At 57.7% G+C, this 226743-nt stretch carries 222 protein-coding genes, 4 tRNA genes and 1 pseudogene (2 of these 227 only partly in view); 129 read left to right on the top strand and 98 right to left on the bottom strand.

Going from position 1 to position 226743, the window contains the following annotated elements; translation table 11 throughout:
- From gatB to pepN, 4 genes are all read right to left on the bottom strand, one after another.
- Nucleotides 1-663: the beginning of an Asp-tRNA(Asn)/Glu-tRNA(Gln) amidotransferase subunit GatB gene (gatB, locus tag ACR0DS_RS01665; protein WP_480557534.1), read on the bottom strand. The gene continues 849 nt to the left of window position 1, outside the view; the window shows 663 of its 1512 coding nt (coding positions 1-663); its start codon is at nucleotides 661-663; its stop codon lies beyond the left edge, outside the window.
- Between the two features lie 81 nt (nucleotides 664-744).
- Nucleotides 745-2004, bottom strand: a complete 1260-nt coding sequence (locus tag ACR0DS_RS01660; protein ID WP_480557532.1) for a hypothetical protein — start codon at nucleotides 2002-2004, stop codon at nucleotides 745-747.
- Nucleotides 2005-2133: 129 nt separating this feature from the next.
- Nucleotides 2134-2562 carry a hypothetical protein gene (locus ACR0DS_RS01655; protein ID WP_480476001.1) on the bottom strand — a complete coding sequence of 143 codons (429 nt, stop codon included), beginning with the start codon at nucleotides 2560-2562 and terminating at the stop codon, nucleotides 2134-2136.
- The gene (pepN, locus tag ACR0DS_RS01650) at nucleotides 2559-5111 is read right to left on the bottom strand and encodes an aminopeptidase N (protein ID WP_480557530.1); all 2553 of its coding nucleotides are present in this window, start codon (nucleotides 5109-5111) and stop codon (nucleotides 2559-2561) included. The genes ACR0DS_RS01655 and pepN overlap by 4 nt, the downstream gene beginning before the upstream one ends.
- Before the next feature lie 207 nt (nucleotides 5112-5318).
- Here pepN and ACR0DS_RS01645 point away from each other — a divergent pair, with 207 nt between their 5' ends.
- The 3 genes from ACR0DS_RS01645 (at nucleotide 5319) to ACR0DS_RS01635 (ending at nucleotide 8940) form a co-directional block, all read left to right on the top strand.
- The gene (locus ACR0DS_RS01645; RefSeq protein ID WP_480557528.1) at nucleotides 5319-7454 is read left to right on the top strand and encodes a malate synthase G; all 2136 of its coding nucleotides are present in this window, start codon (nucleotides 5319-5321) and stop codon (nucleotides 7452-7454) included.
- A 57-nt stretch (nucleotides 7455-7511) separates the two neighbouring features.
- Nucleotides 7512-7937, top strand: coding sequence for a GlcG/HbpS family heme-binding protein (locus tag ACR0DS_RS01640; protein ID WP_480481817.1), 426 nt, complete (start codon nucleotides 7512-7514; stop codon nucleotides 7935-7937).
- A gap of 223 nt (nucleotides 7938-8160) precedes the next feature.
- Complete coding sequence (locus ACR0DS_RS01635) at nucleotides 8161-8940, top strand: gamma-glutamyl-gamma-aminobutyrate hydrolase family protein (RefSeq protein WP_267364284.1); 780 nt, start codon at nucleotides 8161-8163, stop codon at nucleotides 8938-8940.
- 59 nt (nucleotides 8941-8999) lie between these two features.
- On the opposite strand, the gene ACR0DS_RS01630 is transcribed toward ACR0DS_RS01635, so the two are convergent.
- Nucleotides 9000-11240, bottom strand: coding sequence for a xanthine dehydrogenase family protein molybdopterin-binding subunit (locus ACR0DS_RS01630; RefSeq protein WP_480557526.1), 2241 nt, complete (start codon nucleotides 11238-11240; stop codon nucleotides 9000-9002).
- Nucleotides 11241-11243: 3 nt separating this feature from the next.
- A complete protein-coding gene (locus ACR0DS_RS01625) occupies nucleotides 11244-11708 on the bottom strand; it encodes a (2Fe-2S)-binding protein (RefSeq protein WP_480506281.1) in 465 nt (154 codons plus the stop codon).
- Between the two features lie 98 nt (nucleotides 11709-11806).
- On the opposite strand from ACR0DS_RS01625, the gene ACR0DS_RS01620 reads away from it, so the two are divergent.
- Nucleotides 11807-12385, top strand: a complete 579-nt coding sequence (locus ACR0DS_RS01620; RefSeq protein WP_480557524.1) for a TetR/AcrR family transcriptional regulator — start codon at nucleotides 11807-11809, stop codon at nucleotides 12383-12385.
- On the opposite strand, the gene kynU is transcribed toward ACR0DS_RS01620, so the two are convergent.
- A complete protein-coding gene (kynU, locus tag ACR0DS_RS01615; protein ID WP_480557522.1) occupies nucleotides 12378-13571 on the bottom strand; it encodes a kynureninase in 1194 nt (397 codons plus the stop codon). The genes ACR0DS_RS01620 and kynU overlap by 8 nt on opposite strands.
- Before the next feature lie 172 nt (nucleotides 13572-13743).
- On the opposite strand from kynU, the gene ACR0DS_RS01610 reads away from it, so the two are divergent.
- From ACR0DS_RS01610 to ACR0DS_RS01585, 6 genes are all read left to right on the top strand, one after another.
- Nucleotides 13744-14193, top strand: coding sequence for a methyltransferase family protein (locus ACR0DS_RS01610; protein WP_267364290.1), 450 nt, complete (start codon nucleotides 13744-13746; stop codon nucleotides 14191-14193).
- A gap of 129 nt (nucleotides 14194-14322) precedes the next feature.
- Nucleotides 14323-15894 (top strand): Re/Si-specific NAD(P)(+) transhydrogenase subunit alpha, encoded by a 1572-nt coding sequence (locus ACR0DS_RS01605; protein WP_480557520.1) that lies wholly within the window; start codon nucleotides 14323-14325, stop codon nucleotides 15892-15894.
- Between the two features lie 13 nt (nucleotides 15895-15907).
- A complete protein-coding gene (locus ACR0DS_RS01600; RefSeq protein WP_480557518.1) occupies nucleotides 15908-17362 on the top strand; it encodes an NAD(P)(+) transhydrogenase (Re/Si-specific) subunit beta in 1455 nt (484 codons plus the stop codon).
- A gap of 155 nt (nucleotides 17363-17517) precedes the next feature.
- On the top strand, nucleotides 17518-17874 hold the full coding sequence (locus tag ACR0DS_RS01595) for a VOC family protein (RefSeq protein WP_480557517.1): 357 nt from the start codon (nucleotides 17518-17520) through the stop codon (nucleotides 17872-17874).
- A gap of 109 nt (nucleotides 17875-17983) precedes the next feature.
- Nucleotides 17984-19261, top strand: coding sequence for a DUF3422 family protein (locus tag ACR0DS_RS01590; protein ID WP_480557515.1), 1278 nt, complete (start codon nucleotides 17984-17986; stop codon nucleotides 19259-19261).
- A 68-nt stretch (nucleotides 19262-19329) separates the two neighbouring features.
- Nucleotides 19330-20466, top strand: coding sequence for an MFS transporter (locus ACR0DS_RS01585; RefSeq protein ID WP_480557513.1), 1137 nt, complete (start codon nucleotides 19330-19332; stop codon nucleotides 20464-20466).
- 7 nt (nucleotides 20467-20473) lie between these two features.
- Here the strand turns inward: ACR0DS_RS01585 and ACR0DS_RS01580 are convergent, their stop codons facing one another.
- From ACR0DS_RS01580 to ACR0DS_RS01570, 3 genes are all read right to left on the bottom strand, one after another.
- Complete coding sequence (locus ACR0DS_RS01580) at nucleotides 20474-21454, bottom strand: ABC transporter permease (protein WP_480557511.1); 981 nt, start codon at nucleotides 21452-21454, stop codon at nucleotides 20474-20476.
- On the bottom strand, nucleotides 21447-22454 hold the full coding sequence (locus ACR0DS_RS01575; protein ID WP_480557509.1) for an ABC transporter permease: 1008 nt from the start codon (nucleotides 22452-22454) through the stop codon (nucleotides 21447-21449). Before ACR0DS_RS01575 ends, ACR0DS_RS01580 begins: the two co-directional genes overlap by 8 nt.
- A gap of 95 nt (nucleotides 22455-22549) precedes the next feature.
- Nucleotides 22550-24256 (bottom strand): peptide ABC transporter substrate-binding protein, encoded by a 1707-nt coding sequence (locus ACR0DS_RS01570; RefSeq protein WP_480557507.1) that lies wholly within the window; start codon nucleotides 24254-24256, stop codon nucleotides 22550-22552.
- Between the two features lie 285 nt (nucleotides 24257-24541).
- On the opposite strand from ACR0DS_RS01570, the gene ACR0DS_RS01565 reads away from it, so the two are divergent.
- The 5 genes from ACR0DS_RS01565 to ACR0DS_RS01545 are packed head-to-tail and all read left to right on the top strand — an operon-like array spanning nucleotide 24542 to nucleotide 31110.
- On the top strand, nucleotides 24542-26362 hold the full coding sequence (locus tag ACR0DS_RS01565) for an ABC transporter ATP-binding protein (RefSeq protein WP_480557505.1): 1821 nt from the start codon (nucleotides 24542-24544) through the stop codon (nucleotides 26360-26362).
- 4 nt (nucleotides 26363-26366) lie between these two features.
- Nucleotides 26367-27533 carry an acetylornithine deacetylase gene (gene argE / locus ACR0DS_RS01560; protein ID WP_480557503.1) on the top strand — a complete coding sequence of 389 codons (1167 nt, stop codon included), beginning with the start codon at nucleotides 26367-26369 and terminating at the stop codon, nucleotides 27531-27533.
- A 43-nt stretch (nucleotides 27534-27576) separates the two neighbouring features.
- Nucleotides 27577-28743 (top strand): M20 aminoacylase family protein, encoded by a 1167-nt coding sequence (locus ACR0DS_RS01555; protein ID WP_480506288.1) that lies wholly within the window; start codon nucleotides 27577-27579, stop codon nucleotides 28741-28743.
- 15 nt (nucleotides 28744-28758) lie between these two features.
- Complete coding sequence (locus tag ACR0DS_RS01550; protein ID WP_480557501.1) at nucleotides 28759-29922, top strand: M20 aminoacylase family protein; 1164 nt, start codon at nucleotides 28759-28761, stop codon at nucleotides 29920-29922.
- A 24-nt stretch (nucleotides 29923-29946) separates the two neighbouring features.
- The gene (locus ACR0DS_RS01545) at nucleotides 29947-31110 is read left to right on the top strand and encodes a M20 aminoacylase family protein (RefSeq protein ID WP_267362899.1); all 1164 of its coding nucleotides are present in this window, start codon (nucleotides 29947-29949) and stop codon (nucleotides 31108-31110) included.
- A gap of 42 nt (nucleotides 31111-31152) precedes the next feature.
- Here the strand turns inward: ACR0DS_RS01545 and ACR0DS_RS01540 are convergent, their stop codons facing one another.
- A complete protein-coding gene (locus ACR0DS_RS01540) occupies nucleotides 31153-32475 on the bottom strand; it encodes a 3-deoxy-D-manno-octulosonic acid transferase (RefSeq protein ID WP_480557499.1) in 1323 nt (440 codons plus the stop codon).
- A gap of 3 nt (nucleotides 32476-32478) precedes the next feature.
- Nucleotides 32479-33486 (bottom strand): GTP 3',8-cyclase MoaA, encoded by a 1008-nt coding sequence (moaA, locus tag ACR0DS_RS01535; protein ID WP_267362895.1) that lies wholly within the window; start codon nucleotides 33484-33486, stop codon nucleotides 32479-32481.
- A gap of 90 nt (nucleotides 33487-33576) precedes the next feature.
- On the opposite strand from moaA, the gene ACR0DS_RS01530 reads away from it, so the two are divergent.
- Nucleotides 33577-34008 carry a hypothetical protein gene (locus ACR0DS_RS01530; RefSeq protein WP_480557497.1) on the top strand — a complete coding sequence of 144 codons (432 nt, stop codon included), beginning with the start codon at nucleotides 33577-33579 and terminating at the stop codon, nucleotides 34006-34008.
- Here ACR0DS_RS01530 and ACR0DS_RS01525 read toward each other — a convergent pair.
- Genes ACR0DS_RS01525 through glmU form a run of 4 tightly spaced genes read right to left on the bottom strand, consistent with a single transcriptional unit; the run spans nucleotide 33996 to nucleotide 38413 of the window.
- Nucleotides 33996-34682, bottom strand: a complete 687-nt coding sequence (locus ACR0DS_RS01525) for a DNA alkylation repair protein (protein ID WP_480557495.1) — start codon at nucleotides 34680-34682, stop codon at nucleotides 33996-33998. The genes ACR0DS_RS01530 and ACR0DS_RS01525 overlap by 13 nt on opposite strands.
- Entirely contained in the window at nucleotides 34676-35230 is a 555-nt protein-coding gene (locus ACR0DS_RS01520; RefSeq protein WP_480481799.1) for a pyridoxamine 5'-phosphate oxidase family protein, read from the bottom strand. Before ACR0DS_RS01520 ends, ACR0DS_RS01525 begins: the two co-directional genes overlap by 7 nt.
- 3 nt (nucleotides 35231-35233) lie before the next feature.
- Complete coding sequence (gene glmS / locus ACR0DS_RS01515; RefSeq protein ID WP_480506295.1) at nucleotides 35234-37057, bottom strand: glutamine--fructose-6-phosphate transaminase (isomerizing); 1824 nt, start codon at nucleotides 37055-37057, stop codon at nucleotides 35234-35236.
- Between the two features lie 3 nt (nucleotides 37058-37060).
- Entirely contained in the window at nucleotides 37061-38413 is a 1353-nt protein-coding gene (glmU, locus tag ACR0DS_RS01510; protein ID WP_480557494.1) for a bifunctional UDP-N-acetylglucosamine diphosphorylase/glucosamine-1-phosphate N-acetyltransferase GlmU, read from the bottom strand.
- Between the two features lie 134 nt (nucleotides 38414-38547).
- Here glmU and ACR0DS_RS01505 point away from each other — a divergent pair, with 134 nt between their 5' ends.
- From ACR0DS_RS01505 to ACR0DS_RS01495, 3 genes are all read left to right on the top strand, one after another.
- Nucleotides 38548-39219 (top strand): HAD-IA family hydrolase, encoded by a 672-nt coding sequence (locus ACR0DS_RS01505; protein ID WP_480557493.1) that lies wholly within the window; start codon nucleotides 38548-38550, stop codon nucleotides 39217-39219.
- A gap of 39 nt (nucleotides 39220-39258) precedes the next feature.
- Nucleotides 39259-40449: a DegT/DnrJ/EryC1/StrS family aminotransferase gene (locus tag ACR0DS_RS01500; protein ID WP_480476061.1), complete on the top strand. Its 1191-nt coding sequence runs from the start codon at nucleotides 39259-39261 to the stop codon at nucleotides 40447-40449.
- Between the two features lie 164 nt (nucleotides 40450-40613).
- Entirely contained in the window at nucleotides 40614-41777 is a 1164-nt protein-coding gene (locus ACR0DS_RS01495; RefSeq protein ID WP_267362877.1) for an isovaleryl-CoA dehydrogenase, read from the top strand.
- Between the two features lie 50 nt (nucleotides 41778-41827).
- Here ACR0DS_RS01495 and ACR0DS_RS01490 read toward each other — a convergent pair whose 3' ends face one another.
- The gene (locus tag ACR0DS_RS01490; RefSeq protein WP_480476932.1) at nucleotides 41828-42433 is read right to left on the bottom strand and encodes an OmpW/AlkL family protein; all 606 of its coding nucleotides are present in this window, start codon (nucleotides 42431-42433) and stop codon (nucleotides 41828-41830) included.
- A 136-nt stretch (nucleotides 42434-42569) separates the two neighbouring features.
- Between ACR0DS_RS01490 and ACR0DS_RS01485 the strand changes: the two genes are divergently transcribed.
- The 32 genes from ACR0DS_RS01485 to ACR0DS_RS01330 all read left to right on the top strand — a co-directional run bounded on the left by ACR0DS_RS01485 (nucleotide 42570) and on the right by ACR0DS_RS01330 (nucleotide 71407).
- Complete coding sequence (locus ACR0DS_RS01485) at nucleotides 42570-44093, top strand: AMP-binding protein (protein WP_480557492.1); 1524 nt, start codon at nucleotides 42570-42572, stop codon at nucleotides 44091-44093.
- Entirely contained in the window at nucleotides 44090-44464 is a 375-nt protein-coding gene (locus tag ACR0DS_RS01480) for a hypothetical protein (RefSeq protein WP_480481792.1), read from the top strand. The genes ACR0DS_RS01485 and ACR0DS_RS01480 overlap by 4 nt, the downstream gene beginning before the upstream one ends.
- Nucleotides 44461-46068, top strand: a complete 1608-nt coding sequence (locus ACR0DS_RS01475) for a carboxyl transferase domain-containing protein (protein WP_480486221.1) — start codon at nucleotides 44461-44463, stop codon at nucleotides 46066-46068. Before ACR0DS_RS01480 ends, ACR0DS_RS01475 begins: the two co-directional genes overlap by 4 nt.
- Nucleotide 46069: 1 nt before the next feature.
- Nucleotides 46070-46495, top strand: coding sequence for an ASCH domain-containing protein (locus tag ACR0DS_RS01470; RefSeq protein ID WP_480557490.1), 426 nt, complete (start codon nucleotides 46070-46072; stop codon nucleotides 46493-46495).
- A 3-nt stretch (nucleotides 46496-46498) separates the two neighbouring features.
- Nucleotides 46499-48430: an acetyl/propionyl/methylcrotonyl-CoA carboxylase subunit alpha gene (locus tag ACR0DS_RS01465; RefSeq protein ID WP_480557488.1), complete on the top strand. Its 1932-nt coding sequence runs from the start codon at nucleotides 46499-46501 to the stop codon at nucleotides 48428-48430.
- 78 nt (nucleotides 48431-48508) lie between these two features.
- Nucleotides 48509-49360, top strand: coding sequence for a hydroxymethylglutaryl-CoA lyase (locus tag ACR0DS_RS01460; RefSeq protein WP_480557486.1), 852 nt, complete (start codon nucleotides 48509-48511; stop codon nucleotides 49358-49360).
- 1 nt (nucleotide 49361) lies between these two features.
- Complete coding sequence (locus ACR0DS_RS01455) at nucleotides 49362-50144, top strand: crotonase/enoyl-CoA hydratase family protein (RefSeq protein ID WP_267362859.1); 783 nt, start codon at nucleotides 49362-49364, stop codon at nucleotides 50142-50144.
- A 193-nt stretch (nucleotides 50145-50337) separates the two neighbouring features.
- Entirely contained in the window at nucleotides 50338-50703 is a 366-nt protein-coding gene (locus ACR0DS_RS01450; protein WP_209504455.1) for an NADH-quinone oxidoreductase subunit A, read from the top strand.
- Nucleotides 50694-51227, top strand: a complete 534-nt coding sequence (locus ACR0DS_RS01445) for a NuoB/complex I 20 kDa subunit family protein (RefSeq protein ID WP_209504454.1) — start codon at nucleotides 50694-50696, stop codon at nucleotides 51225-51227. Before ACR0DS_RS01450 ends, ACR0DS_RS01445 begins: the two co-directional genes overlap by 10 nt.
- Before the next feature lie 12 nt (nucleotides 51228-51239).
- The gene (locus ACR0DS_RS01440) at nucleotides 51240-51845 is read left to right on the top strand and encodes an NADH-quinone oxidoreductase subunit C (RefSeq protein ID WP_267362853.1); all 606 of its coding nucleotides are present in this window, start codon (nucleotides 51240-51242) and stop codon (nucleotides 51843-51845) included.
- A complete protein-coding gene (locus tag ACR0DS_RS01435; protein WP_010442775.1) occupies nucleotides 51845-52018 on the top strand; it encodes a hypothetical protein in 174 nt (57 codons plus the stop codon). The genes ACR0DS_RS01440 and ACR0DS_RS01435 overlap by 1 nt, the downstream gene beginning before the upstream one ends.
- A gap of 1 nt (nucleotide 52019) precedes the next feature.
- A complete protein-coding gene (locus ACR0DS_RS01430) occupies nucleotides 52020-52142 on the top strand; it encodes a hypothetical protein (RefSeq protein ID WP_267362849.1) in 123 nt (40 codons plus the stop codon).
- The gene (locus ACR0DS_RS01425; protein ID WP_209504451.1) at nucleotides 52142-53365 is read left to right on the top strand and encodes an NADH-quinone oxidoreductase subunit D; all 1224 of its coding nucleotides are present in this window, start codon (nucleotides 52142-52144) and stop codon (nucleotides 53363-53365) included. The genes ACR0DS_RS01430 and ACR0DS_RS01425 overlap by 1 nt, the downstream gene beginning before the upstream one ends.
- Nucleotides 53365-54465 (top strand): NADH-quinone oxidoreductase subunit NuoE, encoded by a 1101-nt coding sequence (gene nuoE / locus ACR0DS_RS01420; RefSeq protein WP_480557484.1) that lies wholly within the window; start codon nucleotides 53365-53367, stop codon nucleotides 54463-54465. Before ACR0DS_RS01425 ends, nuoE begins: the two co-directional genes overlap by 1 nt.
- Nucleotides 54466-54495: 30 nt before the next feature.
- Nucleotides 54496-54717 carry a DUF5337 domain-containing protein gene (locus ACR0DS_RS01415; RefSeq protein ID WP_209598087.1) on the top strand — a complete coding sequence of 74 codons (222 nt, stop codon included), beginning with the start codon at nucleotides 54496-54498 and terminating at the stop codon, nucleotides 54715-54717.
- Between the two features lie 12 nt (nucleotides 54718-54729).
- A complete protein-coding gene (gene nuoF, locus ACR0DS_RS01410; RefSeq protein ID WP_209504919.1) occupies nucleotides 54730-56028 on the top strand; it encodes an NADH-quinone oxidoreductase subunit NuoF in 1299 nt (432 codons plus the stop codon).
- A gap of 5 nt (nucleotides 56029-56033) precedes the next feature.
- On the top strand, nucleotides 56034-56450 hold the full coding sequence (locus tag ACR0DS_RS01405) for an MAPEG family protein (RefSeq protein WP_480557482.1): 417 nt from the start codon (nucleotides 56034-56036) through the stop codon (nucleotides 56448-56450).
- A gap of 37 nt (nucleotides 56451-56487) precedes the next feature.
- Nucleotides 56488-56838 (top strand): hypothetical protein, encoded by a 351-nt coding sequence (locus ACR0DS_RS01400; protein WP_267362834.1) that lies wholly within the window; start codon nucleotides 56488-56490, stop codon nucleotides 56836-56838.
- A 98-nt stretch (nucleotides 56839-56936) separates the two neighbouring features.
- Entirely contained in the window at nucleotides 56937-57341 is a 405-nt protein-coding gene (locus ACR0DS_RS01395; protein ID WP_480616670.1) for a DUF5333 domain-containing protein, read from the top strand.
- Nucleotides 57342-57346: 5 nt separating this feature from the next.
- Nucleotides 57347-59368: an NADH-quinone oxidoreductase subunit NuoG gene (gene nuoG / locus ACR0DS_RS01390; protein ID WP_480486207.1), complete on the top strand. Its 2022-nt coding sequence runs from the start codon at nucleotides 57347-57349 to the stop codon at nucleotides 59366-59368.
- The gene (locus tag ACR0DS_RS01385; RefSeq protein ID WP_480616668.1) at nucleotides 59365-59580 is read left to right on the top strand and encodes a hypothetical protein; all 216 of its coding nucleotides are present in this window, start codon (nucleotides 59365-59367) and stop codon (nucleotides 59578-59580) included. Before nuoG ends, ACR0DS_RS01385 begins: the two co-directional genes overlap by 4 nt.
- Nucleotides 59573-60610, top strand: a complete 1038-nt coding sequence (gene nuoH, locus ACR0DS_RS01380; protein ID WP_480557478.1) for an NADH-quinone oxidoreductase subunit NuoH — start codon at nucleotides 59573-59575, stop codon at nucleotides 60608-60610. Before ACR0DS_RS01385 ends, nuoH begins: the two co-directional genes overlap by 8 nt.
- Nucleotide 60611: 1 nt before the next feature.
- Nucleotides 60612-61106: an NADH-quinone oxidoreductase subunit NuoI gene (gene nuoI / locus ACR0DS_RS01375; protein ID WP_480554123.1), complete on the top strand. Its 495-nt coding sequence runs from the start codon at nucleotides 60612-60614 to the stop codon at nucleotides 61104-61106.
- Nucleotides 61103-61513: a carboxymuconolactone decarboxylase family protein gene (locus ACR0DS_RS01370; protein WP_170476531.1), complete on the top strand. Its 411-nt coding sequence runs from the start codon at nucleotides 61103-61105 to the stop codon at nucleotides 61511-61513. Before nuoI ends, ACR0DS_RS01370 begins: the two co-directional genes overlap by 4 nt.
- Nucleotides 61510-62112, top strand: coding sequence for an NADH-quinone oxidoreductase subunit J (locus tag ACR0DS_RS01365; RefSeq protein ID WP_480516396.1), 603 nt, complete (start codon nucleotides 61510-61512; stop codon nucleotides 62110-62112). Before ACR0DS_RS01370 ends, ACR0DS_RS01365 begins: the two co-directional genes overlap by 4 nt.
- A 571-nt stretch (nucleotides 62113-62683) precedes the next feature.
- On the top strand, nucleotides 62684-62989 hold the full coding sequence (gene nuoK / locus ACR0DS_RS01360; RefSeq protein ID WP_005984024.1) for an NADH-quinone oxidoreductase subunit NuoK: 306 nt from the start codon (nucleotides 62684-62686) through the stop codon (nucleotides 62987-62989).
- Between the two features lie 6 nt (nucleotides 62990-62995).
- Nucleotides 62996-65146: an NADH-quinone oxidoreductase subunit L gene (gene nuoL / locus ACR0DS_RS01355; RefSeq protein ID WP_480557476.1), complete on the top strand. Its 2151-nt coding sequence runs from the start codon at nucleotides 62996-62998 to the stop codon at nucleotides 65144-65146.
- Nucleotides 65146-66690: an NADH-quinone oxidoreductase subunit M gene (locus tag ACR0DS_RS01350; protein WP_480557474.1), complete on the top strand. Its 1545-nt coding sequence runs from the start codon at nucleotides 65146-65148 to the stop codon at nucleotides 66688-66690. Before nuoL ends, ACR0DS_RS01350 begins: the two co-directional genes overlap by 1 nt.
- Before the next feature lie 15 nt (nucleotides 66691-66705).
- Nucleotides 66706-68148, top strand: a complete 1443-nt coding sequence (gene nuoN / locus ACR0DS_RS01345) for an NADH-quinone oxidoreductase subunit NuoN (RefSeq protein WP_209597664.1) — start codon at nucleotides 66706-66708, stop codon at nucleotides 68146-68148.
- 54 nt (nucleotides 68149-68202) lie between these two features.
- The gene (locus tag ACR0DS_RS01340) at nucleotides 68203-68952 is read left to right on the top strand and encodes a biotin--[acetyl-CoA-carboxylase] ligase (RefSeq protein ID WP_480486199.1); all 750 of its coding nucleotides are present in this window, start codon (nucleotides 68203-68205) and stop codon (nucleotides 68950-68952) included.
- Nucleotides 68953-68963: 11 nt separating this feature from the next.
- The gene (locus ACR0DS_RS01335; RefSeq protein WP_209504438.1) at nucleotides 68964-69743 is read left to right on the top strand and encodes a type III pantothenate kinase; all 780 of its coding nucleotides are present in this window, start codon (nucleotides 68964-68966) and stop codon (nucleotides 69741-69743) included.
- Complete coding sequence (locus tag ACR0DS_RS01330; protein WP_480486196.1) at nucleotides 69740-71407, top strand: ribonuclease J; 1668 nt, start codon at nucleotides 69740-69742, stop codon at nucleotides 71405-71407. Before ACR0DS_RS01335 ends, ACR0DS_RS01330 begins: the two co-directional genes overlap by 4 nt.
- Nucleotides 71408-71417: 10 nt before the next feature.
- On the opposite strand, the gene ACR0DS_RS01325 is transcribed toward ACR0DS_RS01330, so the two are convergent.
- Nucleotides 71418-72119 (bottom strand): NUDIX hydrolase, encoded by a 702-nt coding sequence (locus tag ACR0DS_RS01325; protein WP_480476934.1) that lies wholly within the window; start codon nucleotides 72117-72119, stop codon nucleotides 71418-71420.
- Between the two features lie 25 nt (nucleotides 72120-72144).
- Nucleotides 72145-72543 (bottom strand): DUF983 domain-containing protein, encoded by a 399-nt coding sequence (locus ACR0DS_RS01320; RefSeq protein ID WP_480476112.1) that lies wholly within the window; start codon nucleotides 72541-72543, stop codon nucleotides 72145-72147.
- 219 nt (nucleotides 72544-72762) lie between these two features.
- Between ACR0DS_RS01320 and ACR0DS_RS01315 the strand changes: the two genes are divergently transcribed.
- The 4 genes from ACR0DS_RS01315 to ACR0DS_RS01300 are packed head-to-tail and all read left to right on the top strand — an operon-like array spanning nucleotide 72763 to nucleotide 74670.
- Nucleotides 72763-73233 carry an EF-hand domain-containing protein gene (locus tag ACR0DS_RS01315; RefSeq protein ID WP_480557472.1) on the top strand — a complete coding sequence of 157 codons (471 nt, stop codon included), beginning with the start codon at nucleotides 72763-72765 and terminating at the stop codon, nucleotides 73231-73233.
- Nucleotides 73234-73239: 6 nt separating this feature from the next.
- On the top strand, nucleotides 73240-73857 hold the full coding sequence (locus tag ACR0DS_RS01310) for an RNA polymerase sigma factor (RefSeq protein WP_480557470.1): 618 nt from the start codon (nucleotides 73240-73242) through the stop codon (nucleotides 73855-73857).
- On the top strand, nucleotides 73847-74200 hold the full coding sequence (locus tag ACR0DS_RS01305; protein WP_480557468.1) for a hypothetical protein: 354 nt from the start codon (nucleotides 73847-73849) through the stop codon (nucleotides 74198-74200). Before ACR0DS_RS01310 ends, ACR0DS_RS01305 begins: the two co-directional genes overlap by 11 nt.
- Nucleotides 74197-74670: a periplasmic heavy metal sensor gene (locus ACR0DS_RS01300; protein ID WP_480557466.1), complete on the top strand. Its 474-nt coding sequence runs from the start codon at nucleotides 74197-74199 to the stop codon at nucleotides 74668-74670. The genes ACR0DS_RS01305 and ACR0DS_RS01300 overlap by 4 nt, the downstream gene beginning before the upstream one ends.
- Before the next feature lie 5 nt (nucleotides 74671-74675).
- Here ACR0DS_RS01300 and ACR0DS_RS01295 read toward each other — a convergent pair whose 3' ends face one another.
- The gene (locus tag ACR0DS_RS01295; RefSeq protein WP_480557464.1) at nucleotides 74676-76076 is read right to left on the bottom strand and encodes a diguanylate cyclase domain-containing protein; all 1401 of its coding nucleotides are present in this window, start codon (nucleotides 76074-76076) and stop codon (nucleotides 74676-74678) included.
- A gap of 88 nt (nucleotides 76077-76164) precedes the next feature.
- Here ACR0DS_RS01295 and ACR0DS_RS01290 point away from each other — a divergent pair, with 88 nt between their 5' ends.
- The 5 genes from ACR0DS_RS01290 (at nucleotide 76165) to ACR0DS_RS01270 (ending at nucleotide 80539) form a co-directional block, all read left to right on the top strand.
- A complete protein-coding gene (locus ACR0DS_RS01290; RefSeq protein WP_480476122.1) occupies nucleotides 76165-76449 on the top strand; it encodes a DUF3572 domain-containing protein in 285 nt (94 codons plus the stop codon).
- A gap of 24 nt (nucleotides 76450-76473) precedes the next feature.
- Nucleotides 76474-77166, top strand: a complete 693-nt coding sequence (locus ACR0DS_RS01285; RefSeq protein WP_480557462.1) for an HAD family hydrolase — start codon at nucleotides 76474-76476, stop codon at nucleotides 77164-77166.
- A 118-nt stretch (nucleotides 77167-77284) separates the two neighbouring features.
- Nucleotides 77285-78844, top strand: coding sequence for a trimethylamine methyltransferase family protein (locus ACR0DS_RS01280; RefSeq protein ID WP_480481769.1), 1560 nt, complete (start codon nucleotides 77285-77287; stop codon nucleotides 78842-78844).
- A gap of 118 nt (nucleotides 78845-78962) precedes the next feature.
- A complete protein-coding gene (locus ACR0DS_RS01275) occupies nucleotides 78963-79550 on the top strand; it encodes a heme NO-binding domain-containing protein (protein WP_480481768.1) in 588 nt (195 codons plus the stop codon).
- Nucleotides 79547-80539: a diguanylate cyclase domain-containing protein gene (locus ACR0DS_RS01270; protein ID WP_480557460.1), complete on the top strand. Its 993-nt coding sequence runs from the start codon at nucleotides 79547-79549 to the stop codon at nucleotides 80537-80539. The genes ACR0DS_RS01275 and ACR0DS_RS01270 overlap by 4 nt, the downstream gene beginning before the upstream one ends.
- A 39-nt stretch (nucleotides 80540-80578) precedes the next feature.
- On the opposite strand, the gene ACR0DS_RS01265 is transcribed toward ACR0DS_RS01270, so the two are convergent.
- The 8 genes from ACR0DS_RS01265 to ACR0DS_RS01230 all read right to left on the bottom strand — a co-directional run bounded on the left by ACR0DS_RS01265 (nucleotide 80579) and on the right by ACR0DS_RS01230 (nucleotide 88137).
- Nucleotides 80579-81277 carry a CbiX/SirB N-terminal domain-containing protein gene (locus ACR0DS_RS01265; RefSeq protein WP_480557458.1) on the bottom strand — a complete coding sequence of 233 codons (699 nt, stop codon included), beginning with the start codon at nucleotides 81275-81277 and terminating at the stop codon, nucleotides 80579-80581.
- 61 nt (nucleotides 81278-81338) lie between these two features.
- The gene (locus ACR0DS_RS01260) at nucleotides 81339-82271 is read right to left on the bottom strand and encodes an AEC family transporter (protein ID WP_480476134.1); all 933 of its coding nucleotides are present in this window, start codon (nucleotides 82269-82271) and stop codon (nucleotides 81339-81341) included.
- Between the two features lie 33 nt (nucleotides 82272-82304).
- The gene (locus ACR0DS_RS01255; protein WP_480557456.1) at nucleotides 82305-83123 is read right to left on the bottom strand and encodes an MBL fold metallo-hydrolase; all 819 of its coding nucleotides are present in this window, start codon (nucleotides 83121-83123) and stop codon (nucleotides 82305-82307) included.
- On the bottom strand, nucleotides 83120-83926 hold the full coding sequence (locus ACR0DS_RS01250; RefSeq protein ID WP_480516425.1) for a TatD family hydrolase: 807 nt from the start codon (nucleotides 83924-83926) through the stop codon (nucleotides 83120-83122). The genes ACR0DS_RS01255 and ACR0DS_RS01250 overlap by 4 nt, the downstream gene beginning before the upstream one ends.
- The gene (locus ACR0DS_RS01245) at nucleotides 83923-85044 is read right to left on the bottom strand and encodes a DNA polymerase III subunit delta' (RefSeq protein ID WP_480557454.1); all 1122 of its coding nucleotides are present in this window, start codon (nucleotides 85042-85044) and stop codon (nucleotides 83923-83925) included. Before ACR0DS_RS01245 ends, ACR0DS_RS01250 begins: the two co-directional genes overlap by 4 nt.
- Before the next feature lie 3 nt (nucleotides 85045-85047).
- Complete coding sequence (tmk, locus tag ACR0DS_RS01240) at nucleotides 85048-85674, bottom strand: dTMP kinase (RefSeq protein ID WP_480557452.1); 627 nt, start codon at nucleotides 85672-85674, stop codon at nucleotides 85048-85050.
- Entirely contained in the window at nucleotides 85671-86837 is a 1167-nt protein-coding gene (locus ACR0DS_RS01235; protein ID WP_480557450.1) for a D-alanyl-D-alanine carboxypeptidase family protein, read from the bottom strand. The genes tmk and ACR0DS_RS01235 overlap by 4 nt, the downstream gene beginning before the upstream one ends.
- 16 nt (nucleotides 86838-86853) lie before the next feature.
- A complete protein-coding gene (locus ACR0DS_RS01230; RefSeq protein ID WP_480616666.1) occupies nucleotides 86854-88137 on the bottom strand; it encodes an SPOR domain-containing protein in 1284 nt (427 codons plus the stop codon).
- 202 nt (nucleotides 88138-88339) lie between these two features.
- On the opposite strand from ACR0DS_RS01230, the gene ACR0DS_RS01225 reads away from it, so the two are divergent.
- Nucleotides 88340-88429, top strand: a tRNA-Ser gene (locus ACR0DS_RS01225).
- A gap of 375 nt (nucleotides 88430-88804) precedes the next feature.
- Here the strand turns inward: ACR0DS_RS01225 and ACR0DS_RS01220 are convergent.
- From ACR0DS_RS01220 to ACR0DS_RS01210, 3 genes are read right to left on the bottom strand one after another with little or no spacing between them, the layout of a single operon-like run.
- On the bottom strand, nucleotides 88805-90484 hold the full coding sequence (locus ACR0DS_RS01220) for a recombinase family protein (RefSeq protein ID WP_480557446.1): 1680 nt from the start codon (nucleotides 90482-90484) through the stop codon (nucleotides 88805-88807).
- Nucleotides 90481-90897, bottom strand: coding sequence for a DUF2924 domain-containing protein (locus tag ACR0DS_RS01215; RefSeq protein ID WP_480557445.1), 417 nt, complete (start codon nucleotides 90895-90897; stop codon nucleotides 90481-90483). The genes ACR0DS_RS01220 and ACR0DS_RS01215 overlap by 4 nt, the downstream gene beginning before the upstream one ends.
- Nucleotides 90894-91124: a DUF3489 domain-containing protein gene (locus ACR0DS_RS01210; protein ID WP_480557443.1), complete on the bottom strand. Its 231-nt coding sequence runs from the start codon at nucleotides 91122-91124 to the stop codon at nucleotides 90894-90896. Before ACR0DS_RS01210 ends, ACR0DS_RS01215 begins: the two co-directional genes overlap by 4 nt.
- 448 nt (nucleotides 91125-91572) lie before the next feature.
- On the opposite strand from ACR0DS_RS01210, the gene ACR0DS_RS01205 reads away from it, so the two are divergent.
- Genes ACR0DS_RS01205 through ACR0DS_RS01195 form a run of 3 tightly spaced genes read left to right on the top strand, consistent with a single transcriptional unit; the run spans nucleotide 91573 to nucleotide 94086 of the window.
- Nucleotides 91573-92967 carry a site-specific DNA-methyltransferase gene (locus ACR0DS_RS01205; RefSeq protein ID WP_480557441.1) on the top strand — a complete coding sequence of 465 codons (1395 nt, stop codon included), beginning with the start codon at nucleotides 91573-91575 and terminating at the stop codon, nucleotides 92965-92967.
- Nucleotides 92960-93376, top strand: coding sequence for a DUF5681 domain-containing protein (locus ACR0DS_RS01200; protein WP_480557439.1), 417 nt, complete (start codon nucleotides 92960-92962; stop codon nucleotides 93374-93376). The genes ACR0DS_RS01205 and ACR0DS_RS01200 overlap by 8 nt, the downstream gene beginning before the upstream one ends.
- A 2-nt stretch (nucleotides 93377-93378) precedes the next feature.
- Nucleotides 93379-94086 carry an IS6 family transposase gene (locus ACR0DS_RS01195; RefSeq protein WP_170442133.1) on the top strand — a complete coding sequence of 236 codons (708 nt, stop codon included), beginning with the start codon at nucleotides 93379-93381 and terminating at the stop codon, nucleotides 94084-94086.
- Nucleotides 94087-94198: 112 nt separating this feature from the next.
- Here ACR0DS_RS01195 and ACR0DS_RS01190 read toward each other — a convergent pair whose 3' ends face one another.
- A complete protein-coding gene (locus tag ACR0DS_RS01190; RefSeq protein WP_480476254.1) occupies nucleotides 94199-94906 on the bottom strand; it encodes an SDR family oxidoreductase in 708 nt (235 codons plus the stop codon).
- 122 nt (nucleotides 94907-95028) lie between these two features.
- Between ACR0DS_RS01190 and gcvA the strand changes: the two genes are divergently transcribed.
- Nucleotides 95029-95901: a transcriptional regulator GcvA gene (gcvA, locus tag ACR0DS_RS01185; protein ID WP_480476256.1), complete on the top strand. Its 873-nt coding sequence runs from the start codon at nucleotides 95029-95031 to the stop codon at nucleotides 95899-95901.
- A gap of 664 nt (nucleotides 95902-96565) precedes the next feature.
- On the opposite strand, the gene ureG is transcribed toward gcvA, so the two are convergent.
- Genes ureG through ACR0DS_RS01145 form a run of 8 tightly spaced genes read right to left on the bottom strand, consistent with a single transcriptional unit; the run spans nucleotide 96566 to nucleotide 101749 of the window.
- Nucleotides 96566-97216 carry an urease accessory protein UreG gene (gene ureG / locus ACR0DS_RS01180; protein ID WP_480520392.1) on the bottom strand — a complete coding sequence of 217 codons (651 nt, stop codon included), beginning with the start codon at nucleotides 97214-97216 and terminating at the stop codon, nucleotides 96566-96568.
- Nucleotides 97213-97884 (bottom strand): urease accessory protein UreF, encoded by a 672-nt coding sequence (locus tag ACR0DS_RS01175; protein WP_245220424.1) that lies wholly within the window; start codon nucleotides 97882-97884, stop codon nucleotides 97213-97215. Before ACR0DS_RS01175 ends, ureG begins: the two co-directional genes overlap by 4 nt.
- Entirely contained in the window at nucleotides 97850-98302 is a 453-nt protein-coding gene (gene ureE / locus ACR0DS_RS01170; protein ID WP_480557437.1) for an urease accessory protein UreE, read from the bottom strand. The genes ACR0DS_RS01175 and ureE overlap by 35 nt, the downstream gene beginning before the upstream one ends.
- Before the next feature lie 18 nt (nucleotides 98303-98320).
- Nucleotides 98321-100030 carry an urease subunit alpha gene (gene ureC, locus ACR0DS_RS01165; protein WP_209504409.1) on the bottom strand — a complete coding sequence of 570 codons (1710 nt, stop codon included), beginning with the start codon at nucleotides 100028-100030 and terminating at the stop codon, nucleotides 98321-98323.
- Nucleotides 100030-100335 (bottom strand): urease subunit beta, encoded by a 306-nt coding sequence (locus ACR0DS_RS01160; RefSeq protein WP_209597619.1) that lies wholly within the window; start codon nucleotides 100333-100335, stop codon nucleotides 100030-100032. Before ACR0DS_RS01160 ends, ureC begins: the two co-directional genes overlap by 1 nt.
- Complete coding sequence (locus ACR0DS_RS01155; protein ID WP_209504407.1) at nucleotides 100332-100493, bottom strand: peptidase M23; 162 nt, start codon at nucleotides 100491-100493, stop codon at nucleotides 100332-100334. The genes ACR0DS_RS01160 and ACR0DS_RS01155 overlap by 4 nt, the downstream gene beginning before the upstream one ends.
- A 16-nt stretch (nucleotides 100494-100509) precedes the next feature.
- Nucleotides 100510-100812, bottom strand: a complete 303-nt coding sequence (locus tag ACR0DS_RS01150; RefSeq protein ID WP_209504406.1) for an urease subunit gamma — start codon at nucleotides 100810-100812, stop codon at nucleotides 100510-100512.
- Between the two features lies 1 nt (nucleotide 100813).
- Entirely contained in the window at nucleotides 100814-101749 is a 936-nt protein-coding gene (locus tag ACR0DS_RS01145) for an urease accessory protein UreD (RefSeq protein ID WP_480557435.1), read from the bottom strand.
- Nucleotides 101750-102030: 281 nt separating this feature from the next.
- Between ACR0DS_RS01145 and urtA the strand changes: the two genes are divergently transcribed.
- From urtA to urtE, 5 genes are read left to right on the top strand one after another with little or no spacing between them, the layout of a single operon-like run.
- Nucleotides 102031-103311: an urea ABC transporter substrate-binding protein gene (urtA, locus tag ACR0DS_RS01140; protein ID WP_209504405.1), complete on the top strand. Its 1281-nt coding sequence runs from the start codon at nucleotides 102031-102033 to the stop codon at nucleotides 103309-103311.
- Nucleotides 103312-103371: 60 nt separating this feature from the next.
- A complete protein-coding gene (gene urtB / locus ACR0DS_RS01135) occupies nucleotides 103372-105324 on the top strand; it encodes an urea ABC transporter permease subunit UrtB (RefSeq protein WP_480557433.1) in 1953 nt (650 codons plus the stop codon).
- A 3-nt stretch (nucleotides 105325-105327) separates the two neighbouring features.
- Nucleotides 105328-106557: an urea ABC transporter permease subunit UrtC gene (gene urtC / locus ACR0DS_RS01130; protein ID WP_209504403.1), complete on the top strand. Its 1230-nt coding sequence runs from the start codon at nucleotides 105328-105330 to the stop codon at nucleotides 106555-106557.
- Nucleotides 106554-107294 (top strand): urea ABC transporter ATP-binding protein UrtD, encoded by a 741-nt coding sequence (gene urtD / locus ACR0DS_RS01125; protein ID WP_209504402.1) that lies wholly within the window; start codon nucleotides 106554-106556, stop codon nucleotides 107292-107294. Before urtC ends, urtD begins: the two co-directional genes overlap by 4 nt.
- Nucleotides 107295-107297: 3 nt before the next feature.
- Nucleotides 107298-107993, top strand: coding sequence for an urea ABC transporter ATP-binding subunit UrtE (urtE, locus tag ACR0DS_RS01120; RefSeq protein WP_209504401.1), 696 nt, complete (start codon nucleotides 107298-107300; stop codon nucleotides 107991-107993).
- 129 nt (nucleotides 107994-108122) lie between these two features.
- Here urtE and ACR0DS_RS01115 read toward each other — a convergent pair.
- Nucleotides 108123-109058 (bottom strand): annotated as a pseudogene (locus ACR0DS_RS01115) (IS5 family transposase).
- A 219-nt stretch (nucleotides 109059-109277) separates the two neighbouring features.
- Between ACR0DS_RS01115 and ACR0DS_RS01110 the strand changes: the two are divergent.
- From ACR0DS_RS01110 to ACR0DS_RS01030, 17 genes are all read left to right on the top strand, one after another.
- Nucleotides 109278-110597 (top strand): ABC transporter substrate-binding protein, encoded by a 1320-nt coding sequence (locus ACR0DS_RS01110; protein WP_209504400.1) that lies wholly within the window; start codon nucleotides 109278-109280, stop codon nucleotides 110595-110597.
- 79 nt (nucleotides 110598-110676) lie between these two features.
- Nucleotides 110677-111624: a carbohydrate ABC transporter permease gene (locus tag ACR0DS_RS01105; RefSeq protein ID WP_480557431.1), complete on the top strand. Its 948-nt coding sequence runs from the start codon at nucleotides 110677-110679 to the stop codon at nucleotides 111622-111624.
- Complete coding sequence (locus tag ACR0DS_RS01100) at nucleotides 111621-112559, top strand: carbohydrate ABC transporter permease (RefSeq protein ID WP_010442361.1); 939 nt, start codon at nucleotides 111621-111623, stop codon at nucleotides 112557-112559. The genes ACR0DS_RS01105 and ACR0DS_RS01100 overlap by 4 nt, the downstream gene beginning before the upstream one ends.
- Nucleotides 112556-112744, top strand: a complete 189-nt coding sequence (locus ACR0DS_RS01095) for a hypothetical protein (protein ID WP_209504399.1) — start codon at nucleotides 112556-112558, stop codon at nucleotides 112742-112744. The genes ACR0DS_RS01100 and ACR0DS_RS01095 overlap by 4 nt, the downstream gene beginning before the upstream one ends.
- Nucleotides 112745-112746: 2 nt before the next feature.
- The gene (locus tag ACR0DS_RS01090; protein WP_209597607.1) at nucleotides 112747-113844 is read left to right on the top strand and encodes an ABC transporter ATP-binding protein; all 1098 of its coding nucleotides are present in this window, start codon (nucleotides 112747-112749) and stop codon (nucleotides 113842-113844) included.
- Nucleotides 113837-114829 (top strand): ABC transporter ATP-binding protein, encoded by a 993-nt coding sequence (locus ACR0DS_RS01085; protein ID WP_480481744.1) that lies wholly within the window; start codon nucleotides 113837-113839, stop codon nucleotides 114827-114829. The genes ACR0DS_RS01090 and ACR0DS_RS01085 overlap by 8 nt, the downstream gene beginning before the upstream one ends.
- Nucleotides 114830-114840: 11 nt before the next feature.
- Complete coding sequence (locus tag ACR0DS_RS01080; protein ID WP_480486159.1) at nucleotides 114841-116463, top strand: dihydroxyacetone kinase subunit DhaK; 1623 nt, start codon at nucleotides 114841-114843, stop codon at nucleotides 116461-116463.
- Between the two features lie 7 nt (nucleotides 116464-116470).
- The gene (locus tag ACR0DS_RS01075; RefSeq protein WP_480486158.1) at nucleotides 116471-117529 is read left to right on the top strand and encodes a LacI family DNA-binding transcriptional regulator; all 1059 of its coding nucleotides are present in this window, start codon (nucleotides 116471-116473) and stop codon (nucleotides 117527-117529) included.
- Between the two features lie 27 nt (nucleotides 117530-117556).
- Nucleotides 117557-118612: a sugar phosphate isomerase/epimerase family protein gene (locus ACR0DS_RS01070; RefSeq protein ID WP_480481740.1), complete on the top strand. Its 1056-nt coding sequence runs from the start codon at nucleotides 117557-117559 to the stop codon at nucleotides 118610-118612.
- Entirely contained in the window at nucleotides 118612-119766 is a 1155-nt protein-coding gene (locus ACR0DS_RS01065) for a Gfo/Idh/MocA family protein (protein WP_209504393.1), read from the top strand. The genes ACR0DS_RS01070 and ACR0DS_RS01065 overlap by 1 nt, the downstream gene beginning before the upstream one ends.
- Before the next feature lie 407 nt (nucleotides 119767-120173).
- The gene (locus ACR0DS_RS01060) at nucleotides 120174-120881 is read left to right on the top strand and encodes an IS6 family transposase (protein WP_480557429.1); all 708 of its coding nucleotides are present in this window, start codon (nucleotides 120174-120176) and stop codon (nucleotides 120879-120881) included.
- A 296-nt stretch (nucleotides 120882-121177) separates the two neighbouring features.
- Nucleotides 121178-121648, top strand: a complete 471-nt coding sequence (locus tag ACR0DS_RS01055) for an Rrf2 family transcriptional regulator (RefSeq protein ID WP_480557427.1) — start codon at nucleotides 121178-121180, stop codon at nucleotides 121646-121648.
- Nucleotides 121645-122310, top strand: a complete 666-nt coding sequence (locus ACR0DS_RS01050) for a Crp/Fnr family transcriptional regulator (protein ID WP_480557426.1) — start codon at nucleotides 121645-121647, stop codon at nucleotides 122308-122310. The genes ACR0DS_RS01055 and ACR0DS_RS01050 overlap by 4 nt, the downstream gene beginning before the upstream one ends.
- A 150-nt stretch (nucleotides 122311-122460) precedes the next feature.
- Nucleotides 122461-123081, top strand: coding sequence for a hypothetical protein (locus tag ACR0DS_RS01045; RefSeq protein ID WP_480557424.1), 621 nt, complete (start codon nucleotides 122461-122463; stop codon nucleotides 123079-123081).
- A gap of 92 nt (nucleotides 123082-123173) precedes the next feature.
- Complete coding sequence (locus tag ACR0DS_RS01040; RefSeq protein ID WP_480476938.1) at nucleotides 123174-124058, top strand: MBL fold metallo-hydrolase; 885 nt, start codon at nucleotides 123174-123176, stop codon at nucleotides 124056-124058.
- A gap of 15 nt (nucleotides 124059-124073) precedes the next feature.
- Nucleotides 124074-125756, top strand: a complete 1683-nt coding sequence (locus ACR0DS_RS01035) for a bifunctional protein tyrosine phosphatase family protein/NAD(P)/FAD-dependent oxidoreductase (RefSeq protein WP_480557422.1) — start codon at nucleotides 124074-124076, stop codon at nucleotides 125754-125756.
- Nucleotides 125757-125856: 100 nt separating this feature from the next.
- Nucleotides 125857-127593 carry a SulP family inorganic anion transporter gene (locus tag ACR0DS_RS01030; RefSeq protein ID WP_480557419.1) on the top strand — a complete coding sequence of 579 codons (1737 nt, stop codon included), beginning with the start codon at nucleotides 125857-125859 and terminating at the stop codon, nucleotides 127591-127593.
- A 61-nt stretch (nucleotides 127594-127654) separates the two neighbouring features.
- Here ACR0DS_RS01030 and ACR0DS_RS01025 read toward each other — a convergent pair whose 3' ends face one another.
- The 5 genes from ACR0DS_RS01025 to ACR0DS_RS01005 are packed head-to-tail and all read right to left on the bottom strand — an operon-like array spanning nucleotide 127655 to nucleotide 132454.
- On the bottom strand, nucleotides 127655-129133 hold the full coding sequence (locus tag ACR0DS_RS01025; RefSeq protein ID WP_480537513.1) for an aldehyde dehydrogenase: 1479 nt from the start codon (nucleotides 129131-129133) through the stop codon (nucleotides 127655-127657).
- A 9-nt stretch (nucleotides 129134-129142) separates the two neighbouring features.
- Nucleotides 129143-130177, bottom strand: coding sequence for an LLM class flavin-dependent oxidoreductase (locus ACR0DS_RS01020; RefSeq protein ID WP_480557417.1), 1035 nt, complete (start codon nucleotides 130175-130177; stop codon nucleotides 129143-129145).
- A 3-nt stretch (nucleotides 130178-130180) separates the two neighbouring features.
- Nucleotides 130181-131098: a flavin reductase family protein gene (locus ACR0DS_RS01015; RefSeq protein WP_480481720.1), complete on the bottom strand. Its 918-nt coding sequence runs from the start codon at nucleotides 131096-131098 to the stop codon at nucleotides 130181-130183.
- Nucleotides 131095-131883: an alpha/beta fold hydrolase gene (locus ACR0DS_RS01010; protein WP_480481718.1), complete on the bottom strand. Its 789-nt coding sequence runs from the start codon at nucleotides 131881-131883 to the stop codon at nucleotides 131095-131097. The genes ACR0DS_RS01015 and ACR0DS_RS01010 overlap by 4 nt, the downstream gene beginning before the upstream one ends.
- Nucleotides 131855-132454 (bottom strand): amino acid synthesis family protein, encoded by a 600-nt coding sequence (locus tag ACR0DS_RS01005; RefSeq protein WP_480481716.1) that lies wholly within the window; start codon nucleotides 132452-132454, stop codon nucleotides 131855-131857. The genes ACR0DS_RS01010 and ACR0DS_RS01005 overlap by 29 nt, the downstream gene beginning before the upstream one ends.
- A 107-nt stretch (nucleotides 132455-132561) precedes the next feature.
- On the opposite strand from ACR0DS_RS01005, the gene ACR0DS_RS01000 reads away from it, so the two are divergent.
- The 9 genes from ACR0DS_RS01000 to ACR0DS_RS00960 all read left to right on the top strand — a co-directional run bounded on the left by ACR0DS_RS01000 (nucleotide 132562) and on the right by ACR0DS_RS00960 (nucleotide 142773).
- Nucleotides 132562-133434 (top strand): LysR family transcriptional regulator, encoded by an 873-nt coding sequence (locus ACR0DS_RS01000; protein WP_480557415.1) that lies wholly within the window; start codon nucleotides 132562-132564, stop codon nucleotides 133432-133434.
- A 69-nt stretch (nucleotides 133435-133503) separates the two neighbouring features.
- The gene (locus ACR0DS_RS00995) at nucleotides 133504-134547 is read left to right on the top strand and encodes a pyridoxal-phosphate dependent enzyme (protein WP_480557413.1); all 1044 of its coding nucleotides are present in this window, start codon (nucleotides 133504-133506) and stop codon (nucleotides 134545-134547) included.
- Complete coding sequence (locus ACR0DS_RS00990) at nucleotides 134544-135689, top strand: M24 family metallopeptidase (RefSeq protein WP_480557411.1); 1146 nt, start codon at nucleotides 134544-134546, stop codon at nucleotides 135687-135689. Before ACR0DS_RS00995 ends, ACR0DS_RS00990 begins: the two co-directional genes overlap by 4 nt.
- The gene (locus tag ACR0DS_RS00985) at nucleotides 135686-136396 is read left to right on the top strand and encodes a maleate cis-trans isomerase family protein (protein ID WP_480557409.1); all 711 of its coding nucleotides are present in this window, start codon (nucleotides 135686-135688) and stop codon (nucleotides 136394-136396) included. The genes ACR0DS_RS00990 and ACR0DS_RS00985 overlap by 4 nt, the downstream gene beginning before the upstream one ends.
- 136 nt (nucleotides 136397-136532) lie before the next feature.
- Nucleotides 136533-137633 carry an ABC transporter ATP-binding protein gene (locus tag ACR0DS_RS00980; RefSeq protein WP_480557407.1) on the top strand — a complete coding sequence of 367 codons (1101 nt, stop codon included), beginning with the start codon at nucleotides 136533-136535 and terminating at the stop codon, nucleotides 137631-137633.
- 103 nt (nucleotides 137634-137736) lie between these two features.
- A complete protein-coding gene (locus tag ACR0DS_RS00975; protein ID WP_480481704.1) occupies nucleotides 137737-138828 on the top strand; it encodes an extracellular solute-binding protein in 1092 nt (363 codons plus the stop codon).
- Nucleotides 138829-138898: 70 nt separating this feature from the next.
- Nucleotides 138899-140173 carry an ABC transporter permease gene (locus tag ACR0DS_RS00970; RefSeq protein ID WP_209504364.1) on the top strand — a complete coding sequence of 425 codons (1275 nt, stop codon included), beginning with the start codon at nucleotides 138899-138901 and terminating at the stop codon, nucleotides 140171-140173.
- Between the two features lie 5 nt (nucleotides 140174-140178).
- Nucleotides 140179-141390, top strand: a complete 1212-nt coding sequence (locus ACR0DS_RS00965; RefSeq protein WP_480537517.1) for an ABC transporter permease — start codon at nucleotides 140179-140181, stop codon at nucleotides 141388-141390.
- A gap of 162 nt (nucleotides 141391-141552) precedes the next feature.
- Nucleotides 141553-142773 (top strand): aminopeptidase P family protein, encoded by a 1221-nt coding sequence (locus ACR0DS_RS00960; protein ID WP_480557405.1) that lies wholly within the window; start codon nucleotides 141553-141555, stop codon nucleotides 142771-142773.
- 30 nt (nucleotides 142774-142803) lie between these two features.
- Here the strand turns inward: ACR0DS_RS00960 and speB are convergent, their stop codons facing one another.
- The 12 genes from speB to ACR0DS_RS00900 form a co-directional block, all read right to left on the bottom strand.
- Nucleotides 142804-143781 carry an agmatinase gene (gene speB / locus ACR0DS_RS00955; RefSeq protein WP_480557403.1) on the bottom strand — a complete coding sequence of 326 codons (978 nt, stop codon included), beginning with the start codon at nucleotides 143779-143781 and terminating at the stop codon, nucleotides 142804-142806.
- A 289-nt stretch (nucleotides 143782-144070) separates the two neighbouring features.
- The gene (locus ACR0DS_RS00950; RefSeq protein ID WP_480557401.1) at nucleotides 144071-145360 is read right to left on the bottom strand and encodes a flavin-dependent oxidoreductase; all 1290 of its coding nucleotides are present in this window, start codon (nucleotides 145358-145360) and stop codon (nucleotides 144071-144073) included.
- 69 nt (nucleotides 145361-145429) lie between these two features.
- Complete coding sequence (locus tag ACR0DS_RS00945; protein WP_480557399.1) at nucleotides 145430-146959, bottom strand: acyl-CoA dehydrogenase family protein; 1530 nt, start codon at nucleotides 146957-146959, stop codon at nucleotides 145430-145432.
- 118 nt (nucleotides 146960-147077) lie between these two features.
- Nucleotides 147078-147953 carry an amidohydrolase family protein gene (locus ACR0DS_RS00940; RefSeq protein ID WP_480493522.1) on the bottom strand — a complete coding sequence of 292 codons (876 nt, stop codon included), beginning with the start codon at nucleotides 147951-147953 and terminating at the stop codon, nucleotides 147078-147080.
- Between the two features lie 15 nt (nucleotides 147954-147968).
- Nucleotides 147969-149786 carry a feruloyl-CoA synthase gene (locus ACR0DS_RS00935; RefSeq protein WP_480545702.1) on the bottom strand — a complete coding sequence of 606 codons (1818 nt, stop codon included), beginning with the start codon at nucleotides 149784-149786 and terminating at the stop codon, nucleotides 147969-147971.
- A gap of 2 nt (nucleotides 149787-149788) precedes the next feature.
- On the bottom strand, nucleotides 149789-150271 hold the full coding sequence (locus ACR0DS_RS00930; RefSeq protein ID WP_480545701.1) for a MarR family winged helix-turn-helix transcriptional regulator: 483 nt from the start codon (nucleotides 150269-150271) through the stop codon (nucleotides 149789-149791).
- 4 nt (nucleotides 150272-150275) lie between these two features.
- Nucleotides 150276-151043, bottom strand: a complete 768-nt coding sequence (locus ACR0DS_RS00925) for a crotonase/enoyl-CoA hydratase family protein (protein ID WP_480557397.1) — start codon at nucleotides 151041-151043, stop codon at nucleotides 150276-150278.
- A 10-nt stretch (nucleotides 151044-151053) separates the two neighbouring features.
- A complete protein-coding gene (locus ACR0DS_RS00920) occupies nucleotides 151054-151818 on the bottom strand; it encodes an SDR family NAD(P)-dependent oxidoreductase (protein WP_480557395.1) in 765 nt (254 codons plus the stop codon).
- 91 nt (nucleotides 151819-151909) lie between these two features.
- Nucleotides 151910-153223: a TRAP transporter large permease gene (locus ACR0DS_RS00915; protein WP_209504353.1), complete on the bottom strand. Its 1314-nt coding sequence runs from the start codon at nucleotides 153221-153223 to the stop codon at nucleotides 151910-151912.
- Complete coding sequence (locus ACR0DS_RS00910) at nucleotides 153220-153804, bottom strand: TRAP transporter small permease (protein WP_480486114.1); 585 nt, start codon at nucleotides 153802-153804, stop codon at nucleotides 153220-153222. Before ACR0DS_RS00910 ends, ACR0DS_RS00915 begins: the two co-directional genes overlap by 4 nt.
- A 58-nt stretch (nucleotides 153805-153862) precedes the next feature.
- A complete protein-coding gene (locus tag ACR0DS_RS00905) occupies nucleotides 153863-154903 on the bottom strand; it encodes a TRAP transporter substrate-binding protein (RefSeq protein ID WP_480516481.1) in 1041 nt (346 codons plus the stop codon).
- 337 nt (nucleotides 154904-155240) lie between these two features.
- On the bottom strand, nucleotides 155241-155684 hold the full coding sequence (locus ACR0DS_RS00900) for a MarR family winged helix-turn-helix transcriptional regulator (protein WP_480516483.1): 444 nt from the start codon (nucleotides 155682-155684) through the stop codon (nucleotides 155241-155243).
- Between the two features lie 136 nt (nucleotides 155685-155820).
- Between ACR0DS_RS00900 and ACR0DS_RS00895 the strand changes: the two genes are divergently transcribed.
- On the top strand, nucleotides 155821-157758 hold the full coding sequence (locus ACR0DS_RS00895; protein WP_480557393.1) for an FAD-dependent monooxygenase: 1938 nt from the start codon (nucleotides 155821-155823) through the stop codon (nucleotides 157756-157758).
- Between the two features lie 164 nt (nucleotides 157759-157922).
- Here ACR0DS_RS00895 and ACR0DS_RS00890 read toward each other — a convergent pair whose 3' ends face one another.
- On the bottom strand, nucleotides 157923-158933 hold the full coding sequence (locus ACR0DS_RS00890) for an Ldh family oxidoreductase (protein ID WP_480557391.1): 1011 nt from the start codon (nucleotides 158931-158933) through the stop codon (nucleotides 157923-157925).
- A gap of 30 nt (nucleotides 158934-158963) precedes the next feature.
- Entirely contained in the window at nucleotides 158964-161393 is a 2430-nt protein-coding gene (locus ACR0DS_RS00885; RefSeq protein ID WP_480557389.1) for a GcvT family protein, read from the bottom strand.
- Nucleotides 161394-161735: 342 nt separating this feature from the next.
- Here ACR0DS_RS00885 and xylB point away from each other — a divergent pair, with 342 nt between their 5' ends.
- From xylB to ACR0DS_RS00870, 3 genes are read left to right on the top strand one after another with little or no spacing between them, the layout of a single operon-like run.
- A complete protein-coding gene (xylB, locus tag ACR0DS_RS00880) occupies nucleotides 161736-163193 on the top strand; it encodes a xylulokinase (RefSeq protein WP_480476348.1) in 1458 nt (485 codons plus the stop codon).
- Nucleotides 163193-164140 carry an aldose epimerase family protein gene (locus ACR0DS_RS00875; protein ID WP_480616664.1) on the top strand — a complete coding sequence of 316 codons (948 nt, stop codon included), beginning with the start codon at nucleotides 163193-163195 and terminating at the stop codon, nucleotides 164138-164140. Before xylB ends, ACR0DS_RS00875 begins: the two co-directional genes overlap by 1 nt.
- Nucleotides 164137-165435 (top strand): cytochrome-c peroxidase, encoded by a 1299-nt coding sequence (locus ACR0DS_RS00870; RefSeq protein WP_480486101.1) that lies wholly within the window; start codon nucleotides 164137-164139, stop codon nucleotides 165433-165435. Before ACR0DS_RS00875 ends, ACR0DS_RS00870 begins: the two co-directional genes overlap by 4 nt.
- Here ACR0DS_RS00870 and ACR0DS_RS00865 read toward each other — a convergent pair whose 3' ends face one another.
- A complete protein-coding gene (locus ACR0DS_RS00865; protein WP_480557385.1) occupies nucleotides 165436-166947 on the bottom strand; it encodes a CRTAC1 family protein in 1512 nt (503 codons plus the stop codon).
- Nucleotides 166937-168154, bottom strand: a complete 1218-nt coding sequence (locus ACR0DS_RS00860; protein WP_480557383.1) for an ROK family transcriptional regulator — start codon at nucleotides 168152-168154, stop codon at nucleotides 166937-166939. Before ACR0DS_RS00860 ends, ACR0DS_RS00865 begins: the two co-directional genes overlap by 11 nt.
- A 152-nt stretch (nucleotides 168155-168306) precedes the next feature.
- On the opposite strand from ACR0DS_RS00860, the gene xylF reads away from it, so the two are divergent.
- From xylF to ACR0DS_RS00835, 5 genes are all read left to right on the top strand, one after another.
- Nucleotides 168307-169326 carry a D-xylose ABC transporter substrate-binding protein gene (gene xylF, locus ACR0DS_RS00855; RefSeq protein ID WP_267364640.1) on the top strand — a complete coding sequence of 340 codons (1020 nt, stop codon included), beginning with the start codon at nucleotides 168307-168309 and terminating at the stop codon, nucleotides 169324-169326.
- A gap of 76 nt (nucleotides 169327-169402) precedes the next feature.
- A complete protein-coding gene (locus ACR0DS_RS00850) occupies nucleotides 169403-170701 on the top strand; it encodes a sugar ABC transporter permease (protein ID WP_267364641.1) in 1299 nt (432 codons plus the stop codon).
- Nucleotides 170701-171498 (top strand): ATP-binding cassette domain-containing protein, encoded by a 798-nt coding sequence (locus ACR0DS_RS00845; RefSeq protein ID WP_480481611.1) that lies wholly within the window; start codon nucleotides 170701-170703, stop codon nucleotides 171496-171498. The genes ACR0DS_RS00850 and ACR0DS_RS00845 overlap by 1 nt, the downstream gene beginning before the upstream one ends.
- 10 nt (nucleotides 171499-171508) lie before the next feature.
- Entirely contained in the window at nucleotides 171509-172816 is a 1308-nt protein-coding gene (xylA, locus tag ACR0DS_RS00840; protein WP_480557381.1) for a xylose isomerase, read from the top strand.
- Nucleotides 172817-172917: 101 nt separating this feature from the next.
- Nucleotides 172918-174369, top strand: coding sequence for an MATE family efflux transporter (locus ACR0DS_RS00835; RefSeq protein WP_480616662.1), 1452 nt, complete (start codon nucleotides 172918-172920; stop codon nucleotides 174367-174369).
- 9 nt (nucleotides 174370-174378) lie between these two features.
- On the opposite strand, the gene ACR0DS_RS00830 is transcribed toward ACR0DS_RS00835, so the two are convergent.
- The 8 genes from ACR0DS_RS00830 to ACR0DS_RS00795 all read right to left on the bottom strand — a co-directional run bounded on the left by ACR0DS_RS00830 (nucleotide 174379) and on the right by ACR0DS_RS00795 (nucleotide 181920).
- Nucleotides 174379-175476 carry a M56 family metallopeptidase gene (locus ACR0DS_RS00830; RefSeq protein ID WP_480486090.1) on the bottom strand — a complete coding sequence of 366 codons (1098 nt, stop codon included), beginning with the start codon at nucleotides 175474-175476 and terminating at the stop codon, nucleotides 174379-174381.
- Nucleotides 175463-175858 (bottom strand): BlaI/MecI/CopY family transcriptional regulator, encoded by a 396-nt coding sequence (locus ACR0DS_RS00825; RefSeq protein ID WP_209504337.1) that lies wholly within the window; start codon nucleotides 175856-175858, stop codon nucleotides 175463-175465. The genes ACR0DS_RS00830 and ACR0DS_RS00825 overlap by 14 nt, the downstream gene beginning before the upstream one ends.
- Nucleotides 175859-175923: 65 nt before the next feature.
- On the bottom strand, nucleotides 175924-176328 hold the full coding sequence (locus tag ACR0DS_RS00820) for a DUF2160 domain-containing protein (protein ID WP_267364646.1): 405 nt from the start codon (nucleotides 176326-176328) through the stop codon (nucleotides 175924-175926).
- Between the two features lie 8 nt (nucleotides 176329-176336).
- Nucleotides 176337-177134: a carbohydrate ABC transporter permease gene (locus ACR0DS_RS00815; RefSeq protein ID WP_155139158.1), complete on the bottom strand. Its 798-nt coding sequence runs from the start codon at nucleotides 177132-177134 to the stop codon at nucleotides 176337-176339.
- Nucleotides 177131-177994: a carbohydrate ABC transporter permease gene (locus tag ACR0DS_RS00810; protein ID WP_209595792.1), complete on the bottom strand. Its 864-nt coding sequence runs from the start codon at nucleotides 177992-177994 to the stop codon at nucleotides 177131-177133. The genes ACR0DS_RS00815 and ACR0DS_RS00810 overlap by 4 nt, the downstream gene beginning before the upstream one ends.
- Entirely contained in the window at nucleotides 177991-179067 is a 1077-nt protein-coding gene (locus ACR0DS_RS00805) for an ABC transporter ATP-binding protein (protein ID WP_480557378.1), read from the bottom strand. The genes ACR0DS_RS00810 and ACR0DS_RS00805 overlap by 4 nt, the downstream gene beginning before the upstream one ends.
- Before the next feature lies 1 nt (nucleotide 179068).
- Nucleotides 179069-180118 (bottom strand): ABC transporter ATP-binding protein, encoded by a 1050-nt coding sequence (locus tag ACR0DS_RS00800; protein ID WP_480481603.1) that lies wholly within the window; start codon nucleotides 180116-180118, stop codon nucleotides 179069-179071.
- Between the two features lie 62 nt (nucleotides 180119-180180).
- Nucleotides 180181-181920, bottom strand: coding sequence for an ABC transporter substrate-binding protein (locus ACR0DS_RS00795; RefSeq protein WP_480481601.1), 1740 nt, complete (start codon nucleotides 181918-181920; stop codon nucleotides 180181-180183).
- Nucleotides 181921-182384: 464 nt separating this feature from the next.
- Between ACR0DS_RS00795 and ACR0DS_RS00790 the strand changes: the two genes are divergently transcribed.
- Complete coding sequence (locus ACR0DS_RS00790) at nucleotides 182385-183167, top strand: DeoR/GlpR family DNA-binding transcription regulator (protein ID WP_348540321.1); 783 nt, start codon at nucleotides 182385-182387, stop codon at nucleotides 183165-183167.
- A 65-nt stretch (nucleotides 183168-183232) separates the two neighbouring features.
- Here the strand turns inward: ACR0DS_RS00790 and ACR0DS_RS00785 are convergent.
- The 6 genes from ACR0DS_RS00785 to ACR0DS_RS00760 form a co-directional block, all read right to left on the bottom strand.
- A tRNA-Glu gene (locus ACR0DS_RS00785) sits at nucleotides 183233-183307 on the bottom strand.
- Nucleotides 183308-183333: 26 nt separating this feature from the next.
- A tRNA-Glu gene (locus ACR0DS_RS00780) sits at nucleotides 183334-183408 on the bottom strand.
- A gap of 98 nt (nucleotides 183409-183506) precedes the next feature.
- Nucleotides 183507-185249 carry a single-stranded-DNA-specific exonuclease RecJ gene (gene recJ / locus ACR0DS_RS00775; RefSeq protein ID WP_480557376.1) on the bottom strand — a complete coding sequence of 581 codons (1743 nt, stop codon included), beginning with the start codon at nucleotides 185247-185249 and terminating at the stop codon, nucleotides 183507-183509.
- Between the two features lie 93 nt (nucleotides 185250-185342).
- Nucleotides 185343-186326, bottom strand: a complete 984-nt coding sequence (glpX, locus tag ACR0DS_RS00770; protein ID WP_267366140.1) for a class II fructose-bisphosphatase — start codon at nucleotides 186324-186326, stop codon at nucleotides 185343-185345.
- 69 nt (nucleotides 186327-186395) lie between these two features.
- Nucleotides 186396-187682, bottom strand: coding sequence for a homoserine dehydrogenase (locus tag ACR0DS_RS00765; RefSeq protein WP_267366139.1), 1287 nt, complete (start codon nucleotides 187680-187682; stop codon nucleotides 186396-186398).
- 126 nt (nucleotides 187683-187808) lie between these two features.
- Nucleotides 187809-188111 carry a hypothetical protein gene (locus tag ACR0DS_RS00760; protein ID WP_480528486.1) on the bottom strand — a complete coding sequence of 101 codons (303 nt, stop codon included), beginning with the start codon at nucleotides 188109-188111 and terminating at the stop codon, nucleotides 187809-187811.
- A gap of 48 nt (nucleotides 188112-188159) precedes the next feature.
- Between ACR0DS_RS00760 and ACR0DS_RS00755 the strand changes: the two genes are divergently transcribed.
- Nucleotides 188160-188747, top strand: a complete 588-nt coding sequence (locus ACR0DS_RS00755) for a TetR/AcrR family transcriptional regulator (protein WP_480557374.1) — start codon at nucleotides 188160-188162, stop codon at nucleotides 188745-188747.
- A gap of 21 nt (nucleotides 188748-188768) precedes the next feature.
- Here the strand turns inward: ACR0DS_RS00755 and ACR0DS_RS00750 are convergent, their stop codons facing one another.
- A complete protein-coding gene (locus ACR0DS_RS00750) occupies nucleotides 188769-189680 on the bottom strand; it encodes a pirin family protein (RefSeq protein WP_480557372.1) in 912 nt (303 codons plus the stop codon).
- A 157-nt stretch (nucleotides 189681-189837) separates the two neighbouring features.
- On the opposite strand from ACR0DS_RS00750, the gene ACR0DS_RS00745 reads away from it, so the two are divergent.
- Nucleotides 189838-190317 carry a hypothetical protein gene (locus ACR0DS_RS00745; protein WP_480486079.1) on the top strand — a complete coding sequence of 160 codons (480 nt, stop codon included), beginning with the start codon at nucleotides 189838-189840 and terminating at the stop codon, nucleotides 190315-190317.
- On the opposite strand, the gene ACR0DS_RS00740 is transcribed toward ACR0DS_RS00745, so the two are convergent.
- From ACR0DS_RS00740 to ACR0DS_RS00730, 3 genes are read right to left on the bottom strand one after another with little or no spacing between them, the layout of a single operon-like run.
- Nucleotides 190279-190875 carry a TadE/TadG family type IV pilus assembly protein gene (locus ACR0DS_RS00740; protein WP_480481591.1) on the bottom strand — a complete coding sequence of 199 codons (597 nt, stop codon included), beginning with the start codon at nucleotides 190873-190875 and terminating at the stop codon, nucleotides 190279-190281. The genes ACR0DS_RS00745 and ACR0DS_RS00740 overlap by 39 nt on opposite strands.
- 4 nt (nucleotides 190876-190879) lie before the next feature.
- Nucleotides 190880-191410 carry a TadE/TadG family type IV pilus assembly protein gene (locus tag ACR0DS_RS00735; protein ID WP_480481589.1) on the bottom strand — a complete coding sequence of 177 codons (531 nt, stop codon included), beginning with the start codon at nucleotides 191408-191410 and terminating at the stop codon, nucleotides 190880-190882.
- Nucleotides 191407-193044 (bottom strand): pilus assembly protein TadG-related protein, encoded by a 1638-nt coding sequence (locus ACR0DS_RS00730; RefSeq protein WP_480557370.1) that lies wholly within the window; start codon nucleotides 193042-193044, stop codon nucleotides 191407-191409. Before ACR0DS_RS00730 ends, ACR0DS_RS00735 begins: the two co-directional genes overlap by 4 nt.
- Nucleotides 193045-193379: 335 nt before the next feature.
- On the opposite strand from ACR0DS_RS00730, the gene ACR0DS_RS00725 reads away from it, so the two are divergent.
- From ACR0DS_RS00725 to rpoD, 4 genes are all read left to right on the top strand, one after another.
- Nucleotides 193380-194810 (top strand): Glu/Leu/Phe/Val family dehydrogenase, encoded by a 1431-nt coding sequence (locus tag ACR0DS_RS00725; protein ID WP_480557368.1) that lies wholly within the window; start codon nucleotides 193380-193382, stop codon nucleotides 194808-194810.
- 119 nt (nucleotides 194811-194929) lie between these two features.
- Nucleotides 194930-195226, top strand: coding sequence for a hypothetical protein (locus ACR0DS_RS00720; protein WP_267366003.1), 297 nt, complete (start codon nucleotides 194930-194932; stop codon nucleotides 195224-195226).
- Nucleotides 195227-195306: 80 nt separating this feature from the next.
- Complete coding sequence (gene dnaG, locus ACR0DS_RS00715) at nucleotides 195307-197256, top strand: DNA primase (RefSeq protein ID WP_480557366.1); 1950 nt, start codon at nucleotides 195307-195309, stop codon at nucleotides 197254-197256.
- A gap of 114 nt (nucleotides 197257-197370) precedes the next feature.
- Nucleotides 197371-199353: an RNA polymerase sigma factor RpoD gene (gene rpoD, locus ACR0DS_RS00710; protein ID WP_209504318.1), complete on the top strand. Its 1983-nt coding sequence runs from the start codon at nucleotides 197371-197373 to the stop codon at nucleotides 199351-199353.
- Nucleotides 199354-199530: 177 nt separating this feature from the next.
- On the opposite strand, the gene ACR0DS_RS00705 is transcribed toward rpoD, so the two are convergent.
- Entirely contained in the window at nucleotides 199531-200550 is a 1020-nt protein-coding gene (locus ACR0DS_RS00705) for a helix-turn-helix domain-containing protein (RefSeq protein ID WP_480557364.1), read from the bottom strand.
- A gap of 345 nt (nucleotides 200551-200895) precedes the next feature.
- On the opposite strand from ACR0DS_RS00705, the gene ACR0DS_RS00700 reads away from it, so the two are divergent.
- The 6 genes from ACR0DS_RS00700 (at nucleotide 200896) to ribD (ending at nucleotide 204487) form a co-directional block, all read left to right on the top strand.
- Nucleotides 200896-201333: a thiol-disulfide oxidoreductase DCC family protein gene (locus ACR0DS_RS00700; protein ID WP_480616660.1), complete on the top strand. Its 438-nt coding sequence runs from the start codon at nucleotides 200896-200898 to the stop codon at nucleotides 201331-201333.
- Between the two features lie 2 nt (nucleotides 201334-201335).
- Nucleotides 201336-201881: a DUF4166 domain-containing protein gene (locus ACR0DS_RS00695; protein ID WP_480557362.1), complete on the top strand. Its 546-nt coding sequence runs from the start codon at nucleotides 201336-201338 to the stop codon at nucleotides 201879-201881.
- Between the two features lie 78 nt (nucleotides 201882-201959).
- Nucleotides 201960-202364, top strand: coding sequence for a hypothetical protein (locus tag ACR0DS_RS00690; RefSeq protein WP_480476416.1), 405 nt, complete (start codon nucleotides 201960-201962; stop codon nucleotides 202362-202364).
- Nucleotides 202365-202385: 21 nt separating this feature from the next.
- Nucleotides 202386-202799, top strand: a complete 414-nt coding sequence (locus ACR0DS_RS00685) for a secondary thiamine-phosphate synthase enzyme YjbQ (protein WP_480476418.1) — start codon at nucleotides 202386-202388, stop codon at nucleotides 202797-202799.
- A gap of 120 nt (nucleotides 202800-202919) precedes the next feature.
- Nucleotides 202920-203390 (top strand): transcriptional regulator NrdR, encoded by a 471-nt coding sequence (nrdR, locus tag ACR0DS_RS00680; protein ID WP_267367325.1) that lies wholly within the window; start codon nucleotides 202920-202922, stop codon nucleotides 203388-203390.
- The gene (gene ribD, locus ACR0DS_RS00675; protein ID WP_480557360.1) at nucleotides 203387-204487 is read left to right on the top strand and encodes a bifunctional diaminohydroxyphosphoribosylaminopyrimidine deaminase/5-amino-6-(5-phosphoribosylamino)uracil reductase RibD; all 1101 of its coding nucleotides are present in this window, start codon (nucleotides 203387-203389) and stop codon (nucleotides 204485-204487) included. The genes nrdR and ribD overlap by 4 nt, the downstream gene beginning before the upstream one ends.
- A 2-nt stretch (nucleotides 204488-204489) precedes the next feature.
- On the opposite strand, the gene ACR0DS_RS00670 is transcribed toward ribD, so the two are convergent.
- The 3 genes from ACR0DS_RS00670 to ACR0DS_RS00660 all read right to left on the bottom strand — a co-directional run bounded on the left by ACR0DS_RS00670 (nucleotide 204490) and on the right by ACR0DS_RS00660 (nucleotide 209006).
- On the bottom strand, nucleotides 204490-206490 hold the full coding sequence (locus tag ACR0DS_RS00670; RefSeq protein ID WP_480557358.1) for a capsular polysaccharide biosynthesis protein: 2001 nt from the start codon (nucleotides 206488-206490) through the stop codon (nucleotides 204490-204492).
- A gap of 3 nt (nucleotides 206491-206493) precedes the next feature.
- Nucleotides 206494-207627 carry a polysaccharide biosynthesis/export family protein gene (locus tag ACR0DS_RS00665; protein WP_348540319.1) on the bottom strand — a complete coding sequence of 378 codons (1134 nt, stop codon included), beginning with the start codon at nucleotides 207625-207627 and terminating at the stop codon, nucleotides 206494-206496.
- A gap of 80 nt (nucleotides 207628-207707) precedes the next feature.
- Nucleotides 207708-209006, bottom strand: a complete 1299-nt coding sequence (locus ACR0DS_RS00660; RefSeq protein WP_480557356.1) for a capsule biosynthesis protein — start codon at nucleotides 209004-209006, stop codon at nucleotides 207708-207710.
- Nucleotides 209007-209147: 141 nt separating this feature from the next.
- Between ACR0DS_RS00660 and ACR0DS_RS00655 the strand changes: the two genes are divergently transcribed.
- The 6 genes from ACR0DS_RS00655 to ACR0DS_RS00630 all read left to right on the top strand — a co-directional run bounded on the left by ACR0DS_RS00655 (nucleotide 209148) and on the right by ACR0DS_RS00630 (nucleotide 213791).
- Nucleotides 209148-209735 carry a riboflavin synthase gene (locus tag ACR0DS_RS00655; RefSeq protein WP_480557354.1) on the top strand — a complete coding sequence of 196 codons (588 nt, stop codon included), beginning with the start codon at nucleotides 209148-209150 and terminating at the stop codon, nucleotides 209733-209735.
- 104 nt (nucleotides 209736-209839) lie between these two features.
- Nucleotides 209840-210961 (top strand): 3,4-dihydroxy-2-butanone-4-phosphate synthase, encoded by a 1122-nt coding sequence (ribB, locus tag ACR0DS_RS00650; protein ID WP_209504308.1) that lies wholly within the window; start codon nucleotides 209840-209842, stop codon nucleotides 210959-210961.
- Between the two features lie 2 nt (nucleotides 210962-210963).
- The gene (locus ACR0DS_RS00645) at nucleotides 210964-211515 is read left to right on the top strand and encodes a 6,7-dimethyl-8-ribityllumazine synthase (RefSeq protein ID WP_480557352.1); all 552 of its coding nucleotides are present in this window, start codon (nucleotides 210964-210966) and stop codon (nucleotides 211513-211515) included.
- Complete coding sequence (gene nusB, locus ACR0DS_RS00640) at nucleotides 211512-211994, top strand: transcription antitermination factor NusB (RefSeq protein ID WP_209504306.1); 483 nt, start codon at nucleotides 211512-211514, stop codon at nucleotides 211992-211994. The genes ACR0DS_RS00645 and nusB overlap by 4 nt, the downstream gene beginning before the upstream one ends.
- A gap of 59 nt (nucleotides 211995-212053) precedes the next feature.
- A complete protein-coding gene (locus ACR0DS_RS00635) occupies nucleotides 212054-212359 on the top strand; it encodes a hypothetical protein (RefSeq protein ID WP_480481563.1) in 306 nt (101 codons plus the stop codon).
- A 265-nt stretch (nucleotides 212360-212624) separates the two neighbouring features.
- Entirely contained in the window at nucleotides 212625-213791 is a 1167-nt protein-coding gene (locus ACR0DS_RS00630; protein WP_480492680.1) for an adenylate/guanylate cyclase domain-containing protein, read from the top strand.
- 387 nt (nucleotides 213792-214178) lie between these two features.
- Here the strand turns inward: ACR0DS_RS00630 and ACR0DS_RS00625 are convergent, their stop codons facing one another.
- A complete protein-coding gene (locus tag ACR0DS_RS00625; RefSeq protein ID WP_267365293.1) occupies nucleotides 214179-214604 on the bottom strand; it encodes an SRPBCC family protein in 426 nt (141 codons plus the stop codon).
- Entirely contained in the window at nucleotides 214601-214921 is a 321-nt protein-coding gene (locus ACR0DS_RS00620; RefSeq protein WP_480476940.1) for an ArsR/SmtB family transcription factor, read from the bottom strand. Before ACR0DS_RS00620 ends, ACR0DS_RS00625 begins: the two co-directional genes overlap by 4 nt.
- Before the next feature lie 114 nt (nucleotides 214922-215035).
- Here ACR0DS_RS00620 and ACR0DS_RS00615 point away from each other — a divergent pair, with 114 nt between their 5' ends.
- Entirely contained in the window at nucleotides 215036-215467 is a 432-nt protein-coding gene (locus ACR0DS_RS00615) for an MmcB family DNA repair protein (protein WP_480481559.1), read from the top strand.
- Between the two features lie 4 nt (nucleotides 215468-215471).
- On the opposite strand, the gene ACR0DS_RS00610 is transcribed toward ACR0DS_RS00615, so the two are convergent.
- On the bottom strand, nucleotides 215472-215660 hold the full coding sequence (locus ACR0DS_RS00610; protein ID WP_117869403.1) for a DUF6324 family protein: 189 nt from the start codon (nucleotides 215658-215660) through the stop codon (nucleotides 215472-215474).
- Between the two features lie 77 nt (nucleotides 215661-215737).
- Here ACR0DS_RS00610 and ACR0DS_RS00605 point away from each other — a divergent pair, with 77 nt between their 5' ends.
- The gene (locus tag ACR0DS_RS00605) at nucleotides 215738-216220 is read left to right on the top strand and encodes an N-acetyltransferase family protein (protein ID WP_480481557.1); all 483 of its coding nucleotides are present in this window, start codon (nucleotides 215738-215740) and stop codon (nucleotides 216218-216220) included.
- A gap of 48 nt (nucleotides 216221-216268) precedes the next feature.
- Nucleotides 216269-216345 (top strand) — tRNA-His (locus ACR0DS_RS00600).
- Nucleotides 216346-216437: 92 nt separating this feature from the next.
- On the opposite strand, the gene ACR0DS_RS00595 is transcribed toward ACR0DS_RS00600, so the two are convergent.
- The 11 genes from ACR0DS_RS00595 to secG all read right to left on the bottom strand — a co-directional run bounded on the left by ACR0DS_RS00595 (nucleotide 216438) and on the right by secG (nucleotide 225518).
- Entirely contained in the window at nucleotides 216438-217244 is an 807-nt protein-coding gene (locus ACR0DS_RS00595) for an ABC transporter permease (RefSeq protein ID WP_209595834.1), read from the bottom strand.
- A gap of 91 nt (nucleotides 217245-217335) precedes the next feature.
- Nucleotides 217336-218223 (bottom strand): ABC transporter permease, encoded by an 888-nt coding sequence (locus ACR0DS_RS00590; protein ID WP_480481688.1) that lies wholly within the window; start codon nucleotides 218221-218223, stop codon nucleotides 217336-217338.
- 79 nt (nucleotides 218224-218302) lie between these two features.
- A complete protein-coding gene (locus ACR0DS_RS00585) occupies nucleotides 218303-219052 on the bottom strand; it encodes a transporter substrate-binding domain-containing protein (protein WP_480481555.1) in 750 nt (249 codons plus the stop codon).
- A 34-nt stretch (nucleotides 219053-219086) separates the two neighbouring features.
- Entirely contained in the window at nucleotides 219087-219863 is a 777-nt protein-coding gene (locus ACR0DS_RS00580; protein ID WP_267365283.1) for an ABC transporter ATP-binding protein, read from the bottom strand.
- A gap of 128 nt (nucleotides 219864-219991) precedes the next feature.
- A complete protein-coding gene (locus ACR0DS_RS00575; RefSeq protein WP_480481552.1) occupies nucleotides 219992-220741 on the bottom strand; it encodes a phosphate/phosphite/phosphonate ABC transporter substrate-binding protein in 750 nt (249 codons plus the stop codon).
- On the bottom strand, nucleotides 220738-221175 hold the full coding sequence (locus tag ACR0DS_RS00570) for a tellurite resistance TerB family protein (RefSeq protein WP_209504296.1): 438 nt from the start codon (nucleotides 221173-221175) through the stop codon (nucleotides 220738-220740). The genes ACR0DS_RS00575 and ACR0DS_RS00570 overlap by 4 nt, the downstream gene beginning before the upstream one ends.
- A 20-nt stretch (nucleotides 221176-221195) precedes the next feature.
- Nucleotides 221196-221645: a tellurite resistance TerB family protein gene (locus ACR0DS_RS00565; protein WP_209504295.1), complete on the bottom strand. Its 450-nt coding sequence runs from the start codon at nucleotides 221643-221645 to the stop codon at nucleotides 221196-221198.
- Nucleotides 221646-221825: 180 nt separating this feature from the next.
- Nucleotides 221826-222596 (bottom strand): isocitrate lyase/PEP mutase family protein, encoded by a 771-nt coding sequence (locus ACR0DS_RS00560; RefSeq protein ID WP_480557350.1) that lies wholly within the window; start codon nucleotides 222594-222596, stop codon nucleotides 221826-221828.
- A 160-nt stretch (nucleotides 222597-222756) separates the two neighbouring features.
- Nucleotides 222757-223239: a bacterioferritin gene (locus ACR0DS_RS00555; RefSeq protein WP_267365948.1), complete on the bottom strand. Its 483-nt coding sequence runs from the start codon at nucleotides 223237-223239 to the stop codon at nucleotides 222757-222759.
- 112 nt (nucleotides 223240-223351) lie between these two features.
- Nucleotides 223352-224995 carry a CTP synthase gene (locus ACR0DS_RS00550; RefSeq protein ID WP_480557348.1) on the bottom strand — a complete coding sequence of 548 codons (1644 nt, stop codon included), beginning with the start codon at nucleotides 224993-224995 and terminating at the stop codon, nucleotides 223352-223354.
- 160 nt (nucleotides 224996-225155) lie between these two features.
- On the bottom strand, nucleotides 225156-225518 hold the full coding sequence (gene secG / locus ACR0DS_RS00545; RefSeq protein WP_209504291.1) for a preprotein translocase subunit SecG: 363 nt from the start codon (nucleotides 225516-225518) through the stop codon (nucleotides 225156-225158).
- Nucleotides 225519-225668: 150 nt separating this feature from the next.
- On the opposite strand from secG, the gene nthA reads away from it, so the two are divergent.
- Both nthA and nthB read left to right on the top strand, forming a co-directional pair.
- Nucleotides 225669-226283, top strand: a complete 615-nt coding sequence (nthA, locus tag ACR0DS_RS00540; protein WP_480486051.1) for a nitrile hydratase subunit alpha — start codon at nucleotides 225669-225671, stop codon at nucleotides 226281-226283.
- A protein-coding gene (gene nthB, locus ACR0DS_RS00535) for a nitrile hydratase subunit beta (protein ID WP_480557346.1) crosses the window boundary here: on the top strand, nucleotides 226280-226743 show its 5' portion. Its footprint extends 214 nt past the window's final position; 464 of the gene's 678 nt are visible here — the first part of the coding sequence; its start codon is at nucleotides 226280-226282; its stop codon lies off the right edge, out of view. The genes nthA and nthB overlap by 4 nt, the downstream gene beginning before the upstream one ends.

The following is a 226743-nucleotide window of genomic DNA, read 5'->3' as shown; positions in this document are numbered from 1 at the left end:
CGGCAAACAGATGGAGACGTTGACATCGGCCCGCAGGTTGCCGTTCTGCATGTTGCCGTCACAGGTGCCCAGATAGCGCATGATCTGACGCAGCTTGGCAATGTATGCAGCGGCCTCTTCCGGCCCGCGAATATCAGGGCGGCTGACGATCTCCATCAGGCAAACACCGGTCCGGTTCAGGTCGACAAAGGACATGTGCGGGTCCATGTCGTGGATCGATTTGCCGGCGTCCTGTTCCATGTGGATGCGTTCAATGCGAACCATGCGCGCAGTGCCGTCCCCCATCTCGACCAGAACCTCGCCTTCGCCCACAATCGGATGATAAAGCTGGGAAATCTGGTAACCTTGCGGCAGGTCAGGGTAGAAATAGTTCTTGCGGTCAAAGGCCGATTTCAGATTGATATCCGCCTTCAGGCCCAGCCCGGTGCGCACTGCCTGTTCCACGCAGAACTCGTTGATCACCGGCAGCATTCCCGGCATTGCCGCATCCACGAAAGCCACGTTCGAATTCGGCTCGGCCCCGAATTTTGTGGACGCGCCCGAGAACAGCTTGGCATTGGATGAGACCTGCGCATGCACCTCCATCCCGATCACCAGTTCCCAATCGTGCTTGGCCCCGGCAATGGTTTTGGGTTTGGGCATTTCGTATGTCAGGTCGAGCATGGCGCGCCTCATTTCCGCAGAAGTCTAAACCTGCGTATTAGGCCCGGCAGGGCCTAGGGGCAAGGGGGAATCCTGACGCGTTCAGTTCTTGGAAAACTGCAGACCGGACGGTGTGAAGGTTACATCCTTGCCGCTGCGCAGTTCATCCCGGAACAAATCCGAGATGGCGCGCAGCGCGTCGCGCTGACCACGCGCAGCAAACCGCTCGGGCGAGTTGATGCGGACAGAGTTGTTGAACCCGTTGGCGGCATGGGCCCAGATCAGGGGGTGAAGCTCGGTCAGGTGATCGCGGATCAGCCAGTTTGCGGTGTCGCGCATTTGGGCGCGGACATTGTCTGCCTTTTCGTTCAGCCCGCGACCATTCTGAATGGTGATTGCACAATAGGCCGACAACATATTGATCATCTGCTGGTCAGGGCGCAGGCCTACGATATCGCGCAATCCTTCAAGGAAATACTCGACATCGACCTGCGCGCAGGCCTCTTCGTCCAAAGCGATGGCATCGAATTGCACCCACGTATATCCACCTGCGCCCCAGATATCCTGTGTCCGGACGGCATTGCGCAAGGCCTGCAATTCAAGTTCTGCGTAGCTGCCGAACCACCGGGGCAAAAGATGGCTGCCCATCGCGCGCATGTGACGCTGATTGCGCGGGTCCAGTGTGATCAGGCGCTCGTACTCATCGGCAACGCGGGCGTTTGACTTGCGCTGCCCGGCCAACAGAGCACAACCGGCGGCCGCAATCAGAGGGCTGTCCGGTGCATCCGCCTTGCATTTGGGAAGGATCGCAGCGGCCCGGTCGAAATGAGCGGCGCAGCGCGAGCGGTGCAAGGGCGGCAAGGCCGTGTCCGTGGCGTTCCCGCGCCAGGCCCAGGCCAGATCGATATGGGCCAGCGCCACAACGGCAGCGATCATCGGATCACCAGGATTGTCCGACAACTCGCCTTCCAGTTCCGAAATACCACCCAGCAAATCGTAGTCAGATATGGCCTTGCCGTCCGACAGCGCATGTTCCGCAGCCAGAACCACGTCAGATCGGGCCCCGAACGCCAAAAGATCGGCAATCGGCATACCATCCGACACGGCAGCACGATCCTGATCCGCTGCACGCATTTCATCGGACAACTCGGTCCAGCGATCCTGTCTGGCCAGATAGCGCCCATGTTCGATAGTTGAGTGTCCAATCAGATTGTCGCAATTCGACGTTGCAACAGGAATGTTGAGCTGCCCATGTTCAGGCAGGGCAGCAGCCAACGCTGATTTCGTTGCGCACAGATCTTCTGAGGCGTCCGTGGGATTGGATATGGGCTGGGCAAACAGCGCCCTTAACGACCGAAACATGGTAAAACTCAAAACTGTAAAAACACTTAACTGAGTCTGAAGTCTGGCGAGGTATCAGGCTCAATTCAAGTAATTTGCTTAATAAACTTTGTTTTTTGTGTCCAATGCGCCCTTAGATCACGCAGTGTTTCAGAAAACAGTGAAATGATGACGGTTTACGCGAAAACCTGCCTGTTTCAGAATGGTTTCCAGATCCCGATGCGGCGGCAGAGACTCATCTGGCAGCCGGATTCGTTTCCCGGATTTCAGGACGATGGATACGCGAACGGAAAAGTCCCACCGGGTGTCAAATCGGAAATGGTCGATATCCCGCATCGGGATATCTCCCTTACGATTGCCCGTGAACCAGCGCACCGCATCCCGGTCCAGATGCACGCCAGCGCTGGTATTCTGGATCACGTCCCAGATTGCGGGGAGAGTGGCAAGAGACAGCAGGCCGACAACCCACCAAGCCGCGTCGAACAGGATGACCAGCGCCAGCAGGGTCGCGTAGACACTGGCCAGAATGACCAGTGTTCGTGTGTTCCGGTTGCGGCGGGTAAAGCTGTAGGGTGTCATGCGCCGAGGATGCGGGATACCATTTCCGTCGTGTCGCGCGACAGGTTCGGTGTTTCTGCAATGCGAGAAAGCTGCGTGCGCATCAGGTTCTGACGCCCGGTGTCGTACCGTTTCCAGGTCTGAAAAGCTGAACACATCCGTGCCGTGGTTTGCGGGTTCACAGGATCAAGGCGGATCAGCCAATCGGCCAGCAGGCTGTACCCGGCACCATCCGGCTGGTGGAACCCTGCGTGGTTCATCGCCAAGGCCCCCATGACAGCGCGGAACCGGTTCGGGTTCTTCCAGTTGAAATCGGGATGCCCGGTCAATGCCTTCGCCGTTTCCGGTGTCGCCTCGGGGGCGGCCATGGTCACCTGCAAGCCAAACCATTTGTCCATGACCAGCCGGTCATGATGCCATTGGTCATAGAAGGCGGTCAGTTGGGCCTCGCCCTTGCGGGCACGCAACAGGCAGGACAGGGCTGTCAGTTGCAGGGTCATGTTATCCGCTTTGGTATACACAGCGGCCGCCATTGCCCCCCCGTCCAGACGAGAGGTCAGCGCCAATGCCGCGCTGCCAAGGGCGCGTTTGCCGGATTGCTCGGCATCCGGGCTGTAGGGGCCATCAACCAACGCCTCGCTGTGCAGGCGGGGCAGCAGATCCTGCACATGCTGCGCCGTGGACTGCCGCAGCGTTTCGACCGCTGACCAGATTGCCATCGGATCGGGCGTCTGGCCGCGTTCATGCAACGCCGCAGCCAGTTCGGATTGCGTCGGCAGCCCAAGCATCAAGGCGCGATAGGCCGGGTCCAGCGTGTCGTCGCGCAGCACGGCCAGCAGCCCGTCAAGGTAATCGGCGTCCGGGGTTGCCTCGTCCAAGATCATCCGCAGCAAGGTGTCTTGCGCCAGCGATCTGCCAGCCTGCCAGCGGTTGAACGGATCTGTGTCATGCGCCAGCAGAAACGCGCGTTCGGCGTTTGAATGATCGTGTTCCAGAATGACCGGTGCCGAGAAATCGCGCAGGATCGAGGCTGTGGGTTTTGTCGCAAGCCCGGTGAATTGAAAACTCTGCTCGGCCTCTGTCAGTTCCAGCACTTCAGTCGTGCGGACCTCATCCCCGTTTGGCCCCAGCAGGCCAACAGCGACCGGGATCACCTGGGGCAGTTTCTCTGCCTGACCCGGTGTGGGATCGGTGCGCTGTTTCAGTGTCAGGGTATAGGTCCCGTCGGCCCAATCTTCAGATACGGTCAAACGCGGCGTGCCCGACTGGCTGTACCAGCGTTTGAACTGGGTCAGGTCGCGGCCTGTGGTGTCCTCGAACACCTTTAGCCAATCCTCGATCGTGCAGGCCTGCCCGTCATGACGGTCAAAATAGAGGTCCAGCGCCTTTGCATAGGCCTCATCCCCGACCAGCCGTTTCAACATGCCGATCACTTCGGCACCTTTTTCGTAAACGGTGGCCGTGTAGAAATTGTTGATCTCCTGAAAGCTTTCGGGCCGGACCGGGTGCGAGAGCGGGCCGTTATCCTCGGGGAATTGCCGCGCCCGCAGGTCGATGGCGTCGTGTATGCGTTTCACAGGGGCCGAGCGCATGTCGGATGTGAACTGTGCATCGCGGAAGACGGTCAGACCTTCTTTCAGACACAGCTGGAACCAATCGCGGCATGTGATGCGGTTGCCCGTCCAGTTGTGAAAATACTCATGCGCGATGATCGCCTCGATCCGTTCGAAATTGGCATCGGTCGAGGTTTCAGGACTGGCCAGAACAGCCGACGAGTTGAAGATGTTCAGCCCCTTGTTTTCCATCGCTCCCATGTTGAAGTCATCGACGGCGACGATGTTGAAGACGTCCAGATCATATTCCCGGCCATAGACATCTTCGTCCCATTTCATGGACTTCTTCAGCGCCTCCATGCCGAAGGCGCATTTGCCCTCATCCCCCGGCCGCACCCACAGATTCAACGCCACATCCCGGCCTGATCTGGTGGTGAACCGGTCGGGATGGGCCACAAGATCCCCAGCGACAAGCGCAAACAGATAAGCAGGCTTGGGCCACGGGTCGGTCCATTCGGTCCATCCTTCACCTTTGCCCGAAGGGTTGCCATTCGACAGCAGAACCGGCAGGTCGCCATTGATACGCACGGTAAAGGTGGACATGACATCGGGGCGATCCGGGTAATATGTGATCTTGCGGAAACCTTCCGCCTCGCACTGGGTGCAATACATGCCGTTCGACATATAAAGCCCCTCCAACGCCGTGTTGTTACCCGGATCGATCTCAACTTGGGCTTCCCAGAGGAACGGGGCGTCGGGAACATCGGCGGTCAGGCCCTTGTCCGTGACGTCAGGCGAAACTTCGGATCCGTTGATGGACGCGCGGATCAGGTTCAGATCTTCGCCGTGCAGGAAAAAGGTGCGATCGGTCGCGTCGGGATTTGGACGAAACGCGATACGCGACGTGACCCGTGTTGCATGTGCGGACAGATCGAAGGTCAGGTGTACGCTGTCCAGCAGATAACCAAATGGAGTGTAGTCTTTCAGGAAGATCGTGGTGGGGGCAGCGTCGCGCATGGGGGCCTCGCATCGGTTCGTGTCTGGCGCGACGTTAGGGGCATCGTTCCAGAGCTGCAACTGGCCCCCGCCATTCCCTTGTTGTTTTTGAAACAGCTTCCCTTCGATCCGAATAACCCTAACGCAAAGTCGAAAGTTGCCTATCGGAAACTTTCGGCCTAAGTCACTTACGCATACAATGGCACACAATCGCGGGAGAGCAGGAAGATGAGTGGCAGACAAACCCTGAGCGGGCTGCAGATCGATCCAATACTGGCAGAGTTTATCGAGACGCGGGCATTGCCGGGTACGGGTGTGTCGGCGCAGGATTTCTGGGCGGGTCTGGCGCGACTGGTGTCTGAACTGGGGCCGAAGAACCGCGCGCTTCTGGCCAAGCGCGCCGAGATTCAAGGGCGCATCGACAGCTGGCATATTGCGCGCGAGGGTCAGAGCATTGATCCCACTGACTATCAGGCTTTTCTAAAGGAAATTGGTTATCTGGTCGAGGAAGGCGACGGGTTTCAGATCGACACGACGCATGTCGACCCCGAGATTGCGCTGACGCCGGGTCCGCAACTGGTTGTGCCGATCACCAACGCGCGCTTTGCGCTGAACGCGGCGAACGCGCGATGGGGCAGCCTGTATGATGCGCTTTATGGCACCGATGCGATAGGCGATCTGCCAACAGGCGGTGAGTATGATGCGGCGCGCGGTGCACGGGTGATAGTCTGGGCGAAAGCCTTTCTGGATGACTCTGTACCTCTGGCTGGTGGGTCTTGGGTCGACGTGTCGGGACTGCATGTCGAAGAAGGTGTTCTTTCCCCAGCACTGGCAAACCCTGCTCAATTTGTTGGTTTCGGTGGCGCGGCTGACAAGCCGGATTTTGTGCTGCTGAAAAACAATGGCCTGCATGTTCAGATCATGATCGATCCGACTGGCGCTATCGGTGCCACTGATCGCGCAGGTATCGCCGATGTCCGGCTGGAATCCGCCCTTTCAACGATTATGGACTGCGAGGACTCGGTCGCTTGTGTTGATGCGGCAGACAAGGTCGTGGCCTATGGCAACTGGCTGGGCCTGATGAAGGGTGATCTGACCGAAGACGTCACCAAGGGCGACACCACATTTACCCGCAAACTGGCAGAGGATCTGACCTTCACCACACCGACAGGTGAGCAGGCGACCCTGAAAGGTCGTTCGCTGATGCTGGTGCGGAATGTCGGCCACTTGATGACGAACCCGGCCGTTCTGGACGCCGAAGGGCGCGAGATTGGCGAGGGGCTGATGGACGCGCTCTGCACCACTCTGATCGCAATGCATGACCTGCAACGGGATGGGGGTAACTCGGTCGAAGGGTCGGTCTACGTGGTGAAGCCCAAGATGCACGGTCCGGAAGAGGTTGCCTTTGCGGTCGAGATTTTCGACATGGTCGAAGACATCCTTGGCTTGCCGCGCAACACCGTAAAGCTGGGGATCATGGATGAGGAACGCCGCACGTCGGTGAACCTGAAAGAATGCATTCGCGCCGCGAAATCGCGCGTGGCTTTCATCAATACCGGTTTTCTGGACCGCACTGGCGATGAAATTCACACCTCGATGGAGGCCGGGCCGATGCTGCCCAAGGGCGACATCAAGAACACGCCCTGGATTGCGTCTTATGAAGACCGCAACGTCGATATCGGTTTGGCCTGCGGCCTGAAAGGCAAGGCGCAGATCGGCAAAGGCATGTGGGCGATGCCGGACCGGATGGGCGATATGCTGGAGCAAAAGATTAGCCATCCGCAATCTGGCGCCACCTGCGCCTGGGTGCCGTCGCCCACAGCTGCGACGCTGCACGCCACACATTACCACAAGGTCAACGTACTGGCCCGTCAGGACGAGATCGCAGCGGCGGGTGCCCGAGGAACGCTTGACGATTTGCTGACCATTCCTCTGCTGGGGGGCCGCAATCTTGGCGAGGCGGAAATCTCGCGCGAGGTCGAGAATAATGCACAAGGCATTCTGGGCTATGTCGTGCGTTGGGTCGATCAGGGCGTGGGATGCTCCAAAGTGCCCGACATCAACGACATCGGGTTGATGGAAGACCGTGCGACCTGCCGGATTTCGTCTCAGGCACTGGCCAACTGGCTGCATCATGGCATTGTCGACGAGGCACAGGTGATGGCTGCGATGCAGAAAATGGCGGCTGTTGTGGACCGCCAGAATGCAAATGATCCGGGTTATGCCCCTATGGCGCCGGGCTTTAACGGAATTGCTTTTCAGGCGGCTTGTGACCTTGTGTTCAAAGGCCGTGTGCAGCCCTCGGGCTACACCGAGCCGGTCCTGCACGCGCGCCGTCTGGAAAGGAAGGCAGCCACAGCGTAATACAAAGGGGGCGATCCGCCCCCTTTCTTCTTTCGACATGCAGACACAGGAATGCACATGGAAGTTTCCCTTCGCAAAGCCCGCACCATTATCCGCAAAGCGCTTGAGAAAGGCCGCGAGATGGAGCTGAAGCCACTTTCGGTGGTTGTTCTGGACGCAGGCGGCCACGTCATCGCGTTCGAGCGTGAGGATGATGCAGCACCGGGCCGCTTTGCGATCGCGCATGGCAAGGCATATGGCTCTGTCATGCTGGGCATGGCGGGCACGGCACAGATGCAACGGGCCGAGGCGCAAGCCTACTTTATGGCGGCGGTAAACGGAGTGTATGGCGGGCAGGTCGTACCAGTTCCGGGCGGGGTCTTGCTGCGGGGTCGAAAAGGGGACGTGATCGGTGCCGTAGGGGTGACCGGCGACACGTCAGAAAACGATGCTGCCGTTGCGATGGCGGGAATTGAGGCCGCCGGGTTGGACGGCGAGATTTAAGTCCGACCATTGAGAGCAGCTCCGTCAAAGCAATGACTTGGCGCATGTTTCCGACTTGAAGTTTTAGGCGGGGAAAGCGTGCCGAGACTGGGCTGATTGTCGGGAGAAAATTTGTGCACCCCTGAACACGTCCCTGCGCTGTCACGCAGGAGGTGTATTCTTGCACGACTGTGAAGCTGCGGTTAGCTTCCTTTTCAAGGGGATGTATAACAAGGAAAGCGGAATGTCTCGACCCGTTGTTGGTATTATCGGCAACTCATACCTCATGAACGATCAATACCCGACCCATGCAGGGGGGACGATGAATTCGGACGCTGTGGCGAACGTATCGGGATGTTTGCCGCTGCTGATCCCCGCCGATCCCCGTTATGTGTCGGTTGAGGAGTTGCTGGAGGTTTGCGACGGCTTTCTTCTGACCGGCGGTCGCCCCAATGTGCATCCCGAAGAATATGGTGAACCTGCAACCGAGGCGCATGGAGAGTTTGACCGCGCGCGTGACGCGATCACCTTACCACTGGTTCGGGCCTGTGTGGAACGGGGTCAGCCGTTTCTGGGCATTTGCCGTGGATTTCAAGAGGTCAACGTGGCCATGGGTGGAACGCTCTATCCGGAGATTCGCGATCTGCCGGGGCGGATGAACCACCGGATGCCGCCCGATGGTACACTTGAGGAAAAATTTGCGCTGCGCCACGTGGTGAAACTGACGGAAAACGGTGTGTTCCACGACTTGTTTGGTGCGCAGGAGGTCATGACAAACACGCTGCACGGGCAGGGGATCAAGTGCATCGGACAGCGTGTGGTGATCGATGGGCATGCGCCGGATGGAACGCCCGAGGCGATCTACATCAAGGACGCGCCCGGATTTACGCTGTCCGTGCAATGGCATCCCGAATGGGATGCGATCAACGACCCGGTTTCACGCCCCTTGTTCGAAGCCTTCGGCATGGCTGTGCGGGGATGGGCGGCGGGGATTGCCTGTCAGGCAGTTCAGAAAACAGCCTGACTTGGGCACCGGACCGTGCGGGCGCGCGACGGACCGGTGCAGGGGAAGGTAAATGGCAATCAGACCAGCAGATTGAACTGATTGACCAGCGGCAGGCTGCGCGCGCGTTTTCCCGTCAAATCAAACAGGGCGTTGCCCAGTGCGGGCATCGAGGGGGGCGTGCCGGGCTCACCAGCGCCGCCCATATGGCGATTGGTCTCCAGAACGCGCACCTCGACTTGTGGCGCAGTATGCATACGAAGGGCGTCATAGTCGGGGAAATTGAACTGCTCGACTTCCCCGTCGGCAAAGGTAATCTCGCCGAAACACGCGGCTGACAGGCCATACATCATGCCGCCAAACATCTGCGCCTTGACGTTTTCCGGGTCCAGCGCCAGCCCCATGTCGCAGGCGATCCAGGCCTTGTGGATGCGGATGGCACCGTTTTCGTCGACCACTTCGATAACCTGAGCCACCGGAGTGCCGAAGCTGTAGGTGAAGGCCACGCCACGGCCTACACCGTCAGGTGTTTTTCCGGTCCAGTTGGACATTTCCCTGACCGCCTCCAGACATCCTGCAGATGGGGCATGTTCGGTTCTCATCAGTTCTAGCCGGAAGTCCAGCGGGTCGCGCCCTGCGGCATGGGCCAATTCGTCCATGAAGGTCTCGTGGAAAAAGCCGTTGTGGCTGTTGCCGACCGAACGCCAGAAGCCCACCGGGACAGCCAGATCAGCGACGTGGCCGCTCATCCGGTAGTTTGGCACGGCGTAAGGCTGGTTGAAGAACCCTTCGACCAGCACTTTGTCGGGTCCGCCTCCGGGGAAGCCGGTGTAACGCTCGACCGCCTGTTGCGTGCAGGACTGCGATGCAACCTTGCCGTCAATAAGAACGGCCTTGCCGTCCTGAACAGCGCCGCGCATCCGGGCGATGGCGCCGGGGCGGAAGTAGTCGTGACGCATGTCTTCTTCGCGGCTCCAGGTTGTTTGGACCGGTGTGCCAGGCATGGCCATGGCGACCTTGGTGGCGATTTCTCCGAAATCCAGTTCGCCCCGGCGGCCAAACCCTCCCCCCAGATAGGTGGTGTGAATCTGAACAGCCTCAGTGTCCAGATTTGCGGTATTCGCAGCGCGAAAACGGATCAGCGTCGGGGCCTGATTGCCGCACCACAGTTCCAGAGCGTTTCCGGTATAGAGCGCGGTGGCATTCATCGGCTCCATCGTGGCGTGCGCCAGATAAGGCACTTGGTATTCGGCAGTGACCTCGGTTGCGCCATCCGGCGTCGCGCTGACATCGCCATCATCGCGCATGGTCGAGTTCGGCGCTTCGTCAAACGCCTCTGCAATCTTTGAGAATATGCCATCGGTATCAGGTGGATATGGCGCATCGCCCCAGGCGATCTCAACAGCCTCAACCGCCTGATTGGCCAGCCATGTGTTGTTCGCGATCACGGCAACACCTGTGCCCAGATCAACAACCTTTTCGACCCCGGGCATGGATATTGCACCACTGTCGTCAAAGCTGTTCATCGCGCCGCCCAGTTTGGGGTTCATGCGCACGGCAGCAAATTTCATACCGGGCAGGCGAACATCGATGCCGAACTCGGCAGTGCCTGTCACTTTGCCCACCATGTCCAGTCGCGGTTGTGTCCGTCCCAGATAACGCCATTCGGACGGGTCTCGCAAAGGTACCTCGACGGGTTCCAGTCCGGCCGCTTCCACTGCAAGATCGGTATAAGCGATCTTGTCACCGGTCGGCGCGATGACATGGCCTGAAGCTGTTTTCAGATCCGAGGGGTCGATACCCAACCGATCAGCGGCGGCGCGTTTCAGCGTTTCACGGGCCGAAGCACCGGCTTGCCGCATCCTCTCGAACCCGTCCTTCATCGAGGTGGAGCCGCCTGTGACCTGCAGGCTAAGGGCCTTGCCAAGAACCCCCAGTGCTTCACCTAAGTTGTGTTGGAAGTCCGAGATGTCGTAGCCCTTGTTTGGCAGTCCCTCGCCCATCATGGCTGAGTTGTAATAGGCGGCGGCTGCCGGACCGTGCAGAACGGTGATCTGATCCAGATCGACATCCAGTTCTTCGGCGATCAGCGCGGCCCACGTGGTTTTCACGCCCTGTCCCATCTCGGCACGGGGCGCGAACAGGGTGATGCCATTCTGATCGATCAGTACGAAGGGGTTCAGGGCCGCTTCACCCTCTTTCGGTTTCAGCGGGTTGGGGGCAGGGCGGGTGACATAATACGCGCCAAAGGCGACGCCGCCGACAATTGCGGCTGAGCCGATCAGGAACGTGCGGCGGATAATTTTGCCAACAGAAGCCATCTCTTACGCCTCCTTCAACTTGGAGGCTGCGTCGTGGATCGCGGCCCGGATGCGGGGGTAGGTGCCACAGCGGCACAGGTTTCCCTGCATCGCCTCATCGATCTCTGCGTCCGTGGGCGCAGGGTTTTCCGCAAGCAGGGCAGCGGCCTGCATGATCTGGCCCGACTGGCAATAGCCACATTGCGCCACCTGATGATCAGCCCAGGATTGCTGGATCGTAGCCAGTGCTTCTGGCGTGCCGACGCCTTCGATTGTGGTCACGTCACCCCAGACATCCGACAGCGCCACTTGGCACGAGCGTACCGCCTCGCCATCGATATGAACCGTACAGGCGCCGCAAGCAGCGACGCCACAGCCAAACTTGGTGCCGGTCAGGCCAACCTCATCCCTCAGAACCCAAAGCAGGGGGACATCATCCGGCAGGTCGATCTGATGAGGGGTTCCGTTAATCTTCAGGGCCGTCGCCATGGCGCACCTTTTGTAACTGTGGCAGGTTCTGACATAATGGTTGTAAAGTGTCAGTCTGTCAATTGACAAATTAAACAAAAAATGTCAGAGATTTGCGCATGAAAGATACGAGTGACGAATCCCGGCAGAAAGCGATCCTAGCATCTGCTTTTCAGGCCTTTTCCGCATACGGGTTCCGCAAGACCTCGATGGATGACATTGCGCGCGGTGCGGGGATGTCACGGCCAGCGGTTTATCTGTATTACAGGAACAAGGAAGCGATCGTTCGCAAGCTGACTGAACGGCATTACGAGGAAAAGTCCGCAACGGTGGCCGAGGCGCTGAACAGCGAAGGCTCGGTTTCGGACATTGCCAGAAAGGCCATTCGTGCCCAGACCGAGGGCATGGCTGCGATTTTGGCGTCGCCGCATGGGCTTGAGATGCTGGACACGACCAAATCCATGGCCATCGACATTGTCGAACGGGGCGAAGGTGAACTAACCGCGCTTTATGCCGAATGGCTGAGGCGAGAGCAGGGTGCCGGCCGCGTTCGTCTGTTCGACACGCCTGAAGAAACGGCGAAAACACTTACGGTCACGCTGAAGGCGATCAAGCTGACTGCGTCAGACGCCGAGGAATTTGAAAGGCGCACCAACCAGTTGGCGGCCCTGATCGGGGCCGGGCTGGAAATCAGGTAACGCGCTGCCGGGTTTTGTACTCAGGCGTGTCCCAAAGCTTGTTCTGCATGACATCCGCCAGAATCCCGACTGCACGCTCGACATCGCTTTCATCGATATACAGCGGCGTGAAACCAAACCGCATTGTGTCAGGTGCGCGGAAATCTCCGACGACGCCACGCGCGATCAGCGCTTGCATCGCGGCGTAGCCTTCCTTGAAGCGGAATGAAACCTGACTGCCACGCTGCTCGGGAACACGCGGACTGTCCAATTGCAAGTCTGGGCAGGTTGCCTCGACCTGACGAATGAAAAGCTCGGTCAATTCAATGGATTTGGCGCGCACATCCGCCATGTCGGCCATATCCCAGATGTCCATGGCCGCCGAAAGTGCGGTCATTTGGATGATCGGAGGTGTTCCAACGCGCATACGCTCAATCCCGCTTCCGGGGCGATAGTCCAGGTCAAAGGCAAAGGGCGCTTCGTGCCCCAGCCAGCCGGACAGGGCCGGGCGCACACTATCTGCAAGTCGGGGCGCAACATAAATGAACGCGGGCGCACCGGGGCCGCCATTGAGGTATTTATAGGTACACCCGACTGCGAAATCTGCATTGCACCCTGCAAGGTCGACGGGGATGGCCCCTGCGGAATGCGCCAGATCCCAAACCGTCACGACACCGTTGGCGTGGGCCAGTTCCGTCAGCGCCTTCATGTCGTGCATCCGGCCCGTGCGGTAATCCACTTCGGTCAGCATCAGGACTGCGACCTCTTCGGTGATTGCATCTGCGACGTCCTGCGGGTCGACGACGCGCAGTTCGTATGGGCTCCCAAGGGATCGCAGCAGGCCATCGACCATGTACAGGTCTGACGGAAAGTTCCCATTGTCAGAAAGCACAACCTTGCGGGCCGGGTTCAGTTCAAGGGCTGAGGACACGGCCTGATAAACCTTGATCGACAGGGTATCGCCGGTCACGACGCTGCCTGGCTCGGCTCCGATCAGGCGGCCAATTCGATCTCCAAGCCCTGTGGGAAGGCCCATCCAACCGGCTTTGTTCCAGCCGGTGATCAGCATCTGCCCCCATTCCTCGGTCAGCATGTTCTGCACACGAGACGCAGCCGTTTTAGGCAGCGGGCCCAAAGAGTTGCCGTCCAGATAAATCACGCCCTCGGGCAGGTCGAACATGGCTTTGGTTGCTGCAAAATCGGTCATGAAGGCTCACTCACTTGTGTGGTCGTCTTTTGTTGCATTTGGGGTAGCCGATCCTGACATGTCTGTCTATCGATGCGACATACTGGTCTTTTGCTAATCTGGCCGAAAAACGGTAGGACGTCGGTCAGAAGCGACATATACCCGACACTGTCGTCGTTCATGAGGGCTTAGAATGCGCTGGATAGATGTACCGCCAGTTTGGTTGATCGCTTTTGCGGTGCTGGCATGGGCACAAGCCAGATACATGGCGCTGGGCCTGTCACTTGAGAGCGGCCTGACCGACCTTCTCAGTGGAGTTCTGATCGGCGGTGGCGTTCTGATGGCCGTTCTGGCCATTGTCGAGTTTCGCCGCCATAAAACAACCGTCATTCCCCATGAGACACCGACCGCGATGGTGCAAACGGGCATCTACAAACGCAGTCGAAACCCGATCTACGTCGGGGACGTACTGATTCTTGCGGGTTTGATTCTGCGGTTTGACGCCGTGTTGTCACTGGTTTTGGTTCCGGTCTTCGTCTGGGTGCTGGAGCGCCGGTTTATCCTGCCGGAAGAAGACCGCCTGCGCCGGCAGTTCCGCACGGATTTCGCACGCTATGAACGCAAGACGCGGCGTTGGATCTAAGGTGGCTGATTTTGTGATGTTACGTAAAAAATGCTGCGCTTGCGAAATAATGTTGCGCAGGATACATCTTTGCTTAACAAAGAATACCGACCACCCGCTCGGACAGAGTAAAAATTAGGGGGACTGCCAGTGAAGATAGGCACGCCAAAGGAAATACTGGACGGTGAGAACCGGGTTGCAATGACGCCCGACTCGGCCGTGCAATTGCAGAAACTGGGCTATGAGTGCCTGATCGAGAAAGGCGCGGGCGCGGCTGCCGGTTTTTCGGATGCCGCATACGAGGCCGTAGGCGTTGAGGTGGTCAAGACCGCAGCGTCGCTGTGGAAGGCCGCGGATATCATTGCCAAGGTTCGTATCCCGACCGAGGCCGAACTGAAACGATTGACCAAGGGCAAGACCCTGATTTCGTTCTTCAATCCTGCGGGCAACGAAGAAGGAATGGAGCTGGCCAAATCCAAGGGCGCCAACGTGATCGCCATGGAGATGGTACCACGCATTTCGCGCGCGCAGAAGATGGATGCGCTGTCGTCGATGGCAAATATCGCAGGCTATCGCGCCGTGATCGAGGCAGGCAACAACTTTGGCCGTTTCTTCACCGGCCAGGTGACCGCCGCCGGTAAAGTTCCTCCTGCCAAGGTGCTGATCGTTGGGGCCGGTGTGGCCGGTCTGGCCGCAATCGGGACGTCCACGTCGCTGGGCGCGATCACCTACGCGTTCGACGTGCGCCCTGAAGTGGCCGAACAGGTCGAATCGATGGGGGCTGAGTTCGTCTATCTGGACTTCGAAGAAGAGCAGCAGGACGGCGCGGCCACAGGCGGGTATGCCTCGGTCCAGTCGGAAGAATTCCGCAACGCCCAGCTGGCCAAGTTCCGCGAACTTGCGCCCGAGATGGACATCGTTATCACCACCGCCCTGATCCCCAACCGTCCGGCGCCCAAGCTGTGGCTGGAGGATATGGTCAAGGCGATGAAGCCGGGCTCGGTCATCGTTGACCTTGCGGCCGAGCGTGGCGGGAACGTCGAAGGTACCGTGCCGGACGAAAAGGTTGTAACGCCCAACGGCGTGACCATCATCGGTTATACCGACTTCCCCAGCCGGATGGCGGCGCAGTCGTCGTCTCTGTACGCGACCAACATCCGTCACATGATGACTGATCTGACGCCTGAAAAGGACGGTCAGATCAATCACAACATGGAAGACGATGTGATCCGCGGCGCGACCGTGACGCATGAAGGTGAAATCACCTTCCCACCGCCACCGCCCAAGATTCAGGCGATCGCCGCGCAGAAGAAGCCCGAGGTCAAGGAACTGACCCCGGAAGAGAAAAAGGCGCAGGAGATTGCGGCCTTCAAGGCGCAGACCAAGCAGCAGTTTACATTGTTGGGTGTTGGTGGCGCGCTGATGCTGCTGGTGGGGCTGGTTGCCCCGGCCAGCTTCATGCAGCATTTCATCGTCTTCGTGCTGGCCATTTTCGTAGGCTTCCAGGTGATCTGGAATGTCTCGCACAGCCTGCATACGCCGCTGATGGCGATCACCAACGCGATCTCGTCGATCATCATCGTTGGGGCCTTGATGCAGATCGGATCGGGGTCGTTCCTGGTCATTCTGCTGGCGGCACTGTCCGTCTTCATGGCCGGGATCAACATTTTCGGCGGCTTCCTCGTAACCCGGCGCATGCTCGCCATGTTCCAGAAATCTTAAGGAGGCCGGGCACATGGAATTTGGCTTCACCACTGCCGCCTACGTCGTTGCGGCTGTTCTGTTCATCCTTTCCCTTGGCGGGTTGTCGAACCAGGAAAGCGCCAAGCGCGCGGTCTGGTACGGTATTGTCGGTATGGCGCTGGCGGTCTTTGCCACGCTGGTTGGTCCCGGTTCTGGGCTGTGGCTGCTGTCGATCCTGCTGATCATTGGCGGCGGTCTGATCGGTCAGTACGTGGCGCAGCGCGTCCAGATGACCGAGATGCCGCAGCTGGTCGCCGCGATGCATTCACTGGTCGGTCTGGCGGCTGTGTTTGTCGGCTTCAACGCGCATTTTGAAATCGGCAACGTGGCACAAGTCATGGCAATTGTGGATACGGCGAAAGAGGCGAATCTGCATGATCTGGGCACCTTTGCCAAACTTATCGCCAAGAAGACGCCGGCCGAACTGGCAATCCTGCATGTGGAACTGTTCCTAGGCATCTTCATTGGTGCGATCACCTTTACCGGCTCGGTCGTGGCCTATGGCAAGTTGGCGGGTAAGTTGACTTCGGCGGCGACGAAGCTGCCCGGTGGTCATGCGCTGAACGCGGCGGCAGCGGGTCTCTCGCTGATCTGTCTGATCTGGTACACTGCGTCTGGCGGGCTGTTGCCGCTGATCCTGATGACCCTGGCGGCGCTGTTCATCGGTTATCATCTGATCATGGGTATCGGTGGCGCGGACATGCCGGTGGTTGTGTCGATGCTGAACAGCTATTCGGGCTGGGCCGCGGCGGCGATTGGTTTCTCGCTGGGCAATGACCTGCTGATCGTGGTCGGTGCGCTGGTGGGCTCAAGCGGTGCGATCCTGTCCTACATTATGTGCAAGGCGATGAACCGTCACTTTGTCAGCGTGATCCTGGGCGGCTTTGGCGGCACTTCCGGTCCGCAGATGGAAGTTGAGGGCGAGCAGGTGGCCATCGAGGCGGATGGCGTTGCTGCTGCCCTGAACGATGCCGACAGCGTGATCATCATCCCCGGCTATGGGATGGCGGTTGCGCAGGCACAGCAATCGGTTTCCGAACTGGTCCGTAAGCTGCGCGCCAAGGGTAAAGAGGTTCGTTTTGCGATCCACCCGGTCGCGGGTCGTTTGCCGGGCCATATGAACGTGCTGCTGGCCGAGGCGAAGGTGCCCTATGACATCGTTCTGGAAATGGACGAGATCAATGACGACTTCCCGGATACGGATGTGGCCATCGTTATCGGCTCGAACGACATCGTGAACCCTGCGGCGCAGGAAGATCCCAACAGCCCCATCGCCGGTATGCCGGTTCTGGAATGCTGGAAGGCCAAGCAGGTCTTCGTGTCAAAACGTGGTCAGGGTACAGGGTATTCGGGTATCGAAAACCCGCTGTTCTTCAAGGAAAATACCCGCATGTTCTATGGCGACGCCAAAGCGTCGCTGGACAAGCTGCTGCCGATGATCGAGTGATTAACCGGTTTGATCCAATTGCAAAGGGCGCCTTTGGGCGCCCTTTTCTTTTTTTGTGCTGTTGGGGGCTTTGCCCCCAAACCCCCAGGATATTTATGGCCAGATGAAGCGGGCGGGTTGTGATATACTCGATGCACGTGTGGTAGGAGCGAAACATGCAGAAAGTGAACGGTATTGGGGGCGTATTCTTTCGGGCCAGTGATCCCGAGGAATTGAGCCGTTGGTACGAAGAACATCTGGGCGTAAACCACTATGATCCGGTGCCCTGGAAGCAGCGCGAAGGGTATACGGTGTTTGCGCCGTTCGCGCAGGACACCGAGTATTTCGGAAACCCGGATCAGCAATGGATGATCAATTTTCGGGTCGACGATCTGGGCGCGATGATACAGCAGCTTGAAGCTGCCGGAATCGCTGTTGAGACCCGCCCCGACTGGGACAGTGAAATCGGAAAGTTCGCGCGACTTCACGATCCGGAAGGAAATCCGATCGAGCTGTGGCAGCCAAATCAATGAGATAGTCGGTTTGTATACCTTTGTATTCGTGTAAGTATATGAAATAAAATAAGAATTGATGTCTCCGAGTTGTGACGTATAGTGCGGACACCGCTATCGGAGCCTCGGAATGACGCCAATCGATGATCACCCGCTGCGCTATGCGCTGGCCAATGAACTTCATGCCCGCCCGTTTCCGGCCGCCGATACGCCGTGCACGGTCGCATTTATTGCGATCAAGAAGCCTGAAGCAGCCGTCGCTCGGGACCGCAGTCAGGATATCGCCCATCTGATCGATCTGCTTGACCGGCATGGGGCGCAACATCCGCAGCCGGGGGCCACGCATTATGCCGGGCAGATCGGACGCCATTGGCTGAAATGGGAGCAGCACACAGAGTTTGTCACCTATACGGCGATTGTGCCGAACGTCAGCGGCCGCCCCTTCAACCCGGCTGATTTCGAAGTGTTTCCCCCAGATTGGCTGATGGCCAGCCCGGGCCAGAGGATCACTTCGCTGCTAATGCGGGTGGTGCCGCGCCCGGAAGATGCAGCTGTAAAGGTCGCTCTGGCTGATTGGTTCGAACCTGAAAGTCTGGCGGTGTCGCGGGTGTTGGATGCTTCGGCGATTTGCGCCAGTGATTTCCGCATCGACCCGGCTGGTCACATGCGTTTTGCCCTGTTCGTGACCGAAGGCACGGGCACGCGCCGCACGGGGCGTATTATCCAGCGGCTGTGCGAGATCGAGACATACAAGGCGATGTCGATGCTTGGCTTTGCCCGCGTCAAACAATTGGCCCCCCGGATCGAGGAACTGGACGCCCAGCTGGCGAAGCTGATGGTTGAAATGACGGATGACACCACACCACCAGAAGCGCTGTTACCTCAATTGCTGGCCACATCGACCGAGCTCGAGACCATTTCGGCCCGCAGTTCGTTCCGATTTGGGGCAACCGGCGCTTATGAGGCGCTGGTGAATCAACGGATCGACGTCCTGCGCGAGGAAAGGTTCGAAGGCGGCCAAAGCTTTGCCGATTTCATGATGCGCCGTTATGACCCTGCGATCCGTACCGTGAAATCAACCGAACGCCGCCTGCAGGCGCTGTCTGACCGGGCGATCCGTGCGGGTGAGTTGCTGCGCACAAGGGTGGACGTCGAGCGGAGTGCACAAAATCAGGCCCTGTTGGAAAGCATGGATCGTCGGGCTGATCTTGCCTTGCGCTTACAACACACGGTCGAGGGGCTTTCTGTAGTGGCCATCAGTTATTACGCGGTCTCACTTGTTGGCTATCTTCTGTATCCGTTGACGGCCACAGGGATAAGCAAGGGAATGCTGACGGCGGCGGCGACGATCCCGGTTGTAGCGGGCGTATGGTTCGCCGTTCGGCGTATCCGCAAACGCCTGGGTTAAGCTGCAATTGCCAATTTGCGCCCAACCTGTAGAACGGGTGGGGCGGGCAGACAGCACGAGGTTCTCTGTTGATTGGCGTTTTCTCGGCATGGCGGGCAGTTGCGGCCATGTTCATCCTGAACGGGGCCTTGTTTGGCATCTGGGCCTCGCGCATTCCGGCCGTGCGCGACCGGTTGGAGCTGTCCCATGACGCGTTGGGGTACGGGTTGTTGTTCATGGCGGCCGGGGCTGTCTGTTCGTTTCCGGTCACGGGGCGGTTGACGGATCGGTATGGCGCAGTCGCGGTAACCCGGATAGTGGCTGTTCTGTACACGCTGTCGCTGGTCCTGCTTGCTGTTGCTGGCGGGTTTTGGGCGCTGGCGTTTTGTTTGTTTGTTTTTGGCACCTTTCACGGATCGATGGATGTGGCGATGAATGCCTGGGCCGCCGAGGTCGAGCAGGCATATGACAAACCTGTAATGTCGTCATTCCACGCCATGTGGAGCCTTGGGGCCGGTCTTGGCGCGCTCAGCGGGTACGTGGCTGTTCAGATGGGGCTGACGGTTCTGGTGCATTTCCTATTGGCGGGTGGCGCGGTTGTTGCCTTCGCGCTGGCCTTGTCGTGGGTGCGTTGGACGTCGAATCGGTCCGAACGGTCAAAAAGCTCGGTTTTTGCTTTGCCCTCGGGCGCGCTGATACTGGTCGGATTCGCGGCCATGTGCGGTGCATTGGGTGAAGGCGCCGTCGCAGACTGGAGCGCGATTTTCCTGCGAGACGTTTCCGGGGCGCCCGAAAGTGTTGCCGCATTGGGCTATGCCGTGTTTTCCGTGACGATGGTGGCGTTTCGCCTAGCAGGCGCGATTGTCATTATGCGGTTTGGTCCTGCTGCGACGGCCCGGTTCGGCGGGATCTGCGCGGCGTTGGGCGTTTTCGCTGTGGTTTCTTCGGTTGCGCCCTTGCCCGCATTGGCGGGGTTTGCGCTGATGGGCATAGGGTATGCGGTGATCATGCCGCTGGCGTTCAGCCGTGCAGCCAGTGATCCACATGTGCCGCCGGGGCAAGCCATCGCAAGTGTCGCTACGCTGGGATATGGCGGGCTGTTGATTGGGCCGCCGCTGATCGGATTCTTGGCGGAACTGTTCGGCCTGCGTCTGGCGTTCGCCGTGCTGTTGCCATTGGCCGTTCTGATCGTGCTGTTGGCCGGCGCGCTGAGGCGCGCCGACTAAACTTGTTTCAGCGTCCGCGAATGCGGGGATCCAGTGCGTCGCGCAGCCCGTCACCCAGATAGTTGACGCTCAGCACCGTCAGCGAGATCGCAAGGCCGGGCCAAATCACACGTTCTGGATATTGCTGCAGGTAGTCCACGCCATCTTGTAATAACCTCCCCCAGGTCGGAAAATCTGGAGGAAAGCCGAGTCCAAGAAAAGACAGCGCGCTTTCTGTGATGATCGCTGTGGCAATACCCAGCGTTGCCGACACCATGATGGGCGACAGCACGTTGGGTAGGATGTGGCGCATTATTATCTGCGAATTGCTGGTGCCAATCGAGCGGGCGGCAAGCACGAATTCGCGCTCTTTGATGGCCAGCACGTCGCCGCGCACGATCCGCGCCGTAGGCATCCACGAGGTGATGCCGATGGCACTGACGATCAGAATGAAGATCCCGCGCTCCAGTCCGAATGCGGCTGACAGAGGCTCGCGGAACAGAAGCATCATAACCAGCAACAACGGCAGCAAGGGCAGGGCAAGAAACAGATCGGTCAGGCGCATCAGCGGCCCATCGAGCCGTCTGAAGAATCCTGCCAGAACGCCGATGAACGAACCCAGGAACAGCGCCAGCAACATCGCGGTTATGCCAACCGAGACTGAGGTTTGACCACCCGACATCATGCGCGCAAGAATGTCGCGACCCAATTGGTCGGTGCCAAAGGGATGCGCCCAACTGGGCCCCTGATTGCGCGACCGGATATCGATCTGGGTTGGATCAATGCTCCACAGATACGGGCCCAGATAGACACCGGCAACGATGATGATAAACAGGATCGCCCCGACCATTGCGCCTTTGTGGGTCTTGAACTGATCCCACACATCGCGCCATTGGCTGCGGGGAGGGGTGGCCAGTTCTTCCATCACGCCGGCCGTTGGCAAGGCTGTCGAGGCAGGTGCAAATCCTTCGTCCGGGACCAGTGTATCGGTACGATCATGATCAGTCATATCGAATCCTCGGGTCCAGAATGCCGTAAAGTACGTCAGCGATCAGGTTGAACAGCACGATCAGTACGGCAAAGATGAAGGTCAGGGTTTGCACCATCGGCAGATCATTGGCCTGAATCGCTCCGATCAGCAGCTGACCGATGCCATTCACTTTGAACACCTGCTCGGTGATGATGGCGCCACCAAAGATGGACGGAATACCCAGCGCAATCACGGTGACCACCGGGATCATCGAGTTTCGCAGAACGTGAACCATGACCACGGTGTATTCGCTGAGACCCTTGGCGCGGGCGGTGCGAACATAATCCTGATTGAGGTTATCCAGCATGGACGCGCGCATGAACCGGCTGAGCTGCGCTGTAATCTGCAAGGCCAGAACCATGACCGGCATGATCATCTGTTTGAGTTGCACAACGAAACTGTCCCAGCTGTTGACCACCAGCGTGGTGTCATAGATCGACGGGAACCAGCCCAGCTGGACCGAGAATATGACGATCACCAGAACACCCGAGAAGAAGGGTGGAACGGAAAAGCCAACCATCGACACGAAGGTACCCATCTGATCGAACCAGGAATATTGGCGGTAGGCCGAATAGATGCCGATGGGCAGCGCGATCAGGATGGCGACCACATAGGCGGTGCCGACAACCCACAGGGTCTGCGGGATACGCTGAACGACGATGTCCATGACCGGCGAACGGGTCTGCCATGAAATCACGCGCAGGTCGCCTTCGGAGAAGGTTGTACCGAATACGGAGTCGACCAATACCTGCGGTTCTATCCAGAAGAACTGCACGATCCATTTCCAGAACCGGATATGCATCGGCTGGCCGAGGCCAAGCGCCTCGCGCATCCGTTCGCGCACGTCCGCAGGTACGGTCAGCGGCTGGCTGGCCATCGGATCGCCGGGCGCAAGTTCCAGAAGCAGGAAAATAATGAGGCTGATGAACAGCAGCGTGGGTACGGCCAGCACCAGTCGTCGAATGGTGAAGTTGAGCATTCAAAGGTGCCTTTGCAGATGCGTCATTTTGTTGGAGCGCTCGTGTAATGCCGCGCCCCGATGAGGATCGGGGCGCGGTTTCTCACTTGTGAAGTTTAGGAACCGGTTTTGCGATACCAGTCCGCGACGTTCCACATTTCGCTGTCCCAGACATTCAGGACAACGCCGCCCAAGGTATTGGAATGGGCAGAGATACGACCGCGATGAACCAGCGGAATCATTGCGCCGCCTTCAACCGCCAAATCGTTCATTTTGCGGCCCAGTTCCGCGCGCTTGTCGAAATTGGCGGTCTTGGCAAGCTGGGCGTGCATCGCATCATACTCTTCGCTGCACCAGCGCGAGATATTCTGTCCCTGCCATTGCGAATCCGGGCGCGGCGCATCCGAGCACAGCAAGTTGGCCAGATACACCTGCGGGTCGGTGCCCGAGAAGGTATTGGCGTACATCTCAACATCGGCATAGAACTTCTGGAAGGTATCGGGCGAGCCCGGATCACCGCCAAAGAAGACCGATGCGTTGATGTTGCGCAGCTCGGATTCGATGCCGATCTGGCTCCACCATTCCTTGATCAGCGCCTGGAAATCCTGACGGACGGCGTTGGTCGAGGTCTGATAGACGATTTTCAGCGGAACGCCGTCTTTTTCGCGGATGCCGTCGCCGTTGGTATCAACGATCCCCGCATCATCCAGCAGCTTTTTCGCGCCTTCGATATCCTGCTTGTCACAGGTCATCGAGGTCGAGTTGAACGCAGCTGGGGCCGGAACCCAGTTACAGGTCACCTTGCCCGCCTGACCATAGCCGACCTCGACCAGCAGCGGACGGTCGATGGCCAGCGACATCGCTTTGTAAACCGCCGGATCGGTCAGGAACGGGTGCGGATGCTGGGCCGTTGACCGCTCGCCTTCCGGCAGATCGGGCGACGGGTTGGTCTGGTTCAGCATGATACGCTCGACCAGCGGACCAAAGCCCGCGACCGGGGTGCCTTTGCCGCCTTCCTGCATCTGCGCGATCACTTCGGGCGCAAGTTGCAGGTTCCAGGCATAGTCGAACTCGCCTGTTTCCATCACCGCGCGGCCAGCCGCCGTTGCATCGCCGCCACCTTTGAAGGTCACACTGGCAAATGCGGGCTTGGCAGGATCGCGATAGTTTTCATTCGCCGCCAACGTAATCACGTCGTTTGGCCGGAACTCGGTTACCGTGAACGGGCCGGTGCCGATCGGGTTAAAGTTGGCGTCCGTGCATTCCGGAGCCCGCGCGCCCAGGCATTCTGCAAACTGGGCGGCCTGAAGGATCGGGCTTTCACCGCCGACAAACGGGCCATAGGGGTTGGGGGTTGGGCTTTCGAAGTTTACCACAACCGTCAGATCGTCGGGTGTTTCCACACTGGAGACACCTTCAAATTTCACAAGCTGGGCGCAACCGCCTTCGGGATGCGTGCAGTATTCATGTGTGAACTTGACATCGGCGCTGGTGAACGGGCTGCCGTCTGACCAGACAAGGCCGGATGTAATTTTCCATGTGATCGAGGTCAGATCCTCGGACACGCCGCCGTTTTCAACGGTCGGAACTTCGTCGATCAGCCAGGGCACAAGTTCGCCATCTTCGTTATATCGCGCAAGGGGTTCGATAACCAACGCGGAGGCATCGATATCCTTGGTGCCGCTGGACAGGTAGGGATTCATGATCGACGGGGCCTGCCAGTAAATGATGCTGACATTGCCGTCCGATCCGCGCTCGGCAAAGGCCGCAGGGGCCATCGCCGTGCTTGCAATCGCACCAAGCAAAAGGGTTTTGATTTTCATAAGTTACTCCCAAGTTGGACACGTTCGTGTCTCGATTATCTCCGCAAGGCCTGCGGGTTTGGCGTTGCCGCCCCAAGGTAAGGTTTTGATCAACAAAGATAATAGCGCTAACGATTTCAGTCTGCGCCGCCTCCCCAGGTCGGTTACATGGCGTATCGAAACAGAACCTGAGAAAAATGCAAGTAGTGCCGTCGCGAAAATGTGTAATGGGTTTGACTTTTCCCGGCGGCCCGCCTTAGCGTTCGGAATTCAGAAAAAGAATACCGTCGTCAAGGGAGCGCGCGCGTGCTGGATCAGCCTATTGCACAGATTAAAAAACTGCGGGTGGAGTTTCAGACGAAGGATGGCCCCATTGTCGGTGTTGAGGATGTCTCGTTCGAGATCAAACCGGGTGAAACCGTTTGTATCGTTGGCGAATCGGGCTCGGGGAAGTCGGTGTCGTCGCTGTCGCTGATGCGGCTGGTCGAGTTCGGAGGCGGCGAAATCGCTGGTGGTGAACTTCTGTTTGACCGCCGCGACGGGAGCGAGATGGACCTGTCCAAAGCCGATCCGGATCTGATGAAACAGATTCGCGGCAACGAGATCGGGATGATTTTTCAGGAGCCGATGACGGCGCTTAATCCGGTTTTTACCGTTGGCCGCCAGTTGACCGAAGGTCTGCGCATCCACAAGCAGATGTCGAAGGCGCAGGCCGAGGACCGGGCGCTTGAATTGCTGCGCCAGGTTCGCATCCCCGAGCCCGAGCGTCGTCTGAAACAATACCCGCACGAGTTGTCGGGCGGGATGCGCCAGCGTGTCGTCATCGCGATGGCCATGGCCTGCGAACCCCGCCTGCTGATCGCCGATGAACCCACCACAGCGCTGGACGTGACCATTCAGGCCGAGATCCTGGCCCTGATGGACCGCCTGAAGCGGGAAACCGGAACTGCGGTGATGTTCATCACCCACGACATGGCTGTGGTTGCCCAGATGGCTGACCGCGTGGTGGTGATGTTCCGTGGCAACAAGGTCGAAGAGGGGACCGTCAAGGAAATCTTTGAAAACCCGCAGCATGATTACACCAAGGCCCTTTTGGCCGCAGTACCGAAGCTGGGTGAAATGCAGGGCAAGTCGGCACCCGAACCGATGAAGTTGCTGGGTGTCGAGGGGCAGAAAATTGCGCCCATACACGGAACTGAAGAGGTTTTGCTGACGGTAAAGAACCTGACCACGCGGTTTCCTGTCAAAGGTGGTCTTCTGCGGCGCACGATCTCGAATGTTCATGCGGTCGAGGATGTGTCGTTCACACTGAACAAAGGTCAGACACTCAGCCTTGTGGGCGAATCCGGGTGCGGCAAGTCCTCGGCCGGGCGTTCGATCCTGCGGCTGGTCGAGCCGATGGCGGGTGAGGTCAATCTGGACGGTGTCGATATCATGAAGCTGGACCCGTCCGGCCTGCGCAAGGCGCGGCTGGACATGCAGATGATCTTTCAGGACCCGTTCGCCTCGCTGAACCCACAGATGCAGTTGGTCGATCAGGTTGCTGAGCCGATGCGCAACTATGGCGTGGCGTCGGGATCCGAATTGCAGGACCGCGTCGCGCAATTGTTTGACAAGGTGCAGCTGCCGCGCAGCTTCATGCGTCGTTTCCCGCATGAAATGTCCGGGGGACAGCGTCAGCGGATCGCGATTGCCCGCGCACTGGCCCTCAACCCCAAGCTGATCATCGCGGATGAGGCAGTCTCGGCCCTCGACGTGTCAGTTCAGGCGCAGGTTCTGAACCTGATGATGGAGCTGCAGTCCGATTTGGGGCTGTCCTATCTGTTCATCAGCCATGACATGGCCGTGGTTGAACGTGTCAGCCACTATGTCGGTGTTATGTATCTGGGCCGCATTGTGGAACTGGGCCCGCGTGCGCGTGTGTTCGAAAACCCGCAACACCCCTATACGCAGGCATTGATGAAGGCAGTTCCGATTGCTGACCCGAACAAGCGAAAGACAGAAAAAGACCTGAACTTCAAACCGATCCCGTCACCGATTCACCCTGTCGACTACAAACCGGAACCCTCGCAATATCAAGAGGTTGAGCCGGGTCACTTTATCCTGACCACCGACAGTGGGTACTGACACGATGGCCAGGCGCCTGACGCCGCTTGAGATCATGACCAAGCTGATCTCATTCCCAACCGTGAGTCGTGACACCAACCTGCCATTGGTCGACTGGGTGGAAGAATACCTGCGAAGCCATGGGATCACGTCACACCGCTGGCCTGATCCGGATCAGCCGCATAAGGCGGCGATCTTTGCGCATGTCGGCCCTTTTGAAGAAGGCGCAGTTTTGCTGTCCGGGCACACGGATGTCGTGCCGGTTGACGGGCAACCCTGGGACACCGATCCCTTCACGGTGACCGAGAAGGACGGCAAATATTTCGGGCGCGGCACGTGCGATATGAAAGGGTTTGATGCGTTTGCCATCTGGGCGCTGGTCGAGGCGCATTACGCAAATGTGAGACGACCGCTCCAACTTGCGCTGAGTTTTGATGAGGAAGTCGGGTGTACCGGAGCGCCGCCAATGATCGAGGCGATGCAGGGCGTTCTTCCCAAAGGCTCGGCGGTGATCGTGGGTGAGCCATCGATGATGCAGGCGGTAACGGGTCACAAGGGCGGGTTCGGCTTTGACACCCATATCGTCGGGTTCGAAGTTCACAGCTCGATCATGCACACAGGCGTTAACGCGATCATGGCAGCGGCCCCGCTGATCGACTGGGCCAACCAACAGAACGCGCGAAACATGGCGGCGCAACCCAGCGCGGTTGCTGCCGTGTTCGATCCGCCCTGGACAACCTGCCATGTCGGTATGATTGAAGGCGGAACAGCCCATAACATTACCGCTAAAGACTGCCGGTTCATGATGGATTTCCGGACTGTGCCCGATGAAACGCAGGCCCAATGGCGCGATGCCTATTTCGAACAGGTTCGGCACATTGAGGCTCAGATGCAGGCTGTTCACCCGGATACCCGCATCGAACTGAGTGAAAACTTCGCGATTCCGGGGTTGATCCCGGAAGAGGATGGTGAAGCCGAAGCACTGGTACGCGCCCTGACCGGAGACAACGCAAGCCATGTGGTCAGTTACGGGACCGAGGCAGGTCAGTTTCAGGAGGCCGGGTATTCTGCCGTGATATGCGGACCCGGAGACATAGCGCAGGCCCATCAGCCGAATGAGTTCATTACGATTGAACAATTCGAAGCCGGTCATAAATTCATGCAGCGATTGGTTGAAAAACTATGCGCCTAGCCCGGTCTAAAATGGTGTCAGCGGTTGAGAGGGAGGTCTTGAGATGCCCGTAAAAAACAGACTTGCAAAAATGCATGGCGAGATCACCGAATGGCGTCGCCACCTGCACGCCCATCCGGAGCTGATGTATGACGTCCATGAAACTGCGGCGTTTGTCGCTGCCCGTCTGAAAGAATTTGGAGTGGACGAGATCACTCCGGGCGTTGGCAAAACGGGCGTTGTCGGGGTGATCAAAGGGCGCACGGACACGCAGGGGCGCGTCATCGGCCTGCGTGCAGACATGGACGCGCTTCCGATTGAAGAGGCGACAGGGCTGGACTATGCCTCGACCGTGTCGGGCAAGATGCACGCCTGCGGTCATGACGGGCATACTTCGATGCTGCTTGGGGCCGCGCAGTACCTTACCGAAACGCGCAATTTCGATGGCACCGTAGTTCTGATCTTCCAGCCTGCCGAGGAAGGCGGGGCCGGCGGTCTGGCCATGTGTCAGGACGGGTTGATGGACCGCTGGGGCATTCACGAGGTCTATGGCATGCACAATATGCCCGGTCTTCCGGTGGGAGAGTTCGCAATTCGCCCTGGCGCGTTGCTGGCCTCGTCCGATGAGTTTGAAATCACCGTCACTGGCAAGGGCGGACACGCCGCTGCACCGCACGAGGCAGTGGATACAACGCTGGTGGCCTCGCACATCGTTGTTGCCTTGCAATCGGTGGTGTCCCGGACCGTTGACCCGATCAAGCGAGTTGTCCTCACCGTTGGGACGTTTGTGACGGACAGCGTAGCGTCAAACGTGATAGCTCATACGGTTCGTTTGCAGGGAACCGTGCGGACACTTGACCCCGAATATCGCACAATCGCCGAAGAACGCGTGCGCCGGATCGCCGAGGATACGGCCTCGGCCTTTGGCGCGAAGGCGGAGGTTATCTGGACACCGGGATACCCGGTGACAGTGAATTCCGAGGCTGAGACGGGCTATGCGGCCGAGGCGGCAGCAGCGGTTGCGGGCAAGGTCAATGACAGCACGGACCCGATCATGCCGTCCGAAGATTTTGCCTATATGCTTGAAGAACGCCCCGGCGCGTACATCTTTATCGGGAACGGGGATACGGCCATGTGCCACCACCCGCAATACAACTTTGACGACGACGCGATCCCCGCCGGTTGCAGCTGGTTTGCCGAGCTTGTGGAACGACGATTGCCTGTCGCATGAAACAGGGAGAATGACATGCCGATCAAGAACCGTCTCGCAGAGATGCATGATGAGATCACCGGTTGGCGGCGTGACATTCACCAACACCCGGAAATTCTGTACGACACCCACCGCACCAGTGCGCTGGTTGCGGAAAAGCTGAACGAGTTTGGTTGCGACGAGGTCGTGACCGGCATCGGTCGCACCGGAGTCGTCGGGGTCATTCGCGGCAAAAGCGACACGCGGGGCCGTGTGATTGGCTTGCGCGCCGATATGGATGCCCTGCCGATGCAGGAACAGACCGGGTTGGACTATGCCTCAGAAATACCGAATGCGATGCATGCCTGCGGTCATGACGGGCATACTGCGATGGTTTTGGGGGCCGCCAAGTATCTGGCGGAAACCCGCAACTTTGATGGCACGGCAATTGTGATCTTTCAGCCTGCCGAAGAGGGTGGGAATGGCGCCGAGGCCATGTGCAAGGACGGTCTGATGGATCGGTTCGGCATTCAGGAAATCTATGCGATGCACAATGTGCCGGGTGTTCCCACCGGGCAGTTTGCCATTCGTTCGGGCCCGTTGCTGGCAGCGGCGGACGAGTTTGACATCCAACTTGAAGGGCGCGGCGGCCACGCGGCAAAACCTCATCAGACGATTGATACAACGGTGATGCTGTCGCAGCTGATCGTGGCGTTGCAGACGATCGTGTCGCGCAACGCGGATCCGATTTTGCAGGCCGTGCTGTCTGTGACCTCGGTCGAGACATCTTCGAAAGCGTTCAACGTGATCCCGCAATCGGCGCGGATACGCGGCACCGTTCGGACCCATTCCAACGAGTTGCGCGACCTGATCGAACAACGGCTGAAGGAAGTCTCGGAAGGGACCGCTGCAACATTTGGCGGGTCCGTGAACGTCACCTATACGCGCGGTGTTCCGGTGACGATCAATGCCGAAGCCCAGACGGGATATGCAGCAGAGGCTGCGGTGTCGGTCGGGGGCAGTTGCATTGAAGCGCCGATGGTGATGGGCGGCGAGGATTTCTCGTTCATGCTGGAAGAGAGGCCCGGTGCATTCATCGTTTTGGGCAACGGTGACAGTGCCGGGCTGCACCACCCCGAATACAATTTCAATGACGAGATCATCCCCATTGGGTGTTCGTGGTTTGCGGAAATGGTCGAGCGCCGGATGCCGGCGGCTTGACCTGAATCAGGAGAGAGAAAAGACATGCCAGTCAAGAACCGCTTTGCCGAATTGCAGAATGAAATCACGGAATGGCGAAGGGATTTGCACGAAAATCCAGAGATCCTGTTTGAGACCCACCGCACCAGCGCGAAGGTGGCCGAGAAGCTGAAGGAGTTCGGATGCGATGAGGTTGTGACCGGTATCGGACGTACCGGCGTTGTGGGGGTGATCAAAGGCAAGTCGGACAGCAAGGGAAAGGTGATCGGCCTGCGCGCAGATATGGATGCGTTGCCGATACATGAGGCAACGGGGTTGGACTATGCCTCGAAAACGCCGGGTGCGATGCATGCCTGTGGTCATGACGGGCACACCGCGATGTTGCTGGGGGCGGCAAAGTACCTGTCGGAAACCCGCAACTTTGACGGCACCGTTGTCGTGATCTTCCAACCTGCTGAGGAAGGGGGCGGCGGGGGCCGCGAAATGTGCGAAGACGGCATGATGGACCGCTGGAACATTCAGGAAGTCTACGGCATGCATAACTGGCCGGGACAGCCTGTCGGCAAGTTCGCAATCCGACCGGGGTCGTTCTTTGCGGCAACCGATCAGTTCGACATCACGTTTGAGGGTCGCGGCGGACATGCGGCCAAACCGCATGAGACCGTGGATACCACAGTTCTGGCAGCGCAGGCTGTCCTAACGCTGCAAACGATTTCTTCGCGCAATGCCGACCCGATCGATCAGGTCGTGGTTTCGGTGACGTCGTTCGAGACGTCATCAAAGGCTTTCAATGTGATCCCTCAGACCGTGCAGATCAAAGGCACGGTGCGCACCATGAGCAAGGGCATGCGGGATCTGGCTGAAAAGCGGATCAACGAGATTTGCAACGGTGTTGCGGCCACGTTTGGCGGCACCGCTGACGTGACCTACATTCGTGGATATCCGGTGATGGTGAACAGCGACGAGCAAACAGAGTTTGCGGCGGATGTGGCCCGGTCGGTGTCCGGTGATTGCGACGAGGCACCTTTGGTCATGGGGGGCGAAGATTTTGCCTTCATGCTGGAGGAACGTCCAGGCGCCTACATTCTTGTGGGCAACGGTGACACCGCAATGGTTCATCACCCGGAATACAATTTCAACGACGAAGCCATACCGGCCGGATGCAGCTGGTGGGCGGAGATTGTTGAACAGCGGATGCCAGCCGCTTGATGGAGAGGGTGGGGGCTCTGCCCCCACACCCCCGGGATATTTCTAGCCAGATGAAGCGGGATCCTCTGCTTGCAGATCAAGCACCGTGCAGAGGGTTTCGACGACGGCATCCAAGGCGGTCGACTGCGTATTGACGCAGGATTGTGCAGCCCTTCGGGCGGCTTGAAGGGCATTCTGATCTGACAGCCAATGTGAAACGGCCTCAGAGAGGTCAGTGGATGTTTGGACCTCGACAGCGCCCTTGGCGTCGATCAGCGGGGCAAAGGTTTCTGCAAAGTTGAAATACCCCGAGCCGGTGATCACGGCGGCCCCGGCCTGAGCCGGTTCAAATGGGTTGTGTCCGCCAATCTCTTTCAGTGATCCCCCAAGGAAAACGATCGGGCAAAGCGCGTACCAGGTTCCGGTTTCGCCCAGTGTATCGGCAACATACACCTGCGTCGTGTCTGTGATCGGTGCGTTTTTTGACCGGAAGGACGCCTTGAGCCCGGCGTTGTTCAGAAGTTCTGCAACCTCGCCGCGTCGTTCGGGGTGGCGTGGGATCAGTAGCAGCAGAAGGTCGGGCCAATGCTGCAACAATGCCTTGTGGGCTGCCAGAACGCTGTCTTCTTCTCCGGCATGGGTGGAACTGGCGATCCAGACCGGTCTGGCAGCTAATTGCGCGCGAATGTCATCCAGCGTGTTCTGGTCCACAGGCAGAGGATCGGACATGGCCTTGAGGTTGGTGCCGGGCTGCACGCGTTGGGCAGGGGCACCCATGGCAATCAGGTCGGCAGCTGTTTTGTCGTTTTGCGTCAGGAACAGGCGAAACTTATTCAGAATAAACCTTGCTGTTTTAGGGCGCTTCTTCCATCCGGTGACAGATTTGTCCGACAATCGAGCATTCAGCAGAGCCAGTGGAATGTCGCGCCCTGCGCTTTCGACAATCAGCCGCGGCCAGATCTCGCTTTCGACGAAGATCCCGGCATCGGGTTGCCAATGGTCCAGAAAGCGTTGGACCGAGTTGGCTGTGTCAAGCGGCGGGTACTGGTGCCGGGTGCGGGGCGGCAAGCGCTTTTCGATCAGGGCCGCTGAGGTTGGCGTGCCTGAGGTGATCAGAAACTCGGATTTGGGAAGGCAGGTGCCCAGCCGATTGATCAGGGTGAGGACGGACAGGCTTTCGCCGACGCTGGCGGCGTGGAACCAGATCAACTGCCCTGCGGGGCGGGGCTGACTGGCATGGCCAAGACGTTCGTGCTGGCGGTTGGCTGCTACGCCCGCAGCCTCAAGTTTCTTTCGGACGGTTCTCCAGACCAGAGGTGCGGCCAGAGAGATCAGAGCGCAGTACAGGTAGTACAGCGCTGTGGGTCGGTCTTGGGGATCCGGCATGTATCAGCCGCCTGTATGGCTCATATGGCGGCTCATCCGGCCATCGACGGACTGGCGGGAATAGTCGAAGTCGTGACCTTTTGGTTTCAGGTTGATCGCCGCGCGGATGGCATCTTCAAGCGGCTGTTCTGTATCGGGGTGATCCCGCAATGCGCCGCGCAGATCAGCCATGTCCTCCTGCCCAAGACACATATAAAGCTCGCCAGTACAGGTCAGGCGCACGCGGTTGCAGCTTTCGCAGAAATTGTGGGACAGGGGCGTGATGAAGCCGATCTTCTGACCGGTTTCTTCCAGCCTGATATAGCGGGCCGGGCCGCCAGTGCGTTCGGCCAGATCCGTGATTGTGTAATGGTTTTCGTACTCTTTGCGCACGTCCTTGAGCGACCAGTACTGGTCCAGGCGATCCTCGTTGCCGATATCGCCCATCGGCATGACCTCGATCCAGGTCAGGTCCATGTCGCGCTCGGCGCACCATTCAGTGATCTTGGGCAGTTCGGGTTCGTTGAAACCCTTGAGCGCAACAGCATTGATCTTGATCCGCAGCCCAGCCTTTTGCGCCGCGTCGATGCCGTTCAGTACCTGTTTGAGGCGGCCCCAGCGTGTGACCTTGGCAAATTTGTCGTCATCCAGAGTGTCCAGGGATACATTCACACGGCGCACACCGGCGGCATAAAGATCTTCGGAAAAGCGATGCAATTGCGAACCGTTTGTCGTCAGCGTCAGCTCTTTCAACGCGCCGCTGTCCAAGTGGCGAGTCATGGCGTTGAAGAAAGTCATGATATTGCGACGAACCAATGGCTCACCGCCGGTAATGCGCAGTTTCTCGACGCCCATTCTTACAAAGGTCGAGCACATGCGATCCAGCTCTTCCAGCGTCAGAAGGTCTTTCTTGGGCAGAAAGGTCATGTTTTCGGACATGCAGTAGACGCAACGAAAATCACAGCGGTCCGTGACGGAGACGCGGAGATACGTGATAGCGCGGGCAAACGGGTCGATGAGCGGAGCAGACATGCGACATAGGTAAAGCTGTAACCTGCCTGCGACAAGTGCGAACTGCGCTTTGCACTGGATCACACCCGCATGGGGTTGTAGTTTCCGGGCATGAAAAAGGCATTTGTTTTTCTATGCGTTGTTTTGACCGGGTGCGACACTGTCCGGGCAACGAAGGAACGTGTGTTCGGGTCGGGGGACGAGGCGGCTGTGGCCGCATCGGATGTCGAAACTGCGCCAGTTGTCGCTGAGGAAGTTCTTCAGCCCGAGCCTGTTGCGGCACGCCCCAGTTGGGTCGGGGCCAAAACAACCATTGCCGGGCTTGGTGATCCGACCACGCCAGGACGCTGGATGCAGACGCCGCTGGTCGATAGCGAGGTAACGGCGCGGGTTGTTGTGCCCAGAACCGGCGCGCAGGCCTATATCACTCTGGTTCCTGCCGCAGGCCCGGAAAGTAGCGGCAGTCGCTTGTCGCTGGATGCCATGCGGGCCCTTCTGGTGCCATTAGACGAACTGGTCGAAGTCGCGGTTTATGCCGACTGACTTTTCAGGTATTTGGCTGCTTCGCGGCGGGCAAACGGTTTCATTCCATCACCGTGTTTGTCCAAAAAAGCGATCACGCGTTCGGGGTCGTGTTTGGACAGTTCCCGCAGCCACCAGGCGATTGATTTCTGAATGAACCAGTCGCGATCCGGGACATATCCGGCGGCCCAGCCGAGGATACGGTCGCGGCGTTGCAGGTCTTCGGGCTTGGGGTGGTTCTGTTTGGTCCAGGGCAGCGTTGCGACAAGGGCGGCGCGCCGGGTCCACATGTGATCGGACTGTGTCCACTGTTCGACGGCATCCAGCCTCTCGGGATCGGCCATCAGTCGTTTTTGTATCGCCATGCAGGCATGATCGGCGACGGCCCAGGCGTCAAAATCCGGTAGCCAGCTTTGAAGCAGGTCCCAAACCTGATCGTCGGGCCGGATGCGGGCCTGGGTCAGAAGCTTGGCCGCGGCAAGGCGCCCTTCGTGGATATCGGTTTGCCACAGCGCCCTGGCCAGCGTGACGCGTTTGTTCACATCCAGCTCTTGCCGCCATGTTTTGGTCAGATCGTTGAGAACCGGATTGGCGACACCCAGATAGACGCGATCCGCCTTGTGATAACTGGCCATCTGACCCGCACGTTCGGGGTCGGCATGGGCTTTGATCTGATCAAGAAAAGGGGTCAGCATTGGGGGCAGACCGGAGCGCCTGTCGGTTCGCCGTCAATCGTCTGGCTGTTCTTTTCGGCCCAATAAGACCGGATGTCGCCGTCCGTCTTGCCATCGACCCATTTCTGCATCGTGTCGCGGTCGGACTTGAATTCCATGAACGGCACTGCATACCCGCAAGAGGTCTGAACCATTTCGATCGACTGGTCATAGATCTGTCGCGCGCTGCGGTGGTTGGGGAAAAGATTGGCCAGTTCATCCCAGCCCTCATCTCTGACGTGCAGAGTGCGGGCTGTGCCATATGTGCGCAGGATCAGTGGGCGCGTGGTGAAGGAGCACCACATCAGTGTCATCCTGTTGACCTGCATCAGATGCCCCGCCGTCTCGTTGCCGCTGCCAGTCAGGTTCATCCAGACGATGCGGTTTGGCCCCAGCACCCGCAGCGAGTCCATACCTTTGGGCGAGATATTGACCTTTCCCTCGGTCCCGGCGGTGCCGACGAAGAACATATGCTGATCTTCGATGAACTTTTGATGCGCGTCATCAAGCCGGGGAAACTGTTTGGACATGGGTCACTCTACCGTCACTGATTTTGCCAGATTGCGCGGCTGGTCTACATCCGTCCCTTTGGCTACAGCTGTGTGATAGGCCAGCAACTGTGCGGGAACCGAATAAAGGATCGGCGCAAGACTGGTGTGAACATGCGGCATCCGGATCGTGCTCCAGACTCCGTCTCCGGCCTCGTCAATTCCATCATCATCAGACACAAGGATCACTTTGCCCTTGCGCGCCATCACTTCCTGCATGTTTGACACGGTCTTGTCGAACACCGTGTCTCGGGGCGCCATGACAACCACGGGCATATGTTTGTCGATCAGGGCGATGGGGCCATGTTTCAACTCTCCTGACGCATAACCTTCGGCGTGGATGTAGCTGATTTCCTTGAGCTTCAGCGCCCCTTCCATTGCCAGCGGATACATCAGGCCACGGCCCAGGAACAGAACGTCGCGCGCCTCGGACAGGCGTTGGGCCGCCTTGCGGATCGCCCGGTTCTGATCCAGTGCCGTGTTCAGCACGGTCGGCAATCCGCGCAGCGCAGCGGCATGATCGGCGATTTCCTCATCCGTCAGGGTGCCGCGATCTGTCGCCGCCTTGAGCGCGAGCATCAGCAAAACGCTTAGTTGACAGGTGAAGGCCTTGGTCGAAGCCACACCGATTTCAACGCCAGCATGGATCGGCAGGGCGATATCGCTTTCCCGAGCAATCGAACTTTCGGGGACATTGACGACAGAAACGATCTTGTCCGCCTTGCCCTCGCAATAGCGCAGCGCGGCCAGGGTGTCGGCGGTTTCGCCTGACTGACTGACAAACAGCGCCAGTGTGCGACCCGTGATCGGAGGTTCGCGATAGCGGAACTCGCTGGCGATATCGACTTCCACCGGCATCTTTGCCAGTTGCTCGAACCAGTATTTCGCAGTCAGGCAGGCATAAAACGCGGTGCCGCAGGCGACCATGGTCAGACGGTCCAGCTTGCTGAAATCCAGCTCGGCGTCGGGGAACACCACTCGATCACCGCCCGTGGGCAGGTAGGATCGGATGGCCTCGGCCACGACGATAGGCTGCTCAGCGATTTCCTTGGCCATGAAATGCTTATGCTCGCCCTTGTCGGCGCGCGCATGATCCAGCTTGATCTTGCGCTTTTCCCGGTTGGCCAGTTCACCGGCTTCGTTGCGGATTTCCAGCGATGTTCGGGTCAGAACTGCGCGGTCGCCTTCTTCAAGATAAGTGATCTGGTTGGTTAGCGGCGCAAGGGCAATGGCGTCCGAGCCCACATACATCTCACCATCGCCGTGGCCGATGGCCAGGGGTGATCCTTTGCGGGCCGCTACAATCAGGTCATCCTCACCATCGAAAAGGAATGCAAGGGCGAAAGCACCTTCCAACTTGTCGATAGTCTTGAAGGCGGCCTCGACCGGGGACATGCCTGTGTTGAGGTGATGTTCCGTCATCAGCGCGACGGTTTCAGTGTCGGTTTCGGTCTTGAAGGCGACACCGTGTTTGGCCAGTTCCGCCCTCAGGTCGCGGTAGTTTTCGACAATTCCGTTGTGAACCACGGCCACCGGGCCCGCCTTGTGGGGATGCGCGTTGTTTACGGATGGCGCACCATGTGTGGCCCAGCGGGTGTGACCAATGCCGGATTTACCGGGCAGCGGATCATGCACCAACAGATCGCTGAGGTTGACCAGTTTGCCGACCGCACGCCGACGACCCAGGACACCGTCATTAACGGTTGCAATCCCGGCGCTGTCATAGCCGCGATATTCCAGCCGTTTCAGGGCTTCTACCAGAATAGGGGCCGCTTCATGCTGCCCCAAGACACCTACAATTCCACACATATCTCAGGCCTCGTTATCGCGGCGAGCCTTCTTCGCCTTCAACATATCAAACAGTTTTCGCGCGTAGCCGGGTTTGTTTTCCTGCTTGGCGCGCGCCACGGCCAACGCCTCGGGCGCTACGTCTTTGGTCACCACTGTGCCTGTCGCTGTCATTGCGCCATCGCCCACAGTGACCGGGGCAACGAGCATGGTGTTGGAGCCGATAAAGACATTCGCACCAATGGTGGTCTTGTGCTTCATCACGCCATCATAGTTGCAGGTGATTGTTCCCGCGCCGATATTCGTCGCAGCACCCACTGATGCGTCCCCGATATAGCTGAGGTGGTTGACCTTCGCGCCTTCGGCAATTTCTGCATTCTTGATCTCGACGAAATTGCCAACCCGCGTGTTTTCGGCCAGTTCCGCGCCGGGGCGCAGCCGCGCGTAGGGGCCGACAATGGCGCCGCGACTGACATGGCACCCTTCCAGATGGGAAAAGGCCCGGATGGTTGCACCGCTTTCGACGGTCACTCCGGGGCCGAAGACCACGTTGGGTTCGATTACTGTGTCACGCCCAATCACAGTGTCTGCGGACAAGTATACCGTATCCGGTGCCATTAATGTGACACCCATATCCAGCAGTTCTTCCCGCGCGCGCGCCTGAAACACCGCGTCGGCGGCGGCCAGATCAGCGCGAGAGTTCACGCCCAGCGTCTGGGCTTCGTCACAGGCGACGGCGGTTACGTTCAGACCGCGGTTGCGGGCGATCTCAACTACGTCTGTCAGGTAGTATTCGCCTGAGGCATTGTTGTTTTTTACGGCGTCAATCAGCGAAAAAAGCAACTGGGCATCACAAGCTAAAAGGCCCGAGTTGCAAAATGTTATGGCGCGCTCTTCATCTGATGCGTCTTTGAATTCGACAATGCGTTCCAACGTGTCGCCATTCATGACCAACCGGCCATAGCGGGCCGGATCAGCCGCATCGAACCCAAGGATGACCAGGTCATTTCGGGATCGAGCCTCGACCATCCGTTCCAGCGTGTCGGGTTGTAAAAACGGGGTGTCGCCGTAAAGAACCACGATATCACCGTCGAACCCGTCCAGTGCTGTCCTGGCCTGACCGACCGCGTGGGCCGTACCCAACTGTTCTTCCTGAACGGTTATCCGGGCATCTTCGTCTTCGTCCTGAGCAACCTTTGCTACAGCCTCGGACCCGTGGCCGGTAACGATCACCGTACGTTCGGGCGACAGGACAGACCCGGCGCGCATCGCGTGAACAAGCATCGGAGCCTGAGCGATGGGATGCAGGACTTTGGGAAGATCCGAATTCATCCTGGTGCCTTTTCCGGCGGCAAGGATGACAAGGGCAATGGTCATGAAATCGTTTTCTCTTTGTGTTTTGTTGCCGACCGTTTTATCCGCTGGGGGCAAAGGCGCAAGCTGTTCGGCCATCAAACAAGATTGCCGATTGAAACAGGACACGGCGAAAACCTGCCGAAACAGGAGGCAACATGCGGACCGTCATCTTCGATCTGGACGGCACTTTGGCGGATACATCAGGCGATTTGCTGGCGGCAGCGAACCATTGTTTCCGCGAAATGGGGCATGGTGATGTGCTGGTCCATGGGCAGGATGCAGGCATCGCGCTGCGTGGCGGGCGCATGATGTTAACCCAAGGGCTGAAACGCGTTGGAGCTTACGACGAGGACACCGTTCAGGCCTATTATCCGGTTCTGCTTGAGGCTTACGCGCAAGATATCAACACCCACACAAGTTTCTATCCGGGAGCGTTGCAGGCCGTCGAGATGCTGAGTAACGCGGGCTACGGTGTCGGCATTTGCACCAACAAGCCGGAACATCTGGCCGAATTGTTACTGACGCGCATGGGAGTGCGGGATCGTTTTGCCTCGTTGGTAGGTGCGGATACGCTGCCGGTGCGCAAGCCGGACCCGGCCCCTCTGCGCGAGGCTGCGCGACGGGCCGGGGGAGATCCAGCCTGGTGCGTGCTGATCGGAGATTCGGATACCGACCGCTATACCGCCCGAGCGGCAGGGGTCCCATCGGTTTTGGTGACTTTCGGGCCGTCAGGGGAGGACATGGCAGCGCTGGAGCCCGAAGCCCTGCTGCATCACTTTGACGACTTGCCCGATCTTGTGCCTGATCTGATCGGTGCGGCAGCCTGAAACCTTGACCGGACCCTGTCGGAGATCCAGAAAAAGACCATGACGGAAACATTCATTGGTAATTTCACGCAGCAGGAACCCCTTCCAGACGACGCAATCGAGGCAGCGCTGGCTGTCCTGCGTCACGGGCGGCTGCATCGCTATAACGTGGTCCCCGGTGAGTTGGGGGAAACGGCCCTGTTGGAACAGGAGTTTGCTGCACAGATGGGGGCCAAGTATTGCTTGGCGGTTTCCTCTGGCGGTTATGCGCTTGCCACCGCGTTGCGGGCCGTCGGTGTGCAGCCGGGCGACCCGGTTCTGACCAATGCGTTCACTCTGGCTCCGGTGCCGGGATCAATTGCATCGGTCGGAGCGCGGGCGATCTTTGTCGGCGTCACCGAAAACCTGACCATCGATCTGGAGGATCTTGAGGGCAAACTGGATCAGGCCCGTGTCCTGATGCTCAGCCATATGCGCGGGCATCTGTGTGACATGGATCGTCTGATGCAGATGTGTGACGCGGCAGGCGTTATCGTGATCGAGGACTGCGCACACACGATGGGCGCGGCCTGGCGTGGTCAGTTGTCGGGGCGGCAGGGGGCGATCGGGTGTTATTCCTGCCAGACCTATAAGCACGTGAACTCGGGCGAGGGCGGTTTGCTGGTTACTGATGACGCGGAACTGGCGGCCAAGGCCACAATGCTGTCGGGGTCATACATGCTGTATGAACGCCATCTGGCAGCGCCGGGACCTGAAGTGTTCGAGCGGATAAAGTACACCACACCCAATGTGTCCGGTCGCATGGACAATTTGCGTGCCGCCATCCTACGCCCTCAGTTGCGGGATCTGGACCGGCAGGTGACACGGTGGAACGAGCGCTATCGCGAGATCGAGACCGGGCTGCGCGGCACTCCGGGCCTGACGATTGTCGAGCGACCCGAAGAGGAAACCTATGTCGGGTCTTCGATCCAGTTCCTGCTGTTGGATTGGTCGCCTGAGCGGATAGCCGACGTTATCAGCCGTTGCGCCGCGCGTGGGGTCGAGATCAAATGGTTTGGCGGGGCTGAGCCAACAGGGTTCACGTCGCGCTATGACAGCTGGAGATATTTTGAAAGCGAACGAATGCCGGAAAGTGATCGTGTTCTGGCAGGCATCATGGATATGCGTGTGCCGCTGACCTTTTCACTGGAGGATTGCCAAGTGATCGCGCGCATCATCCGAGCCGAAGTGGGCGCAGTTTATCAATCCTAGCAAAACAGAGTGCGCTTTCAGCGCGCACTCGACCCTTGAGAGCGCCGCCCGGTTTGGGCGGCGTTTCGCGTTTTGGTCCGGGCTTTCACAAAGATTGACCGAAGACAGATTCGCTGTTAGAGATTTATTGAACACTTGTTCATTAATGCGGAGGGAGGACACAGATGTTCATGGCCACGATGAAGTTTGATCTGGGTGAGGATGTGAACGCCCTGCGCGAGATGGTGCATCGGTGGGCGCAGGAGCGTGTCAAGCCGATGGCGGCTGAGATTGATGCCAAGAACAGCTTTCCGAATGAACTGTGGAAAGAAATGGGAGAGCTTGGTCTTTTGGGTGTCACCGTGCCAGAAGAATACGGCGGTGCGGGCATGTCCTATTTGGCGCATACAATTGCTGTCGAAGAAGTTGCGCGCGCTTCTGCCTCGGTTTCGCTGTCTTATGGGGCGCATTCCAACCTGTGTGTGAACCAGATCAAGCTGAACGGTACGGAAGAGCAGAAACAGAAATACCTGCCGCGCCTAGTATCGGGAGAACATGTGGGTGCGCTGGCGATGTCGGAACCTTCCGCAGGTTCGGACGTGGTGTCGATGAAGCTGCGGGCGGAAAAACGCAACGACCATTACCGACTGAACGGCAACAAGTACTGGATCACAAACGGGCCAGACGCGGATACACTGGTGGTTTATGCCAAGACAGACCCCGATGCCGGATCGAAGGGTATTACTGCATTTCTGATTGAAAAAGAGATGAAGGGTTTTTCGACTTCACCCCATTTCGACAAGTTGGGGATGCGCGGGTCGAACACGGCTGAACTGATCTTTGAAGATGTCGAAGTGCCGTTCGAGAACGTATTGGGAGAAGAGGGCAAGGGCGTAGCCGTGCTCATGTCAGGTCTGGACTATGAGCGCGTGGTTCTGGCCGGGATCGGAACCGGCATCATGGCCGCCTGTCTGGATGAGGTGATGCCGTATCTGGCCGAGCGCAAGCAATTCGGCAAACCGATTGGCAGCTTCCAACTGATGCAGGGCAAGATTGCCGACATGTATACCGCGATGAACTCGGCACGGGCCTATGTCTATGAGGTGGCCAAGGCCTGTGATCGAGGAGACGTCACTCGGCAGGACGCAGCGGCGTGCTGTCTTTACGCATCCGAACAGGCGATGGTTCAGGCGCATCAGGCGGTTCAGGCGCTGGGCGGGGCAGGGTTTCTGTCGGATGCACCGGTCAGTCGGATTTTCCGGGACGCCAAGCTGATGGAGATCGGCGCAGGCACCAGCGAGATTCGACGGATGCTGATCGGCCGGGAAATGATGAACGAAATGCGCTGAGTGAAGACGCCCCGCAGACGAGGTTACAGCGGGGCGTTTCGATCAAAGGATCAGAAGCGATGAACGTAGGAAATACCGACCAGCCAAGGGTCGATGTTTGCAGTGCCAATATCGGCTCCGTTCAGCGTGACGTCCGAGTCGATGTCGAACCAGCGTACATTCAGACGGACTGCACCTTTGTCGGTGATCATATAGTCGAGACCGGCTTGCAGCGATACGCCGAAGGAATCATCGACCTTGAGGTTGCCAAGGGCAGATTGCTCGTCAAAGAAGATGGTATAGTTCAGACCGGCACCGACATAGGGCTTCCAGGCGCTATTGGTCGGGAAGTGATAGTTCAGCGACAAGGTGGGCGGCAGATGCTTGACGCTGCCAGCGTCCACGCTTCCACCCAAGGTGACGTTATGTTTGAACGGGGTCGCGGCCAGAAGCTCGATCCCCAGATTGTCTTGGATGAAATACTCGGCGGTGAAGATCGGGCGCGTATCCGAGTCGATATCGGCGCCAAGGCCGGCCAGTGTTCCGTTGTTGGATTTCGGGTCCAGGTACCCCACACCGATGCCGAGCGTCCAATCCCCCTGAGATTGGGCAAACGCAGGAGCAGCCAGAGCCACCAACGCGGTGGAAAGGGTCAATGCGGCGAGTTTCTTGGTCATTGTCTTGCCTTTGGTTCTGTTGATGACCTTGGTGTTGCAGCGATTGGAACTGCCCACTCTGATCTGCATCAAGTTTATGTGAAGGAGTTGGGTGCAGTTGAACCTCGAAGTGCAGGAAATATAGGGAAAATTCGCCGTGCTAACCGCTGAGCGCATACCGGGTTTGCGCCCGGATGGAGGCTGGGATCTGCCGGACAGGCTGAACATGGCGCAGCAGTGCCTGCGGCATGCGGGGGACCGGGTCGCGCTGATCGATTTGACCGGACCTGACCCGCAGCACATCAGCTTTGCGCAGCTGTCGCAAATGACAGACGGAATAGCCCGCGCATTATTGCGCCATGTGCAACCCGGTGATCGCGTCGGAGTGTTGTTGAGCCAGTCGCCATGGTGCGCGGCGGCCCATCTGGCGATCTGGAAGGTCGGCGCGGTGTCGGTCCCTTTGTTCAAACTGTTCAAGCAGGACGCGCTGCGGTCGCGGGTCAGTGACGCAGGTGCCGGGATTGTACTGACCGACGCCGAAGGGGCTGATCTGTTGGGTGATCTGGCCATGCCCTTGATTGCATCGGTGATTGGCGAAGATGGCCCCGCTGTAACATTCGCCACGACCGGCCCTGACGATCCGGCTGTGTTGATCTATACCTCGGGCACAACCGGCAGCCCGAAGGGCGCGCTGCATGGACACCGGGTCCTGACCGGTCATTTGCCAGGCGTTTCGATCAGCCATAATCACTTGCGCGAAGGCGACTGTCTTTGGACCCCGGCGGATTGGGCGTGGATCGGCGGGTTGTTCGACGTGCTGATGCCGGGTCTTGCGCTGGGCATTCCTGTTGTCGCGGCACGGCTTGAGAAATTCACCCCCGAGGCCTGCGCTGACATCATCGCGCGTGGCGGGGTGCGGAACGTCTTTTTCCCACCAACGGCGCTGCGAATGCTCAAGGCAGCAGATCAGGTGATCCCCGGTCTGCGCTCGGTCGCGTCCGGGGGTGAACCGCTGGGTGCCGAAATGCTGGCATGGGGACAGAAGGCCTTTGGTCTGACGATCAACGAGTTTTACGGCCAGACCGAGTGCAACATGGTCGTATCCTCCTGCGCCGAAGATTTCCCTGTGCGCCCCGGCTGTATCGGCCAACCGGTGCCGGGGCATGAGGTTGCGGTGATTGATGAGGACGGAAACCCGACCGGGGACGAGGGCGACGTCGCCATCCGGCACGGCTCGGCCTCGATGCTGCTGGAATACTGGAACCGCCCCGAAGCGACCGCAGACAAGTTTCGCGGCGACTGGCTGATCACCGGCGACCGCGGCGTGTGGGAGGGCGACTATCTGCGATTTGTCGGTCGGGACGATGACGTGATTACCTCCGCCGGGTATCGCATTGGCCCAGCTGAGATCGAGGATTGCCTGCTGACCCACCCGGCGGTGGCGACGGTAGGCGTGGTCGGAAAACCTGACCAGCTGCGGACCGAGATCGTCAAGGCTTATGTAGTGTTGAAGACGGGTGCTGAGGCCACGGAGCGCGAGTTGCAGGACTGGGTCAAAGACCGTCTGGCGCATTATTCGTATCCGCGCGAGGTGGCGTTTCTGGAGGAGCTGCCGATGACGGTGACGGGGAAGGTGATCCGAAAGGAACTGAAGGCGCGGGCGGCGGGGGAATTGAAATGAATAAGATTCTGCGGCGTCTGTCAGGGTTAAAGTGCCCTAAATGTGGGGTGCCGCAGCCCTTGAGTGTTTTGAACACTATGGTTGGCAGTGAGGAGTACGTGCCAGCTGTAAGGTGTGGTAACTGCGAAGCTTGGCTGCGCGTTAAGTCCAAGAATGGGGTTTTTCATTTCTTACTATTGCTTTTTCTGATGACGCTGCCTTTGCCATTCTTGGCACTGGATGAGATTAGTATCAATTTGAACAACCCTGAAGGGCTGTTCAATTGGCCCCTCTCGTCTTCTGCAAAGAGCGTAATCTTCTACATAATTTACTTCGCAGTGGTGGTCTTGCCCATAAGTAATCGGGCATTGAAGGTGGATATCTACAAATGAAACTCACATCCAAAGCCATGCCCGGCTCCGAGGGCTTCAAGACAAACCGCACCGCTCATCTCGATGCGCTGGCGCAAATCTCTGCTGCTGCCGAAGCAGCCCGCATGGGCGGGGGCGAGAAATCCCGCGCGCGGCATGAATCCCGAGGAAAGATGCTCCCCCGACGACGGGTGGCGAACCTGCTTGATCCGGGGTCGCCGTTCCTTGAAATCGGGGCGACAGCGGCACATGGGATGTATGGCGATGCAGCACCTTGTGCCGGGGTCATCGCGGGGATTGGCCGGGTGCAGGGGCGCGAAGTCATGGTGGTGTGTAACGATGCCACCGTGAAGGGCGGCACCTATTATCCGATGACCGTCAAGAAGCACCTGCGCGCGCAGGAGATTGCCGAGGAAAACAATCTGCCGTGCATCTATCTGGTCGACAGTGGCGGCGCGAACCTGCCCAATCAGGATGAGGTGTTCCCAGACCGCGACCACTTTGGGCGTATCTTCTACAATCAGGCGCGGATGAGCGCGAAGGGTATCCCTCAGATTGCCGTGGTGATGGGATCATGCACGGCGGGTGGAGCCTATGTTCCTGCAATGTCCGATGTGACGATCATCGTAAAGGAACAGGGCACAATCTTTCTGGCAGGGCCACCATTGGTCAAAGCTGCGACGGGTGAGGTTGTCAGCGCCGAGGATCTGGGTGGCGGCGATGTGCACACACGCCTGTCGGGTGTGGCAGATTATCTGGCCGAAGATGATGCACATGCGCTGGCATTGGCGCGGCGGGCTGTCGGGTCATTGGGGGGTGCCGGGCTGAAGCCCGGCCTACGGTTCGACGCACCCGAGGAGCCTGCTTATGATCCGGAGGAAATTCTGGGAGTTGTTCCCGCCGACCTGCGCACGCCCTATGACATCCGTGAAGTGATTGCGCGGCTTGTCGATGGGTCGCGGTTTGATGAGTTCAAACCCCGGTTTGGCGAGACACTGGTCACCGGCTTTGCCCATGTCAAAGGGTGTCCCGTCGGGATCATTGCCAACAATGGGGTGTTGTTCTCGGAGGCCGCGCAAAAGGGCGCGCATTTCGTTGAGCTGTGTTCGCAGCGCAAAACGCCCCTGGTCTTCTTGCAGAACATCACCGGCTTCATGGTCGGCCGCAAATACGAGAACGAGGGGATCGCCCGCCACGGCGCCAAGATGGTGACGGCAGTTGCAACGACGAGCGTTCCCAAGATCACGATGCTGGTGGGCGGCTCGTTCGGGGCCGGGAACTATGGCATGGCTGGACGCGCCTATCAGCCGCGGTTCCTGTGGACATGGCCGAATTCGCGGATTTCGGTGATGGGGGGCGAGCAGGCAGCCGGTGTTCTGGCCACCGTCAGGCGCGATGGGATCGAACGACAGGGCGGCACCTGGTCGGCCGAGGAAGAGGCCGAGTTTAAACGTCCGACACTGGAGATGTTCGAAGAGCAATCGCACCCGCTTTATGCCTCGGCCCGTCTCTGGGATGACGGCATCATCGACCCGCGCAAAAGCCGCGATGTGCTCGCCTTGTCTCTGAGCGCCGCACTGAACGCCCCGATAGAGGAGACACGTTTCGGCGTGTTCAGGATGTAAGATGAACGTTTCATTGAATGACGTCATGGCACGCTATCCGGGTGCCCAGACTTTCAAGTTTGGTGACAATGCCCGGCTGAGTGCTGAGCTTCTGGCTCTGGTACGATCAGGGCGGAAAACGGCAACCTGCGGTGCGTTGCGCGACTATCCCGAAGGTAGCCCTGACACTCCTGTGGTCGGTCGGAGAGATATTGCGCTGGAATGGGACGACCGTCCGGCCTTGGTGATCGAAACGGTCGAGGTCTCGACCTGCCGATACTGCGACGTAACCGAGGATTTCGCGTTGGCAGAGGGCGAAAATGAAACGCTTGAGGGATGGAGAGAGGGGCATCGCCAGTATTTCGAACGCAATGGCGGATTTGATCCCGAGATGGTGCTGCTGTGCGAACGATTTCGCCTTGTCGAAGATCTGGCGGTTGAGGGGTAAGCTATGTTCAACAAAATCCTGATTGCCAACCGGGGCGAGATTGCTTGCCGGGTTATGGAAACCGCTCAGAAGATGGGCGTATCTTGCGTTGCTGTTTATTCCGATGCGGACGCTGCGGCCAAGCATGTGCAGATGGCGGATGAGGCCCTTCATATCGGTGGCCCCGCCCCGGCGGAAAGCTATCTGAAGGGCGATGTGATTATTCAGGCTGCGCTGGATACGGGCGCGCAGGCGATCCATCCCGGTTATGGCTTCCTGTCAGAGAACCCCGATTTCGTTGACGCGGTCGAGGCCGCGGGTTTGACCTTTATCGGCCCATCAGCGGATGCGATCCGCAAAATGGGCCTCAAGGATGCGGCCAAGGTGTTGATGGAACAGGCTGGCGTGCCCGTGGTGCCCGGCTATCACGGCGACAATCAGGATCCCGAACACTTGGCGGGTGCGGCTGATGCGATTGGGTATCCGGTGCTGATTAAGGCCGTTGCAGGCGGCGGCGGTAAAGGTATGCGTCTGGTCGAACGCCCCAAGGATTTCCGTTCCGCATTGGACAGCGCACGCGGCGAAGCCAAAACCGCTTTTGGCAATGACGCAGTGCTGGTCGAGAAATTCGTGGCCAAACCCCGCCATATCGAAGTGCAGGTATTTGGTGACGGTACCCATGCGGTGCATTTGTTCGAACGCGATTGCTCGTTGCAACGCCGCCATCAGAAAGTGATCGAAGAGGCACCAGCCCCGGGCATGACTTCTGAGATGCGGGAGGCGATGGGGCAGGCCGGTGTGCGCGCCGCCGAGGCGATCGGGTACAAGGGTGCAGGCACGGTGGAGTTCATCGTTGATGCCTCGGACGGGCTGCGCCCCGACAGATTCTGGTTCATGGAGATGAACACCCGCCTGCAGGTGGAACACCCGGTTACAGAGGCCATCACCGGCATCGATCTGGTGGAATGGCAGTTGCGCGTTGCGGCAGGAGAGAGCCTTCCCAGGCATCAGGATGATCTGTCGATCTCGGGTCACGCCTTCGAAGCCCGGCTTTATGCCGAGGACGTGCCGAAAGGATTCTTGCCGGCGACAGGTACACTGACCCATCTGGTTTTCCCGGCCAACTGCCGTGCGGATAGTGGCGTTCGCGCAGGCGACACGATCAGCCCCTGGTATGACCCGATGATTGCCAAAGTGGTGGTGCACGGTCCGACCCGCGCCGTCGCCCTTGAGACGTTGAACCGAGTGCTGAGGGAGACCGAAGTGGCGGGCACCGTTACGAATCTCGCCTTTCTGGGCGCGCTGACCCGCCATAACGGATTTGCCTCGGGCGATGTAGATACGGGCCTGATCGGGCGCGATCTTGACGGGTTGGTGCAGGAATCGCCGACTTCGGCCACAACCGCTGTTGCGGCTGCGATGACCGCACTGAATCTGGTGGATGTCGCGCCTGACACCGGGTTTTCCCTATGGGCTCCGTTGCATCGGGCGGTGCAGCTGTCCGATCAGGGAGAGATTCTTGATCTTGACGTGCAGGTCGATGGTCCGGATCGCCAGCTTTGGCAGCTGGGCGAACACCGTGTCGTGGCCGAGCGGGTCTCGGGGCGGTGGGCGCTGAGCGGCGCACCGATGCCCCGGGTGGCTGTCAGCGGAACAACTTTGACCGTATTTACTGACTATGGTCGCAGTTTCGACGTTATAGATCCGCTTGACCGGGATGCCAGCGCGACGGGTGACACCAACGTGATTGAGGCGCCGATGCCGGGTCTGGTCAAGGCAGTCTTTGCCACCGCGAGGCAGACCGTTCAAGAAGGCGACCGTTTGGCTATTCTCGAAGCGATGAAGATGGAGCATTCGTTACTAGCCGCGCGAGATGGTGTGGTGGCCGAGGTGCTGGTCGAAGATGGCGCGCAGGTCGAGGCTGGGGCGGCTTTGGTGCGTTTGGAAGAAGAGTGATCTGTACCCGCGCGGTTTGACGTGGCACGGTCGCGCGATCCGTATTTGGAATGAGAACAAGCCATAAGGGGTTCTGACATGGGTGATCTGGTCGAAATCTACGAAGTTGGACCGCGCGACGGGCTACAAAACGAAACACGTGAGATACCGGTTGCCGACAAGGTGGCGCTGATCAATTGCCTTAGCCGCGCCGGGTTCCGTCGGATCGAAGTTGCAAGCTTTGTCTCTCCCAAATGGGTTCCTCAAATGGCGGGGTCGGCGCAGGTTCTGGCCGGTATTACCCGCGCGGACGGAGTGCGTTACGCGGCGTTGACGCCGAATATGCGCGGATACGAGGATGCGCTGGCCGCCAAAGCGGATGAGATTGCCATTTTTGCGTCTGCTTCCGAGGGGTTTTCCAAGGCAAACATCAATGCCTCGATCGCCGAGTCAATCGAACGGTTCACGCCGATTCTCGAAGCTGCGCGCCATATCGACCTTCCGGTTCGCGGCTATGTCTCTTGCGTGACGGATTGCCCTTATGACGGCCCGACCCCGCCCGAGAAAGTGGCCGAAGTTGCCGACCGGCTGTTTGCGTTGGGCTGTTACGAGGTGTCATTGGGGGACACGATCGGGCAAGGCACGCCAGACAAGATCGCTCATATGCTTCTGGCGGTGCGGGAAAGGGTTCCTGTGACGCGGCTTGCCGGGCATTTTCATGACACCAATGGGCGTGCAATCGACAATATCGATGCGGCACTTTCGCTGGGGGTGCGCGTGTTCGATGCGGCCGTGGGTGGGCTTGGCGGTTGCCCGTATGCTCCGGGGGCCGCGGGCAATGTCGCGACTGAAACCGTTGCAGCGCATTTGCACCGGTTGGGCTACCAAACCGGTCTGGATATCGATGTGGTCGAAGAGGCCGCGCTGATGGCCAAGGCGTTGAGAGGCTAACATGTTCGAAACAATCTCGATTTCAGCAGACGAACGCGGTGTTGCCACGTTAACTCTGGACCGGGCGGAAAAGCACAACGCGCTGTCGGGTCAAATGATCACCGAGCTGACACAGGCCGCGTCGCAACTGGGTCAGGATGGCTCTGTCAGGGTGGTCGTTCTGGCCGCTGCGGGAAAGACGTTTTGCGCCGGTGGTGATCTGGGGTGGATGCAGGACCAGATGGCGGCCGACAAGGCGACGCGATTTGTCGAGGCGCGCAAGCTGGCCGAGATGTTGCAGGCGTTGAACACAATGCCCAAACCCCTGATCGGGGCACTACAAGGCAACGCCTTTGGCGGAGGCGTTGGGATGGCCGCCGTGTGCGATGTTGCCATCGGTGTAGATAGTCTGAAGATGGGACTGACCGAGACCCGGCTGGGGCTGATTCCGGCGACAATCGGCCCTTATGTTATCGCTCGTATGGGTGAGGCGCGGGCACGGCGTGTGTTCATGTCGGCCCGGTTGTTCGATGCGCCCGAAGCGGTTGATCTGGGATTGCTGGCAAAGGCTGTGCCCTCCGAGCAGCTTGCGGCCGCGATAGAAGAGGAAGTTCGGCCCTATCTTTCGTGCGCGCCGGGGGCGGTTGCATCTGCCAAGGCGCTGGTTCGAACTCTGGGACCTCGTATTGATGATGCCACAATCGACCAGACCATCAACGAACTGGTCGAACGCTGGGAAACGGAAGAGGCGCGTGAAGGGATCGCGGCGTTCTTCGAAAAACGTAAACCTGCATGGAATAAGTAAGTTTACCGAGTTTCCGCAAGCCAATGCAAAACGCGCGAAATGCGATTCTATGCCGCGCTGTCAAGCGTATGTTTGATGGTGAACGGGGCTGTGTTCGGTTGACCCTCTGACCCGGCGGGGATAGAGAATGTCCAGTCAACACGCCAATTGACGGCGCACCCGACAAGATGCGTGCGCAAGAAAGGAGCTATTCGTGGAAGACCTGCTGCGGGAGTACCTCCCGATTCTGGTGTTTCTGGCCGTTGCCGTAGGCCTTGGAATCGTCCTGATTCTTGCCGCCGTTGTACTGGCTGTCCGCAATCCCGACCCCGAAAAGGTCAGCGCATATGAATGTGGCTTCAACGCCTTCGACGATGCGCGAATGAAATTTGACGTCCGATTCTATCTGGTCTCGATTCTCTTCATCATCTTCGATCTTGAGATCGCATTCCTGTTTCCCTGGGCCGTCGGGTTCCGCGATATCAGCGATGTCGGCTTCTGGTCGATGATGGTGTTTCTGGCCGTGCTGACCATCGGCTTTGCCTATGAGTGGAAGAAAGGGGCCCTGGAATGGGAGTGATGACCGGTGCAAACACCGCTGGCGTCGACAAGGAAGTCGCCACCCAGGCCCTGAATGCCGAGTTGCAGGACAAAGGTTTTCTGCTGACCTCGAGCGAGGATATCATCAACTGGGCTCGTACCGGTTCGCTGCACTGGATGACTTTTGGTCTGGCCTGCTGCGCGGTTGAAATGATGCACACCTCGATGCCGCGCTATGATGCGGAACGTTTCGGCATCGCCCCACGCGCCTCTCCGCGCCAATCTGACGTGATGATCGTGGCCGGCACGCTGACCAACAAGATGGCCCCTGCGTTGCGCAAGGTTTACGACCAGATGCCCGAGCCGCGCTATGTGATCTCGATGGGGTCCTGCGCGAATGGCGGTGGTTACTACCACTATTCCTATTCTGTCGTGCGTGGCTGTGACCGGGTAGTTCCGGTGGATATCTATGTGCCCGGCTGCCCTCCGACCGCCGAGGCGCTGCTTTACGGTCTGCTACAGCTACAACGCAAAATCCGCCGCACCGGCACAATTGTACGCTGAGGGGAAGGGTAGATGAGCGAAGCACTCAAAGAACTCGGCACCCAGCTTGAACTGAAACGAGCCGATTGTGTTCTGTCCTGGGATGTGACCCATGGTGAGCTGAACGTCGATGTGGCGCCGTCGAACCTCGTGGAATTCGTAGAATTCCTGCGGTCGGACCAAAATTGCAAGTTCTCGACACTGGTGGATATCACCGGCGTCGATTACCCCGAACGCGCCAAGCGGTTCGACGTGGTGTATCACTTCCTGTCGATGTACCAGAACCAGCGCATCCGTCTGCGGGTTTCGATCCGCGAAGATGACATGGTGCCTTCGATAGTCGATATCCACCCCTCGGCCAACTGGTTCGAGCGTGAGGTGTTCGACATGTTCGGCATCCTGTTCTCGGGCCATCCAGACTTGCGGCGCATCCTGACGGATTATGGCTTCCGTGGCCATCCGCTGCGCAAAGATTTCCCGACCACGGGCTACACCGAGGTGCGTTATGACGAGGCGCAGAAACGCGTCGTCTACGAGCCGGTCAGTCTGGTGCAGGAGTACCGTCAGTTTGATTTCATGTCCCCATGGGAAGGTGCGAATTACATTCTGCCAGGGGATGAGAAACAGGAGACCGAATAATGGGTGGCATCTGGTGGCTGATCCTGTCTGCGCTGACCATCATTCCGATGGTGAAGATTTTGCCGTTCTTCGGGATCAACAAATACTGGTGCCTGCTGTGTCTGGTTCCCTTTGGCACGATCGCATTGCTGTGGTGGGTCGGGCTGAAACTGCAAGAGTTGGAGCGCCGCTGAGATGATAGGTGAGTTGATCATTCTGGGCGCGTTTGGGGTTCTACTGGCCGGGTCTGCGGTCAAGGCGGTCGAGGCCGAAAAGGTCCGGGTTCGGGCCGAAGCAAAGAAGAAACGAGGGCGTTGATGGACGGCTCAAGATATGATGACGGCAGCACGGACGCGCTGAGCGGCGAGCAGAAGATCCGCAACTTCAACATCAACTTCGGCCCGCAACACCCCGCGGCGCACGGAGTTTTGCGTCTGGTGCTCGAGTTGGACGGCGAGATTGTCGAACGTTGCGACCCGCATATCGGCCTGCTGCACCGTGGCACCGAAAAGCTGATGGAAAGCCGGACCTATCTGCAGAACCTGCCGTATTTCGACCGTCTGGACTATGTGGCACCGATGAACCAGGAACATGCTTGGTGCCTGGCCATTGAAAAGCTGACCGGGGTCGAGGTGCCGCGCCGTGGCTCGCTGATCCGGGTTCTGTATTCCGAGATCGGGCGCATCCTGAACCACCTGCTGAACGTCACCACGCAGGCGATGGATGTGGGCGCGCTGACCCCGCCGCTTTGGGGCTTTGAAGAGCGTGAAAAGTTGATGGTGTTTTATGAGCGTGCCTGTGGCGCCCGCCTGCACGCGGCTTATTTCCGCCCCGGTGGTGTGCATCAGGACCTGCCGCCGGAATTGCTGGACGATATCGAGGCATGGAGCCACGAATTCCCCGCAGTTCTGGATGACATTGACGGTCTGCTGACCGAAAACCGCATCTTCAAACAGCGTAACGCCGATATTGGGATTGTCACCGAAGATGACATCCAGAAATACGGCTTCTCGGGCGTGATGGTCCGTGGATCGGGGCTGGCCTGGGACCTGCGCCGCGCGCAGCCCTATGAATGCTATGACGAGTTCGAATTCCAGATCCCCGTTGGTAAAAATGGCGACTGCTATGACCGTTACCTCGTCCGCATGGAAGAGATGCGCCAGTCGCTGCTGATCATCCGTCAGGCCATCGCCAAAATCCGCGAGTGCCCCGGTGACGTTCTGGCGCGCGGCAAGATCACTCCACCGAAACGCTCGGACATGAAGACCTCGATGGAGAGCCTGATCCATCACTTCAAGCTGTATACCGAAGGCTTCCACGTGCCTGCTGGTGAGGTCTATGCTGCCGTCGAAGCCCCCAAGGGCGAGTTCGGCGTCTATCTGGTCGCCGACGGCACCAACAAACCCTACCGCGCCAAACTGCGCGCACCGGGCTTCCTGCACCTGCAAGCCATGGACCATGTTGCCAAGGGCCACCAACTGGCCGACGTCGCCGCCATCATCGGCACCATGGACGTCGTATTTGGAGAGATTGACCGCTAATGCTCCGCCGTCTGCACCCCGAACAACCTGAAAGCTTTGCCTTCACCGCTGCCAACCAGCAATGGGCCGAAGCGCAGATCACCAAATACCCCGAGGGCCGTCAGGCCAGCGCGGTCATCCCGCTGCTGTGGCGTGCGCAGGAGCAGGAGGGCTGGCTGAGCCGTCCGGCGATTGAATCCGTCGCCGACATGCTGGGTATGGCCTATATTCGTGTGCTTGAGGTGGCCTCGTTCTACTTCATGTTCCAGCTGCAACCGGTTGGATCGGTTGCGCATATTCAGGTTTGTGGCACGACCTCTTGCATGATCTGCGGGGCCGAGGATCTGATCGCTGTCTGCAAGGAGAAGATCGCGGCCAAGCCACACGTGCTGTCCGCCGATGGCAAGCTGAGCTGGGAAGAGGTCGAATGCCTTGGCTCCTGCACCAATGCGCCGATGGCGCAGATCGGCAAGGATTACTACGAAGACCTGACCGCCGAGAGCTTTGGCAAGATCCTTGATGATCTGGTGGCAGGCAAAGTTCCGACGCCGGGCCCGCAGAATGGTCGCTATGCGGCTGAACCGCTCAAGGGGCTGACCAGCCTGACGGAGTATGACAGCGGCAAAACGCAGTACAACGCCAGCGTCGAACTGGCCACCGATATTGGCGATACGGTCAAGCGTATAGATGGGACCGAGGTTCCGATCCTGACCCCTTGGTTGGGCAAGGATGGCAAAGCGGCTGCGACCAAAGCTGCACCCAAGCCGCCCAAAGCGTCAGCCCCGGCGAAACCCGCTGTGAAACAGGCCGCTGAGGCGAAGGCAGCGAAAGAGGACCAGCCCGAAACACTCACAGGCGCGCGCGACGGCAAGGCAGATAACCTGAAACTGTTGAAAGGCGTAGGCCCCAAGCTGGAGCAGACGCTGAACGAGCTGGGCTTCTTCCACTATGATCAGATCGCTGCCTGGACACCGGAACAGGTCGCCTGGGTCGATGCACGGTTGAAGTTCAAGGGCCGGATCGAGCGCGATGGCTGGATTGAACAGGCAGCCAAGCTTGCGGCGGGTGAGGAAACCGAATTTGCCAAACGTGCCAAGGAAGATGGCACCTACAAAGACTAAACGGGTGCCCCATCGGGGCATCGGGGGATGATGGACAAGGACAAGGATCAGGCTATAGCCCGAAAGGGCCGACATATCGGCATCGTCATTGCGGTGACGATGGTGATCTGGCTTGCCATGAACCTGTTCATTGGCCCCGCGCTGGGTTTGACAGCCCGGCACGCGCTGCTGTTTGATTTTGCTGCTCTGGCGGCATTCATTTATGCGGGTGTGAACATTTTTCAACTCTGGCGCATGCGTCAGGACAGCTGAAGGTAACGAATGATGCTGAAGGATCAGGACCGGATCTTTACCAACATCTACGGGATGCACGAACGCACGCTGAAAGGCGCGCAAGCCCGCGGGCATTGGGACGGCACAGCTGGCCTGATTGAGAAGGGCCGGGACTGGATCATTCAGACGATGAAGGATTCCGGGCTGCGCGGACGTGGCGGTGCGGGCTTCCCAACTGGCCTGAAATGGTCGTTCATGCCAAAGGAAAGCGACGGTCGCCCTTCCTATCTGGTTGTGAATGCCGATGAATCCGAGCCCGGCACCTGCAAAGACCGTGAGATCATGCGCCATGATCCCCACACGTTGATTGAAGGGTGTCTGATCGCCTCTTTCGCGATGAACGCACATACCTGCTATATCTACCTGCGCGGCGAATACATCCGCGAGCGTGAGGCATTGCAGGCTGCGATTGATGAGGCCTATGACGCGGGGCTTCTTGGCAAGAATGCCGCTGGTTCGGGCTGGGATTTCGATCTTTTCCTTCATCACGGGGCAGGGGCCTATATTTGTGGCGAGGAAACAGCCCTGATTGAAAGCCTTGAGGGCAAAAAGGGCATGCCGCGGATGAAACCTCCGTTCCCGGCGGGTGCCGGGCTGTACGGATGTCCGACCACTGTGAACAACGTGGAATCCATCGCGGTGGTGCCGACCATTCTGCGTCGGGGTGCGGATTGGTTCGCTGGATTTGGTCGCCAGAACAACGCCGGTACCAAGCTGTTTGCGATCTCGGGCCACGTGAACAACCCATGTGTCGTCGAAGAGGCGATGTCGATCCCGTTCGAACAGCTGATCGAAACCCATTGCGGCGGCATTCGCGGCGGGTGGGATAATCTTCTGGCGGTTATCCCTGGTGGATCCTCGGTTCCCTGCGTGCGCGGTGAAAACATGCGCGACGCGATCATGGATTTCGATTACCTGCGCAACGACCTGGGGTCGGGTCTGGGTACGGCAGCGGTGATTGTGATGGACAAATCCACCGACATCATCAAGGCGATCTGGCGACTGTCGAAGTTTTACAAGCATGAAAGCTGTGGCCAGTGTACGCCGTGTCGCGAAGGCACCGGCTGGATGATGCGTGTGATGGATCGTCTGGTGCGCGGCGAGGCTGAACTGGAAGAGATCGACATGTTGTTCGACGTGACCAAACAGGTCGAAGGACACACGATCTGCGCTTTGGGCGATGCGGCCGCCTGGCCGATCCAGGGCCTGATCCGCAATTTCCGGGAAGAGATCGAAGACCGCATCAAGGCTCAGAAATCGGGCCGTATGGGTGCGATGGCAGCGGAGTGAACAAGATGGAAGTGTTTGCTGAATATAGCCACGCAATTGCGTCGGTTGTGCTATTCACACTGGTTGTATTGTTTCTGGCACCGTTTTCGGCACTGGCCAAACAAGCCAAGGGGCTGGCACCCGGTGCGACGCCTGACCAAGATTATGCCGACAAGGCGTATCGTCTGAACCGGGCCTATCTGAACGGGACGGAAACACTTCCTGCATTTGTGACAGTCATTACAGCGTCGATTTTGCTGGGCGCCAGCCCGTTTTGGGTAAACCTGCTGGCATCGGTGGCGCTGGTTGCGCGCTTGGCGATGCTGGTGGTGCACCTGAAAGGGATTGGCAAGCCAAGCAGCGGTCCGCGGACAATTCTGTATGTGATCGGCTGGGCGTGCATGGTCGTGATCGGGCTTATGGCATTGGTGGCGGCGTTTTGATGGCGACGCAGCGGAACAGAAAACAAAGAGGGAAAGCATGAAGGCCCCCAAAGCCCTTATTGTTGTGTTGGCGCTGGCTGGTGTTTCTGCATGCGGTCTGGTGAAGCCGTCGGCAGACCGGCTTTTGTTCGACGGCAAGTCGTTCAGGGCCAAGGCGAAGGTGGTCAACAAGAAAACCTCGCCCGCGGACTTTACGGTTGTCGTCAAAGGCGTCTCTGCTTCACTCGATGGTGCGCGCGAGGCCGGACGTCATGAAGGTACCAAATTCTGCATCCAGAACTTCGGATCGTCTCGGATTGCTTGGAAGGTGGGTCCGGATACTGACCCGCAGAACCTCAGCGTCAGCAATGATCAACTGACATTTGCAGGAACCTGCCAGCGGCCATGACCGGTGTTTTTCCATATCTTCGGTGGGCGGGCAGGGTGTTATTGCCTAGCAGCCGCAAACCGCTTCGTCTTGGACAGTCCAAGACGAAAGGAAAACCCATGTCTGTTGTAAAACTAGTTGCCCTCGCATCACTGATGGCCTTGCCGACGGTGACAGAAGCAAAGCCGCCCTTGAGGGATGTCAAAGAGATCGACAACGAACTCTACTACATCGCCATTGCAAATGAGATTTCCGAGTTCTGCCCGTCGATCAGCGGGCGGCGATTGAAAGCGATCAGTGTGATGTGGGGACTGCGGTCCAAGGCGAATAATCTGGGGTACTCGGACACGGAAATCCGCTCCTATGTCGAGTCGGATGCTGAAAAGGATCGGATGCGGGCCAAGGGCGAGGCTTATCTGGCGAAAAACGGCGTGTCCTACGACAACCCCAAAACATTCTGCTCTCTGGGGCAGAAAGAAATCCAAAGAAACAGCGCCATTGGCGTTTATTTGAGAGCGAATTGAGAGCCATGTCTGACCTCCGCAAGATCAATATCGACGGGCAGGAAATCGAAGTCGATGGTGCGATGACCCTGATACAAGCTTGTGAACAAGCCGGGGTCGAGGTGCCGCGTTTCTGCTATCACGAGCGTCTGTCGATTGCGGGAAACTGCCGGATGTGTCTGGTTGAGGTAGTGGGCGGTCCGCCGAAACCGGCTGCCTCCTGCGCGATGCAGGTGCGCGATCTGCGCCCGGGGCCAGAAGGGCAGCCGCCGGTAGTCAAGACGAACTCTCCCATGGTCAAGAAGGCCCGCGAAGGGGTGATGGAGTTCCTGCTGATCAACCATCCATTGGATTGCCCGATCTGTGATCAGGGCGGAGAGTGCGATCTTCAGGACCAGGCGATGGCTTATGGCCTGTCGGGTTCGCGGTTCAAGGAAGCCAAACGCGCGGTTGATGATCTGGATCTGGGACCGCTTGTGGGCACCGCAATGACCCGCTGTATCAGTTGCACCCGCTGCGTGCGCTTCACCACCGAAGTCGCCGGGATCACTCAGATGGGTCAGACAGGGCGCGGTGAGGATGCCGAGATTACCTCGTATCTGAACCAGACGCTGGATTCGAACCTGCAGGGCAACATTATCGACCTGTGCCCGGTAGGGGCACTGACCTCGAAACCTTATGCGTTTACCGCCCGCCCGTGGGAATTGACCAAGACCGAAAGCATCGACGTCATGGACGCGCTGGGATCGAACATTCGTGTCGATACCAAAGGGCGCGAGGTGATGCGCTTCCTTCCTCGCAATCATGACGGAGTGAACGAGGAGTGGATCAGCGACAAAACCCGCTTTGTCTGGGACGGGTTGCGGCGTCAGCGTCTGGACAAGCCTTACATCCGTGAAAACGGCAAACTGCGCTCGGCCTCATGGTCCGAAGCACTGACCAAGGCCGCTGAGGCGCTGAAAAGCGCTGAGAAGCCAGCCGGTATCGTCGGTGATCTGGCGCCGGTCGAGGCTGCGTTCGCTTTGAAGCAGATGATCGAAGGGCAGGGCGGTGTTGTCGAATGCCGCACCGATGGAGCCAAGCTTCCGGCTGGGAACCGTGGCGCATATGCCGGGACCGCCGCGATTGAAGACATCGATACGGCCGAGCGTATTCTTCTGATTGGCACCAACCCGCGCGATGAAGCACCGGTTTTGAACGCGCGTATCCGCAAGGCGTGGGCGCATGGGGCCGAAGTCGCTTTGGTAGGTCCAGCGGTCGATCTGACTTATGCGTACCATCATGTGGGCGACGACCGCGCGGCGCTGCAAAAGGTTGTCGACATGGGGGGCGACGATGAAATCAGGGGCAAACGCTCGCTGGTCATCGTCGGGCAGGGAGCGCTGCAGGAGGCGGATGGTGCCGCTGTTCTGGCTGCCGCGCAAACAATTGCCGCAAATACGGAAAGCGGCCTGATCATTCTGCACACTGCGGCGTCGCGCGTGGGCGCGATGGATGTGGACGCGACCAACGCAGGCGGCATGGAAGCGATCAATGCTGCGGATGTGATCTATTACCTTGGTGCGGATGAGGTCGAAATTGGCGAAGGCGCGTTTGTGATCTACCAGGGCAGCCACGGAGATCGGGGCGCACACCGCGCAGATGTGATCCTGCCGGGCGCGGCCTATACTGAGGAAAACGGTCTGTTCGTGAATACGGAAGGCCGTCCGCAACTGGCGATGCGTGCCGGGTTTGCGCCGGGTGAGGCCAAGGAAAACTGGGCCATCCTTCGTGCGCTGTCGGCTGAACTGGGGGCGACGCTCCCCTATGACTCGCTGGCGCAGTTGCGCACAGCCTTGATCGAGGCGGTCCCCCATCTGGCCCGCATCGACGAGGTGATCGAGAACGAGGTTCAAGCGCTTGAGGCCGGATCTTTGGGCCAGGCGACCTTCCGCAACGCGATCAAGGATTTCTATCTGACCAACCCGATCGCACGGGCCTCGCAACTGATGGCCGAGCTGTCGGCGCAGGCGCAGGTCCGCAAAGCCGAGAAGATTGCGGCGGAATGAACCATAGCAGTTTCATATCGCAAGCCAGCGGTGTGGTTGGGTCGCACCTGACTGCGCCGGAAATGTGCGGGAAACGAAAGAAAAAGGGTGGCGCTATGGCGGCAGATGCTGTTTACACCAACGCGCCGACCCAGCCGCAGTTTGCGCAGGCATCTGGCCTTTGCATCGCGCGCGAAAAACGGAATACCCACGGTGTGAGGACCAATGGCTGAATTCTTTAACACCCCCGGCGGAATAGCCATCATCATTCTGGCGCAAGTGCTTGCTGTTGTTGCCTTTGTGATGATCTCGCTGTTGTTCCTTGTTTATGGCGACCGCAAAATCTGGGCCGCTGTCCAGATGCGCCGCGGGCCCAACGTGGTCGGCGTCTACGGTCTGCTGCAATCGGTGGCGGATGCGTTGAAATACGTCGTCAAAGAGGTCGTTATCCCCGCAGGAGCCGACCGCACGGTTTTCATACTCGCGCCGCTCACCTCTTTCGTGCTGGCGATGATCGCCTGGGCGGTGATCCCGTTCAACGACGGCTGGGTCCTGTCGGATATCAACGTAGCAATCCTCTATGTCTTCGCCGTATCCTCGCTTGAGGTTTATGGCGTGATCATGGGCGGTTGGGCGTCGAACTCAAAGTACCCGTTCCTCGGCTCGTTGCGCTCTGCCGCGCAGATGATTTCGTACGAGGTTTCCATCGGCCTGATCATCATCGGTGTGATCCTCTCGACCGGGTCGATGAACTTTGGCGATATCGTGCGGGCGCAAGATGGGTCGTTCGGGTTCTTCAGCTGGTACTGGCTGCCGCATTTCCCGATGGTCTTTCTGTTCTTCATTTCGGCGCTGGCCGAGACCAACCGACCGCCGTTTGACCTGCCCGAAGCGGAATCGGAACTTGTGGCGGGTTATCAGGTCGAATACTCGGCCACGCCCTTCCTGCTGTTCATGGCGGGTGAATACATCGCAATTTTCCTGATGTGCGCGCTGACCTCGCTGCTGTTCTTCGGCGGCTGGCTGTCGCCAATCCCGGGCCTACCCGATGGCGTGCTGTGGATGGTCGCCAAGATGGCGTTCTTCTTCTTCATCTTCGCGATGGTCAAGGCCATCACGCCTCGCTACCGCTATGACCAGCTGATGCGATTGGGCTGGAAAGTTTTCCTGCCGTTCTCGCTGGTTTGGGTGGTCTTTGTGGCCTTTGCGGCGAAATTCGACTGGTTCTGGGGCGCATTCGCCCGTTGGAGCGTAGGAGGCTAATATGGCAAACATCGATTACACCCGCGCTGCCAAATACTTCCTGCTGCAGGATTTCTGGGTCGGCTTCAAACTGGGGATGAAGTATTTCTTCGCTCCCAAGGCCACCCTGAACTATCCGCACGAAAAAGGCCCTCTGTCCCCGCGGTTTCGCGGTGAACACGCCCTGCGCCGCTATCCAAACGGTGAAGAGCGCTGCATCGCCTGTAAACTGTGCGAGGCGGTCTGCCCGGCGCAGGCCATCACCATCGACGCCGAACCCCGCGCGGACGGCAGCCGCCGCACCACGCGCTATGACATTGACATGACCAAGTGCATCTATTGCGGCTTCTGCCAAGAGGCATGCCCGGTTGATGCCATCGTCGAAGGCCCGAACTTTGAATTCGCGACGGAAACCCGGGAAGAGCTGTTCTACGACAAGGAAAAACTCCTGTCGAACGGCGAGCGCTGGGAAGCCGAGATCGCGCGCAATCTGGAACTGGACGCACCGTACCGATGAGTGACAGCCCGACAAATCCGTTCGAGCTGATGATGAAGCAAGCTCAGGACATGGCCAAGGCGATGAACCCGGCGATGGAAAGCTTCTCGCCCAAAGGGTTCGAGGCGCTGTGGCCGACCATGCCCAAAGAGGTCATGGAGATGATGTTCGGCAACACCGTCAACAAGGACGGGCTGGATGCCAAAACACGCCTGCTGCTGACGCTGGCCGGGCTGACCTGTCAGGGCGCTCAGGCGGATTCGGCTGTTCGTCAGACCGTGCGTCATGCGCTGGAAGCGGGCGCGAAGAAACAAGAGATCGTGGAAACGATCGGTCAGATGTCGGTCTTTGCCGGCATCCCGGCCATGACCCGTGCGCTGGATCTGGCGCAAGAGGTCATGGGCGACAACGAGGATGAGGATCAATGACCGTCTTTGCCTTCTACCTGTTTGCCATCAGCGCCATCACCGGCGGGCTGTTCACGGTGATCAGCCGCCAACCGGTGCACTCGGTCCTGTGGCTGATCCTGGCGTTTCTGTCCTCGGCAGGGCTGTTCGTGCTGCTGGGGGCCGAGTTCGTGGCGATGCTGCTGGTCATCGTCTATGTCGGCGCGGTCGCGGTTCTGTTCCTCTTCGTGGTGATGATGCTGGACGTGGACTTTGCCGAGCTCAAGGCCGAAATGGCGCGCTATATGCCGCTGGCACTGCTGATTGGTCTGATCATCCTGATGCAGTTTGTCATGGCTTTCGGGGCGTGGGACAGCGCACAGGGTGCTGCGGCCAATCTGGCGCAGCCGGTCCCGACAGACCGCCACAACACCGAGGCGCTTGGCCTCATCCTTTACGATCAATACTTCCTTCTGTTCCAACTGGCGGGCCTGATCCTGCTGGTGGCTATGATCGGCGCCATCGTTCTGACGCTGCGCCACCGCAAGGACATCAAGCGTCAGGACATCATCGGCCAGATGATGCGCGACCCGGCCAAGGCGATGGAGTTGAAGGACGTGAAACCGGGGCAGGGGTTGTGAATCATAACTCCACCATAGTACTTGCGCTCGCCACGTATGTGATGAGTAACGCGGCAATGGCCTGTTCGCCCGCGCCTGCTAACGAGGGATGGAAATTTAAGTCGGTCCACGCTGATTGTTCTTTTGAGAATGCTGGGCGTGGAAAATGGAACTCCTTCAGGGGAGAGCCAGTCGTCGACTTGGGCAACGGTCGCATTGGGCAAAGATTGAACAGTGGTGATGCGTGTTTCTCTCAGCAAAACCTCTTTTTTATGGACTGCTCAAGTGCGGACGGAATTGTCATCGGTGGGCAACTCGTAGGCTCGCAGACGGTAGTTGGAGTAGATGGCCAGAAGGTTGTATCGCTTCCGATAGGAACTCATGAGTCAATCGAACTCATTCAACAGCCGCTGGGCCCAATTGGCCTAAATGAGCAGACTACTGTGTCTGAATTGCAAAGTATCGCAAGATACCACCGTTATCGCAGTACCTCTAGCCTCGGTTCATTCTTCGGCAGGACTGCGGATCAAAAGAAAGTCGACTACACCTGCGGCTGCAAACTCTACTACCCCGACTCGCCAGGAGCGAAGCTATGATCGGACTTGAACACTATCTTACGGTCGCGGCGACGCTGTTCGTCATCGGCATCTTCGGTCTCTTCCTGAACCGCAAGAACGTCATCATCCTGCTGATGAGCATCGAACTGATGCTGCTGGCGGTGAATATCAACCTTGTGGCGTTTTCCAGTTTCCTCGGCGATCTGGTCGGGCAGGTGTTTACGCTGTTCGTGCTGACCGTTGCTGCGGCCGAGGCGGCGATTGGTCTGGCCATTCTGGTCTGTTTCTTCCGCAACCGCGGCACCATCGCGGTTGAAGACGTCAATATGATGAAGGGGTAAGGGAACATGGAAACCACCATCCTCTTTGCCCCGCTGGTGGGCGCGCTGCTTTGCGGGTTCGGCTGGAAGTTCATTGGCCAGAAAGCCGCCATGTGGACCGCCACGGGCCTGCTGTTTCTGGCCTGTCTGCTGTCCTGGATCGTGTTCTTTGCCTTCGACGGCCACACGCAGCAGATCGAGATCATGCGCTGGATCGAGAGCGGCTCGCTTTCGACAAGCTGGGCCGTCCGTCTGGACCGACTGACGGCAATCATGCTGATCGTTGTGACGACCGTCTCGGCGCTCGTGCACCTGTATTCCTTCGGCTACATGGATCACGACCCGCAATGGCGCGAAGGCGAAAGTTATAAGCCACGTTTCTTCGCCTATCTGTCCTTCTTCACTTTCGCCATGCTGATGCTGGTGACGGCGGACAATCTGGTGCAGATGTTCTTTGGCTGGGAGGGCGTCGGCGTCGCCTCATACCTGCTGATCGGGTTCTATTATCGCAAGCCTTCGGCCAATGCGGCGGCAATCAAGGCTTTCGTGGTCAACCGGGTTGGCGATTTTGGGTTTGCTCTGGGCATCTTCGCGCTGTTCTTCCTGACCGACAGTATCAACTTCTCGGACATCTTCGCCTCTGCCCCTGCCTTGGCCGAAGAAAAGCTGCATTTCCTTTGGGGGGAATGGACCGCGATCGAAGTGATCTGCGTTCTGCTCTTCATCGGCGCGATGGGTAAATCGGCGCAGTTGATCCTGCACACATGGTTGCCGGACGCGATGGAGGGCCCGACGCCTGTGTCAGCGCTGATCCACGCTGCGACCATGGTGACCGCAGGTGTCTTTTTGGTCTGCCGCATGTCCCCGCTGATGGAGTTCGCACCGGGCGCAACAGGGTTCATCACTGTTCTTGGGGCCTCGACTGCGTTCTTCGCTGCTACTGTTGGTCTGGTTCAGACCGATATCAAACGTGTCATCGCGTATTCGACCTGTTCGCAGCTGGGCTACATGTTTGTGGCGGCGGGCGTCGGCATGTATTCGGCGGCGATGTTCCACCTGTTCACGCATGCCTTCTTCAAGGCGCTGTTGTTCCTTGGGGCCGGTTCGGTGATCCACGCGATGCATCACGAGCAGGAGATGACCGAGTATGGCGGTCTGCGCAAAAAGATTCCCTATACCTTCTGGGCGATGATGATCGGTACCCTGGCGATTACCGGTGTTGGCATCCCGCTGACCACCTTTGGGTTTGCCGGTTTCCTGTCAAAGGACGCAATTATCGAAAGCGCCTATGCGGGCGGATCAAGCTATGGCTTCTGGTTGCTGGTCGTCGCTGCCGCGTTCACCTCGTTCTACAGCTGGCGTCTGATCTTCCTGACCTTCTATGGCGAGCCGCGCGGCGACAAGCACACGCATGATCACGCACATGAAAGCCCGATGGTAATGCTGGTGCCGCTGGGTGTTCTGTCGCTGGGAGCGGTGTTCGCGGGCATGATCTGGTACGGAAACTTCTTTGGCCATGCGGACAAGGTAGGCAAATTCTACGGTATTCCGGTTGCAGAAGCTTCAGAGCATGCCGAGGCCGGTGATCACGCGGCGGCGGATGCTTCGCACGGCGAAGACAGCCATGCCGATGAAAGCCACGCGGCTGCCGGCCATGCCGATGAGGGTCATGGTGAGAAGGATGCCAAGGGTGGCGATCATCACTATGTCTTTGCGGGCCAGCCCGGCGAGGGCGCGCTTTACATGGCGCCGGACAACCACATTCTGGACGATGCGCATGCGGCTCCGAAATGGGTCAAGGTTTCGCCATTTGTTGCGATGGTGCTTGGCTTTGTCGTGGCCTATTGGTTCTACATCGTGAACACATCGCTGCCGGCACGTCTGGCCGCCAACCAGCGTCCGCTGTACCTGTTCTTACTGAACAAATGGTATTTCGACGAAATCTACGACGCGATCTTTGTCAAACCCACTGTCGCCCTTGGCCGGTTCCTGTGGAAACGCGGTGACGGCAATACAATCGACGGCTTCCTGAACGGGGTTGCAATGGGCGTTGTTCCCTTCTTCACCCGCCTCGCAGGCAAGGCGCAGACCGGGTACATCTTTACTTACGCCTTCTGGATGGTTTTGGGCATTGCGGCCCTTGTCACCTGGATGTCGATCGGCGGAGGCGCACACTAATGGACAATATCCTATCTATTGTCACCTTTATCCCCGCCATCGCAGCAAGCATTCTGGCGCTGTTCCTGCACGGCAGCGACGTCGCTGCTCAGCGCAACGCCAAGTGGATTGCATTGCTGGCAACAACTGTGACGTTTCTGGTGTCAATTGGCATCTACACGGGCTTTGATCCTTCGAACACCGGCTTCCAGATGGTGGAAGAGGGTGAATGGCTGATGGGCCTGAAATACAAGATGGGTGTGGATGGCATCAGCGTTCTGTTCGTGCTGCTGACCACTTTCATCATGCCGCTGACCATTCTGGCCAGCTGGAATGTGACAGACCGCGTCAAGGAATACATGATTGCTTTCTTGCTGCTGGAAACGCTGATGCTGGGCGTGTTCATGGCGCTGGATCTTGTGCTGTTCTACCTGTTCTTCGAGGCGGGTCTGATCCCGATGTTTCTGATCATCGGTATCTGGGGCGGCAAGGATCGTATCTATGCCAGCTTCAAGTTTTTCCTTTACACCTTCCTTGGCTCGGTGCTGATGCTGGTGGCCATGGTCGCGATGTATGCTGACGCGGGCACCACGGATATCGAAGCTCTGATGGCCCATCAGTTCGCATCCGAGAGTTTCAGCGTGTTGGGTGTCTATGTCACCGGCGGTATGCAGACGTTGATGTTCCTGGCCTTCTTTGCATCTTTTGCGGTGAAAATGCCGATGTGGCCGGTGCACACCTGGTTGCCCGATGCGCACGTTCAGGCGCCGACGGCGGGCTCGGTTGTGCTGGCGGCGATCCTGTTGAAGATGGGCGGCTACGGCTTTCTGCGGTTCAGCCTGCCGATGTTCCCGGTTGGCACGGCGGTGATGACTGATCTTGTGCTTTGGATGTCAGCCATAGCGGTTGTCTATACCTCGCTGGTGGCACTGGTGCAGGAAGACATGAAAAAGCTGATCGCGTATTCCTCGGTGGCGCATATGGGCTTTGTCACGATGGGCATCTTTGCAGCGAACCAGCAAGGCATTGACGGCGCGATTTTCCAGATGCTGAGCCACGGGTTCATCTCGGCCGCGCTCTTCCTCTGTGTCGGCGTGATCTATGACCGGATGCACACCCGCGAAATCGAGGCTTATGGCGGTCTGGTCATCCGGATGCCCGCCTATGCGCTGGTCTTCATGCTGTTCACCATGGCCAATGTCGGACTGCCGGGCACCAGCGGGTTTGTTGGTGAGTTCCTGACACTCATGGGCACATTCCAGGTCAACACCTGGGTGACTGCTGTTGCGGCGACTGGTGTGATCTTCTCGGCAGCTTACGCGTTGTGGCTCTACCGCCGCGTTGTCTTTGGGGATCTGATTAAGGAAAGCCTGAAGGCGATGACCGACATGAGCTCGCGCGAGCGGCTGATTTTTGCCCCGCTGATCGTGATGACGATCCTTCTGGGCGTTTACCCGTCGCTGGTGACCGATGTGATCGGCCAATCGACGACGGCACTCATTTCGAACTATGACACGGCTCTGGCCGCGGCTGAGGCTGCGACCCAGACTGCCGCTTCGCATTAAGGGAGCTTTGGAGACATGATCCAGGCTGATCTGACAATTATCCTGCCGGAAATCGTTCTGGCGATCTATGCGATGGTGGCTCTGTTGGGGGCTGTCTACACCTCGAGAGACGGGCTGGCTTCGGTTCTGGTCTGGACCACAGCGGGCTTGATGGCGGTCCTGGCGATCTGGATCGCAACCCAAGGCAGTGGTACCAACGTGGCCTTCAACGGCATGTTCGTAGATGACGGGTTCGCGCGTTTTGCCAAAGTTGCCATCCTTTTGTCGGCAGGTGCCGTACTGGTGATGAGCCAGGAATACATGGCACGCCGGGGTTTGCTGCGCTTTGAATATCCGTTGCTGGTGGCTCTTGCCGCCGTCGGGATGATGATGATGGTCAGCGCAGGCGATCTGATGTCTCTTTACATGGGGCTCGAGCTGCAATCCCTTGCGCTTTATGTTGTTGCCGCGCTGCGTCGTGACAGCGCGAAATCAACCGAAGCAGGGCTGAAGTACTTTGTTCTGGGCGCTCTCAGTTCAGGTCTGCTGCTGTATGGTGCGTCGCTGGTCTATGGGTTCACCGGCACGACACTGTTCTCGGGCATTATTCAGACGGTCCATCATGGGGACGTCTCGGTTGGTCTGTTGTTTGGCCTGATCTTCCTGATCTCGGGTCTGGCATTCAAGGTGTCGGCGGTTCCGTTCCATATGTGGACGCCAGATGTCTATGAAGGGTCGCCGACGCCAATTACGGCTTTCTTTGCCACCGCTCCGAAAGTCGCGGCAATGGCCTTGTTCGCACGTCTTCTGCATGACGCTTTCGGAGGCGTGGTCAAAGATTGGCAGCAAGTGATTGTTTTGCTGTCGGTGCTGTCGATGCTGCTGGGGGCGGTTGCCGCAATTGGTCAGCGCGACATCAAGCGACTGATGGCGTTCTCGTCGATTGCCCATATGGGCTATGCGCTGATCGGTCTGGCGGCTGGCACCGAGTTGGGTATTCAGGCGATGCTGATGTATCTGGCGATTTATGTGACCATGAACATCGGCACGTTTGCGTTTATTCTGATGATGGAACGCGACGGCAAACCCGTCACAGACATTGATGCGCTGCGCCAGTATTCCAAACGTGATCCGGGCAAGGCCCTTGCTGTTCTGATCCTGATGTTCTCGCTTGCCGGTGTGCCACCGATGCTGGGTTTCTTTGCAAAATTTGGTGTTTGGCGGGCTGGTGTAAGTGCCGATTTGACCGGCCTTGTTGTGGTTTCGGCCATCGCATCGGTAATTGGCGCCTTCTATTACCTGCGGATCGTGTTCTACATGTATTTCGGGGCCGAGAACGAGGACCCGATCGAAACGCGGTCGACACCTGTTCTGTGGGTCGCCCTGATGGGGTCCGCGGCGCTGATGCTGATCGGGGTCTTTTATCAGTTCGGGATCGAGGGAGCGGCCGCGGCCGCGGCAGCAACTCTTGTCAACTGAACGTTATGAACAATCTGAAAGAGGGGCTCGGTCGCGTGACCGGGCCTTTTTGATATGACCAAGTGGCCACAAGGCTATGGTCTGCACGAAGTGCAGGAAGTCGATAGCACGCTCAACGAAGCGGCGCGGATTGCCCCCAATGCCCGTGGTCCTGTCTGGATCATGGCGCATCATCAGACGGCTGCGCGTGGACGACGCGGACGGTCATGGGCCAACCCCATGGGCAACCTTGCAGCGACCCTTCTGATGCGCCCCGAAGGTGCGCCAGAACAGGCGGCACTGCGCAGTTTTGTTGCGGCATTAGCCCTGTTTGACGCTTGTGTCTCTGTGACGGGGCGTGCCGCGGGGTTGTCGTTGAAATGGCCCAATGACGTACTACTGAACGGAGGTAAGCTTGCTGGTATTTTGCTGGAAAGCGCCGGTCAGGGGCGCGGTGTAGCGCATCTGTCGATCGGTATTGGCGTGAATTTGGCCAACGCCCCAGACGCCGACGTGGTAGAACCGGGCGCGATCCGTCCCGTCTCGCTGTTGTCGGAAACCGGTGCAAACGTCACGCCTGAGGATTTTCTGACCGAGCTTGCCTCGGCCTATGCCAAATATGAAACTCAGTTTGTTACCTACGGGTTCGAACCCATTCGCACTGCGTGGCTGTCCCGTGCTGCCCGGCTGGGCGAGGTTATCACGGCCCGTACCGGCACGTCTGAGACGGTTGGGACCTTCGAAACGGTGGACGCAGCCGGTAACCTTGTCTTAAACACCGCCAAAGGTCGCGTGAGCATTCCTGCGGCGGATGTCTATTTCTGAAAGGGGCACAGATGCTTCTGGCCATTGATTGCGGCAATACCAACACAGTCTTCTCGATCTGGGATGGTCAGGAATTTCTGTGCACCCTGCGCACCTCGACCCATCACGCACGCACGGCGGACGCCTATTTCACCTGGTATTCGACGCTGGTGAAACATTACGGGATCGAGGCGAATATCTCGGATGTCATCATTGCCTCGACCGTGCCGCGCGTCGTGTTCAACCTGCGCATCTTTGCTGATCGCTTTTTTGGGTGCAGGCCGCTGGTGGTGGGAAGGCCGGATTGCCTGCTGCCCGTGCCGCCGCGTGTGGATCAAGGAACTGTGCCGGGCCCGGATCGACTGGCCAACGCAGTTGGCGCATTTGACCGTCATGGCGGCAATGTCGTCGTGGTGGACTTTGGTACCGCAACAAATTTCGACGTTGTCGCCGCGGACGGTGCCTATGTGGGGGGCGTCATCGCTCCGGGTGTGAACCTCAGCCTTGAGGCTTTGCATCAGGGCGCAGCCGCACTGCCGCATATCGACATCACGCGTCCCGAGAAGGTGATCGGTACAAATACGGTTGGTTGTATCCAGTCGGGCGTGTATTGGGGATATTCCGGCCTGATCGAAGGGCTGATCGCGCGGATCAAGGCCGAATATGGAATGCCGATGAAAGTCGTGGGAACCGGAGGGTTGGCCCCCTTGTTCGATCAGGCCGACGTGGGGTTCGACGTAATCGAAGATGATTTGACGATGCACGGCTTGACCGTGATTCATCGCTACAACAAGGAAAATGGCTCGATATGAGCAGTGAAAGATTGATCTACCTGCCGCTGGGTGGCGCGGGCGAAATTGGCATGAATGCCTATGTGTACGGATATGGTCAGCCCGGGCAGGAACGCCTGATCCTGGTGGATCTGGGCGTCACCTTTCCCGATATGGACACAACTCCGGGCGTCGACCTGATCTATGCGGATATTTCATGGTTGAAAGAACGGGCCGACCGGCTGGATGGCGTTTTCATCACCCATGCGCATGAAGATCATGTCGGCGCGGTGGCTCATTGCTATGAGGCTCTGGGAGCTCCGATCTATGCCCGGGCTTTCACGGCCAATATCGCGCGTCGCAAGATGGAAGAATACGCGCACCCGACCGATGCGGTGACAACCGTGTCCGCTTGGCCTGAAACGGTTTCAGTCGGACCGTTTACCGTCGGTTTCCTTCCGGTTTCACACTCGATCCCGGAAAGTGCTGCGTTGGTCATCGACACGCCCGCAGGACGCGTGGTGCACTCGGGTGATTTCAAGCTGGATGCAAACCCGGTCGTGGGCGAACCCTTCGATCCCGACCTGTGGGCCGAGATTGCCAAGCCGGGTGTCAAGGCGTTGGTTTGCGACAGCACGAATGTTTTCTCGGCGCATCCGGGCCGTTCGGAATCCGAGGTCGGGCCAGAGATTACCAAACTGGTCGAAAGCGCCGAGGGTATGGTTGTGGCTACCACCTTTGCGTCGAACGTGGCACGGGTCAAAACATTGGCCGAGGCGGGCGCACGCGCGGGGCGTTCAGTTGTGTTGCTGGGGCGCGCAATGCGGCGGATGATCGAGGCCGCGACCGAAACGGGTATCCTGTCGGACTTCCCCAAGGTGATCAGCGCGGAAGAGGCGCTGGACCTGCCGCGCCAGAACCTGATGCTGATCGTGACCGGCAGCCAGGGCGAACGCCGTGCGGCAAGCGCGCAACTGGCCCGCGGCAAGTACCGTGGTCTGGAACTGTCCGAAGGCGACCTGTTCCTGTTCTCGTCGAAAACCATTCCCGGAAATGAACGTGGCGTGATTTTCATCATGAACCAGCTCAGTGAAAAGGGCGTGGATGTGGTGGATGACAGCTCGGGCCTCTATCATGTCTCTGGCCATGCGAACCGGCCCGATCTTGAGAAGGTGCACGCGCTGATCGATCCGCAAGTTGTGATCCCAATGCATGGAGAGCACCGGCACCTGCGCGAGCATGTCAAACTGGCCGAGCAGGGTGGCAGAACGGGCGTGCTGGCCGTGAACGGCACCATGCTGGATCTCAGCGGCAATGCACCCGTGGTGGTCGACTATGTCGAAACCGGGCGTACCTATCTGGACGGTACGGTGAAAATCGGTGCGATGGACGGTGTGGTACGTGACCGTATTCGCATGGCGCTGAACGGCCACGTAACTGTGACAGTCGTTCTGGACGAAGAAGACGAGCCGCTGGGCGAACCGTGGTGCGATACGATGGGTCTGCCCGAGGTTGGAACGTCCCGGGCCGGATTGGTCGAGGTGTTGGAAGAAGACCTGAACCAGTTCCTGATGCGGGCGGCAGCCAAGACCCTACGGGATGACGACAAGCTGGAAGACGAAATGCGCCGGATTGTGCGTCAGACGGCAAAAGCGGAAATCGGCAAAAAACCCGAAGTGACGGTGGTTGTCAGCCGGATGCGGTGAAACTGATCGGTCAGTCGTGCTCGGGCATCGGATAGCCTCTGAGTCGCAGGAACAGATTGGCTTCTTCGTTGTTCTGATAGAACGGAACCGATACTGGCGGCTCGGGTGAGGTCACCCGGGCCGCGACCTCGGCCAGAACAACCTCGGTGATAAACGGCAAATCTAGGTCGCGCGCCCGATCCAGTTCCACCCATTGCAGATGCGACAGCTCGTCCGAGGCATGGCTGAAATCATCCAGATCGCCCTGCAGCGCATCGGCATCGACCAGAAAAAACCGCGCATCGAACCGGCGGGGGCGGCCGGGCGGTGTGACTGCGCGAAAAACAAATTGTAGCGCAGCTGCCGACGGCACGTAACCCATGGCGGAAAAGCTCTGCCAGTCGTCGGGAATGCTGCCCGGCCAGTGTCCTGTCTGGCCAAGGACAAGTCCTGTCTCTTCCCAAAGCTCGCGAATTGCTGCGGCGGCAAGGGCGTGTTGTTTTCCGGATTCCGCCTGTTCCGCCAACCGCTCAGAACACAGGTCAGGCAGTGCGGTCGCAAGCGGTACATCCGCATCCGCCGGATCGACCGCTCCACCGGGGAACACGAATTTGTTGGGCATGAACACAGCCTTGGACCCACGTTGACCCATCAGGATCGACGGATTGGTCCACCTGTTCCGCAAAACGATGACGGTTGCGGCGTCGCGGATGGCGGTCTTGTCGGTCATCATGCCCAGAACAATCGCTTCTTCCGGCTCATGAATCGTTGCCAAAACCGTGCATACGACGCGCCCACTGATAGGCGACCACAGCGCCTTTCAAACGGGGGAGCAAAAACAGCGACAGTGCAATGCAAGCAATGGAAAACCCGATGGCCATTACCCATGGGTCCGGGCGCCAGTTCACATACGAGACGTGCAGGGCCGGGGCCAACAAATGCCCGACCAGCAGGATCGTCAGATAGGCGGGCCCATCATCGGCGCGATGATGAAACAGTTCCTGTCCACAGTTCGAGCAGGTGTCATTCACTTTCAGGTAGCTGTGCAACAGCTTGCCTTCGCCGCAACTAGGGCACTTGCACCGAAACCCTTTGACCAAAGCGGGCCAGGTTTCACGCTCGCTCTGGGTTGTGGTGTCGATCGTCTGATCCGTCATAATATAACTCGCGCAGTAATCTTTGGCGGATAATGCGCCTGAACGGGTGGTTTTTAAAGGGGGGTGCGTCGCTTTGCAACGCACCTAGGGTGAACCACGTCGTGAAATACCGAGATGGTTCAAAAAAAGTTGCCGGCATTGCGACGGAATTCCCTGCCTCGCGCGTTTGAATGGATATGAGCAGCGGCACTCAGGCCGCGTCAACAAGGGAAAACCGAAATGAAAAACGCAAAGTTCATCACGGCGATTGTCCTGTCGGGTGTTGCAATCACCGGCACGTCTGTTCTGGCGGCTGGCCCGGGTGGTCGTGAGCCAGTGTCCTTTCAGGAATTGGATGCCAATGGCGACGGTCAAGTGACTCAGCAGGAAATGGAAGCACATCGCACCGAGCGTTTCTCGGCCGCGGATACTGATGGGGACGGCCAGCTCAGCCTTGAGGAGATGCAGGCCGCCGCTCAGAAAAAAGCAAACGACCGCGTCACCAAAATGTTCGAAAACAACGATGCGAACAAAGACGGGTTCCTAAGCCAGGACGAGTTGCCGAAACCGCGCCGGGGTGACAAGATGTTTGACCGGATGGATACAGATAACAGTGGTGGAATATCGGAACAGGAATTTGCCGATGCCAATGACCGGATGGGACGGCACCATAAGAAAAAGCACCACAAGTCGGGTGCAATCGACAACTGATGCAGGGTGGAGGACCTGACCTCCCACCTACACGATGTTCGCGGTGCGGGTTGCACCGCGAGCTCTCTCAGCGACGATGTGTTGCTGAGCCAATTTGCTGAGGGTGACGCACAGGCTGCGCGGATCTTAACAGATCGCCTTGGGCCGCTTTGTTATTCCGTCGCGTTGCGTATGTTGGGCAATCGGGCCGAGGCAGAAGACGTAACGCAGGAGGCGATGATGCGGATGTGGCAGATGGCGCCGGAATGGGTGCCGGGTCAGGCCAAAGTGTCGACATGGCTGTATCGCGTGACGTTGAACCTGTGTGTGGACATTCGGCGCAGGAAGTCCCCCGGCAGGTTGTCGGATATTCCTGAGCCAGAAGATGGCAAAGCCAGCGTAGCCGACCGACTGCAGAATGAGGCCCGCGTGGATGCGTTGCAGCTTGCCCTGTCTCAGCTGCCCGAAAGGCAGAGGCAGGCAGTGATTCTGCGCCACATCGAAGAGTTGCCCAACAGTGAAATTGCCGGGATCATGGGAATTTCAGTAGAAGCGGTCGAAAGCTTGACCGCGCGGGGCAAACGAAGTCTGACCGCGATACTGGCCGGGCGACGTGAAGAACTGGGGTATGACGATGACGGATGAAAACCTGGAACTGGATCATTTGTTTGCGCAGGCTCGGCAAAACCGACCGGCGCTGCCCGACGATCTGACCGTGCGCATTCAGACAGATGCTGAAAAACTCCGCCTCAGTCGCCTAAGGCCTGAACCGCGTCCTCAATCTTCGATCTGGCATCGAATGATGGACAACGTAGGTGGCTGGCAGGGGTTGGGCGGTTTGATCGCCGCCAGTGCGGCGGGGCTCTGGATCGGCTTTTCCGCGCCGGGGTTCCTGCCTGATCCCGCCAATCTGCTGGCATCGCAGGAGACGGTCCTTTTTGTGGCGGACCTTGGATATGACACGAGTTTTCTGGAGAGCACAGAATGAACGCTGCCCTTAAACCGAAACGCCGGTGGATGACGGTTTTGTTGGTCTTGTCATTGGCTCTGAACCTGTTGGTTGTCGGTGTTGCAGTCGGAACCGTGCTGCGCCTGAAGGATGGAGATCACACCGAGGCACCGCCGGGATTCGGCCCGGCGCTATATCGCTCTTTGCCGAAAGATGATCGAAAAGCGATGCGAGGGGAACTGTCTGCGCTACGCGAAAAAGACCTAAGTGGGCGCAGACAGGACTTTGAAGCCTTGAGCCTGGCACTGCGCACAGTGCCCTTCGAACCAGTCGCCGTTGAAGTGTTGTTGCAGAAACAGTCGCAGGCAACGGCAGAACTGCAACTAGCCTTGCAGACACGATGGCTGGCTCGCGTCACCGCCATGAGCGACGCAGAGCGGCAGTCTTATGCGGACAGGTTGCAAAAGATCGTCGAACGCGGGCCGCATGGACACAAGAAAAAGGATTGACGGGTTCAGGCGGCGCTTTGCCTGATACTCACCTGATTGCGCCCCGCTTTTTTTGCTGCGTAAAGGGCTTTATCGGCGGCTTTCAGGATATCTTCTACAGGAACGGGCGTGCGTTCTTTTCCCGGCTGACCCGATTGCGGCATCTCCAGCCCAATGCTGATCGTGACGTTAACCTGTAAACCTTGGTCCGATAGTCGAAACGGGGCGCGACAAATGCTGTCGCAGATGGTCTCAGCCAGTTTTCTGGCTTGCTTTTGTGACACATCGGGCACCGCGAACATGAACTCTTCACCGCCGATACGGGCGACAAAACCTTTGGATCCAAGTGCGCTTTGCATGCGTTTTGCGGCCAGCGTCAGAACACAATCACCGGCGCCGTGGCCATGGCAGTCATTGATGGCCTTGAAATGGTCCAGATCCGCCAGCATGACGGCAAAGCCACACCCGGTACGGGCAGACTGGCGCACGATCTGATCCAATGCCCGCATGGCGTAACGACGATTGTGCAACCCGGTCAGCGGATCAATCCAGGACTCGGCGATCCCTTTTCTCAATGATACGCGCAAATGATCAAGCCGCGCCTTGCGCGCAATCTGATTGTTCAGCCGCAACAGGATCTCTTGCGCGCAGAATCCCCCCAGGCACACGGCGTCTGCTCCTCTGTCCAGCGCTTCTGAGGCCTGCACGGCATCGTAGTCTTGCAAGACGCCAATCAGGACAGTGTTCCGGGTTGCTGCCCGTGACCTGAGATCTGCAAGGATATTCAGCGCGGACGGGTGCGAGCTCAGTTCGACCACAATCGCGTCCGGTATCGGTCCGGACAAAACGCCCTGCAAGTTCGATTGAAGGTGCCAGGACAGATCGAAATGGTGCTGGCCTTGCAAGGCCTTGTGCCAAAGGGCACCGGTTCGGACAGTATTGGTCAAGATATCAACCCGGGCCGCGTTCGGGGGGGTGATCATGACAGGGGCGGGTTCCCCAAATCCAATAGGTTGTGATCCGTTGCTGACCTGCAAATCTTGAGTAACTGCGCGCGCACGCAAAAGGCTGCGAATGCGTGCCAGCAGCAACGTATCTTTGAAAGGATGCGTCAACACATCGTCCAGCCCGTCTTTCAGGGCACGCAGGCGCGCGTTTTTGTCATTCTGTGCTGCAAGTACGACAACGGGCACGTCATCCAGGCCAGATACTTCGGTAAGGGCTTTCTTGACATCTGCGGCTGTTCCGTCGGGCAATGTCTGTGCCGTCAGTACAAGGTCCGGCTGAACGCGACGCGCAAGGGCTTGTAGCCCTTCAAGTTTTCCACCCTGTACCACGTGATACCAGGCAGCGGTCAGTTGAACCTTCAGCATTATGCGGTTGGTTGATACCCCGTCGAGGACAAGGATGGTGCCTTGCACAGACATAGTCGTTCACCGTTGATTGCATGCGTGAACAAATTGTTTATGAGTCTGGTTAACAAACTCTTTCCATCACCTGATCCGAGCACTGTTTATGTCCATTTCGCCCGATTCAGCCGAGACTCTTGCTCTGACGGCCTTGGGTTGGCTGGTCAGCAATGACGAGCTTTTGCCTGTCTTTCTTGGCTCGACAGGTGCTTCGATCGGGGATGTTCGCAATCGGGCCGGTGACCGGGACTTTCTGGCTTCGGTTCTCGATTTTCTAGTGCTTGACGATTCGTGGGTCATGGCGTTTTGTGACGCCAACTCGATCGCCTATGATCACCCTGCCCAAGCGCGGGCGGTTCTGTCAGGCGGTGGCGATGTACACTGGACCTGAACACCTTTTCCGCAGGAGCACGCGATGCCAATAGAAGCAATCGTCTTCGACAAGGATGGCACTTTGTTCGATTTTGCCAAAACCTGGGGAACCTTCGGGCGGTCGTTGCTGATGCGTCTGACAAAGGGGGATGTAGACCGGGCGGTGGAACTCGGGAGCGTCATCGGATTTGACTTCGAGCAAGAGCGGTATTCCACGGATAGCATTGTGATCGCCGCAACGGTCGAAGAAATCGCCGAGGTGCTTATTGCGCATGTTGACGATGTGACATTGCAGGAAGTTGTGGACATGATGAATGCTGAGGCCGCAGCCGCTCCTCAATCCCCTGCCGTGCCGTTGGGCCCATTCCTGAAAGGGTTGCAGCAATCCGGGATCAAACTGGGCGTTGCGACAAATGACAGCGAGCATCCGGCATTGCAGCATCTGGAATCTGCTGGAATACGCGAACACTTCGATTTTATCGCCGGGTATGACAGTGGTCATGGGTTCAAACCGGGGCCCGGTCAGTTGCTGGCCTTTGCCGCACAGGTCGGGGTCGAGCCGTCGCGCATTGCAATGGTGGGTGACAGTGTTCATGACCTGCAAGCGGGGCGCGCAGCCGGGATGATCACCATTGGCGTTTTGACCGGATTGGCAGAAGCAGATGCGCTGGCACCGATGGCGGATGTGGTCTTGCCGGATATCGGTCACATTCCTGCATGGCTGGCCGAAAAATGATGCGTTGATCCGGAAAATCGACGCTCAATTATAGAAAACCGACAAGCTCTGTCGCAGATGGAGCGGCCAGAAATGCGTCTTCGGGTCTTGCTTGTATCAAGCCAGAACGGAGGCAACCATGGCCGAGACCAACACACGCAAACGCCGCGGCGGAGGACGCGCAGGTGCGGCAGCACGCAGGGGCAGCGCGGTGATTGACCAGATGCCGTGGGACCCACCCATCAATATAGATCGCCCGACTGAACCGCTGGATCAGGCCGGGATCGAAGCGATCCATGAAGGGGCCATGCGAATTCTGGAAGAAATCGGGATCGAATTCTACAACGAAGAGGCAATCGGCATCCTGCGCGAGGCGGGGTGCACGATCGATGGTGACAACGTCCGCATGGGGCGCGATTTCGTCATGGAGATGATCGCCAAGGCGCCCAGCCAGTTTTCCATCACGCCCCGCAATGTTGACCACAGGATCGAGATCGGTGGAAAGAACATCCTGTTCGGCAACGTTTCGTCGCCGCCTAATTACTGGGACATGGAGATTGGAAAGAAAGTGCCCGGCAATCGCGAGATGTGCCAGAATCTTCTGAAACTGACGCAGTACTTCAACTGTATTCACTTCGCAGGCGGATATCCTGTAGAACCCGTCGATATTCATGCCAGCGTCCGGCATCTGGATGTGCTGTATGACAAGCTGACCCTGACCGACAAGGCGATGCACGCCTATTCGTTGGGTAAGGAACGTGTCGAAGATGTGATGGAAATGGTGCGCATCGCGGGCGGTCTCAGCCATGAGGAATTCGAGGCCTCGCCACGGATGTACACCAACATCAACTCGACCTCGCCGCTGAAGCATGACCATCCGATGATTGATGGCTGCCTGAGATTGGCGCGGCGCGGGCAGGCGATTGTCGTAACCCCCTTTACGCTGGCGGGGGCAATGGCACCGGTAACGATGGCGGGGGCGGTTGCCCAGTCCCTGGCCGAAGCCTTATGCGCTATCGCTTTGTTCCAATATGTGCGCCCCGGTATTCCCTGCGTAATCGGAACGTTCACGTCGAACGTGGACATGAAATCAGGCGCGCCCGCTTTCGGGACGCCGGAATACATGCGCTCGACCCAGATGACCGGGCAGATGGCGCGATATTATGGGCTGCCGCTGCGTTCATCCGGTGTGTGTGCGGCCAATGTGCCAGACGGGCAATCCGTGTGGGAAACCTCGAATTCGCTCTGGGCGGCCGTGCAGTCGGGCACCAACATGGTGTACCACGCCGCCGGTTGGTTGGAAGGCGGCCTGATCGCAAGCCCGGAAAAATTCATTATGGATTGCGAGGTTTTGCAGCAAATTCAGCGTTATATGAACCCTGATCTAACCGCGACCGGACCGGATGAGATTGCTTTGGATGCCATCCGCGCGGTTGGCAATGACGGTCACTTTTTTGGAATCCAACACACACAGGATCGCTACACCACGGCCTTCTACCAGCCCTTCCTGAGCGACTGGAAGAACTATGAGGGCTGGGAGGCCGCCGGAGGCATCTGGACGGCTGAGCGTGCGCATCACATGTTCAAAGAGATCATCTCGAGCTTTGAGGCACCTCCGATGGACGATGGTATCCGCGAGGAACTGGCCGAGTTCGTTGAACGCCGCAAGGCTGAAGGCGGCGCGCCGACGGACTTCTGACTGGGCGGGTAGTGTCGACTTGATACTCCGTTGCTTTCACAGCAACTCGGGGCGAATTTTGGCTATTTGTTAAGGTTTCTCAGACCACAGTGCCAAGGACACCAAACTGAGGCATCCGATGCATGGTCTGATCAATCGGGCGATACAGTCCTTTGTCGGCGCGACCTACGGGCAATCCTGCTGGGTTCGCGTGACCGAAGGTGCGCGGCTAGGGTTTGTCGAATTTGAAGCCATGCTCATCTATGATGATGACATGACGACCCGGTTGCTTGAGGCCCTGAGTATTGACCTCAATCGACCACAGGCGGAAATCCTCGAAGATCTGGGAACATATCTGGTGTCCCATCCGAACATGGAAGGGCTGCGCCGACTGCTTAGGTTTGGGGGTGTCACCTATGTTGAGTTCCTTCATTCCCTCGATGATCTTGCGGATCGTGTAAGACTGGCTGTCTCTGATCTGAATTTGCCTGCGCTTGAGTTGAGAGAGCTTTCAGCCACGGAATACCAGTTGTGCTGCCTTCCGGACTTACCGGGATTCTCCAGTGTTATGGTCGGGGTCCTGCGCGCGATGGCCGATGATTATGGTGCGCTGGTGATGCTGTCGCATGAGGGTCGTCAAGAGTGTTGTGAAATCATTTCAATCATTTTGGTCGAAAGCGCCTTTGCCGAGGGGCGCCATTTTGATCTGGGGGCTCGGAACAGATGACACATACCCAAGAACTGGCCGAACTTCTGGAAACGCTTTGCCCGATGTTCATGTTGGTGGACCGCAGCGGATGCATTCAACAAGCGGGCCCGACATTGCAAAAGTTGCGGCCCGAATTGCCTTTGGTCGGGCTGGGGGTTCTGGACGTGTTCGAGCTGATCCGCCCCAGAACAGTCACCACCCTTCCCGCATTGATGTCGATGGCCGGTGCCAAACTGCATCTGAGATTTCGCGATGAACCACGTACGACCCTGAAAGGCCTGGTCGCACCCTTGCCCGAGACGGGCGGTGCAGTCATCAATCTGTCATTCGGTATTTCGATTTTGGATGCGGTTCGGGATTACGCCCTGACGAGCGCAGATTTTTCCGGCACCGACCTGGCGATCGAGCTGTTGTATCTGGTCGAAGCCAAATCTGCCGCGATGGAAGCGTCCCGTTCACTTAATCTCAGGCTTCAGGGGGCAATGCTAGCCGCGGAAGAGCAGGCATATACCGATACATTGACGGGATTGAAGAACCGTCGCGCGATGGATCATTTGCTGGGGCATCTGATCCTGACAAATACTACATTTGCCCTTATGCATCTGGATTTAGACTTCTTCAAATCCGTGAATGATCGGCTGGGCCATGCTGCCGGGGATTACGTCCTGCAACAGGCGGCCCGCATCATGCTTGAAGAGACGCGTGGAGACGATACGGTTGCGCGGGTCGGCGGGGATGAGTTTGTCATTATTTTTAAAGGTCTGACGCGGGAAGAAACCCTGGAGTCCATCGCCGGGCGCCTGATCGCGAGGTTGAATGAACCCATGATGTTTCAGGACCAACCGTGCTGTATCTCTGCAAGTATCGGAACGGCCTTGTCCACCCAGTTCAAGGTTCCCAAAGCCGCCGACATCCTTCACGCCGCCGACGTCGCCCTTTATCAGGCCAAGCGAGATGGCCGGTCCTGCCACCGCCTGTATTCCACTCTGATCAAAGCGCAAACCTGAGTTTTGCCTGTTTCCGGGGCAAAGAACTCAGGCGAATTTTTACGCGAGCTGAACGGCCTTCGTTACCTGCTTGGCAATCTGGTGCCGGATGGGTGGCAGTTCCCCAACCACTGGCAGCAGGACGCCTTCGAAGCCTGCTTGGCTCAATCCTGCGGGCACGTCGTCTACTGCGTGCCCCCCGGTGCAGGCAAAGAACGGAAGGCACAGCGCCTGAGCCCCTATGCCGGTTGCGGCTTCGGAAATGGATGGCGGTTCTTCAACAAACCCAACGCGGACAGATTTGAAAGCCAGCATTTCTTGAAGTTGCGATGCGAAATTCAGAGCCACAACCGACGGGTTTCGGCTACGCCCCGACCCATGGGCGGCAATGACCAAATCGGTCGACGCAGTTGCCCAATTCAATTCGGACAACTCGGATTGCAGGGCGTGCGCGGTCAATTCCGGTAGCTCTGGGTCAACACCCAATGGGTCTAGAATGCGCGCTTTGTGATCCCCTAATCGCTTGGGTAGTGCGCTGGTGACAAACCATCCGTTTGCCATGAAAAGCGGATAGATGACCGTGTTTTCCGGCAGGCTGTTCAGTTTAGCCTCGAACGCGCCGGGCGCGGCCAGAGTTGCAGCATGCACCGTTACATGCTCGGTCAGGGCGCCGACCGTAGCCGCGAATGCAGCCAAAGCAGCCTCAGCCGGTTCTGGATCGGACGGCTGGCCATGTGCGACGATGATGGCATGTGGCATTTGGATCTCCTGACACGATATGCGTTACGTGCCTCTGTGCGAACTGAAGTCAACACTACTGTTAGCCCAGAACCGTTAGCCAAAGCCAGACAGTCAGGATGGATGTGGCTGTCCCAATGAGAACAGAAGAAGCTGCGACCCGCTTGGCGCGGCCATACATATTGGCAAAGATATAGGCGTTAAACCCGGGCGCCATGGCTGCGTTCAACACCCCCGAGCGGAAAAGGTCCTGCGGCAGCCCCGTGGACTTGCCGAATATCCACACTAGGCTGGGATGTAGCATCAGCGAGATTGCGCAAACAAAGGCGATAGTTCGCAGATCGCCTTCGGGTTTGTATTTGACCAGTACCCCGCCCAGTGCAAACAGGGCGCCGGGCAGGGCGGCCCGAGTGATAAGACCAAGGGCTTCGTCCACCACAGCCGGGATGGTCAAACCGGACAGATTGACCACGAACCCCAGTGCAATACCAAGGATCAGCGCGTTCTTGAACATTGCAGACAGAACAGAACGTGCCATGCGCGCGCCACCGTTTCCGCGATTGCGGACAACCTCCATCACCGTGATCCCAACGCCGTAACAAAACGGGGAATGGAAGGCGATAATCGCATAGTTGCCTGTCAGGTTCTCAGGACCATAAGCGCGTTCGGTAATCGGCAATCCAAGCAGAACCGAGTTTGAGAACAGGCAACAAAACCCGATTGCCACGCAGTCTTCCCATTCGCGGTTGAAAATGATGCGCGCACCAAAAAGACCCGTGGTGAAACACAAGGCAGCGGCGGAATAGAAGCTGGCTAAAAGCCGGGGATCGAAACTGGCGCTGAGGTCCAGATGCGCGATGGCCAGAAACAACAGGCATGGGATCGCGAACCCTTGCGTAAATCTCATCAGCCCGTCGACATGGTTTTCTTTGAAATAACCTGTTCGTGTTGCCGTGTAACCGGCGCCGATCACAAGAAAGACAGGAAGAATGACGTCAATCAGGCTTTGCAGCATTTGGCCCCCATGCAGCTGCCAAGCTGCGATATCTTATGCAAAAGGAACAGGGGCCTGAAACGCGTGATGTATCACCATCCCGTCATAGGCGGGGGTGATATTGTCCGGAGTTTCTGCATCGACGGTCGCATAGTCCAGATCGATATGCATATTGGTCAGTATCGCCTGTTTTGGTTGCAGCTTCCCAATCCATTCCAGCGTTTTTTCCAGATGTGCATGTGTGGGATGAGGGCTTCGGCGCAGGGCGTCGATAATGAGATACTCCAACCCTTCCATTTCAGGCCATGCGGCGTCGTAAATTTCGGCAACATCCGGCAAATAGGCGAGCTGCCCCATACGAAAGCCCAGAGAATCAATCGAGCCGTGGTTCACCTTGAATGGACGAAACGGAATGGAACCGCCGGGTCCGTTGATTTCGAACGGCCCTTCGATGGACTTGAGGTCGAGGATCGGAGGATAGGGTGACCCTTCGGGTTGAATGAAGGCGTATCCAAACCGCCCCAGCAGGGCGTTCTGAGTATCACCATCAGCCCAGACCGGAACACGGGTTTTCATGTTGAACACGATCATGCGCAGGTCGTCGATTCCATGGACATGATCCGCGTGAGAATGTGTATAGACCACACCATCAAGCCGCCCGGTGCCCGTGTCCAGCAACTGGCTGCGCATGTCCGGGGTCGTATCAATCAACACGGAGGTTGTGCCGCCTGGACCGTCACGCTCGACAAGCAGGGAACAGCGTCGGCGAATGTTCCTAGGGTTTGCAGGGTCGCAATCACCCCAGTGACCACCCAACCGGGGTACGCCGCCTGACGATCCGCAGCCCAGAATGGTAAATCTCAATTCGGTCATGCAGCGGCCCTGTACGTTGCCGCCTTGCTGAACAGCCGGTCAAAGTTCGCCTGAGTTTGGGCGGCAAAAGCCGGATACTCCAGCCCGAACAGCTCGGCCCCTTTTCGGGCTGTATGTGCGGTATAGGCCGGTTCGTTTCGCTTGCCACGATAAGGGGGCGGTGCCAGATAGGGCGCGTCAGTTTCCACCAGAATGCGATCCACTGGCGCGCTTGCGAAAATGTCGCGCAACTCCTGGCTTTTGGGAAAGGCCGCAATGCCGGACATGGACAGATAAAACCCCAGATCCAGCGCGGCCTTGGCCAACTCGGCCGAGGACGAGAAACAGTGCATCACGCAGGAATAGGGCGCGTTGCGATACTCTTCGGCCAGAATTTGGGCCATATCGTCGTCTGCGGCGCGGGCATGAACGATCAAAGGCAACCCTGTGCGCTGGGCGGCTTCGATATGAATGCGCAGCGACTGCTTCTGAAGCTCTGCGCTATCGGCTGTATAGTGGTAATCCAGACCGGATTCGCCGATGCCCACAAATTTCGGGTGCTGTGCCAATGCGACCAATTCATCGACCGAGACCATAGGCTCGTCTGCGGCACTCATCGGGTGGGTCCCTGCAGCGTAGAATACCGGCGCATGGGCTTCGGCAATCGCACGGACCGCGGGTTCATTGCGCAGCTTGGTGCAAATCGTCACCATCCGGGTCACGCCAGCCTCGGCCGCGCGCGAAATGATGTCGCTCAACTGACCGTCAAAATCCGGGAAGTCCAGATGGCAATGACTGTCGGTGATCTGGGGGATGTCGCTCATCTGACCTGGCCGGCGGTTTCCTGTATCTTGAACACCGTATCTAGGACCAGAGCGGCAGGGTCAAGGTTCACCGCCTGACCATGTCGCGCGCGGGCTGTGATTGTCGCGGCGACTTCGGCCCATCGACGAGCCTGATCCGTAGAATTCGACAATCTGGCCAGCGTTTCAGCTTCGTTCGGGGCGGCTTCGGGGGACGGTGGTGCGCCGGTTGCCCCGGTCAGGGCCAGCCGAGACAAGGCGACATCGATCAGTGTCAGCAGCAGATCAAAGCGCTCGGCCGCGCCGCGTTGTGCTGCAGCCTCGGCCAGGGCCAGTGCGCGCTGCCGGTCCAGACGGGGCAGGGTGCCCAGAATGGCAATCAGTTCGGCATAGATTTCAAGTCCGCCCAGATTGATCAGGCGAACCGCGTCCCCGACCGAGCCAGCGGCCAATGCGGCGAGATATTCGGGGTGCGCCGGTAAGGTCGTCCCGGTTTGCGACAGCGCGTCCTGCATATCCCCAGCGCTCAGGGGCCCCAGACGTAGGGTACGGCAACGAGAGCGGATGGTTGGCAGCAAGCGCGAGGGTTGGTGCGACACCAGCAAAAGGACTGTACGCGCCGGAGGTTCTTCCAGCATTTTCAGCAACGCGTTAGCGGCGCTGACATTCATCTCATCCGCGGAATCCACGATTACGACCCGGCGCCCGCCATCAGCAGAGGACAGGCCAAAGAACTTTCCCAGTTTTCGGGTGTCTTCCACAACGATTTCGTTGCGCAGCCGCCCCTGATCATTCAGTGACCTGGCTATCGCGGTCAATCCCGGCTCGGCCCCGGCCAGTATGCGACGTGACACCGGGTGGTCGGGATCAATGTCGAGGGTCTCTGGCGGTGGCGGCGCGCCAAACAGCCCACCGTCGTTTGCCAAAGGTGTTGCCAGCAAGAACCGCGCAATCCGCCAAGACAACGTCGCCTTGCCGACGCCACGCGGCCCGGTCAGCAACCAGCCGTGATGCAGACGGTCCGAGTTGTAGGCGGTTAGAAACGCCTGTTCTGCCACATCCTGACCAAAAAGCCAGACGGTCTCGCGGGGATGTGGTGCACCGGGCACCTGATCCGGAGAGGGGATTTCGTCATTCATCGTCTATCGCAGTGCAGCCTGGACGATTTCTGTCACATCCTGTGCAACGCTGTCCATGTCCCGGTTGCCGTCCACAACGCGGAAACGGTCAGAAAACTCACGGGCCAGCGCCAGAAAGCCCGCCCGCATTTTCTTTTGCAGGTCTGGGCCGAAATCTTCGAACCGTTCTTCCGCGCCTTGCCGCCCTTTGGCGCGGGACAGGCCTGTATCGGGGTCCATGTCGATCAGCAGCGTCAAGTCAGGCTCGCGCTTGATCATCAGGCTGTGCAGCTGATCAACAAGGCCGCGCAGATCGCCCCGCGACAGGCCCTGATACATACGTGTGCTGTCGGCAAAGCGGTCGCAGATCACCACTTGCCCTGCGGCAAGTGCGGGTTCGATCGTACGTTCCAGATGGTCGCGGCGGGCGGCCGTGAAAAGCAGGATTTCCGTTTCGGCCGACCAGCGGTCGGGATCACCTTCCAATACCAGGCTGCGGATTTCCTCCGCGCCGGGTGAGCCGCCCGGTTCACGCGTCAAAACGACCTCATGACCCTGCGCCCGCAGTTGATCCGCCAGCATCCGCGCCTGAGTTGACTTGCCTGATCCGTCAATGCCTTCGAAAGTCAGAAATAACCCCGCCTTGGTCACATCGACTCCAGTGGGTTATTGATCACGTCTTTCAGAACAATGCCGCCAACGGTCAGCATACGAACGACAAATCCACCAATTGCAACATCTTCCGCTGCCACCAGCGGACGTCGAATTTCCGGCAATCCTTCAGGCTTGATGACAAGCTCGGCCAGTTGCTGGCCTTTCTTGACCGGCGCATTGATAGGACCCTGATAGACAACTTCAGCCTTGACGTTTTGTGTGCCCAGAACCGGAAACAGAACCGTCAGATCGCCGTCAGGTACAAGACCAACAGTCTTTTTCTCGCCCATCCACAGCTTGGCTTCGGCTATCGGCGTTTCCGCGTTGGCAACTGTCCTCTCGACAAAATTTCGAAACGACCAATTAACCACGGCCTCAGCCTCCTCTGCCCGTTGGCCGGTGCTGTCCAGCCCGCTGAGGACAAAGATGACACGGCGGTCGCCTTGTTTGGCAGACCCGACCAGGCCGTATCCGGCCTCTTGCGTGTGGCCGGTTTTCAGGCCATCCGCGCCGATGCTCAGTTTCAGCAATGGATTGCGGTTCCGGGCATTCGACGGCGCACGGCCATCGAATTCGAATACCTCTTCTGAAAACAGAGGGTAATATTCTGGGAAGTCGGTAATCAACCTGTCGGCCAGAACCGCCAAGTCATGAACCGACATCATATGTCCGGCGGCAGGCCACCCATTCGAATTCGCAAAGTTCGAGTTGTTCATACCCATCTGCTTGGCGCGTTGGGTCATATATCGGGCAAACCCGGCCTCTGTGCCGTCAGGGCTTAGCGCCTCGGCGAGGACCACGCAGGCGTCGTTGCCTGACAGAACGATGATGCCGCGCAGCAGGTCTTCGACCCGAACCCGGTCCTGCGTGTTCAGAAACATGGTCGAGCCGCCATAGCTCATCGCGTGTTCGGACACGGGCAGGGTTTCGTCCAGCGTCAGTCTTCCGTCACGCAGCGCTTCGAAAGCTACATACAGCGTCATGAGCTTGGACATGGATGCAGGCGGCAAGGGCTGATCGGCGTCTTTTGCCAAAAGCACCGTACCGGTGGTCTGATCGATCACATAAGCCGCGCGGGCAGATGTATCAAAAGCCTGAGCCGGGATTGCCAGTACAGCAAGCCCAATGGCCAGAACAGATGTTCGCAATGAGGATAGCATGTTATGCCTCCTTGTATCAGTCGGACACGGTGAACGCATCTTTGAAACCAAGGTCCTTTACATCTTTTTGAATGGCCTTGCGTTCGGCCCGGGTTGCGGCAGGGCCAACCAGGACCCGCCATACTGTTTTGTTTTCGGTTTTCAGTTCCCGCACAACAGTCGACATGCCATTCCGGCGCACTTTCTCAGCAGCGGTATTCGCATTTGCTTCGACGCTGAATGTGCCGATCTGCACAAATGGTTTGCTCAGCGACGACGCAGCGCCTGTCGCTGCCGCTGCGGCCGGAACCGCTTCGGTCGCGTCAATCGCGGATGCTGCGCCTTCGATGGGGTCTAGTGGTGTTTCGGTGATTTCAGCGGGGTCTTTCTTTTGCCACCACTTCCGTTTTGCATGCTTTTCGGCGGGGGCCTCGACGGGCGCATCTGACAACGCTGGTGTAGCTGCGGCTGCCGCAACATCTGCGGCCACATCAGCACCGCCTGTTGCTGCACCCGCCGCAGCCACCGTGGCTCCCGCAGCTGCTGCTGCTGCTGGCTCTTTTTTCTGCCACCACTTCCGCTTGGCCGGTTTCTTTTCAGCGGGCTCTGACGGATCCTCAGTGGCCGCCGCCGCATCGGTGGTCGCTTCCGTACCTTCGGTCGCCTCGTTGGCAGAACTTGCCGCTTCCGCCGCGACCACTGCTGTACCGGCTGCTGCTGCTGGCGCCTTCTTTTGCCACCATTTCGGCTTGGCCGGTTTTTCGGTATCTGACGCGGATGGGGCGTCGGTGGCCGCGGCGTCCGACACCGCAGCCTTATCCGTCGCCTCGTCTTCCGGTTTGGGCGCGTCCTCTGGTTGTGATTCCTTTACAGTTTCACGGCGCAGGGCGACGACACTGACCTTTGTCGGCGCGCCCGCCAGCATTCCGAGCTGTTCCGCAGCCGCAGATGAAACCTGAATCGCTGGGCCGGGCAGGTTGCGTTCACGTCGGAACAGGGCCCCTGTTACGGACTTGTTGTTTGCAGTGTTCGTAATCACGACACGCTCGGGCTGGGATACTTCCGGGTAGGCAACCCAGATACCGCCCAGCGAGGGCCTGCCATCCCAAAGCCCTGCTTCGGTGACCTGAAAAACCTCGGGGGCTTCGACGTCACGCTGCGAGCCCGAGGCCACCTCGGGAAGGAGTTCAGTTTTGTTTGAGTTTTCTTCAGGTTTTTCAGCCTCTTGAAGAATATCTTCACACCCGCTTAAAACTGTCAAAGTCAACGCCAGATACGCCAACCGTTTCGGTCCCGGGCGTGTCATGATCGCTCGCTTCATCTGCTTATCCCTTGCCTGAAGGGGTCTCGTTCTCGGAACCCCGCTGCCGGTCTGCTGGTTCTGCTTGCCAGCCTGTTTCGGTCTATTTCGGGGATCATAACGCGGCTGAAGAGTCATGGAAAGACCGCTGCGCGGGCTTCGGCAAGAAATCCCGATTTCGACTTGCCTCTGGCCGAACTTGCGCTTAGACCCTGCCTTCGACGGGGAGGTGGCAGAGTGGTCGAATGCGGCGGTCTTGAAAACCGTTGGGCGTGAGAGCGTCCCCAGGGTTCGAATCCCTGTCTCCCCGCCACTCATACCTGTCTCACTTCAGTTGTATTTTCTGATCCGGAATTGTTACGCAATTCCCGCGCGTTGGCGCATGCGCTTTCAATCAGAGACGAAGCAAACCGTACATTCAGAGGACAATTCAGGCGCGAGTCTCAGTGTCGCATTTTAGCGGGGTCGCTTTGGGCTGGATTTCCCTGATAACCTGCAATTTACAGGGAATATTCGCAAACCGGGACTGACTTCCGTCATTTCTTTTATCAGAACTGTATGTTTCTCAGAGGTTTATGTTGCAAATTCCCTAAAAGGTGGAACAGGGAATTTCCTCGTGCGAACAGGGAATTGTTCCGCCGGATCAGGGAGGGCGAAGTCTGTATCAGGGACGCAGGAGCTGGAGATGTCAGAAGCCGAACAGGCGTTCCTGTTCGGACCATTCAAGTGGGTGGGTCACGCTGACCAGACGCTTGAGTGTGAGTTCGGGCGGCTGGCTCCCGTCGAGAATCGCCGTTTGAATCTTTGGTGAGAGAAAGGCGAGCTGAGCACGGGTGCGGATGAAGGCGTCAGGGACGCTTTCGCGGCGGGCAATCTCCATCAGTTGAACTCCGGCCTTCAGATCACGGGCCCAGCCATGGGCGCGGATCAGCATGGACCGGAGGTGGGGATCAGGTTGGGGTGCCATGTCTCCGGCGATGACCTTGGCCTCGACGCCGCGGCGGCACAGATCGAAAGATGCGGTGACGTGGGTGAGATCCGGGTGCAGATGATCGGCCGTGATGCCAAGTGCGCTTGCCAGAGTTTTGGGGTTAAATTCGAGGTCGATCTGTCCTCGTGCAAGTCTGCCTTTGGCCAGAAGAGCAGCGCCGATCTGACAGCCATGGCCTGGAAGCCGGGTTACTAAATCCGCAACTGAAGTCTGAACTGCCTCGGCTGACCCGGCCTCCGGCTGCGCCAGTACTTGGTGCGCCGCGGCGGCGTCTTGCAAATGTCTGACGATGACATCAATGACCGCGTTTTCCAGCGCTGGGCCGGGCAGTCGCCAGCCAGAGATATCCTTGCCGCCTGAGATCAGTCGATTGGAGATATAGTAGCGCAACCGTCGGCCTTTGCGCGTGGTGTGGGTCGGCGTCAACCGATCACCAGTTTCGTCATACAGCAGACCGGTGAGCCAGGCCCCGGGGTCAGTGGAGTGTTGGCGCGCATCGGAGTCGCCGCGTGCCCGCGAGCGGTTGGAGGCCTGTCGCATTTTTTCCTGCACCCGGTCCCAGATGTCCTGATCGATGATCGCCGGATGTTGTCCGTCCCAGATCTTATCCTTGTGGCGGATTTTTCCGAGATAGACCGGATTGCGCAGCAGGTAATAGATTTGACCCCGTGACAGCGGACAATCCCCCTTCACACTGCCATCTGTCCGAACAACCCGTTTTGACCGCAGGTCTTCTGCCGTTGCCCGTTCTTCTACTTTGCGCAGGCAACCAAGCTCGTCATAAAGCCCAAAGAGATGCCGGACCGTTCTGGCCTCCTCTTCATTCACCACCAGCGTTCTTGCCTTCGGATCGGGGTGGCGATCATAGCCCAGAGGCAGGTTGCCACCCATCCAAAGCCCCTTCTTCTTCGACGCTGCAATCTTGTCGCGAATACGTTCGGCGGTGACTTCCCGTTCAAACTGAGCAAAGGACAACAGCACATTCAGCGTTAACCGGCCCATGGAAGATGAGGTATTGAAGGCCTGCGTGACGGACACAAAAGAACAGTTTGCCTGTTCCAGCCGGTCGACCAGCTTAGAGAAGTCGGCAAGCGACCGGGTCAGCCGGTCAATCTTGTAGACCACCACCATGTCAATACGCCCGGCATCGATCTCTTCAAGAAGGCGCTGAAGGGCGGGTCGCTCTAGGGTGCCGCCCGACAGGCCACCGTCATCGTAGCGCCCGGACAACAGGGTCCAGCCTTCATGTCGCTGGCTTGCGACATAGGCCGCGCAGGCCTCATATTGCGCATCCAGCGAATTGAAGTCCTGATCCAGACCATCTTCTGAGGACTTGCGCGTGTAGATGGCGCATCGGATTTTACGGCGCGGGCTCATTTGGCCGCCTTGCCGGTGAGCCCAAAGAAACGCGGCCCTGACCAATGCGCGCCGGTAATCTCTCGGGCGATGGCCGAGAGTGAGCGATAGGACCGACCGTTCCAAGTGAAGCCGTCTTCTGTAACGTCGACTACATGGGTCACACTATTCCACTCGCGTAGCAGGCGCCCGCCGGGTTTTAGGGCAGGGCATGTAGGCCGGGGTTTCTTCCCAGAGCCCTTTTCCAGCGTGGCTTTGACCTGGCGGGGTAGCCTGCCATGACGGCGGGACTGCATCTCAAAGGCGATAAAGCGGCGCAGAAAGGGTTGGCTGAGCATGGCGGGCGCGGGTTGATCAAACAGTTGCTGCCAAAGCGTGACCAGATCCGATCGACTCATGGCGGCCAGATCGGCGACATCGCTCGTCTTGGTCATGACGCTTCTCCAGTTCCCGCCGCCAGATGATATGTGGATGGTCCATTTGGTTTGTCGGATGTCCGCCGTTCAATTGTGACGCCTTTTTTCCGCAGACCGCTTAGAGCTGCTCGGACCGAATGAGGCTGCCACCCCGTTGTTTTGCAGAGCGCCTCAAGGCTGGCGCCGCTCGGGCGGCGCAACAAGTGTTGCACTTTGTCAATTTTGGTTTGCTTCCGCTTGGACATGTATTGTCTCCTCTGATTTGGGGCTGGCTAGATGCCGAACCCCGGTACCGAGGAGCGCCCGAATGGCTCGGGCGTGGGTTCAGTGATGCGTGGTTGACGGCAACAGTCCAGCTCTTTCTGAAGCGATTACTTGAGGCGTGTGTTTTGAAGGGCGTTGCTGGCGTACCCCCGATTATTCGTCAACAATCTTAATTGGTTACTTTTAGTTTGGGGGGTTGCGTCTCGTATTGATGGCACCTACATTCGACCTAATCGCCCGGACTATCAGGGCGGGAAACTGCTCCCGCAGGCAGCACTCATTGGAAACACAGGTTTCCGCAGAGAGCATTCAAAGGAGCAACGTCTCGGATCGATTGGTCCGGGGAGTTGCGATTTGTGCTCTCTCCGATTTTCCAGCGCGATCCCTCCATCTCGACGTCCGCGCGGCGTCACGCAAAAGGAGGCGGTTATGCCTGCCAAAAACACACACAGCGACGTTCGGGCGTCCAATACGCCTATCTGGATGGCCGAAAAAGTTATCCAATCCCAGATCAGCCAGATCAAGCCCTACGCCAACAACAACCGCGTGCACGCGGCCAAGAATGTCGACAAACTGAAAGCATCGGTGGCCCAGTTTGGCTTTGTCACTCCGATCCTGTTGGATGGTTCGGGCACAATCATCGCGGGTCATGGCCGCTATGAGGCCGCTAAGGCCCTGGGGTTGAATTCCGTACCGACTGTTGTCGCGGATCATTTGTCAGAAGCGGAAGTGCGCGCTCTGCGCATTGCGGACAATAAGCTGGCGGAATTGTCGGACTGGAATGAAGCGGCGTTGCAGATCGAATTTGCCGAGCTGATGGACCTCAGCCTTGATGGCGAGTTGAACTTTGATCTGGACATCACAGGGTTCGAAACACCGGAGATCGACATCATTATCGACAGCGTCGGTGAGGTGACGGTATCTGTAGCGGAAACTGTTGAGACGCCGGACTCTGCGGCACCCGTAGTCACGGAGCCGGGCGACCTCTGGGTTCTCGGAGATCATCGCATTTTCTGCGGGGACGCCCTTCAAGCCCAGAGCTACGACACCTTGCTGGAAGGCGAGACCCCGCAGATAGTCTTCACCGATCCGCCTTACAACGTGCCTGTCAATGGGCATGTGCGGTCCGGCAATAGCGCCGAACACCGCGAGTTTGCCATGGCGTCGGGAGAAATGTCGGATAGCGAGTTCCGCGGCTTTCTTTCAGGCGCGATCACGCAGTTGTTTGACTGCCTGCCGAACGGAGGCATCGCGATGATCTGCATGGACTGGCGTCATATCGAAGAACTGATTACGGCGGGCAAAGCAGCTGGATTGGACCTCATCAATCTCTGCGTCTGGAACAAGACGAACGGAGGCATGGGCAGCCTTTATCGCTCAAAGCATGAGCTGATTTGCATTTTCAAGAAGCCTGGTGCGCCGCACATCAACAACGTCGAGCTGGGCAAACACGGGCGCAACCGGACCAACGTCTGGGATTACGCCGGTGTGAACAGCTTTGGGGCAGGGCGCGAGGCGGATCTCGCGGATCATCCCACGGTGAAGCCGACAGCTCTGGTTGCAGATGCCATCATGGATGTGAGCCACCGCGGCGATGTCGTGCTGGACGCCTTTGGCGGGTCCGGCGCGACTCTGCTGGCAGCTGAGAAAACCGGGCGCCAAGCGCGGCTTATTGAGCTCGACCCGGCTTATGTCGATGTGGCCATCCGCCGTTGGCAGGAGATGACCGGTGATAGCGCCGTGCACGCGGTAACAGGCCAGACGTTCGATGCGCGTTTTGCGGCCAACGATACCACTTCAGAACAGGAGGTGGGTCATGTCTGACGATACGAAAGAGTATGAGGTCGGCTACGGCAAACCGCCCAAAGCGACCCAATTCAAAAAAGGCCGATCCGGCAATCCGAAAGGGCGGCCGAAAGGTGCCAAGGGGGTGAATGCCAGCTTGAAACGTGAATTGGAAACCAAGATTACGGTTCGCGAAGGCAGCCACGAAATCCGGATTTCCAAGGCTGAGGCAATTGCCAAGCGGTTCACGGCAGGCGCGTTGAAGGGCGACACGAAATTGTTGATGGCGCTGCTTAAGCTGGACACAGATCTGTTCAACGCAAGTGAATTGGACGCGCAAGAAAGCGTCCGTACGGTTGAGCCCGACGCTGTCGACTACGACATCCTCCGGGAGGTCTTGTCAGAAGAACTTTGCTTGAACGGGGCAGGGCGGTTGCATAGCATTTAGGAATGACCAAACCTGCCTCCTTCAAATACTTCAAAACCAGCCCCGAAATCATCCGCCTGGCGGTGATGCTGTACATCCGATTTCCACTCTCGCTTCGGAATGTCGAAGATCTCCTGCATGAACGTGGGATCGATGTAAGCCATGAGACAGTCCGCTATTGGTGGAATAGGTTCGGCCCGATGTTCGCCGCTGAGATCAGACGGAAGCGTGTGCAGCAACTCCGAACCTTTTCAAAACGGAAGTGGCACGTGGACGAGGTCTTTGTGAAAGTGAATGGCAAACGGCATTATCTTTGGCGCGCTGTGGATGACGAAGGCGAGGTGCTGGAAGCAGTTGTAACGAAGCGCCGTAACAAAGCTGCAGCACTGAAATTTCTCAAGAAATTGATGAAGCGGCACGGCTGCGCCGAAGAGATCGTCACAGATCGCTTCGCTTCCTACAAGGCTGCCCTTAGAGATTTGGGTGCTCTCAAAAAACAACAGACGGGCAGGTGGCTAAACAACCGCGTCGAGAATTCGCACCTGCCGTTTCGACGACGCGAACGCGCGATGCAGCGTTTTAGGCGCATGCGAAGTCTACAGAAATTCGCCTCCGTCCATTCCTCCGTGTACAACCACTTCAACCAGGAAAGATCGCTAGCCAGCCGAGACTCCTTCAAGCAGACACGCACCGCCGCTCTTAGCGAGTGGCGTCAACTTTGTTCCGGATAGGTTCGCGGTTTTCGCGGTAAACTGAGACTGGTTCGAATTCGTCTGACAGCACCCCCAAGAGGAGTCTTTCGAAGTCGGTTTCATGATTTTGTCTTTCGCGCTGGAACTCGGATCAGACCGAGCGTGTAATGCCGCCATCCACGCGGATGTTCTGGCCAGTTATATAGGCGCCGCCTTCCGAGGCCAGGAAAGCCACGGTCGCGGCAACTTCGTCATACGATTTGCCGTACCGCTCCATTGGGATCTTCGCCAGGAAATCCGGGTTTTCCGGCAGGCTGTCGATGAAGCCCGGCAAGACGTTGTTCATACGAACGTTGTCGGCGGCGTATTTGTCCGCAAACAGCTTGGTATAGGCCGCAAGCCCCGCTCGCATCACGCCCGAGGTCGGGAAAACCGCATCGGGTTCAAACGCGGCAAAGGTCGAGATGTTGATGATCGTGCCCGACTTCTGTTCAAGCATAATCGGCGCTACAATCCGCGTGGCACGTACAGAGTTCAGGAAGTAAACCTCCATGCCCTCATGCCAGTCGCCGTCGCTGATTTCCAGCACCGGCGCCCGCGGACCGTGACCGGCCGAGTTGACCAGCACATCGACGCGACCCCATTTCTCCATGGCCGCATCGACGAGCTTCTGCATGTCCGCGCTGGATTTGTTGGTGCCGGTCACGCCGATACCGCCCAATTCCTGTGCCAGAGCCTCGCCCTTGCCCGACGAAGACAGAATGGCGACATTGAAGCCGTCAGCCGCAAGCCGACGGGCGCTGTCTGCTCCCATGCCGCTGCCGCCGCCCATAATGATCGCTACTTTCTTGTCAGCCATTTTCCGTCTCCGTGAACCTCGTTGTATCCGTCTGGGTCCAACATCGGGCCTATCACAGCATTTGACCAATCAGTAATTCTGTCTTAACGCTGTAGAAATTCTACTCCCTTGGAGCAAGTACCATGCGCAAGCTACCACCATTGAACTCTTTGAAGGCTTTCGAGGCTTCGGGGCGTCATCTAAATTTCCGGCTTGCCGCGGAAGAGCTTGGTGTCACCCAGGGTGCCGTTGCGCAACAGGTGCGCGCGCTTGAAGAGTTGTTGAAAATCAAACTGTTTGAACGACAAGCCCGCGGATTGTCATTGACGGATGAAGGCCGGAAATACCTTCCCCCGATCCGCCGCGCCTTCGAGATGATGGCCGAAGCAACAGCCAATCTGTCGCCTCAGGACACCGTGGTGACAATCAGCTCAACCCCCTCTTTTGCAACAAAGTGGCTGGTGCCAAAACTGGGGACACTTGCCCTGGATCACCCCGAGATTCGCGTTCGCATGGACGCATCGAACGCGCTTGCGAATTTCCAGACAGATGGAGTCGACATTGCGATCCGTCAGGGCAAGCCCCCCTTCGGGCCGGGCCTTCTGGCGGAGCCGCTGTTCAATGCAGAGCTGATTGCGGTCTGCCATCCGGACCTTGCCGATGGCTCTAACTCGATCCGTTCCCCACAAGACCTGTTGACCCAGGTACTGCTGGAAGACACTCATGGCCAATGGCCCCTGTTTCTCGAAGCCGCACTTGGCGATCAGCCTGTTTCGGCTCTCAAGACAATGGCGTTCAGCCAAACGTCGCTCGCGATTGATGCTGCAATTGCCCGACAAGGCGTGGCGCTGACGAACCGGGAATTTGTCGAAGCTGATCTTCAATCTGGCCGGCTTTGCCAGCCGTTCGATATCTCGGTGACGACGGAAGAGGGATATTACGTGGTGGCCCCTCGAGCCCCCAGGAAACCTGAAGTTGTGGCAACAGTCAGGAATTGGTTGAAGGAACAAGCGTAGCTCGCAGGGCGGAAGAGCGCTCAAGTCCGCCGCCTCGTTCCAAAGCAATTGTGGCGCGTGATGATTCCCCGACTTTCTCACCTTCTTTGCAATCGACAGCATTGTCCGCTCTTCTGAACTCCGCCTGTCTTCGAGCTTTGCTCGCGCAGCGAATGTCTCCTCTGATGAGCCGCACCGCAGCGATGGTGATCAAGGTCGAACGACGGCTATGGGCCGATTTCGCCCACAAGTTCGGACGTTCTGAGGACTCGGGTACTCAGACTTAGCTGCTTCAAATGACTAGGTTCCTTGGCCGCCCAAACACGTCGCCTAGTGTCTAAAGTCCAATGCTCAGGCGGGTTCTATACTTTGGCCATATCCCATAAACTGATCAACATGGTCAGGTTACGCCAACAAATTTTGAAGTGGAACACTGAGGCAAGGCGAAGACTGGTTGCAAGTACTGGTGGACCCTTCGAGCAACGAGACAAACGAGCTCTTTCGGAGACTTGCCGAAGATAACCCATTGATGACGATTGCGTTCATCCTCGGGGGGTGTCGGCACGACACCTTGCGGTGGAGCACTGTATCGGCGATCGGGCCGGTTCGCCGCGCCCAAGAACGAAATTGTGAGCGGACTACGAGCTACATGGTTCGGTCGTCATTCCGCCGTCAAAGGCACACGTCAACCGCCAGAAGCCTCTGCAACACATCCATCTGCAATTTTCAGACCCCCAATCTGCGCTAACAAACTGACGATCGCGTCAACGCCCGTTCGGTGGCGTAGGGCCGAAAACACGAAAGGTCGGCCCTTTCGAATTTGCGTGGCGTCGCGCTCCATCACTTCGAGCGACGCGCCGACATGGGGGGCGAGATCTGTTTTGTTGATGATCAGAATGTCCGATTTCGTTATCGCAGGACCGCCCTTGCGCGGAATTTCCTCACCCGCTGCAACGTCGATCACGTAGAGTGTCAGGTCCGCCAGTTCCGGGCTGAATGTGGCCGACAAATTGTCGCCGCCGCTTTCGATCAGAACTATATCCAAGCCGGGGTGACGGGCCTGCATCTCTGCCACGGCGGCCAGATTGATCGAGGCATCCTCGCGGATCGCGGTATGCGGGCAACCGCCGGTTTCGACACCGATAATCCGGTCCCGGGGCAGAATCTGCATCCGCATCAACGCTTCGGCATCCTCTTGCGTATAAATGTCGTTGGTGATGACACCAATCGAAAAGGCCTCGCCCAGGGCCTCTGCCAAAGCGGCAGTCAGGGTCGTTTTACCAGCGCCAACCGGGCCGCCGATACCAACGCGCAGGGGGCCGTTCATACTGCTCATGTTCGGAATATCCTTGAATATTGAGTTTCATGTTTCATCGACAAGATATCGGACAGGAATGCGGTTGAACCCAGTTCATCAAGGCCCGTGTGTTGTGCTGTTTCCGCAATCGAAGTGCAGAGCGGGGTCAGATCACGAATCAGCCGCTGAGCATCGGTCTGTCCCAAAGGGACAAGGCGGGTTGCGCAGGCCACAAGATTGCTCATGAAGGCCTGAAGGAACATCTGCGACACCAGCGGGCGCGGCAGATTCTGCATCCGCGCGGCACGGCCCACCGCGACCGGGTAGGTGAGGCGCCGCAGGTCGAGCCCCCAGATATCTCCGGTCACGGATCCGAAAGCCTGACCTAGAAGGTCGGATTCCATCAGCCGTTCCGACCCGGCGCAAAAGGCGCGGGCGGAGGCATCGATTCGGGCCAACGCGGCCCTGTCATCGGCGTTATACGCGGCCACAAGAAATAGCGCGTCATTCCAGCCCGAGCCATGTTGCAGTATCGTGGCGACCCAGTCGCCTGTCTGGTTTGCGCTGGCGACCCGGCCCAGTTCAATCGCTGCCTCCAGCCCGTGGGAATAGGCGAAGCCCCCAACCGGATAGGCGGGGGACAACCATTGGGTCAGTGTCAGGATGTCAGAGCTAGTGGGCGTGACCATGGGTCCTGCCGTGGCCATAGGCCCCGCCTTCGGGGGTGAAGGGTTCGACGACTTCGCGAATATCGGCCCCCAGTTTCATCAGCATGTCGCGAATGACGTGATCGCGCTGGATCAGCAGCCTGTCAGGTTCGATTTGGCAGGGTGTGTGCCGGTTGCCGATATGCCAGGCAAGGCGCAGCAGGTGGTCACCCTTTACCTCCAGCAGCTCTTCGGGGGCCGCGACGATTTCAATCTCACGACCGTCTTCCAATACCAGAACCCCGCCATGATCCAGCGATTTGGTGTTGGAGAGATCAACCAGAAACGCCTCGCCATCATCCGTGGCCAGCATCTTGCGGCGCAGGAAGCGGCCATCATAGTCCAGCGAGACCTGCGCATGAGCGGGTGCATGCGCATGGTCGTGGTAGATACGAGCGGTTTTGATCGCGGTGGTCATCTTGGTGCTCCTTGTATCTCAGAACATAAAGTATCGCTGCGCCATCGGCAGCACCTCGGCAGGTTGGCAGGTCAGCAATTCACCATCGGCGCGGACCTCGTAGGTTTCCGGGTCTACTTCGACATGGGGCGTCGCATCGTTTAGCGGCAAATTGCGTTTGCCAATCTCGCGTGTGTTCCGCACGGCGACTGTTTTCTTGGCCAGGCCTAGAGTTTCACCGATCCCGTCCGCCTGCGCTGCTGCCGAGACAAAGGTAATCGCCGAGTGCTCCACCGACCGCCCATAAGCCCCGAACATCGGACGGCTGTAAACAGGTTGCGGTGTCGGGATCGAGGCATTTGGGTCGCCCATCTGCGCGCAGGCAATTGTACCGCCCAGCAGAACCATCTCGGGTTTCACGCCGAAAAAGGCCGGGTTCCACAGGACAAGATCGGCGCGCTTGCCTACCTCGATGCTGCCGATTTCATGGCTCAGACCGTGGGCAATCGCCGGGTTGATGGTGTACTTGGCGATGTAACGGCGGACCCGCAGGTTGTCGTTTTCACCGGTTTCCTCGGTCAGACGCCCTCGCTGTTTCTTCATCTTGTCGGCGGTTTGCCATGTGCGGATCAGCACCTCTCCGACCCGGCCCATGGCCTGGCTGTCAGACGCGATGATCGAGAACGCACCCATGTCGTGCAGGATATCCTCGGCCGCGATGGTCTCGCACCGGATGCGGCTTTCGGCAAAGGCTACGTCCTCGGGGATGGACTTGTCGAGGTGATGGCAGACCATCAGCATATCCAGATGTTCCTCGACCGTGTTTACAGTGAAAGGTCGCGTCGGGTTGGTCGAGGAGGGAAGAACGTGATTCTCGCCACAAATCTTGATGATGTCAGGGGCATGGCCGCCACCTGCGCCTTCGGTGTGGAAGGCGTGGATGGTGCGTCCTTTCATGGCGGCGACAGTGTTTTCGACGAAACCGGATTCGTTCAGAGTATCGGTGTGGATCATCACCTGTACATCCATCGAATCGGCCACCGACAGGCAGCAGTCGATGGCGGCAGGGGTCGTGCCCCAATCCTCATGCAGTTTCAGAGCGCAGGCCCCGGCATTGACCTGTTCCTCGAGCGCAGCTGGCAATGAGGCGTTGCCCTTGCCCGCAAAGGCGAGGTTCATCGGGAAGGCATCCGCCGCCTGCAACATCCGTCCGATATGCCAGGGGCCGGGGGTGCAGGTGGTGGCCAGCGTGCCATGGGCCGGACCCGTGCCGCCGCCTAACATGGTGGTCAGGCCGGAATGCAGCGCGTCTTCGATCTGCTGAGGGCAAATGAAGTGGATATGGCTGTCGAACCCGCCTGCGGTCAGGATGCGCCCCTCGCCCGCGATGGCTTCGGTGCCGGGGCCGATGATAATGTCGACACCTGGCTGCGTGTCGGGGTTCCCCGCCTTGCCGATCCTGGCGATACGCCCGTCTTTCAGACCGACATCCGCCTTGTAGACACCCGAATGATCCACGATCAGCGCATTGGTGATGACTGTATCCACCGCCCCCTTGTCCCGTGTGACCTGAGACTGCCCCATCCCGTCGCGGATCACTTTCCCGCCGCCGAACTTGACCTCTTCGCCATAGATGGTCAGATCGCGTTCGACCTCGATGATCAGGTCGGTATCGGCCAGCCGCATTTTATCGCCGGTGGTGGGGCCGAACATGGCGGCATAGTCGGAGCGTTTGATTTTTGCTGGCATCACAACGCCCCCATGACCTTTTGATTGAACCCATAGACCTTGCGTGCGCCGCCGATCGGGATCAGCGAAACCTCGCGTTCCTGTCCCGGTTCGAACCGCACGGCGGTGCCGGGGGCGATGTCCAGACGCAGGCCATGGGCGGCAGCGCGGTCGAATTCCAGCGCCGGGTTGGTCTCGGCAAAATGATAGTGCGAGCCGACCTGAATCGGGCGGTCGCCAGTATTGGCGACCATCAGCGTCAACGGCTCGGCGCCCAGGTTGAACGTGATTTCGCCTTCAGCGGGGAAATGCTCGCCGGGGATCATTTGTTTAGCTTCACCATCAAGGCAACAGCAGCCAACGCGACAATCGCGAGGCCCACGGCCAGAGCGGCATAGTCCGTGCCATGCGCGTGGATATGCGTGCCGTTATGCGCGGCGGCGGGGCCAGCTAGGATCAGAACAGGGAAAAGCATGCGGGTCATATCAGTGTTCCTTTTTTTAGCGAATAGGGTTGTGAACGGTCACCAGCTTGGTGCCGTCGGGAAAGGTGGCCTCAACTTGAACCTCGTGAATCATCTCGGGGACGCCTTCCATGCATTGCGCGCGGGTGATCACCTCGGCCCCGGCTTGCATCATATCGGCGACCGACCGCCCGTCGCGTGCGCCTTCAACCACGGCGCTGGTGATAAGGGCAATCGCCTCGGGATGGTTCAGTTTGACACCACGGGCCAGTCGTTTACGGGCAACTTCAGCGGCCATGGCGACCAGCAGTTTGTCTTTTTCACGGGGAGTCAGGTTCATGTCAGATTGTCCAGCATCTTGGAAGCGAGTCGTTGTTCAGTCGCCGAAGCACGGGCATCAGACTTCGGCGCAGGGCATACCCGTTCTTGGCCAGCAGTCGGACGACCAGCAGGTCAGGTTGAAACAGGCTGGCCCCGGCGGTATCGGGCAGCATCTGGCGGATTGCCTTCAGATGCCCTTCGGCCCTGGGCGAGGCAAATGCGACTAAGGCCATCGCGCCCGCGCCATCTGCAATGTGCTGACGGGCCAGATGCGCGCTAAGGTCGCCGGTGAACCGGGTGGCGTCCAGAAACACCATCCTTTCGTTGCGCCGAATCTCGATCCGATCGCTGAGGCGGATATCCGTCAGAGTTTCACCCATCGCGGTACGACCAAAGATCAAAGGTTCAACCATAAGGGCCGAGGCATCCTCGGCCAAATCAATACGCAAGCGCCGGTTTAATGCGCTGCCACTGTACAGGATCGTCTCTTGCGGAAGCCAGTTCAGCCTTGCCTGCGGACCGGCGGTTAAAGTGTTGACGATGCGTGCGGCCTGACCGGGTTGTGCTTTGTATGCCCGCTCACAAGCCTGCGTGGTCACTGTCAGTTCGGTGCCCCGGCCTGCGCGGCCTGAAAACCGGAAATCATCACCGCCAGTAACACCACCAGCCGTGTTCAAAAGCACGGCGTCCAATTGGCTGCCGTGTCCGCGTGGGAAGAGACATTTGAACGAACCCGCCGGCCGCAAGCGATCAATCACACTGCGCCCGTGGAACAGTTTGGCCGACAGCGTAACCCGGCCTTCAGCGCGTGGCGGTCTCGCACGTGACGCCGACGATATGGGCGTGAATTGAGTGATGGCAGCGGCTTTCGCGTCATGAACGTTTGGCGCTTTTTCACCTTTGGGATGTCGAAACTCTATCGACAGGTGCAGATTTTCGACCAAGTCCCGTACCATAAGTGCAATTTTTAATCACGCATGCAGCATGTAGATCAAAAATCGGGCATATCAGTCCACTTTGCCAGAATGCTATGGGGCCAGATTTGCCTATTTCGCTGCAATGCAGAATCGATGTGGGGCCTGCCGGGCTAACGACCGCCGGGGGTGTGTGACGGCTGCGCGAATTGGACCTCGGACACAACCGCCACACGTAACGCAACATACAGTTGCGGGGATCAGGTAGTAGAAGACAGCGTGTCAACGCAAGGCTTCTGTGCCCGCCCCGCCAGGAGAATTACATGACATCTCTCAAATCCACGCTCTTCGGATCGGTTGTCTTTGCCGCCATGGCAACGGCCGCTCTGTCTGCTGAAGACACGATCAAAGTCGGCGTACTGCACTCGTTGTCAGGCACTATGGCGATTTCGGAAACCACGCTGAAAGACACGATGTTGATGCTGATCGACCAGCAGAACGCCAAAGGCGGCCTGCTGGGCAAGCAGCTTGAGGCAGTTGTGGTTGATCCTGCATCCGACTGGCCGCTGTTTGCGGAAAAAGCGCGTGAGCTACTGACCGTGCATGAGGTGGATGTGATCTTTGGCAATTGGACGTCCGTCAGCCGCAAATCGGTGCTGCCGGTGATTGAGGAACTGAACGGCCTTCTGTTTTATCCGGTGCAGTATGAGGGTGAAGAAAGCTCGAAAAACGTCTTCTATACCGGTGCCGCGCCGAACCAACAAGCGATCCCGGCGACCGACTATTTCCTCGACGAGCTTGGCGTTGAGAAATTCGCGCTGCTTGGCACAGACTATGTCTATCCCCGCACCACCAACAATATCCTCGAAAGCTATCTGAAGCAAAAGGGCATCGCGGACGGTGATATCTTCGTCAACTACACGCCCTTTGGCCATTCCGACTGGTCCAAGATCGTGGCGGATGTGGTTGCGCTGGGTGCGGATGGTAAGAAGGTCGGAGTGATCTCAACCATCAATGGCGACGCCAACATCGGCTTCTACAAGGAACTGGCTGCGGCTGGCGTCTCGGCGGATGACATTCCGGTCGTTGCGTTCTCGGTCGGAGAGGAAGAACTGTCGGGCCTGGATACAACCAACCTTGTGGGCCATCTGGCTGCTTGGAATTACTTTCAGTCGGCGGATACCGACGCCAACACTGAATTTGTTGAAACATGGAAAGCTACCATGGGCGAAGACCGGGTGACCAACGACCCGATGGAGGCACATTACATCGGTTTCAACATGTGGGTTAACGCCGCGACCGAGGCCGGTTCGACCGACGTAGATGCCGTGCGCGCCGCGATGTACGGGCAGGAATTCCCGAACCTGACCGGTGGAACCGCTGTCATGCTGCCGAACCACCATTTGGCCAAGCCGGTTCTGATCGGTGAGATTCAGGAAGACGGCCAGTTCGACATCATCAGCGAAACCGACGTTGTGCCGGGCGACGCCTGGACCGACTTCCTACCGGAATCGGCGGTGCTGGTATCGGATTGGAAAGAGCTGGGCTGCGGTATGTACAACACCGAGACCGAGACCTGCGTTCAGACCCTGTCGAACTACTAACCGACACGCAAGGTGGGTGTGATGCCCGCCTTGCCCCCAAAGACACTCGGGTTTCACCACATGTTACGACTTTTCCTTGCGGGCCTCGCAATTCTATGCGCCCACCTGACCGCCAACGCGCAAGAGGCCGGTCTGCAACCGATCCTGCAAGAGCATCAGGAGATCATCGCCAAAAGCTCACGCAAGACAATCGGGCCCGTGATTGATGCGATTGCCAGCAGCGGGTTGCCGCAAGCGCAGGTGATGCTTGAGACATGGGCCGCCAAGGACGTGTGGATGCGCAAGTCGGACGGCCTGTTCTTTGCAGGCAAAAAGGTCGAAGGCCGGTCGTATGAGCTTACCGATTTCGATACTGGCGAGGTCGTTGGTATTTTCGAGAAATCCAACCTGAAGCAGTTGAAGCCCAATAGCGGCATCCGCGCGATGATTGGCACGGCTCTGGTGCAGTACCAGCTAACAGATCCGGACCGCGCTCGGCGGCTGGCCGCTTTGCAATCCATCCAACGTGACCCCGAACGTGCTTTGCTGGAGCCCCTACGCGCGTCGATTGCCGATGAAGCTGATGCTGATCTGAAAGCTCACAAACAACGGCTCGAACGGTTGCTGACGATTGGATATGACGAAGATATCGCGGCGCGCGTGGCTGCGATTGAGCAGATGTCCGACGATCTGGGCGTGGACGTCCGTGGCGCATTAAATCCACTGATCGCGACGACGCGACAAGCAGCACCGGAACTTCCGTCTAATGTGAATATCGCCGCCGTTTTAGAACCGGGTTCGAGTGATTTGACGCGCGATGAGGCCTATGACTTGCTGGTCACTGGCAATCTGGCGCCCCCACGCTTGTCACGGGATGATATCCGGACAGCTCTTGCGGCCAATATTGACGGGGGTCGCGTTGGTGACATTCCGCTTGCGCAACTGAATACAGATGAAACGCGCGCTCGGGCATATGTAGCCTTGGCAGAGGCAAGGGTCGTTCCCGCCTTGGTAACCGAGGCCGACATAAACACGGCGCTGGCTGAACATGTGTTCATTGATACCTACACGGAACCCTCGCCCGAAGTGACCGCAGCTGCAGTGCAGGCACTTGAACAGATCGAGCTGAAGGTCGGCCTGAACCAGACGCTCGACCTGACACTGGACGCGATCTCATTGGCGTCGATCTATTTCTTGGCAGCCATCGGTCTGGCGATCACCTTCGGCGTGATGGGTGTGATCAACATGGCTCATGGTGAGTTCATCATGATGGGCGCCTATACCGGATACGTGGTGCAGCAGTTCATCCCCGACCACACGCTGTCGATAATCGTCGCCATCCCGATGGCCTTTGCCGTTACCTTCGCGATGGGCGTCGCGATGGAGCGGCTAGTTATCCGCTGGCTCTATGCCCGTCCGCTTGAGACGCTGCTGGCGACCTTTGGCATCTCAATCGCACTGCAACAGCTGGCCAAGAACATTTTTGGCACGCAGGCCCGCCCGCTGACCGCGCCCGGCTGGCTGGATGGGGCGTGGGTGCTGAACGATGTGGTTTCGATCAGTTATATCCGCATCGCGATCTTTGTGCTGGCGACGATCTTTTTGGGACTGTTCCTCTACATTATGAAGCGCACGCGGCTTGGGCTTGAGATGCGCGCGGTGACACAGAACCCACGCATGGCCGGGTCGATGGGTATCAATCCGGGGCGGGTGAATATGCTGACCTTCGGCTTGGGCTCGGGCATCGCCGGGATTGCCGGGGTTGCGATTGGTCTGTTCGCAAAGGTCACGTCCGATCTGGGCAGCGACTATATCGTGCAAAGCTTCATGACCGTGGTTGTTGGCGGCGTCGGAAACATCTGGGGCGCGCTGGCAGGTGCGGGCATGATCGGCTTCCTGCAAAAGGGGATCGAGTGGATGAACCCCTCGAACACCCTCGCCGCGCAAACATACATGATCATCTTCATCATCATTTTCATCCAGTTCCGGCCAAGGGGCATCATTGCCCTCAAAGGTCGTGCGGCGGGGGATTGAGCCATGGAACGCAGCTTTGTCGCCAAAAACCCATCGGTACTGGTCTTTCTGGCCATCCTCTCCCTGTTCACGTTGGGCGTCACCGTCCTGTCCGAAGGGTTCGGGATTGGCGTGATCTCGACCAGCTTTGTCAAAACGCTGGGCAAGACCCTGTGCCTTTGCCTGATCGCTGTGGCCATGGATTTGGTCTGGGGATTTACGGGCATCCTGTCCCTCGGCCATTTCGCGTTCTTCGGGCTGGGCGGCTACATGATCGGCATGTGGCTGATGTATGAACGTACCCGCCTGATCGTGGTGGAGTCGCTCTCCCAAGCCGACATTCCGCCAACATCGGCCGAGGTCGTGGATGCCATCGGCACGCAAATCTTCGGCGTCGTCGGATCGTCCGAATTCCCGCTGATCTGGGCCTTTTCGGACAGCCTGTTCCTGCAACTGGCGCTGGTCGTGCTGGTGCCGGGCCTTCTGGCACTGATCTTTGGTTGGCTGGCGTTCCGCAGCCGGGTCACGGGTGTCTACCTGTCGATCCTGACCCAAGCCATGACATTGGCACTGGCGCTGTACCTGTTCCAGAACGACAGCGGTATGCGTGGCAACAACGGCCTGTCGGGCCTGCAGAACCTGCCGGGCGTCACGGCCTCGCAGGACTTGGTGTCAATCTGGTTCCTCTGGGCCTCAGCGCTGGCCCTGGGGCTGGGCTACATGCTGGCGGCATGGATCGTGGCGGGCAAGTTCGGCTCGGTTATCCGCGGCATCCGCGATAATGAGGCGCGAGTGCGGTTCCTTGGCTATTCGGTCGAGAATTACAAGCTGGCTGTCTTCACATTGACCGCCTGCATCGCCGCCATCGCGGGCGCGCTGTATTATCCGCAGGCGGGGATCATCAACCCCGAGGAGATGGCCCCCATTGCCTCGATATATCTTGCCGTCTGGGTCGCCATCGGCGGGCGTGGTCGCCTGTATGGAGCGGTCATCGGCGCGGCGTTTGTCAGCCTGCTCAGCACATGGTTCACAGGTGGACAAGCGCCGGACATCCCACTTGGGTTCTACACGATCAAATGGGTCGACTGGTGGCAGGTGCTGCTGGGCGTCTCATTCGTGCTGGTAACCCTGTTCGCACCAAAGGGTATTGGAGGGCTATTCGACCTCTGGACCAACCACCGCGCGCCGCAACGCTACGGTGCCCCGCTTGGACCCGATGAAAGCGCATTGCGCGAAATGGAGGCCTTGGAATGAGCACTCTGCTGGAGGTCAGCGGCGTTTCAGTCACCTTCGACGGGTTCCGCGCCATCAACAACCTGTCCTTCCAGATTGGCAAGGCCGAGCTTCGCGCGGTTATCGGGCCGAACGGGGCAGGTAAAACGACCTTCATGGATATTGTCACCGGCAAGACCCGGCCTGACGAGGGCCGGGTAACCTGGGGTGAGAAATCCGTTTCCCTGTTGCGAATGAGCGAGGCCAAGATCGCGCAAGCCGGCATCGGGCGTAAGTTCCAGAAACCCACCGTGTTCGAGGACCAGACCGTGCAGGAAAACCTGCTGATGGCGTTGAAGAATAAACGGGGCTGGCTGGGTGTGCTGTTCTATCGCCCTTCGACGGATCATCTGGAGAAGGTCGAGGAACTGGCCGCTGAGATTGGCCTGTATGGCGAACTGCTCCGCAAATCCGGCGAACTAAGCCACGGACAAAAGCAATGGTTGGAAATCGGGATGCTACTGGCGCAGGAACCACGTCTGTTGCTAGTGGACGAACCCGCCGCCGGGATGACCTCGCAAGAACGCGAACACACAACCGACCTGCTGGTACAGGCCGCCAAGACCCGCGCCGTCGTGGTTGTGGAACATGACATGGAGTTCGTCCGCCGCCTGAATTGTCGGGTCACGGTTCTGCATGAAGGCTCGGTTCTGGCCGAAGGTTCGCTGGATCATGTCACATCAAATCAGGATGTCATCGACGTTTATCTGGGGCGCTAAACAATGCTGAAACTGACCGATCTGACCCTGCATTACGGGCACTCGCAAATCCTCAACTGTATCTCGTTGGAGGCCGCGCGAGGAGAGGTGACTTGCGTGATGGGCACCAATGGTGTGGGCAAGACCAGCCTGATCAAGGCGATCTCGGGCACGCATCCGCGCTCGGGCGGCGATCTGATGCTGAATGACGAGGCCCTGCCGCCTCTGCCAGCCCATCGCATGGCGTGGAAAGGCGTGGCCTATGTGCCGCAGGGGCGCGAGATTTTCCCGTTGCTGACTGTGCGCGAAAATCTGGAAACCGGTTTTGCCTGCCTGTCAGCAAGCGAACATTTCGTTCCGGACGAGATCTTCGATATGTTCCCGGTGCTGAAGAAAATGCAGAACCGGCGCGGGGGTGATCTGTCGGGTGGCCAGCAACAGCAACTTGCCATCGCCCGGGCGCTGATCGCCAAGCCTCAACTTTTGCTGCTGGACGAACCAACCGAAGGCATTCAGCCCAACATCATCCAGCAGATCGGCGAAGTAATTCGTCACCTCCGAACCAAAGGAGAGATGGCCATCATTCTGGTCGAGCAGTATTTCGATTTCGCCTATGATCTTGCCGACAAGTTCATCGTCCTGCGGCGCGGCGCGGTCCTGATGCAAGGCACGCGGGACGAGCTATCGCGGGAACAGGTTCTGCAAGGCGTAACGGTTTGACATTCATAAAGGAACCAGCCTATTGAGCGGCGAGAAGCTTCAGGGTTTAAGGGGCGCAATTTAGCACTCCAGCTAGGCTTTGTTGCGCGAAGAGCCTGAAGCCCGGACTTCCCTTTTCCCCGGACGTACTTATCCTGTGGGCTCTGTGACCGGTATGCCGAGCGCGGTGTAGCTGTTCAGGACGGCTGCACGGATTGGGAGTTCGGCGACTGGACGCTCGAAGTCGCGCGCCATGAGGCTCTGCCCCAACAGCTTCACGCAGTGCATCTTCGTTTCGGCGCGACTGCGGCGGTGGTATCCGCTCCAATTTCGCCGGATGGCACGGCCAAGGTATTTCGAGGCGCACAGCGCCTCGTTACGGGCGATAGCGCCTGCTGTCGATGGCTTTCGCGGTTTTGCGTTCTTGCGCGGCGGGATAACGGCGTGGGCACCCCGGTTTGCGATGGCATCGTGGCATTTGCGCGTGTCATACGCCCCGTCTGCGGTGACCGAGGCGATCTCGACATCGACCGGGATCTGGCTGAGTAGTTCAGGCAGCATGGGCGCATCACCGATGTTGTTACCGGTGATTTCGATGGCGCGGATCTCCAGCGTCTGTTCGTCAACGCCGATGTGGATCTTGCGCCAGAGACGGCGTTTCGCGCGGCCATGCTTGCGGGCATGCCATTCGCCTTGGCCCTCCGCCTTGAAGCCGGCGCTGTCGATCAGAAGGTTCAGGGAACCTTGCTAGCCGCGATAGGGTATGGAAACCGCCAGGGTCTTCTGGCGCCTGCTCAGCGTGCTGAAATCCGGCACCGACCAGTCGAGGCCGACCAGGCGCAGCAGGCTCTCCACGAAGTCCGTGGTCTGCCTGAGGGCCATGCCGAAGAGGACCTTCATCGTCGTCAGGCATGTCTGAATCGCAGCGCCGCTATACTGCGGCTACCGGCCTTGCTTACCGGTCGGCGGTGGTACCCAAACCATGTCCGGATCAAATCAGATCGCCAGGGAGCCACGTTGCTTGAGGGCTTCATTGTAGGCTGGCCAGTTCTTGGTCTTGTAGCTCGGCGGGATAGGTCTGCTCATGCAGTCCAGCTACCACGCTGGATTCACAAGATGAATCCCTCACCCAACCTTTGCGCAACAAAGCCAATCAACAGCTAAAAGAATATCTGACGGCCTCTTCTGACAGTTTGAGGTACGAACCTCAAAAAAATCTGGACATGAGGTGCGTACCTCAAATAGCCTTGGAAGTATGCCGCGATTCGCACATCCTCGATTGACGGCGCAAAAAGGGAGGAATGGATGACTTACACAAAACTGGCCTCGGCCAGCGCAATAGTCCTTGCCGCTACTACTCTTTCTACCAAGGCAAATGCTGAAGATCTGACGCTATGTTGGGCTGCATGGGACCCGGCCAACGCGCTTGTCGAACTATCAAAAGAATTCGAAGCAGAATCCGGCCACACGATGAACTTCGAATTTGTTCCCTGGCCAAATTTTGCGGACCGGATGCTGAATGAGCTGAATTCCGGTGGTAAGCTCTGCGATCTGCTTATTGGTGACAGCCAATGGATCGGCGGTGGCGCTGAAAATGGCCACTATGTCAAACTGAACGACTTCTTCGATGCTGAAGGCATCAGCATGGACGATTTCGCGCCGGCCACTGTCTACGCCTATTCAACTTGGCCCAAGGGCACACCCAATTACTATGCCCTGCCTGCGATGGGCGATGCGAATGGCTGGTTCTATCGCAAGGACTGGTTCGAAAATCCTGAAATCCAAGCCGCATACAAAGAAGCAACTGGTCAGGATTTACGTGAGCCTGAATCTCAGAAAGAACTATTACAGATCGCCCAGTTCTTTCAGGGTCGTGAGATCGACGGCAAGACAGTCTACGGCGCAGCTATCTTTACCGAGCGCGGCTCGGAAGGGATCACCATGGGTGTGACCGGAGCACTGTATCCTTGGGGCTTTAAATACGAAAACACCCCGGGCTCATATGACATGGAAGGCGCCGTAAACTCACCCGAAGCGGTAGAGGCGCTGGAATTCTATAAGGAATTCTACGAAACGGCGACGCCTCCGGGATATACCAACTCTTACATGGGTGAGAGCTTGGACGCCTTCAAGTCCGGTCAGGTCGCCATGGCCATGAACTGGTTTGCGTTCTTCCCAGGTCTCTATGCTGACCCCAATACCGGCGGTGACAAGATCGACTTCTTTGTGAACCCACCGCAAAATCAGGCAGGTTCGACGCTGGGCGGACAAGGTATCTCTGTTGTCAGCTACTCTGACAAACAGGACGCTGCACTTGAGTACATCAAGTGGTTCGCACAGCCTGAAGTGCAGGCCAAGTGGTGGGAGCTAGGCGGCTACTCGGCGCATAACTCAGTGCTGGAAGATCCTGGTTTCGTGGACAGCCAACCGTTTGCCGGTGACTTCCTGGAAGCAATGGCTGGGGTTCAGGATTTCTGGCAAGAGCCTGCCTATGCAGAACTCCTGCTGGCCATGCAGAAACGCATCCACGACTACGTCGTTGCTGATCAAGGTACAGCTCAAGAAGCTCTTAATCTTTTGATCGAAGATTGGACTGAAGTCTTCGAAGACGAAGGCAAGCTGTAGTCCGGACACAGGCAGGAGCGGGCGCAATCCCGCTCCACCTTCACCCGTGAGTCCTAAACCAACAAGAACTGGCAAAGAGATGTCTGACCGGACCGTAGATCGCGTTGCCCAGGCAACGCCCGAGCGAGTTGCGCGAAAAATCCGAGGGTTATCCGACCGCGCGATCGCCTGGATATTCATCTCCCCGACGATTTTTCTATTGCTGGCGATCAACATCTTTCCGTTGATCTGGACCATCCAACTGAGCTTTACCAACTACAAGGCCAACCGGATCGGGCGCGAAGTCAAAGATGTCGGGCTCAGGAATTTCGAGCGTATTCTGACAGACTCGGACACCTGGCTAAATATGCAGGCGACGGCGCACTTCCTGTTCTGGACGATCTTTTTCCAGGTCTTGATCGGGTTTACTTTGGCCTGGTTGATCAACAAGAAATTCAAGGGCAACGATCTTTGGACCACGATCATCGTGCTGCCGATGATGCTGTCTCCTGCAGTCGTCGGGAACTTCTGGAAGTTCCTGTATCAACCTCAAATCGGGCTGTTTAACTACATCGTGTCATGGTTCACAGGCAAAGATCCATCGAGCTTTGAAATGCTGGGATCCGTTACTTTGGCCCCTTGGGCGATCGTTATTGTCGACACCTGGATGTGGACCCCCTTCGTGATGCTAATCTGTCTGGCCGGGCTGCGCAGCATTCCCGATTACATCTACGAGGCGGCTGAGATCGACAGGGCCAGCAAGCTGCGGCAGTTCTTTACGATCACCATCCCGATGGTCCTGCCGTTCCTGATGCTTGCCGTGCTGTTTCGAGGGATCGAGAACTTCAAGATGTTCGACCTGGTGGTTCAGCTAACCGGCGGAGGGCCCGGTTCTGTAACGGAACTCACCTCAATCAATCTCAAGCGGGAGGCGTTTGAGAAGTGGCGTACGGGCTACGCCTCGGCCTATGCGATCATCCTTTTCGTCACCGTGTTCGGCCTTGCGTCGATCTACGTCAAAGCCTTGAACAAGGTGAAACAGAGATGAGCAGTTTTTCCGTAACCGAACCTTCGAACCGTTCCAAGTGGATCGCCGGTTTTCTGGTCATCACTTATGCGCTGATCACAATGATCCCGCTGGTTTGGATTTTACTGACAGGTTTCAAGTCTCCAGCCGATGCGATCAGCTACCCACCCAAAGTGGTCTTTGACCCAACGCTTGAAGGGTATGTAAATCTCTTCACCACGCGCACGCGGCAGACGCAGGAGTTTTTGGAAGCGAACCCGCCGCAGAACTGGGCCGATGAGATCGTCCGCCAATACGACATGGTGATTGTCGGGCCATCAAAGTTTGGCGAGCGCTTTATGAATTCGGTTATCATCGGATTTGGCTCGACGTTCTTGAGTATCTTCCTTGGTACGCTGGCCGCCTATGCGTTCAGCAGGTTCAAGGTCCCGCTCAAGGACGACCTTTTGTTCTTTATCCTGAGTACAAGGATGATGCCACCGGTCGCTGTCGCCATCCCAATCTTCCTGATGTTCAGAAACCTTGGATTAAGCGACACGCATCTGGGGATGATCCTGCTGTATACGGGCGTGAATATTTCCTTGGCGGTCTGGTTGCTAAAAGGCTTCATCGACGAAATCCCAAGAGAGTACGAAGAAGCCGCGCTCATAGATGGCTACACGAGGTTTCAGGCGTTTTACAAAGTGGTGCTGCCGCAAGCCGCGACCGGCATAGCCTCAACAGCTATCTTTTGCCTGATCTTCGCCTGGAATGAGTACGCGTTTGCCGTGCTGCTGACATCCGCGAACGCGCAGACTGCACCACCGTTCATCCCAACCATTATCGGTATTGGCGGCCTGGACTGGCCTGCAGTGGCGGCAGGTGCCACGATCTTCCTGATCCCTGTCATGATTTTCACCATCCTGATGCGCAAACACCTGCTGCGTGGGATCACATTCGGAGCCGTGCGCAAATGAGCGAGTTTCTTACCGGATTGATGCGTTTTCGCCGGGGCCCATGGGAGATGATCGCGACCATCCTCATCGCTCTGGGTGTCTTCATGCTTATGCAGCCCTTTGTCCTTTGGGCCTTCACATATTCTTTCATCGTCACGCTGATCGGAACCGTCATGTTCATCATCGTCAGCCATTTCCCGGAGTAGAAATGGCCCAGATCGTAGTTAAAAACGTAAAGAAGATGTTCGGCGATTTCACGGCTGTCCGCGAAAGCTCGTTCACGATTGAGGACGGTGAGTTCTTCATGTTGCTAGGGCCATCCGGCTGCGGAAAGACGACGACGCTGCGGATGATCGCAGGCTTGGAACTTCCGACGTCGGGTGAAATCTACCTGGACGGCGAGGAGATCAGCCAGCGCCCCCCATCGGAGCGAGACATTGCCTTCGTGTTCCAGATGTTTGCGCTGTATCCGCACATGAACGTGCGAAAAAATATCAGCTACCCCCTGATATCGCAGGGCATGCCGCGTGCTGCTGTCAAAGCCAAAGTAGAAGAAGTCGCGGGAATTCTGGGGATCAAGGACATCCTCGATAGCCCGGTAGGTGGGTTGTCAGGCGGCGATAGGCAGCGCGTGGCGCTTGGACGCGCGATTGTTCGCGAACCCAAGGCGTTCATGATGGACGAACCTCTTGGTGCCCTGGATGCCGAATTTCGTGAGCACATGGCCGAAGAACTGCGCGCGCTTCATGATCGCATGGGGGCGACCACTGTTTACGTCACACATGATCAGCTGGAAGCCATGCAAATGGGGGACAAGATCGTGGTGATGAACAACGCTGTGATCGAGCAATTCGGCACACCTCAGGAAATCTACGACAAACCAGCTACGATGTTCGTTGCAGATTTTATCGGGTCTCCTTCGATGAACTTCCTGCCGTTTCAGGGAAAGGTCGCGCCTGGCTCGGAAACGGTGCGACTGAATGGTCACGACGAAGCCGTACCCACACTGTTGGAAGGGGCGGAAGGTGACTTGGTTTTCGGTGTTCGCCCTGAGCATGTTTTTCTGTCGGATGCCAGCGCCTACCGAGCCAAGGTCTTGGCCGCAGAATATCTTGGAACCACCCAGATCGTGACGCTGCAAAGCCCGAACGGAGAGCTGAAAGCCCGCATTGATGCGCGCGAAACCGTTAACCCCGGCGAGACGGTTGGCTTGAAGTTCCGCTCATCCGCAGTGACCCTTTTCGAAAATTCTACCGGACGCGCGTTGAGGTCCGCTCTGAACGACGAGGTACTAAGCAATGGCTGAAGTCGTTCTGGAAAACATTTCGAAGTCATTCGGCGAAATCAAAGCGGTGGATGATATCTCAATGACGATCCCCAACGGTGCCTTTGTGGTTTTGTTGGGTCCGACGGGCGCGGGAAAAACAACGACGCTGAGATTGATATCCGGGCTTGAGAAACTGGATTCCGGAACGGTGCGCATTGCCGGGCGTGACGTTGGGATAGATACACCTGCCCAGCGTGATGTGGCGATGGTCTTCCAGCAATACTCGCTGTACCCCCATATGACGGTGCGTGAGAACCTGTCCTTCCCTCTGAGGTCACCGATCCTGAAGACGCCAGAGGATGAGATCGCCAGGAAGGTCAACGCAGTCTCGGAGATCCTGCAGATCCCGCACAAGCTGGACAACAAAGCCACTGAACTGTCTGGCGGCGAAATGCAGCGCGTTTCAATTGGACGGGCACTGGTGCGCGATCCCCAGATTTTCCTGATGGACGAACCGCTCAGCTCTTTGGACGCCAAGCTTCGGGCGGATTTGCGGGTCGAACTGAAAAGGATTCAGGCCGATCTGGGATCAACCTTGCTTTACGTGACCCACGATCAGGTCGAAGCCATGACAATGGCTACGCATATCGGCGTTTTAGAGAACGGCCGGTTGGTTCAATACGGGACACCCCGGGATATCTACGAAAACCCGGGCAGTGTTTACGTTGCCAGCAGGTTGGGTCTGCCGCGAATCAACATCCTGCCGTCCGAGTTGTTCGGAGGCGATCACAAAGGACCACAGATTGGTCTTCGCCCGGAAAACATCATTGAAGGCGAGGGCAGTGAAGCGCGTGTCATACGTGCCGAACATCTGGGCGACCAAACACGGCTGCACCTGGACCTGAATGGCCACCCGGTTGTCACCCTGATTGATGTTCATCAGGATTACCCCTCTGGAAAAATTATAAAAATTCGCCCCCATAACCCGTTGTATTTTGACGCGTCTGGCGCGCGCGTGAATTAAGGAGCAAAAGCATGGCCCAGTTCCTCAACACAAAAGAAACCCTGGTAACCGAGGCGATAGATGGCCTTTTGGCTTCCTCAGGCGGGCAGCTTACACGGCTGGACGGATACCCGCATATCAAGGTTGTCTACCGGTCGGATTGGGACAAGTCGAAAGTCGCCTTGGTTTCTGGCGGAGGGTCTGGTCACGAGCCCGCCCATGCAGGTTTCGTTGGCGCCGGTATGTTGACAGCCGCGGTCTGCGGCGAAGTTTTCGCCTCACCCTCGGTCGAGGCAGTTCTGGCGGGCATTCTTGCGGTCACGGGTGAGGCCGGGTGCCTGCTTATCGTCAAAAATTACACCGGTGATCGATTGAATTTTGGACTGGCGGCTGAACGCGCCCGTGCATTGGGCCGCAAAGTAGAGATGGTCGTAGTTGATGATGACATCGCCTTGCCCGACCTTCCGCAACCACGTGGCGTGGCAGGTACGTTATTGGTGCACAAAATTGCCGGAGCGCTTGCTGAAGGGGGTGCCGATCTGGACACCGTTACCAAAGCAGCAAGAAGTACCATAGCAAAGGTTGTCAGCATCGGAATGAGCTTGGACACCTGCACTGTTCCGGGCTCTCCAAAAGAAGACCGGATTGCCCCTGGCAAAGCGGAACTCGGCTTGGGCATCCACGGCGAGCCCGGTGTACAACAAGTCGAATTCTCAAATGCTGTATCGGCCATGTCCACAGTGGTGGCGAAACTAAAGCAAAGGGTGAGTTCAGGGGATTGTGTGGCGCTGGTCAACAACCTCGGCTCTACAACTCCGCTAGAAATGGCTGTCCTCACGCATGCGTTGTCTGAAACTGGTATTGCCCAGCATATCATTGGCCCGGCCCCCATGATGACTTCGCTGGATATGCACGGGTTTTCGGTTTCCATTCTGCCTGTGGATCAGGACGAATTGTCAGCTCTTGAAGCACCCGTTGATCTGGCCGCATGGCCCGGCGTCAATTCCATTGACCCGATCAAAGTAGCCCCGTTGCCTGATGGCCTGACTCCAATCGATCCAATCCCTTCGAACAATCCCACCACAAGGGAAACGATCACCCGGTTGTCTGAACTGCTCATTAACGCAGAGAAGAACCTGAACGAGCTGGACGCGAAATCCGGAGATGGCGATACAGGAAGCACATTGGCCACTGCCGCAAGAGCATTGCAAGGTAGCCTTGACCACATGCCGCTTGCTGATCTGACACAATTGTTCCCGGCATTGGGCAATGAATTGAGCCAGACTATGGGTGGTTCTTCCGGGGTGATACTCGCAATCTTCTTCAACGCAGCCGGAGATGCTTGTGCGAGCGGCGCGTCTGTCCCGAAATCCTTGATCGAAGGTCTGAATAGGGTCAGCCAGGTTGGGGGGGCCAAGGTCGGCGACAGAACGATGATTGACGCTCTGGCACCCGCACTTGCCGCTCTCCCGTTTGGCCTAACCGATGCGGCCAAGGCTGCTCGCGAAGGCGCGGACAACACGGCAAAAATTCGTCGTGCGAAGGCGGGTCGTGCAGCTTATGTTCCCGAAGAAAATCTAGTTGGACATAACGATCCGGGGGCTGAGGCGGTTGCCTTGTTATTTGAAGGCTTGGCGCGGGAGATTGAGGACTGAAGAACACGTGGAAAACCAAAAACAAAAACTAGAATTGGTGAAAAAGCCAACCGTCAACGACATCGCGCGCGTTGCGGGTGTCAGTCTGGCGACTGTTGACCGGGTCTTGAACAGGCGCCCCGGCGTGCGGGCAGTGACCGTGCAGAAAGTCCAAAAGGCGATTGATGAGCTGGGATATGTGCGCGATACGGCCGCGGCCAACCTAGCGCGAAACCGAGTTTACAACTTCCTCTTTGTTTTACCCGACACGGACAACGAGTTTGTTGAGGCAATCAGCAGTCGGATCGCAGAACAATCCCGTGACCAATTTATCGAGCGGACCCGCATTGCGATAAAGAAGGTCGCTCCGTTCGAGCCGCAAGAAATCGTCTACATTCTGGATGCTGTCGCCAGTTCGGATGTTGATGGCGTTGCCGTTTTCGGGCCTGAAACGCCTTCTGTCCGCGACGCCGTAAAAAGGCTCAGGGACAAAGGCGTTCCGGTGGTTGCGTTGGTGTCTGACTTGCCGAGTTCTGAGCGAGACCACTTTGTAGGAATTGATAACGTTTCGGCAGGGCGAACCGCAGCTCAGCTGATGGGACGATTTGTGCATCGTGACGGCAAGGTTTTGGTACTTACAGGATCCCGTTTGGCACGTGACCACCTAGAGCGCCGTCAAGGCTTTGATCTAGTTGTAGCTGAGGAATTTCCACACCTCGAAGTCGTAGCGTCTGTCGAGGGCCGGGATGACCCGGATCTGATTTACAAGATGATGCCCGAGATCTTTGAAACCTACCCGGATCTGGTTGGAATTTATTCCTCCGCAGCAGGCAATGCAGGACTGATTCAATTTCTTTCAGAAAACAAGCTCAGCAAAGATCTGGTGATCATAGCTCATGAGCTTACTCCGCTTAGTCGTGAGGCGCTTACGCTCGGTACATTTGACGCTCTTATCTCGCAAGACACTGGGCACATTGTTCGTTCAGCCGTCCGTCTGCTGCGTGCAACTTCAGACAAAGTGCCATTCAACAAAGCCCAGGAACGTATCCGTATCGACATCTATCTGAAGGAAAATTTACCGCCATAGAGACTCAGGTTTTGGGGAGGAAATTCAATGAAGACAATCAAAGGTCCAGCTTTGTTTCTTGCACAATTTGCCGGGGACGAAGCGCCGTTCAATTCGTGGGGCGCGATCACTAAATGGGCGGCTGACTGTGGATACAATGGCGTTCAGGTTCCCAGTTGGGATGGCCGGTTGTTCGACCTCGAACAGGCCGCATCCAGCGTCGGTTACTGCGATGAGTTCAAAGGCAAGGCCCAAGAAAATGGCGTCGAAGTCACCGAGCTTTCAACGCATCTTCAGGGTCAGCTTGTTGCCGTTCACCCAGCCTATGACAGTGCGTTTGATGGCTTTGCAGCGGAAAGCGTCAGAGGAAACCCTAAAGCCCGTCAAGAATGGGCCGTAGACCAGGTCAACAAAGCGCTATCCGCTTCGAAAAATTTAGGCATTTCGGCACATGCGACATTCTCAGGCGCGTTGGCATGGCCATATGTCTATCCTTGGCCGCAGCGCCCTGCCGGTTTGATTGAAACGGCATTTGATGAGCTTGCGCGCCGTTGGGTGCCCATCCTGAATCACGCCGATGAATGCGGTGTCGATGTCTGCTACGAAATTCACCCCGGAGAGGACCTCCACGATGGTGTGACCTACGAGATGTTTCTGGAAAGGACGGGAAATCACCCACGGGCCTGCATGCTATACGACCCGTCGCACTACGTGCTACAATGCCTCGACTATCTGGACAACATCGACATCTACAAAGATCGAATTCGGATGTTCCATGTCAAAGATGCCGAGTTCAACCCGACCGGGCGGCAAGGTGTTTATTCCGGGTATCAAAGCTGGGTCAATCGGGCCGGGCGGTTCCGCTCACTGGGCGATGGTCAGGTGGATTTCGGTGCAGTTTTCTCAAAAATGGCCGCGAATGACTTTGATGGCTGGGCTGTGGTCGAATGGGAATGCTGCCTCAAACACCCCGAGGATGGAGCGCGTGAAGGTGCTCAATTTGTGTCAGATCACATCATCCGTGTGACCGAGAAAGCCTTTGATGATTTCGCCGACGGTGGCGCTGACGAAGCCGCCAATCGTAAAATGCTGGGGATTGAGTGATGGTCACAGGACGCAGTGAAGAAACCTCAGGACGCATTCGGCTTGGCATGGTTGGCGGCGGAAACGACGCCTTCATAGGGGGTGTTCATCGCATCGCCGCGCGATTGGACGACAAGTTCGAGCTGGTTGCCGGTGCTTTGTCTTCGACGCCAGAGAAATCTCTTGAAAGTGGTCAGGCATTGGGGCTCGAACGGGTCTATGAAGACTTCAAACAAATGGCGATTAGGGAAGCCCGACTGAAATCTGGGATCGAGGCAGTCTCAATTGTCACGCCAAATCACGTTCATTATGCAGCCGCACGTGAGTTCCTGAAACGCGGTATTCATGTAATTTGTGACAAGCCACTCACCTCGACCCTTGCCGATGCGAAAAAGCTGGTCAAAGCAACAGAAAGTGCGAATGCCCTATTCATTTTGACCCACAATTACACAGGCTATCCAATGGTTCGGCAGGCGCGTGAAATGGTTGCCAACGGCGACATTGGCAAGATCCGCGTGGTTCAGGTTGAATACCCGCAGGATTGGCTGACCGAGCAGCAGGATTTCAAACAGGCGGAATGGCGAACCGATCCCGAACGCTCGGGCGCGGGTGGATCAACCGGTGACATCGGAACTCATGCATACAACCTTGCCTGCTTCGTGACCGGGCTAAAAGCGGAAAGCCTTGCGGCAGACTTGCAGGCCTTTGTGCTGGGGCGCAAAGTCGATGACAACGCCCACGTCTTACTTCGCTTCAAAGGCGGAGCGCGCGGTATGCTGTGGTCTTCTCAGGTGGCTCCCGGCAACGAAAACGCACTTCGTTTGCGCGTCTATGGCGAAAAAGGCGGGTTGGAGTGGGCTCAGGAAGATCCCAATTACCTGTGGTTCACGCCATACAACGAACCAAAGCGTCTAATCACACGAAATGGAGCTAGTGCTGCTGATGCAGCCAACCGGTTGAGTAGAGTTCCTCCGGGACATCCCGAGGGATATCTTGAGGGGTTCGCGAATATCTATGGAGAGGCTGCTGAAGCGATCCAAGCTTTCCGAAATGGTATTTCACCTGACGCTTCGGTTGTTTATCCAACAGTCTATGACGGGCTCAATGGCGTTAAATTTGTGGCCGCGTGCGTGCAAAGCTCTTCAAGGAATGCGGCTTGGATCGACTTAGCTTAGAATCTGGTTGTGGGCATAGGGCAGAAGGGGGTTGTCACGTTAACTTGCCGTTTAATGAAAGTGTCGCAAACTCTTGGAACGACCAAAGGAAAATACGAGCGAAAAACTCTAACTACAAACGGCAGGAAAATCGGGTTTCAGAGCAGGCCCAAAACCGAAGTTTTTTATCCCGGCCATGCAAAAGTCTGCGAAAACCTCATCAGCGCATCGAGAGCCGGCGAGTATTTTCGGCCAGGGACTGTAAAGGCCGCGATAGTTCTTGAAACTTCTGGCTCCACAAGCGGGCGCTGCAACAAGCCCGGCAGAGTAACCGAATACTCAGGCATGAAAGCAAAACCAATGCCTGCAGCGGTCTTGTCAGAAGAACTTTGCTTGAGCGGAGCAGGGCGGTTGCGTAGCTTTTTCCCATGACCAGACCTGCCTCATTCAAATACTTCAAAACCAGCCCCGTGATAATCCGCCTTGCGGTGATGCTGTATATCCGTTTCCCGCTCTCGCTTCGAAATGTCGAAGATCTGTTACACGAGCGAGGCATCGACGTGAGCCACGAAACTGTCCGATATTGGTGGAACAGGTTTGGCCCTATGTTTGCATCAGAGATCCGAAGAAAGCGTGATCAGCAACTCAGAGCCTTTTCAAAATCGAAGTGGCACGTTGACGAGGTTTTCGTGAAGGTGAATGGCAAGCGGCATTATCTTTGGCGGGCTGTGGATCATGAAGGCGAGGTGCTGGAAGCCGTTGTTACCAAACGCCGAAACAAAGCTGCAGCGCTGAAATTCCTCAAGAAATTGATGAAGCCACATGGTTGCGCCGAAGAGATCGTCACAGATCGCTTCGCTTCCTACATGGCTGCGCTCAGAGAAATGGGCGCGCTCGAAAAACAACAGACGGGAAGGTGGCTCAACAACCGCGTCGAGAATTCGCACCTGCCGTTTCGACGACGCGAACGCGCGATGCAGCGTTTCAGGCGAATGCGAAGTTTGCAGAAATTCGCCTCCGTCCATTCCTCTGTCTACAATCACTTCAACCAGGAAAGATCGCTAGCCAGTCGAGACACCTTCAAGCTGACCCGCACCGCCGCTCTCGCCGAGTGGCGTCAACTTTGTTCCGGATAGGTTCGCGGTTTCCGCGGCAAACTGAGACTGGTTCGAATTCGTCTGACAGCACCGCCACTCATACCGTCTTTGTTCAGCGGTTTTTGCAGAGAATTGAACTGCCGTTCCGGTCAGATGCCGACAGCTTCCCGAGCAAAGATGACGCGATGCACGCGGGGTCCCAGTCATCCACTCAGTCCACGTGAAGTTCGGGTATGTTGGCCTGACTTCACCCTCTGCAAAACACATGGTCCGTGAAAACACACAGAAATTGCAAATAAGTTATATTGCGCCTACAGCTTTTGCCGGAGGCACGCATGAAACTGACATCCTATTCCAACTATGCGCTGCGGTCTTTGCAGCTGGCCGCGCTCAAGGCCCCAGATCGCATTCGCGTTGACGATGTCGTGCGGGTGCATGGCCTTGCCCGGCCGCATATCGTAAAAATCGTGCACGAGTTGGGTCGGGCCGGGTATCTGGAAACAGCACGCGGCAGAGGCGGCGGTTTCCGGTTGGCGAAACCGGCGGAACAGATCAAAATCGGCGATGTAATTCGACTGACCGAAGGACCCCTGGATGTGGTCGAATGCTTTAACCCTGAAAAAAACACCTGCCCTCTGATCGGTATATGTAAATTGTCCCAAGCGATCCAAAAAGCAACCGGGGCATTCATGGCTGTGCTTGATGATCTGACGCTGGCTGACATCGCCTCAAACAGAAACGAGTTGTTAAACCGTATCGCGCCGATTGAGGAGGGCATCGTGGCACCCATGCGCAACACAAGATGACAATTCTAGACTGGACTGAGCGATTTCACGGAACAAGTCGCCTTCCGAAAGCTGTGCGTGAAAGGTTGCGTACAGCGGCCCGTATCGTGCGGTGCCCAAAAGGGGCTCAGGTATTCGGCCCTGACAACGTTCCCGACAGCCTATTGTTCTTGTACGACGGACGGATTCGCGTTTCTCAAAGTTCGGATTCGGGCCGCGAGATCGTGCTCTATCGGGTCGAGGCGGGGGAAAGCTGTGTACTGACGACGGCCTGCATGCTGGCAGAAGAAGCATATAACGCTGAAGGAATTGCCGAAACCGACGTAACGGCGGTGACCTTGCCGAAACATGCCTTCGATCGTCTGGTCTCGGAAGAAGACGCATTTCGCGAGTTTGTATTCGAGGCCTACTCGCGCCGGCTGATTGATCTGTTGCGGGTGGTCGATGACGTGGCATTCGGGCACCTGGATATTCGCCTGGCTGAACGTCTTCTGGTTCTGGCCGGGGGACGGGAAGACATTCAGGCAACGCATCAGCAACTTGCCAGCGAACTGGGCACCGCGCGTGAAGTTGTCTCGCGGATTTTGCAGGACTTTCAAAAACGCGAGATGATTACCCAATCGCGGGGGCGCATTACGATAACCGACAAGGCGGCATTGGAACGCTTGGCGCAAAGCACTTGACCATTTCGGGAAATTTTCCGGTTTCGTGACTTTGTCACTGAAGTCAGGATTTCAAAGTTATATTTACTCCTCAACTTTTCATGCCGCCAAGGTGATTGCAGGTCTCACGCGAAGGCCGGATATGGGCTGGCAGAAACGGAGGAGACGAAGATGAATGAGCGCAAACCCGCCCGGACGTTCGGCGGCATTGCCATTGCGTTGCTAGTTGCTGCTTTGGTCGGCGCGGCTGGCAGTTACATCTTTCTGATGTCCGGGTACGGGCATCGCCAGGGAATGGCCGGTGAACGGGCAGAGCATCGTCATGGTGCAGATGGGCAAGGCCACGACGAGGTCAACATGCCGGGGCTGAGGGGCGAGAACGCGACGCCCGAGGAAAGTGCCGAGCTGGCTGTGATGTTCCGCAATTTCGATACGATCACACGCGAGGTTGAAAACCTTCCCAACGGTATTCGCACTGTCACAAGATCTTCCGACCCGGATGTCATGGATGCTCTGGTCTCCCATGTTGCCGGGATGATCGATCGGGTGGGCCGCAAGGATGATCCGATGATCATCATTCAGAGCCCGACCCTCGACATATTTTTTCAACATGGTGACAAGATCACCTCGGACATCGAAGTGACGTCTGAAGGGATCGTAGTGGTGCAAACATCCGACGATCCGGAAATAGCCAAAGCCATGCATATCCATGCGGCCGAAGTGAGCGCGATGGCGGATCGCGGCATGGACGCCGTCCACGAAATGATGATGACACGCGGCGGAAACGGGTAACGGATCCGTGCCAGTTAGGAGGCAAGATCATGAATGATCAGAAGTCAATCGAGATGCACAACCAAAAGATGGCCGACGCGATAGCGAAGCCGATTGGAAGCTACCCAGTTGATCTGAGCGTGAAGCCCGATGTTCAGGGTTTTTACGACGAGGCGACGGCGACGATCAGTTATATTGTTGCGGACCCGACCTCGAATGCCTGTGCGATTATCGACAGTGTCATGGACATCGATTATGCCGCTGGCCGCATTACGTTTGGCCATGCCGACATGCTGATTGCCGAGGTAGAGAAGAGGGGCCTCAAGCTGGAATGGATCATTGAGACCCACGCCCATGCCGACCACCTGTCAGCCGCGCCTTACATCCAGCAAAAGCTGGGCGGCAAGATCGGCATCGGTGAAAACATCAAGATCGTGCAAGACGTGTTTGGCAAGATCTTCAATGAAGGCACCGAGTTTCAGCGGGACGGCAGCCAGTTTGACGCCCTGTTCGTCGATGGCATGACCTACAAGATCGGCAACATGACCGCCTTTACCATGCATACGCCGGGCCACACACCCGCCTGCATGGTGCATGTTGTCGGGGATGCAGCCTTTGTGGGCGACACGTTGTTCATGCCTGACGGTGGCTCGGCGCGGGCCGATTTCCCCGGGGGCGACGCGGGGACGTTATATGACTCGATTCACAAGGTGCTCAGCCTGCCGGACGAAACCCGGCTATTCATGTGTCACGATTATGGTCCCAACGGGCGTGACATCCAGTGGGAAACCACGGTGGCCGAGGAGAAGGCCCACAACATTCACGTGGGCGGCGGCAAGACAAGGGACGAGTTCATCAAAATGCGGTCCGAGCGCGACGCGACGCTGGCAATGCCGACGCTGATCGTACCCTCGATTCAGGTCAACATCCGGGCGGGCGGCATTCCAACGGACCAGGACGGGAACCAGATGCTCAAAGTCCCAGTCAACAAGCTCTGAACGCAAGAGGCACCCATGGACATCAGAAAGATATCAGGCGCAGTTTCGGTGTCGCCGCAGATTACGCCAAGTGACATCGAGGCTATAAAAGGCGCGGGCTTTCGTGCCATCATTTGCAACCGCCCCGATGGCGAAGGTGCCGATCAGCCGACTTTTGAGGAGATCGAGGTAGCTGCGGAAAAACTGGGTCTCGAGGTGCGCTATGTTCCAGTGCAAACCGGGATCGTCAGGGACGAGGACGCCGAGGCCTTTGGCAGCGCGCTGACCGAGTTGCCGGGTCCGGTTCTGGCCTATTGCCGGACCGGCACGCGCTCGGCCACTTTGTGGTCGTTGAAAGAGGCGGCGCACAAGCGTCCGGTATCCGAAATCCTGTCTGCCACCAAGGTCGCCGGTTATGACATGAGCGGCGTCGCCCGCCGCATTGCCAATGGTGGGAAAACGCCGACCGACACGGGCGACGCATCCTTCGACGTGGTTATCGTGGGCGGTGGGGCTGGCGGTATTGCCACTGCGGCCAGCCTGCACGCGCGCAAATCCGACCTGTCGATCGCCATCATTGATCCGTCTGACGTGCATTATTATCAGCCCGGCTGGACTTTGGTGGGCGGGGGTGTCTTCTCCGCAGAACAGACCGCCAAGACGATGGGATCCCTGATTCCGCGCGCTGTTAAGTGGATCAAGGCGGCAGTTGCTGCCTTCGAGCCGCTGAACAATGCCGTTATTCTGGATGGCTGTCGCGTGGTGAAATACGACCGTCTTGTCGTGTCTCCGGGGCTCAAGCTGGACTGGAGCGCGGTCGAAGGGCTGGAAGAAACCTTGGGCCGCAACGGGGTGACCTCGAACTACCGCTATGACCTGGCGCCCTACACCTGGCAGCTTGTCGAAGGGCTTAAGGAGGGCCGGGCGCTGTTCACGCAGCCGCCGATGCCGATCAAATGCGCGGGTGCGCCACAAAAAGCCCTATATCTGTCGGGCGATGCGTGGTTCCGGCGCGGTGTTCTGAAGGATATCGACATCCAGTTCATGAACGCTGGCGGTGTGCTGTTCGGGGTCAAGGACTATGTCCCGGCGCTGATGGAATACGTCAGAAAATACGACGCCTCGCTGAATTTCTTTCACAATCTGGTGTCGGTAGATGGGGCGGCGAAAAAAGCGACCTTTAAGGTTGCAGTGCCCGACGCCGAGCCGGATTTGGTCACAGTCGAGTTTGACATGATGCATGTCTGCCCGCCACAGGTCGCGCCGGACTTTATTCGCGTGTCGCCGCTGGCGGACGCGGCGGGCTGGGTCGATGTTGATCAGGCGACACTGCGCCACAAGAACTTTGACAATATCTGGTCGCTGGGCGACGTGATGAACGCGCCCAACGCCAAAACCGCAGCGGCGGCGCGTAAACAGGCACCGACCGTGGCCGATAATATCGTGGCAGACATTCAGGGCCGCGGCCCGGTTGCCGCCTATGACGGCTACGGCTCGTGCCCGTTGACGGTCGAGCGTGGCAAGATCGTTCTGGCCGAGTTCGCCTATGGTGGGGTGATGACGCCCAGCTTCCCGAAATTTCTGATCGACGGAACCAAACCCAGCCGGTTGGCGTGGCTGTTGAAAGAGAAGCTGCTGCCCCCGATCTACTGGTCTGCGATGCTGAAGGGCAAAGAGTGGTTGGCCAAGCCCGAACCACTGAAGGTGGCGACCGATTAACTCCCTGCGAAACTGACACCGGAAGAACCGGTGTCAGTTCTGGCCTGTCCCGCCTCCGCCAAATGTGCAACAGGCCGCCGCTTTCTCAGGACGTGAACCCATGCAGAGCCTTTTACGTTTCCTTCCTATTCTGGACTGGGGTCCCCAGTATAGCCGTGCGTCGCTGTCGAATGATCTGATCGCAGCCGTGATCGTCACGATCATGCTGATCCCACAGTCCTTGGCCTATGCCTTGCTGGCAGGGTTGCCGCCTGAGGCCGGGATCTATGCTTCGATTCTACCGATCATCCTTTATGCAGTTTTTGGCACCAGCCGGGCGTTGGCGGTGGGGCCGGTGGCGGTTGTGTCGCTGCTGACAGCCAGCGCCGTGGGGCAGGTGGCCGAGCAGGGCACAGCTGGATACATGGTGGCGGCACTGACACTGGCTTTCCTGTCGGGTGGGTTTCTGGTGCTGCTGGGCGTTTTTCGACTGGGCTTTCTGGCCAATTTCCTCAGCCATCCTGTCATCGCAGGCTTCATTACCGCGTCGGGTGTCCTGATAGCGACCAGCCAGTTAAAACACATTCTGGGTGTCAGCGCCCATGGGCATACCCTGCCGGGGATGCTGGGCTCAATCTTCGAAAACCTTGGGCAGACCAATTGGCTGACGGTAATCATCGGCGTGCTGGCCACTGCGTTCCTGTTTTGGGTGCGCAAGAACCTCAAACCCGCGTTGCGGCGCATGGGGGTGACGCCCCTGCTGGCTGACGTGCTGACCAAGGCCGGACCAGTTGCTGCCGTGGTGGTGACCACAGTTGTCGTCTGGGGGTTCGGGCTGGATGCGCAGGGCGTCAAGATCGTCGGCGACGTGCCTCAGAACCTGCCGCCACTGACTTTGCCGGGGCTGTCCTCGGACCTCATCGGTGCATTGCTGGTGCCTGCGATCCTGATCTCGATCATCGGTTTTGTCGAAAGCATCTCGGTTGCGCAGACGCTGGCTGCCAAGAAACGCCAGCGCGTGGACCCCGATCAGGAGTTGATCGGTCTGGGCGCAGCCAACCTGGGCGCGGCATTTACCGGCGGCTTTCCGGTCACCGGCGGGTTCTCACGCTCGGTCGTGAACTTCGATGCGGGGGCGGAAACCCCGGCGGCAGGCATATATACCGCTGGTGGTCTGGCGATTGCCGCGCTGTTCCTGACACCGCTGGTGTACTTTTTGCCCAAGGCCACGCTGGCCGCGACGATCATTGTTGCGGTGCTGAGCCTTGTGGACCTGTCGATCCTGAAAAAGACCTGGGGATATTCGCGCGCCGATTTTACCGCCGTAGCCGCCACCATCGTTTTGACTTTGCTGGCCGGGGTCGAAACTGGCGTGGCCAGCGGCGTGGCGATTTCGATCCTTCTGCATCTCTACAAAACCTCGCGCCCGCATGTGGCCGAGGTCGGGCTTGTGCCGGGTACGCAACACTTCCGTAACATCAATCGCCACAAAGTCGACACCGAGCCGTCACTTGTGACACTGCGGGTGGATGAAAGCCTGTATTTCGTGAACGCCCGTTTTCTCGAAGACCTGATTCAGGCGCGTGTGACCGAGGGCTGCGAAATCCGCAACGTGGTTTTGATGTTCTCAGCGGTGAACGAAGTCGACTTTTCGGCCCTCGAAAGCCTTGAGGCCATCAACCACCGCCTGCGTGACATGGGCGTTGGTCTGCACCTGTCCGAAGTCAAAGGCCCCGTCATGGACCGCTTGAAACAATCGCATTTCCTCGACGACCTCAACGGGCAGATCTTTCTGGCCCAGTACGACGCTTGGCAGCGGTTGACCGCGCCGGAGAGGGTGAGAACGGCGGCAGAGTAACAGGAGCCGCCGCATTCAGATAAGCGCCCCTTGGGTTATGCTGATCGTGGTGTAGATCACCTCAGCGCATAACAAAGGGGTTCGACATCGGTTTGTCCGATGTATTCAGCCAAACGGTCTTGGTCCGCGTGTAATCGTGAATGGCCTCTATTCCCGCTTCCCTGCCATAACCGGATTGATTGAAGCCGCCAAAGGGCGCGATGGGTGAGACCGCGCGGTAGGTGTTGATCCAGCAGATGCCCGATTTCAGGCGGGATGAAACACGGTGAGCACGGGCGACATTTTCGGTGAAGATACCCGAGCCAAGCCCGAACGGTGTGTCATTGGCCAGTGTGATTGCCTCTTCCTCGGTGTCGAAGGGCAGCAATGACATGACGGGGCCGAACATTTCCACTTTCAGAGTCTCTGTCTCGGCACTGGCGCATTCCACCAGCGTTGGGGCCATGAAATGACCTGACCGATCCAGTGGCGCGCCCCCGAAACGAATACGGGCACCCTGTTCCCTGGCCTTGGCCAGTGTCGCCTGAATTCTGACAATCTGGGCATTGGTGCACAGCGGGCCAATATGGGTTTCAGGTTCCAATGGATCGCCGATGACTATACCCGTCATCTTTTCTTCGATTTTGGCGATAAGAGATTCCATAAGAGGACGATGGATCAGCCCGCGCGATCCTGCGACGCAGCTTTGACCTGAGGCGCCGAAATTGCCCGCGATCAGTCCGTTGGCCGCACCATCCAGATTGGCATCATCGAATACTATGATCGGGGATTTTCCACCCAATTCCAACGTGGTTACGGCAAAGTTCTCAGCCGAGTTGCGCACCACATGACGCGCCGTTTCCGGGCCGCCAGTGAATGCGATCCGGTCTACGTCAGGATGTCGGGTGAGAGGGATCGCACAGTTTTCTGCGTCCCCGGTAATGACGGAAACGACGCCGGGTGGGAATCCCGCTTTGTCGATCAAGCGGGCAAATTCCAGCATTGGGGCGGGCGCAACCTCTGACGCCTTCAGCACAACAGAGCACCCCGCGGCCAGAGCTGGCCCAAGCTTGGTAGCCGTGAGAAACATCTGCGCGTTCCAGGGGACAATTGCGACCACCACGCCAATGGGCTCGCGCCGCGTAAAGACATGCATGTCCGGTTTGTCGATCGGCAGGACCGCGCCTTCGATTTTGTCCGCCAACCCCGCATAGTAGCGGTAGTAATCGCCGACATATGCCGTTTGGGTCGCGGTTTCCGCCAGTAGCTTACCACTGTCCTTCGTCTCGATCTCGCCAAGGCGTCCTGCGTTCTGTTCGATCAGTTCTGCAAGCCGGAACAACAGTTTGCCACGTGCAGTTTGCGTCATGTCCCGCCACGCCGGATCATCAAGTGACCGGCGCGCTGCAGAAACGGCGCGCTCTACGTCTTCGGCTGCGGCACAGGCGAAACTGGCCCATTCCTCGCCCGTTGCCGGATTCAACGAGGCCATCACTTGCCCACGTGCCCCTTCGGTCCAAGCGCCGTCGATAAATAGCTGGTAATGTGGCTTCTGGTGCATTGCGGCCCCTCACTGAAACTTTGGCATTACATCGTCGATGAAACGGGCAAGCGAAGCGCGTTTGCGTTCGAAGCTCATGCCGCTGTCGATCCAAAACGAGTATTCATCATATCCAAGGTCTTCATAGCGTTTCAGACGTTCTGTTACCCCGTCCGCCGTGCCGATTGTCAGATCGCGCGCCAGATTTTCGGGTGCCATCATTGCGTTGGCTGCCATTTCTTCTTCGGTTAGCGCCTGAATCAATCCCTGTCGGACTGGTCGCTTGTTTTGGAACCACGCGCCGAAATAGTTGTAAAACCGGGACAAATCCCGCGCAGCCTGATCCAGTTCAGTGTCATCGCGCCCGACATAGGTGTGGTGAAGCAGCATGATCTTCGGGCGCGCTCCGCCGTGATTGGCACAGGCGGTCTCAAAACGGGTCATCAGTGTCTCAATTTCTTCGATACCTTGCCACAGCGGGGTGACCTGAATGTTGAACCCGTTCTGAACGCCGAACTCGTGGCTGTTCGGATCCCGCGCGGCAATCCAGATGGGCGGCCCGCCGGGTTGCACTGGCTTTGGGGCCGAACTGGTGGCGGGAAACTGAAAGAACTCTCCGTCATGCGTGCAGTCGCCTTCCCACAATTTGGGCAGCAGAGGAGCGATCTCTCGCATTCGCTGACCGGCGGTCCATGCGTCCAGACCGGGCATAAGCCGCTCGTATTCATAAGAGTAGGCCCCGCGCGCTATGCCCAGCTCGATCCGGCCTCCGGTCATGATATCCGCTGCGGCTGCTTCGCCCGCCAGTTTGATCGGATGCCAGAACGGCGCGATCACAGTGCCGGTGCCAAGGCGCACGTTTTTGGTATGATGCGCGATATCCACCAGCGACATCAGCGGGTTGGGTGCGATGGTGAAATCCATCCCGTGATGTTCGCCAGTCCAGACCGCACGCATCCCTGCCTGATCCGCCATCTTGCACAGCTCGATGAACTCTTCATACAATTTCTCATGCGGCTCTTCGGGGCCCAGCCGTTCCATATGGGCAAAAAGGGAAAACTCCATTCTTCAGGTCCTTTCCGACAGGCTGTGCACATCGCCCCGCTGGGCGTCACCCAGATAAAGCGAGAAATTGCGGGTTCGGCTTTCCAGCGCAAAACGAGCCATCATTGTGGCGATGGGTGCTGACGCGTATGGCAGGGTCGCCAGTTCTTTGATTGCGATCTCCTGAAGCGTGCCATGCCGGGGCAGGGACGGCGCAGACGCAAGAATGTAAACATGATGCGTGTTGGCATCGTCATAGACGGAATACGCAACCCCAAGGCGTGCATCGACACCTTTAGCCGTCAGGTCTTGCACAAGGCTGTTTCGCAAATCTTGCCGATCTGACAGCGTGACTTGCGGCGGACGGAAACCGGCTTCTGTTCTCTCCAGCAAGACGTGCCCGTCCTGTTCGATGATTGCGCCGCAGACCACGTTTCGCCCGGATGGTTCCAGCGCGCCACGTTCCAGCCCGAGGCTGAAATACTGCCCGTTCGCATAGCCAAGCCCGGGGGCATCGTCCTGAGAATACGTTTCGACCTGACCGATCAAAACGCAATGGTCCCCGGCTTCGACAACCTGATGAGTACGGCAGGAAAACGTTGCGACTGCCCCTCTGATCAAAGGGACGTCGTGCGTATCAAAGCAGTGATCGACTTTGGCAAATCGATCACCTTTGAACCCGGCAAACGTATTGGATACATCTTCCTGCCCCTCGGCCAGAATGTTCACCGCGAAACGGGCGCAGGTTGCGAATTCGTGATAAGAAGACAGGTTTTTTCCCGGACAAACCAAAAGCAGCGGCGGGTCGAGAGAAACCGAAGTGAAGGAATTGGCCGTGAAGCCGAGTGGATTGCCTGTGTCATCGCGCGTCGTCACAACCGTCACACCGGTCATGAACCGTCCAAAAGCACGACGAAGGTCACGAGGATCAAGCGCGGTCATTGGCGCAGCTCACTCAGAAAGCTGGAAATGGCGGCGTTGACCTGAGGTGCATGCGTCATTGGCATCATATGTGCAGCGCCTTCAATGATTTGCGCGCGTCCGTTCATTGCGGTGTCCGCCATGGCGCGTGACATCTCCGGGGTCGAATTGGGTTCAAGACTGCCGGTTAGAAAAAGCGCCGGGCAGCTTAGTTTCTCCAACGCGTCGCGCTGAGGGCTCTGACTGTGGGCGAAGACGGAATAGGCCGTTTTATACGCAGCCGGGTCCATCGCCGTCAGCCAACTACGGCAGGCATCGCGCTCGGCCGAGGCGACGTCTCCGAACCATCGATGCAATGTGCTGGTGGGATCAGCGATCGTCTTGCCATCCAGCTGCGCCGCACGGTCGCGCACGGTCTGTGCCGCATTCGCGTCTCTCTCAAAAACCGCGTTCAATGCGACGATCCCACATACCCGGTCTGACGCTTTGGCGGCAAGATCCAGCGCGATCATGGTCCCCATCGAGTGGCCCACCAAAACGACCGGACCACTCAGGCAGTCCAGAACACCCCGTGCCGCTTCGGTGTACGCCGACAACCCCAACCTCATGTCAGCCAAAGGGCTGTTTCCATGTCCGGGCATGTCCGGAGCGGTCATGCAACCTTCAGAAGCCAGCCCGTCCAATTGCGCGCCCCAGGCTTCAGCCCGCAAGCCAACACCATGCAACAGAAGGATATTCTGACCCGAACCGGTCTGGATGGCCGCCAGCCCGCCGATCTCAGACCGCGGCCGGGTTGTCCAGGTCATGGCCCAAATCCTTAAGATCCTGATAGCGGTCACCGATACGGTGGTGCGGTCTGCCCGAGGTTGCTGCGCCTAATACGACCACAACTTCGTCATCGCGCGGTGCGTCAGAAATCGAGAACTGAATTGTCAGGTAGTGCGACCTCCGCCCAGCATCGTTTTTATCCATCAACGGCACCATGATCGGTGCGTTTGCCGGGCCACGTGTGTTGGTGAACGCCAGATAGGATTTCGCGCCGACGGCCTCTCGGTAGTGATTACCAAATCGCAAGGTGTGAATAAGGCCCGAAGCGTGCTCGACCTCACCATTCAGCCCGACCACAGCGGCTTTGCCATAGGCTTCGATTGCCTCTCCACTCCCGGCCAGTTTGATCATGCGTTTCGTCATCATCTCACCCAGAACAGGGCCATAGGCTTGTATCTCGGGTTTAAGGTCTTCCACAAACCGTCCTGCCCAGGGGTTGTGAACCACTGCGGCCACGGCAAACATGCGCCATGGGGTTTTGGCGGCTTGGAAGCCCTCGACAAGGACCTCCTCATCGTAGGTGACAATCTTACGTATTTCCGGTTGCATCAAAGCTCTCCTGTCGCGCTCGCAAACGTTAAAAACGGACAGGGTTTTTGACAAATGATTGAATTATGTGCTTTGCCATTAAAAAGACTAATGGACAGCTTGATCAAATGGGCAAATCTCTTCCACCGCTGACATGGATCCGATCCTTCGAAGCAGCAGCACGAACCCTTAGCTTTACGGCGGCTGCCGAAGAGATTGGGTTGACGCAATCGGCGGTCAGTCAGCAGGTGAAATCGCTCGAAATGCGTTTGGGGACAGCTCTTTTTGTGAGGCACCCCAGAAGCTTGGCGCTGACGGATGCGGGGCGTAAACTATTGCCCGAGGTTGGCAGCGCGCTTGAAGCGCTTGCCGCGGCTGCCGGGCGCGTGGACGCCAGTGCCTCCGGAGACATCTTGACTGTCGCCACGTCTGTTAGCATCGCTCATTGGGTTATTGCCCCATACCTGTCAGATTTTACCAGACGCCATCCTGAAGTACGCGTTCGGCTTCTCAGTGCGATCTGGCCCGATGATTTCCACGCGTCTCACGCTGATGTTCAGGTTCGGTTCGGGTCAAAGAAACAGGTAGGGCATGGCGCTGTCCGACTGATACCTGACCGGCTGGTTGCTGTGAAATCCCCTGCAGTCGCAGGAGACGTGTTTGACCTGCCGCTGATCGAGGCTGTCGGGACATCAAGTGGGTGGGGCACATGGTTTGAAAAACAGGGCTTGCGCCGCCAACCCGGTGTTTTTGTCGATACATTTGGGATGGCCCTGCAACTGGCCGTTCATGGTAGCGGTGTCGCCTTGGTCAGCGAATTACTGACGACCCATGCGATTGCCGCGGGTCTGGTCGTACGCGTGCATGAATGTTCGGTGGACAGCAACGAAGGGTACTACCTTTCGTCCAACGCTGCCAATCCGGCTGCCCGGCTGTTTCACGACTGGCTGTTGGCGTTGGTTGCAGAACAGGCCTCGAATACCGTCAACGTCCCTGATTGACGTCAGACGTTGGTTGACAGTGTTCCACCGATGGGATCACGTCAACGGGCCTAAACTCAGGGGAGAAGTATGCAGGTCATCACCAATCCACATCGGGCGGGCCAAAAGCTTGCACCGTCTGCGCCGTATCCTTCTACAAATGCTGCCCGTGTTGAAGATTTGCTTTCTCAGTGCCCTGTCGCGAAAGAAACGCCATTGGTGGATGTTGGGAAACTGGCCCCTGTAGCCCAGCTTTGGGTGAAGGATGAGCGGGCGCGGATGAACCTTGGTTCGTTCAAAGCTTTAGGGGCGGCCTATGTAATTGCGCGTCATGCGGCCGAGAGGACAGGTGAGCCGGGTGAACAAACTCTGGCAGGCGCAACCTATGTGACCGCCAGCGCCGGGAACCACGGCATGAGTGTTGCGGCGGGTGCCAGAATTTTCGGTGCGAAAGCTGTTGTTTACATTGCTGAAACTGTGCCCGAAACCTTTGCGGAACGTCTCAAAGGCCAAAAAGCCGAAGTTGTTCGAAGTGGTGCTGACTATGCCGCCAGCATGGAGGCCGCGAGAATGGCTGCCGACGAAAACGGTTGGATATTGCTGTCGGACAGTTCGTGGGAAGGATATTATGACCTGCCATGGACGCTTATGGAAGGCTATCTGCAAATGGCGGCAGAGGCTGTCAGGCAGTGTCCCGAGGTTCCGACGCATATTCTGTTGCAGGCAGGCGTGGGCGGGCTGGCCGGTGCCGTTGCTGCCTATGCACGAAACATCTGGGGCGACGCACCGAAGATCGTTGTGGTTGAACCCGAAGCGGCACCCGCGTTGCAGGCCAGCTTAGCCGCCGGAAAATGTGTTTTCGCGGATGGCCCTGACAGCATTATGGGGCGTCTGGACTGCAAGGAACCATCGTTGATCGCGTTAAACGGATTGGCTCGCGACGCAGACCTGTTCCTGACCCTGTCAGACGACGATGTGGCGGCAAAGCTTGACGCAATGGCAAAGGCCGGGCTGGCCACCACGGCGTCCGGCGGGGCAGGCCTTGCGGCAGTGATGAACGAAACCGCGCGGAAAGCCATAGGGATCGACGAACACTCACGCGTTTTGTGCTTTCTGTCGGAGATCGCGGAATGAGGGGGTTCGATCAGGCAGAATTCGAGGCGCGTACCAAACGCGCGCAGGAGTTGATGCGAGTCGCGGATTTATCGGCGCTGCTGCTGACGACAGAAACTGATGTGCGCTACTTTACCGGCTATCTCACCCGATTTTGGGAAAGCCCAACCCGGCCATGGTTTCTGGTCGTGCCTGCCGCGGGCAAACCGGTGGCCGTGATCCCTTCGATCGGGGCCGCGCTCATGGGGCAGACCTGGATCGATGACATCCGAACCTGGAGTGCGCCCGACTTGCAGGACGACGGTATCTCGCTTCTGGCCGACGTCCTGGCCGAACTGACGCCCGTTTCGGGCAATATCGGGGTGCCGGATGGTCATGAGACACATGTGCGGATGCCCATGGCGGACATTGAACGCTTGCGCGGCGCTCTCGGTTCGCGTCGCATTACCGGTGATCAGGGTATCCTGCGCCGGTTGCGCATGGTCAAATCCGAGGCTGAAATTGCGAAGATCCAAACAGCCTGCGATATCGCTGGACGCGCGTTCGCCCGCGTGCCCGAGGTTGCCCGCGCAGGAGTGCCTTTGGACATGGTTTTTCGCCGGTTCCAGATGCTCTGCCTTGAGGAAGGGGCCGATTGGGTGCCGTATCTTGCAGGCGGGGCAGAGCAGGGCGGTTACAGTGATGTAATATCACCTGCAACTTCGGCGCCGTTGGAACCTGGCGACGTGCTTATGCTGGATACAGGTCTGGTTTGGGATGGCTACTTCTGTGATTTTGATCGCAATTGGTCCGTCGGCCCAGCCCGGCCCGAGGTGAAATCAGCGCACGCCAGACTGGTAGAAGCCTCGGATGCCGCGCTCGAGATCGCACGGCCCGGTGCTACTGCCTCGGATTTGTTTCATGCCATGAACACGGTTCTGACCAAAGAGGCGGAAGGCACAGATGCGGGGCGGTTGGGTCATGGGTTGGGGATGTCACTGACAGAGTGGCCGTCCCTTATCCCGGCAGACCAGACCGTGCTGGAACCCGGCATGGTTTTGACTTTGGAGCCGGGCATCGCCGTTGGTGCAAAAATACTTGTCCATGAAGAAAACATTGTCATCACCGAGGGCACCCCACGTTTTCTAAGCCCACGCATCGGGCCAGAGGTGATCGAGATATGACCCGGATCCATTACGCTCTTGATGAAGACGATCCCAAGGCCACCCCGCTTGGTCTGATCGTGTTGCAGACAGATGAAACGTTGGAGCCCGAATTCAGCTCGTATTTTTCGGACCGCAAGTATCCAATCTACGTGACGCGAATTCCCAGCGGAATCGAGGTGACGAAGGAAAGCCTTGCGGAAATGGAGAAGGCGCTGCCGGCCGCCGCCGGATTGCTGCCCAGCGCGCGACCTTATCGCGTTGTCGGGTACGGGTGCACGTCTGCAAGCTCGGTTATCGGGTCCGACCGCGTGGCAGAACTTGTCAAACAGACATGCCAGACCGCCGAGGTTACAAACCCTTTGCGTGCGGCAACGGCCTGTGCGCGACACTTGGGCGTTTCGAAATTCGCGCTGCTGTCGCCCTATATTGAAGAGGTAAACCTTCCCCTGCGCCGGGCCTTTGCCCAAGGCGGAGTGGAGATGGATGTTTTTGGGACATTCGGGGAATCAGAAGAGGCCAAAGTTGTTCGGATTTCGGTGCAATCCGTCATTGACGCTGCCACAAAACTGGGCTCGGACCCGTCGGTTGATGCGGTTTTTTTAAGTTGCACAAACCTTCGCACGCAACAGGCTATTCCCGAGATTCGCGCGCGTATCGGCAAGCCGGTTCTGTCCAGTAATCAAAGTCTTGCGTGGCATATGCGTGCTCTGAACGAAGCCGGGTGAGCTGTTAAATCCCGATATTGTGTAACAAAATCAGGATTCACTGTTGCAATGTGAACATCGCTTGGTCTTAACTAACGGCTACAGATCAATGAAATCCGCAGAAGACGGATAATCATTTGACGTAACAGGGGGTCTTGTGGCCGATACAATGAACGACGCCGCGTTTGTCGAATTCCAACGCGTACAGAAGTCTTATGACGGCGAGAACCTCGTCGTAAAAGACTTAAACCTTGCAATGCCCAAAGGTGAGTTTCTGACAATGCTTGGGCCGTCAGGCTCGGGCAAGACGACTTGCCTTATGATGCTCGCCGGATTTGAAACCGCCACGCACGGTGAAATCCTCTTGGGCGGCAAGCCCATCAACAATATCCCGCCGCACAAGCGCGGTATTGGCATGGTTTTTCAGAACTACGCTTTGTTCCCGCATATGACGGTGGCCGAAAACCTGTCGTTCCCACTGGAAGTCCGTAAGTTGGGCAAGTCGGAGCGGGATGAAAAGGTCAAGCGCGCACTGGATATGGTTCAGATGGGCGCCTTTGGTGGCCGACGTCCTGCTCAGCTGTCGGGCGGGCAACAACAGCGGATTGCTCTGGCTCGTGCCTTGGTATTCGAACCCGAACTGGTCTTGATGGATGAGCCATTGGGGGCATTGGACAAGCAGCTGCGTGAACATATGCAGTTCGAAATCACGCGTCTGGCCCATGAGCTTGGGATCACAACAGTCTACGTGACCCACGACCAGACCGAAGCGCTGACCATGTCAGATCGGGTGGCTGTATTTGATGACGGCCGCATTCAACAGCTGGCGCCGCCTGATCAGCTTTACGAAGAGCCGGAAAACAGTTTTGTTGCGCAATTCATAGGTGAAAACAACACGTTGGAAGGTGTTGTTAAATCAATTGACGGCGACACTTGCGTCGTACGTCTGGATGATGGCTCGGAAATTGATGCGGTTCCGATCAACGTCCACAATGCAGGCGACCGGACCAAAGTTTCGATCCGCCCTGAACGTGTGGAATTCAACAAAGACCGACTGCATGCTGACGCGCATACTTTGAAAGCAAGGGTCGAAGAGTTTATTTACATGGGCGACGTATTCCGGTTCCGCATGTCCGTTGCCGGAAACAACGAATTCATCGCCAAAACTCGAAATGCGCCTGACGCCGTACGCCTGACCCCGGGTCAAGAGATCGAGATCGGCTGGCTGGCACAGGATTGTCGTGCGCTCGACGCATAGACCAAACCGCGCGGGACAAGCGCGGTTAAGCTGAGGGACCGGCCGGTGAAAACCCGTGCATCGGCTGACCACCACATAAAACGGGATGAACTGGGAGTAACACATGAAACCAACCAAGATCATGCTCACTGCGGCTGCGATTGCGACGGCTGCGGGCACTGTTTCAGCCGAGGAGATGACCATCGTTTCCTGGGGCGGTGCCTATTCAAAGTCGCAGTTGAAGGCGTATCACGAGCCCTATTCGGAAAAGACCGGCATCACCATTCTGAACGATGACAGCTCGGCCGAAGCCGTTGCCAAACTGCGCGCAATGAACGAAGCGGGCAACATCACATGGGATGTGGTAGATGTTGTGGCCGCTGACGCGATCCGTCTTTGCGACGAAGGTCTGGCCCTCGAGATCGATTTCGACAGCCAGTTGGCCGCAGCTCCGGATGGCACGCCCGCCTCTGAGGATTTCGGCGACCTGCTGGTCAGCGACTGCTTTATCCCGCAGATCGTTTATTCGACCACATTCGGCTACCGCACTGATCTGGTCGGTGACACCCCGCCGACCGACATCTGTGCAGTGTTCGACCTGGAAACCTATCCGGGCAAACGTTCGCTGGAGAAGCGTCCGATCAACAACATGGAATGGGCGCTGCTATGTGATGGTGTCGCCAAGGATGATGTCTATGACGTTCTGGCGACTTCGGAAGGTCAGGATCAGGCCTTGGCCAAGCTGGGCACCATCAAAGACAGCGTTGTCTGGTGGTCTGCTGGTGCGGACACGCCACAACTGCTGGCTGACGGCGAAGTCATCATGGGTTCGACCTATAACGGCCGTCTCTTCAGCGTGATTGAAGAGCAGAAACAGCCGGTTGCAATGCTGTGGGACGCGCAGGTGTTCGATCTGGATGGCTGGATCATTCCTGCCGGTCTGAGCGATGAGCGCAAGCAGCGCGCGCTGGACTATATCATGTTCGCAACCGACACTCAGCGTCTGGCGGATCAGGCCAAGTACATCTCGTACGGTCCGGCCCGCGCCTCGTCGGCTCCGCTGGTTGGTCAGCACGCCGATCTGGGGATCGACATGGCCCCGCATATGCCGACCGATCCGGAAAACGCCAAGAACACGTTCTTGTATAACTACGAGTTCTGGGCGGATTACCGTGATGACATCGACGCCAAATTCCAGGCGTGGCTGGCGCAATGAGCGTCTGATTTCATGACACAGTCGGGGGCGGTGCGCCGCCCCTGAACCAAGACAGATCCAAGGGGCTCCAATGACTGACGCAAGCCAAAATGCCGGACCCATGCTGGCAGCGGATGGAACACCGCTCAAGCTATCGCTGGCACGCTCGTTGCGGCGGCAAAAGCTGCGTGCCTTGCTGTTGATCGCTCCTTTGCTTCTGTTCGTTCTGTTTTCCTTTATTGTTCCAATAGCTGCGATGCTATTCCGTTCAGTAGAAAACAACATCGTCTCTGACACTCTGCCTCTTACCGTCGAGGCGCTTCAAAACTGGGATGAACAGTCTGGAGAATTGCCGGGCGAGGGCGTGTATGATGCCTTTGTGCGGGACATGATTGTTGCGATTGACAATAAAGAGCACACACGGCTTGGTTCGCGTTTGAACTACGAAGAAACCGGTATGTCTTCGATGTTCCGCAAGTCAGGTCGTCAGATCAAGAAACTGGATCCTGAAACGGATGGTCCGTTTAAAGAGCAACTAATAGATATTCACGACGGATGGGGCGATACACAAACGTGGCGCGTGATCAAAACCCATTCGCCGAAGATCACCAACGGGTATTTTCTGAACGCGGTAGATATGCGCAGAACCCCCGACGGCGCGCAGGCACAACCCGAAGACAAGCAAATCCTTGTTAAGCTGTTCGGTCGAACGCTGTTTATGTCTCTGGTAATAACGGGTGCCTGTATCCTGCTGGCTTATCCGGTCAGCTATTTGCTGGCGACGTTGCCGATGCGTGTCTCAAATCTGCTGATGATCCTTGTGCTTCTGCCGTTCTGGACGTCACTGTTGGTGCGGACGTCGGCGTGGAAGGTGATGCTGCAACAGCAAGGCGTGATCAACGAAACGCTGGTCTGGCTGGGGTTAGTGGCTGACGATGCGCGACTGGTGATCATCAATAACCAGATCGGTACGATCACCGCAATGACGCATATCCTGCTGCCATTCATGATCCTGCCCATGTATTCGGTGATGCAGACCATTCCGGAATCCTACACGCGTGCCGCGAAATCCATGGGTGCGACCAACTGGACGACGTTCTGGCGCATCTACTTCCCTCAATCCATTCCGGGTATCGGCGCGGGTTCAATCCTCGTGTTCATTTTGGCGATTGGCTACTACATCACGCCTGAAATCGTGGGCGGTACCAAAGGTGTCTTCATCTCGAACCGGATCGCCTATCACATCTCGTCCTCACTGAACTGGGGACTGGCGGCGGCGCTGGGAACGATACTTCTGGCGGTCGTTCTGCTGCTCTACTGGGTCTACGACAAGATCGTGGGCATTGATAACGTGAAGCTGGGATAATCGACATGGCCGCACTTACTCCGATATCCCGTAAACCTATGTCGATGGTTCTGCCCAGCGTTGCATTGGCCGGAGCGTTCGCTGGTATCTTTGTCGGCGCCGGAAACGGCTCGGTCCTGCTAGGGATCGTGGGCGGTGCCATCGTGATTGCCGGACTGGCATGGACTTACATCAACATTCTAAAGAATGAGCAGTTGGCCCGCTGGATCAATATCCTCGGCTTTGGCATCGCGGGCTTTTTGATGTCCGGCCCAATGGGGGGAGTACTTGGCCTGCTGGGGGGCTGGTTCTTCGCCTGGTTTACTTATTGGTTGTACGAAGGGCGATACCGGCGCAAGCTGTTGCCGTACCTGACCGCGCAGCAGGTGTTTTACCACTACCTGTTCCGGGTGATCTGCGGTGCAATCTTTGTCTTCCTGATCACACCGATCCTTGTGGTCTTGCCGCTGTCGTTCAACGCACAGGACTTTTTTACCTTCACGCCCGAGATGTTGCGGCTTGACCCTGAAGGGTATTCGCTGAAGCACTACCGCGATTTCTTTACCAACAATGAATGGCAACGCAGCTTCAAGAACTCGCTGATCATTGCCCCGATTGCCACAATCATCTCGGTCTCGCTTGGCACCTTGGCGGCCATTGGCCTCAGCCAGAGCCACGTCCCCGGCCGCCGTGCTATCATGGGAATCCTGATTTCGCCGATGATCGTTCCGCTGATCATCTCGGCCACTGGCATGTTCTTTTTCTACAGCGATATCGGTCGGTTCCTTGAAGGGACCCTGGGCATGAACAAGAACTTTGTGGGCTATCTGAAAGTCATCCTGGCGCACGCCGTACTGGGTATCCCGTTCGTGATCATCACTGTGACCGCCACGCTTGTGAGCTTTGATCGTTCACTGACGCGTGCGGCTGCCAACATGGGGGCAGGGCCGGTGCGGACCTTCTTCAAGATCCAGATGCCGCTGATCCTGCCGGGTGTGATTTCGGGTGGTCTGTTCGCCTTCATCACCTCGTTCGACGAAGTTGTGGTGGTTCTGTTCGTGGGCTCGGCCAGTCAGAAGACTCTGCCGTGGCAGATGTTCACGGGCCTGCGGGAACAGATTAGCCCGACCATTCTGGCGGTTGCGACGATCCTTGTGGTTCTGTCGATTGCGTTACTGACCACGGTTGAGTTGCTGCGTCGTCGGTCCGAACGTTTGCGGGGGCTTTCACCCGCTTGACGGAGCATTCTGTCTGATCTAACGATTCTCGTGTTCATCTCCGCTGCGATGGCGTCGCGGCGTTTAAGGGGATGATCGGCTCTCGGACCCCGAGACCGCCTGTCCTGAACGCCGGGACATGTGGCCGGGATTTGTCGCCCGGCAAAGATGAGAGACCAAGTGATGACCGACACAACAAAACGCCCCGAATTCTTTACCTGTCACAATGGTGACAAAGCGCCTTTGCCGTTCAGCAAGGGTGAGTATGATCGCCGTCTCAGCAGGCTTCGCAGCATTATGGCCGCACGTGATATTCCTGCGGTTCTGCTGACATCAATGCAAAATATCGCCTACTACTCGGGCTTTCTGTATTGTTCCTTTGGCCGTCCGTATGGCTGCGTGGTCACCCAAGAGGCATGCACCACCATTTCGGCCAACATCGACGCCGGGCAACCGTGGCGCCGGTCAGTCGAAGACAACGTGATTTATACTGACTGGAAGCGCGACAACTATTGGCGTGCGGTTGCAAGTCTGATCGGCAACGCCAAGCGGATCGGCATTGAAGGCGACCACATGGCGCTGGCCGCCCGCGACACCGCCCTGCGGATGCTGGGTACCCCCGAACTGGTTGACATCGCGCCGGATACAATGACCGCGCGCATGGTCAAATCCGATGAAGAGATTGAATTGATCAAGGGTGGGGCACGCACCGCGGATGTTGGCGGGGCGGCGATCCATGCCGCCATCCGTGAAGGCGCAACTGAGATCGAGATTGCCATGGCGGGCCGTGACGCAATGGAAGAGGAAATCGCGCGCGCTTATCCAGACGCCGAATATCGCGACACCTGGGTTTGGTTCCAGTCCGGGCTGAACACCGATGGCGCACATAACCCGGTTACAAAACGCGCTCTGCAAAAAGGCGATATCCTGTCGCTGAACACTTTCCCGATGATCTCGGGCTATTACACCGCGCTGGAACGTACCCTGTTTCTGGGCGAGCCGGACGCTGACAGCCTGCGCCTTTGGAAGGCCAATGTGGCGGCCCATGAACTGGGCCTGAGCCTGATCAAACCCGGTGCGACCTGTTCAGGCATCACCGCCGAGATCAACCGTTTCTTTGCCGATGAGGGGCTGCTGCAATACCGCTCGTTCGGGTATGGCCATTCGTTCGGCATTCTCAGCCACTATTACGGGCGTGAGGCCGGTCTGGAACTGCGCGAGGATATCGACACCGTGCTGGAACCTGGCATGGTCGTTTCAATCGAGCCCATGCTGTGGATCCCCGAAGGGCAACCCGGTGCAGGGGGCTACCGCGAGCATGATATTCTGGTGGTGGGCGAAGACGGGGCCGAGAACATCACCGGCTTCCCATATGGGCCCGGCCACAACATCATCGGTGCCTGATACAAAGAAGGGGGAGCAAACGCTCCCCCTTCATTTTTCGCGACCGGCGCGTTCGTGAAAGATAAAACCCAGGAAATTCAACAATAGCTGCGCGGCCAAAATCTGCGTGCTTTCGCTGGGGTCATAGGCTGGTGCCACTTCGACAAGGTCGATGCCGACGACATTGCCGCGTTTAGCGAGGCCCTGAAGGATTTCCAGAACGTCATAATACAAAAATCCCCCATGGCTTGGCGTCCCGGTCCCCGCCGCGATAGAGGGGCAAAAGGCGTCGATATCTATTGTCACATAATACCGAGCACCTTCTGGGATGCGTTCAAGAACGCCCCCGGTTCCCAGCTTTTTCACCTGACGCACGGACAGGATGTCTGATCCACGTGCGCGTGCGTCCTCGTATCCTTCCTTGGCGGTTGACGAGACGTTTCGAATGCCCAATTGGGTCATCCCTGAGACATAGTCTTTCTCGATCGCCCGCCGCATGGGGTTGCCGTGGCCACTGGTGACACCGTGACGCTCGTCCACGAAATCCAGATGCGCATCGATTTGAACCACGTGGATCGGGCCGTTTTGTGCACAATCATCTTCAAACGCGGAAATGCAGGGAATGTTGACAGAGTGATCGCCGCCGATCACAAGCGGCAGCGCCCCGGCGGTCAGGATTTTGCGGACACCATAGGCGATGTTTTCATGGCTGACCTCGGTCTTTGTGTGGACGATATCCGCATCCCCCAAATCCACGATGCGCACGGAACTGTCCAGATAGGTTGCGTCGTCTTCGTGGTCATAGGCACCGGCATGTCCAAAACTGAACAGGGTCGAAGCCTCGCGCACGGCCCGAGGTCCGAACCTTGCCCCGGCGCGCCATTGCGTGCCGAAATCAAAGGGGGCACCAAGGACACAAACATCCGCATCAATTTTGTCCCAATCCTCGACATACGGAGATTTTCCAAAGGTCGATATTCCAACGAAAGGTAGGTTCAGTCGTCCTGACGCATATCCATGATCCTGCATATTCAATCCTTTCAATGGCCCTGTCGCTTTGCGTGCAATTGAACATGAGAAGACGGTGCAATGATATTAATTTTCTTCGATCAAACCATGTCTGGCGTTCAGACAGGTTTGATCCGGTGCATTCTTTCCGATTAGCTGTTGGTCCTTTCGCCACAAACGAAAATTCAGAGGGGCAAGCTGTGGTACCGCAAAATCGTTCACGGCAGCGCGTGATTTTGCGGGCGATACACAGGTCCGGAGAAGCGGTGTTTTCATGGGTGCAGATGTTCAATCCCCGAAGGCTTTTACATCATGCCTGCCGCACAAGTTGCGAGCCGGGCGCAATCGTTGGCGGTGCGCTGTTCAGGGCATCACGCGCGAAACCGGCGGCAGCTTTGTATTTGGCCATGAAACTGGCCCTTTCAGCCAAGGGAATGACCGTTTCAATATCGTCGAAAACACCGCCACAGCGGTCGTTGACCACATTCAACAGGCCAAAAGGCCCGGCACCCCGATTGCGAAGGACAAGGTCTGACACCGGACCGCACAGCGTGTCATCATAAGCCGCCAGCGCGGTTGGACCCACGCCATGCTTAAGCAGACTGGCCCCCAAAACGCGGGCGTCCATGATCGCCTGGCTGGCCCCATTCGAACCGGTGGGGTACATCGGATGGGCGGCGTCTCCGATCAAGGCAACCGGCCCGTCAACCCACGTTTCAACCGGATCGCGGTCGATCATCGGGTTTTCATATGTCACATCCGCACCGCGGATCAGGGCAGGAACATCCAGCCAGTCATAGGTCCATCCGTCAAAGTTGTGCGCGAAATCCTTGGCCTCGACCTGCCGGAACCACCCGGTTGCCGCATGCGCGGCCGGGTCATCGTAAGTGACTTCGGCAATCCAGTTTATCAGCGCCAAGCCGGTTCCGGGGTCGGGGTGCGAGATTGGATAGATCACCATACGTTTCTTATGCGTACCCAGTCCGACGAATGAGGAGCCCGTGCGCACAGGCTTTGCCAATGATGTGCCGCGCCACATGACGGCACCTCCCCAATGGATCGGAGGTTGGCTTGGATGCATTTGGGCGCGGATGGCTGAATGGATACCGTCGGCGCCGATCAGAATGGCACCCGTTTCGTGGGTGGCCCCTTTATCAGTTTGCAGCCGCACTGTAACCGTCCCGTCCGCATTGGTCTGGTACCCCGTGGCCCGAGACCCAAGGCGCACGGCATCCGGGCCTGCGCGTTCGATAAACCGCTGGTAAAGCGCCATGTGAAACGCGCCGCGATGTACTGCGTATTGCGGCCAGTTGTAACCGGCGAAAATTCCGCGCGGTTCCGAGTAAATCTCGCGCCCGTTCAACCCGACAAGCGCCCATTCCTGCGCAGGGACGCCGAACCCGTCCAGATCCTGAGCCGTGAAACCCAGATCGTACAACTCGCGCACGGCGTTGGGTTGCAGGTTTATTCCGACACCCAGCGGGCGCAGTTGCCGAACGCTTTCAAAGACGGTGCAGTCGATGCCAATCTGATGCAGTGTCAGTGCCAGTGACAACCCGGCAATTCCACCACCCGCGATAAGCACTTTTGGATCTGTCATGTTGTGTGCCTTTCAGTCCGATTGGTGGCGGGAAATGGTTGTCGATAATCGGCGCGTGTGGATCAAGCCTCAACCGCAAATGCGTTTGATCCGTTTCGGGGATGGATGAAGGCTCGCGGCGTTGCGCAGCCGCGCCCGTAGGCAGATCAGAGCGGTATCAATCGTCGTTTGCATGAACCCATGCGCCATCGCCGCGCTGTCACCCTGTTTCAGCTTTCGGCGAGCGGATTGCCAAGTGTTCAGTGCGTCCGAAATCGCATTGCATGTCCAATGCTCGGCTTGTTGTGAAACAAATTCGGCAAAGGCGTCGCCCGCAGGCCCTGCGGCCAGACGTGTTGCCAGCATACGCGCGTGTATGCCGTTGGCCCCTTCGTAAATCGAGGTAATTCGGGCATCACGATAGGTCTGCTCCAGCCGGTATTCGCGCAAATAGCCATAGCCGCCCAGTACCTGCATACCCAATTCGGCGGCCTTGATACCGGCTTCGGTGCAATAGACCTTGGCAACCGGGGTCAGAAAATCAACCAGGTCAGGCGATGTGCCCCGTTCCATGGTGACAAATGCAAGATGTGCAAGACTGCGGCTACTGACCGCCAGCCAATCGATTTGATCCAGCATGCGGCGGATGTCGGCATGTTGATCCAGTGTTGCCGGTTGACCGTCGGGATTGCGTCCCTGTACCCTTTCACTGGCATAAGTACTGGCAATGTCATAAGCCCGCGCGGTGTGCGCGACGCCCTGTAGGGCGACATCAAGCCGGGCGTGGTTCATCATGGTGAACATGGCCATCAGACCTTCACCCTCGGCCCCGATCAGTTCAGCTTTGGCCCCATCAAATGCCAGCTGGCACGTGGGTGAGGCATGCAGGCCCATCTTTTTCTCGATGCGCGTTACGGTAACGTGGTTATGGCTGCCGTCAGTGCAGGTGCTGGGGCATAGAAACAGCGATAAACCTCTGACGCCTTCATCGGACGTGCGCGCAAGCACAAGATGCAGGATATGATCGCTCATGTCCTGGTCACCGCCAGAGATAAAGATTTTTTCTCCCGTGATCTTCCAGCCATCTTCAGCAGGTTCCGCCCGGCAGCGCACGCGAGAAAGGTCAGACCCGGCCCCGGGTTCGGTCAGGCACATGGTGGCCAGAGTTTCACCCGAGGCCAGAGAGGGAATGTAACGGGACTGCTGATCTTTCGTGCCAAAGCGCAACAAGGTACGCACCGCGCCCGGAACCAACCCAGTAACCATCTGAAGGCTGTGGTTTGCGCCCGAAAATACCTCGGACGTTATGGCCAGTATCAGGGCACCAAGCCCTTGACCGCCATATTCTCCAGGCACGGTGAGCGAGGGCCAGCCCTGTTCCGAATACGTTGCATAAACTTGGGCAAAGCCGGCAGGCATGGATACGCGACCGTTTTCCAGCGAGCATCCCTGCCTGTCTCCCGGCTCGTCCAGCGGGGCAATTTCACCTTGTGCGAAGGCGGCAAAATGTTTGCCGATCTCACCAGCAAGGTCAGCGTCCCAATCTGGAAGCTCGGTGGCCCGGACTACGTGGTTCAACGTGAATAAGATGTCCGCAAGTGGGGCTTCGAATGGCTTCATGATCATGTCACCCGATAGCTGGTGACTTCGACGACCACGACGCGGCCCGGTTCTGGCGGTTCGGCACAGTCGAAGTTCAAAGTGACTGGGTAGGGCAGTGATGGGACAGGGGGCAGCATCACGGGGTCAGTCCCAGCAGGCGCGCGGCATTGCCTTTGATGATGTCCGGGCGCAGTTCGTCCTTGATATTGATCTTCTCGAAATCCGACAGCCAGCGTTCTGGAGTGATCATGGGCCAGTCGGACCCAAACAGGACCTTTTTCTTGAGGATCGAGTTGCAGTATTTCACCAGAATCTCGGGGAAGTACTTTGGTGACCAACCGGACAGGTCGATATAGACGTTGGGCTTGTGCTGTGCCACGGACAGAGCCTCTTCCTGCCAGGGAAATGACGGATGCGCGAGGATGATCTTCATATCCGGAAAATCGACGGCGACGTCATCCATGAACATCGGGTTCGAGTATTTAAGCCGCATTCCGTTACCACCCCGCATGCCCGAACCGACACCGGTCTGACCAGTGTGAAACAGGGCGATGCAGCCTTCCTCGGCGATTGCTTCGTAAAGGTCATAAGCCATGCGGTCATTGGGGTAGAACCCCTGCATCGTCGGATGAAACTTGAACCCTTTGATACCAAATTCGCGGATCAGGCGGCGCGCCTCTCGTGCGCCCATCTTGCCCTTGTGCGGATCAATTGACGCAAACGGGATCAGCACGTCGTCATTTTCCGCCGCCAATGCGGCAACTTCTTCGTTCTTGTAGCGCCGATAGCCGGTTTCCCGCTCGGCATCGACCGGGAAGATCACCGCGGCTATGTTTTGCTCGCGATAGTGCTGTGCAGTTTCGGGAACCGTAGGCGGATGGCTCCACGGCGCGCCAAAGTAGTTGGCCATGGTTGCCTGCAGGTCGTCATAGCCGTCATCCGAGTGGCACCCGCAGGGTTCTTCAGCGTGGGCGTGAATGTCGATTGCGCGAACCTTGGAGATATCGACCATCTGTTCGTTCCTTTCTCAGATCTTTATGATTGCCGGATCGGCGTCGTCATAAAGACGCTCAAGAAAATTTTGCCGGCGTGTCAGTATCTTGCGGAAATTGAGGTTCCCCTTGGCGGTCATTTCGCCCTCGGGCATCGAGGCAGGCTCGCTAAGGACAATGGCGCGCCCGACCCGTGTGGAGCTGCCCGATAACTCGCGGGCGCGCTCTGCCAGGCGGCGGTGAATTTCGCCTTGCAGCAATTTGCAGCAGTAGGCGCCACTGTCGTCGTTCAGGTCAAATCCTTCCCGCTTCAGCTCGGCGACATCGGGAAAGACCATGACGCCGATCTCATTTCTGTCGGCACCTGTAATGACCAGATCTGAGGCAAGAGGCGCAAGGCAGGTCAATAAGTCCATCCGCAATTGCGCGGCACGCACCCATGTACCGGTCAGCAACTTGAAATCTTCAGAAATCCGGCCATCGAATTTCATACCTTTGTTTACGTCCTGCGGGTCGATGAACCGCATGGCGTCGCCGGTAATGAAAAACCCTTCTTCATCGAAAACACTGGCCGTCTTTTCGGGTTCGTTGAAATACCCGGGCATCACGTTTGGCCCTTTGATGCGCATTTCGCACCGCATGTCTTCATCCGGTATCAGCTTGAGTGTCACGCCGTTCATCGGAACGCCAACAACCCCGGAACGATCAATGGGCTCGGACTGCATCATTGTGGCGGGCGCTGTCTCGGTCAGTCCCCAGGACGAGGTCATCAGCGGTATCTCACCTTTGACACCCAGCGCCATCTGTTCAAATCCAGACCAGATGTCCTGTGGCAGTGAAGCGCCCGCGTAAAAAATCAGATCAAGTTCTTCGAAGAACCGCCGACGCAAATCGCCATCCCGCTGCAATGCGCCCAGCAGCATGCCGTAACCTACGGGAACATTGAAGCTGAGCGTGCCGGTGACCATGGACAGGTTTTCCAGCGTCCTCTCAAACAGACCAGCTACCGGTTTGCCGTCGTCGATGTAGAAGCTTCCGCCGTTGGCTAGCATCATGTTGAAGTTATGTGATCCGCCAAAGACGTGGTTCCATGGCAGCCAATCGACCACACGGGGCGGACGCGTGCGCAGAAATGGCAACGCGTCGGCCAGCATGGTCTGGTTCACACACATCATGCGTTGGGTCGTGATGACCCCCTTCGGGGCCGAGGTTGAACCGCTGGTCATCAGGATCTTGGCGACGGAGTCGGGGCCAACCAGTTCATAGGCGGCCGCAAGATCGACACTGACATCCTCTTTGAGAAGTTCGTCGAACGCTGTGACCTGACTGTTCCTGCCTTGTCGGCTGGCTACGACTTCGACCCCTTGAAGCGCATCCAGTTCCAGCGCCTCTCGGTACTTATCCGCATCGACGACATAGGCCATCTTCGGGCGCACCAGTTCGATGGCATGGCGCAGGCGGCCGTGCGCGCCATGGATCAACGCGTACTGCTCAGCCACGGGGGCTGTTGGTATGCCGATATACTGAGCAGCAAGGCTTAGCAGACCGTGATCGACACCGTTACCGCTCATGATCAGGATCGGTGTGTCAGGCCCCATCCCACGCGCCAATAGCGAGCTTGCGATGGCTCGCACCTTTTCAAGCGTGGTCGCATAGCTTTCCTTGCGCCATCCCGCGCCGCTGCGTTCAGCAATGAACGTGCGGTCAGGCGCGTCCGAGGCCCAGGTGTGCAGCCAGACACCGGTTTTGTCGACGACAGGACCAAGAGTGTGGTTCGATTTTAGCAGGATGGAGCCGTCGGCCCGATCTTCGCGCGAAACAGAATGCACCAGGTATTCCGATGTGCGTTGCATGATCAGCCCCTTTTCCTCGCTTTTTCGATCGTCCTGAGGGCATCGAAAACGGTGGTGATGGTTGCGTCATCCAAACCGGCCAGCAGCTTGCCTTCGTGGGCGGTAACCGCGGCGACGGCCTTTTCATATAATTGCCTTCCCGCCAGTGTCGTCCTGAGGGCATAGGCGCGCCGGTCGGTGGGTACCCGGTCGCGGACGATCAGTTCCCTGCGCTCCAGTTCATCAATGATAACGACAAGGTTCGGGCGCTCGATATCCATTGCGTCAGCCAGTTGGGACTGCCGCAATCCGGGGTTATCAACGATGAGAACCAGTGCCGTATACGTCAGCATTCGCAGATCAAAGGGGCGCAGAGTTGTTGTCAGATCTTCCTGCACCACATTGAAGGCCCGTTTCATGCGATAACCGACAAAGCCCCGCAGCGTGGCATCGCTGATCGTGTTTGGCGCGCTGTCTTCTGGCGTGTGTTCATGTTTCCTTTTCATGTGTTCACCTGAAGTTCGGGGCGCGCTTTTCAAGAAAGGCCCGCAGTCCTTCCTGCGCATCCGGTGTTGTTTGCGACAGGGCCGCGGCCAGCGATTCAGTAAACAGCCCGTCGTTTTGCGACATTTCATTGATCCGCGCGACCGCCTGAATCATCAGATAGTTTGACAGTGGCGCGTTTCGGGAAATCTTACCTGCCAGCTTTTGGGCCAGCGCCAAAGCCTCGCCTTCACCCACGCTATAATGTGCCAGCCCCAGCGATACCCCTTCATCGGCACCATATTTGCGGCCGGTCAACATCATCTCGGTCATCCGATCGGCCCCCAGCAGGCGACCGACCCGCGCGGTCGCACCGCCGCCGACAAATATACCGCGCCGACCTTCGGGAAGCTGAAAGATCGTCGAAGGTTCAGCGATGCGAACATGTGTTGCCGCTGCAAGCTCCAGCCCGCCACCGATCACGGCACCAAACATGGCCGAGACAACCGCAAGCCCACCAAACTGGATCTTGTCCATGACACTGTGCCAGTGGCGGGAATGATGCAGGTTTTCCTCGGCTGTACGATGAACATGCTCGGACAGGTCCAATCCGGAACAATAGTGCCCTTCTGTTCCGGTCAGGATCACCACACGCACGTTATTGGGTGGTGCAGAAAAGAAATCATCCAGCTCTCCCAACAGTTCCTCGCACATCGCGTTTCGCTTGTCGGGGCGGTTCATGGTCAGGGTCGCGATGGATCCGTTGACCTCAATGTTCAGGTTTTGGCTGTCCATGGGGAACTCCTTACCGGGTCGGCAGACGAACGGCGCCGTCAAGTCGAATAGTGGTGCCATTCAAAAACGGGTTTTCAACGATCTGTTCGGCGAGCATTGCGAACTCGCGCGCTTCGCCAAGGCGGGCCGGGAAGGGAATGTTCGCAGTGATCTTGGCAGTGACCTCTTCCGGCAAGCCTTCCATCATTGGCGTGTGGAACAGGCCAGGTGCGATGGCCATCACCCGAATACCCGACTGTGCGAGTTCCCGTGCGGCAGGCAGGCACATCGAAGCGATTGCCCCTTTGGACGCGGCATATGCCGCTTGACCCAATTGACCGTCCTGCCACGCAACCGACGCCGTGTTGATGATCACACCGCGTTCACCGTCAGCCAGCGGGTCCAGCTCGGCCATGAGTCTCGCTGCGTGGCTCATCACGTTGTAAGTGCCAAAAAGATTTACGCGCAGAGTTTTCTCGAACACGTCGAAGGACAGCTTGCCTTCGCGCCCGACGATCCTGGCCGCCATGCCGACGCCTGCACAACTGACGGCGATTCTGGGCGCCGACCCGAAATGGGATACTGCCGTCTCAAACGCGGCACTGACGGAGGCCTCGTCACTGACATCGGCTTGCAGGGCAAGGCCACCAATTTCGTCAGCGACTGCCTTCGCACCGTCAGCATTGAAATCCAAAACGGCAACCTTTGCTCCGCTGGCGGCGAAATGCCTTGCCGTTGCAGCGCCCAGTCCGCTTCCGCCACCGGTGACCAGGGCGATACATCCACTTAGCTGCATGGTGCTCTCTCCAATTTATTATGCTCAATCATTGTTGTATCTCATACCTATTTTCGGATGGGCCTGCTCCGGACCGCTGTTGGTGTCTAAGCTAGGGGATCAGGAACAGGGTAATGGCTGGAAACAGCACCAGGATCATGACCCGAATGATGTCAGAGGTGACAAACCACATCACTGCCTTGTAAGTTTGGGTCATCGGGGTTGAACGATCCATAGCGTTGATAATGAACAGATTCATTCCGACCGGAGGGGTGATCAGCCCGACCTCGACAACGATCAGAACCAGAATACCGAACCAGATGGCCACATGTTCGGGGCTCATGCCGAAATCCAGTGCGCTGATGACCGGAAAGAAGATCGGGATTGTCAGCAGGATCATTGACAGGCTGTCCATCAGACACCCGAAGATCAGATAGAACACCAGGATCAGGCACAACACCATCCACGGGCTGAGCCCAAGTCCAACGACCCAGCCAGACAGTTCCTGCGGTACCTGAGTGAGCGCTAGGAAACTGTTATACAGCCCTGCGCCCAACACGATGAAGAAGATCATCGCCGTGCTTGAGGCCGTGGCAATGATGCTTTCGACGAAGACCTGCCAGTTCAGATTGCCCGAGATCAGAGCGATCAACCCGGTTCCCGCCGCCCCCACGGCTGCGCCTTCGGTTGGGGTGAACCAGCCAAGGTAGATGCCACCAACAACAAGGCCAAAAACCAGCAGGACAGGCCAGACATCCAGCAGTGCCCGTACGCGTTCAGGATAAGGGATCGCTTCGCGGGTGCCCGCGGCGTCAGGATACATGCGCACATAGATCGAAATCGTGATGATATAGCCGAGCGCTGCCAGAATGCCGGGGACAAAGGCCGCGAGAAACAGCTTGGCGATATTCTGTTCCGTCAGGATCGCATAGATCACAAGGATCACCGAAGGCGGGATCAGAATGCCCAATGTGCCGCCAGCAGCAAGCGTTGCGGTCGAAAACCCGCCGGAATAGCCGTAGCGGCGCAGTTCGGGCAGCGCGACACGGCTCATCGTCGCGGCGGTGGCAAGGGAGGACCCGCAGATTGCGCCAAATCCGGCACAAGCGCCAACTGCCGCCATGGCGACGCCTCCTTTGCGGTGGCCCAACCAGCTTTCGGCCGCTTTGAACAAGGCCGAAGACATGCCCGATAATGTCGCGAACTGCCCCATCAGCAGGAACATCGGAATGATCGTCAGCGAATAGCTGGAGAAGGTAGAGTAGGTTTCGGTTTTGAGCTTGGCCATGAACATGCTGGTGCCACCCATGGCAAAATACAGCCCGCCAATCCCGCACAGCAACATGGCAAGGCCAATCGGTGCGCGCAGGAAAATCATTATAAGAAGTACGGGAAAGGACACGTAGCCCAGTTCGAGCATGGTCAATGTGCGGCCTCCCCGCGATAGGGCAGGATATGACGCCCGGTGACAAGCTCGATGACCTGCGCGACGGCGCAATAGACAGCAACAAGTGATGCGACAAGGGCGGCAACAAAGCTTAGCCCATAGGCCCACCAAACAGGAAATTGCAGCAGAAAGGTCGTTTCACCATAGTCCAGCTTGTTTTGCATGCCGACAAACAGGCGCCATGTAATCAAAAGGATGACAAGCGACAGGACGATTTCCCAGAACGTGATGATCACCTTGTTCACCTTAGCCGGAAGGGCGTTTGTGAATACATCGACCGTGGCGTGAGAGCCGTAGAGCTGGCAGATCGGCAGGAACGAGAATATGGCGAATGCAACGCCGGCTTCGACCAGTTCAAAATCGCCATTCACCGGCCCGACGCCCGATGCAATCAGCGCATTTGCTGCTGCTTCCGACAGTGACGTCAGAATGTCCGAGTGACCCAGCGTGTTCAAGCCGCGCCCCAGCACGCTGACACAGGTCAGCAGGACCAGCGCAGTCAGAACCACACCGCCGAGAACGGCCATGAAGCGCGCGATGCGCTCAACCAGTTTCTGCATGATCAACTCCAAAGGGATTGCTCTCCCAGCGGGAAATAGCGCCGGAAGAGCGACCGGATCAGTTGCCGGAGTATTGCGAAATCAGTTCGAGCGCGCGGGCGCGCAAGCCGGTTCCGTCCAGACCTTTTTCATCCATCTCGGCGATCCAGGCGTCAGTGGTCGGCTGTGATGCTGCCTTCCATTCCGCAACCTGTTCCGGGCTCAGCGTGATGATGTTGTTGCCGCGTTCCATTGCCTGCTTGTGCGGTCCGTCATCATCGGCCTGCATCTGCTTGCCTGCGAAGGCCGAGAATTCAGCGCCCGAGTTGGCGTCGATGACGGCCTTCAGATCATCCGGCAATGCATCCCAGCGGTCCTTGTTCATCGCGAAGATGAAGGTGGTGGTATATAGCGTGTCGTCGCCAAAGGTCGTGTGGTTTCCGACCAGTTCGTTGACCTTCAGGGCGCCGGTCACTTCCCAGGGAATCACAGTTGCGTCGATCACGCCTTTAGACAGCGCTTCAGGCACCGCAGGAACAGGCATGCCAACCGGGGTTGCTCCAAGCGAGCTGAAAAGGCCGTTGGTTACGCGTGTCGGTGCGCGCAGCTTTACGCCGTTCAGATCCTCGATGCTTTCGATCGGTTCCTTTGAATGGATCAAACCGGGGCCGTGCACCCAGAGCCCGAGTACTTTGAACTGCTTGAAGTCATCGTCCATCATGGTTTCTTCGGCCAGATCCCAATAGGCGCGTGAGACGGCTTCGGCATTAGTCATGGTGAACGGCAGTTCGAACACCTCGGTTCGGGGAAAGCGGCCTGGTGTATATCCGGACACAGTCCAGACAATGTCTGCCACACCATCAATGGCTTGGTCGATCAGTTCGGGGGGTTTGCCCCCAAGCTGCATGGACGGAAACCTTTGAATTTCGATCCGGCCATCCGAATCCGCTTCGACCTTGTCGGCCCAGACATCCAGAACGTTCTTGGGTACGTTGGCTTGTGCCGGCAGGAATTGGTGCATCCGCAGTGTCACTTCGGCCGCGATGGCAGTGGTTGACATGGCACCGAAAGCAATCGCTGTCACTGCAGATTTGAGTATGGTTCTGCGCAAGTTGGTCATGGTCTCCTCCCTAGATGACCTATGAGTATCATCCCCTGTTCATGATTGCTCATATTAGTTATGTTTTATAACGAGTTATATCCACTTTTTTAGTGTTTGGTTTCAGGTCCTTTTCGGAAAACAGAATGTTCACACATGTGAACCTTTTCGTCGAAACGCTACGCATCAGACAGGTCATGCGCGGACGCAATTTATCCTCTCAGGATTACATTGCCCTCGGTTGGCTCAAAGGTAAATTGAGATTTCTTAGATTTTAGTTTCTAGTTTCGGAAACTAAAGCTCAAAAATGGTGGATTTGCTTTCCTTGTTTTAATTGAACCAGCGTCCGCTTTGTAATTCAAGGCCGTGTGTTATCGTCGGTGACAGCATCAACTGCCTTGCCTGCGAGCTTCAGGAACGTTTCGCGTTCATTCGGAGTTAGCCCTCCGAGGATCTCGTTTTGCAGGTCAATTACGACTGGCATAGCCGCCGCAAGGATGTCTTTTCCTTTTCCGGATAAGGTGACCTCTCGCGCGCGTCTGTCACGTTGACTGACCGAGCGTTTGACGTAGTTTTTCTGCTCCAGCCGGTCGATGACCCCGCCGATTGTTGCGCGGTCATAGGCGATTTTCGCCGCGACTGTGGCCTGATCAATGCCGGGTTCGGCGCGAATTGTTTCAAGTGCTGCGAACTGAACGGATGTAAGGTCAATCCCGGCCTCCTGCATCCGGACCGAGAACACGTGGGTTGAAATCTGATTGAGCCTGCGGATGAGGTGGCCCGCCATTCCGTAAATACTCACGCAAAACCTCCGAAATCACTTTACGCCGTCACTTATTCCAGAATTACCGCGGCAATTAGTGAGTGTACATATCTTTGTTGACAGGAAATAGTAAGTACAGTTATTAAATTTATGTGAACCTGCGGAGGAGGGGACAATGCAATATTACGTTGATGGATTTCGTCCGGGTGACCCGGATATCAAACCGGCTGCGCTCAGCCGCTCCGATCACCACAACCACCCCGCAACCATCCCCGAAAAGGTTGACGTTCTGATCGCGGGTTGTGGACCGGCGGGGCTTTGCCTTGCAGCGCAACTGGCCGGGTTCGCCGAAATTTCGACAATGATCGTGGATCAAAAGCCTGGTCCGATGGAGAAAGGCCAGGCGGATGGCGTCAACGTCCGCTCGATGGAGATGTTTCAGGCGTTTGGTTTTGCTGAGAAAGTGAAGCGCGAAGCGTATTGGGTCAACCAAACGGCATTCTGGACGCCCGATCCCGCAAGCCCGGGCCACATCCGCCGGGCGGGCACGGTGCAGGACGTTGCCGAAGATCAATCCGAGATGCCACATACCTTGATGAATCAGGCCCGGATTCATGAGCTGTTTCTGGATGTGATGAGAAACGCTCCAACGCGGCTGCAACCCCATTACGGGCTTCGTGTCAGCGATTTCACAATTGATACCGGTTCCACGGATCACCCCGTCACGGCAGAGCTTGAACGCTTGGGCGATGATGGTGGCGTGGTTGAACGGCTTACAGTGCGTGCCAACTATGTCGTAGGCTGTGACGGTGCACGCAGCAATGTGCGCAAGGCCATCGGGGGTAAGCTGCAAGGCGATGCCGCACATCAGGCGTGGGGCGTTATGGACATTCTGGCGAATTCCGATTTTCCCGATTTGCGGCGGAAATGCCTTGTTCAATCGGCATCGGAAGGAAACGTTCTGATCCTTCCGCGCGAAGGCGGATACCTGTTCCGAATGTATGTTGAGCTTGACAAACTGAACCCGGATGAGCGGATCGCCAACCGCAATCTGACGGCTGACCATATCATCGCTGCCGCGAACCGGATCATGCGTCCTTATTCCATCGACGTAAATGAAGTCGTTTGGTGGTCGGTCTACGAGATTGGCCACAGGCTGACCGACAAGTTCGACGATGTTCCTAAGCATGAAGTTGCTACACGCACCCCGCGCGTTTTCACGGCGGGCGACGCCTGCCACACGCATAGCCCCAAGGCGGGTCAGGGGATGAACGTGTCGATGGGCGATACTTTCAACCTGGGCTGGAAACTGGTGCATGTGCTGACAGGAAGGTCAAAGCCTGATCTTCTTCACAGCTACTCGGCCGAGCGTTTGCAAGAGGCCAAAAGACTGGTCGAAACCGACCATAAATGGGCCCGGATCATGAGTGCGCCTCCGGGCGAGTCAGAGCTTGACGGCACCGATATGCCCCGAATTCAAAAACAGTTTATCGAAAATCTGGAGTTCACCGGCGGGCTTTCGGTTCACTATGGGCCTTCGGACTTGGTCGCCGAACCGGTTCACCAGCATCTGGCGCGTGGGCTGGTTATAGGCAAGCGATTTCATTCAGCACCAGTTGTCCGGCTTGCAGATGCCATGCCCATGCAACTGGGGCATGTGGCCGAAGCGGATGCGCGCTGGAGGCTCTATGCCTTCGCAGGACAGGGAGACGCAGGTACGCAAGGCGGATCGATCCATCAGCTTTGCGAGGTTTTGCAAAGCGATCCGAACTCTCCTCTGCGACGGTTTGTGCGCCCTGACGAAGACATCGACGGTTTGTTAGACCTACGGGCCATCTTCCCGCAGGATTTCATATCGCTGAATTATGAGGATATGCCGTCTCTTTTGAAACCCGAGAAGGGCAGGTATGGCCTGCGCGACTTCGAGAAGGTTTTTTGCGTTGATCACAAGAGGCGTGAAGACATCTACGAAATGCGCGGAATTGACCGGAGAAAGGGTTGTATGGTCGTCGTCAGGCCGGACCAATATGTGGCGCATATCCTGCCATTAGAGTGTCACGCTGACTTGTTTGACTTCTTCTCCAGGCTATTTGTTGCGGGCGGCGGTAGATAAGTGCGACGCCTTAGACCGCAATGGACCGCCGTTACGAGGGGAGAATGGACTGTCGCATCCGTGCTTGGTTCGGCAAGATTACCGCCTGTGCAAAGCTGCATTGACGCTTGAAGCCGCCCGTGTCGTAGGATGGCCCTCTAGCCAGAAAGCTGAGCGCGGGTATTTCAGGACGCGTTTAACGCGGCCAGAACCTCGGTGCTGACCTCAACACCGTCAGCCTCGGCTGCCGCCCGTTTGGCCAGACGCCCATCACCCGGAACACGGGCGTCCCCATTACCGACAATTTCTGAGCAAATGCGCGCGATATATTGATTGAAGGCCTCGTTGCCGAACCGCGTCGGATCAATCGCAATCAGTGTTGCACCGCCTTTGATGTTAAGGGCTCCGAACGCCTCACGTTCTTGATTGTTCACGGAAAGGGTTCCACCAGCCAGGGCGGCACCCAACACTTCAACCATGAAAGCGATTGCGGCGCCCTTGTGCTCGCCAAAAGGTAACAGGCTGCGGGTTTCCAGGATAGCGTTCGGGTCCGTACTGGGTGCGCCGTCAGGGTCCAGACCGGCAGGGTGGGGCAGGTCGTGCCCCTCGGCTGCGGCCATGCGGATATCCATCAAAGCAACCATTGAAGACGCCTGATCCCAGACTATCGGCGCACCGCCCTCGCGCGGACAGGCAAAAGACATCGGGTTGGTGCCAAATACCGGGCGCACCCCGCCTTGCGGCACCACCATGGACAATGAGTTGATCACGGCGAAAGCCACCAGACCCGCTTCGGCCAGCGGTTCGGTGTCAAACCGCAACGCGCCCAGATGGTGGCAATTTGCGCAGGTGAAAGCGGCAATGCCGTTTTCCCGCGCCATTTCGATCAACGCGTCGCGGGCTTCTGCTGCGGCGACCTGATAGTACCCGTTATCTGCGTCACAGCGCAGAACGCCCGGGGCAGCCTTTTCTATCTTGGGTTTCGCATTGCCGTTTGCATAGCCCGAGGTGAAGCTTTGGACATAGACCGGCAGCATACGCAATCCGTGGCTGCGCGGTCCGTCCCGTTCGGACCGGGTAACAATGTCGGCCAGAATATCGCTGCCCTGCGCGTTTACACCGGCAGAAACAAGTACGGATTTCGCCAGCGCCCGAACGTCGGCAAGAGAAAGCGTTTTGGTCGATTGTTCGGTCATCTTTTCAAATCCAGTTTTTTACTTCAGGGGTCAGGCACGCGCACGCGCGCTGGTGGGATCAACGGCGCAAGTATCGATCACCTCGGCATCGCGCATTTCGTTATGGACCAACACCTGCATCCATGTACCCGGCGCGGTCATATCGTTTGGTACAAGTGCCATCGCTATGTCGTGGTTGCAATAATAAGAGAACCCGCCCGACGTAACGTGCCCGATCAGTTCACCGTTTGCATAAACGCCTTCATCGAACATCACCGAAGTTTCGCCAAAGGGAAGTTTCAACGTGACCAGCCGTTTGTGATTGCCCTCGCTTCTCTGCTTCTCCAGCGCCGCTTTTCCGATGAACTCTCGCCCCTCGGTGACAACAAACCGATCAAGGCTGGCCTCATACGGTGTCATGTCCTTGCAAATCTCGCGGTTGATGGCGCGATAGGATTTTTCAAGGCGCATGGACTCCAACGCCTCAAGCCCGAAGGGTTTTACACCGGCTTTCAAAAGCAGGTCGACAAGGTGTCGGTTATACCCGACAGGATGGTGCAGTTCCCAACCCAGCTCGCCTGTGTAAGATACCCGAAGCAGGTGTACGTCTTTGGCATAGCCCGCTTCACCCTTTTGCGCAGAGAGCCAGGGAAAAGCAGCATTCGACAAATCGTTGTCGGTCAGCGGTTGCAAAATCTCGCGCGCCTTGGGACCGGCCAGAGCGATCACACCCAACTGTTCCGAAACGTCTTCAAGGATAACCGATTGATCTTGTGGTAACAGACGTTGCAGCTGATCCCAGTTATAGGCGCGCCAATTCGGGGTCGAGACCAGGTAAAAATCATTCTCGGCATAGCGGACAACTGTGTATTCCGCATCCATGCCACCTTTTGGATTCAACAAGAGCGACAGGTTCATCCGGCCCACTTTGGGCAATTTGTTTGCCATCAGACCATCCAGCCACCGCGCAGCGCCGGGACCGCGTACAGTAAACTTGGTCATCGGCGACATCTCGATGAACCCGGCCTCTTCGCGGGTGGTGTGCACTTCCTCCTGAACGCGTTCCATGTGATTGGTTCGGCGGAAAGAATGTTCTGGGATCGCCTCTTGCGGCGATTTGGCGAACCAGCGCGGGAATTCATAGCCGTTGAAGCTGGTCCAGACTGCGCCATGCGCCGTCAGCAGATCGTAAGACCCCACGGTTTTCATCGGACGCGCGTCCGGGAAATCTTCGCCGGGGATATGCGCGTTCATATGTGTGCCCCAGGTTTCGCGAACCTTATCCATGGTCCAGCGTTTGGAGGCGTAGTCAGAGAAACGGCGCGGGTCCAGTTCCGACATGTCCATGCCCGGATCACCGTCGACGATCCAGCGGGCCAGCCGTTCGCCCACGGTGCCGCCCCACAGAATGCCACCGGGCATCCCTTCGGCCAGCCACAGGTTTTTGTGCCCCGGCGCTGGCCCGGCAAGTGGCAATTCGTCCGGCGTCATTTGGAAGGGGCCGCGCGTGTTGGCCTTGATGCCCACCTCGCCAAGAACTGGCACCCGTTCGATTGCCCGTTCCCATTGGGTTTCCACGGCATCGAAATCCTCGGGCAAGAGGTCTGCGCCAAAGTCAGGCGGCACGCGGTCTTCGGCAAACAGTTTTAGGTCCTTAGTGAATTCATAGGGCCCGAACTGAATGCCACCGACATCTTCGCGCATATATGCGCCGTAATCTTCATCCCGCAGGATCGGGAACTCGGGCAAACCCTGCGCACGACGTTCCTTGAGCAGCGGAACGGTTTCCGTGGTCCAGTACTGGTGAACGATGGGAATGCAGGGCAGGTCCAGCCCAACGCGCCGGGCATTTTCACGGGCATAGTTGCCGGTGGCAAAAACCAGATGCTCGCACGTGATCTCTCCCTGATTGGTGGTCACTTTCCAATGACCGCTTTCCAGCTTTTCATACGCCTGTGCTTCGGTGTTCTGATAGACTGTGGCGCCCGCATCCCGCGCCAGCTTTGCCATTGCCATGGTGATGTCGGCCGGGTTCACATAGCCGTCCTCGGTATGCAGGATACCGCCGCGAATATGCTCGGACTGGTTCAGAAGGGGATGAACATCGGCAATTTCCGCGGGCGTCAGCAGTTTGCAGGGCACACCTGCAGCCTCGGCAATCGAGATATATGACTGGAATTCATCCCAACGTTCCTGTGTGTTGGCAACGCGCAGCTGACCCACTTTACGCAAGCCTACCGACGTACCCATCTTCTGTTCGACTTCTGAATAGATGCGGATGGTTTCTATCGTCATCTTCGACACGTTATGGGACCGCACGAAGGTGACCAGCAGACCGGCGGCATGCCAGGTCGAGCCTGAGGTCAACGTGGTTCGTTCCAGCATCACCGCATCGCTACAGCCGTGCTGTGTCAGACCGTACAGAAGGGACGCGCCCACACATCCGCCGCCAACGACAACAACTTTGGCATGTGATTTCATTCGCCGATTTCCTTCTTGCGGCTGATCATGGTGTCAGAAGCTCTGCCTGCCCGAAATCAGTAAGATGAGAACGTTCCGAAGTTTTTACGGAAACATGTTGCCAGACAATCGCAAAAAATTTCTCCCGCGGCTTAGTTCAGGTCACCTCTTATCGGGCACCTTCGTATTGGTCGCTGTCTGGGTCCGGGTCATTCAGTGCTGTCCAGGACGACATCATTTTTATATTCCTTGTCTTGTTTCACCTTGTGATGTTAGCGCAAACTGTGCCAGTGAAACCTGATGCCTTTGCAAAACTAGGTTTCTGTTGCCTACAGTATTGCGGCCTACAAATGGGAGGAGCAGGTGTATCTCGGTCTTGATTTGGGGACGTCAGGTCTTCGAGGAATTGTGGTCAGTGAAGGCGGTGACGTCGTTGCCGAGGCCGAAGCGAGCGTGAACACATCGACACCGCATCCGGGCTGGTCAGAGCAGGAACCTGCGGATTGGGTTGAAGCGTGTCAAAAGGTCGTTGCCCAGTTGCAGGGGCAAAACAGCGCTGCGTTTTCGGCAGTGCGGGGCATAGGTCTGAGCGGGCATATGCATGGCGCAACGCTTCTGGACCGAAATGGTAGCGTATTGAGGCCCTGTGTCCTTTGGAACGACACAAGGTCTGCCCGTGAAGCTGCCGAACTGGATGCGCTTTCCGCGATGCGATCGATCACCGGAAACATCGTTTTTCCCGGCTTCACTGCGCCTAAACTGGAATGGGTGCGCAGGCATGAACCTGACGTTTTTGAAAAGACTGCCAAAGTGTTGCTCCCCAAAGATTATTTGCGCTTCTGGTTGACCGGAGAATACATCAGCGACATGTCTGACAGCGCGGGTACAGCGTGGTTGGACGTCGGACGTCGGGAATGGTCAGAAAAAGCGCTTGAGCTCAGCCATATGCGTCGGGATCAGATGCCCGAACTGGTCGAAGGCAGCGCCGCCGGGGGCGAGCTGAGGGCGGAGATTTTGCAGCACTGGGGCCTGACCGGACCCGTAGTCGTTGCGGGCGGGGCAGGCGACAACGCGGCGGCGGCCTGTGGTATTGGAAGCATCGCCGAAGGCCGCGGTTTTCTATCGCTGGGAACGTCCGGTGTGCTGCTGGTTGCCAAGGACAGTTACGCGCCCGCACCGGAAACGGCGGTTCACTGCTTCTGCCACGCGGTGCCGGAGCGCTGGATCCAAATGGGCGTCATCCTGTCGGCGACCAACAGCCTGAACTGGCTGTCCCGGAATCTCGGCCAATCCGTTGGTGCACTCGCATCGGCTTTGCCGGATACCGTCACCGGGCCGTCGAAGACCAAGTTCCTGCCATACCTGTCGGGGGAACGTACCCCTCATAATGACAGCGCCATCCGGGGGGCGTTTATGGGGCTGGATATTGCGTCGGATCCAGCGGATCTTGCACAGTCCGTGATGGAGGGTGTCTCATTCGCGCTGCGTGATTGCCTTGAAGCCCTCAGGAGCACGGGAACAAAACCTGAAAGCCTGATGGTTGTCGGCGGGGGCGTACGATCCCGGTTCTGGGTCGAGACGCTGGCAACTGTTCTGAGCGTCCCGCTTGCCTTGCCCAAAGGCAGTGAATTCGGAGCCGCCATCGGCGCGGCGCGCCTTGCTGCCTGTGCAGTAAACGGCGCAGACCCGGTGGAGCTCATGACATCGCCAGAAATCTCTGAAATTGTTCAGCCCCGCGCGGGGTTATTCGATGCCTATGAGGCTGAATATCAAAGGTACCGCCAGTTTTATGCGGCACTATCCCCCTTGTCTGCGCCATGATGAAGGGCGTCACTTCCCTACCCATCGAACAGGTTGTTCTGGAAGATGGTGCGATGTCGGTTTCCCTGCTGAGCTATGGGGCGATCACACAAGGGTGGTGGATCGGTGAAACGCCCTTGATCCTGGGCTATCCAAACCCGCAGGAATACTTGGCGGACCCGTATTACATAGGTGCAATCGTGGGTCGCGTCGCCAATCGGATCGGTGGCGCAAAGTTTAATATGCAGGATGCCGCTTATCGCTTGACGGCGAATGAGGGGGAAAACACGCTGCATGGCGGTGTGGTCGGGCTGTCACGCAGCCACTGGATTATCAGGAAGACCAAGTCGAACCGTGCGGTTCTGTCCTTGACGTCACCTGACGGCGCTGACGGTTTTCCCGGAGAAATCAGGTTCGAGATTCATGTCGAGCTGGCTTTTCCACGGCTGACTTACACGATCACCGCATGGCCGGACCGGCCTACGCCGATCAGCATTGCGCAGCACAATTACTATACTCTTGGGCGCCAAAGCGGTATTCTTGACAGCCGATTGACACTGAATTCCAAGCGGGTACTGGAGTTGGACGACAGCTCCATTCCGACAGGCGTCGTGAATGAGATCGAAAACCAAGGGCTGGATTTCTCATCCGTGCGCGTTATCGGTGATGAGGGGCGTGGCCTTGACCACTACTTCGTGTTTGAAGAGGCGGGCAAATTAAATCGACCGGTTGCAACGGTTGAAACACCGTCAGGTTTGCGCATGAATGTTTACTCTGATCAGCCCGGCGCGCAGGTCTATTCCGCGTCGTACCTGTCTAATCCTTTCACACCATGCGCAGGGCTTTGCATTGAGCCTTCCGGTTACACGGACGCTGTGAACCACCCCTTGTTTCCGTCCGTCATCTATTCTCCGGACCGTCCGTATAAACAAGTTCTGACGTTGGAAATCCCAGAGGATCAGGTATGAAAGTTGCGATATCGGTATACGCTCTGGCCCTTTGCGTGACACTACAGGCGGCGCAGGCGCAAGACCTCGGGCCGCTTCCTCAATTTGTAGAACCGGATCTTGCCAAGGTCGAACTGGGGCAGTTGCTGTTTTACGACCCGATCCTGTCGGGGAACAAAAACATCAGCTGCGCCACTTGCCATCATCCTAAACTGGGAACGTCAGATGCGCTGTCTCTGGGTATCGGCGAGGGCGGTGTGGGGCTGGGGGCCGCGCGCAGGCTTGATCAGGAAAACAGGCCCGAGCAGCGCATTCCCCGAAATGCACCAGGGCTGTGGAACCTTGGGGCGCTGGAATTCACCACCTTCTTTCATGACGGGCGTCTTGAGGCAGACCCGTCCCAGCCTGACGGGTTCCGAACGCCCTTGGGCACAGATATGAGGCCGGGCTTCCAATCTGCACTGGCCGCGCAAGCAATGTTCCCGGTCTTGTCGGCTGACGAAATGGCCGGCCACTATTCGGAAAACGAAGTGAGCAAAGCCGTACGTCTTGGTTTGCTGACCCAAAAGGACGGCGCATGGGACCTTATCGCGGCGCGTGTTGCCGCAATCCCGGAATACAGGGCGCGCTTTGACCAGCTCGCGCCCGGAGAAGAGATTACTTTTACCGCAATCGCCAATATCATTGCCGATTTCATCGCCTTTGAATGGCGCGCTGACAACAGCCTGTTTGATCGCGCGATGCAGGGGAAAGAAGCGCTGCCCGAGCAGGCACAGATGGGGCTCGACCTTTTTTACGGCAAAGCCGGGTGCAGCACCTGCCATTCCGGCTGGTTCCAGACGGATCATGGATTTCATTCTATCGCCATGCCGCAAATCGGGCCGGGAAAAGCCGCCCGGTTCGAGAACCATGTTCGCGATGACGGGCGATTGCGTGTGACGGGCAATGCGGATGACGCCTTCACATTTCGCACGCCATCCTTGCGCAATGTGACCCTTACGGCACCCTATGGTCACAACGGAGCTTACGCGCGGCTTGAAGATGTTGTCCGTCATCATCTGGATCCGGTCGCAGCTTTGCGCAGCTATTCGGTCGAAAAAGCAGCGTTGCCAGAGTTTCCGGGCGCGGAAGATCAAAAAGCCTTGCTCGACCCCACGCTGACCGAGGCGATTGCAGTGTCGAATGATCTGGCCCCAATCAGCCTGAGTAATGATGAAGTAAACGCCATTTTGAGCTTTCTCAGCACATTGCTAGACCCGGCGGTCCGGCTGGGTGTGCCAGCGCATGTTCCCAGCGGTTTGCCCGTTGATCAATGATCAGCGGTCGATGCGAAGCACTTGGTTGCTTCTGAAGGTCTGCCAATCACCAACCGTGCCGTCTGGCCAGATAACCCGCAGCTCCAGTTCGTCCGCGTTGCCCAGACCAAAGTGGTGAAGCCCAGAGATGCCACTTGCGTGACCACCGCCAATGGTCACCTCCCGCGTTTGGACTCTGTCGGAGGTTTTGACTTCGATGAAGCTGCCGACAGCTGCGCGGTTGGGACGATCCTGGCCAAGATCAACCTGAACCCAGTTTCCAAGCTGTTGTTCGTTCTGAAATATCTCAAGCTCTGACCCGCGATTGACCACCACCAGATCAAGTGATCCATCCCCATTCAGGTCGGCCAAGGCCCCACCGCGGGACTTGCCCATGGAGGCGACACCCGCCGCTGAGGCAGCTTCGAAAAACTGGCCATTTGCGGATTGCAGCAACAGGTTGTTGGGGTCGGTTTGCGCCGCATCGGGCATCTGTTCGACATTGCCCTTGGCGACAAATATGTCGTCGCGCCCGTCGTTATTGACGTCGCCGAACTGCGCATGCCAGCCGGTTGAGGGGCGACCATCGCCGCCAACATGCGGCCTGTGCGCCGTTGTCCCCCGGTCATAAGTCGCGTCGCGCCATGTCGGTCCCTCGGCCGTGGGATCAAGGATCTGAAACTTCTGGTCCCCCATCGAGGTCAGGTAAACATCAGGAAAGCCGTCCCCTGATACATCCCTTGATGCAATCCCCATGCCCCAGATCGAATAGGACAGCCATCCATCTTCCGGCGCGTAAAGGCGTGGCGTGTTTTCCATAGCCCAAAGCTGCTCTTGCCCGCCGCGTACATAGTAATGGCGGTCGTTACTGACACGCAGGTCCGCGCGCCCGCTGCGCGCCCAGTCGGAAAACAGTATGGACAAGGAACAATGTCCCGGTACCAGGTGGAGAGGTGGGCCATAGGCCGTCCCTTCGGGGCGATACAAAAGCGTCGGCCCGCAGGCTTCAAACGGGCCATCGGGATTGGTTCGGTCGACATATGTTCCAAAAGCCAGTGTCGGCAGGGATTGACCGCTTTCCCAAGTGGCGGAAAAACCGGTGGTCCAGTGTTCCTGAGACTGGAAATTCAACGAGGTGAACGGTTCGAATGCGCAATTCGCCTTGCCACGCAACAAAACGTCTTCGCCAACGCGTAAAACCGCCAAGTCCACAAATCCGTCCCCGTCGATATCCACTGGGTAGGCGCCGGTCACGCCGGTCAGGGATAGCGCGCTTGGCGTTTCTGGCCGAAAACTGACATTGGGTCCTGATGTGTTGACAAACAATTGCGCCGGGTTGGTTCCCCCTGCGGCAAACAGTTCGGGCCGATCATCGCCATTGCAGTCGAAAACGGCGATGCCTCCGCCCACGAAGTGCTCCCATCCGCCGTCGTAAACATGGCTGGGGACGTCGATGCTGTGAAACTGCGGAAGGTTGATGTCGGCCGTGGCGGCAGACGCTGTCGCTAGCAGGATCGTCAGTTCAACTCGCATTTTCCGCCAGTTCCCTGACTTTCAGGATCGAGACTTGTTCGATCCCATAGGCTGCTGCCCCTTTTGCCCACATTGAATCCCCCCAATGGTTTACGTTGATTTCAGGCAGTGGCGCGTCAACGCTGACGACACCGTTTTTGATACGGGTCATCACTGCCTCAGAATGCAGGTATTCAAAGCTGCCTCGGGTGCCAGACAGGATGATACATTCCGGATCGAACAGATTGATCAAGTTGGAAAGCCCCATTCCAAACATCTGTCCAGCGCGGGACAGAACTGAAATGGACCGGGCATCACCGGATTGGGCGGCGGCGTGAATATCAGCAAGAGTGTGCGGGTCAGTAGCCTGGCTGGCAATGGTTGCCTCGCGGATCAGGGCATATTCCCCAACATAAGCTTCAAGGCATCCGCGTTGCCCGCACTGGCACAATGCGCCATCCAGCTGAACTTTGACATGCCCGAATTCCGCGCCGCAACCGCGCTCGCCGCGATAAAGCTTGCCATCCAAAACAATGCCCAGACCAATGCCGTGTTCTATCGTGACAACCAGAAAGTTCTTCAACCCTTTGCCAAGACCGAAAAGCTGTTCGGCCTTTGCAACCAGATTGGCGTCATTCTCGATAAATGCGGGGCAGGGGAGCGCTTGGGACAGAAGCGGGCTCAGATCTACGTTGCGCTCTGTCAGCGAAGATGACCAATGTACAAAATTCCGCTCCGCGTCGACCAGTCCGGCAATCCCGATGCAGACGCCGGAGACCTCTGTCAGGGACCTGCTTGCAGAGGCGCAGGCCTGTTCCAGCGCCGTGCAAATCTTTTTTGCAAACGCTTCCGGGGCCATCCGGGCCTCTTCCAACGGATGTGTGTAGGAGATGATCTCAGTGCCTTCAAAATCGACCAGGATGACTGAAATCTGGTGCCGGGCCACTTTTACACCGGCAATCAGGTGACATCCGCCATGCAGTTTCAGCAGCACACGTGGTCTGCCGCGGCGCGCGGATTTTGACGGTGTTTCGCTTTCGATTTCCTGAATCAGACCAGCCGAAAGCAGATCTGACGTTGCTGTTGTCACTGTCGCCGGGCTGGTCTCAAGCGCGCTTGCAATGTCGATCCGCGATATCGCTCCGGTCGACCGGATTTGTTCCAGCACGCGCAAACGGGTGATGTTTCGTTGATCCGTAGCGTTTGAAGAAACCTTGCTTTTCAGCATTCTGCCCTCGCGAATCTGGTGATTTCCCAAACGTAAGCGGTTTTTCTTCTTTCGGGTAGCATAAATATTTTACTGACTGAAATAAATATGCTACTCAGAATTGTGAGAGCCACGAATCATGAAGCGATGGCTCGATAAACCGGGAGGAAATCATGAAACGAATTCTCAGCGCTTCTGCTGTGGCCGTCCTGATGGGGACGGTTGCGTTTGCAGAAACCACGGTCGGTGTCAGCTGGTCGAACTTCCAGGAAGAGCGCTGGAAAACCGACGAAGCGGCAATCAAAGCCGCGCTTGAGGCAGGCGGTGCCGAGTATATTTCGGCAGATGCGCAATCGTCGTCGGCCAAACAATTGTCGGATATTGAAAGCCTGATCGCCCAGGGCGTTGATGCGCTGATCATTCTGGCGCAGGATTCCCAGGCCATCGGACCGGCTGTTCAGGCAGCGGCCGACGAAGGTATCCCAGTCATCGCATATGACCGTCTGATCGAAGATGATCGGGCCTTCTACCTGACTTTCGACAATGTCGAAGTCGGTCGTATGCAGGCGCGTGCGGTGTTCGACGCCATGCCCAAAGGCAACTATGTGATGATCAAGGGCTCGCCCACCGACCCGAACGCGGATTTCCTGCGCGGTGGTCAACAGGAGATCATTCAGGGCGCTGTTGACAGTGGTGACATTGTGATCGTTGGCGAAGCCTATACCGACGGCTGGCTGCCTGCGAACGCGCAGCGCAACATGGAACAGATCCTGACCGCCAACGAAAACAAAGTTGATGCTGTGGTCGCGTCAAATGACGGAACCGCAGGCGGTGTAGTTGCTGCACTGACCGCACAAGGTATGGACGGCATTCCGGTGTCGGGTCAGGATGGCGACCATGCGGCGCTGAACCGGGTGGCCAAAGGCACACAAACCGTTTCGGTCTGGAAAGACGCACGCGAACTGGGCAAAGCCGCAGGTGAAATCGCGGTCGCGCTGAGCGGTGGAACGGCTGCGGCGGACGTCGAAGGCGCGGTCAGCTGGACTTCGCCCGGTGGGACTGAGATGACGTCAGTCTTCCTGGCGCCTGTGCCGATCACAAAAGACAACCTGTCCGTTGTGGTCGATGCTGGCTGGATTCCGCTGGAAGACCTGTGCCAGGGCGTCGAGAACGGCCCTGCACCCTGCAACTAAGTCAAGTCTCCAAACCATAACGTCTCTGGCCCGCAAGGCCGGGCCAGAGACCATAGCTGAACATGAAAGATCGGATATGACCGAAACTTCGTCTCAGCCGGTACCCCAAAAAGCAAAGGCCAACCTGTTCCAGCAACTGGAACTGGACATGCGGCTATTGGGCATGATCGGCGCCTTTATCATCCTTTGCATCGGCTTCAACATCGTAACGGATGGCCGTTTTCTGACGCCCAGAAACCTGTTCAACCTGTCGATCCAGACCGTCTCGGTCGCGATAATGGCCTGCGGCATGGTGTTCATTATCGTGATGCGCCACATTGATCTTTCGGTCGGCGCGCTGCTGGCGACCACATCCGCCGTCATGGCGATGACACAAACCGAGCTTTTGCCGAACGTGCTGGGGTTAGGTTTAAATCACCCGGCGACTTGGGCAATCACCCTTGTTGTCGGTCTCGCAGTCGGAACCTTGATCGGCGCATTCCACGGTTGGATGGTAGGCTATCTGACGATACCGGCCTTTATCGTGACGCTTGGCGGTTTTCTGGTCTGGCGCAACGTCGCCTGGTACATGACAGACGGCCAGACAATCGGCCCGCTGGACAGCACGTTCCTGATATTTGGCGGAACCAACGGGACGTTGGGAACAACGGTCAGCCTTCTGTTCGGCCTTGCCGCCACCGCTATTGCGGTCTGGGCGTTGTGGAGCGGACGCCGCTCCAAGGCTGCCCATGGGTTCCCTGTGAAACCGGTTTGGGCCGAAACAACTTTGGCGGGGATCATTGGCATCGCCATTATGGGCTATGTCTTGATCGTCAACAGTTACTCGATCCCCACACGCAGGCTGGAACGTATGTTCGAAGCGCGGGGCGAGACCATGCCTGAAGGGCTAGTTGTGGGTTACGGTATCCCGATCTCGGTTCTGATCCTGATCCTTGTTGCAGTAACCTTGACTGTTGTGGCCCGCAAAACCCGATTTGGCCGCTATATCTTTGCCACGGGGGGCAACCCGGATGCGGCGGAACTGTCGGGCATCAATACCCGCATGATGACCGTCAAGATCTTTGCGCTGATGGGGTTCCTGTGTGCGCTGTCGGCGGTCGTGGCCTCGGCCCGTCTGGCCAACCACTCGAACGATATCGGCACATTGGATGAGCTTCGCGTGATTGCTGCGGCCGTGATCGGCGGCACCGCCTTGTCCGGCGGTATTGGTACGATCTACGGCGCGATCCTAGGCGCGCTGATCATGCAGGCGCTGCAATCGGGCATGGCCATGGTTGGCGTGGACGCACCCTTTCAGAACATCGTCGTGGGCACCGTTCTGGTTTTGGCCGTCTATATCGACATCGTCTATCGCAAACGTCTGGGAGCGAAATGATGCAAGCACAAGAAACACAGAACCAAACTTCGGGCCGTGGGTCCGGCCAGCCTCCGCTTGTCGAAATGCGCGATATCTCGATTTCGTTCGGCGGCATCAAGGCGGTGGACCGTGTCTCGGTCGACTTGTACCCGGGCGAGGTTGTGGGCCTTCTGGGCCACAACGGGGCCGGTAAATCTACGCTGATCAAGGTGCTTTCGGGTGCCTATCAGAAGGACCACGGAGAGATCCTGATCGACGGCAAGAGGGTTGAGATCAACAACCCCCGCGATGCGCGTGCAAACAATATCGAGACGATCTATCAGACGCTGGCCTTGGCGGACAATCTGGATGCAAGTTCGAACCTTTTCCTGGGGCGGGAGATGGTCACGCCCTTCGGGTTGGTCAACGATGCCGCGATGGAGGCCGAATGCCGCAAGATCATGGCACAGTTGAACCCGAACTTTCAGAAGTTCAATGACCCGGTCTCGGCGCTGTCCGGCGGTCAGCGGCAGTCGGTGGCCATCGCGCGTGCGGTGTACTTCAACGCGCGTATCCTGATCATGGACGAGCCCACAGCCGCGCTTGGCCCACACGAAACACAGATGGTGGCGGACCTGATCCAGCAGCTCAAGGCGCAGGGGATCGGGATTTTCCTGATCGACCACGACGTGCATGCAGTGATGGAGTTGTGCGACCGGGCTTCGGTCATGAAAAACGGGCAACTGGTTGGCACTGTCGACATCGCCGATGTCACGGATGACGATCTGTTGTCGATGATCATTTTGGGCAAGAAGCCCGGCGAAAAGACGGAATGAGGTAAACGAGATGACGAGCGGTTTCTTTCAGGGGATCGAGCAGGTCCAGTTCGAGGGCGAGAACAGTAAGAACCCGCTCGCATTCCGTCACTACAACCCGGACGAGATCGTGATGGGTAAGCGCATGGAGGATCACCTGCGTTTTGCCGTGGCGTGGTGGCACTCGTTTGCCTGGGAAGGCGGGGATCCGTTTGGTGGCTCGACTTTTGAACGTCCATGGCATCCGCAAGATGACATGGGCCGCGCTAAAATGAAGGCCGATGTTGCCTTTGAGATGTTCGAGATCATTGGTCAGCCCTATTTCTGCTGGCATGACGCGGATATCCGTCCCGAACAGGGCAATTTTGCAGAAAACCTGCGAACGCTGAATGAGATCACTGACTATATCGGTGAAAAGATGCAGGTTTCCGGAACCAAGCTGTTGTGGGGCACAGCCAACATGTTCAGCCACCGTCGCTGGATGGGGGGTGCCAGCACCAACCCCGACCCTGATGTCTTTGCATTTGCCGCCGCAACGGTGAAATCCTGTTTGGACGCGACCCACAAGCTGGGCGGCGAGAACTATGTGCTTTGGGGCGGGCGCGAGGGCTACGAGACGCTGCTCAATACCGACATGAAGGCTGAACTGGATCATATGGGCCGGTTCCTGAACATGGTGGTCGAGTACAAGCACAAGATCGGCTTCAAAGGCACGATCCTTGTAGAACCCAAACCGCAGGAGCCGTCCAAGCATCAATATGATTTCGATGCGGCAACCTGCATCGGTTTCCTGCGCAAGTACGGCCTTGAGGATGAGGTCAAGCTGAACCTGGAACAAGGGCACGCAATCCTGGCAGGACACAGCTTTGAACATGAGATCGCTGTTGCCTCGGCCGAAGGTATGCTTGGATCCATCGACATGAACCGGAACGACTACCAGTCCGGGTGGGATACGGATCAGTTCCCCAACAACACGCCCGAGGTTGCGTTGGCCTATTATCACATCCTGAAAGCGGGCGGGTTTACCACGGGTGGTACCAATTTCGATGCCAAGCTTCGCAGGCAATCCATCGATGCCGAAGACCTGATCGCGGCGCATGTGGGCGGGATGGATATCTGCGCCCGGGGCCTGAAGGCGGCAGCTGCGATGCTTGAAGATGGTGGTCTGGAACAGGCGCTGGCCGACCGGTATGCAGGCTGGAAAACGCCTAAAGCTCAGGCGATGCTAACCTCTGGCCTCGACGAGATTGCAGCGCGGGTACTTGCCGAAGACCTCAATCCTCAGCCACGCTCGGGGCGTCAGGAAGTGCTTGAGAACTACGTGAACCGCTTTGTGTAATTCCGGTCGGCTGAGCCTGAACTGAAATATTCGGTGTACAAAGCCCCGGAAACGCGTGAGTTTACTTAGGCGTTGTCCGGGGCTTTCCCTTGTCGAACGCAGTGGCATCATGGGCCCGTCCGGGTCGCGCAGGTGGGACGACCAAAGACTTGGTGGAAAAATCGGCAGGTAAGGCAATCTTTCTAAGTGGCAACCTGATGCTACATGTGACGCGCATGTCGCTGACCACGAGCATTGGATTGATGGCGATATTTGCTGTCGATTTTGTCGATATGGTCTTTATCTCGATGCTGGGCAACGACGCGCTGGCCGCAGCGGTAGGTTATGCCGGGACGCTGCTGTTTTTCACCAACGCAATCAATATCGGTCTGTCGATTTCTGCCGGGGCGCTGGTCGCGCGTGAGTTGGGCGGCGGGCGGGCCGAACAGGCAAGGCAATACGCATCCAGTGTCGCCGTTCTGGGGCTGATCGTCGGGTTGGTTACCTCTGTTCTGGTGTTGCTGAACGTCAGCTTTCTGTTGTCGCTGCTTGGCGCAGAAGGCGAGGTTTTGCGGCTGGCGACGCGCTATGTGTCGATCATTCTGCCGACCATGTGGGTGATGTCGATTGCGATGGCGGCGATGGCTGTGCTGCGCGCGCACGGCGATGCGCGCCGATCAATGATGGCAACGATTTACGGCGGCGTTGTGAATGCAGTTCTTGACCCGATTTTGATCTTTGCCGTCGGGCTGGGGTTGGATGGGGCCGCGATAGCCTCGGTCCTGGCGCGGCTATGTATGTTAGGCGCAGCATTGTGGCCCGCGCTGCGGGTGCATCAGGGATTTGCACGCCCATCGCTGAAACAGGTGGCACAGGATTTTCGGCCCGTGCGGGCCATCGCAATCCCTGCCGTTCTGACGAATGTCGCCACGCCGATCGGGAATGCCATCGTAGTGCGGGAAATTGCACAGTTTGGAACGGATGCGGTTGCGGGCATGGCGGTGATTGGGCGGCTGTTGCCGGTGGCGTTTTCGGTCATCTTTGCGCTGTCCGGCGCGATAGGGCCAATCATCGGGCAGAATTTCGGGGCAGAAAAATTTGATCGCGTGCGTGCCGCGTTTTTGGCCGGGATCAAGTTCACCGCAATCTACGTTCTTTGCATGTCGGCCATTTTGTTTTTACTGCGTTCGCCAATTGCGAATTTGTTCGCAGCCCAGGGGGAAACGCGCGTACTGATTTATCTGTTCTGCGGCCCGCTGGCATTGGCTTCGTTCTTCAACGGTGTGATTTTTGTGACAAATGCCAGTTTCAACAATCTGGGCCATCCGGTCTATTCCACATGGATAAACTGGGGTCGTCACACTATTGGCACATGGGTGTTTGCCATGATTGGCTCACAAATCGCCGGGGCCTCGGGCGTTCTGCTGGGTCAGGCTTTTGGGGGCGTCATCTTTGCTGTCATAGGATGGGTTCTTGTCGCGCGCGTAGTGGCACGGCTGGAACGCGTGCAAACGCCCGAGCCTTTTGCCGATCAGGGGCGGCTTCACTCGCTGTTCGGGCGTCGCGGCTGGTAAGCGATCAGGTCAGTTCCCCTGATTGCGCGCTTCCAGCCGTTCCAGGTTGACCACTGTCGACAGCATCAGGCGGTCATGGCTCCAATCCCGTGTCTGCTGGATTGAGGCCGACCCCAGAGCCAAAAGCGCACCAAAGATCAGCGTCATTCCAAGGAACACTGCCGGTAGGGCAGGTACCGATGGCTGAACATCGGTCAGCGCGATTACACGTTGCCGCAACACGCGTTTTGCCTTGCCGCCTGTCACAAAGGCAACATTCAGAACGCGTGGGCTGTTGGTTGAGATTGTCCGGGCGCAATAGTCCAGCAGGCACGCCGTGTATTCCCGCGCATCAATCCGTTTGCGCGCAACAACCGACTGGTCGCAGGCCAACTCGCGCAGCCGGCCGAACTGATACTTGAGCATCAGATAGGCGGGGTTCCAGAACAACAGCGGACGCAGCAGCTCAAACCCCAGTTCCCATTCGACGTCACCCGTACGGATATGCTGAAACTCGTGGGCAAGTGCAAAACGCAACTCGCGCGGGGTGTCCAGCAGATGGCTGGGCAGAACGACGTGGCGGCGGCGAAGTCCTCGCACGGCAAAGGGCACAGTGATGCGATCGGACAATCGAATATCCACCTTGGCGGACCGCCGCCAAAGAAAACTGGAATTGACAGTCTGACGGATCGTCATTGCGTCCCGCAAGGCACGCGCAGCGTACACGGCTGCGATACAGGCAAGTATGGCGGCAACGAGGGTGATCACAGGCTGCTGTCCGGACAATGCCAGATCAACCCACCTTTCGCGGGTGTTCAGCAGTGCTTCGAACTGCGTGGCAGGCATTGCGATGTCACCGCGCAGATAGGCTGCAACGGCGATATCACCAAGGGCCACGACACTGCCCGGCCAAGCGTATGTCGCCAGCGACGACACGCAAACCGCGAGAAACGGACTGGCAAGAACACAGATGCACAAGGTCTTGAGCGCCCGCAACTGTGCGACATAGCCATTGCGCAGGGCGGTGCGGCTTAGGGCCGTGCGGGTCACCAGCCAGATCACCGCCGAAAAGGCCAGCACGATGTTGAGTTCGATGAATGCGTCGAGAACCGGTCTAACCGCTGTCATTTTGCAGTCTCCTCTCTACCAGTGCTCGAATTTCCTCCAGGTCGGCTTCGCTCAGCCCCGCGTCGTCGACCAGCCGCGCCACCAGTGTGGCGGGGGTGTCGTCGAAAAGCGTGCGCGACAGATTTTGAAGCGAACGGGCCTGATATCTGTCCTTTTCCAGAAGCGGCGTATAGATCAGGGTCTTTCCCGACTTGTGGCTTTCCACAAAACCCTTCTCGTCCAGAATGCGCAGGATCGTGGCCCCGGATGTATAGGCCAGGTTGCGTTCTGATGGCAGGCGGTCCAGGACATCACGCACCGAGCCTTGCCCGAGGGCCCAGAGCTCGTTCATGAACTCCAGTTCGACCTCGGTCAGCAGATTTGTTGTCTTTTTCTTTCGCATTGGTCTCGGTGTCGTCATGGTTAGTATGCCTGACAGACAAGCATCCTTTCGCGATTTCTCAAAGTCTAAACTTTCCAGAAAACAAAAACGCCCCAGCCAATGGACAGGAACAGCGGTGTCCAGACGGGTTGCCCGACCAGCCCAAGCCACGCCAGGAAAATATATGCGGACCCCAGAAGGGTGATGAACAGGCGATCCCCCAGTGTGGTTGTCAGCCCCAGAACCCCGCGCCGTTCAATTCCGTCGCGGAATTTGAAGCCTTCCAGCAAGCCAATGCATGCTATGGCCGAGAAGATACCGACAAACACGGCCAGCGTGGCAGGTGTCCATGCCATCCAGAAATCGGGCCACAGGGGGTCCGTCCACGAGAACCCTTTTTCGGCCTCCTGTCCGACATTGCCCCATCCGGCCTTGGCCTGGGCAAAGGCTGTTGAGGGCAGGAAGGGGAGGGTGAGAAGCAGTTTTCGCATGTCGAACCTCACACACGTCCCATCGCGAAGCCACGCGCGATGTAGTTGCGAACAAACCAGATGACAATGGCACCGGGGATGATGGTCAGGGTGCCCGCGGCGGCCAGCAGACCCAATTCGTACCCGGCACTGGATGCTGTACGGGTCATCACGGCAGCGATGGGTTTGGCCTCGACCGCGGTCAGGGTCTTGGCCAGCAGCATTTCCACCCAAGAGAACATGAAGCAGAAGAATGCCGCGACACCGACACCTGCCTTGATGTTGGGCAGGAAGATTGTCACGAAGAAGCGCGGGAACGAATATCCATCCACATAGGCGGTTTCATCCAGCTCCTTTGGGATACCACGCATGAAACCTTCCAGAATCCACACCGCCAGCGGCACGTTGAACAGCGTATGGGCCAAAGCCACGGCCAGATAGGTGTCGAAAAGGTGGATCGACGAATAGAGCTGGAAGAACGGCAGGGCGAACACCGCCGCTGGGGCCATGCGGTTGGTCAACAGCCAGAAGAACAGTTGCTTGTCACCGAGGAACCGATAGCGCGAGAAGGCGTAAGCCGCAGGCAGGGCAACGCAGACGGAAAGTACTGTGTTCAGAGTCACATAGGTGATCGAGTTGATGTAACCCCAATACCAGGTTGGGTCTGTGAAGATTGTAATATAGTTTTCCAGCGTAAAAGTCTGGGGAAACAGGGAAAAGCCCGACAGAATCTCGTTCGTTGTCTTGAAGGACATCGCCACCAGCCAATAGATCGGCAGCATCAGGAACGCGATATAGAGGATCGGGATGATGGACCGCTTTTTCATTCTGCGTCGTCCTTTGTCATCAGAGTGTAGAAGAGCCACGACACCAGCAGAGTGATGGCGAAGTAGATCAGGCTCATCGCTGCCGCCGGGCCAAGGTCGAACTGCCCCAGTGCGATCTTCACAAGGTCAATTGACAGCAGGGTGGTCGAGTTGCCGGGACCGCCGCCGGTCAGAACAAAAGGCTCGGTATAGATATTGAAGCTGTCCATAAACCGCAGCAGAACAGCGATGGTCAGAACCGTCTTCATCTTGGGCAACTGGATATAGCGGAACACCGACCACGGGCTGGCGCCGTCGATCTTGGCAGCCTGATAATAGGCGTCGGGGATCGACACGAGGCCGGCATAGCACAGCAGCACGACCAGCGACGTCCAGTGCCACACATCCATGACGATGACGGTGATCCAGGCAGAAAGCGGCTGTTGAGTCATGTCATAGTTGATGCCCAGCACGTCATTCAGGAAATATCCCAGCAATCCGATTTTGGGCAGGGTGAAGATGTTCCACATCGAACCCACAACGTTCCATGGGATCAGCATCGGCAAAGCCATCAGCACCAGACAGACCGGCACCCAAAAGCCCTTGCGCGGCATAGACAGGGCAACGATGATGCCCAGCGGTACCTCGATCAGCAGGATCAGGAAGGTGAATAGGAATTGCCGGCCAAGTGCTGCCTGAAACCGGTCGGATCGCAGGATCTGTTCGAACCAGCCCAAACCTTCCCAGAAGAACTGGTTGTTGCCGAAGGTTTCCTGCACCGAGTAGTTGACCACCGTCATCATGGGCACCAGCGCGTTGAACGCCACCAGTGCAAGAACGGGCAGGACAAAGAACCATGCTTTTTGGTTTTCCGTTCTCATTGCGCCCGCTCCTGAGTTGCGATCCAGCCGTCGCGGTAGACGCGGGATTGTTCGGGTTTGAATTGCAAGAAGACCTGTGATCCCGGTTCCGGTACACTGTGTTCGGTCACAACCTTGAGGGCGGTGTTGCCGACCACGGCGCTAACCACATAGTGGCGGCCGATATCGGCGACCTTGGTCACATGTGCCGGAATGCCGGTGTCGCCGAAACCTACATATTCCGGGCGGATACCCAGATCGGTGCGGCCGCCGTCACCATATGTGGGACCTTCCAGCATGACCTCGTGCCCTTCAAAAACGGCGCGGTCGCCTTTGGCTTCACATGGAAGGACGTTCATGCCCGGCGAGCCGATGAAATGGCCGACAAATGTGTGCTGTGGCCGTTCGAAAAGTTCGACCGGCGTTCCGATCTGAACCACTTCACCGTCCTGCATTACCACCACTTCGTCGGCGAAGGTCAGCGCCTCGGTCTGGTCGTGTGTCACGTAGATCATGGTTGCCTGCACGCGCTGATGCAGCTCTTTCAGCTTGGAGCGCAGTTTCCATTTCAGGTGCGGGTCGATCACGGTCAGCGGTTCATCAAACATCACCGCATTCACGTCGTCGCGAACAAGGCCGCGACCCATCGAGATCTTCTGTTTGTTGTCCGGGCTCAGACCTGACGCGCGGGTGTTCAGCATGTCCGTGACGTCCAGCATCTCGGCGATTTCCAGAACGCGACGCTTGATGGTTTCGGCGTCGACACCCCGGTTCTTCAACGGGAAGGCCAGGTTTTCGCCCACGGTCATCGTGTCGTAGATCACCGGGAACTGAAAGACCTGCGCGATGTTGCGTTGGTCCGGGGGCAGGGCGGTGACGTCCTGATCATCGAACATTATCCGACCTTCCGAGGGGGTAAGAAGACCGGATATGATGTTCAGCAGCGTGGACTTGCCACAACCTGACGGCCCCAACAGCGCATAGGCCCCGCCATCGCGCCACGTGACGTCGATTTCCTTCAGCGCATAGTCCTCGGGGCCTTTTGGTGACGGCATATAGCTGTGTCGAAGGTTTGAAAGCTTGATCTGTGCCATGTCAGGCCACCCTTTTGCCGTCATGGCTGAAATACCGGCAATGCGCCGGGTTCATATAGAAACTGTGATCTTCGCCGACCTGATAGGGATGCACACCAGCGGCGAGTGAAACCCAGGCTTCGTCACCATGCTGGAAATGCGCGCTGGAATCCGAACCTGACAGTTCGGTCACGATCACACGTCCGGTCAGTTCGACATCGGCGTCAGACGTACGAAATGGCGTCACGCGATGAGGGCGAACGGCGATCATATATTCCCCGTCGGCCATGCCCGAGGCTGCCCAGCCGACATTGCCTGCCAATTGCGCCCGGGCGCTGGAAACAGTGATACGGGCCACATTGATAGGCGGGTCCGAGAATACACGCGCCGCGGCGATGTTTTCCGGATTGCGATAGATGTCGGTGGTTGGGCCGAACTGGGTCACGCGGCCGTCTTCCATCAGCGCGGTGTAGCCTCCCAGCAGCAATGCCTCTTCAGGCTCCGAGGTGGCGTAGACAACGACGGCCCCGCGACCAGCGAACAGATCGGGCAGTTGTTCGCGCAACTCTTCGCGCAGTTTATAATCAAGGTTCGCCAGCGGCTCATCCAGGAAGACGGCGCGGCTTTCTTTTGCGATGGCACGCGCCAGCGCGGTTCGTTGTTGCTGCCCGCCCGACAGCTCGTGTGGGCGGCGGTGCAGCATGGGGCGCAGTTGCAGCAGATCGGCGGCCTCTTCCACGCGGCCATCGATCTCCGATTTAGCCATGCCAGCCACGCGCAGGGGCGAGGCGATATTGTCGAATACAGTCATATGCGGGTAGTTCACGAAGAACTGGTGCACCAGACTGATCTGCCGCTTTTGCGTGTTCAACCGTGTCACGTCCTGCCCGTCCATCAGGACCTTGCCTGAGGCGATCGGGTCCAACCCGGCCATCATTTTGATCAGTGACGTTTTTCCGGAACCTGTCGCGCCCAATAGCACGTTGAAATGGCCGGTTTGCAGCGTCAGGTTGGTTGGCTTGATATGGATGACGTTGCCGACCCGTTTGGTCGCGTCTTGAAGTTCAATCATCTGGGAAACTCGCGGGGCATTCAGGGGTAGGCCGGGCTTAAGCCCGGCCTACGATGTTGCTTTTACTGGGACTGCCAGCGCTTAACCAGTTCGTCATAGTTGACGGTCTGGCCCTGCGGCTTTTCGTTCTCCAGCTTGGCCTTGGGCGAGCCCGCTTTTTCCAGCCAGAAAGATGGGTCCTGCGGCTCGTTCAGGCGTGGACCGCAGCCGCCGTAGACACCGGCGCTTTCATCCGCGGCCTGCATACGGGCCATGGTGATGTCCATCTCTTCGGCCAGACGGTCCATCGCCTCTTGCGGTGTGAAGGCGCCCGAGTTCACGTCACCGATCTGCTGCCACCAGATCTGTGCCAGCTTTGGATAGTCCGGTACGTTGATGCCGGTTGGCGACCATGCCACGCGGTCAGGCGAGCGATAGAATTCGACCAGACCACCCAGCTTGGATGCGCGTTCGGTGAACGACTCGTGGTTGACCGAGCTGTCGCGGATGAAGGTCAGACCCACATGGGACTTCTTCACATCAACAGTCTTGGACGTCACGAACTGAGCATAAAGCCAGGCTGCCTGCGCACGATCCGAGGGGGTCGATTTCAGGAACGTCCAGGAACCCACGTCCTGATAGCCAACCTTCTGGCCTTCTTCCCAGTAGGGGCCGTGCGGGCTGGGCGCCATCCGCCACAGCGGCGTGCCTTCGTCATCCACGGTGTTGTTGCCTTCGGACTTCGGCTTCACCATGTCGGCGGTAAAGGCGGTGTACCAGAAAATCTGCTGGGCCACGTTGCCCTGGCTCAGTGCCGGCAGCGACTGATAGAAGTCATAAGACGCCGCACCCGGAGGCGCGTAGGCCCGCAGCCATTCGTCCCATTTGCGGATCGCATAGACCGCAGCCGGACCGTTTGCAGCACCACCGCGCGACACCGAGGCGCCGACCGGGTTACAGGTGCCCGCTTCCATGCGGATGCCCCATTCGTCAACCGGAATACCGTTCGGCTCGCCCTTGTCACCAGCACCGGCCATCGAAAGCCAGGCGTCGGTCATGCGCCAGCCAAGGTCGGGCGCGCGCTTGCCGTAATCCATGTGGCCGTAGATCGCCACGCCGTCGACTTCTTTCACGTCATTGGTGAAGAACTCGGCGATGTCTTCATAGGCCGACCAGTTGACCGGAACGCCCAGATCATAGCCGTATTTCTCTTTGAACGCGGCCTTGTTGGCTTCGTCATCGAACCAGTCCTTGCGGAACCAGTAGAGGTTCGCAAACTGCTGGTCGGGCAACTGATACAGTTTGCCGTCCGGCCCGGTGGTGAACTGAATGCCCATGAAGTCATCCAGATCGATTGTCGGCGAGGTTGTCGCCGCCCAGTCACCGCCCATCATGTCGGTCAGCGGATAGGCCAGTTGCAGACGCGAGTGGGTACCAATCAGGTCACTGTCGTTGACATAGCCGTCATACAGGTTCCGACCTGTCTGCATCTGGGTCTGAACAGCCTGGACCACTTCGCCTTCGCCAAGGATCTGGTGATTGACCTTGATGCCGGTGATTTCTTCAAACGCCTTTGTCAGAACCTCCGACTCGTAAGAATGCGTCGGAATGCCTTCGGACAGGACGTTGATTTCCATGCCAGCGTAGGGCTGTGCAGCTTGGATAAACCATTGCATCTCGGCCATTTGTTCGTCTTTCGACAAGGTCGATGGCTGGAATTCGTCGTCGATCCAACGTTGTGCTGCGGCTTCGTCGGCCCAAGCGGACCCGTGCCCCGCAATGACGGCAGCCGCCGCCACTGCGGAAAGTAGATGTCTCCGCATCTGTCTCCTCCCAAAAATTATGGTTCTCCGGCGGGAACCGGATGCAGAACAGCATCAGCGATTTTTTGCGTACGTGTCAAACTAAATTTTTAGTAATTGACGTTCAGGCATTCCGAAGTCGCGTGAATTGAATTTGTTTTCAACGCTGGAGATTATTGTAAATATCTAATTTCGTTATCGAAATTCATAAATTTCCCCGCGTGGAAAATAGGGATATCCACTGAGATCCATTGCGAGCGAGAGATGACACCGGGCACGTTGAATTGCACTCGCGTTGCGTGAGGCACAGGCACTGAGTGAGAATTTAGGCGAACCAGCATCCCAGATGATTGGTGTTGAAACTCAGTACTTACTCGCTACCAAACGGTTCCGTCAAAAATCCGGATGTGGCTATGCGGATGTAGCACGGCCTTGCCGTACACGGTAATCCGTGTCCATATATGGAAAATTTCCGGAGCCAGGTCGTGAAGAAGAATACCGTCAACACCCATCGCGAGCTGGAGTTGCTTGATGCCCTCAGACGTCTGGGAGGAACGGCTCGGAATTCGGATCTGGCGAATATGCTCGGCGTGTCCGAAGAGACGGTGCGGCGAACGATCAAAGCCTTGTCAAAGGCAGGCACAGTCGAGCGTGTTCATGGCGGTGCTTATCTTGCCGGAGCGCAGGGTGCCCCCAACTTCTTTCACAGGATCTCGCAAGACGCGGATGAAAAGCGATTAATCGCCGGGCATACTGCGAAACTGGTCCGGGATCAGATGACCGTTTTCCTGGATGTAGGATCGACGACCGCCTTCGTCGCCGAAGAGTTGCGCCAGGTCAGCAACCTCACGGTTGTCAGCAACTCCATCGGTGTCGTGCAGACATTGGCCGGGGTCAACGGAAACCGGGTGCACCTTTTGGGGGGCGAGTTGCAGATCGATGAAAGGGGGACGTTTGGTCATGTCACCCACAAGCAGCTGCAACGCTATGCCTTTGACATCGTGATCCTGAGCACGGACGCGATTTCAGACAGCAAAGGGTTTCTGTACCACAGCGCGGTCGAAGCGGATCTTGCATCGGTGGTGGTCAGGTGCGCGGACCAGGTTGTTATGGCCGCAGCGCATTCCAAGTTTGGTGAAAGGGCACCGTATGTGGGGCCGGATCCTCGACTGGTACATTCGCTGGTTACGGACGCTGTGCCAAAGGGTGGGGTGGCCAGATTCCTTGACCGTTGGGGCATCGAAATTCAGATCGCTGATGACAGCTAGGTAGCTGTTTTCAGGTACAGCCCGGATGGTCGTACTGCTTTGGGATGGAAGAAGCTAAGGAAAAGTGGCAGCCCGTAGGGGAATCGAACCCCTCTTTCCAGGTTGAAAACCTGGCGTCCTAACCGATAGACGAACGGGCCACTTGGTATCAGGTCACAAGCGCAAATGGCAGCCCGTAGGGGAATCGAACCCCTCTTTCCAGGTTGAAAACCTGGCGTCCTAACCGATAGACGAACGGGCCACGCTGGCTTGTGGAGGGCCTTTTACGGTTTCACTGTGACCCCCGCAAGCGTAAAAACGCAGGGATGGGAAAGTTTTTTAGCGCACCAAAGCCGCGTGTTAACGGGCTTCTGCTGCGTCCTCCAGCCTGAGCTGCACAGATCGGCGCCCGCCCCAGGTGTTGACCTCTAACCGACCCGCAAAATGAAAGCGCGCACCGCCGTGATTTGACAGTTTTTCGCCTATCGGCCCATCAAAAGCACCAAAGGCAATCGCATCCAGCGCGCCGCCCATTCCATCGGTCAGCGACAGTTTCAGATGCGATTCACCGACCCGTTTTGCAAAGCAAACCTGCAGGTCAGGCAGCGCATAGCGCGGGGCAGGGGCACCGGCACCAAACGGTCCGGCCTGTTCAATCAGCTCGATCAGATCCACGGTTGCTGCACCGGGCATCAATGCGCCATCCAGTTTCAAATCCGCAGGTCCACCCTGGCCCGCCCCTTGTCTGGCCAGCAGCTCGCTCAGGCGCTCCATTGCGGGTTCCAGCTGATCGCGCATGACGGTCAAACCCGCGGCCATCTTGTGGCCGCCTCCTTTGACCAGCAACCCTTCGGCCGCCAGACGCTGGATCGAAGCCCCAAGATCGACGCCGGAAACCGAGCGGCCCGACCCCTTGCCTTCATCCCCGTCAAAGCCGATCACGATTGCGGGTCGATTGGCTGTCTCCTTCAGCCGAGAGGCCACGATACCAACGACACCGGGGTGCCAGCCGTCGCCTGCCGCCCAGACCAAAGGGGTGTCCAAGCCACGCGCCTCGGCCTGCGCCAGCGCGGCGGCACGCACCGCGTTTTCAATGTCACGGCGCTCAGTGTTCAAGGCATCCAGACGTTCGGACAACGCCTGCGCCTCTTGCTGGGAATCGGTGCTCAGCAAGCGCGCGCCCAGATCGGCCTGACCGATCCGTCCACCGGCATTCACGCGGGGCCCAAGCAGAAACCCGAGGTGATAACTGTTCGGCGCGGTATCCATGCGCGAGATATCGGACAGCGCGACAAGGCCGGGGCGCTGCCGCTGTGCCATCACTTTCAGCCCCTGTCGCACCAGGGCGCGGTTGGCCTCGATCAGTGGTGCCACATCGGCAACGGTCGCCAGGGCCACCAGATCCAGAAGGGCCATCAGGTCCGGTCCCCTTGCGCCCGCGTCACGCAGCTGCCGACCGGCCTCGACCAGCATCAGGAACACAACGCCCGCCGCGCAAAGATAACCAAGATCGCCGCTTTCATCCTGTCGATTTGGGTTCACCACTGCGACGCAATCGGGCAGCGTCTCGCCCCCCAGATGGTGGTCCAGAACGATCACATCCGCCCCCGTAGCCGCCGCAATCGGATCATGGCTGAGCGTGCCGCAATCAACACAGATGATCAGATCATGCGTAGCCGCAAGCCCCTGCATCGCGGGAACGTTGGGGCCATACCCTTCGTCGATCCGGTCCGGCACATAAAGCGTCGCCTGCACGCCCATCTGCCGCAGCCAGACCAGCAGCAACGCGGCAGAGCTGCCGCCATCGACATCGTAATCCGCAAACACCGCAATTTTTTGACGATTGCGGACGGCTTCCAGAAAGCGCGTGGCGGCAACTTCCATATCCTTGATGGCCCGCGGATCAGGCAGCAATTCCTTCAGCTTTGGGTCAAGAAAGCCGGGCGCCTCCGATACCGGCACGCCGCGCCGGGCCAGAACCTGGCAAACGGCACGGGGCAGGTCGGTTTGTTGCGCCATCATCTCGGCCGCCCGCTCAATCTCCGGGCTGGGTCCAACCCAAAGCCGTCCCGTCAGTGATTGCTCGACTCCAAGAAAACTCATTGCTCGCCTCTCATGCGCCAAGGCCGGACCCTTGCGGACCCGGCCTCTTCACCTTTTCAGAAATACTCTCGCCGAAGGCAACGGCGCAAGCCGTTACGTGTTGTCATGCGGCCATGTCGGCGTGCGGTAGGACATGCGGCGCACCGACCCGGTCTTGGACCGCATCAGCAGCGTCGTGGTTTCCACCCAGCCGGGCTCGCGCTTGATCCGGGGCAACAAAGAGCCACCGGTCACACCGGTGGCGGCAAAGATCACATCCGCCGTCACCATCTCATCGCGTGCATAAACACGGTCCAGATCGGTGATGCCTGCCTTTGCGGCCCGGCCACGTTCGTCATCGTTACGGAACAACAAGCGACCAAAGATCTGCCCACCCATACATTTCAGCGCAGCGGCGGCCAGCACACCCTCGGGCGCGCCACCCTGACCCATATACATGTCGATGCCGGTTACTTCGCTTTCAGCGCAATGCATGACACCCGCCACGTCACCATCAGTGATCAGACGGATCGCGGCACCGGTTTCGCGCACTTCGGCAATCATCGCTTCGTGGCGCGGGCGTTCCAGAATGCAGACGGTGATGTCAGCGGCTTTACATCCCTTGGCCTTGGCCAGCGCTTCGACACGCTCGCGTGGCGACATGTCCAGGTTGACGACACCTTCAGGCAGCCCCGGGCCAACCGCCAGTTTGTCCATATACACATCCGGCGCGTGCAACATCGAGCCGCGCGGGCCCATGGCGATGACGGTCAGTGCGTTCGGCATGTCCTTGGCAGTCAGCGTGGTGCCTTCCAGCGGATCCAGTGCAATATCCACACCGGGGCCATTGCCGGTGCCAACCTCTTCGCCGATATACAGCATCGGCGCCTCATCGCGCTCGCCTTCACCGATGACAACGACACCTGCGATATCCAGCAGGTTCAGCTGTTCGCGCATTGCGTTCACAGCGGCCTGATCCGCGGCTTTCTCATCGCCCCGGCCTACCAGCGAAGCCGAGGCCAGTGCAGCCTGTTCCGCCACCCTGGCCAGCCCCAGAGACAGCAGGCGGTCATTGAAATCGGTCTTGGCAGCACTCATGTTTCTGTATCCTCTGGTCAGTATAGCCGTGTCTTCCGGCATAGCTTGCGTTTCATGCAGGCCGCAAGGTCAAACCGCTTCAATCCGCAATGCAACCGGGTCGCCTGCAACCACATCGGTTTCGCGGAAACCCTCCAATGCGACGTCCAGCGCCGTTCGGGTGGTCTTATGGGTGACGATCAGCACAGGCGCTGTGCTTTCGGCATGTGCATATTGGCGCATCCGGTCGATTGACACCCCGGCATTGCCCAGAATGGCCGCAACCTTGGCCAATGCACCAGGTTTATCCAGCAGGCCCAGCCGCAGATAATACGGCGCAGGTCGACCGGTGACGGCGGGAACTGCGGTTTCAAGCGTGGTGGCTGGGCGGCCAAAGGTCGGGATCTGCAATCCACGCGCCAGATCGCAGACATCGCCCATCACAGCGCTGGCTGTCGGACCTTCGCCTGCGCCGGGGCCGCGCAGAACAACCTGCTCAACCGCGTCGCCTTCGATCACGACCATATTGGTGCCGCCTTCCAGCTGGCCCAGTGGCGAGTCGCTGGGTACCAGGCAAGGCTGCATGCGTTGCTCCAGCCCGCGCGCGGTGCGCTGCGCCACGCCAAGCAATTTAATGCGAAAGCCCATGTCTTCGGCCTGATCAATGTCGTCCAGGCTGATCTGCTGAATACCCTCAATCTCGATCCCGTCGAAATTCGGCTTGGTCCCAAACGCAATCGAGGATAGCAGAGCCAGCTTGTGCGCAGCGTCGATACCTCCGACATCCAGATTGGGGTCGGCCTCAAGGTATCCCAATTCGGCGCATTCATCGAAAAGGGCATTGTAGCCCTGACGCTGCGATTGCATCCGGGTAAGGATGTAGTTGCACGTTCCGTTCATGACACCCATCACGCGGGTGATCTCGTTGCCCGCCAGACCTTCGGTCAGGGACTTGATCACCGGGATACCACCAGCGACAGCGGCCTCAAACCGGATCACACGACCGGCGGCCTCGGCCTTTTCAGCCAGTTCCTGCCCGTGGATGGCCAGCAACGCCTTGTTGGCGGTGACCACATCCTTGCCACTGGCCAATGCTGCTTCGACCGAGGCTTTGGCAGGACCGTTCTCGCCACCCATCAATTCGACGTAAACGTCTATGTCGTCGCGTTTTGCCAGTGCAACCGGATCGGTTTCCCAGGCATAATCCGACAGATTCACGCCACGGTCCTTGTTCGGGTCGCGCGCGGATACAGCCACGATTTCAATCGAACGGCCTGTGCGGGCCTGCAACAATTCTGCATGGCGGCGGACGATCTTGACGACACCCACGCCGACCGTTCCCAAGCCCGCAATTCCCAGCCGCAGTGCCTGTGTCATGTCGTGGGTCCTTTTCCGCTCGAATTTTTCTGGTGTCGGATGCTAGTCCAATCAGCGCTGCCTTAGCGGGTTCAGGCCAAGGGTGCAATCCGTCACCGGGGGATAGTGGGGGTGATTTATGACGCGTCAGTTGGTTTGCGCGTTTTGTAGCGCCTGCGCCTTTTGGGCTAAAGCATTGCTGCGTTGGGTCAGATCGTCTTCGACTGCTGCTGCCTGATGGATCGGGTCCACCGGTGGCCCTAAGGTTTCCTGCAACGGAATAAGGCGCGGGTAGGGGGCGGATCTGACTGCAGCCGGTTCGCTGCCTTCCAACTCGGGAATGTCCGCACAGGCGGCGCAAAATAGAATAAGGGGCAAAACAGGCAGCAGTTTCATGTCGCAGGCTTTTCGGTCTTTGTTGCCCCATCGTGATGCACGTTTTGACGACATCGTTCAAGCGGGGTTCTATATGAACATCTGTTCATATACTGTAGACCCATGGCACGCACTCAAGGCTCACATTCCGACATAACCGGCCCACGTATCCGCAAGGCCGCGCTGCACCTGTTTACGCGCTATGGGTATGCCGCTGTCTCGATGCGGCAGATCGCAAAAGAGGTCGGCGTACAGGCAGGCGCGCTTTATAACTATACGCCCGACAAACAGAGCCTTTTGCACCGGTTGATGCGCGAACACATGCAGGACCTGCTTGAGGCGCTTGATGCAATGGGCCGTTGCGACGATGCTGAAGACGCCTTGCGCCAGTTTATCGGCTTTCACATCCGCTTCCATTTGCAGCGCCCGGACGAAGTTTTCATCGCCTATATGGAGTTGCGCAATCTTTCGCCCGAAAACTTTGCTGAAATCGAAGACTTGCGGCGCCAATACGAAAACGTGCTGGAAAGAATCCTGGATTCAGGGCAGCAGGCCGGACAATTCGCAATTTCGGACACGAAGATTGCAACGCTGGCCGTGATTGCCATGCTTAACGGCGTGATGACCTGGTACCGTTCGGGCGGTCGCCTGTCACTGGACGAAGTCGAAGAGATCTATTGGAACATGGTGCACAAGGCCGTGACGGCCTGACAGGGTCAAACCGTCACGCTGTTAGTGCGCGGGGTGAATGAACGTGCCATTGCGCAGCTCGCGAAATGCCTGTTCCAGTTCGGCCCGCGTGTTCATCACGATGGGGCCATGCCACGCGACGGGTTCGTTGATCGGAGCCCCAGAGATCAGCAGGAACCGCACACCTTGGGGGCCAGCCTGAACGGTGATTTCATCGCCCGTGCCAAAACGGACAAGCGTGCGATCCCCTGACATGTCGCGGATATTGACCTCTTGCCCGGCGATTTCCTTTTCCAACAGCACACCTGTCGGCTGCGAGGCATCGGCAAAGGCGGCCTGACCCTGAAACACATAGGCGAAGGCACGGCGGTACGTATCGATCCGGAGGGTTTTCTTCACACCTGCCGGGACAGAGATATCCAGATACTGCGGGTCAGCAGCTATCCCGTCAACGGGTCCGGTCTTACCCCAGAACTCACCTACGATCACCCGCACTGTGGTGCCATCGTCATCGGTGATTTCGGGGATGTCCTTGCTTTGAACGTCCTGATAGCGCGGGGCGGTCATCTTCTGATCCGAGGGCAGGTTGCCCCACAACTGGAAGCCGTGCATCTGGCCCGAGATGTTGCCGCTTGGCATTTCCTGATGCAAGATACCGGATCCTGCGGTCATCCATTGCACATCACCGGCGCCAAGCGTGCCGGTGTTACCCAGCGAATCCGAATGCTCGACTGAGCCGGTCAGAACGTAAGTGATCGTTTCAATTCCCCGGTGCGGGTGCCAGGGAAACCCGGCCTGGTAATCCTGCGGGCGTTCATTTCTGAAATCATCGAACAGCAGAAAAGGATCCAGTTCGGACGGATCCTGAAACCCGAATGCACGGTGAAGTTTGACACCAGCCCCTTCCATTGTGGGGATGGCTTTGCGTGTTTCCAACGTCGGTCTAAGGGACATGTTCGCCTCCGTTTCATCCGGGCAGCATGTAATCTCTGCGCCACGGCAGTCAATTCGCATGAAATAACCGGACCTGTGCGAAATTGTTTTGCGGCCAAGCCTCTGTTGTTTCCGGCGCAAAATGGCTAGATCGAAGCGGATCAGACAGGAGACATCCATGCAGGACGACGTGTTGGCAACGATTCAGGCCTCATCCCCCAGACGATGGACCGGGGTAGGGATGCTGACAACGGTTGGAATGCTGGTTACCTATGTCGCGCTGGCATCGCCACCCGCACCGGTTTGGCAGGTGTTTCTGTTTTTCGTTGGCGGTGCATCGCTTTGGCTGGCGCTTCGCGTTTGGCGCGCCACAGAAGACTGTATCGAACTGACGCGGACCGAGTTGCGAACGGGGTCGGGTCAGATCATCGCAGAAGTGGCCGACATTGAAACGGTAGATCGGGGTGTGTTCGCCTTCAAACCGTCAAACGGCTTTCTGGTCCGTACGCGAAACAAGGCGGCGAACCGCTGGGCTCCGGGATTGTGGTGGCGGGTTGGTCACCGGGTTGGCGTGGGCGGCATGACATCTGCCGCCGAAGCCAAGTTCATGTCCGAAATTCTATCCGCTATTTGTGCAGACGAACGGGGTCTGGGTTAAGTTACAAGCAACTTCGTTTGTAAAGCGGGGACGGGTAAAGATGAAGTTCTCAAAGGTGATACCTGTCGCAAAATCCCAGCCCGGTCGGAACGTGGGGATGTATTCATTGGACGTTTCAACCAGAATAACGGTGTCCTGATTGGGCATTGGCGGCAGGCGGTCTTCGATTTCATCGATCCTGTTGTCATCCCATTCCTGATCAAAGCCGCGTACGGTCGACCAGCGCACATAATGGCGTTTATCGTCCTCATCGTAAACGATAAGAGAAACCCGCATTTTCACGTCTGACCGGTTATTGATCATCTTGCCCGCCAAATCGTGCAACGAGTCGATATACACATCGGTCACGGCCTGCGTTTCACGCGAAATCAGGTCGCTGATCGTATAAGCTGCCTTCAGATTGGATGCGCTTTGACGAAACCCCTCGAATGCTGTGAACGTGAACGTAATCGTCCATAACATCAGCGGAAAAATCATGAGGGCTTCTACGGTCAGAATGCCACTTTCGTCTTTCTTGAAGACTTTGAAGCGCTTCTTCAGGTTTCGGAATACAGACATGATCTTACAGTGGCTCCTGTACGAATGCTGTTGTTGCGGTCACCGCGTAGTGACCGGTAGCGTCTGGGACAAGCTTGGCAATGGCTGAGGTCTCAAGAACCGGATCTATGCGCAAACAGGCCCGCAAGATCATCAACTCGTTGGATTGCCCGCTTTTGAAATCCAGAACCGGTTTGGGATCTTCGGAACTGTCCGTGCAGGGGATGCTGTCTGAAAGCACGATACCAGCGAACGCGTCCTGCTTGACCATTTGCAGTCGCAAATTCCCTGTACAATCCTTGATTCCGGACACTTCGCAAATCCGATTTCTGATTACGTCGTGATCCCAGTTCGTACCGGTGCCCAGCCGAATATCCCTTACGATCAGGTCCACCCCACGCTCCAAAGCAGCATGCCGCATCGTGATGATGGACAGTTCGGCTCCTGCCACGAGAAGCGCCAGGAAGAAGGGTACGAGCATGATGAACTCGATTGTCGCATTGCCTGCCTCGGATTGTCGAAATAGGCGGAGCATCGACAGCTTTCTGCTGATCATTGGGTTAGCCTCAGCTTGCGGATCGACGATGCGATGGATTCAAAGGCTTTCTCAAGGTTCAGGCCACTTACGTCATAGACGTGGCTGTCAGAGCTGGCACAGTCTTTGAGGGTCCTGTACCCGCTTCTGGGCGCCTCGAACGCGATACCGTAAACGATGATGCCCTGATCCTTGGCCGCATCACAAATGTGCTTGGTGCGCTGGTTCTTGGCCGACGTTTCAACTTTCGCGTAGGCCTTTGAATACCATTCCGCCCAACCGCTGGACTGCCAGTAATAGTTGTACCGTGCGTTCCATGCCAATGATACTCGGTTAAACAGTTCAGGATATGACAACCGAACGGCTGTTCCAGGTTCTTCGTTCAGCTGCGTCTCAGGTTCCGGGTTTCCGTAGGGATGATCCGCCCAAACGTCTTGCTGAGGCCAGAAAAAATTCGGACGACCCTGAGAATGGTACACGGTGTATTCATCAGCTTCCGGGTTGTACCAAACGTCTGACATACCTTCGCGCAGCGATGGGTTAAGCATGTATTGATCGGTGTTCTGACCATCGGTCATAACAATGGCGATCTTCAGAACGTCGGTGCCATAGTCCGAGGGACGGACCGAGAATTTTGATGGCACAATTGTTGTACCTGCATAGGATGGATCCTGTTCCAGCGACAGGTCGCGAACAATTCCGCGCATGCTCGGGTCCAGCAGGGCAGTTCCCCACTTCATCCCAATATCGATCGACGTGTTCCCACCGGGGGTGAGGGACGCAATCTGAGCAAGCAGTTTGTTCATATTGTCGGTGACAGGGGTGATTGCACTTCCTGCGCGGACCGGACAAACGGGCAGGTCGATTGACCCTTCAGAATAGGTGAAAGGATCGAAATGGGCGGTGCGCTCCAACGTGTCATCGCGTTCCAGATCAGAATCGCTGTACTGTTCCGGAATGAAGTTTACGCAGTGCGAATAGCTGTGCTCCTGCGTGACATTTGTGAACTTGTCCAGGATTGGCGCACCCGCGTTGACCTGCGTTGCATAAGGAACAATCGAGATTGAAATCTGTGTTTCGTCAGGTTTGTCCAGCATGAGCCTTACAAATTCCGACGCAGCTTCTCTCAACACTGCGATTTTTGTTTTCGATGGTGTGGCAGACGAGCGCGACATAGAGCCGGAAATGTCGAGAACCAACGAGATTTCTACAGCGCCAATGGATTCTTCAGCCGCACTGCTGGCAACAAGGCCCAGTTCAGTGACTTTGCCGAACCTCAGATAGCGGGTCGGAACAACCGCTTCGGCTGTAGCACTTACTTTTTTAGAGCCGAACCCTTCAACAACCGTCGTAATGGCGTTCAGATTGCCCAGCCCGGCCTTGTCCATGTAAGAATCGACAACCGCCTTGGCAGGAAGATCCTGGTCAAGGTCAGCGGCAGCAAGCACAGCGCGGTCCAGGGTGGATTGCAGGCTGGCGCGGTCACGCTCATACTTCATGACATCCATGGCCATGCCGGTAATTGCCAGCATCAGGACCACCATGAACAATACGAAGATAGTGAAGACGCCATCTTCGTTCCGAGCGAACTGGTCTAACTTGAACGTTTTGCGCTTCGGTTTCGAGCCGTCGTTACAAAGCAAGGAATTTAGCATTCTGGTTACTCCGCCTCACACGTCGAATTCGTGCGTCAAAGAAAAAGAGATTTGGGACAAAGTTAATTTTCAAACGTGGCGTGAATTGGGCGAAAAAGGCTTGGTTTTGGCCTTTTTACGTGCCGAAGGGGTATAATTTGGACCGTTTCAGGTGATCTGTCGATGAAATGAAAACAATTCGTTAAGGAGTTGGCCGATCTGAGCGACTCACCCTAGGGCAACTAAGCGTGCGTTCATAAAATGATTAAAAAAAGTGCATTGTTTGATTGCAGCAGGCCGCCAGTGGTGCGACAAAACGTCGTGACGCATCGTCATGTACCGCTACGGAGGATTTTATGACCGGCATCAAAGAACCCAGCTTTCGTGAAAGTGTTGACCTGATGTTCAACAGGGCAGCCGCCCTTATGGAGCTGCCGCCGGGGTTGGAGCAAAAGATCCGTGTCTGCAACGCAACCTACACAGTTCGATTTGGCGTGCGGCTGCGTGGTGAAATCCATACCTTCACTGGTTACAGGTCTGTCCACTCGGAGCATATGGAACCGGTCAAGGGCGGTATTCGATATGCCACTGCGGTTAACCAGGACGAAGTCGAAGCTCTGGCTGCGCTGATGACGTATAAGTGCGCACTTGTCGAAACACCGTTTGGTGGCTCCAAGGGTGGGCTTTGCATTGATCCACGAGAATATGAAGAGCATGAGCTTGAACAGATCACGCGGCGCTTTGCGTATGAGCTTGCAAAGCGAGACCTGATAAACCCATCGCAAAACGTGCCTGCGCCCGATATGGGCACTGGGGAGCGTGAAATGGCCTGGATCGCCGACCAATACGCGCGGATGAACACAACGGATATCAACGCGCGCGCCTGTGTCACCGGCAAGCCCTTGAATGCGGGCGGCATTGCCGGGCGGGTCGAGGCGACCGGACGTGGCATCCAATATGCGCTGCGCGAGTTTTTCCGCCACCCTGAAGACATTCAAAAAGCAGGTTTGTCAGGTAAACTGGATGGTAAGCGCATTATCGTGCAGGGGCTTGGTAATGTAGGTTATCACGCTGCAAAGTTCCTCAGCGAGGAAGATGGCGCGCTCATCACCGGAATCATCGAATGGGATGGTGCGCTTTATAACCCTGACGGCATTGACGTCGAAGCCGTGCGTCAGTGGATTGTCAAACACGGTGGCGTAAAGGACTATCCCGATGCGACCCATTCCGCTGAAGGCGCGGCAGTGCTGGAGGCTGAATGCGACATTCTGATCCCGGCGGCTTTGGAAGGTGTCATCAACCTGTCGAACGCCGATCGGATCAAGGCACCGCTGATTATCGAAGCTGCCAATGGTCCGGTAACCGCTGGCGCGGATGAAGTCCTGCGTAAGAAGGGCACAGTGATCATCCCCGACATGTATGCCAACGCAGGCGGTGTGACAGTATCCTATTTCGAATGGGTCAAGAACCTTAGCCATATCCGCTTTGGCCGGATGCAGCGTCGTCAGGAAGAGTCGCGTCACGAACTGATCGTCAGCGAGCTGGAAAGGCTGGACCGGTACCTGGGGGATGCGTGGTCGATGTCGCCGGATTTCAAGGCCAAGTACCTCAAAGGCGCGGATGAGCTTGAGTTGGTACGCTCGGGTCTCGATGACACAATGCGTATTGCTTATCAGTCGATGCGTGAGGTTTGGCACAGCCGTGATGATGTCGAGGACCTGCGTACGGCGGCTTATATCGTGGCGATTGACCGCGTTGCGAAAAGCTACCGCGCCAAAGGTCTCTGAATCGGACAGGCGGGGTGATCAATTCGCCCCGCCAGCATGCGCTGCGGCTTGAATGTCCCTGACAGCCCGTTAGGTTGACGGGCAATCTACTTCAAAGAAACGAATCTCCGGAGAATTCCATGTTGCGTATCGCTTTTGTCGCGGCTCTGTTGGCCACCCCTTTGGCCGCTCAGGAAACCAAGGAACAAAGCTGCAAGTACCAAGCTGATGTGGTGGCTGCGGTTCAAAAGGCGCGACTGGACCGTGTAAAAGAACGTGACGTTGTACAAGCGGTGGCGGATAGCGGCCCGACATGGCCCGAAAACTACAATGCTGCAATCCCGCTGATCACACCTTGGGTTTATGAGCAAAAGATGCGGGACGTGCGCAAGAAAGACCTGGGCGCGGCGTGGCTTGAACTGTGCCTGCAACAATAATCCACAACTCGGACATTTCCCTGTGGACAACCGCGCGCCTTCCTCTTGGCGCGCGTTTTCATTTCTGGCAGGTTTAGCAGATGTCATTGCCCCCCGGATTTCTGGACGAATTGCGCACGCGGCTCAGCCTGTCTCAGGTTGTCGGGCGCAAAGTCATGTGGGACCAGCGCAAGTCCAATCAGGGCAAAGGGGACATGTGGGCGCCTTGCCCGTTCCATCATGAAAAGACGGCCTCGTTCCACGTGGATGACCAAAAGGGGTTTTATTACTGCTTTGGCTGTCACGCCAAAGGCGACGCGATCAGTTTTGTGAAAGAGACCGAGAATGTCTCATTCATCGAAGCAGTCGAGATTCTGGCCCGCGAAGCCGGGATGCCGATGCCTGCGCGCGATCCGAAGGCGCAGGAAAAACAGGACCACCGCACACAGCTGGCTGAAGTGATGGAGCAGGCAGCGCAGTTCTTCCGCCTGCAGCTCAAGACCGGGGCAGGAGCCGCCGCACGAGACTACCTCGCGCGCCGCGGGTTGAACGCGCAAACGCTGGACCGGTGGGAGATTGGATATGCCCCGGACGATTGGCAGGCGCTGTGGGACCATCTGCGCGGCAAGAACGTGGCCGAGGACCTGATCCTTGGGGCCGGGCTGGCCAAGCCCTCGAACAAGGGCAAAAAGCCTTATGACACCTTCCGCAACCGCATCATGTACCCGATCCGCGATCCGCGCGGGCGTTGTATCGCGTTTGGCGGGCGGGCGATGGACCCCAATGACAACGCGAAATACCTGAACTCGCCCGAGACCGAGCTGTTCGACAAAGGGCGCAGCCTTTACAATCAAGGCCCGGCTCGACAGGCGGCAGGTAAGGGGCAGCCGCTTATCGTGGCCGAAGGCTATATGGACGTGATCGCGCTGGCCGAAGCAGGTTTTGGCGCGTCGGTTGCCCCTTTGGGAACGGCCATCACCGAACATCAATTGCAACTGCTGTGGCGGATCTCGGACGAGCCGATCATTGCGCTGGACGGCGACACGGCAGGTCTGCGCGCTGCGATGCGGGCGGTTGATCTGGCTTTGCCGCTGCTCGAAGCTGGAAAGTCGCTGCGGTTTGCCCTGATGCCAGAAGGCAGAGACCCCGACGACCTGCTGCGCGCCGAAGGGGCAGGCGCTGTGAAGGCCGTGCTGGATGGTGCCATTCCGATGGTCAAGTTGCTTTGGCGGCGCGAGACCGACGGCAAGGTGTTCGACAGTCCTGAACGCAAGGCGGCTTTGGACAAGTCCCTGCGCGAGAAAATCAAGCTGATCCGCGACCCATCGATACGGGCGCATTATGGGCAAGAAATCAAGGACCTGCGCTGGCAGTTGTTCCGTCCGCAACGGCAGCCGCAATCCCGGCAATGGCAACCGCGCGGCAAATGGGTGCCGCCAAAACAACCCGCCACGCCCGGCGCGCGGTCCTCGTTTCTGGCCTCGTCCGAGAATGCCGAGATTCAACTGCGCGAAGCGGCCATTCTGGCTATTGCCGCGCTTAACCCCCAAGTCGTCGTGCAGTTCGAACACCAACTGGAAGAGATGGAATGCCGCGATGTTGATCACGCCGCATTGCGAACTGCAATTCTGCGCCACGCGATCGATGACCCGGACAATCTGAAGGACCACATTGCCGAAACTTTAGGGCCTGAGGCCCTTGAAAACCTGCTGGCCCTTCGCCATGTCGCCGTAATCCCCTGTGTGTTCAAACCGGGCGACGTTGAAAAGGCCGAGATGACTCTGGCCGAAGAACTCGCGAAAATCAAAGCGCTCCGGGGGTTGGATGCTGAGATTGCCGAAGCCGCAGAGGAGTTGTCCGATCTGGCCGATGAGGCGCTGACATATCGGCTGGCGCAAGCGGCAGAAGAACGCAACCGGACAAACCGAAGCCAGAATGAAGACAGGGCCATATTCGACATCGCCGACAACGGGGCGCGAATCAACCGCGACGAGAAAGACGCGTTCGAGGCAATCATGTCCGGCATCAAATTCGAGCGGAAACGCCGGTAAAATGGTGTTTTCGTAAGGCACTGGAAAAGAAAAACGGGTAAACGGGTGGCCGAATCACTTCTACGCGCTAATGATTCGGTTCAATCGAATCACCCATCCCTGCAGGAGCATTGAATGGCCGCCAAAGACACGACCGAAGATCGCAAATCCGACGAGCAGGACCAGGAAATCTCGCTGGACATGAGCCAGGCCAACGTCAAGAAGATGATCGCCGAGGCCCGCGAGAAAGGTTACATCACCTACGATCAGCTCAATCAGGTTTTACCGCCCGATCAGGTCAGCTCGGAACAGATCGAAGACGTTATGTCTATGCTCTCCGAGATGGGCATCAACATCATCGAAGATGAAGAGGCTGAAGAAGAAGAGAACAAGGGCTCGACCGAACTGACGACCACCGAAAGCAACCGCGAGGTTGCGTTGGCCGGGGCCGCCACCGAAAAGCTGGACCGCACCGACGATCCCGTACGCATGTATCTGCGCGAGATGGGTTCGGTCGAACTGCTGAGCCGTGAGGGCGAGATTGCCATCGCCAAGCGGATCGAAGCAGGGCGCAATACCATGATTGCCGGCCTGTGCGAAAGCCCGCTGACCTTTCAGGCGATCACCATCTGGCATGACGAATTGCTGTCCGAGGATATTCTGCTGCGGGATGTCATCGATCTGGAAACCACATTCGGCAACCAGCTGGACGAAGATGGCGACGCGCCAGTCGTTGACGCGTCTGCCGTGCAGGCTGCGAAACCCGCGAAAGAGGCTGGGCCGGAACTGGATGCCGATGGCAACCCGATCACCAGCGACGACGACGATGACGAAGACGATCAGGCCAACATGTCGCTGGCTGCGATGGAAGCGGCATTGAAGGATCAGGTTCTGACCACGCTGGAGCGGATCTCAACCGATTTCGCGATGCTGTCCGAAATGCAGGACAGCCGCATTTCGGCCACCTTGAACGAGGATGGCACGTTCAGCGAAAAAGACGAAGAGACCTATCAGAAGTTGCGGGCCGAGATTGTGCAACTGGTGAATGGTCTTCACCTGCACAACAACCGGATCGAAGCGCTGATCGACCAACTTTACGGTATCAACCGTCGCGTCATGTCGCTGGACAGTTCGATGGTGAAGCTGGCCGATCAGGCACGGATCAACCGTCGCGAGTTCATCGACGAATACCGCGGGCGTGAACTGGACCCCAACTGGCTGGCCGAAATGGCGGAAAAGCCGGGCCGGGGCTGGCAGATGTTCATCGAACGCTCGACCGCGAAGGTCGAAGAGCTGCGCAACGACATGGCTCAGGTCGGCCAATATGTGGGTCTGGACATCAGCGAATTCCGCCGCATCGTTCAGCAGGTCCAGAAGGGCGAAAAAGAGGCGCGGCAGGCCAAGAAGGAAATGGTCGAAGCCAACCTGCGTCTGGTGATTTCGATCGCCAAGAAGTACACGAACCGCGGCCTGCAATTCCTTGATCTTATTCAGGAAGGTAATATCGGCCTGATGAAGGCGGTAGACAAGTTCGAATACCGCCGCGGCTATAAGTTCTCGACCTATGCAACGTGGTGGATTCGTCAGGCTATCACGCGTTCAATCGCGGATCAGGCGCGCACGATCCGTATTCCGGTTCATATGATCGAAACGATCAACAAGCTGGTCCGGACCGGTCGCCAGATGTTGCACGAGATCGGCCGCGAACCGACACCTGAGGAACTGGCCGAAAAGCTGCAAATGCCGCTTGAGAAGGTTCGCAAGGTGATGAAAATCGCCAAAGAGCCGATTTCGCTGGAAACTCCGATTGGTGACGAAGAAGACAGCCAGCTGGGTGATTTCATCGAGGATAAGAATGCCGTGCTGCCTCTGGACAGCGCCATTCAGGAGAACCTCAAGGAAACCACCACACGGGTCTTGGCCTCGCTCACCCCGCGTGAAGAACGTGTGCTGCGGATGCGTTTCGGCATCGGTATGAACACCGACCACACGCTGGAAGAGGTGGGTCAGCAGTTCAGCGTGACCCGCGAACGTATCCGCCAGATCGAAGCGAAGGCGCTGCGGAAGCTGAAGCACCCCAGCCGATCCCGAAAACTTCGGTCCTTCCTGGATCAGTAAGTATCAAGGCGCCTCTCCCGAGGCGCCTTTTTTAATCCGGACACTCTTCACGATGGCCTGTTCTCCCATCACATTGGCGGGAACGCACAAGGGCTGGACCTTCTGTCCTTCTATATCCGTTCTGTCCACTCATGGGACGGGCCGGGGCGAGGTTTTTCAAGCTGATGACCCCCGGTCTCACGTCCGTATCGGGTGTTCCAATCGCGTCTTGAACGCGCTGGGCGGCTGGCCTGTCCAACGTTTGAAAGCGGTCGAAAATGCGGCCTGATCGGCATAGCCCAGCGAATAGGCGATTTCGGACAAGGGCATTTCATTCTTGATAAAGGTCTGCGCCAGGTCGCACCGCAGATCGTCGACAACATCGCGATAGCTGGTGCCTTCGTCCCTGAGGCGCCTGCTGAAGGTTCTAAGGCTCATCCCCAGATCAGCCGCGAGGCTTTCGGCCTGCGGGATTGCGCCGGGCAGGGAACGGGTAACCAGCCCTTCGACCTTGGCGCGGGTCAGATGTTTGGGCGCGCCTCTCTCAGAAAGCAGGCGATCTGCATATTCCAGCAAATGCTCTCTGAGTTGGGGGTCATAAGTCGGTACGGGCAGGTCCAGCGCTGAAAGAGGCAGGATAATCTCGAGGTTCTCAGCCCCAAAGGTCACGGGAAAACCGGCAAGCTTCTCAAATCTTCGGGCGTGGTCGCCGACCCTGTGCTGAAACCGAATTTCTATCGGATAGAGATTGACTTGCGTCAGGTTCCGCATTCTGGCCAGGGTCGCAAATATCAGGAATTCGGTGCGTCTGTGATACCGCGCAAATCCGGGGTCTTTCCACTCGGCTTCCAAGGTCGCAAAGTTACCCGCGACGCGCAGGTTAAGCGCGATGGCAGGGTCGATGATGCCGTGAAAGCGCGAGAGGTTCTCCATCACCTGTTTCAGATCGCGGGAATACTTGCTGATATAGGCGGTCACGGTCGAGGCTGACGTAACCTCAAGACCCGTGCGAGCCGCAAACGTGACGTCGTGGGTGGCGTCACATGCATAACGGATAAACAAAGCCTCGCTTTGTACGCTGTAGGTTGAGACCGGCGGCGCGATATCCTGAGGGCGCAGCCCTGCCATCTTCAGGACATTACAGGACATATCGCCATTTCCGGAATAGCGGTCCAGTGCCTGAACAAACAGATGAAGTCGGCCGATATCGACATCCATCGCGAAGCAGTACCTCAAATTTTCAAATACATAAGCGGACTATTACAGAATTCTCTTTCATGATCGACGGTGCTGACAAGTCGATTTCACACAGAAACAAGCCATCGGTGGCAAATTCTCGAAATTTATTGACCGGTATGGACAAGCGTCGCCATGTGCAACGAACCAATTCAGCAATGTTGCCGGGTCCAGACCTTTATGGGGATGAGGTCAGAGCCTCGGGGAAATCACCAGCCTCTGGTCAAGGCTCCCCGGCACGCCCCCATACCTTTCGTACATGTCGCATTGCTTCGCTCAGGTGGTTTTGTCAGGCTGGCTTTAAGTCAAAAATACTGGTGAAAAACCTTGCAAGATGTTTTTGAGAATACAGGGGTTTATGACCAAAACCTGATTGTGTTTGACGGCGAATGCGTGCTGTGTTCGGGGTTTTTCCAGTTTATGCTGAAACGTGACCGGCGCCATGTTTTCCAATTTGCCACGGCGCAGTCCCCGCTTGGGCAAAAACTGTACCGAGATCTCGGCCTTCCCACACAGGATTTTCAAACCAATCTGGTGGTCGTGGATGGCGCTGTTTTTCAGCATCTGGATGCATTTTCTGAGGCGATGCGACAGTTGCGCGCTCCGTGGTCGCTGTTATCAATATGCCGGTTTCTGCCTCGGCCCATCAAGGATCCGGCCTATCGCTTGATCGCACGAAACAGATACGCGTTCTTTGGGCGTTCCGAGACATGTCTGGTTCCCTGTCCCGATATCAGGGCTCGTTTTGCCGAAAACGGGTACTAGCGATGGGAGATCCCTTTCTTAAGGCGATAGGATCGACCGAAAGGTTGCCAAGGGCGGTTCGAGTTCTGCACACGAGCGAGGGCTACTTTACGGGGCGCTGCGACATCGAACGTGGCAAAGGGCTATGGGTTGCCCTTGCAACACGTCTGGCCGGGTTTCCGCAAAGCGGCAAAGACGTCCCCGTTTCTCTGCACATTGGTGCAAATGGCGAATTCTGGTCATGGGACCGGAATTTCGCGGGCCACAAAACCCGATCAACTCTGAAATATGATACGAAAAGAGAGTGTGTTCGGGAATCTTTCGGCTCGATCTCAATCTGGTTAAAGCCCATTTGGCGGGAAAACGGAATGGATATCAAAATCCTCCGCCTGACCGTGTTTGGTATTCCGATGCCAGCTTTTACCTTGCCGCGATCAAGAACGCGCGAATGGCAGGACAAAACGGGGCGCTTTCGGTTTGATGTGTCTGCTGGCGCGCCGGGACTGGGAATGTTGATCAGGTATCAGGGATGGCTCACGCCGGTTCACGTATCGCACGAGACAGATTAAACAGAACGTGAGCGACCCTGTGCCGACGAAGCTAATGGCCTAACCTTTTTGACACACACAATCAGGGAAGTAATGACAATGAAACATACACGGACATTTGCCGCGATTGCCGCCCTGGCGTTCAGCATTCCCATGGCTGCTGACGCAGCGCCGCACGGGTACCGGACCGAGCCGATAAACGCCACTGACTTCGAGGTTATTCCGCGCGGCGACCAGCGTACCGAAGGATACTGGTGTGCGGCAGCGGATTATGCACGGCGTACTTTGGGCGCGGGCTGGCGCGATCCGATCTACGTGTTGCGCGGGTATGGGCCAAGCGTCACCACAGGGCGTAAAACAGCGGTTCAGTTTTCGATCAAGCCGCCACAGAATGTCGGTGCGCAGCCAAGCAGCTTTGTTTCGGTTGGTTTTCAGCCGGGGTACAGCATGTCTGTACAAGGCGCGAATGCCAGGTGTAACTATCGACCGTTCTTTAACGACTGACAAAACGGCGAGACACCGTGAATGCAGACTGAATTTGTAATACAGACCCAAGGTTCAGGTCTTTACGAGTTCACGGCCGAGTTGACGCATTGGCTGGGGCAGGTGGCGACGGATGGCTTACTGACGCTTTTCGTTCGCCACACCTCCTGTTCGTTACTTATTCAGGAAAACGCGGATCCCGAAGTTCAAACCGACCTTCGGGCGTTCTTCGAAAGGCTGGTGCCGCCATCCAATCACCCGTCAATGTCGTATCTAAGGCATACTTATGAAGGCCCCGATGACATGCCCGCGCATATAAAAGCTGCGCTGTTGCCTGTATCCTTGTCGATACCTGTGTCGCAGGGTCGCCCATGCCTTGGAACATGGCAGGGGATATATCTGTTTGAACACCGCACGGCACCACACCAGAGACGGATTGCAGCGCACCTGGCCTGACCCTTTATCTAGCGGTTGAAATTTCCGACTACCCAAATCCTAGTTGCTGCCCTATAGTTGTGGATAAGTAAGTCGCAGCGCTTACAAAAAGAGGCGGAACAAGGGACGAGGAGACGGCGGATGCGCTGCCCGTTTTGCGGAAATATCGATACTCAGGTAAAAGATTCACGTCCGGCAGAGGATCACGTGGCAATCCGCCGACGCCGGTTCTGCCCGGCCTGTGGCGGGCGGTTCACGACCTATGAACGTGTGCAACTGCGTGATCTGGTTGTCATAAAGACCAATGGTAAACGCGAAGATTTCGACCGCGATAAACTGGAACGTTCGATCCGCATCTCGATGCAGAAACGGCCAGTTGATCCCGAGCGGATCGATCAGATGATTTCGGGTATTGTGCGCCGGCTGGAAAGCATGGGCGACACGGATATCCCGTCCCACAAGATCGGTGAGATCGTTATGGAAGCTCTGGCGCGGATCGATACCGTCGCTTATGTTCGCTTTGCGAGTGTGTACAAGAATTTCCAGGCGGCCGATGATTTTGAGGAGTTTGTCCACGAACTGCGCCCGCCGCAGCCACCGACGGACGAGTGAGCGAAAAAGATAAGCGTTTCATGGCGCTGGCCCTGTCACTGGGGCGGCGCGGTCAGGGGATGTGCTGGCCAAACCCTGCGGTGGGGTGTGTTATCGTGCGCAAAGGCCGGATTGTCGGGCGCGGTTGGACCCAGCCGGGCGGCCGCCCCCATGCCGAGACCGAGGCATTGGCGCAAGCCGGGCAGGCCGCACATGGCGCGACCGCCTATGTGACTTTGGAACCCTGCGCCCATCACGGCAAAACACCCCCCTGTGCCGAGGCTTTGATTGCTGCGGGTGTCGCCCGTGTCGTGGCAGCCGTGGAAGACAGCGACCCACGTGTCGCGGGGCAGGGCTTTGCCAAGTTGCGCGAGGCCGGAATTAAGGTCGTAACCGGTGTCCTCGCAGAGCAGGCGGAACGTGATCTGGCGGGCTTTTTTCTGAAGACCGAACAGGGACGACCTTTCGTGACCCTCAAGCTGGCCAGCAGTTTTGACGGGCGGATCGCAACCTCGACCGGGCACAGCCAATGGATTACCGGGCCACAGGCGCGCCGCGTCGTCCATGCCATGCGCGCGCGCCACGATGCGGTGATGGTCGGTGCCGGCACGGCGCGGGCCGACGACCCGTCACTGACGGTTCGGGACCTTGGCATTGATCATCAGCCCGTGCGCGTTGTGGTTTCGCGCCATATGGACATATCCCTGATGGGGCATTTGGCTCGCACGGCATCAAAGACACCTGTCTGGCTCTGCCATGCGCATCACCCGGATGCCGAGCGCGCGAAAGCCTGGGAAAGACTAGGTGCAAAGCTGATCCCCTGCGCGTTGAAAGATCATCAGATTGACGCGGTCGATCTTCTCCAACAGTTGGGACAAGCCGGTCTGACCAGCGTCTTCTGCGAAGGTGGGGCGGCGCTGGCAGCGTCGCTGCTGGCCGAGGATCTGGTGGATGAACTGGTCGGATTTACCGCTGGGTTGACCATCGGTGCCGAGGGGCTGGCGGCAGTTGGAACATTGGCGTTGACGACACTGGACGCCGCGCCACGGTTCGAACTGATTGAAGCGAAAGTGGTGGGTGGCGATATCCTGCACCGTTGGCGCAGGGCGTCGGACTAGCGTTAGCGCCACAAGTGCGCATGTGTCGCAAACACACCCTGAAGTTTTGACAGAACACGATTGAACGGACCGGTCGGAACACAAGTGCCCTGCGCCAGACGTTCAACGGCAACCTCGACGGGGCAGGGTTGCCCTGTGACCGGGTCGAAATAACGAGGGTAATCAATCAAGGTGGCATGGACGAGGCCCATCAACGTCGGTCTTGCGCCACGCCGGGCGGGAACAGCCCCCAGATCCGTGGTCAGCCCCCAACCCGCATAAAAGGGCGCGCCCAGAGTTGTAACCTGCACGCTGCGCAGCAAAGCTTCGAACCCCAGAAGCGATGTCATGGTCCATACTTCCTGCACGTGCGGCAATAATGATGCGGGGTCTGTTTGGGTTACGACAATGTCTGCAATCGCCTCGGCATCGATCCTGCCTTCGCGCAGACCCGCTTCGACATCGGGGTGAGGTTTGTAAATCAGGATCGCATCGGGATTGGCGTCGCGCACAGCTTTCAGCAGGTCCAGATTGTTGCGAACCGCGCTTGTTCCCAACAGGATTGAGGCGTCGTCCTCGACCTGTCCGGGTACAAGAATTCGATGGCCTTCGGGCAGGGGGCAGGCGGGAATGCCGGTATTGTATTTGCTCAAGCCTGCGGCCAAAAGGTTCTCGACGAGACGCTCTGCGCGCAGGTCCTGATCTGGCCTCAACGTTTCACGCAAAGTGATCAGCTCTTCCAACTGGCTGGGTTTTGTCGGGTCGTAATAGATACCGATCTCGTCCGTCACCAGCGACAATGGCGGGACCAGTTCCGCCCCAAGCCCGCGTGAACGCAGGAACCCGTCTTCGACCCGAACCGCCCCTTCGGTGTTCCTTGCCTGGCTGGCCCAGACCATGTGGGGGCGGTCCGGCGTGCCGGCTTGAGATGCCGTAAAGCGCAGCTTTCCATGTTGCCCGAAAAACTGTTGCAGATGCCTGCGTTTCCACAAGCGCATCCCGGATGCCGTCCAGCCGTTCTTGTCCTGTCGCCAGGCGCGGGTCTGTGCCTCTAACGTGTCCAGCACCGTTTCCAGCTCGCACAATTGATCACGATAGGGATCGAACCAAGTCGGGTACAGCAGCATGGCGGCCGCGAACAATTGCGCCCGTGTCAGACTGCGCTGGCGGCGCGGAACGGGTCTGTCATCCTGCGTCAGGCCCCATCCGGCATAGAAAGGTTGGCCGAACACACGCGGTTTGTGGCCCGCCAGAATTGCCTCGAACCCCAGTTGCGAGGACACGGTGTAAACAGCAATAGCCCCTTCAAGCAACGGCCATGGGCTGATCGGATCGCTGAACCGAGATATCCGGTCTGACAGGTCCTGATCGGTGAAATGCCCCTGACGGTGACCCGCCAGTGTTTCAGGATGTGTCTTGATCAGGATACGCGCGCCGGGGTTTTCCTCCTGCGCCAAGACAAGCATTTCAAGAAACCGGGCGCGGTCCGCTCCGCTTGCAGTTACTGAAGCATCGCCGACCGTCTGATCGATCACCAGAACATAGCCCGGATCGGGTGAATCAAGATCGAGATCGAAGGCGGAATATTTGCTGAGGTTAAGCTCTCTGATCCGCGTGATCGCGGCGCGGGCACGGTCCAGCAGGGCCGTGTCATCCAGAGGGTGCGTGGTCAGCACTGTCTCAAGTTCAGACGGCGTGGCGGCATCGAAATGCAGGCCGGAACGATCCAGCAACAGCCCCAAGGGGGGCTCGACATTCCGGCCCGGGTGCAGAGATCTGAGAAAGGCGTCCTCGACCCGCAGAACCGGGGCAGCGTGTTTTTCGGCGATCTTAAGGCCGCGATGTGCTGTCGGGCTGTTGCCCCAGACGCCTACGCAATCGCCTTCTTTCGGAAGTCCCAGACGAATGTCGTAACCCGAAAGCGTCAGAATTCGTCTCAGACGTTTCTGGGTCAGAAAGCCGCCATTATAGACAAACAGCCGATTTAGCCCGCTCCCGGCTGACGTGTCGGGATCGGGACGCATGCATCAATTGCCAGTTAGCGTGGCAACGTTTGCAACGGGCGTCAGACCGCCTGCGATAAGTGAGATCGACTTGCTCCACTGCGCATAGGGCGCTTCGGTCACGTAGATTGTATCATCATCCCGGATCACGAAATCGCGTGCAATGAACAGGCCGTTGGGGGCTGTCAGGTTCAGCAGGTAGATCATGCGCTGATCCCCTTTGAGATCGGCCCGTCCGGTGATACTGCGGGCGACATCCTGACGTTCCTTGCGCAGAATGAATATTCCCGTTGGATCCGAGGAAAGCGTCAGCAGACCACCGACCTGCGCCAAGGCTTCCAGAGCCGACAGGTCCTGACTTTCAAATGCCACGCGCGACTGGCCCCCGGTTGCGCCAAGGGCGATATACGATCTGCTGTCCTCTTCCACCAGAATGCGGTCGCCACCGCGCAGGGCGACGTCCAGCTTGGGGTTGCGGAACAGGTCCTCGTACCACACGGTACCCTTCTGATCGCCCCGGATCAGGGTCACCAGCGCGATGTCAGACGCGACCGAGACTCCGCCCGCTTGGGACAACATACCAAGCAGCGACCGGGTTGGCCGTTCAATCGGATAAATGCCCGGCGCGGCGACCGTGCCCGTCAGCGAGACGGTGGACCCGTCACCCGCGACGCGCCGCACTTCGACCTGTGGGTCCGGCGTTTGTTCCTGAAGCTTGTCTGTGATCAGAACGCGCAGCTGTTCCGGCGTGTTTCCCGCGGCCCGAATCCGGCCTGCATAGGGGACAAAGATAAATCCGTCACTATCGACCTGAACCTCGTTCAACGCGGTCGCAAGACCGGTTTCGCCTGACAGCAAGCCATCGTCGACGTTTTCCCAGATGGTCAGCCCCAGCACGTCACCAGGGCGGACGGTATCTGCGGTCAATGTCTGGGCACTGCTGAAGGAGGACGAAAAGCCGTACTGAGGAATGGCGGACGTCGCGCGTGTGACATTGTCGTCAACTTCAACGACATATGCGTTGCCCCCGTTTTGAACTGAACCGGCCAGAATTTCGGATTTGTTCGGTCCGGATTTTGGTAGCTGGCACGCAGCCAGCAGACCAATTGCAGCCACAAGGGACACACCCCGCATCCATCGCCTAGGAGAGACTTTCACCGCCCGATATCCTCAGTCTTTTGTAGTTGCGTGCAGACTAGCTGGTAAGTTGCTTAACTTCCAGTCACACACCACCCGTTTCATTCGACGACTTTCAACTGTGTCGTTCGCGCCTCGTTCGTATTCAGGACTGATTGGTAAGGATCGTTGGTGTCCAAAAGCATATCCACGGCGCGGCGCAGCAGCTGTCGGCGCCCTCGTCTTGAATAGAACCCGCCGGGTACCTGACTGGTTTCCAGAAGAAACTGCCGATAACAGCGATAGGCTTCGGCATCCGGGTGGCGGGGATCGGCGAAAAACGCTGCGATCGGCTGCTGTGAGACGAAATCGGGCTTGTCGTAAACCGAACGCCCGAAAATGCGCAATGGAATACCCCGCCACAGGACCTGCTGTCCAGCGGTGGAATTCACGGTGACGGCCGAACTTGCCTCATCCAGCAATCTGGCCAGCTTGCCGCCCGGCACATAATGAACCCGGTCGCTGATGCCATGTTTTCCGGCTATCTCGCGGGCCCGGCGTCGCAACGGTTCGCGATGGTTTTCCAACGGGTGTTCCTTTACCACCAGCCTGTGATGGGCGGGCGCGCCTTGTGCAAATCCTTCGATTACCAGCTCAAGAAATTCACACATACCCGAAAAGCTGGAATGAGCCTGCACCGAGCTGTCATGCCCAAGCTGCAACAGAACGAGGTGGTAGGGGTATCCGCCCCATCTGACCCGCGCCGTTGCCACACTTCGTTGAAGGCGATGAAAAGGCATCAAAAACAGTCGCTTGAGGTACAATCTGAATTCTTGAGAGACAGGTAATTCCCTGTGCGGTTGAAAGTTGCGGTAGCGACTGTTCAGGGCCATCACGAACCAATGATAAAGGGCGCCATAGAAGATATGGTGCCGCATGTCTCCCCAATGCGACGGGGGCGGCGGCGCCTTTCGGTCGGACAAGGCCAAGGCCTGGCGCATTTGCTGAACGTCCAGCGACATCAGCCGGGAATTTCCGTTTGACCCGTCCCGCTCATAAGTCACCCACCAGGGGCGCAGATACCCCTCCTCGAATACATGTACGGTAACTCCGCAAGACCGCGCGATTTCGACCGCACGCGCATGTATGGGTCTGGTGTCGCCATATAGAACAATATCCGTAACTGCTTTTTCAGCGATCAAAGAGGACAGTGTTGCAGGCCAGTTTTCCGGTTTGTCCTGAAACGGGATGTAGCTTGCCTTGTCAAACCAGAACGCCTGATCGCCTGCATTGAACCCAACCCGCCAGACCCGAGCCCCCGTGGCGCGCAACATACGCCCCAAGGCCGGGAAAAAAGGTCCGTGCGGGCCCTGAAGGAACAGGAAGACCCGATCATGAGACCTTGAAGGCGGGTGCGGCATCCGAACTGCTCGTATTGTTGTTGTTGCCAAAACTATGCCCGTTTGGTGGGTGTACGGCAAGGCAGGGCTTGCCCGCGCGGCCCGTTGGCCTTACCTCGACGGTGAAAGTCAGGCACAGGTTAGGAACTGAGGGTTAACGGAATGTTTACAGGGATCGTCACCGACATGGGCACCGTCGCCGAGCTAAAGCAGCAGGGAGACCTGCGTGCGCGGATCAGGACCACCTATGACACTGCGGGCATCGATATCGGGGCCTCGATTGCCAGTGACGGTGTGTGTCTGACCGTGATCGCGCTGGGCGACGATTGGTATGACGTCCAGATCAGCGCGGAAACCGTCTCGAAAACCAATCTCGACACCTGGACTGTCGGCAAGCGTGTCAATCTGGAACGCGCGCTGAAGGTTGGTGACGAATTGGGCGGTCACATCGTCTCGGGCCATGTGGATGGCGTAGCCGAGGTGATCGCGATCAGGGAAGACGGTGACAGCACCCGCGTCACCCTGCGCGCGCCAAAGGATCTTGCACGGTTCATCGCGCCCAAAGGATCGGTGGCATTGAATGGCACATCCCTGACGGTCAATGACGTGACAGATTGCGATTTCGGCATCAACTTCATTCCACACACCAAAGAGGTCACCACCTGGGGTGACGTGCAGGTCGGGGACCGGGTCAATCTTGAGATCGATACACTGGCCCGTTATGTGGCGCGTCTGGCCGAGATGTCCTGATACCATACGTCGCGTCGGAGCAGACCTGCGCCGTTTGTGGACTGGTCTTTGTGCCCTCAGTGGTCTATTCCGCCGTTCAAACATGCCATGCGAAAGGCTGCCCAATGAGCTTTGAGACACCCGGCCCGGTCGAGGCCCGGCTGCGCGACGCGATCAGCCCGATCGAAGACATTATTGAAGAGGCGCGTGCTGGCCGGATGTATATTCTGGTCGATCACGAGGATCGCGAAAACGAGGGCGATCTGGTGATTGCTGCCGAGTTCGCAGATGCCGAGGCCATTAACTTTATGGCCACTCATGGCCGTGGCCTGATCTGTCTGCCGATGACAGCTGAACGTGTCGAAGCGCTTGGGCTGCCGATGATGGCGGTGAACAACTCGTCCCGGCACGAAACCGCATTCACCGTGTCCATCGAGGCGCGCGAAGGGGTCAGTACCGGGATCTCTGCCGCCGACCGTGCGCTGACCGTGGCGACTGCGATTAACGAACAGAACACAATGGCCCATATCGCAACACCAGGCCACGTCTTCCCCTTGCGCGCCAAGCGGGGTGGGGTGCTGGTGCGTGCTGGTCATACCGAGGCTGCCGTTGATATCTCGCGTCTGGCCGGTCTAAACCCCTCGGGCGTGATCTGCGAGATCATGAAACCCGACGGCACCATGGCGCGTCTGCCCGATCTGGTTGAATTTGCGCAAGAGCACAACATGAAGATCGGCACAATCAGTGACCTGATCGCCTACCGGTCGCGCAACGACAATCTGGTGGTTGAAACCTCGCGTCAGATGGTGACCTCAGAATATGGTGGCGAGTGGGAAATGCGGCTGTTCACCGATCAGACCCATGGCATCGAACATGTGGTCATGATCAAGGGCGACATTACCACACCCGAACCGGTGTTGACCCGCACCCATGCTCTGCACGAGGCCCCCGATATTCTGGGTCTTGGTCCGAAATCCTCGCGCGAACTGCCGCGTGCCATGGAAAAGATTGCTGAAGAAGGACGGGGCGTGGTCTGCCTGTTCCGTCAACCGCGCAACTCGCTATATGCCACGGGCGACGAGGGGCCGCGCACAATCAAACAAACCGGTTTGGGGGCGCAGATCCTGTCCAAGATGGGAATTCAGGAACTGGTTCTACTGACCGACTCGCCGCAAACCGTGTATCTGGGGCTTGACGCGTTTGGCCTGTCCATCGTCGGCACCCGTTCGATCCTGAAGGAAGACTGATCATGGCTGCTCAAGACGAACATGGCGTTCTGCCGACACCGAAATTTGACAAGCCGGTCAAGCTGCTGATCGTGGCGGCGCCGTTTTATCGTGCGATTGCCGATAACCTGATTGCGGGCGCGAAGGCCGAAATCGAAGCCGCGGGCGGAACCTGCGAAGTGGTCGAGGTTCCCGGCGCGCTGGAAATCCCGACCGCTATCGCAATGGCCGATCGTCAGTGCAACTTTGACGGCTACGTCGCGCTGGGCTGCGTCATTCGTGGCGAGACAACGCATTACGAAACCGTTTGCAACGACTCCAGCCGGGCCATCCAGTTGATGGGCCTGCAGGGCCTGTGCATCGGTAACGGTATTCTGACCGTAGAAAATGACGCGCAGGCCGAAGTCCGCGCGAACCCCAAAAAGATGAATAAAGGGGGTGGGGCTGCTGCTGCGGCCTTGCATCTGATCGCGCTCAGCCGTAAGTGGGGCTCTTCCAAAAAGGGCGTTGGTTTCAAACCGCCGTCCGAGTCCATCCTCGTGGCGGGCGACAGCAACGGACCCTCGACAGCATGACCAAGACAGACGCGCCGAAACCGGCCAACCAGAAACGCCTGATGAAATCCGCCGCCCGGCTTTATGCTGTGCAGGCGCTGTTCCAGATGGAACAGTCCGGGCAAACGACCGAAGCTGTCGTGAATGAGTTTCTGGATCACCGTTTTGGCGCTGTCTATGAGGGTGAGGAGATGCTGGACGGCGACATCTCGGTTTTCCGGTCCCTGGTTGACAATGCGGTGAACTATCAGGCGGCCATCGACCAGATGACCGACCGTGCACTGGTGGCCAAATGGCCGATTGCGCGCATCGATCCAACCCTTCGTGCGGTGTTCCGTGCCGCAGGTGCCGAGCTGACCCAAAGCGACACGCCGCCAAAGGTTGTCATCACCGAATTCGTCGATGTGGCGCGTGCGTTTTTCCCGGAAGGCAAAGAGCCGAAATTCGTCAATGCCGTACTGGATCACATGGCGCGCGAGGCACAGCCCGAGGCATTCTGACGCCTTTACGAGAACCAAATATGCGCTAACTTGAATGTCATTGCGCAAAGAGGTTCGCCATGCCCAAACTGATCCGCCTTTATATCACGCAAGTTGCCTGGGGCTTTGTCATTTCGGCTGTGTTTGTCGGCGTCCTGTTGGCGCTGAATGTCGCAAACCTGCGCCATCTGATAACCAGTTCGGAAATCGGTCTTATCGCTTTGGTGATGATCTGGTTCATGAACGGCATTGTCTTTGCCGGTGTCCAGTTCGCCTACAAGATCATGAGCATGGCAGAAAAGCCGCAAGGCCCGCGCCGGGGAACACCGGTTTTAGATGATTTGAAACCAGTTGCGATCAAGCAAGAGGCGAGTGTTTCACGCTAATTTTGATGCCAGGCTTTATCACACCAAGCCTCTTATGGGTTCTCTGGCATATCGTGAGATGGTTGCGCCGACATTGACTGTTGCAGCTTCAAAGCAGATGCAGCCGTTGTCACGTTTGTATGCGGTTGATTTCAGCCTATCGCGGATATTCAGAATGGCGTATCTGGGGCCTTGGTCTGAACATATTCCTTCAATATAGCGCTTTGAATAACCTGCTAATAGGAAGGGACTTTGATCATCTTGTCCAAGCGACTAGTTTGACAACATGGCCTCCGTACCACAATTAACCGACTGGATGATTACCGAAGGACGCCGCTCAGGCGACCCCGTGAAAGTAGTTTCTCATTTCTGCTCGTCATTAGTTGACGAAGGCGTTCCACTCTGGCGAGTCAATATTGGTCAGCGGTTCGCCAATCCGTTACTTATTGCATGGGGGATAGTCTGGACCCCTGACCGGACCGACAGCTACGACGTAACTCATGAAACGATGTCGACAGACGGGTATGTTGGCAGCTCATTTGAGTACATTCTGGAGCACAGAAAGCCACTTCATAAAAGTCTGCGACAACTTGATCCAAGGACCGAGCATTCATCGTATCTTGAATTCGCTGAGTCGGGTGGCACAGACTACTATGCCACCCTTATGTATTATGGTGATGGATCTCTGCACGGCTGTACATTTGTTACACAGGACCCAGACGGTTTTTCACCGCAACATCTGGAATTGATTGAGGAAGCTCTGCCTGCTCTATCGTCCGCCTTGGAACCCGTCACAATGCGCAAGTCAGCCAAGGGGCTGCTACGAACATATCTTGGTGATGGGCCCTCTGATGCGGTTTGGAATGGGCGGATCAAGCGGGGCGAACGAACGACAGTTGATGCAGTTGTCATGTTTTCTGATTTGCGAGGTTTCACGGCTCTTTCGGAAGCCGCTCCCGAGGTGGATGTTTTTGACGCGCTGAGCGGTTACTTTGATCTGGTTGTGCAATCCGTAGAAGAGAACGGCGGCGATGTTCTCAAGTTTATGGGTGACGGTATTCTCTCGATCTTCACCATCGCAACTCAGGTTGACCACGCCGACCGATGCCGAAAGGCTGCGCAAGCCGCACAAAGTGTATTGGCCGGTTTGACGACGCTCAACAGTCGCCGCGTTGAGGCTAATAAGTCGTCTTTGGATGTAGGAATCGGGATCAATGTTGGGCAAGTCAGCTATGGCAATATCGGCAGTCCGGGAAGGCTTGATTTCACGGTTCTCGGGGGCGCAGTGAACGTTGCCAGTCGCATAGAAGGTCTAACCAAGTCTATCGGTCACAGAGTGCTGGTAACATCAGCGATTGCTGGGACCTCACCTGATCTGTTTTTGCCTTGTGGGGTTCACGAAGTTCGTGGCCTTGCTAATCCAATCGAATTGTTTTCTCTCATCGAAGGATAGCCTTGAACCAGTTTGCATGAATATTCTTGGGGCCAGGGAATGGGTGCTATGTTTCAACAGGAAGGCTGGTACACTAAGTCAGCATTGCTTTTGGAAGAATTGGGCTATCAGAGCGGATTAATTTGATCTGCATGGCATCCAGGCGTGTAAAGACCGACGTTGGTGGTGCTCTGAGCCAATTCAGCAATGTGGCGGGACCACCAAACAACCGTGTGGTTTGATTCCCGAGGACCTGTATATACAGGTGGGCGCCAGGTAATCAGGCCAGGACCTGAACAGAGCCAGCCCCCTCGGAATTGCTTAAGGCCACCAGAATGCTACCTGTCACAAGAAGGGCAGAACCCGCCACGCGCTTAAGTAGGGCGTCTGACGGGTTCGCACAAGGGGTCAGGCATCAACAGTTTCGTGCAATGCCGTGCGCATCTTGCCAAAGTGCTCGTCCCAACCCTTGTCCAGTGCCAGGATCAGGCCAAAGGCATCGGCCCCCTGCGGCAGGCCTTCATGCCGCAGGTCAAGGCGCGTCCCGCCTGCGACGGGTTCCAGGGTCCACTTGACGACGCTCACCGCGTCGCCCATCGGTTTTACGGTGAACGTGTATTCCAGATATTTGGGAGGGTTGGCAACGCGAACCTCACCCCAGATCAACAGGTCGCCGCTTGTTGTGCCAAACATCTCCAGCTTTTGACCCGCGGTCAGAGGATGTTTCGGTTTGTGGAACCATTCCGCCAGGCGATCCGGGTCTGTAAGATAAGCCCAAACCGTTTCCGGCTCGGCCCTCAGAAAGATCGATTTCTTCAGAACTGCATCGGTCATTTCGATTTCCTTTCAACAGCTTCCTTGAGAGAGTTGAGGCGATCGTCCCAGAACTGGTCAAAATATCTGAGCCAGTCCAGAACGGGGGCCATGCCTTGTGGTTCAAGTCGGTTAATGCGTTCGCGGCCACGGGTTTCAACGGTGATCAAGCCGCCGTCGGATAGCACGGTCAGATGCTTTTTGACCGCGGCCCGGGTCATGTCGAACCGGTCTGTCAACTGCCCGATGGTCATGTCCTGAGACGAGAGCAATTGTACAATGTCCCTACGTGTGGGATCGGCCAGCGCACGGAACGCGTTTTGAGTTCGGTTATCCATAAGCAACCCCAGAACAGATACCATTTGGTATCATATTAATGCGATACCAAATGGTACCATGTCAAGCGCGATGCAGTACTTTACTTTTGTTCACCAATTGTTCACATTTGGGGTATGTTGTTAGATTTGCAGCCCGGACAGAAGCTCGCGCGTGGCGTCGCACGCCACCTTGCCGCGCATGGTTTTGTTTCTGTTGAAGAATTCGTTCCGGCACGTGGTCTGCGTGTCGATGTGATGGGGCTGGGTCCCAAAGGTGAGCTTTGGGTGATCGAATGCAAATCCAGCCGTGCCGATTATCAATCGGATGCCAAATGGCAGGGCTATCTGGAATGGTGTGACCGGTTCTTCTGGGCCGTGGATACCGAGTTTCCGACCGATCTGTTACCTGACGAAACAGGATTGATTATTGCTGACGCCTATGATGCCGAGATCGTGCGCATGGCGCCCGAGGACAAGCTTGCCCCGGCGCGGCGCAAGAAGATGATCCAGAAATTTGCAACAGATGCAGCACGCCGTCTGCATGCGCTGCGCGATCCGCGCTTGTAAAACCTCAGCCTTTAACGGCGAGGGCGGCCTGTATCGCGGCGCGGATCTCGTCGGCGATTTCTTCGGCTTCCTCGGGGTCGAAATCCATCGGAATCTCGATGCCGTCGGCTTCGATGAACAAGCGTACCATCCCCTGATCGGTCGGGCCGATTTGCAGGTTGGCCTGAATATCGCGTTCGGTATTGATGCCCATCTGTGCCTCCGAGACTGAGCGTTCGTGCTAGCGCGCACGGGGTTGAGAATCAAGTCACCTTTGCGGTCAGATAAGACATGGAAGAAGTGATTCTCAGAACGTTTCGCCCCGATGATGCCGCGTGGCTGGTTGAACAGCACGGGTTGCTCTATGCGCACGACGAAGGATTTGATGACAGCTTTGCCCCGTTGGTTGCGCGCATCCTTGAGGAGTTCATTGCCGACAATGACCCGTCCTTTGAAAAAGGCTGGATTGCTGAACGGGCTGGGCAAAGACTGGGTAGCATTTTCTGCGTGCGTGTTGACCAGAAAACCGCCAAACTGCGCCTCTTCCTGCTTGTCCCCGAGGCGCGCGGACTTGGGTTGGGGAAACGGCTGTTACAGGCCTGTACAGACTTCGCACGCGAGGCTGGATATCGGGAAATGGTTTTGTGGACCCATGAAAGCCATACGGCTGCCTGCGCGCTTTACAGGGCGTTTGGCTGGGAACTGATCGACAGCAAACCGGTGCATTCCTTTGGCGTCGATCTTGTCGAACAAAGCTGGAGAATTCGGCTTTAATCCTCTTGCATTCCCCCGGCGCGTTCGGTACATCGCCCCTCACAAAGTGCCGCCTTAGCTCAGTTGGTTAGAGCGCTGGATTGTGGATCCAGAGGTCCCCTGTTCAAGCCAGGGAGGCGGTACCATTCCCCCCAAATCGACTGTCCGTGCTCGCATCACCAAGCGTATTACAAGCGTAGTGTAGGCTTGAACGCCGGAATTTGCGGCGCGCCGTCTTTTAGCGCGCCAGGTTCAGTTTGAACCGCATTTTTGCCCGTTTGGCGGTGGGCAGGTGGCGGTTCAGGCGTTTGTTGATCAGGCCAAATCCCCCGACAATCACCAATGTCAGCAGGATGAAATAGAACGCCAGAATTGGATAGGGGATGAAGGGGTTGAACGTTTTGTCCGCGAAATAGCTGGCGTAATAGAGCGCGTCGCCACGTTGTTGCCAGGCCGGAAAGGCCGAGAAGAAGACCAGCGTGGTGGCATGGAACAGAAAGATCGCTTCGTTCGTATAGGCCGGCCAGGCCAGACGCAGCATGGTGGGCCAGACGATCCGCCGAAACCGCGACCAGCCGGACATGCCATAGGCATCTGCCGCTTCGATATCTCCCTTGGGGATCGAGCGCAGGGCACCGTAAAAAATCTCACCCGAATAGGCTGCGGTGTTCAGGAACAGCACGATCAGCGCCCCCAGCCAGGCCGAGGTGAAGGCGTCGAACATCGGATATGTTTTCTTCAGCGACAGGAAGAAGAAATAAGCAAAGAAGAACTGGATAAAGAGAGGCGAGCCCCGGAACAGAAAGATGAACCATTCGGCAGGTTTGCGCAGCCATTTGTTGGTCGAGGCTTTGCCGACGGCCAGCGCGGTGGCCAGAAAGAACCCGGTCGCCAGCGCCATGACGCCGAAATAGATGTTCCAGATCATGCCCGAGCCGATCAGGGTGAACTGTTCGCACAGGGTGAAATCGGTCTTGGGCAGCAGGCGTTCGCCAAAGCCAAGCGACCGCAGGCCGTAATCCTGAATGGTCTGGATGCAGCTCATGATCGGGCTCCTTGGAAAGGAGATTGCGGGCGCGAGAGAGATTGCTGTGCAATCGCGTGCGGCACCCGGTTGCGGTCTTGAACGCGGATCATCATGCCGTGGTCTCCTTGCGCAGAAGCTCTCCGCCGGAAGTGGCCTGTCCGTGGGACAATCGCCGCATCAGTTTTTCAAGCCCAAGTTCCGAGAAACGGGTCATGCCAAGGTAAAAGATCAGCAGGAACAGGAAATACCACATGCGCCAGTCGCCATGCGGGTATTGCGTGAATTTCGATGTTTTGGTGCCGCCCAGTTCGCGCGCCCAATACACGATATCTTCGACGCCCAGCAGGAAGAGCAGGGGTGTCGCCTTGATCAGCACCATCCACAGATTGGACAGGCCGGGCAGCGCGTAAACCCACATCTGAGGTACGAGGATTTTCCAGAAGGTCTGGCGGCGATTCATGCCATAAGCTTCGGCCGTTTCCAGTTGCGCATGTGGTACGGCGCGCATTCCGCCGAACAGGACATTGGCCGCGAAAGCACCAAAAACGATAGAGAAGGTGATGACCGCAAGGAAAAACCCATAGGTTTCATGCACCCATTCAGGCGCGGTTCCAAGTGGCAGCTTGGCGGCCTGACAAACGAGGAAGTCATTGCCCTGGCGGATTGGGTCGGTCCAGTCCGGGCACAATATCTTATGCCGCGTCCACTCAAACGCCTGATCCAACGCGATGACGAAGAACAGGAAAAACGCAATGTCGGGCACGCCGCGCACAATCGCGATATACCCTTTGCCCAGCCAGCTGAGCGGGGGGAAATGCGAGCGCGCCGCCATGGCACCTGCAAACCCGAAGCCAAGAGCGACGGGCGCGGTCACAGCCAGCAAGGCCAAAACCTTGATGAAAGACAGGTAGAACGACCAGTGGACGCCATTGGTCAGGTAGCATGAAAACCAGCGGAACGTGCCCAGCGTGTCAGGATCAGCGCAGTACGAGAACATATGGCGTCTTTCCAACGTCTGTTCCGGCTAGGCCGGAAGCGGCCCGGCGCCAAAGCACCGGACCGGGATTGGTCAGGTCTTAGTTGGTGACGACCGAACCGTCAGAACCGTATGTGGCGGTGCCTTCACCGAACCACTTGATCAGCATCTCGTTCAGCGTGCCGTCAGCTTTCATCGAAGTGATGGCTTCGTCGAACTTGCCGCGCAGTTCACCGTCGCTTTCACGCAGGCCCATGCCGACGCCGCCGCCCAGCGGAACCGGATCGCCGATAAAGACCAGCTCACCGCCCGATTCTTCGACCAACGGCACCAGATAGTCGCGGTCGGCCAGAACGGCATCGGCTTCGCCGTTACGGACGGCTGCAATGGTTTCTTCCGGGGTCGCGAATTCAACCAGGGTTGCACCGGATTCGGCAACGTGGCCTGCCTGGATCGTGGCGGTTTGCGCAGCAACGACACCACCGGTTACGTCTGCCGAGTCAGAGGTCGCGACATAGGCCGACGCGGTCGGCGGGTAATAGTCTTGGGTAAAGTCGATGACCTCATCACGTTCGGCAGTGATCGACATACCGGCGATGATGGTGTCGTAGTTGCCCGAGACCAGGTTCGGAATGATCGAATCCCAGTCGTTCTTGACCCATTCACACTCCAGGTTAGCGCGTTTGCACAGCTCGTCGCCGACTTCACGCTCGAACCCGTCGATTTCACCGGCATCGTTGATGAAGTTGTACGGAGGGTAGGCGCCCTCGGTGCCCATGCGGACCGTGTCGGCCATCGCGATACCAGCAGTCAGCGCCAGGGCTGCAGTGGACAGAATCAGGTTTTTCATTGGTTACTCCCCAGTTTTGGTTCTGTTCTTGAAGTTAAGCCGCTTGAGTAGCGGAGAGAAAGCCCCGAAGCCGTTCGGATTCGGGTGACGTAAAGATATCTTCGGGCAAACCTTCTTCCTCGATCAGGCCCTGATGAAGAAATACCACGTGGCTCGAGATATCTGCCGCCATTTTCATGTCATGGGTCACGATGATCATGGTGCGCCCTTCGGCTGCCAGATCCTTGATCACCTTGATCACTTCCTGTTCAAGTTCGGGATCCAGCGCCGAGGTCGGTTCGTCGAACAACAGCGCCTGCGGTTCCATGCACAGCCCCCGCGCGATCGCGGCACGCTGTTGCTGACCGCCGGACAATTGCGCCGGGTAGGCGTCGCATTTGTCGCCAATCCCAACTTTCTCAAGGTATTTGCGCGCGCTGTCTTCCACTTCGGCCTTGTCGCGGCCCAGAACGGTCACGGGGGCTTCCATCACATTTTGCAGGATGGTCATATGCGCCCACAGATTGAACTGCTGAAACACCATCGACAGGTTGGTGCGGATGCGCAGAACCTGCTTGGGGTCCGCGGGGCGGCGCCCATGGCTATCGCCCGACCATTTGACAGGTTCGCCTTTGAACAGGATTTCACCCTGCTGGCTGTCTTCCAACAGATTGCAGCAGCGCAGCAAAGTTGATTTTCCTGACCCCGACGACCCGATCAGCGAGACCACGTCGCCGCCATGCGCTGTGATATCCACCCCCTTCAACACTTCCAGATTGCCGAAGCTTTTGTGAAGGTTTTTGATTTCGATGACGGGAGCGATTTCTGTCACGGGCAGTCCAGTAGTTTGTGGTGTTGGTGCGGTAATAGGGCCGAAAAATTTGCTCAATGCAATGCGCAATTCGCAAATTCAGGGTCGGAAACAGCCAAAATGACCAAATGCACCGGACAATTTGGTCATCAGATTATCCGCTGTGCGCATGGCGGTGGCGGGGTCGGTACGGACAGGTACTCCTCCGCCGGGATGTCGATCAGCCCCTGAATATGCAGCGTTTTGCGGTCGTGTTCGGCAAGGCCGACTATTGCGGTTCGAACTGCGTCTGCGACCAGATCCGCGTTTTGGTCGGGTCCAGTAATATAGGGCAGGGTTGGTGTAGGAGAGGTTTTTGCCAATTCGCGCAGGCTTTTGCCCAGATCGGTATGTTCCTGCAACATCATCCAGGTCAATGCATCCAGCGCGGCGAAATCTGCCTTCCCGTCCGAGACCGCCTGCGCTGACAGCGCGTGACCGCCTGTTTCCAACAACGACGCAGGATTCAGGTTCTCTCGGGATAGATGCGTGATCGGTGCTGCCCAGCCGGATTGAGACAGCGCTTCGTTATACGCGAAGATACCGTCAGTCATGCCCGCCAGCGTGCGGTTGTCGTCGCGCCGCGCCACAAAGACCGAGCAATAATGCCCGGCAGGACAACCGGGCAGGCCGTAATCCGGGGTGCCCACCAGTTGAACCCGACCATGCAAGCGTGTGCGATAGGGCATTCCACAGGTCTGCGCCAGCACCAGTTCGGGATCAAGCCAGACCTGCCAAACATCGGTGTCTCGGGTCAGCTGTTCTGGCCCGCATCCCAAATGCGCACGAATCAACCCCCAGAACCGATCATTGGCGGCCTGAACCTCGGGCATGTCATACATGCCAAGCATGGCGATCAAGATTTAGCGGCCTTTTGCCGGGCCAAAGCCGAATCCACGTCGCTGACCCCTAGTAAGCTGACAACCAGACGCAGCAGCGAGTCCTCCTCACCCGTACGGTGGCCATCAGCCAGCGCCACCGACCACAGCGCCTGAACCACCGCCAGCCGGTTTTCATAAGCGACAGCTTCTTTGATGGCACGGGTAAAACGGACCGTGTCGGGGGCCTCGGCCTCAAGATCTTCGGCACGGGCGCGCAAAGCCGCGCTTTCGAACGGGGACAAACCGTATCGTTCAGCCGAGATGCGGTCGATGCGCGCCATCTCAGAATCAGAATAATCGTTGTCAGATCGTGCCAGACGCACCAGCAGGGCCGTCAGGGCCAGGCGGGCATCATCTTCGACAAGCGGGTCGGGCTTGGGCTGTGTGAGCCTGGAAAGAAAGTCGCTGAACATGGGTAAGATATAGCGGGCGCTTAACTCACATCCAAGCGGCTTTGGACGCGCTCGCGCGCTGCCTGACTGTCATTATAGCTCAGGCCCATGGCAATGCGGGCTTCTTCGACGATCTTTATCTCGCCCTCGTCCGAACTGCCATCTGCCAGAACGATTTCCCACAACGCGTCAAGGGCTGCCAGCCGCTCTTTCAGATCCGTGGTTTCCCGGATCAGTTTGCCGAACGTATCAGTTTCCGGTGCCGCAGCATGGAGCTTTTCGCAGGTGGCCCGAACCTTGGCCGCCTCAATCGCGTTATGCTGGTAAAGACGGGCCAGTATCTTGTCGATCAGACTGATCTCTTCCAGCTTATAATCGCGATCTGCCTGCGCGACGCGCACCATCAGAGCACCCAGAGCAAGTTCTGCATCCGGGTCCGGCAATTGTTCATGATGAGGCGGTCTGAGCGCCTTAAAGAACCTTTTCAACATAACAAACACCTAGACGACAGGTCGTGATCGGCCAAGCACGAAATGCCGGTCTTGCTATAGTATTGCGTGTGTCCCGCGCTGAACCAGAGCTGCGCGGCACCGGGTACACACCGGCCAACAATCAATCATTGCCCAATATCCATGAGTTTCAATTTGTCCTTAAGAAACAAAGGCCTGCGTTTACCAGGTCAGCGCCTCTTTGGCTGCGTTCTGCAACCAGGCCAGCATCTGGCGATAGGCGACCGGGCCGTAGCTGATCCGCGCGACCCCGAGCTTTGCCAGAGTGGCCGTATCCGGCGTGCCGGGCAGAGCGATGATATTGACCGGCAACGTGGTGGATTCGCAAAGCCGGGCGATCAGGGCTTCGTTCTTTAGCCCGGGGGCAAAGAATCCGCTGGCGCCTGCGTCAGCATAGGCATTGGCACGGGCAATGGCCTCATCCAGCATCGTGTCGTCATGGGTGTCCGCTGCGGCCTTCAGGAAGATATCTGTGCGCGCATTGACATAGGCGGGAATGCCTGCGCGCGCGCAGGCGTCGCACATCGCTTCAACACGTTTGGCCTGAGTGGCGATGTCAAAGAGACCGTCACCACCGATGATCTGGTCTTCAAAGTTGAACCCGACAACACCGCAGTCAAGTGCGCGCCGAACGTTTTGCGCGATCCCTTGCGGGTCTTCGGCATAAGCCCCCTCGAAATCCAGTGTTACCGGCAAATCAATCGCCGCAACGATGCGGCGTACATTGTCCAACGCGGCCTCAAGTGGAATGTTCTGCCCGTCGCCATAGCCCTGCGCCATGGCAACAGGGGCACTGCCGGTCGCGATGGCCTGGGCACCAGCGTCCCGAACGGCGCCAGCGCTGCCAGCGTCCCAGATATTGAACAGAATGACAGGATCGCCCTTCTTGTGAAGGCTGGTAAAGGTCACGGCTTTCTGGGACTGGCTGGTCATCGGAACTCTCCTGTTGTCACGTATCCTACAGCTAACGCTGAGAAAATGACCCGGCCAGAGTTTTTGCACCCAGCCAGGTCAATTTAAGGTGACGGCACAGGCACAGATTGCGTCAGCTTCGCAAAGCACCTGTGACATCCACCGGTTTGAAACCAAGGTCTCAGGCGTCGCCCGCAGCGCCAGAGACGAATTTCGCGCTAAACGCAGATTCGCCCAGACGTTGCAGAAGGCTCAGCTGTGTCTCCAGCCAGGCTTTATGACCTTCTTCTTCCATCAGGATGCGTTCGAACAGTGTACGCGAACCAACATCACCAACTTCGGCCGCCTGTTGCGCTGCATTGGTGTAAAAATCAACGGCCTCACTCTCGTCTTTGAGGTCAGAGGCGAACATCTCTTCCAGTGTGCCTGCTGCGGCCGGGCTTTTCTGAAACGCAAGCTCGGGGGTTCCACCCAGAAACAGGATACGTTCGATAAAGGCGTCAGAATGCACCAGCTCTTCCTGCATCTCGCCCCGCATTTTCTCGGCCAGAATATCAAGGCCCCAGTCGTCCAGAACATGCGCGTGCAACTGGTATTGGTGCGCGGCAGTAAGCTCCATATGAAGCGCTTGCTGAAGGTTGGTGATCGTTGTTGCGTTGCTCATCGGAAATCTCCTGAAACCGTGAAATGCAAAAGCAGAAAACCTGCCTCTCCACACAGTTAAGAGGTCAGCCCCCACGAAACAACGTGGGGTGACAGTCCGACACAGTCAGAGATTAGACCAGCCGCGAGGTGTCTTTTGCGGCCCGCACAAATTCGCGAAACAGCGGATGCGGGTCAAACGGCTTGGACTTCAGTTCCGGGTGGTACTGAACGCCGATGAACCACGGATGATCCGCCCATTCCACGATTTCGGGCAGACGACCGTCCGGGGACATGCCCGAAAACTTCAGGCCCGCTTTTTCAAGCTTGTCGCGATACTTGATGTCCACTTCATAGCGGTGGCGGTGTCGTTCCTCGATCTGCGTGCCGCCATAAACCTCGGCCACTTTCGATCCGTCCGCCAATACTGCGTTGTAACCCCCAAGGCGCATTGTGCCGCCCTTGTCGTCGCCGACCTTGCGCTCGACCTTGTGGTTGCCCTGTACCCACTCCTTGAGGTGATAGACCACCGGTTCAAACCGTTTCTTCCCGGCCTCATGGTCGAATTCCTCGGACCCGGCTTCGGTAATACCCGCAGCGTTCCGCGCGGCCTCGATCACCGCCATCTGCATGCCAAGACAAATGCCCAGATAGGGAACCTTGTGCTCGCGCGCATATTGCGCCGCCTTGATCTTGCCTTCGGTGCCACGCTCGCCAAACCCACCGGGGACGAGGATGGCGTGGAAGCCTTCCAGATACGGCGCTGCGTCTTCGGTGTCGAAAACCTCGGCATCTACCCACTCGATCTTGACCTTCACGCGGTTGGCCATACCGCCATGGGTCAGCGCCTCGGCAATCGACTTATAGGCGTCTTCAAGCTGCGTATATTTGCCAACAATTGCCACTTTCACTTCGCCTTCGGCGTTGTGGATGCGGTCGCTCACATCTTCCCATTTGGCCAGATCGGGCTTGGGGGCGGGGCTGATCTGGAAGGCATCCAGAACGGCCTGATCCAGCCCCTCGCGGTGATAGGCCAGCGGCGCGTCGTAAATGGTCGACAGGTCCTGCGCTGCGATCACGCTGTCTGGACGCACGTTGCAGAACAGAGCCAGCTTTTCCCGTTCCTTGGTCGGGATCGGCCCTTCGGACCGGCAGACCAGAATATCGGGGGCCAGACCGATCGAGCGCAGTTCTTTCACCGAGTGCTGGGTCGGCTTGGTTTTCAACTCGCCGGACGCTTTGATGTAGGGCAGCAGCGTCAGGTGCATGAAGATACACTGGCCGCGCGGTTTGTCCTGACTGAACTGTCGGATCGCTTCAAAGAAGGGCAGGCCTTCGATATCGCCCACAGTGCCGCCAATCTCGCACAGCATGAAATCAACCTCATCCTCGCCTATGGCGATGAAATCCTTGATCTCGTTGGTGACGTGCGGGATCACCTGAATGGTCTTGCCAAGGTAATCGCCACGGCGTTCTTTCTCGAGCACGTTCGAATAGATCCGCCCGGAACTGACCGAGTCGGTCTTGCGGGCAGCCACGCCGGTGAACCGTTCGTAATGGCCCAGGTCCAGATCGGTTTCGGCCCCGTCATCGGTGACGAACACTTCGCCATGCTCAAACGGCGACATCGTGCCCGGATCGACGTTCAGATAGGGGTCCAGCTTGCGCAGACGCACCGAATAACCGCGGGCCTGCAACAAAGCGCCCAAAGCTGCCGAAGCCAGCCCTTTGCCCAAGGACGAAACCACACCACCGGTGATGAAAATAAAACGTGCCATAGTTTTTCGGCTGCTCCCGTGAGACGTCAAAATCAGCTGCCCGGCGGTTCCGAAAAACCGCTGCATCACGGGACTTCACGTATAAAGGATTCGCGCCAAAAGCGCAAGAGAACCGCAAGATGCTGTTGCAGTCCTCTCTCAGGTTTCTAGGTTTTGTGGATCAATCCGCCTGCGGGATCAGCGGCGCGTTGTCGTCCTGTGCCGGCGGCAGAAGATCATCAACCGACGGAATAGCCGGAGCGCTTTCCTCGGTCGAAGCCGGTGCCGGAACGCCCAGACGGTCGATTACCGAGCTGCCCGAAGATTTCTGAGCCGCAAGAATGGTCAGTGTGATCGAGGTGACGATGAAACACGCTGCAAGTATCCAGGTCAGCTTGCCCAAAGCCGTCGCTGCCGCGCGACCGGTCATCGCACCACCGCCACCGCCCATGCCAAGGCCACCGCCTTCAGACCGCTGCATCAGGACAACGGCGATCAGGCCCAGAGCCAGAAGAAGATGGATGATGAGAACGACGTTTTCCATGGTGGTCCTGTACAGCGTGGCGTGTATCGCGTGGTACTTATGCAAGTTTGCCAGCGGGGGCAAGTCAGGAGTTGGCATCAACTTCCTTGATGTATCCCATCACGTCAAAGGGACTGGACAGTGCGTTGAGTTGTGACGCAGGCTGCGGCCATGCCACATGACGATCACGACCACCCGCATGCCCTGTTGCCACCCGAACCCGCATTGCGCGTCAAAGCGCTTGAGACGATTCTGACTCGCAAAGGGCTGATCGATCCGGCGGCTCTGGACGAGATCATCGACACCTATCAGAACAGGATCGGGCCGCAAAACGGTGCGCGCGTAGTTGCCAAAGCCTGGAGCGACCCTGCCTTCAAAGCTGCCCTGCTTGAAGACGCCACTCCGGTCGTAGCCGACCTTGGCTACTATGGCCGCCAGGGCGAACATATGGTGGTGGTTGAGAACACACCGGATCGGCACAACATGGTCGTCTGCACCCTGTGCAGCTGTTACCCTTGGCCACTGCTGGGTATCCCGCCCGGATGGTACAAGTCCGACGCCTACCGAGCCCGCGCGGTGCGAGAACCGCGCAAGGTGCTGGCCGAGTTCGGCGTCACCTTGTCCCAAGACACCTCTGTACGGGTTTGGGATTCGACGGCCGAAATTCGCTACCTTGTCTTGCCCATGCGCCCTGTAGGCACAGAGGGGATGAACGAAGAGGGGCTTGCCGCGCTTGTGACGCGCGACAGCATGATTGGCACGGGCCTTCCAAGGGTGCCCGCATGACCCGCGTTCACGATATGGGAGGACGTTTCGGTGACGGTCCGATAAACCCCGAGACAGAGGATGCGCCGGTCTTTGCCGAAGACTGGCACGCCCGCGCTCTTGCGGTGACACTTGCATCCGGTTTTCTGGGGCAGTGGAACATCGACGTTTCGCGCCACGCGCGAGAACGCCTGTCCCCGAAGGATTACGCCCGGTTTTCCTATTATGAGAAATGGATATCCGGTCTGGCCGATCTGCTGGTCGAAAAGGGTGTTCTGACATTGGATGATCTGCGTGGCGTGAGCGGCGACAACCCGCATCCCTTGGCGGACAGAGCACTCAAGGCGGAAGCGGTGTCCGCTGCGCTGGCCAAAGGCGGGCCTGCGGACAGGCGTTCCAATGTCGCGGCGCTGTATTCTGTGGGGCAAGAGGTTGTCACGGTCCAACCGGCGGCAAATCGCCTCGTGGATGGAGGTCACAC

This window comes from Ruegeria sp. AF5, assembly GCF_056541905.1.
Note: the sequence above shows the minus strand (reverse complement) of the source record. Positions and strands in the feature narration are given on the sequence as shown.

Bases quoted from the DNA above. Each gene is read 5' to 3' on its own strand.
- ACR0DS_RS01320 (WP_480476112.1), bottom strand. From the start codon at position 72,543: ATGACGGATCAGACGATCGACACCACAACCCAGAGCGAGCGTGAAACC.
- ACR0DS_RS01230 (WP_480616666.1), bottom strand. From the start codon at position 88,137: ATGAAGCGAGCGATCATGACACGCCCGGGACCGAAACGGTTGGCGTAT.
- nuoN (WP_209597664.1), top strand. From the start codon at position 66,706: ATGATCCAGGCTGATCTGACAATTATCCTGCCGGAAATCGTTCTGGCG.
- ACR0DS_RS01530 (WP_480557497.1), top strand. From the start codon at position 33,577: ATGAAAAAGGCATTTGTTTTTCTATGCGTTGTTTTGACCGGGTGCGAC.
- ACR0DS_RS00965 (WP_480537517.1), top strand. From the start codon at position 140,179: ATGGCCGCACTTACTCCGATATCCCGTAAACCTATGTCGATGGTTCTG.
- ACR0DS_RS01335 (WP_209504438.1), top strand. From the start codon at position 68,964: ATGCTTCTGGCCATTGATTGCGGCAATACCAACACAGTCTTCTCGATC.
- ACR0DS_RS01395 (WP_480616670.1), top strand. From the start codon at position 56,937: ATGTCTGTTGTAAAACTAGTTGCCCTCGCATCACTGATGGCCTTGCCG.
- ACR0DS_RS01290 (WP_480476122.1), top strand. From the start codon at position 76,165: ATGTCCATTTCGCCCGATTCAGCCGAGACTCTTGCTCTGACGGCCTTG.
- ACR0DS_RS00945 (WP_480557399.1), bottom strand. From the start codon at position 146,959: ATGAAGCCATTCGAAGCCCCACTTGCGGACATCTTATTCACGTTGAAC.
- ACR0DS_RS01455 (WP_267362859.1), top strand. From the start codon at position 49,362: ATGTTCGAAACAATCTCGATTTCAGCAGACGAACGCGGTGTTGCCACG.
- ACR0DS_RS01595 (WP_480557517.1), top strand. From the start codon at position 17,518: ATGCAGAAAGTGAACGGTATTGGGGGCGTATTCTTTCGGGCCAGTGAT.
- ACR0DS_RS01175 (WP_245220424.1), bottom strand. From the start codon at position 97,884: ATGGCCACGGCAGGACCCATGGTCACGCCCACTAGCTCTGACATCCTG.
- ACR0DS_RS00705 (WP_480557364.1), bottom strand. From the start codon at position 200,550: ATGGATGTCGATATCGGCCGACTTCATCTGTTTGTTCAGGCACTGGAC.
- ACR0DS_RS00810 (WP_209595792.1), bottom strand. From the start codon at position 177,994: ATGAGAACGGAAAACCAAAAAGCATGGTTCTTTGTCCTGCCCGTTCTT.
- ACR0DS_RS00890 (WP_480557391.1), bottom strand. From the start codon at position 158,933: ATGACCGAACAATCGACCAAAACGCTTTCTCTTGCCGACGTTCGGGCG.
- ACR0DS_RS01005 (WP_480481716.1), bottom strand. From the start codon at position 132,454: ATGCAACCGGAAATACGTAAGATTGTCACCTACGATGAGGAGGTCCTT.
- ACR0DS_RS01100 (WP_010442361.1), top strand. From the start codon at position 111,621: ATGAGCAGTTTTTCCGTAACCGAACCTTCGAACCGTTCCAAGTGGATC.
- ACR0DS_RS01275 (WP_480481768.1), top strand. From the start codon at position 78,963: ATGCATGGTCTGATCAATCGGGCGATACAGTCCTTTGTCGGCGCGACC.
- speB (WP_480557403.1), bottom strand. From the start codon at position 143,781: ATGCAGGATCATGGATATGCGTCAGGACGACTGAACCTACCTTTCGTT.
- urtE (WP_209504401.1), top strand. From the start codon at position 107,298: ATGCTGAAACTGACCGATCTGACCCTGCATTACGGGCACTCGCAAATC.
- ACR0DS_RS01000 (WP_480557415.1), top strand. From the start codon at position 132,562: ATGGGCAAATCTCTTCCACCGCTGACATGGATCCGATCCTTCGAAGCA.
- recJ (WP_480557376.1), bottom strand. From the start codon at position 185,249: ATGAGTTTTCTTGGAGTCGAGCAATCACTGACGGGACGGCTTTGGGTT.
- ACR0DS_RS01490 (WP_480476932.1), bottom strand. From the start codon at position 42,433: ATGACCAAGAAACTCGCCGCATTGACCCTTTCCACCGCGTTGGTGGCT.
- nusB (WP_209504306.1), top strand. From the start codon at position 211,512: ATGACCAAGACAGACGCGCCGAAACCGGCCAACCAGAAACGCCTGATG.
- ACR0DS_RS00795 (WP_480481601.1), bottom strand. From the start codon at position 181,920: ATGCGGAGACATCTACTTTCCGCAGTGGCGGCGGCTGCCGTCATTGCG.
- ACR0DS_RS01045 (WP_480557424.1), top strand. From the start codon at position 122,461: ATGAATGAGCGCAAACCCGCCCGGACGTTCGGCGGCATTGCCATTGCG.
- ACR0DS_RS00590 (WP_480481688.1), bottom strand. From the start codon at position 218,223: ATGTTCTCGTACTGCGCTGATCCTGACACGCTGGGCACGTTCCGCTGG.
- ACR0DS_RS01070 (WP_480481740.1), top strand. From the start codon at position 117,557: ATGAAGACAATCAAAGGTCCAGCTTTGTTTCTTGCACAATTTGCCGGG.
- ACR0DS_RS01060 (WP_480557429.1), top strand. From the start codon at position 120,174: ATGACCAGACCTGCCTCATTCAAATACTTCAAAACCAGCCCCGTGATA.
- ACR0DS_RS00690 (WP_480476416.1), top strand. From the start codon at position 201,960: ATGAAACATACACGGACATTTGCCGCGATTGCCGCCCTGGCGTTCAGC.
- ACR0DS_RS01085 (WP_480481744.1), top strand. From the start codon at position 113,837: ATGGCTGAAGTCGTTCTGGAAAACATTTCGAAGTCATTCGGCGAAATC.
- ACR0DS_RS00970 (WP_209504364.1), top strand. From the start codon at position 138,899: ATGACTGACGCAAGCCAAAATGCCGGACCCATGCTGGCAGCGGATGGA.
- ACR0DS_RS01245 (WP_480557454.1), bottom strand. From the start codon at position 85,044: ATGAATGACGAAATCCCCTCTCCGGATCAGGTGCCCGGTGCACCACAT.
- ACR0DS_RS01525 (WP_480557495.1), bottom strand. From the start codon at position 34,682: ATGCTGACCCCTTTTCTTGATCAGATCAAAGCCCATGCCGACCCCGAA.
- ACR0DS_RS01620 (WP_480557524.1), top strand. From the start codon at position 11,807: ATGAAAGATACGAGTGACGAATCCCGGCAGAAAGCGATCCTAGCATCT.
- nuoH (WP_480557478.1), top strand. From the start codon at position 59,573: ATGGCTGAATTCTTTAACACCCCCGGCGGAATAGCCATCATCATTCTG.
- ACR0DS_RS00910 (WP_480486114.1), bottom strand. From the start codon at position 153,804: ATGCAGAAACTGGTTGAGCGCATCGCGCGCTTCATGGCCGTTCTCGGC.
- ACR0DS_RS01270 (WP_480557460.1), top strand. From the start codon at position 79,547: ATGACACATACCCAAGAACTGGCCGAACTTCTGGAAACGCTTTGCCCG.
- glmU (WP_480557494.1), bottom strand. From the start codon at position 38,413: ATGACCATTGCCCTTGTCATCCTTGCCGCCGGAAAAGGCACCAGGATG.
- ACR0DS_RS01280 (WP_480481769.1), top strand. From the start codon at position 77,285: ATGGCCGAGACCAACACACGCAAACGCCGCGGCGGAGGACGCGCAGGT.
- nthA (WP_480486051.1), top strand. From the start codon at position 225,669: ATGCCACATGACGATCACGACCACCCGCATGCCCTGTTGCCACCCGAA.
- ACR0DS_RS01480 (WP_480481792.1), top strand. From the start codon at position 44,090: ATGAATAAGATTCTGCGGCGTCTGTCAGGGTTAAAGTGCCCTAAATGT.
- ACR0DS_RS00560 (WP_480557350.1), bottom strand. From the start codon at position 222,596: ATGACCAGCCAGTCCCAGAAAGCCGTGACCTTTACCAGCCTTCACAAG.
- ACR0DS_RS01055 (WP_480557427.1), top strand. From the start codon at position 121,178: ATGAAACTGACATCCTATTCCAACTATGCGCTGCGGTCTTTGCAGCTG.
- ACR0DS_RS00625 (WP_267365293.1), bottom strand. From the start codon at position 214,604: ATGACCGATGCAGTTCTGAAGAAATCGATCTTTCTGAGGGCCGAGCCG.
- ACR0DS_RS01505 (WP_480557493.1), top strand. From the start codon at position 38,548: ATGCGGACCGTCATCTTCGATCTGGACGGCACTTTGGCGGATACATCA.
- ACR0DS_RS00730 (WP_480557370.1), bottom strand. From the start codon at position 193,044: ATGCTAAATTCCTTGCTTTGTAACGACGGCTCGAAACCGAAGCGCAAA.
- ACR0DS_RS00670 (WP_480557358.1), bottom strand. From the start codon at position 206,490: ATGCGTCCCGATCCCGACACGTCAGCCGGGAGCGGGCTAAATCGGCTG.
- ACR0DS_RS01625 (WP_480506281.1), bottom strand. From the start codon at position 11,708: ATGGCGACGGCCCTGAAGATTAACGGAACCCCTCATCAGATCGACCTG.
- ACR0DS_RS01020 (WP_480557417.1), bottom strand. From the start codon at position 130,177: ATGGAGTTTTCCCTTTTTGCCCATATGGAACGGCTGGGCCCCGAAGAG.
- ACR0DS_RS01590 (WP_480557515.1), top strand. From the start codon at position 17,984: ATGACGCCAATCGATGATCACCCGCTGCGCTATGCGCTGGCCAATGAA.
- ACR0DS_RS01600 (WP_480557518.1), top strand. From the start codon at position 15,908: ATGGAATTTGGCTTCACCACTGCCGCCTACGTCGTTGCGGCTGTTCTG.
- ACR0DS_RS01570 (WP_480557507.1), bottom strand. From the start codon at position 24,256: ATGAAAATCAAAACCCTTTTGCTTGGTGCGATTGCAAGCACGGCGATG.
- ACR0DS_RS01200 (WP_480557439.1), top strand. From the start codon at position 92,960: ATGTCTGACGATACGAAAGAGTATGAGGTCGGCTACGGCAAACCGCCC.
- ACR0DS_RS01110 (WP_209504400.1), top strand. From the start codon at position 109,278: ATGACTTACACAAAACTGGCCTCGGCCAGCGCAATAGTCCTTGCCGCT.
- ureE (WP_480557437.1), bottom strand. From the start codon at position 98,302: ATGACCACCGCGATCAAAACCGCTCGTATCTACCACGACCATGCGCAT.
- ACR0DS_RS00630 (WP_480492680.1), top strand. From the start codon at position 212,625: ATGGCCTCCGTACCACAATTAACCGACTGGATGATTACCGAAGGACGC.
- ACR0DS_RS00660 (WP_480557356.1), bottom strand. From the start codon at position 209,006: ATGCCGCACCCGCCTTCAAGGTCTCATGATCGGGTCTTCCTGTTCCTT.
- ACR0DS_RS00930 (WP_480545701.1), bottom strand. From the start codon at position 150,271: ATGAAAAGGAAACATGAACACACGCCAGAAGACAGCGCGCCAAACACG.
- ACR0DS_RS00845 (WP_480481611.1), top strand. From the start codon at position 170,701: ATGCAAGCACAAGAAACACAGAACCAAACTTCGGGCCGTGGGTCCGGC.
- ACR0DS_RS00735 (WP_480481589.1), bottom strand. From the start codon at position 191,410: ATGATCAGCAGAAAGCTGTCGATGCTCCGCCTATTTCGACAATCCGAG.
- ACR0DS_RS01555 (WP_480506288.1), top strand. From the start codon at position 27,577: ATGCCCGTAAAAAACAGACTTGCAAAAATGCATGGCGAGATCACCGAA.
- ACR0DS_RS01470 (WP_480557490.1), top strand. From the start codon at position 46,070: ATGAACGTTTCATTGAATGACGTCATGGCACGCTATCCGGGTGCCCAG.
- ACR0DS_RS01655 (WP_480476001.1), bottom strand. From the start codon at position 2,562: ATGACACCCTACAGCTTTACCCGCCGCAACCGGAACACACGAACACTG.
- ACR0DS_RS00990 (WP_480557411.1), top strand. From the start codon at position 134,544: ATGAGGGGGTTCGATCAGGCAGAATTCGAGGCGCGTACCAAACGCGCG.
- ACR0DS_RS00645 (WP_480557352.1), top strand. From the start codon at position 210,964: ATGGCTGCTCAAGACGAACATGGCGTTCTGCCGACACCGAAATTTGAC.
- ACR0DS_RS01640 (WP_480481817.1), top strand. From the start codon at position 7,512: ATGGAAGTTTCCCTTCGCAAAGCCCGCACCATTATCCGCAAAGCGCTT.
- ACR0DS_RS00565 (WP_209504295.1), bottom strand. From the start codon at position 221,645: ATGTTGAAAAGGTTCTTTAAGGCGCTCAGACCGCCTCATCATGAACAA.
- ACR0DS_RS00615 (WP_480481559.1), top strand. From the start codon at position 215,036: ATGTTGTTAGATTTGCAGCCCGGACAGAAGCTCGCGCGTGGCGTCGCA.
- ACR0DS_RS01500 (WP_480476061.1), top strand. From the start codon at position 39,259: ATGACGGAAACATTCATTGGTAATTTCACGCAGCAGGAACCCCTTCCA.
- ACR0DS_RS01400 (WP_267362834.1), top strand. From the start codon at position 56,488: ATGAAGGCCCCCAAAGCCCTTATTGTTGTGTTGGCGCTGGCTGGTGTT.
- ACR0DS_RS00865 (WP_480557385.1), bottom strand. From the start codon at position 166,947: ATGCGAGTTGAACTGACGATCCTGCTAGCGACAGCGTCTGCCGCCACG.
- ACR0DS_RS01265 (WP_480557458.1), bottom strand. From the start codon at position 81,277: ATGCCACATGCCATCATCGTCGCACATGGCCAGCCGTCCGATCCAGAA.
- ACR0DS_RS00685 (WP_480476418.1), top strand. From the start codon at position 202,386: ATGCAGACTGAATTTGTAATACAGACCCAAGGTTCAGGTCTTTACGAG.
- ACR0DS_RS00960 (WP_480557405.1), top strand. From the start codon at position 141,553: ATGACCGACACAACAAAACGCCCCGAATTCTTTACCTGTCACAATGGT.
- ACR0DS_RS00555 (WP_267365948.1), bottom strand. From the start codon at position 223,239: ATGAGCAACGCAACAACGATCACCAACCTTCAGCAAGCGCTTCATATG.
- ACR0DS_RS00895 (WP_480557393.1), top strand. From the start codon at position 155,821: ATGCAATATTACGTTGATGGATTTCGTCCGGGTGACCCGGATATCAAA.
- dnaG (WP_480557366.1), top strand. From the start codon at position 195,307: ATGTCATTGCCCCCCGGATTTCTGGACGAATTGCGCACGCGGCTCAGC.
- ACR0DS_RS01220 (WP_480557446.1), bottom strand. From the start codon at position 90,484: ATGAGCCCGCGCCGTAAAATCCGATGCGCCATCTACACGCGCAAGTCC.
- glpX (WP_267366140.1), bottom strand. From the start codon at position 186,326: ATGAGTGCTGCCAAGACCGATTTCAATGACCGCCTGCTGTCTCTGGGG.
- ACR0DS_RS01035 (WP_480557422.1), top strand. From the start codon at position 124,074: ATGGACATCAGAAAGATATCAGGCGCAGTTTCGGTGTCGCCGCAGATT.
- ACR0DS_RS00920 (WP_480557395.1), bottom strand. From the start codon at position 151,818: ATGCAGCTAAGTGGATGTATCGCCCTGGTCACCGGTGGCGGAAGCGGA.
- ACR0DS_RS01205 (WP_480557441.1), top strand. From the start codon at position 91,573: ATGCCTGCCAAAAACACACACAGCGACGTTCGGGCGTCCAATACGCCT.
- ACR0DS_RS01475 (WP_480486221.1), top strand. From the start codon at position 44,461: ATGAAACTCACATCCAAAGCCATGCCCGGCTCCGAGGGCTTCAAGACA.
- nuoL (WP_480557476.1), top strand. From the start codon at position 62,996: ATGGAAACCACCATCCTCTTTGCCCCGCTGGTGGGCGCGCTGCTTTGC.
- ACR0DS_RS00610 (WP_117869403.1), bottom strand. From the start codon at position 215,660: ATGGGCATCAATACCGAACGCGATATTCAGGCCAACCTGCAAATCGGC.
- ACR0DS_RS00750 (WP_480557372.1), bottom strand. From the start codon at position 189,680: ATGTCCCTTAGACCGACGTTGGAAACACGCAAAGCCATCCCCACAATG.
- ACR0DS_RS00935 (WP_480545702.1), bottom strand. From the start codon at position 149,786: ATGCAACGCACATCGGAATACCTGGTGCATTCTGTTTCGCGCGAAGAT.
- urtA (WP_209504405.1), top strand. From the start codon at position 102,031: ATGACATCTCTCAAATCCACGCTCTTCGGATCGGTTGTCTTTGCCGCC.
- moaA (WP_267362895.1), bottom strand. From the start codon at position 33,486: ATGTCTGCTCCGCTCATCGACCCGTTTGCCCGCGCTATCACGTATCTC.
- ACR0DS_RS01405 (WP_480557482.1), top strand. From the start codon at position 56,034: ATGGAAGTGTTTGCTGAATATAGCCACGCAATTGCGTCGGTTGTGCTA.
- ureC (WP_209504409.1), bottom strand. From the start codon at position 100,030: ATGCCAGCAAAAATCAAACGCTCCGACTATGCCGCCATGTTCGGCCCC.
- ACR0DS_RS01425 (WP_209504451.1), top strand. From the start codon at position 52,142: ATGGACGGCTCAAGATATGATGACGGCAGCACGGACGCGCTGAGCGGC.
- ACR0DS_RS00950 (WP_480557401.1), bottom strand. From the start codon at position 145,360: ATGACAGATCCAAAAGTGCTTATCGCGGGTGGTGGAATTGCCGGGTTG.
- kynU (WP_480557522.1), bottom strand. From the start codon at position 13,571: ATGACCGATTTTGCAGCAACCAAAGCCATGTTCGACCTGCCCGAGGGC.
- ACR0DS_RS00995 (WP_480557413.1), top strand. From the start codon at position 133,504: ATGCAGGTCATCACCAATCCACATCGGGCGGGCCAAAAGCTTGCACCG.
- ACR0DS_RS01660 (WP_480557532.1), bottom strand. From the start codon at position 2,004: ATGTTTCGGTCGTTAAGGGCGCTGTTTGCCCAGCCCATATCCAATCCC.
- ACR0DS_RS01300 (WP_480557466.1), top strand. From the start codon at position 74,197: ATGAACGCTGCCCTTAAACCGAAACGCCGGTGGATGACGGTTTTGTTG.
- ACR0DS_RS01580 (WP_480557511.1), bottom strand. From the start codon at position 21,454: ATGACTGATCATGATCGTACCGATACACTGGTCCCGGACGAAGGATTT.
- ACR0DS_RS01340 (WP_480486199.1), top strand. From the start codon at position 68,203: ATGACCAAGTGGCCACAAGGCTATGGTCTGCACGAAGTGCAGGAAGTC.
- ACR0DS_RS00985 (WP_480557409.1), top strand. From the start codon at position 135,686: ATGACCCGGATCCATTACGCTCTTGATGAAGACGATCCCAAGGCCACC.
- ACR0DS_RS00725 (WP_480557368.1), top strand. From the start codon at position 193,380: ATGACCGGCATCAAAGAACCCAGCTTTCGTGAAAGTGTTGACCTGATG.
- ACR0DS_RS01050 (WP_480557426.1), top strand. From the start codon at position 121,645: ATGACAATTCTAGACTGGACTGAGCGATTTCACGGAACAAGTCGCCTT.
- ACR0DS_RS01190 (WP_480476254.1), bottom strand. From the start codon at position 94,906: ATGGCTGACAAGAAAGTAGCGATCATTATGGGCGGCGGCAGCGGCATG.
- ACR0DS_RS01065 (WP_209504393.1), top strand. From the start codon at position 118,612: ATGGTCACAGGACGCAGTGAAGAAACCTCAGGACGCATTCGGCTTGGC.
- ACR0DS_RS01080 (WP_480486159.1), top strand. From the start codon at position 114,841: ATGGCCCAGTTCCTCAACACAAAAGAAACCCTGGTAACCGAGGCGATA.
- nuoE (WP_480557484.1), top strand. From the start codon at position 53,365: ATGCTCCGCCGTCTGCACCCCGAACAACCTGAAAGCTTTGCCTTCACC.
- nuoF (WP_209504919.1), top strand. From the start codon at position 54,730: ATGCTGAAGGATCAGGACCGGATCTTTACCAACATCTACGGGATGCAC.
- ureG (WP_480520392.1), bottom strand. From the start codon at position 97,216: ATGAGCAGTATGAACGGCCCCCTGCGCGTTGGTATCGGCGGCCCGGTT.
- ACR0DS_RS00850 (WP_267364641.1), top strand. From the start codon at position 169,403: ATGACCGAAACTTCGTCTCAGCCGGTACCCCAAAAAGCAAAGGCCAAC.
- ACR0DS_RS01370 (WP_170476531.1), top strand. From the start codon at position 61,103: ATGAGTGACAGCCCGACAAATCCGTTCGAGCTGATGATGAAGCAAGCT.
- ACR0DS_RS01415 (WP_209598087.1), top strand. From the start codon at position 54,496: ATGGACAAGGACAAGGATCAGGCTATAGCCCGAAAGGGCCGACATATC.
- ACR0DS_RS00595 (WP_209595834.1), bottom strand. From the start codon at position 217,244: ATGAGCTGCATCCAGACCATTCAGGATTACGGCCTGCGGTCGCTTGGC.
- ACR0DS_RS00570 (WP_209504296.1), bottom strand. From the start codon at position 221,175: ATGTTCAGCGACTTTCTTTCCAGGCTCACACAGCCCAAGCCCGACCCG.
- ACR0DS_RS01105 (WP_480557431.1), top strand. From the start codon at position 110,677: ATGTCTGACCGGACCGTAGATCGCGTTGCCCAGGCAACGCCCGAGCGA.
- ribB (WP_209504308.1), top strand. From the start codon at position 209,840: ATGAGCTTTGAGACACCCGGCCCGGTCGAGGCCCGGCTGCGCGACGCG.
- glmS (WP_480506295.1), bottom strand. From the start codon at position 37,057: ATGTGTGGAATTGTAGGTGTCTTGGGGCAGCATGAAGCGGCCCCTATT.
- ACR0DS_RS01030 (WP_480557419.1), top strand. From the start codon at position 125,857: ATGCAGAGCCTTTTACGTTTCCTTCCTATTCTGGACTGGGGTCCCCAG.
- ACR0DS_RS01635 (WP_267364284.1), top strand. From the start codon at position 8,161: ATGTCTCGACCCGTTGTTGGTATTATCGGCAACTCATACCTCATGAAC.
- ACR0DS_RS00695 (WP_480557362.1), top strand. From the start codon at position 201,336: ATGGGAGATCCCTTTCTTAAGGCGATAGGATCGACCGAAAGGTTGCCA.
- ACR0DS_RS00635 (WP_480481563.1), top strand. From the start codon at position 212,054: ATGCCCAAACTGATCCGCCTTTATATCACGCAAGTTGCCTGGGGCTTT.
- ACR0DS_RS01210 (WP_480557443.1), bottom strand. From the start codon at position 91,124: ATGTCCAAGCGGAAGCAAACCAAAATTGACAAAGTGCAACACTTGTTG.
- ACR0DS_RS00825 (WP_209504337.1), bottom strand. From the start codon at position 175,858: ATGCGAAAGAAAAAGACAACAAATCTGCTGACCGAGGTCGAACTGGAG.
- ACR0DS_RS01540 (WP_480557499.1), bottom strand. From the start codon at position 32,475: ATGCCGGATCCCCAAGACCGACCCACAGCGCTGTACTACCTGTACTGC.
- argE (WP_480557503.1), top strand. From the start codon at position 26,367: ATGGCCAGGCGCCTGACGCCGCTTGAGATCATGACCAAGCTGATCTCA.
- ACR0DS_RS00870 (WP_480486101.1), top strand. From the start codon at position 164,137: ATGAAAGTTGCGATATCGGTATACGCTCTGGCCCTTTGCGTGACACTA.
- ACR0DS_RS00820 (WP_267364646.1), bottom strand. From the start codon at position 176,328: ATGCGAAAACTGCTTCTCACCCTCCCCTTCCTGCCCTCAACAGCCTTT.
- gcvA (WP_480476256.1), top strand. From the start codon at position 95,029: ATGCGCAAGCTACCACCATTGAACTCTTTGAAGGCTTTCGAGGCTTCG.
- ACR0DS_RS00765 (WP_267366139.1), bottom strand. From the start codon at position 187,682: ATGACACAGGCACTGCGGCTGGGAATTGCGGGCTTGGGAACGGTCGGC.
- ACR0DS_RS01295 (WP_480557464.1), bottom strand. From the start codon at position 76,076: ATGTCTGTGCAAGGCACCATCCTTGTCCTCGACGGGGTATCAACCAAC.
- ACR0DS_RS01365 (WP_480516396.1), top strand. From the start codon at position 61,510: ATGACCGTCTTTGCCTTCTACCTGTTTGCCATCAGCGCCATCACCGGC.
- ACR0DS_RS01520 (WP_480481799.1), bottom strand. From the start codon at position 35,230: ATGTCCAAACAGTTTCCCCGGCTTGATGACGCGCATCAAAAGTTCATC.
- ACR0DS_RS01160 (WP_209597619.1), bottom strand. From the start codon at position 100,335: ATGATCCCCGGCGAGCATTTCCCCGCTGAAGGCGAAATCACGTTCAAC.
- ACR0DS_RS00830 (WP_480486090.1), bottom strand. From the start codon at position 175,476: ATGACAGCGGTTAGACCGGTTCTCGACGCATTCATCGAACTCAACATC.
- ACR0DS_RS01155 (WP_209504407.1), bottom strand. From the start codon at position 100,493: ATGACCCGCATGCTTTTCCCTGTTCTGATCCTAGCTGGCCCCGCCGCC.
- ACR0DS_RS01015 (WP_480481720.1), bottom strand. From the start codon at position 131,098: ATGACCGCGCTTGATCCTCGTGACCTTCGTCGTGCTTTTGGACGGTTC.
- pepN (WP_480557530.1), bottom strand. From the start codon at position 5,111: ATGCGCGACGCTGCCCCCACCACGATCTTCCTGAAAGACTACACTCCA.
- ACR0DS_RS00805 (WP_480557378.1), bottom strand. From the start codon at position 179,067: ATGGCACAGATCAAGCTTTCAAACCTTCGACACAGCTATATGCCGTCA.
- urtC (WP_209504403.1), top strand. From the start codon at position 105,328: ATGGAACGCAGCTTTGTCGCCAAAAACCCATCGGTACTGGTCTTTCTG.
- ACR0DS_RS01095 (WP_209504399.1), top strand. From the start codon at position 112,556: ATGAGCGAGTTTCTTACCGGATTGATGCGTTTTCGCCGGGGCCCATGG.
- ACR0DS_RS01445 (WP_209504454.1), top strand. From the start codon at position 50,694: ATGGGAGTGATGACCGGTGCAAACACCGCTGGCGTCGACAAGGAAGTC.
- urtD (WP_209504402.1), top strand. From the start codon at position 106,554: ATGAGCACTCTGCTGGAGGTCAGCGGCGTTTCAGTCACCTTCGACGGG.
- ACR0DS_RS01010 (WP_480481718.1), bottom strand. From the start codon at position 131,883: ATGACCTGGACAACCCGGCCGCGGTCTGAGATCGGCGGGCTGGCGGCC.
- ACR0DS_RS00605 (WP_480481557.1), top strand. From the start codon at position 215,738: ATGGAAGAAGTGATTCTCAGAACGTTTCGCCCCGATGATGCCGCGTGG.
- ACR0DS_RS01235 (WP_480557450.1), bottom strand. From the start codon at position 86,837: ATGCTATCCTCATTGCGAACATCTGTTCTGGCCATTGGGCTTGCTGTA.
- ACR0DS_RS01460 (WP_480557486.1), top strand. From the start codon at position 48,509: ATGGGTGATCTGGTCGAAATCTACGAAGTTGGACCGCGCGACGGGCTA.
- ACR0DS_RS00745 (WP_480486079.1), top strand. From the start codon at position 189,838: ATGCAGGACGACGTGTTGGCAACGATTCAGGCCTCATCCCCCAGACGA.
- ACR0DS_RS00620 (WP_480476940.1), bottom strand. From the start codon at position 214,921: ATGGATAACCGAACTCAAAACGCGTTCCGTGCGCTGGCCGATCCCACA.
- ACR0DS_RS01465 (WP_480557488.1), top strand. From the start codon at position 46,499: ATGTTCAACAAAATCCTGATTGCCAACCGGGGCGAGATTGCTTGCCGG.
- ACR0DS_RS01430 (WP_267362849.1), top strand. From the start codon at position 52,020: ATGATAGGTGAGTTGATCATTCTGGGCGCGTTTGGGGTTCTACTGGCC.
- ACR0DS_RS00740 (WP_480481591.1), bottom strand. From the start codon at position 190,875: ATGTCTGTATTCCGAAACCTGAAGAAGCGCTTCAAAGTCTTCAAGAAA.
- nuoK (WP_005984024.1), top strand. From the start codon at position 62,684: ATGATCGGACTTGAACACTATCTTACGGTCGCGGCGACGCTGTTCGTC.
- ACR0DS_RS00925 (WP_480557397.1), bottom strand. From the start codon at position 151,043: ATGGACAGCCAAAACCTGAACATTGAGGTCAACGGATCCATCGCGACC.
- nuoG (WP_480486207.1), top strand. From the start codon at position 57,347: ATGTCTGACCTCCGCAAGATCAATATCGACGGGCAGGAAATCGAAGTC.
- ACR0DS_RS01325 (WP_480476934.1), bottom strand. From the start codon at position 72,119: ATGATGACCGACAAGACCGCCATCCGCGACGCCGCAACCGTCATCGTT.
- ACR0DS_RS01385 (WP_480616668.1), top strand. From the start codon at position 59,365: ATGAACCATAGCAGTTTCATATCGCAAGCCAGCGGTGTGGTTGGGTCG.
- ACR0DS_RS00585 (WP_480481555.1), bottom strand. From the start codon at position 219,052: ATGAAAAACCTGATTCTGTCCACTGCAGCCCTGGCGCTGACTGCTGGT.
- ACR0DS_RS00760 (WP_480528486.1), bottom strand. From the start codon at position 188,111: ATGTCGTCAAAACGTGCATCACGATGGGGCAACAAAGACCGAAAAGCC.
- ACR0DS_RS00860 (WP_480557383.1), bottom strand. From the start codon at position 168,154: ATGCTGAAAAGCAAGGTTTCTTCAAACGCTACGGATCAACGAAACATC.
- rpoD (WP_209504318.1), top strand. From the start codon at position 197,371: ATGGCCGCCAAAGACACGACCGAAGATCGCAAATCCGACGAGCAGGAC.
- ACR0DS_RS01215 (WP_480557445.1), bottom strand. From the start codon at position 90,897: ATGACCAAGACGAGCGATGTCGCCGATCTGGCCGCCATGAGTCGATCG.
- ACR0DS_RS00885 (WP_480557389.1), bottom strand. From the start codon at position 161,393: ATGAAATCACATGCCAAAGTTGTTGTCGTTGGCGGCGGATGTGTGGGC.
- ACR0DS_RS00550 (WP_480557348.1), bottom strand. From the start codon at position 224,995: ATGGCACGTTTTATTTTCATCACCGGTGGTGTGGTTTCGTCCTTGGGC.
- secG (WP_209504291.1), bottom strand. From the start codon at position 225,518: ATGGAAAACGTCGTTCTCATCATCCATCTTCTTCTGGCTCTGGGCCTG.
- ACR0DS_RS01630 (WP_480557526.1), bottom strand. From the start codon at position 11,240: ATGGCTTCTGTTGGCAAAATTATCCGCCGCACGTTCCTGATCGGCTCA.
- ACR0DS_RS01330 (WP_480486196.1), top strand. From the start codon at position 69,740: ATGAGCAGTGAAAGATTGATCTACCTGCCGCTGGGTGGCGCGGGCGAA.
- ACR0DS_RS01435 (WP_010442775.1), top strand. From the start codon at position 51,845: ATGGGTGGCATCTGGTGGCTGATCCTGTCTGCGCTGACCATCATTCCG.
- ACR0DS_RS00755 (WP_480557374.1), top strand. From the start codon at position 188,160: ATGGCACGCACTCAAGGCTCACATTCCGACATAACCGGCCCACGTATC.
- ACR0DS_RS01090 (WP_209597607.1), top strand. From the start codon at position 112,747: ATGGCCCAGATCGTAGTTAAAAACGTAAAGAAGATGTTCGGCGATTTC.
- ACR0DS_RS01350 (WP_480557474.1), top strand. From the start codon at position 65,146: ATGGACAATATCCTATCTATTGTCACCTTTATCCCCGCCATCGCAGCA.
- ACR0DS_RS01305 (WP_480557468.1), top strand. From the start codon at position 73,847: ATGACGGATGAAAACCTGGAACTGGATCATTTGTTTGCGCAGGCTCGG.
- xylA (WP_480557381.1), top strand. From the start codon at position 171,509: ATGACGAGCGGTTTCTTTCAGGGGATCGAGCAGGTCCAGTTCGAGGGC.
- ACR0DS_RS00940 (WP_480493522.1), bottom strand. From the start codon at position 147,953: ATGGTCGATATCTCCAAGGTTCGCGCAATCGACATTCACGCCCACGCT.
- ACR0DS_RS00875 (WP_480616664.1), top strand. From the start codon at position 163,193: ATGAAGGGCGTCACTTCCCTACCCATCGAACAGGTTGTTCTGGAAGAT.
- ACR0DS_RS01610 (WP_267364290.1), top strand. From the start codon at position 13,744: ATGCGCTGGATAGATGTACCGCCAGTTTGGTTGATCGCTTTTGCGGTG.
- urtB (WP_480557433.1), top strand. From the start codon at position 103,372: ATGTTACGACTTTTCCTTGCGGGCCTCGCAATTCTATGCGCCCACCTG.
- ACR0DS_RS01145 (WP_480557435.1), bottom strand. From the start codon at position 101,749: ATGGTACGGGACTTGGTCGAAAATCTGCACCTGTCGATAGAGTTTCGA.
- ACR0DS_RS00905 (WP_480516481.1), bottom strand. From the start codon at position 154,903: ATGACCAACTTGCGCAGAACCATACTCAAATCTGCAGTGACAGCGATT.
- nuoI (WP_480554123.1), top strand. From the start codon at position 60,612: ATGGCAAACATCGATTACACCCGCGCTGCCAAATACTTCCTGCTGCAG.
- ACR0DS_RS01255 (WP_480557456.1), bottom strand. From the start codon at position 83,123: ATGACCGAATTGAGATTTACCATTCTGGGCTGCGGATCGTCAGGCGGC.
- ACR0DS_RS01285 (WP_480557462.1), top strand. From the start codon at position 76,474: ATGCCAATAGAAGCAATCGTCTTCGACAAGGATGGCACTTTGTTCGAT.
- ACR0DS_RS01495 (WP_267362877.1), top strand. From the start codon at position 40,614: ATGTTCATGGCCACGATGAAGTTTGATCTGGGTGAGGATGTGAACGCC.
- ACR0DS_RS00720 (WP_267366003.1), top strand. From the start codon at position 194,930: ATGTTGCGTATCGCTTTTGTCGCGGCTCTGTTGGCCACCCCTTTGGCC.
- ACR0DS_RS01315 (WP_480557472.1), top strand. From the start codon at position 72,763: ATGAAAAACGCAAAGTTCATCACGGCGATTGTCCTGTCGGGTGTTGCA.
- nrdR (WP_267367325.1), top strand. From the start codon at position 202,920: ATGCGCTGCCCGTTTTGCGGAAATATCGATACTCAGGTAAAAGATTCA.
- ACR0DS_RS01150 (WP_209504406.1), bottom strand. From the start codon at position 100,812: ATGAACCTGACTCCCCGTGAAAAAGACAAACTGCTGGTCGCCATGGCC.
- ACR0DS_RS01195 (WP_170442133.1), top strand. From the start codon at position 93,379: ATGACCAAACCTGCCTCCTTCAAATACTTCAAAACCAGCCCCGAAATC.
- ACR0DS_RS01645 (WP_480557528.1), top strand. From the start codon at position 5,319: ATGAGTGGCAGACAAACCCTGAGCGGGCTGCAGATCGATCCAATACTG.
- ACR0DS_RS01575 (WP_480557509.1), bottom strand. From the start codon at position 22,454: ATGCTCAACTTCACCATTCGACGACTGGTGCTGGCCGTACCCACGCTG.
- ACR0DS_RS00655 (WP_480557354.1), top strand. From the start codon at position 209,148: ATGTTTACAGGGATCGTCACCGACATGGGCACCGTCGCCGAGCTAAAG.
- ACR0DS_RS00815 (WP_155139158.1), bottom strand. From the start codon at position 177,134: ATGAAAAAGCGGTCCATCATCCCGATCCTCTATATCGCGTTCCTGATG.
- ACR0DS_RS01550 (WP_480557501.1), top strand. From the start codon at position 28,759: ATGCCGATCAAGAACCGTCTCGCAGAGATGCATGATGAGATCACCGGT.
- xylF (WP_267364640.1), top strand. From the start codon at position 168,307: ATGAAACGAATTCTCAGCGCTTCTGCTGTGGCCGTCCTGATGGGGACG.
- ACR0DS_RS01440 (WP_267362853.1), top strand. From the start codon at position 51,240: ATGAGCGAAGCACTCAAAGAACTCGGCACCCAGCTTGAACTGAAACGA.
- ACR0DS_RS01250 (WP_480516425.1), bottom strand. From the start codon at position 83,926: ATGAGCGACATCCCCCAGATCACCGACAGTCATTGCCATCTGGACTTC.
- ACR0DS_RS00800 (WP_480481603.1), bottom strand. From the start codon at position 180,118: ATGATTGAACTTCAAGACGCGACCAAACGGGTCGGCAACGTCATCCAT.
- ACR0DS_RS01545 (WP_267362899.1), top strand. From the start codon at position 29,947: ATGCCAGTCAAGAACCGCTTTGCCGAATTGCAGAATGAAATCACGGAA.
- ACR0DS_RS00975 (WP_480481704.1), top strand. From the start codon at position 137,737: ATGAAACCAACCAAGATCATGCTCACTGCGGCTGCGATTGCGACGGCT.
- ACR0DS_RS01025 (WP_480537513.1), bottom strand. From the start codon at position 129,133: ATGCACCAGAAGCCACATTACCAGCTATTTATCGACGGCGCTTGGACC.
- ACR0DS_RS01260 (WP_480476134.1), bottom strand. From the start codon at position 82,271: ATGCTGCAAAGCCTGATTGACGTCATTCTTCCTGTCTTTCTTGTGATC.